At 62.0% G+C, this 229,115-nt stretch carries 205 protein-coding genes, 2 tRNA genes, 1 pseudogene and 2 riboswitches (2 of these 210 only partly in view); of the genes and pseudogenes, 115 read left to right on the forward strand and 93 right to left on the reverse strand.

The features are described from left to right. The 4 genes from ACSQ2W_RS08415 to ACSQ2W_RS08430 form a co-directional block, all read left to right on the forward strand. Positions 1-177, forward strand: partial view of a Bug family tripartite tricarboxylate transporter substrate binding protein gene (locus tag ACSQ2W_RS08415; protein ID WP_436085851.1) — the end only. The gene continues 768 nt to the left of window position 1, outside the view; the window shows 177 of its 945 coding nt (coding positions 769-945); the start codon falls outside the window, past its left edge; its stop codon occupies positions 175-177. Continuing rightward, entirely contained in the window at positions 174-665 is a 492-nt protein-coding gene (locus ACSQ2W_RS08420; protein ID WP_436085852.1) for a tripartite tricarboxylate transporter TctB family protein, read from the forward strand. The genes ACSQ2W_RS08415 and ACSQ2W_RS08420 overlap by 4 nt, the downstream gene beginning before the upstream one ends. 9 nt (positions 666-674) lie before the next feature. Further along, positions 675-2,192 (forward strand): tripartite tricarboxylate transporter permease, encoded by a 1,518-nt coding sequence (locus tag ACSQ2W_RS08425; protein ID WP_436085853.1) that lies wholly within the window; start codon positions 675-677, stop codon positions 2,190-2,192. Positions 2,193-2,367: 175 nt separating this feature from the next. Beyond that, positions 2,368-2,535, forward strand: a complete 168-nt coding sequence (locus tag ACSQ2W_RS08430) for a hypothetical protein (RefSeq protein ID WP_436085854.1) — start codon at positions 2,368-2,370, stop codon at positions 2,533-2,535. A 105-nt stretch (positions 2,536-2,640) separates the two neighbouring features. Here ACSQ2W_RS08430 and ACSQ2W_RS08435 read toward each other — a convergent pair whose 3' ends face one another. The 3 genes from ACSQ2W_RS08435 to ACSQ2W_RS08445 form a co-directional block, all read right to left on the reverse strand. After that, entirely contained in the window at positions 2,641-3,708 is a 1,068-nt protein-coding gene (locus ACSQ2W_RS08435; protein ID WP_436085855.1) for a DUF475 domain-containing protein, read from the reverse strand. A gap of 229 nt (positions 3,709-3,937) precedes the next feature. Beyond that, positions 3,938-4,261 carry a hypothetical protein gene (locus tag ACSQ2W_RS08440; RefSeq protein ID WP_436085856.1) on the reverse strand — a complete coding sequence of 108 codons (324 nt, stop codon included), beginning with the start codon at positions 4,259-4,261 and terminating at the stop codon, positions 3,938-3,940. Next, complete coding sequence (locus ACSQ2W_RS08445; protein ID WP_436085857.1) at positions 4,261-6,570, reverse strand: FdhF/YdeP family oxidoreductase; 2,310 nt, start codon at positions 6,568-6,570, stop codon at positions 4,261-4,263. Before ACSQ2W_RS08445 ends, ACSQ2W_RS08440 begins: the two co-directional genes overlap by 1 nt. 268 nt (positions 6,571-6,838) lie before the next feature. On the opposite strand from ACSQ2W_RS08445, the gene ACSQ2W_RS08450 reads away from it, so the two are divergent. Beyond that, positions 6,839-7,792, forward strand: coding sequence for a DMT family transporter (locus ACSQ2W_RS08450; protein ID WP_436085858.1), 954 nt, complete (start codon positions 6,839-6,841; stop codon positions 7,790-7,792). Here ACSQ2W_RS08450 and ACSQ2W_RS08455 read toward each other — a convergent pair. The 4 genes from ACSQ2W_RS08455 to ACSQ2W_RS08470 are packed head-to-tail and all read right to left on the reverse strand — an operon-like array spanning position 7,782 to position 13,090. Then, complete coding sequence (locus ACSQ2W_RS08455) at positions 7,782-9,383, reverse strand: ABC transporter ATP-binding protein (RefSeq protein WP_436085859.1); 1,602 nt, start codon at positions 9,381-9,383, stop codon at positions 7,782-7,784. The genes ACSQ2W_RS08450 and ACSQ2W_RS08455 overlap by 11 nt on opposite strands. 1 nt (position 9,384) lies before the next feature. Further along, on the reverse strand, positions 9,385-10,515 hold the full coding sequence (locus ACSQ2W_RS08460; RefSeq protein WP_436085860.1) for an ABC transporter permease: 1,131 nt from the start codon (positions 10,513-10,515) through the stop codon (positions 9,385-9,387). After that, the gene (gene oppB / locus ACSQ2W_RS08465) at positions 10,508-11,431 is read right to left on the reverse strand and encodes an oligopeptide ABC transporter permease OppB (protein ID WP_436085861.1); all 924 of its coding nucleotides are present in this window, start codon (positions 11,429-11,431) and stop codon (positions 10,508-10,510) included. Before oppB ends, ACSQ2W_RS08460 begins: the two co-directional genes overlap by 8 nt. A 60-nt stretch (positions 11,432-11,491) precedes the next feature. After that, entirely contained in the window at positions 11,492-13,090 is a 1,599-nt protein-coding gene (locus ACSQ2W_RS08470; RefSeq protein ID WP_436085862.1) for a peptide ABC transporter substrate-binding protein, read from the reverse strand. Between the two features lie 651 nt (positions 13,091-13,741). Here ACSQ2W_RS08470 and fba point away from each other — a divergent pair. Together fba and ACSQ2W_RS08480 are read left to right on the forward strand one after the other, a co-directional pair. Then, positions 13,742-14,788: a class II fructose-bisphosphate aldolase gene (gene fba / locus ACSQ2W_RS08475; RefSeq protein ID WP_436085863.1), complete on the forward strand. Its 1,047-nt coding sequence runs from the start codon at positions 13,742-13,744 to the stop codon at positions 14,786-14,788. A 188-nt stretch (positions 14,789-14,976) separates the two neighbouring features. Then, the gene (locus ACSQ2W_RS08480; protein WP_436085864.1) at positions 14,977-15,816 is read left to right on the forward strand and encodes a fumarylacetoacetate hydrolase family protein; all 840 of its coding nucleotides are present in this window, start codon (positions 14,977-14,979) and stop codon (positions 15,814-15,816) included. 64 nt (positions 15,817-15,880) lie between these two features. Here ACSQ2W_RS08480 and phnF read toward each other — a convergent pair whose 3' ends face one another. Next, the gene (gene phnF / locus ACSQ2W_RS08485; protein ID WP_436085865.1) at positions 15,881-16,618 is read right to left on the reverse strand and encodes a phosphonate metabolism transcriptional regulator PhnF; all 738 of its coding nucleotides are present in this window, start codon (positions 16,616-16,618) and stop codon (positions 15,881-15,883) included. Positions 16,619-16,703: 85 nt separating this feature from the next. Here phnF and phnG point away from each other — a divergent pair, with 85 nt between their 5' ends. From phnG to phnN, 15 genes and pseudogenes are all read left to right on the forward strand, one after another. Then, the gene (gene phnG / locus ACSQ2W_RS08490) at positions 16,704-17,171 is read left to right on the forward strand and encodes a phosphonate C-P lyase system protein PhnG (protein ID WP_436085866.1); all 468 of its coding nucleotides are present in this window, start codon (positions 16,704-16,706) and stop codon (positions 17,169-17,171) included. Further along, positions 17,171-17,791 carry a phosphonate C-P lyase system protein PhnH gene (phnH, locus tag ACSQ2W_RS08495; RefSeq protein WP_436085867.1) on the forward strand — a complete coding sequence of 207 codons (621 nt, stop codon included), beginning with the start codon at positions 17,171-17,173 and terminating at the stop codon, positions 17,789-17,791. The genes phnG and phnH overlap by 1 nt, the downstream gene beginning before the upstream one ends. Positions 17,792-17,793: 2 nt before the next feature. Then, positions 17,794-18,897, forward strand: coding sequence for a carbon-phosphorus lyase complex subunit PhnI (locus ACSQ2W_RS08500; RefSeq protein WP_436085868.1), 1,104 nt, complete (start codon positions 17,794-17,796; stop codon positions 18,895-18,897). Further along, positions 18,894-19,313, forward strand: a complete 420-nt coding sequence (fosX, locus tag ACSQ2W_RS08505; RefSeq protein ID WP_436085869.1) for a FosX/FosE/FosI family fosfomycin resistance hydrolase — start codon at positions 18,894-18,896, stop codon at positions 19,311-19,313. Before ACSQ2W_RS08500 ends, fosX begins: the two co-directional genes overlap by 4 nt. Further along, positions 19,310-20,188, forward strand: a complete 879-nt coding sequence (locus tag ACSQ2W_RS08510) for an alpha-D-ribose 1-methylphosphonate 5-phosphate C-P-lyase PhnJ (protein WP_436085870.1) — start codon at positions 19,310-19,312, stop codon at positions 20,186-20,188. Before fosX ends, ACSQ2W_RS08510 begins: the two co-directional genes overlap by 4 nt. Before the next feature lie 256 nt (positions 20,189-20,444). Then, complete coding sequence (gene phnK, locus ACSQ2W_RS08515; protein ID WP_436085871.1) at positions 20,445-21,221, forward strand: phosphonate C-P lyase system protein PhnK; 777 nt, start codon at positions 20,445-20,447, stop codon at positions 21,219-21,221. A gap of 64 nt (positions 21,222-21,285) precedes the next feature. Further along, positions 21,286-21,993, forward strand: a complete 708-nt coding sequence (phnL, locus tag ACSQ2W_RS08520; RefSeq protein ID WP_436085872.1) for a phosphonate C-P lyase system protein PhnL — start codon at positions 21,286-21,288, stop codon at positions 21,991-21,993. Beyond that, positions 21,990-22,606: pseudogene (locus ACSQ2W_RS08525) on the forward strand (DapH/DapD/GlmU-related protein). Before phnL ends, ACSQ2W_RS08525 begins: the two are co-directional and overlap by 4 nt. A gap of 142 nt (positions 22,607-22,748) precedes the next feature. After that, the gene (gene phnC / locus ACSQ2W_RS08530) at positions 22,749-23,585 is read left to right on the forward strand and encodes a phosphonate ABC transporter ATP-binding protein (protein WP_436085873.1); all 837 of its coding nucleotides are present in this window, start codon (positions 22,749-22,751) and stop codon (positions 23,583-23,585) included. A 145-nt stretch (positions 23,586-23,730) separates the two neighbouring features. After that, a complete protein-coding gene (phnD, locus tag ACSQ2W_RS08535; RefSeq protein ID WP_436085874.1) occupies positions 23,731-24,636 on the forward strand; it encodes a phosphonate ABC transporter substrate-binding protein in 906 nt (301 codons plus the stop codon). Positions 24,637-24,747: 111 nt separating this feature from the next. Then, entirely contained in the window at positions 24,748-25,710 is a 963-nt protein-coding gene (gene phnE / locus ACSQ2W_RS08540; RefSeq protein WP_436085875.1) for a phosphonate ABC transporter, permease protein PhnE, read from the forward strand. A 9-nt stretch (positions 25,711-25,719) separates the two neighbouring features. Continuing rightward, a complete protein-coding gene (gene phnE, locus ACSQ2W_RS08545) occupies positions 25,720-27,216 on the forward strand; it encodes a phosphonate ABC transporter, permease protein PhnE (RefSeq protein ID WP_436085876.1) in 1,497 nt (498 codons plus the stop codon). Positions 27,217-27,334: 118 nt separating this feature from the next. Beyond that, positions 27,335-28,042: a DUF1045 domain-containing protein gene (locus tag ACSQ2W_RS08550; RefSeq protein ID WP_436085877.1), complete on the forward strand. Its 708-nt coding sequence runs from the start codon at positions 27,335-27,337 to the stop codon at positions 28,040-28,042. A gap of 1 nt (position 28,043) precedes the next feature. Then, on the forward strand, positions 28,044-29,183 hold the full coding sequence (locus ACSQ2W_RS08555) for an alpha-D-ribose 1-methylphosphonate 5-triphosphate diphosphatase (RefSeq protein WP_436085878.1): 1,140 nt from the start codon (positions 28,044-28,046) through the stop codon (positions 29,181-29,183). 32 nt (positions 29,184-29,215) lie between these two features. Then, on the forward strand, positions 29,216-29,770 hold the full coding sequence (phnN, locus tag ACSQ2W_RS08560) for a phosphonate metabolism protein/1,5-bisphosphokinase (PRPP-forming) PhnN (RefSeq protein WP_436085879.1): 555 nt from the start codon (positions 29,216-29,218) through the stop codon (positions 29,768-29,770). A gap of 3 nt (positions 29,771-29,773) precedes the next feature. Here phnN and ACSQ2W_RS08565 read toward each other — a convergent pair whose 3' ends face one another. The 6 genes from ACSQ2W_RS08565 to hglS all read right to left on the reverse strand — a co-directional run bounded on the left by ACSQ2W_RS08565 (position 29,774) and on the right by hglS (position 38,007). After that, the gene (locus ACSQ2W_RS08565; RefSeq protein WP_436085880.1) at positions 29,774-30,763 is read right to left on the reverse strand and encodes a lysophospholipid acyltransferase family protein; all 990 of its coding nucleotides are present in this window, start codon (positions 30,761-30,763) and stop codon (positions 29,774-29,776) included. 4 nt (positions 30,764-30,767) lie between these two features. Next, positions 30,768-32,186: a cytochrome P450 gene (locus ACSQ2W_RS08570; RefSeq protein WP_436085881.1), complete on the reverse strand. Its 1,419-nt coding sequence runs from the start codon at positions 32,184-32,186 to the stop codon at positions 30,768-30,770. 162 nt (positions 32,187-32,348) lie between these two features. Further along, positions 32,349-33,581 (reverse strand): pyridoxal phosphate-dependent aminotransferase, encoded by a 1,233-nt coding sequence (locus ACSQ2W_RS08575; RefSeq protein WP_436085882.1) that lies wholly within the window; start codon positions 33,579-33,581, stop codon positions 32,349-32,351. Positions 33,582-33,608: 27 nt separating this feature from the next. Beyond that, positions 33,609-35,141 (reverse strand): L-piperidine-6-carboxylate dehydrogenase, encoded by a 1,533-nt coding sequence (gene amaB / locus ACSQ2W_RS08580; RefSeq protein WP_436085883.1) that lies wholly within the window; start codon positions 35,139-35,141, stop codon positions 33,609-33,611. Positions 35,142-35,174: 33 nt separating this feature from the next. Continuing rightward, on the reverse strand, positions 35,175-36,596 hold the full coding sequence (locus ACSQ2W_RS08585; protein WP_436085884.1) for an FAD-binding oxidoreductase: 1,422 nt from the start codon (positions 36,594-36,596) through the stop codon (positions 35,175-35,177). A gap of 10 nt (positions 36,597-36,606) precedes the next feature. Next, the gene (gene hglS, locus ACSQ2W_RS08590; RefSeq protein WP_436085885.1) at positions 36,607-38,007 is read right to left on the reverse strand and encodes a 2-oxoadipate dioxygenase/decarboxylase HglS; all 1,401 of its coding nucleotides are present in this window, start codon (positions 38,005-38,007) and stop codon (positions 36,607-36,609) included. Between the two features lie 115 nt (positions 38,008-38,122). On the opposite strand from hglS, the gene ACSQ2W_RS08595 reads away from it, so the two are divergent. The 3 genes from ACSQ2W_RS08595 to ACSQ2W_RS08605 all read left to right on the forward strand — a co-directional run bounded on the left by ACSQ2W_RS08595 (position 38,123) and on the right by ACSQ2W_RS08605 (position 49,261). Continuing rightward, positions 38,123-39,016, forward strand: coding sequence for a LysR family transcriptional regulator (locus tag ACSQ2W_RS08595; RefSeq protein ID WP_436085886.1), 894 nt, complete (start codon positions 38,123-38,125; stop codon positions 39,014-39,016). 467 nt (positions 39,017-39,483) lie between these two features. Continuing rightward, positions 39,484-47,973, forward strand: coding sequence for a GH36-type glycosyl hydrolase domain-containing protein (locus ACSQ2W_RS08600; RefSeq protein WP_436085887.1), 8,490 nt, complete (start codon positions 39,484-39,486; stop codon positions 47,971-47,973). Between the two features lie 124 nt (positions 47,974-48,097). After that, on the forward strand, positions 48,098-49,261 hold the full coding sequence (locus tag ACSQ2W_RS08605) for an OpgC family protein (protein ID WP_436085888.1): 1,164 nt from the start codon (positions 48,098-48,100) through the stop codon (positions 49,259-49,261). A 149-nt stretch (positions 49,262-49,410) separates the two neighbouring features. On the opposite strand, the gene ACSQ2W_RS08610 is transcribed toward ACSQ2W_RS08605, so the two are convergent. Genes ACSQ2W_RS08610 through osmF form a run of 4 tightly spaced genes read right to left on the reverse strand, consistent with a single transcriptional unit; the run spans position 49,411 to position 53,167 of the window. After that, on the reverse strand, positions 49,411-50,151 hold the full coding sequence (locus tag ACSQ2W_RS08610) for an ABC transporter permease (protein WP_436085889.1): 741 nt from the start codon (positions 50,149-50,151) through the stop codon (positions 49,411-49,413). Then, positions 50,148-51,086 (reverse strand): ABC transporter ATP-binding protein, encoded by a 939-nt coding sequence (locus ACSQ2W_RS08615; RefSeq protein WP_436085890.1) that lies wholly within the window; start codon positions 51,084-51,086, stop codon positions 50,148-50,150. The genes ACSQ2W_RS08610 and ACSQ2W_RS08615 overlap by 4 nt, the downstream gene beginning before the upstream one ends. Next, complete coding sequence (locus tag ACSQ2W_RS08620; RefSeq protein WP_436085891.1) at positions 51,083-52,249, reverse strand: ABC transporter permease; 1,167 nt, start codon at positions 52,247-52,249, stop codon at positions 51,083-51,085. The genes ACSQ2W_RS08615 and ACSQ2W_RS08620 overlap by 4 nt, the downstream gene beginning before the upstream one ends. 60 nt (positions 52,250-52,309) lie before the next feature. Beyond that, complete coding sequence (osmF, locus tag ACSQ2W_RS08625; RefSeq protein ID WP_436087714.1) at positions 52,310-53,167, reverse strand: glycine betaine ABC transporter substrate-binding protein OsmF; 858 nt, start codon at positions 53,165-53,167, stop codon at positions 52,310-52,312. 415 nt (positions 53,168-53,582) lie between these two features. Between osmF and ACSQ2W_RS08630 the strand changes: the two genes are divergently transcribed. Then, entirely contained in the window at positions 53,583-53,888 is a 306-nt protein-coding gene (locus ACSQ2W_RS08630; protein WP_436085892.1) for a hypothetical protein, read from the forward strand. 162 nt (positions 53,889-54,050) lie between these two features. On the opposite strand, the gene ACSQ2W_RS08635 is transcribed toward ACSQ2W_RS08630, so the two are convergent. Further along, positions 54,051-54,140, reverse strand: a tRNA-Ser gene (locus ACSQ2W_RS08635). Between the two features lie 291 nt (positions 54,141-54,431). On the opposite strand from ACSQ2W_RS08635, the gene rplU reads away from it, so the two are divergent. The 17 genes from rplU to ACSQ2W_RS08720 all read left to right on the forward strand — a co-directional run bounded on the left by rplU (position 54,432) and on the right by ACSQ2W_RS08720 (position 70,144). Then, a complete protein-coding gene (gene rplU / locus ACSQ2W_RS08640; protein ID WP_436085893.1) occupies positions 54,432-54,800 on the forward strand; it encodes a 50S ribosomal protein L21 in 369 nt (122 codons plus the stop codon). A gap of 33 nt (positions 54,801-54,833) precedes the next feature. Beyond that, the gene (gene rpmA / locus ACSQ2W_RS08645; RefSeq protein WP_113004827.1) at positions 54,834-55,103 is read left to right on the forward strand and encodes a 50S ribosomal protein L27; all 270 of its coding nucleotides are present in this window, start codon (positions 54,834-54,836) and stop codon (positions 55,101-55,103) included. 125 nt (positions 55,104-55,228) lie between these two features. Beyond that, positions 55,229-55,885 carry a GNAT family N-acetyltransferase gene (locus ACSQ2W_RS08650; RefSeq protein WP_436085894.1) on the forward strand — a complete coding sequence of 219 codons (657 nt, stop codon included), beginning with the start codon at positions 55,229-55,231 and terminating at the stop codon, positions 55,883-55,885. Further along, positions 55,882-56,463, forward strand: a complete 582-nt coding sequence (locus tag ACSQ2W_RS08655) for a GNAT family N-acetyltransferase (RefSeq protein WP_436085895.1) — start codon at positions 55,882-55,884, stop codon at positions 56,461-56,463. The genes ACSQ2W_RS08650 and ACSQ2W_RS08655 overlap by 4 nt, the downstream gene beginning before the upstream one ends. 217 nt (positions 56,464-56,680) lie before the next feature. Further along, entirely contained in the window at positions 56,681-57,691 is a 1,011-nt protein-coding gene (gene obgE, locus ACSQ2W_RS08660) for a GTPase ObgE (protein ID WP_436087715.1), read from the forward strand. A gap of 1 nt (position 57,692) precedes the next feature. Then, positions 57,693-58,862 (forward strand): glutamate 5-kinase, encoded by a 1,170-nt coding sequence (proB, locus tag ACSQ2W_RS08665; RefSeq protein WP_436085896.1) that lies wholly within the window; start codon positions 57,693-57,695, stop codon positions 58,860-58,862. Beyond that, on the forward strand, positions 58,855-60,135 hold the full coding sequence (locus tag ACSQ2W_RS08670; protein WP_436085897.1) for a glutamate-5-semialdehyde dehydrogenase: 1,281 nt from the start codon (positions 58,855-58,857) through the stop codon (positions 60,133-60,135). The genes proB and ACSQ2W_RS08670 overlap by 8 nt, the downstream gene beginning before the upstream one ends. Positions 60,136-60,171: 36 nt before the next feature. Beyond that, the gene (locus tag ACSQ2W_RS08675; RefSeq protein ID WP_436087716.1) at positions 60,172-60,759 is read left to right on the forward strand and encodes a nicotinate-nucleotide adenylyltransferase; all 588 of its coding nucleotides are present in this window, start codon (positions 60,172-60,174) and stop codon (positions 60,757-60,759) included. 96 nt (positions 60,760-60,855) lie between these two features. Then, positions 60,856-61,293, forward strand: a complete 438-nt coding sequence (gene rsfS / locus ACSQ2W_RS08680) for a ribosome silencing factor (protein WP_436087717.1) — start codon at positions 60,856-60,858, stop codon at positions 61,291-61,293. A 209-nt stretch (positions 61,294-61,502) separates the two neighbouring features. Then, positions 61,503-61,985 carry a 23S rRNA (pseudouridine(1915)-N(3))-methyltransferase RlmH gene (rlmH, locus tag ACSQ2W_RS08685; protein WP_436085898.1) on the forward strand — a complete coding sequence of 161 codons (483 nt, stop codon included), beginning with the start codon at positions 61,503-61,505 and terminating at the stop codon, positions 61,983-61,985. A gap of 237 nt (positions 61,986-62,222) precedes the next feature. Next, complete coding sequence (locus tag ACSQ2W_RS08690) at positions 62,223-62,384, forward strand: hypothetical protein (RefSeq protein WP_436085899.1); 162 nt, start codon at positions 62,223-62,225, stop codon at positions 62,382-62,384. Between the two features lie 76 nt (positions 62,385-62,460). Further along, a complete protein-coding gene (locus tag ACSQ2W_RS08695) occupies positions 62,461-63,456 on the forward strand; it encodes a hypothetical protein (RefSeq protein WP_436085900.1) in 996 nt (331 codons plus the stop codon). A 9-nt stretch (positions 63,457-63,465) separates the two neighbouring features. Beyond that, complete coding sequence (locus ACSQ2W_RS08700; protein ID WP_436085901.1) at positions 63,466-65,319, forward strand: ABC transporter ATP-binding protein; 1,854 nt, start codon at positions 63,466-63,468, stop codon at positions 65,317-65,319. A gap of 126 nt (positions 65,320-65,445) precedes the next feature. Further along, positions 65,446-66,885: a murein hydrolase activator EnvC family protein gene (locus ACSQ2W_RS08705; protein WP_436085902.1), complete on the forward strand. Its 1,440-nt coding sequence runs from the start codon at positions 65,446-65,448 to the stop codon at positions 66,883-66,885. Then, a complete protein-coding gene (locus ACSQ2W_RS08710; RefSeq protein WP_436085903.1) occupies positions 66,875-68,197 on the forward strand; it encodes a S41 family peptidase in 1,323 nt (440 codons plus the stop codon). The genes ACSQ2W_RS08705 and ACSQ2W_RS08710 overlap by 11 nt, the downstream gene beginning before the upstream one ends. Before the next feature lie 133 nt (positions 68,198-68,330). Then, positions 68,331-69,545 carry a divergent polysaccharide deacetylase family protein gene (locus tag ACSQ2W_RS08715; RefSeq protein WP_436085904.1) on the forward strand — a complete coding sequence of 405 codons (1,215 nt, stop codon included), beginning with the start codon at positions 68,331-68,333 and terminating at the stop codon, positions 69,543-69,545. A 71-nt stretch (positions 69,546-69,616) separates the two neighbouring features. Continuing rightward, complete coding sequence (locus ACSQ2W_RS08720) at positions 69,617-70,144, forward strand: RNA pyrophosphohydrolase (RefSeq protein ID WP_436085905.1); 528 nt, start codon at positions 69,617-69,619, stop codon at positions 70,142-70,144. Positions 70,145-70,603: 459 nt separating this feature from the next. Here ACSQ2W_RS08720 and bfr read toward each other — a convergent pair whose 3' ends face one another. The 5 genes from bfr to ACSQ2W_RS08745 all read right to left on the reverse strand — a co-directional run bounded on the left by bfr (position 70,604) and on the right by ACSQ2W_RS08745 (position 77,562). Beyond that, positions 70,604-71,089, reverse strand: a complete 486-nt coding sequence (bfr, locus tag ACSQ2W_RS08725; protein WP_037128741.1) for a bacterioferritin — start codon at positions 71,087-71,089, stop codon at positions 70,604-70,606. Continuing rightward, the gene (locus ACSQ2W_RS08730; RefSeq protein ID WP_436085906.1) at positions 71,055-71,366 is read right to left on the reverse strand and encodes a (2Fe-2S)-binding protein; all 312 of its coding nucleotides are present in this window, start codon (positions 71,364-71,366) and stop codon (positions 71,055-71,057) included. Before ACSQ2W_RS08730 ends, bfr begins: the two co-directional genes overlap by 35 nt. A gap of 346 nt (positions 71,367-71,712) precedes the next feature. After that, the gene (locus ACSQ2W_RS08735) at positions 71,713-75,174 is read right to left on the reverse strand and encodes an error-prone DNA polymerase (protein ID WP_436085907.1); all 3,462 of its coding nucleotides are present in this window, start codon (positions 75,172-75,174) and stop codon (positions 71,713-71,715) included. Beyond that, entirely contained in the window at positions 75,171-76,589 is a 1,419-nt protein-coding gene (locus tag ACSQ2W_RS08740) for a Y-family DNA polymerase (RefSeq protein WP_436087718.1), read from the reverse strand. The genes ACSQ2W_RS08735 and ACSQ2W_RS08740 overlap by 4 nt, the downstream gene beginning before the upstream one ends. Positions 76,590-76,629: 40 nt before the next feature. After that, the gene (locus tag ACSQ2W_RS08745; protein WP_436085908.1) at positions 76,630-77,562 is read right to left on the reverse strand and encodes an ImuA family protein; all 933 of its coding nucleotides are present in this window, start codon (positions 77,560-77,562) and stop codon (positions 76,630-76,632) included. 169 nt (positions 77,563-77,731) lie between these two features. Between ACSQ2W_RS08745 and ACSQ2W_RS08750 the strand changes: the two genes are divergently transcribed. Then, entirely contained in the window at positions 77,732-78,166 is a 435-nt protein-coding gene (locus ACSQ2W_RS08750; protein ID WP_436085909.1) for a metallopeptidase family protein, read from the forward strand. Between the two features lie 62 nt (positions 78,167-78,228). Here ACSQ2W_RS08750 and ACSQ2W_RS08755 read toward each other — a convergent pair whose 3' ends face one another. Both ACSQ2W_RS08755 and ACSQ2W_RS08760 read right to left on the reverse strand, forming a co-directional pair. Next, complete coding sequence (locus ACSQ2W_RS08755) at positions 78,229-78,435, reverse strand: DUF1737 domain-containing protein (RefSeq protein ID WP_436079761.1); 207 nt, start codon at positions 78,433-78,435, stop codon at positions 78,229-78,231. A 3-nt stretch (positions 78,436-78,438) separates the two neighbouring features. Beyond that, on the reverse strand, positions 78,439-79,341 hold the full coding sequence (locus ACSQ2W_RS08760) for an HpcH/HpaI aldolase/citrate lyase family protein (protein WP_436085910.1): 903 nt from the start codon (positions 79,339-79,341) through the stop codon (positions 78,439-78,441). A 127-nt stretch (positions 79,342-79,468) separates the two neighbouring features. Between ACSQ2W_RS08760 and ACSQ2W_RS08765 the strand changes: the two genes are divergently transcribed. The 5 genes from ACSQ2W_RS08765 to ACSQ2W_RS08785 all read left to right on the forward strand — a co-directional run bounded on the left by ACSQ2W_RS08765 (position 79,469) and on the right by ACSQ2W_RS08785 (position 83,520). Further along, positions 79,469-79,714, forward strand: coding sequence for a hypothetical protein (locus ACSQ2W_RS08765; protein WP_436087719.1), 246 nt, complete (start codon positions 79,469-79,471; stop codon positions 79,712-79,714). A gap of 117 nt (positions 79,715-79,831) precedes the next feature. After that, positions 79,832-80,437 (forward strand): 3-isopropylmalate dehydratase small subunit, encoded by a 606-nt coding sequence (leuD, locus tag ACSQ2W_RS08770; protein ID WP_436087720.1) that lies wholly within the window; start codon positions 79,832-79,834, stop codon positions 80,435-80,437. A 5-nt stretch (positions 80,438-80,442) separates the two neighbouring features. After that, positions 80,443-80,829, forward strand: a complete 387-nt coding sequence (locus tag ACSQ2W_RS08775) for a RidA family protein (RefSeq protein ID WP_436085911.1) — start codon at positions 80,443-80,445, stop codon at positions 80,827-80,829. Positions 80,830-81,315: 486 nt separating this feature from the next. Beyond that, a complete protein-coding gene (gene leuC, locus ACSQ2W_RS08780; protein ID WP_436079766.1) occupies positions 81,316-82,725 on the forward strand; it encodes a 3-isopropylmalate dehydratase large subunit in 1,410 nt (469 codons plus the stop codon). Between the two features lie 258 nt (positions 82,726-82,983). Then, positions 82,984-83,520 (forward strand): SixA phosphatase family protein, encoded by a 537-nt coding sequence (locus ACSQ2W_RS08785; protein WP_436085912.1) that lies wholly within the window; start codon positions 82,984-82,986, stop codon positions 83,518-83,520. 16 nt (positions 83,521-83,536) lie between these two features. Here the strand turns inward: ACSQ2W_RS08785 and ACSQ2W_RS08790 are convergent, their stop codons facing one another. Then, complete coding sequence (locus ACSQ2W_RS08790; protein WP_436085913.1) at positions 83,537-84,163, reverse strand: hypothetical protein; 627 nt, start codon at positions 84,161-84,163, stop codon at positions 83,537-83,539. Beyond that, positions 84,160-84,711, reverse strand: coding sequence for a L,D-transpeptidase family protein (locus tag ACSQ2W_RS08795; RefSeq protein WP_436085914.1), 552 nt, complete (start codon positions 84,709-84,711; stop codon positions 84,160-84,162). The genes ACSQ2W_RS08790 and ACSQ2W_RS08795 overlap by 4 nt, the downstream gene beginning before the upstream one ends. Before the next feature lie 144 nt (positions 84,712-84,855). On the opposite strand from ACSQ2W_RS08795, the gene ACSQ2W_RS08800 reads away from it, so the two are divergent. Then, on the forward strand, positions 84,856-85,539 hold the full coding sequence (locus ACSQ2W_RS08800) for a response regulator transcription factor (protein WP_436079769.1): 684 nt from the start codon (positions 84,856-84,858) through the stop codon (positions 85,537-85,539). 51 nt (positions 85,540-85,590) lie between these two features. After that, positions 85,591-86,046: a cyclic nucleotide-binding domain-containing protein gene (locus tag ACSQ2W_RS08805; protein ID WP_436085915.1), complete on the forward strand. Its 456-nt coding sequence runs from the start codon at positions 85,591-85,593 to the stop codon at positions 86,044-86,046. Positions 86,047-86,059: 13 nt separating this feature from the next. Here ACSQ2W_RS08805 and ACSQ2W_RS08810 read toward each other — a convergent pair whose 3' ends face one another. Then, positions 86,060-86,866, reverse strand: a complete 807-nt coding sequence (locus ACSQ2W_RS08810; protein ID WP_436085916.1) for an exodeoxyribonuclease III — start codon at positions 86,864-86,866, stop codon at positions 86,060-86,062. Between the two features lie 276 nt (positions 86,867-87,142). On the opposite strand from ACSQ2W_RS08810, the gene ACSQ2W_RS08815 reads away from it, so the two are divergent. Beyond that, entirely contained in the window at positions 87,143-87,649 is a 507-nt protein-coding gene (locus tag ACSQ2W_RS08815; protein ID WP_436085917.1) for an N-acetyltransferase family protein, read from the forward strand. A gap of 69 nt (positions 87,650-87,718) precedes the next feature. On the opposite strand, the gene ACSQ2W_RS08820 is transcribed toward ACSQ2W_RS08815, so the two are convergent. From ACSQ2W_RS08820 to tesB, 5 genes are all read right to left on the reverse strand, one after another. Further along, positions 87,719-88,384 carry an outer membrane lipoprotein carrier protein LolA gene (locus ACSQ2W_RS08820; RefSeq protein ID WP_436085918.1) on the reverse strand — a complete coding sequence of 222 codons (666 nt, stop codon included), beginning with the start codon at positions 88,382-88,384 and terminating at the stop codon, positions 87,719-87,721. Positions 88,385-88,524: 140 nt separating this feature from the next. Then, positions 88,525-91,197 carry a DNA translocase FtsK gene (locus ACSQ2W_RS08825; protein ID WP_436085919.1) on the reverse strand — a complete coding sequence of 891 codons (2,673 nt, stop codon included), beginning with the start codon at positions 91,195-91,197 and terminating at the stop codon, positions 88,525-88,527. A 256-nt stretch (positions 91,198-91,453) separates the two neighbouring features. Further along, complete coding sequence (locus ACSQ2W_RS08830; RefSeq protein WP_436085920.1) at positions 91,454-92,878, reverse strand: ammonium transporter; 1,425 nt, start codon at positions 92,876-92,878, stop codon at positions 91,454-91,456. A gap of 29 nt (positions 92,879-92,907) precedes the next feature. Next, positions 92,908-93,246, reverse strand: coding sequence for a P-II family nitrogen regulator (locus tag ACSQ2W_RS08835; protein WP_113003762.1), 339 nt, complete (start codon positions 93,244-93,246; stop codon positions 92,908-92,910). Positions 93,247-93,481: 235 nt separating this feature from the next. Next, the gene (gene tesB, locus ACSQ2W_RS08840; RefSeq protein ID WP_436085921.1) at positions 93,482-94,378 is read right to left on the reverse strand and encodes an acyl-CoA thioesterase II; all 897 of its coding nucleotides are present in this window, start codon (positions 94,376-94,378) and stop codon (positions 93,482-93,484) included. Here tesB and ACSQ2W_RS08845 point away from each other — a divergent pair. Next, positions 94,347-95,696 (forward strand): ubiquinone biosynthesis hydroxylase, encoded by a 1,350-nt coding sequence (locus ACSQ2W_RS08845; RefSeq protein ID WP_436087721.1) that lies wholly within the window; start codon positions 94,347-94,349, stop codon positions 95,694-95,696. The two genes, tesB and ACSQ2W_RS08845, sit on opposite strands and share 32 nt — an antisense overlap. A 4-nt stretch (positions 95,697-95,700) precedes the next feature. On the opposite strand, the gene ACSQ2W_RS08850 is transcribed toward ACSQ2W_RS08845, so the two are convergent. The 4 genes from ACSQ2W_RS08850 to ACSQ2W_RS08865 all read right to left on the reverse strand — a co-directional run bounded on the left by ACSQ2W_RS08850 (position 95,701) and on the right by ACSQ2W_RS08865 (position 98,271). Next, on the reverse strand, positions 95,701-95,889 hold the full coding sequence (locus ACSQ2W_RS08850; protein ID WP_436079778.1) for a Trm112 family protein: 189 nt from the start codon (positions 95,887-95,889) through the stop codon (positions 95,701-95,703). Positions 95,890-95,898: 9 nt separating this feature from the next. Continuing rightward, the gene (locus tag ACSQ2W_RS08855; protein WP_436085922.1) at positions 95,899-96,579 is read right to left on the reverse strand and encodes an LON peptidase substrate-binding domain-containing protein; all 681 of its coding nucleotides are present in this window, start codon (positions 96,577-96,579) and stop codon (positions 95,899-95,901) included. Between the two features lie 129 nt (positions 96,580-96,708). Next, a complete protein-coding gene (trxA, locus tag ACSQ2W_RS08860; protein WP_436085923.1) occupies positions 96,709-97,692 on the reverse strand; it encodes a thioredoxin in 984 nt (327 codons plus the stop codon). 69 nt (positions 97,693-97,761) lie between these two features. After that, entirely contained in the window at positions 97,762-98,271 is a 510-nt protein-coding gene (locus tag ACSQ2W_RS08865; protein ID WP_436085924.1) for a prolyl-tRNA synthetase associated domain-containing protein, read from the reverse strand. A 244-nt stretch (positions 98,272-98,515) separates the two neighbouring features. On the opposite strand from ACSQ2W_RS08865, the gene ACSQ2W_RS08870 reads away from it, so the two are divergent. Together ACSQ2W_RS08870 and ACSQ2W_RS08875 are read left to right on the forward strand one after the other, a co-directional pair. Beyond that, a tRNA-Gly gene (locus ACSQ2W_RS08870) sits at positions 98,516-98,590 on the forward strand. Between the two features lie 103 nt (positions 98,591-98,693). Further along, entirely contained in the window at positions 98,694-98,942 is a 249-nt protein-coding gene (locus ACSQ2W_RS08875; RefSeq protein WP_436085925.1) for a hypothetical protein, read from the forward strand. Here ACSQ2W_RS08875 and ACSQ2W_RS08880 read toward each other — a convergent pair. From ACSQ2W_RS08880 to metA, 4 genes are all read right to left on the reverse strand, one after another. After that, positions 98,936-99,316, reverse strand: a complete 381-nt coding sequence (locus ACSQ2W_RS08880; protein ID WP_436085926.1) for a hypothetical protein — start codon at positions 99,314-99,316, stop codon at positions 98,936-98,938. The two genes, ACSQ2W_RS08875 and ACSQ2W_RS08880, sit on opposite strands and share 7 nt — an antisense overlap. 150 nt (positions 99,317-99,466) lie before the next feature. Then, the gene (locus tag ACSQ2W_RS08885; RefSeq protein WP_436085927.1) at positions 99,467-100,234 is read right to left on the reverse strand and encodes an SDR family oxidoreductase; all 768 of its coding nucleotides are present in this window, start codon (positions 100,232-100,234) and stop codon (positions 99,467-99,469) included. 47 nt (positions 100,235-100,281) lie between these two features. Next, positions 100,282-101,298 carry an aldose epimerase family protein gene (locus ACSQ2W_RS08890; RefSeq protein ID WP_436085928.1) on the reverse strand — a complete coding sequence of 339 codons (1,017 nt, stop codon included), beginning with the start codon at positions 101,296-101,298 and terminating at the stop codon, positions 100,282-100,284. Positions 101,299-101,515: 217 nt separating this feature from the next. Beyond that, positions 101,516-102,442: a homoserine O-acetyltransferase MetA gene (gene metA, locus ACSQ2W_RS08895; protein ID WP_436085929.1), complete on the reverse strand. Its 927-nt coding sequence runs from the start codon at positions 102,440-102,442 to the stop codon at positions 101,516-101,518. Between the two features lie 69 nt (positions 102,443-102,511). Continuing rightward, a riboswitch (SAM riboswitch) is annotated at positions 102,512-102,589 on the reverse strand. 443 nt (positions 102,590-103,032) lie between these two features. On the opposite strand from metA, the gene ACSQ2W_RS08900 reads away from it, so the two are divergent. After that, a complete protein-coding gene (locus tag ACSQ2W_RS08900; protein ID WP_436085930.1) occupies positions 103,033-103,899 on the forward strand; it encodes an RNA polymerase factor sigma-32 in 867 nt (288 codons plus the stop codon). 74 nt (positions 103,900-103,973) lie between these two features. On the opposite strand, the gene ACSQ2W_RS08905 is transcribed toward ACSQ2W_RS08900, so the two are convergent. The 6 genes from ACSQ2W_RS08905 to ACSQ2W_RS08930 form a co-directional block, all read right to left on the reverse strand. Further along, positions 103,974-105,032: a LacI family DNA-binding transcriptional regulator gene (locus ACSQ2W_RS08905; protein ID WP_436085931.1), complete on the reverse strand. Its 1,059-nt coding sequence runs from the start codon at positions 105,030-105,032 to the stop codon at positions 103,974-103,976. 355 nt (positions 105,033-105,387) lie between these two features. Then, on the reverse strand, positions 105,388-106,899 hold the full coding sequence (locus ACSQ2W_RS08910; RefSeq protein ID WP_436085932.1) for a M48 family metalloprotease: 1,512 nt from the start codon (positions 106,897-106,899) through the stop codon (positions 105,388-105,390). 283 nt (positions 106,900-107,182) lie between these two features. Beyond that, the gene (locus ACSQ2W_RS08915; protein WP_436085933.1) at positions 107,183-107,905 is read right to left on the reverse strand and encodes a thiamine ABC transporter ATP-binding protein; all 723 of its coding nucleotides are present in this window, start codon (positions 107,903-107,905) and stop codon (positions 107,183-107,185) included. Further along, positions 107,892-109,511: a thiamine/thiamine pyrophosphate ABC transporter permease ThiP gene (gene thiP / locus ACSQ2W_RS08920; protein WP_436087722.1), complete on the reverse strand. Its 1,620-nt coding sequence runs from the start codon at positions 109,509-109,511 to the stop codon at positions 107,892-107,894. The genes ACSQ2W_RS08915 and thiP overlap by 14 nt, the downstream gene beginning before the upstream one ends. Positions 109,512-109,542: 31 nt before the next feature. Further along, positions 109,543-110,553 (reverse strand): thiamine ABC transporter substrate binding subunit, encoded by a 1,011-nt coding sequence (thiB, locus tag ACSQ2W_RS08925; RefSeq protein ID WP_436085934.1) that lies wholly within the window; start codon positions 110,551-110,553, stop codon positions 109,543-109,545. A 40-nt stretch (positions 110,554-110,593) separates the two neighbouring features. Beyond that, positions 110,594-110,711: riboswitch (TPP riboswitch) on the reverse strand. 264 nt (positions 110,712-110,975) lie between these two features. After that, a complete protein-coding gene (locus ACSQ2W_RS08930; protein ID WP_436085935.1) occupies positions 110,976-112,478 on the reverse strand; it encodes an MDR family MFS transporter in 1,503 nt (500 codons plus the stop codon). 121 nt (positions 112,479-112,599) lie between these two features. Here ACSQ2W_RS08930 and ACSQ2W_RS08935 point away from each other — a divergent pair, with 121 nt between their 5' ends. The 4 genes from ACSQ2W_RS08935 (at position 112,600) to ACSQ2W_RS08950 (ending at position 116,748) form a co-directional block, all read left to right on the forward strand. Then, entirely contained in the window at positions 112,600-113,133 is a 534-nt protein-coding gene (locus tag ACSQ2W_RS08935) for a MarR family winged helix-turn-helix transcriptional regulator (RefSeq protein ID WP_436085936.1), read from the forward strand. A gap of 332 nt (positions 113,134-113,465) precedes the next feature. Continuing rightward, entirely contained in the window at positions 113,466-114,116 is a 651-nt protein-coding gene (locus ACSQ2W_RS08940) for a thiamine diphosphokinase (RefSeq protein ID WP_436085937.1), read from the forward strand. A 2-nt stretch (positions 114,117-114,118) separates the two neighbouring features. Next, positions 114,119-115,945, forward strand: coding sequence for an ABC-F family ATP-binding cassette domain-containing protein (locus ACSQ2W_RS08945; protein WP_436085938.1), 1,827 nt, complete (start codon positions 114,119-114,121; stop codon positions 115,943-115,945). Between the two features lie 296 nt (positions 115,946-116,241). Beyond that, a complete protein-coding gene (locus tag ACSQ2W_RS08950) occupies positions 116,242-116,748 on the forward strand; it encodes an N-acetyltransferase family protein (RefSeq protein WP_436085939.1) in 507 nt (168 codons plus the stop codon). 51 nt (positions 116,749-116,799) lie between these two features. On the opposite strand, the gene ACSQ2W_RS08955 is transcribed toward ACSQ2W_RS08950, so the two are convergent. After that, entirely contained in the window at positions 116,800-117,414 is a 615-nt protein-coding gene (locus tag ACSQ2W_RS08955) for a hypothetical protein (protein WP_436085940.1), read from the reverse strand. 149 nt (positions 117,415-117,563) lie between these two features. Between ACSQ2W_RS08955 and ppa the strand changes: the two genes are divergently transcribed. Further along, the gene (gene ppa / locus ACSQ2W_RS08960) at positions 117,564-118,097 is read left to right on the forward strand and encodes an inorganic diphosphatase (protein ID WP_037128288.1); all 534 of its coding nucleotides are present in this window, start codon (positions 117,564-117,566) and stop codon (positions 118,095-118,097) included. A gap of 89 nt (positions 118,098-118,186) precedes the next feature. On the opposite strand, the gene ACSQ2W_RS08965 is transcribed toward ppa, so the two are convergent. Next, positions 118,187-118,480 (reverse strand): YggT family protein, encoded by a 294-nt coding sequence (locus ACSQ2W_RS08965; RefSeq protein WP_436079795.1) that lies wholly within the window; start codon positions 118,478-118,480, stop codon positions 118,187-118,189. 133 nt (positions 118,481-118,613) lie between these two features. Here ACSQ2W_RS08965 and ACSQ2W_RS08970 point away from each other — a divergent pair, with 133 nt between their 5' ends. Next, on the forward strand, positions 118,614-119,852 hold the full coding sequence (locus ACSQ2W_RS08970; protein ID WP_436085941.1) for an MFS transporter: 1,239 nt from the start codon (positions 118,614-118,616) through the stop codon (positions 119,850-119,852). A 4-nt stretch (positions 119,853-119,856) separates the two neighbouring features. Here ACSQ2W_RS08970 and ACSQ2W_RS08975 read toward each other — a convergent pair whose 3' ends face one another. The 6 genes from ACSQ2W_RS08975 to hemC all read right to left on the reverse strand — a co-directional run bounded on the left by ACSQ2W_RS08975 (position 119,857) and on the right by hemC (position 125,868). Continuing rightward, positions 119,857-120,600: a glutamine amidotransferase gene (locus tag ACSQ2W_RS08975; RefSeq protein ID WP_436085942.1), complete on the reverse strand. Its 744-nt coding sequence runs from the start codon at positions 120,598-120,600 to the stop codon at positions 119,857-119,859. 1 nt (position 120,601) lies between these two features. Continuing rightward, positions 120,602-121,090, reverse strand: a complete 489-nt coding sequence (locus tag ACSQ2W_RS08980) for a TerB family tellurite resistance protein (protein ID WP_436085943.1) — start codon at positions 121,088-121,090, stop codon at positions 120,602-120,604. 27 nt (positions 121,091-121,117) lie between these two features. Continuing rightward, a complete protein-coding gene (locus ACSQ2W_RS08985; RefSeq protein ID WP_436085944.1) occupies positions 121,118-122,770 on the reverse strand; it encodes a heme biosynthesis HemY N-terminal domain-containing protein in 1,653 nt (550 codons plus the stop codon). 10 nt (positions 122,771-122,780) lie between these two features. After that, a complete protein-coding gene (locus ACSQ2W_RS08990; RefSeq protein WP_436085945.1) occupies positions 122,781-124,082 on the reverse strand; it encodes a COG4223 family protein in 1,302 nt (433 codons plus the stop codon). Positions 124,083-124,223: 141 nt separating this feature from the next. Further along, positions 124,224-124,934 (reverse strand): uroporphyrinogen-III synthase, encoded by a 711-nt coding sequence (locus ACSQ2W_RS08995; RefSeq protein WP_436085946.1) that lies wholly within the window; start codon positions 124,932-124,934, stop codon positions 124,224-124,226. A gap of 4 nt (positions 124,935-124,938) precedes the next feature. Next, positions 124,939-125,868 carry a hydroxymethylbilane synthase gene (gene hemC, locus ACSQ2W_RS09000; RefSeq protein WP_436085947.1) on the reverse strand — a complete coding sequence of 310 codons (930 nt, stop codon included), beginning with the start codon at positions 125,866-125,868 and terminating at the stop codon, positions 124,939-124,941. Positions 125,869-125,944: 76 nt separating this feature from the next. On the opposite strand from hemC, the gene tsaD reads away from it, so the two are divergent. From tsaD to ACSQ2W_RS09025, 5 genes are all read left to right on the forward strand, one after another. Then, positions 125,945-127,042 (forward strand): tRNA (adenosine(37)-N6)-threonylcarbamoyltransferase complex transferase subunit TsaD, encoded by a 1,098-nt coding sequence (gene tsaD, locus ACSQ2W_RS09005; protein ID WP_436085948.1) that lies wholly within the window; start codon positions 125,945-125,947, stop codon positions 127,040-127,042. A gap of 20 nt (positions 127,043-127,062) precedes the next feature. Next, positions 127,063-128,043, forward strand: coding sequence for an NAD(P)H-dependent glycerol-3-phosphate dehydrogenase (locus ACSQ2W_RS09010; protein ID WP_436087723.1), 981 nt, complete (start codon positions 127,063-127,065; stop codon positions 128,041-128,043). An 18-nt stretch (positions 128,044-128,061) separates the two neighbouring features. After that, positions 128,062-128,355 (forward strand): YciI-like protein, encoded by a 294-nt coding sequence (locus ACSQ2W_RS09015; RefSeq protein ID WP_436085949.1) that lies wholly within the window; start codon positions 128,062-128,064, stop codon positions 128,353-128,355. 1 nt (position 128,356) lies between these two features. Continuing rightward, entirely contained in the window at positions 128,357-128,788 is a 432-nt protein-coding gene (locus tag ACSQ2W_RS09020) for an EVE domain-containing protein (RefSeq protein ID WP_436085950.1), read from the forward strand. Between the two features lie 196 nt (positions 128,789-128,984). After that, positions 128,985-129,632: a class I SAM-dependent methyltransferase gene (locus tag ACSQ2W_RS09025; protein ID WP_436085951.1), complete on the forward strand. Its 648-nt coding sequence runs from the start codon at positions 128,985-128,987 to the stop codon at positions 129,630-129,632. A 157-nt stretch (positions 129,633-129,789) separates the two neighbouring features. Here the strand turns inward: ACSQ2W_RS09025 and ACSQ2W_RS09030 are convergent, their stop codons facing one another. Beyond that, positions 129,790-130,362: a hypothetical protein gene (locus ACSQ2W_RS09030; protein WP_436085952.1), complete on the reverse strand. Its 573-nt coding sequence runs from the start codon at positions 130,360-130,362 to the stop codon at positions 129,790-129,792. A gap of 306 nt (positions 130,363-130,668) precedes the next feature. On the opposite strand from ACSQ2W_RS09030, the gene sdhC reads away from it, so the two are divergent. The 19 genes from sdhC (at position 130,669) to ACSQ2W_RS09125 (ending at position 149,755) form a co-directional block, all read left to right on the forward strand. Continuing rightward, positions 130,669-131,061, forward strand: a complete 393-nt coding sequence (sdhC, locus tag ACSQ2W_RS09035; RefSeq protein WP_436085953.1) for a succinate dehydrogenase, cytochrome b556 subunit — start codon at positions 130,669-130,671, stop codon at positions 131,059-131,061. A 13-nt stretch (positions 131,062-131,074) separates the two neighbouring features. Then, a complete protein-coding gene (sdhD, locus tag ACSQ2W_RS09040) occupies positions 131,075-131,455 on the forward strand; it encodes a succinate dehydrogenase, hydrophobic membrane anchor protein (protein ID WP_436079810.1) in 381 nt (126 codons plus the stop codon). Between the two features lie 6 nt (positions 131,456-131,461). Next, positions 131,462-133,306: a succinate dehydrogenase flavoprotein subunit gene (gene sdhA / locus ACSQ2W_RS09045; protein ID WP_436085954.1), complete on the forward strand. Its 1,845-nt coding sequence runs from the start codon at positions 131,462-131,464 to the stop codon at positions 133,304-133,306. A 12-nt stretch (positions 133,307-133,318) separates the two neighbouring features. Beyond that, the gene (locus tag ACSQ2W_RS09050; RefSeq protein ID WP_037128254.1) at positions 133,319-134,098 is read left to right on the forward strand and encodes a succinate dehydrogenase iron-sulfur subunit; all 780 of its coding nucleotides are present in this window, start codon (positions 133,319-133,321) and stop codon (positions 134,096-134,098) included. Between the two features lie 438 nt (positions 134,099-134,536). Then, positions 134,537-135,085: a protease inhibitor Inh/omp19 family protein gene (locus ACSQ2W_RS09055; protein WP_436085955.1), complete on the forward strand. Its 549-nt coding sequence runs from the start codon at positions 134,537-134,539 to the stop codon at positions 135,083-135,085. Between the two features lie 140 nt (positions 135,086-135,225). Beyond that, positions 135,226-136,401: a cell division protein ZapE gene (gene zapE / locus ACSQ2W_RS09060; protein ID WP_436085956.1), complete on the forward strand. Its 1,176-nt coding sequence runs from the start codon at positions 135,226-135,228 to the stop codon at positions 136,399-136,401. 196 nt (positions 136,402-136,597) lie between these two features. Next, entirely contained in the window at positions 136,598-137,560 is a 963-nt protein-coding gene (gene mdh / locus ACSQ2W_RS09065; protein ID WP_037128250.1) for a malate dehydrogenase, read from the forward strand. Between the two features lie 45 nt (positions 137,561-137,605). After that, positions 137,606-138,802 (forward strand): ADP-forming succinate--CoA ligase subunit beta, encoded by a 1,197-nt coding sequence (gene sucC, locus ACSQ2W_RS09070; RefSeq protein ID WP_436085957.1) that lies wholly within the window; start codon positions 137,606-137,608, stop codon positions 138,800-138,802. Positions 138,803-138,805: 3 nt separating this feature from the next. Beyond that, positions 138,806-139,708, forward strand: a complete 903-nt coding sequence (gene sucD, locus ACSQ2W_RS09075; RefSeq protein WP_436085958.1) for a succinate--CoA ligase subunit alpha — start codon at positions 138,806-138,808, stop codon at positions 139,706-139,708. Positions 139,709-139,870: 162 nt separating this feature from the next. Further along, positions 139,871-142,867 carry a 2-oxoglutarate dehydrogenase E1 component gene (locus tag ACSQ2W_RS09080; protein WP_436085959.1) on the forward strand — a complete coding sequence of 999 codons (2,997 nt, stop codon included), beginning with the start codon at positions 139,871-139,873 and terminating at the stop codon, positions 142,865-142,867. A gap of 13 nt (positions 142,868-142,880) precedes the next feature. After that, positions 142,881-143,198, forward strand: coding sequence for a YciI family protein (locus ACSQ2W_RS09085; RefSeq protein WP_436085960.1), 318 nt, complete (start codon positions 142,881-142,883; stop codon positions 143,196-143,198). A gap of 29 nt (positions 143,199-143,227) precedes the next feature. Further along, on the forward strand, positions 143,228-144,472 hold the full coding sequence (gene odhB, locus ACSQ2W_RS09090) for a 2-oxoglutarate dehydrogenase complex dihydrolipoyllysine-residue succinyltransferase (RefSeq protein WP_436085961.1): 1,245 nt from the start codon (positions 143,228-143,230) through the stop codon (positions 144,470-144,472). A gap of 13 nt (positions 144,473-144,485) precedes the next feature. Beyond that, entirely contained in the window at positions 144,486-144,899 is a 414-nt protein-coding gene (locus ACSQ2W_RS09095; protein ID WP_436085962.1) for an MAPEG family protein, read from the forward strand. A 41-nt stretch (positions 144,900-144,940) separates the two neighbouring features. Next, the gene (locus ACSQ2W_RS09100; protein ID WP_436085963.1) at positions 144,941-145,582 is read left to right on the forward strand and encodes a LysE family translocator; all 642 of its coding nucleotides are present in this window, start codon (positions 144,941-144,943) and stop codon (positions 145,580-145,582) included. Between the two features lie 2 nt (positions 145,583-145,584). After that, entirely contained in the window at positions 145,585-146,079 is a 495-nt protein-coding gene (locus tag ACSQ2W_RS09105) for a hypothetical protein (protein WP_436085964.1), read from the forward strand. Positions 146,080-146,081: 2 nt separating this feature from the next. After that, positions 146,082-146,834 (forward strand): SDR family oxidoreductase, encoded by a 753-nt coding sequence (locus ACSQ2W_RS09110; protein WP_436087724.1) that lies wholly within the window; start codon positions 146,082-146,084, stop codon positions 146,832-146,834. Positions 146,835-146,856: 22 nt separating this feature from the next. Then, complete coding sequence (gene lpdA, locus ACSQ2W_RS09115) at positions 146,857-148,263, forward strand: dihydrolipoyl dehydrogenase (RefSeq protein ID WP_436085965.1); 1,407 nt, start codon at positions 146,857-146,859, stop codon at positions 148,261-148,263. An 80-nt stretch (positions 148,264-148,343) separates the two neighbouring features. Beyond that, complete coding sequence (locus tag ACSQ2W_RS09120) at positions 148,344-148,835, forward strand: DUF2867 domain-containing protein (protein WP_436085966.1); 492 nt, start codon at positions 148,344-148,346, stop codon at positions 148,833-148,835. Between the two features lie 119 nt (positions 148,836-148,954). After that, positions 148,955-149,755, forward strand: coding sequence for an alpha/beta hydrolase (locus ACSQ2W_RS09125; protein ID WP_436085967.1), 801 nt, complete (start codon positions 148,955-148,957; stop codon positions 149,753-149,755). Positions 149,756-149,847: 92 nt separating this feature from the next. Here ACSQ2W_RS09125 and ftsZ read toward each other — a convergent pair whose 3' ends face one another. Continuing rightward, a complete protein-coding gene (gene ftsZ, locus ACSQ2W_RS09130; RefSeq protein ID WP_436085968.1) occupies positions 149,848-150,873 on the reverse strand; it encodes a cell division protein FtsZ in 1,026 nt (341 codons plus the stop codon). A 571-nt stretch (positions 150,874-151,444) separates the two neighbouring features. Here ftsZ and ACSQ2W_RS09135 point away from each other — a divergent pair. Together ACSQ2W_RS09135 and ACSQ2W_RS09140 are read left to right on the forward strand one after the other, a co-directional pair. Next, on the forward strand, positions 151,445-151,693 hold the full coding sequence (locus tag ACSQ2W_RS09135) for a hypothetical protein (protein ID WP_436085969.1): 249 nt from the start codon (positions 151,445-151,447) through the stop codon (positions 151,691-151,693). A gap of 17 nt (positions 151,694-151,710) precedes the next feature. Beyond that, positions 151,711-152,064, forward strand: a complete 354-nt coding sequence (locus ACSQ2W_RS09140) for an EF-hand domain-containing protein (RefSeq protein ID WP_436085970.1) — start codon at positions 151,711-151,713, stop codon at positions 152,062-152,064. Positions 152,065-152,311: 247 nt separating this feature from the next. Here the strand turns inward: ACSQ2W_RS09140 and ACSQ2W_RS09145 are convergent, their stop codons facing one another. Continuing rightward, entirely contained in the window at positions 152,312-153,394 is a 1,083-nt protein-coding gene (locus ACSQ2W_RS09145; RefSeq protein ID WP_436085971.1) for a TraB/GumN family protein, read from the reverse strand. A gap of 114 nt (positions 153,395-153,508) precedes the next feature. Further along, positions 153,509-154,405 carry a tyrosine recombinase XerC gene (locus ACSQ2W_RS09150; RefSeq protein ID WP_436087725.1) on the reverse strand — a complete coding sequence of 299 codons (897 nt, stop codon included), beginning with the start codon at positions 154,403-154,405 and terminating at the stop codon, positions 153,509-153,511. Between the two features lie 173 nt (positions 154,406-154,578). Here ACSQ2W_RS09150 and ACSQ2W_RS09155 point away from each other — a divergent pair, with 173 nt between their 5' ends. Beyond that, positions 154,579-155,505 carry a GNAT family N-acetyltransferase gene (locus ACSQ2W_RS09155; RefSeq protein WP_436085972.1) on the forward strand — a complete coding sequence of 309 codons (927 nt, stop codon included), beginning with the start codon at positions 154,579-154,581 and terminating at the stop codon, positions 155,503-155,505. Between the two features lie 377 nt (positions 155,506-155,882). On the opposite strand, the gene fsa is transcribed toward ACSQ2W_RS09155, so the two are convergent. Further along, positions 155,883-156,536: a fructose-6-phosphate aldolase gene (fsa, locus tag ACSQ2W_RS09160; RefSeq protein ID WP_436085973.1), complete on the reverse strand. Its 654-nt coding sequence runs from the start codon at positions 156,534-156,536 to the stop codon at positions 155,883-155,885. Between the two features lie 83 nt (positions 156,537-156,619). Between fsa and ACSQ2W_RS09165 the strand changes: the two genes are divergently transcribed. The 8 genes from ACSQ2W_RS09165 (at position 156,620) to ACSQ2W_RS09200 (ending at position 166,440) form a co-directional block, all read left to right on the forward strand. Further along, positions 156,620-158,824 (forward strand): primosomal protein N', encoded by a 2,205-nt coding sequence (locus tag ACSQ2W_RS09165; protein WP_436085974.1) that lies wholly within the window; start codon positions 156,620-156,622, stop codon positions 158,822-158,824. A gap of 204 nt (positions 158,825-159,028) precedes the next feature. Beyond that, the gene (locus tag ACSQ2W_RS09170; protein WP_436085975.1) at positions 159,029-159,415 is read left to right on the forward strand and encodes an AGROH133_08824 family phage infection protein; all 387 of its coding nucleotides are present in this window, start codon (positions 159,029-159,031) and stop codon (positions 159,413-159,415) included. A gap of 263 nt (positions 159,416-159,678) precedes the next feature. After that, entirely contained in the window at positions 159,679-160,245 is a 567-nt protein-coding gene (locus ACSQ2W_RS09175) for a F0F1 ATP synthase subunit delta (RefSeq protein ID WP_436087726.1), read from the forward strand. Further along, the gene (gene atpA, locus ACSQ2W_RS09180; protein WP_436085976.1) at positions 160,245-161,774 is read left to right on the forward strand and encodes a F0F1 ATP synthase subunit alpha; all 1,530 of its coding nucleotides are present in this window, start codon (positions 160,245-160,247) and stop codon (positions 161,772-161,774) included. The genes ACSQ2W_RS09175 and atpA overlap by 1 nt, the downstream gene beginning before the upstream one ends. Positions 161,775-161,801: 27 nt before the next feature. Beyond that, complete coding sequence (locus ACSQ2W_RS09185; RefSeq protein ID WP_436085977.1) at positions 161,802-162,686, forward strand: F0F1 ATP synthase subunit gamma; 885 nt, start codon at positions 161,802-161,804, stop codon at positions 162,684-162,686. A gap of 24 nt (positions 162,687-162,710) precedes the next feature. Next, a complete protein-coding gene (atpD, locus tag ACSQ2W_RS09190) occupies positions 162,711-164,231 on the forward strand; it encodes a F0F1 ATP synthase subunit beta (protein WP_436085978.1) in 1,521 nt (506 codons plus the stop codon). A 130-nt stretch (positions 164,232-164,361) separates the two neighbouring features. Next, positions 164,362-164,769 carry a F0F1 ATP synthase subunit epsilon gene (locus tag ACSQ2W_RS09195; protein ID WP_436079838.1) on the forward strand — a complete coding sequence of 136 codons (408 nt, stop codon included), beginning with the start codon at positions 164,362-164,364 and terminating at the stop codon, positions 164,767-164,769. Positions 164,770-165,012: 243 nt separating this feature from the next. Continuing rightward, entirely contained in the window at positions 165,013-166,440 is a 1,428-nt protein-coding gene (locus ACSQ2W_RS09200; protein WP_436085979.1) for a mannose-1-phosphate guanylyltransferase/mannose-6-phosphate isomerase, read from the forward strand. 178 nt (positions 166,441-166,618) lie between these two features. On the opposite strand, the gene ACSQ2W_RS09205 is transcribed toward ACSQ2W_RS09200, so the two are convergent. Beyond that, positions 166,619-167,722, reverse strand: coding sequence for a saccharopine dehydrogenase C-terminal domain-containing protein (locus tag ACSQ2W_RS09205; RefSeq protein ID WP_436085980.1), 1,104 nt, complete (start codon positions 167,720-167,722; stop codon positions 166,619-166,621). Between the two features lie 125 nt (positions 167,723-167,847). Between ACSQ2W_RS09205 and ACSQ2W_RS09210 the strand changes: the two genes are divergently transcribed. Further along, positions 167,848-168,279 carry an Lrp/AsnC family transcriptional regulator gene (locus ACSQ2W_RS09210; protein ID WP_113002792.1) on the forward strand — a complete coding sequence of 144 codons (432 nt, stop codon included), beginning with the start codon at positions 167,848-167,850 and terminating at the stop codon, positions 168,277-168,279. Here the strand turns inward: ACSQ2W_RS09210 and ACSQ2W_RS09215 are convergent. From ACSQ2W_RS09215 to ACSQ2W_RS09245, 7 genes are all read right to left on the reverse strand, one after another. After that, the gene (locus ACSQ2W_RS09215; RefSeq protein ID WP_113002793.1) at positions 168,269-168,565 is read right to left on the reverse strand and encodes a formate dehydrogenase subunit delta; all 297 of its coding nucleotides are present in this window, start codon (positions 168,563-168,565) and stop codon (positions 168,269-168,271) included. The two genes, ACSQ2W_RS09210 and ACSQ2W_RS09215, sit on opposite strands and share 11 nt — an antisense overlap. Next, the gene (gene fdhD, locus ACSQ2W_RS09220) at positions 168,555-169,382 is read right to left on the reverse strand and encodes a formate dehydrogenase accessory sulfurtransferase FdhD (protein WP_436085981.1); all 828 of its coding nucleotides are present in this window, start codon (positions 169,380-169,382) and stop codon (positions 168,555-168,557) included. Before fdhD ends, ACSQ2W_RS09215 begins: the two co-directional genes overlap by 11 nt. A gap of 300 nt (positions 169,383-169,682) precedes the next feature. Then, entirely contained in the window at positions 169,683-172,562 is a 2,880-nt protein-coding gene (fdhF, locus tag ACSQ2W_RS09225) for a formate dehydrogenase subunit alpha (protein WP_436085982.1), read from the reverse strand. A 177-nt stretch (positions 172,563-172,739) separates the two neighbouring features. After that, on the reverse strand, positions 172,740-174,296 hold the full coding sequence (locus ACSQ2W_RS09230) for a formate dehydrogenase beta subunit (protein WP_436085983.1): 1,557 nt from the start codon (positions 174,294-174,296) through the stop codon (positions 172,740-172,742). Beyond that, on the reverse strand, positions 174,293-174,772 hold the full coding sequence (locus tag ACSQ2W_RS09235; protein WP_436085984.1) for a formate dehydrogenase subunit gamma: 480 nt from the start codon (positions 174,770-174,772) through the stop codon (positions 174,293-174,295). Before ACSQ2W_RS09235 ends, ACSQ2W_RS09230 begins: the two co-directional genes overlap by 4 nt. 197 nt (positions 174,773-174,969) lie before the next feature. Continuing rightward, entirely contained in the window at positions 174,970-175,866 is an 897-nt protein-coding gene (locus tag ACSQ2W_RS09240) for a LysR family transcriptional regulator (protein WP_436085985.1), read from the reverse strand. 32 nt (positions 175,867-175,898) lie between these two features. Next, positions 175,899-176,669 (reverse strand): SDR family NAD(P)-dependent oxidoreductase, encoded by a 771-nt coding sequence (locus tag ACSQ2W_RS09245; RefSeq protein ID WP_436085986.1) that lies wholly within the window; start codon positions 176,667-176,669, stop codon positions 175,899-175,901. Positions 176,670-176,833: 164 nt separating this feature from the next. Here ACSQ2W_RS09245 and ACSQ2W_RS09250 point away from each other — a divergent pair, with 164 nt between their 5' ends. From ACSQ2W_RS09250 to ACSQ2W_RS09285, 8 genes are all read left to right on the forward strand, one after another. Continuing rightward, positions 176,834-177,598: a DeoR/GlpR family DNA-binding transcription regulator gene (locus tag ACSQ2W_RS09250; RefSeq protein WP_436085987.1), complete on the forward strand. Its 765-nt coding sequence runs from the start codon at positions 176,834-176,836 to the stop codon at positions 177,596-177,598. A gap of 85 nt (positions 177,599-177,683) precedes the next feature. After that, the gene (gene glpD, locus ACSQ2W_RS09255; RefSeq protein WP_436085988.1) at positions 177,684-179,243 is read left to right on the forward strand and encodes a glycerol-3-phosphate dehydrogenase; all 1,560 of its coding nucleotides are present in this window, start codon (positions 177,684-177,686) and stop codon (positions 179,241-179,243) included. A gap of 48 nt (positions 179,244-179,291) precedes the next feature. Next, entirely contained in the window at positions 179,292-180,386 is a 1,095-nt protein-coding gene (locus ACSQ2W_RS09260; protein WP_436085989.1) for an ABC transporter ATP-binding protein, read from the forward strand. A 10-nt stretch (positions 180,387-180,396) separates the two neighbouring features. Beyond that, complete coding sequence (locus ACSQ2W_RS09265) at positions 180,397-181,485, forward strand: ABC transporter ATP-binding protein (RefSeq protein WP_436085990.1); 1,089 nt, start codon at positions 180,397-180,399, stop codon at positions 181,483-181,485. 2 nt (positions 181,486-181,487) lie between these two features. Beyond that, positions 181,488-182,354 (forward strand): carbohydrate ABC transporter permease, encoded by an 867-nt coding sequence (locus ACSQ2W_RS09270; RefSeq protein WP_436085991.1) that lies wholly within the window; start codon positions 181,488-181,490, stop codon positions 182,352-182,354. Positions 182,355-182,376: 22 nt separating this feature from the next. Continuing rightward, a complete protein-coding gene (locus ACSQ2W_RS09275; protein WP_436085992.1) occupies positions 182,377-183,201 on the forward strand; it encodes a carbohydrate ABC transporter permease in 825 nt (274 codons plus the stop codon). A 13-nt stretch (positions 183,202-183,214) separates the two neighbouring features. Next, positions 183,215-183,496 carry a DUF2160 domain-containing protein gene (locus ACSQ2W_RS09280; protein WP_436085993.1) on the forward strand — a complete coding sequence of 94 codons (282 nt, stop codon included), beginning with the start codon at positions 183,215-183,217 and terminating at the stop codon, positions 183,494-183,496. Between the two features lie 74 nt (positions 183,497-183,570). Next, on the forward strand, positions 183,571-185,295 hold the full coding sequence (locus ACSQ2W_RS09285) for an ABC transporter substrate-binding protein (RefSeq protein ID WP_436085994.1): 1,725 nt from the start codon (positions 183,571-183,573) through the stop codon (positions 185,293-185,295). A 276-nt stretch (positions 185,296-185,571) separates the two neighbouring features. Here the strand turns inward: ACSQ2W_RS09285 and ACSQ2W_RS09290 are convergent, their stop codons facing one another. The 3 genes from ACSQ2W_RS09290 to ACSQ2W_RS09300 form a co-directional block, all read right to left on the reverse strand. Continuing rightward, positions 185,572-186,180 carry a sugar transferase gene (locus ACSQ2W_RS09290; RefSeq protein ID WP_436085995.1) on the reverse strand — a complete coding sequence of 203 codons (609 nt, stop codon included), beginning with the start codon at positions 186,178-186,180 and terminating at the stop codon, positions 185,572-185,574. Positions 186,181-186,761: 581 nt separating this feature from the next. Continuing rightward, the gene (locus ACSQ2W_RS09295) at positions 186,762-187,637 is read right to left on the reverse strand and encodes a DUF6030 family protein (RefSeq protein WP_436085996.1); all 876 of its coding nucleotides are present in this window, start codon (positions 187,635-187,637) and stop codon (positions 186,762-186,764) included. A 467-nt stretch (positions 187,638-188,104) separates the two neighbouring features. Continuing rightward, positions 188,105-189,007, reverse strand: coding sequence for a LysR substrate-binding domain-containing protein (locus tag ACSQ2W_RS09300; RefSeq protein WP_436085997.1), 903 nt, complete (start codon positions 189,005-189,007; stop codon positions 188,105-188,107). Positions 189,008-189,120: 113 nt separating this feature from the next. On the opposite strand from ACSQ2W_RS09300, the gene ACSQ2W_RS09305 reads away from it, so the two are divergent. From ACSQ2W_RS09305 to ACSQ2W_RS09315, 3 genes are read left to right on the forward strand one after another with little or no spacing between them, the layout of a single operon-like run. Further along, positions 189,121-190,263: an iron-containing alcohol dehydrogenase gene (locus tag ACSQ2W_RS09305; protein WP_436085998.1), complete on the forward strand. Its 1,143-nt coding sequence runs from the start codon at positions 189,121-189,123 to the stop codon at positions 190,261-190,263. 2 nt (positions 190,264-190,265) lie between these two features. Further along, positions 190,266-191,765, forward strand: a complete 1,500-nt coding sequence (locus ACSQ2W_RS09310; RefSeq protein ID WP_436085999.1) for an aldehyde dehydrogenase family protein — start codon at positions 190,266-190,268, stop codon at positions 191,763-191,765. A 59-nt stretch (positions 191,766-191,824) separates the two neighbouring features. Continuing rightward, on the forward strand, positions 191,825-192,946 hold the full coding sequence (locus ACSQ2W_RS09315) for a mandelate racemase/muconate lactonizing enzyme family protein (RefSeq protein WP_436086000.1): 1,122 nt from the start codon (positions 191,825-191,827) through the stop codon (positions 192,944-192,946). 140 nt (positions 192,947-193,086) lie between these two features. On the opposite strand, the gene ACSQ2W_RS09320 is transcribed toward ACSQ2W_RS09315, so the two are convergent. The 4 genes from ACSQ2W_RS09320 to rocF all read right to left on the reverse strand — a co-directional run bounded on the left by ACSQ2W_RS09320 (position 193,087) and on the right by rocF (position 196,743). Further along, positions 193,087-193,494: a hypothetical protein gene (locus ACSQ2W_RS09320; RefSeq protein ID WP_436086001.1), complete on the reverse strand. Its 408-nt coding sequence runs from the start codon at positions 193,492-193,494 to the stop codon at positions 193,087-193,089. Positions 193,495-193,810: 316 nt separating this feature from the next. After that, positions 193,811-194,290 carry a chemotaxis protein CheW gene (locus ACSQ2W_RS09325; protein ID WP_436086002.1) on the reverse strand — a complete coding sequence of 160 codons (480 nt, stop codon included), beginning with the start codon at positions 194,288-194,290 and terminating at the stop codon, positions 193,811-193,813. 283 nt (positions 194,291-194,573) lie between these two features. Next, complete coding sequence (gene rocD / locus ACSQ2W_RS09330; RefSeq protein WP_436086003.1) at positions 194,574-195,779, reverse strand: ornithine--oxo-acid transaminase; 1,206 nt, start codon at positions 195,777-195,779, stop codon at positions 194,574-194,576. A 28-nt stretch (positions 195,780-195,807) separates the two neighbouring features. Further along, positions 195,808-196,743 carry an arginase gene (rocF, locus tag ACSQ2W_RS09335; RefSeq protein WP_436086004.1) on the reverse strand — a complete coding sequence of 312 codons (936 nt, stop codon included), beginning with the start codon at positions 196,741-196,743 and terminating at the stop codon, positions 195,808-195,810. A gap of 139 nt (positions 196,744-196,882) precedes the next feature. On the opposite strand from rocF, the gene ACSQ2W_RS09340 reads away from it, so the two are divergent. Then, a complete protein-coding gene (locus ACSQ2W_RS09340) occupies positions 196,883-197,326 on the forward strand; it encodes an Lrp/AsnC family transcriptional regulator (RefSeq protein ID WP_436086005.1) in 444 nt (147 codons plus the stop codon). An 8-nt stretch (positions 197,327-197,334) separates the two neighbouring features. Here ACSQ2W_RS09340 and ACSQ2W_RS09345 read toward each other — a convergent pair whose 3' ends face one another. From ACSQ2W_RS09345 to ACSQ2W_RS09355, 3 genes are all read right to left on the reverse strand, one after another. Beyond that, entirely contained in the window at positions 197,335-203,046 is a 5,712-nt protein-coding gene (locus ACSQ2W_RS09345; protein ID WP_436086006.1) for a translocation/assembly module TamB domain-containing protein, read from the reverse strand. 68 nt (positions 203,047-203,114) lie between these two features. Continuing rightward, the gene (locus ACSQ2W_RS09350) at positions 203,115-205,037 is read right to left on the reverse strand and encodes an autotransporter assembly complex protein TamA (RefSeq protein WP_436086007.1); all 1,923 of its coding nucleotides are present in this window, start codon (positions 205,035-205,037) and stop codon (positions 203,115-203,117) included. A 270-nt stretch (positions 205,038-205,307) separates the two neighbouring features. Beyond that, the gene (locus ACSQ2W_RS09355) at positions 205,308-205,562 is read right to left on the reverse strand and encodes a YMGG-like glycine zipper-containing protein (protein WP_436079870.1); all 255 of its coding nucleotides are present in this window, start codon (positions 205,560-205,562) and stop codon (positions 205,308-205,310) included. 502 nt (positions 205,563-206,064) lie between these two features. On the opposite strand from ACSQ2W_RS09355, the gene hemA reads away from it, so the two are divergent. After that, positions 206,065-207,282: a 5-aminolevulinate synthase gene (gene hemA, locus ACSQ2W_RS09360; protein WP_436086008.1), complete on the forward strand. Its 1,218-nt coding sequence runs from the start codon at positions 206,065-206,067 to the stop codon at positions 207,280-207,282. Positions 207,283-207,307: 25 nt separating this feature from the next. Here hemA and dxr read toward each other — a convergent pair whose 3' ends face one another. After that, on the reverse strand, positions 207,308-208,513 hold the full coding sequence (dxr, locus tag ACSQ2W_RS09365; RefSeq protein WP_436086009.1) for a 1-deoxy-D-xylulose-5-phosphate reductoisomerase: 1,206 nt from the start codon (positions 208,511-208,513) through the stop codon (positions 207,308-207,310). 233 nt (positions 208,514-208,746) lie between these two features. Here dxr and ACSQ2W_RS09370 point away from each other — a divergent pair, with 233 nt between their 5' ends. Next, positions 208,747-209,169: an META domain-containing protein gene (locus tag ACSQ2W_RS09370; RefSeq protein ID WP_436086010.1), complete on the forward strand. Its 423-nt coding sequence runs from the start codon at positions 208,747-208,749 to the stop codon at positions 209,167-209,169. Between the two features lie 52 nt (positions 209,170-209,221). On the opposite strand, the gene ACSQ2W_RS09375 is transcribed toward ACSQ2W_RS09370, so the two are convergent. The 12 genes from ACSQ2W_RS09375 to ACSQ2W_RS09430 form a co-directional block, all read right to left on the reverse strand. Next, complete coding sequence (locus tag ACSQ2W_RS09375; RefSeq protein ID WP_436087727.1) at positions 209,222-210,676, reverse strand: FAD/NAD(P)-binding protein; 1,455 nt, start codon at positions 210,674-210,676, stop codon at positions 209,222-209,224. A gap of 146 nt (positions 210,677-210,822) precedes the next feature. Beyond that, positions 210,823-211,035 (reverse strand): hypothetical protein, encoded by a 213-nt coding sequence (locus tag ACSQ2W_RS09380; RefSeq protein WP_436086011.1) that lies wholly within the window; start codon positions 211,033-211,035, stop codon positions 210,823-210,825. Between the two features lie 197 nt (positions 211,036-211,232). Beyond that, a complete protein-coding gene (locus tag ACSQ2W_RS09385) occupies positions 211,233-211,370 on the reverse strand; it encodes a hypothetical protein (RefSeq protein WP_436086012.1) in 138 nt (45 codons plus the stop codon). A 114-nt stretch (positions 211,371-211,484) separates the two neighbouring features. Further along, positions 211,485-212,975, reverse strand: coding sequence for a siroheme synthase CysG (gene cysG / locus ACSQ2W_RS09390; protein ID WP_436086013.1), 1,491 nt, complete (start codon positions 212,973-212,975; stop codon positions 211,485-211,487). After that, the gene (locus ACSQ2W_RS09395) at positions 212,947-215,604 is read right to left on the reverse strand and encodes a nitrate reductase (RefSeq protein ID WP_436086014.1); all 2,658 of its coding nucleotides are present in this window, start codon (positions 215,602-215,604) and stop codon (positions 212,947-212,949) included. Before ACSQ2W_RS09395 ends, cysG begins: the two co-directional genes overlap by 29 nt. A 248-nt stretch (positions 215,605-215,852) precedes the next feature. After that, positions 215,853-216,188, reverse strand: a complete 336-nt coding sequence (nirD, locus tag ACSQ2W_RS09400; protein WP_018328231.1) for a nitrite reductase small subunit NirD — start codon at positions 216,186-216,188, stop codon at positions 215,853-215,855. Positions 216,189-216,193: 5 nt separating this feature from the next. After that, entirely contained in the window at positions 216,194-218,644 is a 2,451-nt protein-coding gene (gene nirB, locus ACSQ2W_RS09405) for a nitrite reductase large subunit NirB (RefSeq protein WP_436086015.1), read from the reverse strand. A gap of 6 nt (positions 218,645-218,650) precedes the next feature. Continuing rightward, positions 218,651-219,448: an ABC transporter ATP-binding protein gene (locus tag ACSQ2W_RS09410; protein ID WP_436086016.1), complete on the reverse strand. Its 798-nt coding sequence runs from the start codon at positions 219,446-219,448 to the stop codon at positions 218,651-218,653. 12 nt (positions 219,449-219,460) lie between these two features. Next, the gene (gene ntrB, locus ACSQ2W_RS09415) at positions 219,461-220,354 is read right to left on the reverse strand and encodes a nitrate ABC transporter permease (protein WP_436086017.1); all 894 of its coding nucleotides are present in this window, start codon (positions 220,352-220,354) and stop codon (positions 219,461-219,463) included. 63 nt (positions 220,355-220,417) lie between these two features. Then, positions 220,418-221,716 carry a CmpA/NrtA family ABC transporter substrate-binding protein gene (locus ACSQ2W_RS09420; RefSeq protein ID WP_436086018.1) on the reverse strand — a complete coding sequence of 433 codons (1,299 nt, stop codon included), beginning with the start codon at positions 221,714-221,716 and terminating at the stop codon, positions 220,418-220,420. A 360-nt stretch (positions 221,717-222,076) separates the two neighbouring features. Beyond that, entirely contained in the window at positions 222,077-223,306 is a 1,230-nt protein-coding gene (locus ACSQ2W_RS09425; RefSeq protein WP_436087728.1) for a CmpA/NrtA family ABC transporter substrate-binding protein, read from the reverse strand. Positions 223,307-223,412: 106 nt separating this feature from the next. Next, positions 223,413-224,000, reverse strand: coding sequence for an ANTAR domain-containing response regulator (locus ACSQ2W_RS09430; protein ID WP_436079882.1), 588 nt, complete (start codon positions 223,998-224,000; stop codon positions 223,413-223,415). A 396-nt stretch (positions 224,001-224,396) separates the two neighbouring features. Between ACSQ2W_RS09430 and ACSQ2W_RS09435 the strand changes: the two genes are divergently transcribed. Next, positions 224,397-226,133 carry a cation:proton antiporter domain-containing protein gene (locus ACSQ2W_RS09435; RefSeq protein ID WP_436086019.1) on the forward strand — a complete coding sequence of 579 codons (1,737 nt, stop codon included), beginning with the start codon at positions 224,397-224,399 and terminating at the stop codon, positions 226,131-226,133. Here the strand turns inward: ACSQ2W_RS09435 and ACSQ2W_RS09440 are convergent. Further along, the gene (locus tag ACSQ2W_RS09440; RefSeq protein ID WP_436086020.1) at positions 226,130-226,402 is read right to left on the reverse strand and encodes a hypothetical protein; all 273 of its coding nucleotides are present in this window, start codon (positions 226,400-226,402) and stop codon (positions 226,130-226,132) included. The genes ACSQ2W_RS09435 and ACSQ2W_RS09440 overlap by 4 nt on opposite strands. A 237-nt stretch (positions 226,403-226,639) precedes the next feature. Between ACSQ2W_RS09440 and ACSQ2W_RS09445 the strand changes: the two genes are divergently transcribed. Next, positions 226,640-227,923, forward strand: a complete 1,284-nt coding sequence (locus ACSQ2W_RS09445; RefSeq protein WP_436086021.1) for a cystathionine gamma-synthase family protein — start codon at positions 226,640-226,642, stop codon at positions 227,921-227,923. Positions 227,924-228,379: 456 nt separating this feature from the next. Beyond that, positions 228,380-229,115 carry the 5' portion of a DUF2092 domain-containing protein gene (locus tag ACSQ2W_RS09450; protein ID WP_436086022.1) on the forward strand. The gene runs 56 nt beyond the window's last position, so the window shows 736 of its 792 coding nt (coding positions 1-736); its start codon is at positions 228,380-228,382; its stop codon lies off the right edge, out of view.

Below are 229,115 nucleotides of genomic sequence, written 5' to 3' on the forward strand. Positions count from 1 at the left end.
AAGGCCGCCGTTTCGACCGACATCGAGAAGCTGGTCAAGTCCGCCAGCTGGCAGGAAACCCTGAAGACCAAGGGCTGGCAGGATACCTATCTCGCCGGTGATGCCTTCAAGGAGCAACTCGCCAAGGACATTTCGGCAACCGAAGCCGTCCTCAAGGACATTGGTCTGGTAAAATGAGCAAGGGCCACACCCCTTCGACGGAGACACGCCGCCCTGACAGGGCGGCGCTTGTCATCGCCGTCTTCCTCGCGGCCCTCGCCGGCCTGATCTTCTGGGATGCGTCGCGGCTTGCGAGCATGGGCGGATACTCCGGCATCGGTCCGGCCACCATCCCGTTCGTGATCGCCGGCGGATTGCTGATCTTGGCGGTCTGGACCGTTTTTGAAGCGCTCCGGGGTGATTTTCCGGCACGCGACCGGCAGGAGTTCGGCCCCGTCGTCTGGATCGTCGGTGGACTTGCTGCACAGATGCTGCTTCTGAAAATACTTGGTTTTTCGATCGCGACCGGACTGCTCTTTGCAGCAACGGCAGCAGCTTTCGGCAAACGCAAGCTGTGGATGACAGTCCCGATCGGCATCCTGCTCTGTCTCGGCATCTGGCTGATCTTTGCCGGGTTGCTGCAACTCTCGCTGCCTGCCGGTCCGCTCGAACATCTGTTTTGGTAAGGCCCTGACATGAACACATTCGATTTCCTGTTGCAGGGCCTGCTCGTCGCCGCCCAGCCGATGAACCTTCTCTATGCGCTGATCGGCGTCACGCTCGGCACCGCCGTCGGGGTTCTGCCCGGCATCGGCCCGGCACTCACCGTGGCACTGCTCCTGCCCGTGACCTACAAGCTCGATCCGGGCGGCTCGCTGATCATGTTTGCCGGCATCTATTACGGCGGCATGTATGGCGGCTCGACCACTTCGATCCTTCTGAACACACCGGGCGAAAGTGCATCGATCGTCACCGCGCTCGAGGGCAACAAGATGGCCCGGGCCGGACGTGGTGGACCGGCATTGGCGACAGCCGCTATCGGTTCCTTCGTCGCCGGCCTCCTTGCGACGGGCGCGCTTGCCTTCATCGCGCCTTTCGTCGTCAAGCTGGCGCTGGTTTTCGGTCCGCGCGAATACTTTGCGCTGATGGTGCTTGCCTTTGTCACGGTGTCTTCGGCCTTCGGCGATTCGACGCTGCGCGGGCTGACCTCGCTGTTCATCGGTTTTGCGCTCGCTATCATCGGCATCGACCAGCTGACCGGCCAGACGCGCATGAGCTTCGGTGTTCCCGATCTGCTCGACGGGATCGAGGTGACGACGCTGGCGGTCGCGATGTTCGCCATCGGCGAATCTCTCTATATCGCAGCACAGGGTGATCTCGGCCCGGACAAGGTCGAAGCGGTCAGGGGATCAGTCTGGATGAACGGCCAGGATTGGGCGCGCTCCTGGAAGGCGTGGCTGCGCGGAACAGCTATTGGTTTCCCGATCGGCGCGATGCCGGCGGGCGGCGCTGAAATCGGCACGTTCCTCTCCTACGCCACCGAAAAGCGGCTGACCAAGCATCCGGAAGAATTCGGCAACGGCGCCATCGAGGGTGTCGCCGGTCCGGAAGCGGCCAACAACGCCTCGGCCGCCGGGACGCTGGTGCCGCTGCTGACGCTCGGCCTGCCGACCACGGCGACCGCGGCGATCATGCTCGCCGGCTTCCAGCAATACGGGCTGCAGCCCGGCCCGCTCTTGTTTGCGACCAATCCGCAGCTCGTCTGGGGCCTGATCGCCAGCCTGCTGATCGCCAACTTTATGCTCCTGGTGCTGAACCTGCCGCTGGTTGGCCTCTGGGTGAAGCTTCTGACAATCCCGAAGCCGTGGCTCTACGCGGGCATTCTCACATTCGCGACGCTCGGTACGATCGGCGCCAATCCCTCGGTGTTCGAACTCGGCATGCTGCTCGCCTTCGGCCTGCTCGGTTATGTCATGCGCATCTTCGGTTATCCGATCGCGCCTGTCGTCGTCGGCCTGATCCTTGGGCCGCTGGCGGAGCAGCAGCTCCGGCGGGCGCTGTCGATCAGCCAGGGCGATGTCACGGTGCTGTTCACCTCGCCGATCGCCGCCGTGCTGCTGGTGATCGCGGCGGCGGCCCTGATCATACCTTTGATCCTGCGGGCGCGAGGCCGTGGCGAGGTACTCGCCCAGCTCGCCGCAAGCGAAGATTGACGGCGCTCCTCCCAAGACCGTCATAGGGAAAGGCCCGGTTAGCTGATGTTAACCGGGCCTTTCCTATTTGCATGGCTGGGATGAATTCCTGTGCATTGTAAAGCGGGGCCTAAAAGATCATCTTCCACTCATCGAATGAAACACGATCAACCAAATCGGAAAGTGAGTAAAAGAGATGTCCGCCCTTCGTAAACCCGCCCGAGGCTTCTTCGGTAATGCCATCGCCATCTTTGGCGCGGCCACGGCCGCAGCCGCGGCTGTTGAGGGCCACCGCCGTCCGCTGGACCGCGACCTCTACACTCTCGGTATCGATCCGAAGAACTTCAACTCCGTGAAGCGCTAATACCAAAGCGAGACTATTGCGCGCTGCAGGTTCAGCCGCGGTAATCAGAATGAAAAAGCCCGCCAATCCCTGGGACTGGCGGGCTTTTCGTTGGTGCGCCAGCCGTTACGCGTTGACGTGTTCAGCTTGCTCTCGCCTGTTGTGGCGGATCGAGGACCAGAGCGAGATGCCGATCAGGCCCGCGCCGCCGAGGCCGGTAATGACCTCCGGAATGTGCACTAGCGTCTGGCAATACATGATCACCGACAGGATCAGGATCGCGTAGAAGGCGCCGTGTTCCAGGTAGCGATATTCGGCCAGCGTCCCCTTTTCCACCAGCATGATCGTCATCGAACGCACATACATGGCGCCGATGCCGAGACCGATGGCGATGACGAAGAGATTCTGCGTCAGAGCGAAAGCGCCGATCACGCCGTCGAAGGAGAAACTGGCGTCCAGCACTTCGAGGTAGATGAAAGCGCCGAGACCGCCTTTTGCTGCGGCACTCATTGTCTGCTGCGACGCGTCGAGCAACCCGCCGACCACTTCGACCGCCAGGAAGGTCAGGAGGCCGTAGATCGAGCAATAGACAAAGGTCGTGGCTTCTTCACCGTCGAGGAAGTGGGAGAACACCAGGATCAACATCAGAACGAAGGCGATTTCGACGCCCTTGATCGTCGCGAAACGCGACATGCCGCGCTCCACTGTCTTGATCCAGTGAACGTCCTTTTCGTGATCGAAGAAGAATTTCAGGCCGACCATCATCAAGAAGGTTCCGCCGAACGCGGCAATCGGCAGATGCGCCTCGTTCATGATGCGGGCGTATTCCTCGGGGCGCGAGGCGGCCAGCACCAGGGCGTCGATTGGCCCGATATTGGCTGCGATCACCACGATCAGCAGCGGGAAGACGATGCGCATGCCGAAGACGGCAATCACGATGCCCCAGGTGAGGAACCGGCTTTGCCAGACCGGTGTCATTTCCTTCAGTTTGTTGGCGTTGACGATGGCGTTGTCGAAGGAAAGCGAGATTTCCAGCACGGCAAGCACCGTACAGACGAAGAAGACGGTGGCCGTGCCGCCCAGAGTGCCGGTCGTGATCCAGCCGAGCCAGGCGCCGAGCGCAAGACCGGCGGCCGTGACGATGAAGGCCCAGTTGAAATAACCGAGCGCCGAGGTTTGCGAGGCGGGCTTCATGGCCGCACCTCCGATCCGTCAAAGCTCGGAGCATAGATCGAGAAATCCCGCATGCCACGATTGGCATGCGAAGAACGCATGAGATGGATTGTCATGTGCTTATAGTCCGCCGGCTTATTTGCGGGTGATACCGACATCACGAGAGCGCCGTAGATTCTCGCCAGAGGGGCCCGGTATCAGGTTTGACTCCGCAGGCGTGTTAGAATGCCCTGCACTGCGGAGATGGCTCTTACTTAGCAACGATACCGCCAAGGTCAAGGACGCCGGCCATGAGAACGTTGCCTTTTACGGTAAGTTTGAGGTGCGTTCTCTGCGTGCGGGCGTCGCGACGGACGATTTCGATCGGTGCTTGCGGCCCGCAAAGCAGATTGATCTCCCGCAGGACCAGCGCGTGGGCGATGCCGAACAGCCCGGCAAAGGTGCGGCTGTCTTCGGTGACCCTTTGAGAAATGGCAGCGATGATCCCTGCGCCCAGCGGCGAAAGCGTCGCGTCCTGCCTGCGGATCGCCTCGACGACGGCAAGGAAATCCTCGTCGGTTGGGTTATCCGGCATCACGCCGCATCTGCCTCTGAGGTTTTCGTATGGAACGATACCAGCACGGACTTCGACGTCGGCGTATCGCTCTGGTCTCCGGCGCTCGACAAGGGCACGAGCACGTTGAGTTCCGGATAATAACCGGCGACGCAGCCGCGCGGGATATCATAGGGCACGAAGCGGAAATCGCGCGCGATGCGGGAAACGCCGTCCTTGTGGCGGCCGATCACGTCGGTGCGGTCGCCGGCCCGGGCGCCGAGATCGGCAAGGTCGGCGGGATTGATGAAGACGACGTTGCGCTCGCCGTAGACGCCGCGATAGCGGTCGTCCATGCCGTAGATCGTCGTATTGTACTGATCGTGCGAGCGGAAAGTCTGCAGCACGAAAACGCCCTCCGCGCCGCGGGCCATCTGATGCTCGATCGCGTCCGGAAGCGGGCCGGTCCAGAAGGTTGCCCGGCCTTCCGATGTTTCCCATTCGCGGTTGGCGGCGGCATTGCGCAAATGGAAGCCGCGCGGCTTGCGGACACGCTCGTTGTAGTTTTCGAAACCCGGAATGACATTGGCGATGTGATCGCGGATCAGGTCGTAGTCATCGGCAAGCGCTGCCCAATCGATCTTTGCCGAGCCGACAGTCGCAGCCGCGATACCGGCGATGATTGCCACTTCGGAGCGCAGTTCGGGTGATGCCGGCCTGTTGATGCCGCCGGAGCCATGCACCATGCTCATCGAATCCTCGACAGTGACGATTTGACTGATGCCCTTCGAATTGCGGTCGATCTCGGTACGGCCGAGGCAGGGCAGGATGAAGCTCACCTCGCCCGGCATCAGGTGCGAGTGGTTGAGCTTGGTGGCGATGTTGACCGTCAGCTTCTGCGAGGCCAGCGCCTTTTCGATGAGCGGGCTGTCCGGCGTTGCACGCGCGAAATTGCCGCCGAGGCCGATGAAGGCTCGCGCCGAGCCGGCCAGCATGGCGCCGATGGCTGCGAGCACATTGTGGCCCTCATGCCGGGGCGGCTTGAAATCGAATTCCTGCTCCAATGCGTCGAGAAAGGCGGCCGGCGGCTTCTCGTTGATGCCGACGGTACGGTCGCCCTGGACGTTGGAATGGCCGCGCACGGGGCAAAGTCCGGCGCCCGGCTTGCCGATATTGCCGCGCAGCAGCATGAAACTGGCCATCTCGCGGATGGTAATGACGGAATGGCGGTGTTGCGTCACACCCATCGCCCAAGTGCAGATCACCCGCTCGGCGGTAAGATAGATTGTCGCCGCCCGCTCGATTTCGGCCTGCGTCAAGCCGGACTGATCCTCGATCTCTTCCCATGTGGTCGCATCAACGGCGGCACGATAGGCATCGAAATCTGCGGTGTGCCGGCTGATGAAATCAAGATCCAGAACAGAGGGCTCGGCCGCCGCAAGTGCTGCGTCCTCCGCCGCGAAAACCGCCTTGGCCATGCCGCGCACCGCTGCCATGTCGCCGCCGAGGCGCGGCTGGAAGTAGTCGCTTGCGATCGCGGTCGAACCGCCTCGCAGCATTTCCAGCTTGTCCTGCGGGTCGGCGAAACGCTCGAGCCCGCGTTCGCGCAGCGGATTGAAGACGACGATCTTTGCCCCGCGCTCGGCCGCGCGACGAAGATCGCCGAGCATGCGCGGATGGTTGGTACCGGGATTCTGGCCGATGACGAAGATGGCGTCGGCCTTTTCGAAATCTTCGAGCAGCACCGTGCCCTTGCTGGCACCGACCGCCTGCTTCATCGCGATGCCGCTCGCCTCATGGCACATGTTGGAGCAATCGGGAAAATTGTTGGTGCCGTAGAGCCGGACGAAGAGCTGATAGAGGAAGGCGGCCTCGTTGGAGGCCCGGCCGGAGGTGTAGAACTCGGCCCGGTCCGGCGTGTCGAAGCTATTGAGGATCGCACCGATCTCGGCAAAGGCGGCGTCCCAGCCGATCCGGACATAGGTATCCGTGGCGCGGTCGTAGCGCATCGGATGGGTGAGGCGGCCCTCTTGCTCCAGCGCGTAGTCGCTCCAGGATTTCAGGTCGGAGACGGTGTGCGCGGCAAAGAAGTCCGGCGGCGTGCGCTTGTCGGTCGCTTCCCAGGCAACCGCCTTGACGCCGTTCTCGCAGAACTCGAACGAGGAGCCATGCTCCGGATCGCCCCAGGCGCAGCCGGGGCAGTCGAAGCCATCCGGCTGATTGGCCTTCAAGAGGGTGCGTGCGCCCGAAAGCGGGGAGCCGCTTTCCAGAAGCCGCTTGCCGCAGCTTTTCAGCGCGCCCCAGCCGCCAGCTGCACTGGAGCGTTTGCCGATAAAGTCCGTCTTGCTCATGACGCAGCGATCCTGGGGCGTGGCCGATAGGAGAAACAGGGTCAAAAAATCGATTTTCAAAGGCTTTTGGTCGAATTTCGGTTTTCTTTCAATGGCCTACTTCGCATACCGCGATAGAATATTTCTATCATGCTGCAGTGCAAAATAAAAGAAGTAGCTTCGTTGCAGGCGACATGCATTCCGTTTCTTCATCGACCCATCCGCTTTCAGGGATGGATTGAAGAGCGGGAATATGCGAGTGGCGGACACCTTTCCCGGAATCGATGCCATGACTGCCGTAACAGCCCCCGTTACCCTTACTTCGAACGCCGTCCGTACCGGCGTCCTCTTCATGCTGCTTGGCATGCTGATGTTCTCGCTTAACGACACGATGGGGAAATGGCTGGTTTCGACCTATTCCGTCAGCCAGTTGATGACGATCCGCAGCCTCGCGGCATTGGTGGTGCTCATTCCCTTCTTCGTCATGCGCGGGTGGCGCAGCCTGCTGATTGTCGATCGCCCGTGGCTGCAGGGGCTGCGATCGCTTCTGTTTGCGGTCGATGCGTCGGCCTTCTATTTTGCCGTCGCCTATATGCCGCTTGCCGACGCGATGACCTATTGGCTGGCGGCGCCGATCTATGTCGCTGCTGCCTCGCCGTTTCTGCTCGGTGAGCATGTGGGCTGGCGGCGGTGGACGGCAATCCTGATCGGCTTCGCCGGTGTCGTCATCGCGCTTGAACCCTCGAGCGAGAGCTTTTCGTTGCCGGCGCTGATCGCGCTCGCAGGCAGCACAGCCTATGCCGTCGCGCTGCTTCTCGGGCGAACCCTGCGGGCAACACCGGACACGACGCTGATCTTCTGGCAGTTAAGCGGCGCGCTGATCTTTTCTCTGGCCGGTGTCGGCGTCAATCCGGCGGGCTGGGCGCCGATGGATATGCAGGGCTTGGCGTGCCTCAGCCTTCTTGGCATTGTCGCCATGCTCGCCCACATCCTCGTCACCCGCTCGCTGAAACTGGCGGATGCGGCAACCGTCGTGCCGCTGCAATATACGCTGCTTTTCTGGGCGGTGGTATTCGGCTGGATCTTCTTCGGCGATACGCCGCGGCCACCCGTGATCCTCGGCTCCGCCCTGATAGTTGCGTCCGGTCTGTTCATCTTCTTCCGCGAACAGCAGCTGAAACGACGGCAATCGCGGCAGCCGAGTCCGCCGATCAAAGCCGGGAGCAGGGAGGTCACGCCGTAAAAGCCGCGTGCATCAGGGTCTGTGTGTAGCTCTCTCGCGGCGCTTCGAAGATCGCGTCGGTATCGCCTTCCTCGACGATCCTGCCGTTCTTCATCACCACGACATAATCCGACATCGCCTTGATCACCGACAGGTCGTGGCTGATGAAGATGTAGGAGAGGCGATTCGCCGCCTGCAGCGCGCGCAGGAGCTCGATGACCTGGCCTTGCACGGAGCGGTCGAGCGCCGAGGTCGGTTCGTCGAGAATGACGACTTTCGGCTTGAGGATGATGGCGCGGGCGATGGCGATGCGCTGTCGCTGGCCGCCGGAGAATTCGTGGGGATAGCGGTTGCGGGCGGCCGGATCGAGACCGACCTCCCTCAGTGCCTCGATCGCCCGCTTGTCACGCTCGGCGCGGCTGAGCTGGGGCTCGTGGACGTAAAGCCCCTCGGTGACGATTTCGCCGACGGTCTGGCGCGGCGAGAGTGACCCGTAAGGGTCCTGAAACACCAGTTGCAGTTGCCGGCGCAGCGGACGCATGGCGCCGCGGCTGAAATCGGAGATGTTCATCGAGCCGAACTGGTAACGCCCGCTGCTTGGGATCAGCCGCAGCAGCGCGCGACCGAGCGTCGACTTGCCGGAGCCGGACTCACCGACGATGCCGATGGTCTGGCCCTCTCTCAGCCGGATGCTGACGCCATCGACGGCACGAAACACGCCGGCGGAGCCGCCGAACAGGCCGCCACCGGTGGCATAGTCGACGGCAATATTCGCACCTTCGAGAACGATCGGCGCGTTTTTTGCGGGTGGCGCCTTGCGGCCGCGCGGTTCGGCCGCAAGCAACATCCTGGTGTAGTCCGCTTGTGGCCGCTCGAAGATGTCGTCTGTAGTTCCGGTCTCGACCACCTCGCCGTGGCGCATGACGGCGACGCGACTGGCGAAATGGCGGACGATGCCGAGATCGTGGGTGATGAGCACGACGGCCATGCCGAACTTGGCCTGCAGCGAATTGAGCAGGTCGAGAATCTGCGCCTGGATGGTGACGTCGAGCGCCGTCGTCGGTTCGTCGGCGATCAGCACATCCGGATCGTTGGCAAGTGCCATGGCGATCATGACGCGCTGGCGCTGGCCGCCGGAAAGCTCGTGCGGATAGCTGTCGATCCGGCGCGCCGGATCGGGAATGCCGACTAGCTCCAGGAGTTCGAGAACACGGGTGCGCGCCTGTTTGAAGCTGCCGCCGCGGTGATGGACGATCGGTTCGGCGATCTGCCGGCCGATCGTATAGAGCGGATCGAGCGAGGTCATCGGCTCCTGAAAGATCATGGTGATCTTTTCACCGCGCACATTATTCAGCGCCTTCAGTGGAAGGCCGATGAGTTCCCGGCCGCGATATTTCGCCGAGCCGGAGGCCGCGCCGTTTCCCGCAAGCAGACCCATGATGCCCATCATCGTCTGGCTCTTGCCGGAGCCGGATTCGCCCACCACGGCTAGCGTTTCGCCGGCCCTGACGTCGAGATCGATGCCCTTGACCGCCTCTACCGTTCCATCCGGGGTCGAGAACGAGACCTTGAGGTTGCGGACAGCGAGAATTGTTTCCCGTGAATCAGTCATGTCAGCGGTCCTTCGGGTCGAGCGCATCGCGCAGGCCGTCGCCGGCGAAGTTCAGCGAGAAAAGGGTGAGGACGAAGAAGATCGCCGGGAAGATCAAAAGCCACGGCGCCGACTGGATGTTGTTGGCGCCTTCGGCGATCAGCGCCCCCCAGCTCGTCAGCGGCGCCTGTACGCCGAGACCGAGGAAGGAGAGGAAGCTTTCCAGCAGAATGACCTTCGGCACGACGACGGTGACGAAGACGACGACCGGCCCGATGGTGTTCGGAATAATGTGGCGGCGGATGATCTGCCAGTCGGTGAGACCGAGCGCCTGCGCCGCGCCGATAAATTCGCGCCGCTTCAAGGCCAGCGTCTGGCCGCGCACGATGCGGGCCATGTCCAGCCATTCCACCGCGCCGATGACGAGAAAGATCAGGATGAACGAGCGCCCGAAGAAGACGACGAGCACGACGACGAGGAAGACGAAGGGCAGCGAATAGAGGATTTCGACGAAGCGCATCATGACGTTGTCGATGCGGCCGCCGACATAGCCCGAAGTCGCGCCATAGAGCACGCCGATCGAGAGCGAGACGAGGCTCGCGAGCAGTCCGACGGCGATCGAAATCTGGCCGCCGAGCATGACGCGGGCCATCAGGTCACGGCCGTTGGAGTCGGTGCCGAACAGGAAATACTCGCGCGCGACGCTGCCGGTGACCTTCAGCGTCTTCCCATCATTCTCCGTCGCCACCACTTCGGTGCCGTCGAATTCGTTCGCCCGGTCGAAATAGCGCGTGGCGCGCGGATCGATCGGTGTGTCGGAGGTCACTGTGGCCGTGAAGGTCTGGCCGTCAACGGCAAACTCCTTCAGATCGACGCGTGCCCGTCCGGCAACGCCTTCCATCACGTCCTGAAGGCTCGACGCGTCCGGCCGTGGTTCGAAACTCGGCGGGATCGAGACATAGGACGGAAACACCTGGTCGTAACTGTGGCTGATGAAATAGGGGCCGAGGAAGGAAAAGAGCGCAATCAGCGCCAGCATGACGCAGCCGGCCATGGCGGCGCGGTTGCGGCGGAAGCGCATTGCCGCGAGCTGGAACAGGCTTCGGCTTGCGGTTTCGGGCGGCAGCGCCGGGGTGGTGAGGATATCAGTCATGGCGAACCCTCGGATCGAGAAGGCCGTAGAGAATGTCGACCACAAGATTGAAGACGATGACGAAGATGGCGATCAGCACCACGGTTCCCATCACCAGCGTGTAATCGCGATTGAGTGCGCCGAGCACGAAATAGCGGCCTACGCCGGGAATGGTGAAGATCGTCTCGACGACAGCCGAGCCGGTCAAAAGCGCTGCGGCGGCGGGCGCAAGATAGGAAACGACCGGCAGCATCGCCGCGCGCATCGCATGGGTGACGACGACGACACGGGTCGGCAGGCCATAGGCGCGGGCGGTACGGATATGGTCGGTGTGCAGCGCTTCGATCATCGAGCCGCGCGTCAGCCGGGCAAAGACCGCCAACTGCGGCAGGGCGAGCGCAATCATCGGCAGGATGAGGAAGCGCAGCGACCCATCACCCCAGCTGCCGGCCGGCAGCCAGGCGAGCGTGATGGCGAAGATCAGTGTCAGCACCGGGCCAACGACGAAGTTCGGCACGGTGACTCCGACGGTCGAGACCGACATGATCAGGAAATCGAGGAAGCTGTTTTGCCGAAGGGCCGCGATGGTGCCGGCAAGTACGCCGCCGACCAGAGCCAGAAGCAGCGCAAAGAAACCGAGTTCCATCGAATAGGGCAGGCCCTTGCCGATCAGTTCGGCGACGGTGTTGTCCTTGTAGATGTAGCTCGGGCCGAAATCGCCGGTGACGGCATTGCCGATATAGGTGAGGTACTGGTTCCAGAGCGGCTGATCGAGATGGTAGGTCGCCATCAGGTTCGCCATGGTCTGCGGCGGCAGCGGACGTTCGAGATTGAAGGGGCCGCCGGGGGCGAACCGCATCAGGAAGAAGGAAATCGTGACGACGATAAACAGGGTCGGCACGGCGCTCGCGAGGCGGCGCAGGACAAAGGAGATCATGGTTTTGCTCTCTGATCGTGACGCGCGGCAACCGCGTGGCTGCCGCGTGTCGAAAATCCGTTATTCGGATACGCTCAGGAAGCGGCTGAGATGCGCGTTGACGGCGTTATCCTGCCAACCCTTCACTTTGTCGGACACCAGCCAAAGGTCTGCCTGGGTCAGGAACGGCGCGATCGGCTGTTCCTTCATCAGAAGCGCCTCGGCTTCATGCAGGATCTTCGAGCGGACCGTCGGATCGACCTCCTCGTAGGACTTCTTCATCAGGGCGTCGAACTCGGCATTCTCGAAGTGGCCGTAGTTGAAGGTCTTGTTCGAGGAGAGGCTGAGGGCCAGGAAGTTTTCGGCGTCGGCATAGTCGGCTACCCAACCGGCGCGGGCGACGTTGAACTTGCCGCCTTCCTGCAGGTAGGCATAGTGCGAGGAGACGTCGAGATTGACCATCGATACCTTGGCGCCAAACGTGTTCTTCCACATGTCGGCGACGGCGGTCGCAACACGTTCATGGTTCGGGTTGGTGTTGTAGCGGATTTCGATGTTGAGCGGCTTGCCGCCTTCGCCATAGCCGGCTTCCTTCATCAGCTTGACCGCTTCATCTTCGCGGTCGAGCTGTGACATCTCGGAGAAGTCGGCCTTTGCCGGATCGCCGTAGCTCGCCATGCCCGGAGGCACCATGGAGTAGGACGGCAGCTGCGAGCCAGAGTAGATCTCCTTGGCGAGGAAGTCGCGATCGACGGACATCGAGAGCGCCCGGCGCACGCGCACGTCGCTATAGGGCTCCTGGCGGGTGTCGAAGGCGTAGTAGTAGGTCGCGAGCGTCGGCGAGACATGGACCTGCTCGCCATAGGACTTGCGCAGGCGGTCCAATTGGTCGGCCGAGAAGTTGTAGGCAAGATCCATTTCCTTGGCCTCGAAGCGGCGGACGGAGGCGGCCTGGTCGTCGATCGGGTAGAAGATCACCTTGTCGATCTTGACGTTTGCAGCATCCCAATATTCCGGGTTCTTTTCGACCGTCAGGCTGTCGTTCGGCGTGTGGGCGACGAGCTTGTAGGCGCCGTTCGAGACCATGATGCCGGGCTTGACGAAATCGGCGCCATTCTTTTCGACACTTGCCTTGGAGACCGGCATGGCGGTCTGGTGGGCGAGCAATTCGAGGAAGAAGGGTGTCGGGCGTTCCAGGGTTATTTCAACCGTCTTGTCGTCGACGGCCTTGACACCGAGCTGATCGACCGGCACTTCGCCCTTGTTGACCTTTTCGGCGTTCTTGATCGGAAAAAGGATGTTGGCATAGCCGGCTGCGGTCTTCGGATCCTCGATGCGCTGGATGGAGAAGACGAAGTCGCCGGCGGTGACCGGAGAGCCGTCCGACCACTTGGCGTCGGCGCGCAGCTTGAAGGTGTAGACGATACCGTCGTCGGAGAGATCCCAGGTTTCGGCAGCACCCGGAATGACCTTGCCGGCCGCATCGTAGATCGTCAGGCCTTCGTAGAGGTCTTTCAGGATGAACTCTTCGATATTGATCGAGGTATGGGCCTGATCGAGTGTCTGCGGCTCGCCGGCATTGCCGCGATGCAGGACGGTTTCGGCGAGCAGAGGGCTGGCGCCGACGAGAAACGATCCAAGCAGGACCGCTGTGCGGAGGTTGATTTTTGCCAATGTCATTTTGTTTTCCTTCCCCTCTTGTTAGGTTGTGAAACAGCGAGAGAATGCCAATTTTTTCCCAAAGGCAAGGCCGATTGGCGTGGTTCAAACGCCGCGACGTCGCTGACGACATGTATCTATAGCGCGGCGGTTGCATTTCAATCGCGGCATTTTTTGAGGGATCTGCGCCAGCTGGAATTGATCGGTTCGTCCCTGCAGTCGACCGCGGCGAAAGAATGGCAATTATTTCCGGCAGTTTACGTAATATGCATTCGTGATTTGCCTGGCTGCGGAAGCAAACGTGCCAGTCAAGGACGTCTTCGGTTCCCTTCCCTTTGGCGCTGCATGCTGGGGAAAATCGGTGCTGGGCAACGAAATTGCAATCTATGATTGATTTTACCAGTCGGCAAAAATATGCGGGGACGGTTAGTCCACGGTGGCTGACCTGCAACGTTTCCGCAGCAGGAAGGACGTCATTTTCCGTTTCGGCGGTGGTTGCCAAACCCGGATCATCAATTATGGTGCGGGTAAATCCGCCCCACAGTCGCCTGGAGGCTTGGTCGCGATACCAGTTGGCGTTTGTGGCGGGCGCTTTTGCTCAAGCGGAGAATATGGGCGTCATATGCCAAATCGATCGGCAGTGACGGCGCCAGGACAACGGGAGACTTCTGAATGGCATTGATCACCCTGCGGCAGCTGCTGGACCACGCCGCTGAAAACAACTACGCGCTACCCGCCTTCAACGTAAACAATCTGGAATATATCCAGGCGGTGATGCGCGCCGCCGATGCCACGGATTCACCCGTCATCCTGCAGGCAAGCCGCGGTGCTCGCGCCTATGCCGGCGACGCTTTCCTGCGGCATCTGATTCTTGGGGCTGCGGAAGAATATCCGCATATCCCCGTCTGTCTTCATCTCGATCACGGCGACCAGCCCTCGACCTGCATTTCGGCGATCACCAACGGCTTCACGTCGGTGATGATGGACGGTTCGCTGCTGGCCGACGGCAAGACGATCGCCAGCTATGAATACAATGTTGGCGTCACGGCAGAGGTTGTGAAGTTCGCCCATGCGGCCGGCGTCTCGGTCGAAGGCGAACTGGGTTGCCTCGGCAATCTGGAAACCGGCGCCGGCGAAAAGGAAGACGGCCACGGCTTCGAAGGCACGCTGTCGCGCGAGGAACTGCTGACGGATCCGGAACAGGCGTTCGATTTCGTAGAAAAGACCGGCGTCGATGCATTGGCGGTTGCGATCGGCACCAGCCACGGCGCCTACAAGTTCACCCGCGCGCCCGACGGCGAAATTCTGTCGATCGAAACGATCGCCAGGATCAACAAGCGTCTGCCGAACACGCACATGGTTATGCACGGCTCGTCGACGGTGCCGCAGGACCTGCAGGATCTCTTCAACGAATTCGGCGGCAAGATGAAGCAGACCTGGGGCGTGCCGGTCTCCGAGATCCAGAAGGCCATTCCGCTCGGCGTTCGCAAGGTCAATATCGACACCGACCTTCGCCTCGCCTTCACCGGCGAGATCCGCAAGCATCACCTCCAGCATCCTGACAATTTCGACCCGCGTAACTATCTGAAACCGGCGACCGCCCGCATGGTCGAGGTCTGCAAGGAGCGGTTCATCGCCTTCAACGCTGCCGGCCAGGCGTCGAAAATTCGCGTGAAGCGCCTCCCGGACATGGCAAAAGCCTATTCCAAGGCGGCCTGAGGGCACATGTGGCGGGAGAAATCCCGCCACAATCTCCTTCGGCGGGCTGCGGCGGGGCGAGGCGTCCTGATCGCCTGCAGGATTTGGCTACCCGCACCCCCCTAGAACCGGCAAAAGCGCTTTACAACGCTGCCCGCCTTTGATTTGTCAGGCGGCACGATAGTCTGCGTTCCAAGGGAAGAGATAACATGAAACTTTTGCGCTATGGCCCCCTGGGGTTGGAAAAGCCGGGCGTTCTCGACGAGGATGGCCAGATCAGGGATCTGAGCGGCGTCATCGCCGATGTCGGCGGCGCCGCGATCAGTGATATGGGTTGGGCCAAGGGGCTCGATATCGCCAGCCTGCCGGTCGTCGGCGGCAACCCGCGCCTTGGCGCCTGTGTTGCAGGAACCGGCAAGTTCATCTGCATCGGGCTGAACTATGCCGATCACGCCGCTGAAACCGGTGCGACGGTGCCGCCGGAACCGGTGATCTTCATGAAGGCGACATCGGCCATCGTCGGTCCGAACGACGACGTCATCGTTCCGCACGGATCGGAAGCCACCGACTGGGAGGTCGAGCTCGGCGTGGTGATCGGCAAGAAAGCCAAGTACGTATCGGAGGCGGATGCGTTGGAGCATGTGGCCGGCTACTGCGTCATCAATGACGTCTCCGAGCGCGATTTCCAGACCAAGCGCTCCGGACAGTGGACCAAGGGTAAGTCGTGCGACACGTTCGGCCCGACCGGCCCCTGGCTCGTGACACGCGACGAAGTTGCCGATCCGCAGAAGCTGAAGATGTGGCTCACCGTCAACGGCGTCACCAAGCAGGACGGTTCCACGAAGACCATGGTCTATGGGGTCGCCAATGTCGTTAGCTATCTCAGCCAGTTCATGACGCTGCATCCCGGCGATATCATCTCGACCGGTACGCCCCCCGGCGTCGGCATGGGCTTCAAGCCACCGCAGTATCTGAAGGCCGGCGACGTCGTCGAGCTCGGCATCGAGGGGTTGGGAACACAAAAGCAGACCTTCATCGCCGACGTTTGATCGCTGCATTTGACTGGAATTGAGGAAGGGCGCGTGCCAATACATCGCGCCCTTTTTCGTGGCCTCACGTTTCGATCTTCAGCTTGACACGGTCGGCAGCAAAGCGCGTGCGGGCGAACTGCACCGGGACGCCATCCGGATCGGCGTTGATGGAGGTCGCCTCGATGACGATGGCGCCGGGCGAAAGGCGCAGCAGCGCCAGTTCGTCGGCATCGGCGTGGCGGGCGACAAGCTCCGTCGAGACGCGCACGTAGTCCGGCAGGCCTTCGGCGGCAAAGGCCTTGGTGATCGAGCCCAGTTTTTTGACTTTCTCTGCCATGCGCGGGAAGCGATCCGAGGGAAAGAAGTTGGTGGAACACGACACCGGCCGGCCATCGGCGCTGCTGACAAGGTTGAGCTGGATACAGTCGGTTCCAGGAGCGACCCTCAACCCTGCCGCGACGTCGCCTGTAGCGGGTAGTGCGGCCTGGGAGAGCAGCCTTGCTCCCGTCTCGCGAGCTTGACCGCCGAGGCCCTGCGAGAAGCGCGTGCGCCTTGAAATCGGAAAGCTTAGCCGTTCCTTCCGCTGAATCAGGGTGCCTCGCCCCTGGATCGCCTGCACCAAACCCTCGTCGGCGAGTGCGGCAAGGGCGCTGCGCACCGTGTGGCGGTTGACGCCGAACTGGCTTGCCAGGGCGATTTCCGGCGGTATCATGCCGGTCTGGTCGTAGTCGCCGTTGCTGATCGATAGCCGGATCAGATCGGCAATCTGCCGCCAGAGGGCGACGCCGGTTTGCCGTTCGACCGCCTTTTTCGCATTCATGTCACAGGCCCGTCATGTTGCAGTTCTAGAAAAGCACCAGCAGATGTATAGTTGTCTATAATAATAGACATTTCGGATGGAAGCAATGGACCCGATCAAACAAGATGGCAGCGCGGCGGTAAATGGGCGCAAGCGGGCGATGGAATTGCTGGCCAAGGCCTCGACCGAGGAGCTGCAGGCAGGCTGGCAGGCAATCAAGCCCAAGCCGGAGGTGCGCCCGGTGCGCGGGCCGGAAAGTGGTCTCGTCATGGTGCGCGGCCGTATCGGCGGCGGCGGCGATGCCTTCAATCTTGGCGAGGCGACCGTCAGCCGCACCACGGTGCGGCTCGGTTCCGGCGAGATCGGTCACGGCCAGTTGCTTGGCAATGATCGCGAAAGAGCTCGCCTGGCGGCGGTTTTCGAGGCGCTTCGCCAGCGGCCCGAATACCGGCAGGCGGTCGATGCGCTGATCGACGCGGTGGAAAGCCGCATTGCCGCCGAGGATCGCAAGCGCGCCGAACAGACTGCGGCAACGCGGGTCGATTTCTTCACCATGGTGCGGGGAGACAACTGATGGGCATTCAAGCCGAGATCCACGCCGGTGCGTATGCCGGGGCCTTTACCGATCCTGTCTTCCAGTCGCAGGCCGTGTTCCGGGCCCTGATGGATGCCATGGCGCGTCCGGGCACGATCACGCCGCTTGGCGCTTCGGCAACGCCGCCGGCGCCGCTCGGTTCCGGAGCAGCAGCGATTGCGCTGACACTGTGCGACGATGGAACCCCCGCCTGGCTGAGCCTTGCCCTTGCCAATTCATCGGTGCCGGCATGGCTGTCCTTCCATACCGGCACACCGCTGACGGACGTCAAGCCGGAGGCTCGTTTCGTCTTCGTGGAAGCCGGCGGCATCGTTCCGGGCTTCGATCAGTTCGCGCTCGGAACGCAGGAATATCCGGATCGTTCGGCAACGCTCGTGCTTGAAATTGCCGCGCTCGAGGGCGGTGCCGGGTTCACCGCTACCGGTCCTGGTATCAACGGCGAGGCCGTCCTTTCGCCGATTGGCCTGCCAGACATTTTTCTCACGCTCTGGGCGGAAAATCGCGCACTGTTTCCCAGGGGCGTCGATCTGATCCTGGTTGCCGGCACGGACATTCTCTGCCTGCCGCGCACCACCAAGCTGCGCCATCGGGAGGTTTGAGCATGTATGTTGCCGTCAAGGGCGGCGAAGCCGCCATCGCCAATGCGCACCAGCTTCTCGCCGACCGCCGCCGGGGCGACCGGTCGCTGCCCGCCATCTCCATCGACCAGATCGTCGCCCAGCTCGGCCTCGCCGTCGATCGCGTCATGGCGGAAGCCTCTCTTTACGATCGCGAACTCGCCGCCCTTGCTGTCCGGCAGGCACGCGGCGACATGATCGAGGCGATCTTCATCCTGCGCGCCTACCGCACGACGCTGCCACGGTTCGGCATGTCGGAGCCGGTCGATACGGCGCGCATGAAGATCGAGCGCCGCGTCTCGGCAACCTACAAGGACCTGCCCGGCGGTCAGCTTCTGGGGCCGACCTTCGACTATACCCACCGCCTGCTCGATCCGTCGCTGCTGACCGATGAGCCGGTCGCCGATCCCGTCCGCAAGCAGGCCGACGAGAGCGCGATGATGCGTGTTTCCGATATTCTCGCCGATGAAGGCCTGATCGAAGCCGACGGCAGGTTGCCGGAGGACCATGTCCCGGGCGACCTGACGCGTGAGCCGTTGGAGTTTCCCTTGAACCGCGACCTGCGCCTGCAGGCCTTAGCGCGCGGCGACGAGGGCTTTCTGCTGGCGCTCGCCTATTCGACGCAGCGTGGCTATGCCCGCACCCATCCCTTCGTTGGCGAAGTCCGCATCGGGGAGGTTGAGGTCGAACTCGACATTCCCGAACTCAATTTCGCCGTCTCGCTCGGCCGTATCCAGGTCACCGAATGCCAGATGGTCAACCAGTTCCAGGGGTCGGCCAAGAACCCGCCGCAGTTCACCCGCGGCTATGGCCTGGTCTTCGGTCAGAGCGAGCGCAAGGCCATGGCGATGTCGCTGGTCGATCGGGCGCTTCGTGCCGAGGAATTCGGCGAGGATATCGTCGCACCGGCGCAGGACGAGGAGTTTGTCATTTCGCATTCCGACAACGTCCAGGCGACCGGCTTCGTCGAGCACCTGAAGCTGCCGCACTATGTCGACTTCCAGGCAGAGCTCGACCTCGTCCGCCGCATGCGCGCCGAATACGACGCGAAGTCCGGCGGGATTGATGTCCGGGAAGCCGCGGAATGATCGAGGATCTCTCCCACATCACCTTCATCGTCAGCGATCTCGACTGCATGACGGAGATTCTCGAGACGGTTTTCTGCGCCAAACAGGTCTATGCGAGCGGCGAAAAGCAGTTCTCACGGGCGCCGGAGAAATTCTTCACCATAGGCGATCTCTGGATCGCGATCATGCAGGGCAAGGGTCTGAGCGAGCGCACGTTTAATCACGTCGCCTTCAAGATACGAGACGAGGATATCGACATCTATCTCGAGCGCATCCGCTCCCTCAATCTCGATGTCATGCCGCCGCGCCCGCGTGTCGAAGGCGAGGGCCGGTCGATCTATTTCCACGACGCCGACAACCATCTTTTCGAACTGCACAGCGGCACGCTTACCGAGCGGCTGAAGACTTACTCCCGTTTGGAGGAGGCGGCCGAATGACCGACCTTGCCACCTACAATTTCGCCTATCTCGACGAGCAGACGAAGCGGATGATCCGCCGGGCGATCCTCAAGGCGATCGCGATACCCGGCTATCAGGTTCCCTTCGCCTCCCGCGAAATGCCGATGCCTTACGGCTGGGGCACCGGCGGTGTGCAGGTGACAGCGGCAATCCTCGGGCCGGACGACGTGCTGAAGGTCATCGACCAGGGCGCCGATGATACGACCAACGCCGTGTCGATCCGCGCCTTCTTCCAGAAAGTCGCCAATGTCGCGGTGACGACGAAGACCGGCGAGGCGACGATCATCCAGACGCGCCACCGCATTCCGGAGAAACGGCTGAAGACCGGCCAGACACTGGTCTATCAGGTGCCGATCCCTGAGCCGCTGCGCTTTCTCGAACCGCGCGAGACCGAGACCCGCAAGATGCATGCGCTCGAGGAATACGGGCTTATGCACGTGAAGCTCTACGAGGACATCGCGCGCAACGGCCATATCGCCACGACCTATGCCTATCCGGTCAAGGTCGGGGGCCGCTATGTCATGGATCCTTCGCCGACGCCGAAGTTCGACAATCCGAAGATGAACATGTCGGAAGCGCTGCAATTGTTCGGCGCCGGCCGCGAAAAGCGCATCTATGCCGTGCCGCCCCATACCCACGTCGTCAGCCTTGATTTTGAAGATCATCCCTTCGAGATCCAGCATTTCGACAAGCCGTGTGCTCTTTGCGGTGCGGAGCATGTTTATCTCGACGAGGTCGTGCTCGACGACAAGGGTGGGCGCATGTTCGTCTGCTCCGATACCGACCACTGTGAGGACCGGCGCGAACACGGCCATGCCGGCGAGATGCTGGGACGTCGGGAGGCGGCGGAATGAGCAGGTCGGCTGAACGTTTGTCTATTGGTTTGCCGAGGCTTTACCCCCCTCTGTCACTTCGTGACATCTCCCCCTCAAGGGGGGAGATCAAGCCACCGAGGGGTCCGTCTCCATTCGTACTTTCTCCGTTGCGGCAAATCCCCACGGGAGGTCGGCCCGAATGGTGCGCCCAGCCGATTTCCCCCCTTGAGGGGGAGATGTCCGACAGGGCAGAGGGGGGTAAAGCCCCCGATCAGAAAAGTATCGAGGCACGCCCATGACCACCGTCCCGCTTCTCAAAGTCAGCGACATCTCGAAATTCTACGGCGGACGCATCGGGTGCCGTAATGTCTCCTTCGAGCTTTGGCCGGGCGAGGTGCTGGCCATCGTCGGCGAATCCGGCTCCGGCAAGACGACCCTTCTTTCGTGCCTTTCTACCCGGCTGATGCCGACCTCCGGCGTCATCGAATATCACATGCGTGACAGCCAGTACCGCGATCTTGCCCGCATGGGCGAGGCCGAGCGGCGCTTCCTGATGCGCACCGATTGGGGTTTCGTCCACCAGAACCCGGCCGATGGCCTGCGCATGACGGTGTCGGCCGGCGCCAATGTCGGTGAGCGGTTGATGGCGGTCGGCGACCGGCACTACGGCAATATCCGTGCGACCGCGACTGACTGGCTCCGTCGTGTCGAGATCGAAGAAAACCGCATCGACGATCAGCCGCGAGCCTTTTCCGGCGGCATGCGCCAGCGGCTGCAGATCGCTCGCAATCTCGTCACCTCCCCGCGTTTGGTCTTTATGGACGAGCCGACCGGCGGCCTCGACGTTTCGGTGCAGGCCCGGCTTCTCGACCTCGTGCGCGGCCTCGTCCATGATCTTGGCCTGTCGGCGATCATCGTCACCCATGACCTCGCTGTCGCCCGCCTTCTTTCCCATCGGATGATGGTGATGAAGGACGGTGTGGTGATCGAGCAGGGCTTGACCGACCGGGTGCTTGACGATCCGCGCGAGCCCTACACCCAGCTTCTCGTTTCCTCGATCCTGCAGGTCTGAGCATGGTTATGAGAAGTGGGAACCGGTTTTCGGTCAAAACCATGCTCGAACAGGAGAACTGACAATGGCCACGCCGCTTGTTGTTTCCGAAGTCGCCAAAAGCTTCATCATGCATCTGCGCGACGGCATCACCCTGCCGGTCGTCACTGGCGTTTCGTTTTTTGTCAAAAAGGGCGAATGCGTCGTGCTCGGCGGCCCGTCCGGCGTCGGCAAGAGTTCGATCCTGAAAATGCTGTATGGCAACTATGCCGTCGATGCCGGTCAAATCCTGATCGAGCATCATGGCCAGCTGATCGATCTGGCCAGTGCGGGACCGCGTTCGGTGCTGGAAGTTCGCCGCGACACGCTCGGTTATGTCAGCCAGTTCCTGCGTGTCGTTCCCCGTGTGCCGGCTCTCGATGTCGTTGCCGAGCCGTTGCTGGCGCGCGGCGTTTCCCATGCAGAGGCACGCGAAAAAGCATCCGATCTGCTGGCAAGGCTCAACCTGCCGAGCGAACTCTGGCAATTGCCGCCGGCCACCTTCTCTGGTGGTGAACAGCAGCGCGTCAATATCGCCCGCGGCTTCATAACCGACCATACGATCCTCCTGCTCGACGAGCCGACTGCTTCGCTCGATGCCAAGAACCGCCGCGTCGTCGTCGAGATGATCGCGGCCAAGAAGGCCGAAGGCGTCGCGCTTCTCGGCATCTTCCATGACGAGGAAGTGCGCGACGCCGTTGCCGACCGCATCCTCGACGTCTCCGCCTTTTCGCCGCGAAAGGCTGCTGCATGACGATCAAGCTGTCGGAAAAGCCGTTCATCCACGAGACGTCGCGGGTGACCGATTGCACGATCGGCCGCTACACGGAAATCGCCGAGCGCTGCCGTATTTCTGAAACGGAAATCGGCGATTATTCCTATATCATGGAAGACGGCTCGGTCTGGTGCGCGACGATCGGCAAATTCGCCAATATCGCCTCCTCGGTGCGCATCAACGCGACCAATCATCCGGTCTGGCGGCCGACGCTGCACCATTTAACTACCGGGCCAAGGACTACTGGCCGGATGCGGACACGGACCAGGATTTCTTCGCCTGGCGAAGGCAAAACCGCGTCGTCATCGGCCATGACGTCTGGATCGGCCACGGCGCGACGGTGTTGCCGGGCGTCACCGTTGGCAATGGCGCGGTAATCGGCGCGGGCGCCGTCGTCGCGAAGGACGTCGCGCCCTATACGATCGTCGGTGGGGTTCCGGCAAAGTTGATCCGCGAGCGCTTCGGCAGGGAGATCGCCGAGCGCTTCGGCAAGCTCGCCTGGTGGGACTGGGATCATGCCAGGTTGCGCGATGCGCTGAACGATTTCAGGATGCTCGACGCGGACGCATTTCTCATCCGTTACAATGCCTGATTTTCGATGCCGCAAGCCCTGCTTCCGCGGGGCGTGTGGACTGTAACAAAACCGACATCGAACTGACATTTCCCCTTCATCAAGCGTCGCTAATGCAAAAGGCATACCGAGGACCGGTACGACTGCGGAAGGACGAGTGCTTATGTTTCAGCTGAAGAGCGTGACGCGACGGTTCGGCAAGAAGATTGCCGTCAATTCGGTTAGCTTCGACATTCCGCAGGGCCAGATGGTCGGCATCATCGGCCGGTCGGGCGCCGGCAAATCGACGCTGCTTCGGATGATCAACCGCCTGAACGACGTGTCGTCCGGCTCCATCCATTTCGGCGATATCGAGGTCTCGTCGCTGCGAGGCGCTGCCCTGCGCAGCTGGCAGCGCGATTGCGCGATGATCTTCCAGCAGTTCAATCTGGTTCCGCGTCTCGATGTGCTGACCAACGTCCTGCTCGGCCGCCTCAATCACCGCTCCACCGTGCTCAGCATCCTCAACATGTTCACCCGCGAAGAACGTATCATGGCGATCGGCGCGCTGGAGCGGCTTGGCATCGAGCAAACGGCGCTGCAGGCGGCAGGTACGCTTTCCGGCGGCCAGCAGCAGCGTGTCGCCATCGCCCGCGCCCTGATGCAGCAGCCGAAGATGCTCCTTGCCGACGAGCCGATCGCTTCGCTCGATCCGCTCAATGCCAAGATCGTCATGGATGCTCTGCGCGACATCAACGAACGCGACGGCATCACCGTCATCACCAATCTGCACACGCTGGATACGGCACGCAATTACTGCGAGCGCATCATCGGCATGGCGCATGGCAGCGTCGTTTTCGACGGTCAGCCAAAGGACCTGACGGCAGCTGCCGTCGCCGAAATCTACGGAGGCGGTGCGGAAATCGAGGAATCGATGACCTCGACCACCATCAATATCCCTGCAGCGCAGGACAATCAGAAATCCGCCAGCGTCAAGCCGCTGGCACTGGCTGGACTGTAAAGCGTGATGCCGAAAGCGCGCTGCGGCTTCGGATGACATCACGCTTGGACAAATAGTTACAGCCGGGATCGAGAGCCCGCGTCAAGGGCCAAGACCTTGCAACCGAATGTGAACCGGCGCGGCCGGGAAAACAGGAGATGACCTTATGTTGAAGAAAGCCCTCTTGAGCGCCGTTGCGCTCTTTGCCCTCGTCGGCCACGTTCAGGCCGAAGACCTCAAGGAATTCCGCGTCGGCATCATCGGCGGCGAAAACGAAGCCGACCGCCTGCGCAACTTCCAGTGCCTCGGCGACCACCTGAAGACCGCGCTCAACGTCGAGAAGGTCTCGTTCTTCCCGGCCGCCGACTATGACGGCGTCATCCAGGGTCTGCTCGGTGGCACACTCGATTTTGCCGAACTCGGCGCTTCCGGCTATGCCAAGATCTACCTCGCCAAGGCTGACGCCGTCGAGCCGATCCTGACCACCGAACAGACCGACGGTTCGACCGGCTATTATTCGATCATGGTTGCTCGCAAGGATTCGGGCGTCACCAAGATCGAAGACCTCAAGGGCAAGAAGCTCGGCTTCGCTGACCCGGACTCGACCTCGGGCTACCTGATCCCGAACGTCACCCTGCCGGAAACGATCGGCATGCCGGTCAAGGAATTCTTTGCCGAGACCGGCTTCGGCGGCGGCCATGAAAACCTCGTCCTCGAAGTGCTGAAGGGCACCTTCGACGCCGGCACGACCTTTGGTTCGGGTATCGGCGGGTTCAAGGAAGGTTACACTTCCGGCAACCTTCGCAAGATGGTCGACAAGGGTATCCTCGACATGAACGACCTGGTCGAACTGTGGCGCTCGCCGCTGATCCCGAACGGCCCGACTGTCGTCCGCTCGTCGCTCAGCGCCGACGTCAAGGCCAAGTTCAAGCAGTTCATGATGGACCTGCCGAAGACTGATGCGGCCTGCTTCGCAGCAGTCGAGGGCGGCGAGTACAAGGGTTTCGTCGAAGTCAACTCCGACTTCTACAAGCCGATCATCGATGCTCGCAAGTCGACCATCGGCGGCTGATATCGCCTGAATGCAAAACGCTGGCCGGTCCTGCCGGCCAGCGTTTCCTTGTCTGGACCGGCTTCATCGGCACGATATACGCTGAGGCCGCCACGTTTTGCCGGAGACTCCATGGCCACCTCAGCGCTTTCCCCGACCTTGAGCGACAACGGCGCTCTGGTCGAACGCCACTGGCAGGAGCTCAATCGCCGCCGCCGGACCTACACTTTCATTGGTCTCGCACTGCTTGCCATGGCTCTTTCGGGGTCTCTCTGGTTTGCCAACGAGACCAATGCCGGCAAGTTCTTCGACCGGTTGCCCTATTTCTTTGATTTCGTCGGCGATCTCGCGCCGCGCGACGGCGCTGAAATCGGCCGCGCCATGTTCGATCTTCCCTCGCCCTATGACGACGGCAGCTTCAAGTACGATTATCCCGAAGGCCGCCTGTATCTGACAGACACGATCAACGTGCCCGAATATTTCTACAAGATGCTCGAAACGCTGAACATTGCGATCTTCTCCACCATCTTCGGCATGTTCTTCGGTTTCATCCTCTGCTTTTTCGCGGCCCGCAACCTGATGCCGAACCCCTGGGTACGCGGCCTTGTGCGCCGCTTCATGGAAGTATTGCGGGCTTTTCCGGAGGTCGTCATCGCCGGCTTCTTTCTCGCCATCCTGTCGCTCGGGCCGATACCGGCCATGATCGCCGTATCGATCCATACGGTCGGCGCGCTGGGCAAGCTGTTCTTCGAAGTCGTCGAAAATGCCGACATGAAGCCGGATGAGGGTTTGAGAGCCGCCGGCGGCAACTGGATCGAGCGTGTCTGGTTCGGCATCGTGCCGCAGGTCCTGCCGAACTTCATGAGCTATTTCCTGCTGCGCCTCGAGATCAACGTGCGCGCCTCGACCATCATCGGTGCCGTCGGCGGCGGCGGTATCGGCGAACCGCTGCGTCTGTCGATCGGCCAGGGGCATGAGGCAAAGACGCTCGCGATCATCATCCTGTTGTTCTCGACGATCATCGCCGTCGATCACTTCTCCGCATGGCTGCGCCGCCGTCTCGTCGGCGACCAGACCTTCCAGCTTGCGCAATAGGAGCGGACCATGACCATCAACGCCATGATGAACGCCGCTGAGATGGAAGCGATCGCCGCCCGCCATCCGCAGCTGATCCACGGTTCGTCGCGCAAGCGCATTCGCTCGGCCCTGATCTTTGCCGGCATCGCGTTCTACATGATCTATAGCTGGTGGTTCTTCTCGATCGGCCAGGTTCTCGTGAACGCCAATTGGGGCATCGCTGGCACTTACATGGCCGACTGGGTCTCTTACGAAGTTCGCCCGGATATCAAGATCGCCGCCGACGGAGCAATGCAGATCGTCTACCCGCGCTTTTCGCCGCTCGGACCGGATGCCAAGCCGGAGTGGGTGAAAATCGAGACGAAGACGGTGGAGCGCACCACCGATGATCCGGCTGTCACCCAGCAAGCCGCGCCCAAGAAGGGATCGAGCTTCATGGCGCCGAATTCGGTGGTCGGCAGCAGCGCGCAGGCGGAGGCTAAACCCGTGATCCGCACGGAAGAGATCGTTAGCCGGGCAACGATCAGCTACAACCGCACGACCAGCATCGATGTCGCCGATCGCAAGGTGACTGCCACGCACAATGGCGAAACGCTGCTGATCAACCTCGACGCCGGCGTCCAGCCGCAAGACGCGCTGCCGAAGTGGGCGACGCAGAAGCGGCCGGGCGAGAAGATCACGCTTGCCTTCGGCATGACCGGCTGGGCCGATGTCGATGTGGAGAAGATCAGCATCCACAATCGCTTCCCCGGCTGGGCCAATTTCATTTTCGATACCAGCTCGCCGTTTTTCAACAAGTCCTTCGGCGAAGTGGCGAGCCTGATCCTTAGTGGCGACCGTCTCGATCCGAGCCGCTCCAACCTGTCGCTCGCCTGGAACAACATCCTCTACAATGCCGAATGGCAGCATCTCGACGTCTGGACCAAGCTGTTGCAAACCATCGTCATGGCCTTCGTCGGCACCCTGTTTGCCTCGATCGTCGCCTTCCCGCTGTGCTTCCTTGCGGCGCGCAACATCACCCGCAACGGCGTGCTCAACCAGGTGGCCAAGCGCTTCTTCGATTTCCTGCGTTCCGTCGACATGCTGATCTGGGCGCTGTTCTTCACCCGTGCCTTCGGGCCGGGACCGCTTGCCGGCATGTCGGCAATCTTCTTCACCGATACCGGCACGCTCGGAAAGCTCTATTCGGAAGCGCTGGAGAATATCGACGACAAGCAGCGCGAGGGCGTGAAGTCCGTAGGTGCCGCGCCGCTTGCCGTGCAGCGGTTTGGCGTCCTGCCGCAGGTTCTGCCGGTCTTTGCCAGCCAGGCGCTCTATTTCTGGGAATCGAATACGCGATCAGCGACGATCATCGGTGCGGTCGGTGCCGGTGGTATCGGCCTCAAACTCTGGGAAGCGATGCGGACGAATTCCGACTGGGAAAACGTCTGTTACATGGTTATCCTGATTCTCGTCGTCGTTTTCATTTTCGACAGCGTCTCCAATCTTCTGCGCTCGCGTCTGATGGGTCAGAAGGCACATTGAAAAAACGTGTCGGTTCATCGCCGGCCATCACGATAATGTCACGAAAAGAAGGTAGCGACGGCGTCTTATCGGCCCGTCCGATCGACGCTCCCGTGACATCCTCGATAGGGAATGGACCGTGCGCTACGCCTTCTACTTGACATCCGATGAGGACCACCCGCTGACGATCGCAGCGGCGAAATGGCTGGGCAGCAATCCGTTCACTGGCGAAACCAGGGCTCTCCAGGCGGCCGGGGATTTCAATGCGGCCGAATTGACGGCGCTGACCGCAGATCCGCGCCGTTACGGTTTTCACGGCACGCTGAAGGCGCCGTTCCCGCTTGCTGCGGCGAAAAACGAAGTGCAACTGCTCGCCGCCTTCGATGGTTTTGCCGAGGAATGTGCCCCCTTCGAGATATCGGAAATGGCGCTCACGCAGCTCGGACCGTTTTTCGCTTTGGTGCCGACGGCGGATTGTCCGGAACTGCAGGCGCTTGCCGACGAGACGGTGCGGCGTTTCGAACCCTTTCGAGCGCCTCTCTCGGCGGAGGATTTTTCGCGTCGCAGGCCGGATTCGCTGAGCGACGTCCACCGCGGCAATCTGCTCTCCTGGGGTTACCCTTACGTGTTCGAGAGCTTCCAGTTTCACATGACGTTGACCGGCCCGGTGCCGGCGGAACGGCAGGCCGCGATGAAAGCCCTGCTGGAGCAGATCTTCGCCGAGTTCATCGGCAAGCCGCTCGCCGTCACCTCGCTGGCGCTGTTTACCGAACACGCGCGCGGCGCGCCTTTCACCGTTCACTCGCTTTTGCCGCTTGGCGGCACGTCCAAACGAAAGATGGCATGACATGACCGCTGAAACCGTTCTCTCCAATGCCCGCATCGTCCTCGAGGACCAGATCCTCACCGGCTCGATGCTGATCCGCGACGGCGAGATCGCAGATATCTCCGAAAGCGCCGGCCGCATGGGCGAGGATTTCGAAGGCGATTACCTGATCCCCGGCTTGGTCGAACTGCACACCGATCATCTGGAAGCGCATTACTCGCCGCGCCCCGGCGTTCGCTGGCTGAAGATGGCGGCGATCCAGGCGCATGACGCGCAGGTCGTCACGTCCGGCATCACCACCGTCTTCGACTGCCTGCGCATGGGGTCCGACGAGGATGGCGGGTTCGAGCAGGGCGAGATGCGCGAGATGGCGGACGCTCTGGCCCAGGCCGCCAAGGAAAATCGTCTGCGCGCAGATCACCGCATCCACCTGCGCTGCGAGGTCTCGACCGACAACGTGCTCGCCCATTTCCAGGAGTTCGAGAACGATCCGCAGGTCGGCCTCGTTTCGCTGATGGACCATGCGCCGGGCCAGCGCCAGTTCCAGACGATGGATCAGTACACGCTCTACTACAAGAACAAGCGCGGCATGACGGACGAGGCCTTCGCCGAATTCTGCGCCCGCCAGCAGGCGCTTTCCGCCAAATACGCCGCGCCACATCGCACCGAGATCGCCAGGGCCTGCGCCGAGCGCGGCATCACGATTGCCAGCCACGACGACGCGACCATCGCCCATGTGGAGGAATCGGTCGGGTTCGGTATCCGTCTTGCGGAATTTCCGACAAGCTTCGAAGCGGCGGAGGCCTCGCACGCGGCTGGCCTCAGCGTATTGATGGGGGCACCGAACATCGTGCGCGGCAAGTCGCACTCCGGCAATATCGCGGCGCGCGATCTCGCCCGGCGCGGTGTGCTCGACGTCTTGTCGTCGGACTACGTGCCGTTCAGCCTCATCCACGCGCCCTTCGTGCTCTCGGACGAGGTCGAAAGCGTCAGCCTGCCGCAGGCGCTCGCCATGGTGACGGCGACGCCAGCCCGCACGGTTGGTCTCACCGATCGCGGCCGCATCGCCACCGGCCTGCGCGCCGACGTCGTCCGGGTGCAGCGCCATGAGGGTATTCCGGTCGTCCGCTCCGTCTGGCGCGAAGGCCGGCGGGTCGCCTGATGGACGGTTACCCAACAGACCGAGCCGGGGCGATGATTGTCGTCGTGGGCCCAAGCGGTGCCGGCAAGGACAGTGTCATCGGCTTCGTCGCACAGCGCTTCGTCGGCCGCGCCGACATCGATTTCGTCCGGCGTGTGATCACGCGCCCCTCAGATGCCGGCGGCGAGGATCACGAGAGCGTATCCGACAGCGACTTCGACGCCCGGCTGGCAGCGGGCGATTTCGCCGTTGCCTGGAAGGCGCACGGGCTGCAATACGGCATTCCACGGGAGGCGCTCGATCGCGTGCGTGCCGGGCGCATCGTCATCGCCAATGGCAGCCGCGGTGCACTCGCCCGCTTCCGGCAGGTTTTCCCGAAGGTCGTGGTCGTCAATATCACCGCGTCGCCGGAAGCGCTTGCCCAGCGCCTCGTTGCTCGCGGGCGGGAGAGCGAAGCGGACATCCTGAAACGTCTGCAGCGGCAGACACCGGATATCCTCGACGCTGATGTCACGACGATCGACAACAGCGGACCGCTCGATATCGCCGGTTCGCGTTTCGCGGCACTGGTCGCTGAGTTGTGCGGGATGACGCTGGCTGCAAGCTAGCCGTCAAAGCGCGTTGTCGAGAAAATACCACTGGTCGAGATGGGCGCGGACGATGGGCTCGATGACCGAGTTGAGCAGCAGGACGTCGTCAATCAGCCGCTCGCCGGGTTTATTTTCCGGCGGCAGGGTAATCGGAGGGAGCGCGAAGGCTTCGAACCGCGCCCCTTCCTTGCGCAGGATATAGCCCGGGCAGATTGTCGCCTGCGTCAGCCGGGCAAGCCGGACGACGACTGCGAGATTGCCTTCGAGATGCGGGGCGCGACCGAAGAAGGGGCCGCGGATCTTGCCCGCAAAACCCTCGTCGCAGAACACTGAAATCGTACCGCCGTCTTTCAATATCTTTAATGCAGGCCGTATCCCGTCCTTGCCCGGCGGCATAAGGCCGTATCCCAGCTTGCGCCGGACCCGCTCGGCGATCCAGGCCCGCGCCCTTCCGGCGGGTGGCGTATAGTTGGCGGATGGGTTCAGACCGAGTTCAACGAGTTTCGGGGCAAAAATTTCCCAGTTTCCCACATGCATGCAGACCACGATCACCGGGCCCTTCGCATGCGACTCGGTGAAATAGTTGAGATCGTGCCAGACGACGCGCTGCGCCAGAAGCCCGATGATCGAGAACTCCGTCATGATGCGTCCCTGGTTTTGCCAGTTTCGCCTCAAAATCCGGTCGCGTTCTTCCTCGGTCGCATCCGGCAGAAGCCGCTCCAGGTTCTTCTGCGCCTTCTTGACTGCGGATTTATGCCAGCGAGGCATGACGAAAGCGCCAAGCCGCGCGCCTGCCGCCGAACAGACCCGCGCCGGCATGGCTTTCAGTCCGAAATGGACGGCCAGGTCGAGGAGGTTCTGGATATTGTCGGTCACATGATAGCGAAATGCCGCACGGCGCCGGTCTGCGCTCGCAAACAGGTCCATGAGCGGTGGCGCGGCCGGGGGACTGTAGACCCAGGCAGACCGTTTTGCCGGGCCGCTCTTTGCCTTTTTGTTCGCCTCGGCCATGGGCCTATACCCGCTCGCGCCGGTGCAGCGTCACCGGCAGGCCGCCGCGCGGCCTCAGTGTGAGGCGGCATTGCGGCTCGACCTTGGCATCGCCCGCGACGCGCACGCTGAAGCGCTGTGCAAGGATCGCTAGGCAGAGGATCGCCTCCGTGAGACCGAATTGCAGCCCCGGGCAGACGCGCGGACCGCTGGCAAAGGGAATGTAGCTGTAGGGTATGGGCCGCTGGCCGCCCATGAAACGCTCCGGCTTGAACAGATGCGCGTCTTTGAAGAAGGCTTCGGTGCGGTGCAGCAGCCACGGTACGATCAGGATCAGCGAGGCCGGCTTGACGTCGAAATCGCCGATCCGGTCGGCTTCGTTCGCCTGGCGGGCGAGGATCGGGACGGGCGGATAGAGCCTCAGCGTTTCCTCGATCACGGCCTTGCACCACTCCAGCTGCGGAATGTCGTCCAATGTCGGCACGCGGTTGCCGCAGACGCGGGCGATCTCCTCATGCAGGGATTTTTCCACCCACCCGGCCCGTGACAGCAGGTACCAGGCCCAGGTCAGCGTCGCCGCCGTTGTCTCGTGGCCGGCCATGAAGATCGTCGCTGCCTCATTGCGCAGCGCCACCACGTCGAGCTTCAGCTCGGGATTGCGTTTTTGCCGGCGCACCAGGAGCTCTATCATCGAATTGTTGTCGCCGCGGCCGGCCAGATGGTCCTCCACCACCTTGTCGATGATCTGGTGGATGCGCGAAACGGAGCGGCGCAGTTTCGGCGTGCGCAGCACCGGCAGGCCATCGTCGAAGCCGAGGAAATAGCCGATGTTGACGGAATCGATCAGCGATTGATAGCTCTCGAATCCTTCGCTGACGGCGTTGGCCGCCTCTTCGCCGAGATCGTTGCCGAAGACGGAACGCGAAATGATTTCGGCCGTCAGCCCGGCCATCTCGAAGAGCGCGTTGACGGGCGCGCCGTCCGGCAAGCTTTCCCAGCGCTGGACAAGCTCGCTCGTCGTGTTCTCCATGATCTTGCCGAAAGCCGGCACGCGGTTCTTGTGGACGATGTCGTTGACAAGCGGGCGGCGCTGTTTCCAAGTTTCGCCGTCGGAAATGAACAGGCCGTCGCCGAGCAGGAATTCCAGTGCGCGGCGCATCTGCGGCGTCTTGCGCTCGAAATTCTCGTGGCGCTTGGCGACGACGTAGCGGATCGCATCCGGCGAATTGACGACGACGATCTGGCGTCCGAAGATCTTCGCGACGGAGACGCTGTCGGTATAATCGCTTTTGCGCCAGATCGACAGGAAGTCGTGGCGGGCCTTGAGGATGAGGTTCAGCGGCCGCCCGGGCTTGCCCGTATAATAGGCGGAATGCGCGGGCTCGAACGACGTCTTCCTGAGTTTTTCAATGATATCCGTCGTTTGCCGTAAACGGGAGAACATGCTCCGGCTGCCCCTGTCTGTATCCGGTCACGGCGCCTCGCGCGCTTCGTTGCGCTTACCGGATAGCAGCAATTTTCCGCAGCGCAAAATCCTTTTGATCGTTCCTGTGGTGGGAAAAGCCCTTCACGGGCCGCGGGTGATGCCGCGGCCGTGAAGGGGAATTCAGCGCAAGGCCGCGCAGGACTTTGCGATCCGTTCCAGCGCTTCGCGCAGTTCCGCCTCCGAGGTGGCGTAGGAGATGCGGAAGAAGGGCGAGAGACCGAAGGCGGAACCGGGCACGACGGCGACATGGGCGTCTTCGAGCAGATAGGTGCAGAAGTCCGTGTCCGTCTCGATCCGCTTGCCGCCGGGCGTCGTCTTGCCGAGCACCCCGCTGCAGCCCGAGAAGGTGTAGAAGGCGCCTTCCGGCACGCGGCAGTCGAGGCCGTCAATGGCGTTGAGCGCGGCGACGACCAGATCGCGGCGGCGCTTGAAGCTTTCGGTGCGCTCCTTCAGGAAATCCTGAGTGCCGGTGAGGGCTTCGACCGCGGCCGCCTGGCTGATCGAGGACGGACAGGAGGTCGACTGGCTCTGGACGACGGCCATCGCCTTGATCAGCGCGCGCGGACCGCCGGCATAGCCGATGCGCCAGCCGGTCATGGCATAGGCCTTGGAAACGCCGTTGACCGTCAGGGTGCGGTTCTTCAGCCGCGGTTCCAGGGCCGCCGGCGTGACGAAGCGGAATTCATCGTAGACGATGTGTTCGTACATGTCGTCGACCAGCAGCCAGACATGCGGATGTTTCAGGAGCACGTCCAGCAGCGGCCGGAAGTCCTCGGCGCTGTAGGCGGCGCCCGAGGGGTTGGATGGCGAGTTCAGCATCACCCATCGCGTCCTCGGCGTGATCGCCGCTTCGAGCTGCTCGGCCTGCAGCCGGAATCCGGCTTTGGCATCGCAGGCGATCAGGACCGGTTTGCCCTCGGCGATCTCAACAATATCCGAATAGGACGTCCAATACGGTGTCGGGATGATCACCTCGTCGCCCGGGTTGAGCGTCGCCATCATGGCATTGAAAAGAACCTGCTTGGCGCCGGTCGCGACGGTGATTTCGTCCTGTTCGTAGGACAGTTCGTTTTCTCGTGCGAATTTCTTGCGGATCGCGGCCTTCAGTTCCGGCGTTCCGTCGAGCGCCGTATATTTGGTCTCGCCGCGCAGCATGGCGGCGGTTGCAGCTCGCTTGATGTGGTCCGGCGTGTCGAAATCCGGCTCGCCGGCGCCGAGAATGATCACGGGCTTGCCGTCGCGTTTCATGGCTTGCGCGCGGGCGCCGATCTTCAGGATTTCCGAAACGCCGATCGCGGAAATCCGCGAGGCGGGCGAAAAGCCCGCCTCCTCAACCCTGGTGTTGATAGTCATGTCAGTTCCTATTCGATGGCGCCGATATTATTCGATGTCGAACGAGACGCCCTGTGCCAGCGGCAAGGCCTTCGAATAGTTGATCGTGTTGGTGGCGCGGCGCATGTAGGCGCGCCAGGCGTCCGAGCCGGATTCACGGCCGCCGCCGGTTTCCTTCTCGCCGCCGAACGCGCCGCCGATCTCAGCGCCAGACGTGCCGATGTTGACGTTGGCGATGCCGCAGTCGGAACCGTCAGGCGACAGGAAGCGCTCTGCTTCCTGCAGGTCGAGCGTGAAGATCGATGAGGACAGGCCGGCTGCGACGGCATTGTGGTCGGCAACGGCGGCATCGAAATCGCTGTACTTCATGACGTAGAGGATCGGCGCAAAAGTCTCGTCGAGAACCGGCCCTGCCTGCTTCGGCATTTCGACCAAAGCGGGCTTGACGTAGTAGCTGTTGGCATGGCCGAGGTCGACACGCTCGCCGCCGGTGACCGAGCCGCCATGGGCCTTGGCTTCGGCAAGCGCCTTCTGCATGTTGTCGAAGGCCGGCTTGTCGACCAGCGGGCCGACAAGGGCGGTCGATTCCAGCGGATTGCCGACGGAGACGCTCGAATAGGCCTTCTTCAGGCGCGGAACGAGCTGATCATAGACACTTTCATGCACGAAGAGACGGCGCAACGTCGTGCAGCGCTGGCCGGCCGTGCCCATGGCGCCGAAGGCAATCGCGCGCAGGGCCATGTCGAGGTCGGCCGACGGGCAGACGATGCCGCCATTGTTGCCGCCGAGTTCGAGGATGGCGCGGGCAAAGCGCTTGGCAAGGCGCGGACCGACGTCGCGGCCCATGCGGGTGGAGCCGGTCGCCGATACGAGCGGCACCTTCGGATGATCGACGAGGACTTCGCCGATGGCGCGATCGCCGATCAGCACCTGGGTCAGGCCTTCCGGGGCATCGCCGAAGCGGGCAATAGCGCGCTCAAGGATAGCCTGCGATGCAAGAGCGGTGAGCGGCGTCTTTTCCGACGGCTTCCAGACGACGGCATTGCCGCAGACGAGCGCGAGCGCCGAATTCCAGGCCCAGACTGCGACCGGGAAATTGAAGGCGGAGATGACGCCGATGACGCCGAGCGGATGCCAGGTCTCCATCATGCGGTGGCCGGGGCGTTCGGTGGCGATCGTCAGGCCGTAGAGCTGGCGCGAGAGGCCGACGGCGAAATCGCAGATGTCGATCATTTCCTGCACTTCGCCGAGGCCTTCCGACGGGATCTTGCCGGCTTCGATAGATACCAGGCGGCCGAGATCGGCCTTGTGGGCGCGCAGCTCTTCGCCGAGCAGGCGGATCAGTTCGCCGCGCTTCGGTGCCGGTACCAGACGCCAGGTGCGAAACGCCGCGTCGGCCTTTTCGATCTTGACTGCGGCTTCGGCGATAGAGACCGTCTTGAGGCTGGCGATCTGTTCGCCGGTGACCGGCGAGAAGGAGGCCATGTCGCCACCAGCATAAAGCTCCCTGGCGACGCCGAGCTTTTCGAGAAGGGCGGCCGTTTCCTGGACGACGTTCACCGTCTTCGTTGCAATGTTCATGATGAGCAAACTCCCGTTTCTTGTCTCGAAGGACTACCCGAAGCTGACCGTGCCGAGGTCTCCCGGCGAGGTGATGACTTTGAGGCCGTGGGCCATGTCCTTGATCTTCTGTTGCGTATAAAGGTCGTAATAGGCCTGGTTTTTCCGGCCGATCGCATGTTCGGCGCTGAAGCTGCCGTTGAAATCCCGAACGGCGATGGCAAACACCCAGTCGCGCAGCCGCCGCTCGAAATCCTTGTCGGATGCCGAGGCGCTATCCTTCGGCACGACGAGATTGAAATGCACGCCGCCATCGCCGATATGGCCGAAATCGCAGATCGCCACCTCCGCAAAGGTGGTCGGCATCTCCTCCTTCATACGGTCGCAGAAGGCCATGATATCACCTCTGCGGAAGGAAAGATCGAAGGCGATCAATTTTCCGGAGTGCTTGACGCCCTCGGAAAGCGCATGGCGCAGCGCCCACATTTCATGTGCCGGGCCGACGAAGGCATCGGCGAGCGGCGCGTCGTCGCTTTCCCAGATCTCGGCCAGCACCGTCTCCAGAACGGCATCGAGCGGCTGTTCTCCTTCGCGCGGCTCCCAGGTCCGGGAGATTTCGGCGAGAATGACATAGTCCGGAACGTTGCCGCCCTGGAAGGGGTTCTTCAGCGACGGCACGTGGTCGAGCGCTGCCGCGACCGCATTCTTCGACATACCCTCGAACGCGGAGAGATACGCGCCGAGCCGGTCTTCCATCGCGCGCAGCAGCGGCATGACCTGTGCGCCGCTTGCCGGCACCAGATAGGCGGTCGCGACCTGCTTTGGAAGCGGTTCGAGGTTCAGCACGCATTCCGTGATGATGCCAAAGGAGCCGGAGGTGCCGATGAAGAGCTGTTTCCAGTCGATGCCGGTGTTGTTCTTGCGCAGCTCCGATGTCAGATCGACAATGGTGCCGTCGTCGTCCGCCAGCACCGCCTTGATGCCGAGCGTATTGCGGCGCACGTCGCCATATTTCAGGAATCGTGAACCGCCGGTGTTGGTTGCGAGCATACCGCCCAGGCGCGGGTCGGCGCCAAGGTCGATCGGAAAGAACAGGCCGTGTCTTTCAAGCTTCTGGTTGACGTCCGAAAGCCGGAAGCCGGCGTCAACGCGCAGCGATCGATTGTCGAGATCGAGCTCGAAACGCTGGGTCATCCGGTCAAGGCTGAGGACGGCCTGCGCTCCGCTCGCATCCGGCGTCGAGCCGGAAACAAGGCCGGTATTGCCGGATTGCGGAATGAGCGGAATGCCGTGTTTCACGCAATAGGCGACCGCCACCGAGACCTCTTCGGTCGTCTGCGGCCGCAGGACGAGGGCGGCCCGGCCTTCGTCATAGCGCGCGCCGGTCTCATAGGCCGCCATGTCCCGTGGCTCGGTGACAAGACCCTTGTCCCCGAGAATGCCGGTCAGTGCCGCGATGTGCTTGTGGTCGATCATCGCTTCAGCTTTACTCCGCGGCCTCGGCGGATGAAAGCATCCCGCTGCAAGCGGCGATGGATGCCTGCTCGATACCGGCATAATGGTCGAACTCGTTCAGCACCTTGGCGCCGAGATCGAGCTCGAAGCGCCGCTGGTTCGGGCTTGCCACGAATTCCTGGGCGGCATCGTCGCCGAGGTTGGACTGGAAAATGCCGGCGGCGCTGACCGGCAGGAAGTCCTCGTAGACGATCGGATCAAACTGCACGAGGTCGTCTTCGATCAGGCTGTCGAGGCTTTTGGCGGCATCAGCCTTGGCCTTGCGGCCCTTGGCGGTCAGCGAGTAGGCGAAATAGCCGAGACCTTCGGCGCGGATGCCGGCCCATGTATCGGGGAACGGGACGAAGGCTTCGGCGAGCGCCTTTTCATACTCCACCGCATTCGAACCATCGGCAGCCGGACGAACGATCTTGCGGGAGGCGTTGAGCAGTTCGTCGTAGAAAGCGCGGCCTTTTGGCGTCAGCGCGATGCCGCGCTGTTCGATCTCGCCGAAACGGGCGGTGTGCGAGCCTTGATGCCAGCTGCCATCGGCAGCCTGGAAGGAAACCGGCTCTTCCAGCGCCTTGAACGAGGTCTGGCGAAGCAGGATCGCGCATGTGCGGCTCGGCGGGCCTTCGACGATCGCCTTCGGGGCAATGCCGTGGTCCGGCATACGGGTCTGGACGGCGTCGATATCGAGCGTGCGCGGCGTCAGATGGTTGATGTGCGGGCCCTTGAAGGAGACGACGTCGGCAATCAGCCGGTGGGCGTCGTGCAGCCGCTGGTACATCTCAGGGCCGACATTGGCGTTGTCGTGCCAGCGGAAGGTCTCGAGTGCTTCGGTAACGAAACGCTCGGCATCGGCCTTGTCGAGACCGCCCTCTCTTTCCGCCTTCTCAGTAAGCTCGATGGCACCGGGCGTGAAAATCTGACGTTTCGACAGGACTTGTTCCGCCTCTGCACGCAAGGTCTCATCGGTGATGAGGTCGAGCCTGAGCAGGGAGGTGAAGACACGGAAGGGGTTTTTCTTCAATGCCGTATCGCCGACCGGGCGGAAGGCAGTCGAGTGGACAGGAACACCGGCAGTGGAAAGATCGTAGTAGCCAACCGGGTGCATGCCCATGACGGCAAAGACGCGGCGCATCATTGACAGTTCGGCCGGCGTGCCGAGGCGGATCGCGCCATGGCGCTCTTCGGAAATGCGCTCCAGCGAATCGGTATCCTCGAGCCGGGCTTGCAGACCGGGGTCGGCCGCGAGCGTTTCGGCGTTCACCTGCCCCACGAGTTCCATCAGCGTGCCGTAAGCGGGCACTTCGGTCCGGTACATGGTGGACATCGCAGCCGAGAAGGCTGAGCGGATGTCGTCGGTGGATACGAAACTATTCTCTTTCACGGCAGCACGCCTCGCAGTATTGAACGGATAGGGTCGATCATTCTCATTTCGTATCATATACGGGTCGAATGAGCATTGATTGCGACGGTTATGACTATGATCATGCGAGGCCGGAATGAAGTTGAGCAGAAGACTGATCCCCGACGTCACCACGCTGCAGGCCTTCGAATGCGCCGCGCGCCATGGCAGCTTCACCCAGGCCGCGGCCGAGCTGAACCTGACGCAGAGCGCCGTCAGCCGCCAGATCAAGGACCTCGAAAGCCAGATCGGCGTGCTCCTGTTCGAGCGCGTCCGCCAGCGGGTGATCCTCTCCGATGCGGGCCAGAAGTTTCTGCCGGAGGTGCGCAGGCTGCTGGCGCAATCGGAGGAGCTGATGGTGCGGGCCATGGCCTCGGCGCGCTCGGAATCGACGCTCTCCATCGCCTCGCTGCCGACCTTCGGCAGCCGCTGGCTGACGCCGCGCCTGCCGGATTTCCTGAAGCAGCATCCGGGTACGGTGATCAATATCGCCTCACGCTCCCAGCCATTTGACTTTGAAGAGCAGAATTTCGACCTTGCCATTCACTATGGCCAACCGGTCTGGGCGCATGCGACCTGCAGCTACCTCTGCAGCGAGATCATCGTCCCCGTGGCAAGTCCCGCCCTTTGTGAACAACATCCGATGAAGGAGCCAGGCGAACTGGAAAACAAACCGCTTCTGCATCTCGCCACCCGCCCGAAGATGTGGGCGCAATGGTTCGAGAACAACGGCGGCGAGATGAAGTCCGCCTACCGCGGCAACCGATTCGACCAGTTTTCGATGGTCATCGAGGCTGCCGCCGCCGGCCTCGGCTTTGCGCTCCTGCCGCGCTATCTGATTGAACAGGAACTGGCGAGCGACCGTTTGCGTGTCGTGTTCGACAGGCCGATGCAGACGGAAAACAGCTATTATCTCGTCGTGCCGGAAGGAAAGCTCGAAAATCCCGTTCGTCAGGCCTTCCGGACCTGGATCACGGCGCAGGTCAACTAAGCGCACGGCGCCGCTGCAACGCAATAGGAATGTGGAACCTTTCCGCGCCTTGCGCGTTGCGGGCTGGATGAACAGTGCCGAAGAGACAGCTTTAGGGGATTTCACATCATTTGCTGCCAAAGGCGACCGCCACAACGGCCTCTCTTTAGCGCGGCAGCGCCGAATTCGTCCCGAGAATTGGCCCCGCGCCTTGCAACACATTGGCACTACGGCTAAAAAATGCCCATTTCTTGCATCACGCAGCCCTGACAGCGAAGCGACTGCCGCCTTCACGACCTTCAAGGCCCTTCCGGGCTGTGCCAAAGCCCATGGTTTCCCGCTTGCGCGAGCCCTGACGGCTGTTGGCAGAATACAGACAAGTGTTTGAGGTCGTGGCGGCGCAGAGCCAAACATCAGGGACGCAGCCCATCCGGCACCACGACCAACGCCGGACCCTTCAACACCGCCTGGATCCAGAACCCGTACCCATGAACCTTCAAAATACGCCTTCCACGCCTTTGCGCGAAGCTGAGATCAAGCCGATCGACTATAACGATTCGATCCGGTCGACCTATTTCACAATCGATGAGCTTCATGAATGCGGCGCCGCCCTGGCCCGCGATGGCGTGGCAAGCCTTCCAGGTTTCTTCCCATTCGAGTTCCGTCAGCGCCATCGCGAAAACGAACACGAGATTTTCCGCGTTTACAAGGTGACGGCTGCCGACGTCGAAGCTGGCGCCTCGATCACGCCCGCCGCGGAATGGCTGCTCGACAATCATTATCTGGTTGAAGAGTCTATTCAGGAAGTCCGGCGCGATTTTCCGCGCAAGTTCTATCGCCAGCTGCCGACACTGTCCGTCGCCGGCGCGACGATCCCGCGCACCATGGCGCTTGCCTGGCTCTACATCGCCCACACCCACAGCACGGTTTCGCGCGAAAGCCTGACGGCGATGGTCGCCGGTTTCCAGAATCACGAGACCTTCAAGATCGGCGAACTCTGGGCGTTGCCGTCCATTGTCCGCTTCGTGCTGATCGAGAACCTGCGCCGCATCGCCATCCGCGTCGACCGTTCGCGTGGCATGCGCAAAAAGGCAAACGACGTCGCCGATCAGATCGTCCGGCTCGGCGAACCGGAGAAATTCAAGTCGGTTCTCGCAGACGCCCAGCCGTTGACCGCCGACAATACTTTCGTGACGCAGCTTCTCTACCGCCTGCGCGACGGATCGCAGACATCGGGTTACGTGATTACCTGGCTCGAAGAGCAGCTCGAGAAGCGCGGCAGCAATGTCGAGGAAGCGCTGGTCGCAGAACAGAACCGGCTGTCCTCCGGCAATGCGACGATGAGCAACATCATCCGCAGCCTGCGCGAAATCGACGACAACGACTGGGCCGTCTGGTTCGAAAGCGTCAGCAAGCTTGATGAAGCCCTGCGTGCACGCTCGGATTACTCCTCGCTCGATTTCGGTTCGCGCAACAAGTATCGCAATACCATCGAGAAACTGGCTCGCCGCTCTGGCTACGCGGAACTGGAAGTCACCCAGATTGCGCTGGACCTGGTCAAGGAGCAGGCGGCGGCCCCCGTAGAAATCCCGCATGAGCCGAACGTCGGCGGGTTCCTCGTCGGCAAGCAGCGCCGGCTTTTGGAGCAGAGGATCGGCTACCGTCCGACCATCCTACAGACCATCATCCGCATGAGCCGCAAGCTCGACTGGCTGGCGATCGCAGGGCCCAACATCATCCTGACGATCCTCGCGATGATCGCGGTCTACATCTTCGTCAGCCCGATGGATATTCCGACAGGCGCGAAGCTGATCATGCTGCTGCTGTTTGCGCTTCCGGCCTCGGAGGGCGCCGCTGGTCTGTTCAATACGCTGGTCACGCTCTGCGTGACGCCATCGCGCCTGGTCGGATATGAATTTCTCAACGGCATCCCGCAAGACGCGCGGACCCTCGTCGTCGTCCCCTGTCTGATCTCCAAGCGCGATCATGTCGATGAGTTGGTGCGCAACATCGAAGTGCACTATCTCGCCAATCCGAAGGGCGAGGTCTATTTCGCCCTTCTGAGCGACTGGGCCGACAGCAAGGAGGAGGAAACCGCTGTCGATCTCGACGTGCTCGACTATGCCAAGCGCGAAATCGCAATTTTGAGCGAGCGTTACGCCCATGATGGCCGCACCCGCTTCTACCTCCTGCATCGCCGCCGCCTCTACAACGAGGCGGAGGGCGTCTGGATGGGCTGGGAGCGCAAGCGCGGCAAGCTGCATGAGATGAACCTGCTTCTGCGCGGCGACAGCGATACGAGCTTCCTCGCCGGCGCCAATACCGTGCCGGAAAACGTGCAATATGTCATGACGCTTGATTCCGACACGCGCCTGATGCGTGACGCGGTGACCAAGCTGGTCGGCAAGCTCTATCATCCGATCAACCGCCCGGTCGTCGATCCGGTCTCCCAGAAAGTGACCGCCGGCTACGGCATCCTGCAGCCGCGCGTGACGCCATCGCTGACTACGGGCAACGAAGCTTCGGCATTCCAGCGCATCTTCTCGGTCAATCGTGGTATCGACCCCTATGTCTTCACCATTTCCGACGTCTACCAGGACATCGCCGGCGAAGGCACGTTCACCGGCAAGGGCCTCTACCACGTTGACGCCTTCGAGGCAGCGCTGAAAGGCAAGATCGAGGAGAACGCGGTTCTCAGCCATGACCTGCTGGAAGGTTCGCTTGCCAAATGCGCGCTGGTGAGCGATGTCGAACTCGTGGAGGATTTCCCGATCCGCTACGAAGTCGAGATGTCGCGCCAGCATCGCTGGGCGCGCGGCGACTGGCAGCTCCTGCCGTATATGTTCAATCTTTCCAACGGGGTCAGCATGCTGGGCCGCTGGAAGATGTACGACAATCTGCGCCGCTCGCTGATCCCTGTCGCCTGGCTGATCGCCTCGGTCATGGGCTGGTACTACATGGAGCCGACGCAGGCGCTGGTCTGGCAGTTCGTCCTGATTTTCAGCTTGTTCGTCGCGCCGACCCTGTCGCTCATTTCGGGCATCATGCCGCGCCGCAACGATATCGTTGCCCGCGCCCATCTGCATGCTGTCCTATCCGAAATTCAGGCGGCCAATGCGCAGGTCGCGTTGCGCATCGTCTTCATTGCCCATTCGGCGGCCATGATGGCCGATGCCATCGCGCGCTCGCTCTACCGAACCTTCGTCAGCGGCAAGCTGATGCTCGAATGGCGCACGGCAGCGCAGGTGCAGAGCTCGGCCAGCGGCACCATCTGGGACTATTACCGCTCGATGTGGATTGCTCCGGCGCTGTCGGTGATTTCGCTGCTGCTTGCGGCGGTCTCCGATACCGGCCTTCCCTTCATCGGCATTCCGTTTGCCCTGCTCTGGGCGCTGTCTCCGGCCATCGCCTGGTTCGTCAGCCAATCCGCAGAGACCGAAGACCAATTGGTCGTTCCGGAAAACGTCGTCGAGGAACTGCGCAAGATCGCACGCCGGACCTGGCTCTATTTCGAGACGTTCGTCACGGCCGAGCAGAACTTCCTGCCGCCGGACAATTTCCAGGAAATCCCGCATCCGGTTGTGGCCGAACGGACCTCGCCGACGAATATCGGCGTCTACCTTCTCTCCGTCATGTCGGCCCGCGATTTCGGCTGGATCGGTTTTGAGGAAACCGTCCGGCGCCTGGAGGAGACGGTTTCCACGATCGACCGTATGCCCAAATACCGGGGACATCTGTTCAACTGGTACACGACGAACCCGCTCGAGACGATGGAACCGAGGTATGTTTCGGCCGTCGACAGCGGCAACCTCGCCGGCCATCTGATTGCCGTCTCCTCGATGTGCCGCGAATGGGCCGAAGCGCCGTCCGCACATATCCAGGGCAATCTGGACGGTATCGGCGATGTTGCCTCGATCCTGTCCGAAGTGCTGGCCGAGCTGCCGGATGACCGCAAGACCGTGCGGCCGCTGCGGCGTTTGATGGAGGAGCGGATCGTCGGCTTCCACAATGCGCTGCAGACCGTCAAGCGCGAACATGAGTTCGCCTCGATCCGGGTCATCAACCTGGCGGTTCTCGCCCGCGACATCCAGAAGCTCACCGCCAACCTCGACCACGAGGTCAGAAGCGCCCAGAGCGGTGAAGTGACCAAATGGGCGACCGTTCTGGTCAACACCTGCGAATCCCATATTGCCGACGGCGTTTTCGACCTCGGTGCCATCGAGGCGCTGCGCCAGCGATTGATCGTCGTGCGCGATCGGGCGCGCGATATCGCCTTCTCGATGGACTTCAGCTTCCTTTTTCGTCCGGAACGGCGCCTCCTGTCCATCGGCTACCGCGTCAATTCCAACGAACTCGACGAAGCCTGCTACGACCTTCTCGCCTCGGAAGCACGCCTCACCAGCCTGTTTGCCATCGCCAAGGGGGACCTGCCGACGGAACACTGGTACAAGCTCGGCCGTCCGATCGTACCGATCGGCGCGCGCGGCGCGCTCGTCTCCTGGTCGGGCTCGATGTTCGAATATCTGATGCCGCCACTCGTCATGCAGGAGCGTCAGGGGGGTATCCTCAACCAGACCAACAACCTGATTGTCAGGGAGCAGATGAACCACGGCCGCCGCCTCGGTACCCCGTGGGGCATTTCGGAAGCGGCATTCAATGCCCGCGACCATGAGCTGACGTACCAGTACACCAACTTCGGCGTGCCGACGCTCGGCCTGAAGCGCGGCCTCGGCCAGAATGCCGTCATTGCGCCCTATGCCTCGATCCTCGCCAGCATGTACGATCCGAAGGCCGCACTCGCCAATCTGGAGCGGCTGCGCAGCGTCGGTGCGCTCGGCGCCTACGGTTTCCACGACGCCGTGGACTTCACGCCGACCCGTGTGCCGGAAGGCAAGACCTGCGCGGTGGTGCGCAACTATTATGCCCACCACCACGGCATGTCGATCGCGGCTGTCGCCAACGTCGTTTTCAACGGACGCCTGCGCGAGTGGTTCCACGCCGATCCGGTCATCGAGGCGGCCGAACTGCTGCTTCAGGAAAAGGCGCCGCGCGATATCCCGATCATCAACACCAAGAAAGAACCGGAATCGCTTGGAAAGGGGCAGGAGGACCTGCTTCGTCCGGAGGTCCGGATCGTCAACAATCCGCTGATCAAGGATCGTGAGACAGCTTTCCTGTCGAACGGCCACTACTCCGTCATGCTGACGGCGACCGGCAGCGGCTATTCCCGCTGGAATGGCCAGACCGTTGCCCGCTGGAATCCCGATCCGAGCGAAGACCGGTCCGGCACCTTCATCTTCCTGCGCGATACCATGACCGGCAATTGGTGGTCGGCAACGGCCGAACCGCGCCGGGCGGAAGGCGAAAAAGCCATGATCCGCTTCGGCGACGACAAGGCCGAATTCGTCAAGACCGTCGGCGAACTCACCAGCGAAGTCGAATGCATCGTCGCCACCGAGCATGATGCCGAAGGCCGCCGGGTGATCCTTCTCAACAGGGGCTCTGAGGACCGCTTCATCGAGGTGACGTCCTATGCCGAGCCGGTGCTGACGACCGACGATACCGACGGCGCCCATCCGCTCTTTTCCAAGATGTTCCTGCGCACCGAAATCGATCCGAAGGGCGACGTCATCCGCGTCACGCGCAACAAGCGCAGCCCTGGCGACCCGGACATGCAGGTGGCTCACCTGATTGTCGACAATGCCGGCAGCAGCCGCCACACGGAAGCCGAGACGGACAGGCGCCGGTTCATCGGAACAGGCCGGACGCTCGCCGAAGCGCAAGCCTTCGATGCCGAAGCCAAGCTTTCAGGCACGGACGGCTATACGCTCGACCCGATCGTTTCGCTCCGCCGTACCGTGCGTGTGCCGGCGGGCAAGAAGGTCAGCGTGATCTTCTGGACCATCGCCGCGCCCGGCCGCGAACAGATCGACAAGGCCGTCGATCGCTACCGCCATCCGGACAGCTTCAATCATGAAATGATCCACGCCTGGACCCGCAGCCAGGTGCAGATGCGCCATGTCGGCGTGACCTCGCAGGAGGCGGCAAGCTTCCAGACGCTCGGCCGTTACCTCACCTATCCCGACATGCAGTTGCGCGCGGACATAGCCACTGTCCAGGCGGGTCTCGCACCGCAATCGTCCCTGTGGCCGCTGTCGATTTCGGGTGACTTCCCGATCTTTTCCGTGCGCATCAACGACGATATCGACCTCGGCATCGCACGCGAGGCCCTGAAGGCGCAGGAATATCTGCGCTCGCGCGGCGTCACCGCCGATCTCGTCATCGTCAACGAACGGGCCTCGTCCTACGCGCAGGACATGCAGCATACGCTCGATGCGATGTGCGAAAACCTGCGCCTGCGCCTGTCCGACGGCGCCCGCCAGCATATCTTCGCGGTCCGCCGCGATATCATGGAGCCGCAGACGTGGTCGGCACTTTTGTCCGCGTCGCGTGCCGTCTTTCATGCCCGCAACGGCAAGATCTCGGACCAGATTTCCCGTGCGGAAGCGCTGTTCTCGGCACCTGCCGGCAAGCGCAAGAAGATTGCCCTGCCGTTGCTCGCGGCGCCCGCGCCGGACCGTGACGCGGCACAAGCCGAGATCAATGGTGACGGGCTCGATTTCTGGAACGGCTATGGCGGCTTTTCCAAGGACGGCCGTGAATATGTGACGCGACTGCGCGGCGGCGAAGCGACGCCGCAGCCGTGGATTAATGTCATTTCCAACGAGAGTTTTGGTTTCCATGTGGCGGCGGAAGGCGCTGCCTTTACATGGGCGCGCAATTCGCGCGACTACCAGCTGACACCCTGGACCAACGATCCGGTGATCAACCGGCCGGGTGAAGCGATCTTCGTGCGAGATATGGACAGTGGTGCTGTGATGTCGCCCTATGCCGCCCTGTCTCGGCGCAAGTCCGTGCTCTTCGAAACCCGGCATGGTCTCGGCTATTCGGTCTTCAAGAGTGAGCAGGATGAACTGGAGATGGAGGTCAGCCAGGCCGTTCATCGCAACGCGCCGGTGAAATACTGGCGGATGCGGCTGAAAAATCTCTCCGACGGGGCCCGAAGCCTCAAGGTCTACGGCTATGCCGAATGGGTGCTCGGCAACAACCGCAGCAAGACGGCGCCGTTCATCCTGTCGCATCTTGACGAGGCAAGCGGCGCGGTGCTGGCCACCAATCCGTACAGCATCGACTATTCCGGCCGCACCGCCTTCCTGGCGGCGAGCGAAATGCCGGTAGGCTTCACGGCGAGCCGCCGCGAATTCATCGGGCTTGCCGGCAGCATTCATGCGCCGAAGGCGGTGCTTGACGGCTCGTCGCTTTCAGGTGCTATCGATGCGGACGGTGATCCCTGCGCAGCGCTCGTTTTCGATGTGGCGCTGGAGCCCGGCGAAAGCCGCGAACTGACCTTCTACATGGGTGACGGCGACCATGCCGCTCAGGCGCTCGAACATCTCAAGACGGCGCGCAGCACCGGGTTCGAGACCGCTCTCGAGGCATCGAACAGCTTCTGGCAGGATTTCACCGGCATTCTCCAGGTCGATACGCCCGACAAGGCGTTCAACAACATGGTCAATGCCTGGCTGCCCTATCAGAGCCTCGGTTGCCGCATCCTGGCGCGGTCGGCCTTCTATCAGGCAAGCGGTGCCTTCGGCTTCCGCGACCAATTGCAGGATACGCTCGCCTTCATCGTGCACCGCCCGGACCTTGCGAGAGCCCAGATCCTCAACGCCGCGGCGCGGCAGTTCCCGGAAGGCGATGTCCTGCATTGGTGGCTGCCGGGCAACGGCTCAGGCGTGCGCACGCTGATCTCCGACGACGTCGTCTGGCTCGGCCATGCGGTGCAGTACTATTGCAACGTGACCGGCACCAAGGACATTCTGGACGAGCAGATTGCCTTCATCGACGGCGCGCCCCTTGAACCCGGCCAGCACGACAGTTTCTTCCAGCCGCTGGTTTCCGAGCGGCGTGCCTCTCTCTATGAGCATTGCGCGCTGGCACTCGATCTGGCGATTGCCCGCAAGGGAGAAAACGGCTTGCCGTTGATCCTCGGCGGCGACTGGAACGACGGCATGAACCGCGTCGGCATCGAAGGACGCGGCACCAGCGTCTGGCTCGGCTGGTTCCTTGCGGCCACCCTGCGCTCCTTCACCGGGATCGCCCGCGAACGTGGTGACGCCAAGCGGGTTGCCGCCTGGGAGACGCATCTGGCCAGCCTCAGCCAAGCGCTTGCGACGGCCGGCTGGGATGGTCAATACTACCGCCGCGGCTACTACGATGACGGGACGCCGCTCGGCTCCGCCAATAGCGGCGAATGCCGCATCGATTCCATCGCCCAATCCTGGAGCGTTCTGTCCGGCGAAGGCGATCCGGCTCGCTCGGCGCAGGCCATGGATGCCGTGCTTTCGGAACTGGCGGATGCCGATCACCGGATCATCCGTCTGTTCACGCCGCCACTTTCCGAAACGGCGCAGGATCCGGGCTATATCAAGGCCTACCCGCCGGGTGTGCGCGAAAATGGCGGGCAGTATACCCACGCGGCCACCTGGGTGGTGCTGGCGCTTGCAGCGCAGAACCGCACCGAGGATGCCTGGCGCGCTTTCGAAATGCTCAATCCGGTCAATCACTCCAGAGATCGCGACGGTGCTGATCGCTATCGGGTCGAACCCTATGTGGTCGCCGCCGATATCTATGGTGACGGCGATCTGACCGGGCGCGGCGGCTGGACCTGGTATACCGGCTCGGCAGCCTGGCTTTATCGCGCAGCGGTCGAAGGCATTCTCGGCATCCGCCGGCAGGGAGAAACGCTGACCATTCGCCCGGTCCTGCCGAAAGCCTGGGATGGCTTCTCGGCAACGCTGACAATCGACGGCAAGGCGCATGTAATTTCCGTGACGAAAGATGCGGAAAGTGGCGAGCCAATCGTCAGCGTCAATAAAACTGTCACAAAAAACGCGCATGAAGGCGTTTTGGTGTAGCTGCCGGCGCTTCGGATTGAAGCCGGCTTTGCAGCAAAAGTTGCAAAGCCGGCTTCGTTTCGATTGCCAGCCATATATCGCGTCAAGGGGGCAGGGGCACTGAACTCGGACGAGAACATTCTGAATGCTTCAAAAACTGCAATTCGAACCGTCTGCCGATGACGGACAGACCGGAACGAAGCGATCCATCCCTCCCGAGCGTGACACCCGCCTTGATGTGTTTCGCGCGCTTTGCCTCATCACCATCTTTATCAATCATGTGCCGGGGCAATATCTCGAATATCTGACGACGAAGAACGTCGGCTTCTCCGATTCCGCCGAGGCCTTCGTGCTGATCTCGGGGCTCTCGGCCGGGCTTGCCTATGGGCGAAAATTCAATGTCGGCAATCGCCTCGCGCTCAGCCTGAAGATCTGGCGCCGGGCGTTCACGCTCTACGTCGCGCATATCATGACCAGCGTCATCACGCTGGCGATCTTCGCCGGTGGGGCGCTTTATTTCGGCCGACAGGACCTGATCAGCGAGATCAATATCCGCCCGCTGGTCGATCATACGGAACAGGGCTTCGTCGCCATGGTTCTCTTGGGTCACCAGTTGGGCTACAACAACATCCTGTCGATGTATGCCGTCGTCTTCCTGCTTTTGCCGGGCATGCTCTGGCTCCATGGCCGCGGCCCCTTGCTGTTGTTTGCGGCATCCACAGCACTCTGGCTCGCCGCCGGCGTCTTCATGATCGTGCCGATCAATTTCCTCGATGAAGGCTACTGGTTCCTCAATCCATGGTCCTGGCAGTTCCTCTTCGTCATCGGCATGATCTCAATGATGCGCGCCCGCGCCGGCAAGCCGCTGCCCCGCCACCCACTGCTCGTCGCCCTCTCCGCCGGTTATGTGACGTTGTCGTTCTTCTGGGTCGTGTTCTCCTGGTGGAACATCGATTTCTCCTTTGGCCTGCCCGCTGTTCTGACGGGCTTCGACAAGACCTTCCTCTCGCTGACGCGGCTGCTGCATGTGCTTGCGCTTGCCTATCTGCTGGCGGTCTTTCCGGTTTTCAGCCGGATGGCGCGGCTGCGCCTCGATCATCCGCTGGTGATGATCGGCCGCCATTCGCTGCCGGTCTTCATTCTCGGTACGATCCTTGCGATGATGGGCCAGGTACTGCTGTTCGTCACGGGGCGCGATCCCCTCTGGGGCTCGCTGTTCGTCATCACCGGCATAGGCCTGCATTTCGCCTATGCGCGTTATCTCGACTGGCTCGGCGGCCTGTCCCGGCCCGAGGCGATCAGGGCCTGACGGCCCGCGCCTTGCCGCCACTTGCGGTCACCAGACAGATCCTCGTCGCTGTCGCCATAGCGGGTTTATGACATCGGTCGTGACGGCGGCATCGCCGCGCCGCCCGAAGGGCCTCGCCGCGTTGCGGGAGGCGACCAGTTGGCCCGATCCTAGATCCCCGCCCGGCGGGCCATTACGCGTTCGATTGCCGACAGTCCGTCATAGATCAGGACCGCCAGTGCGCCGACGATCAGTCCGCCTTGCAGAACGAAGGCGATATTGTTGGATTGCAGTCCGGCGATGATGACCTCGCCCAGCGTTTTTGCCGCCACCGTCGAGCCGATCGTCGCGGTCGCCAGGCTGATCACCACCGATAGCCGAATGCCGGCCAGGATCACCGGCATTGCCAGCGGCAGTTCCACTTTGAAGAGCCGCTGGCGATCCGTCATGCCGGAGCCGCGCGCCGCCTCCATGACGGAGGGCGGCAGGGTCGTAAGCCCGGTCAGCGTGTTCTCGAAGATCGGCAAGAGGCCGTAGAGAAACAGCGCCACCAGCGTCGGCTTCTCGCCGAAGCCAAGGGCAGGCACCGCCAGCGCCAGCACCGCCACCGGCGGAAATGTCTGTCCGACATTCACCAGGCTGCGCGACAGCGGCAGGAATTCCGCCCCGAAGGACCGCGTGACGAGAATGGCAAGCGTCACGGCAACGATGATGGCACCGATCGTGGCAATCGCGACCGTGCGCAGGTGCAGCAGGGTCAGGGTTACCAAGCTGCCCTGATTGTAGATCGCCGGCGCATTGTCCTGCACCAGTGGCGCCAACAGCGGCTCGAACCAGCCGGGCGAAACCAGGAATGCAATCAGGACCGCCAGCAGAGCGGCACGCAGAAGAGAGGGGATCCAGCCCTTCATTGGCGCTTTGCCGCGCGCTTGGCGAGCCCTTCCAAAGTCACCTTCCCGAGCAATGTGCCGTCAGCCGCCACCACCGGCAGCGCATCGCGGCCGGTCCATAGCAATTGCGAAAGCACGTCCCGCTGGCTTGTTGCCGCGGCAATGGGCTGTCCTCCGGCAGTCCCGGGCTCCACCGCCTGTCCCGCCGTCTCGATCGACAAGAGCCGGAACGGCCGCTCGCTGGCGCCGATCAGGGTCTGGACGAAGTCCGTCGCCGGATTTTTGACCAACTCGGCGGGCGTGCCGTATTGAACGAGTTCGCCCTTGTCCATGACGGCGATCTTGTCAGCGAGATGAAACGCCTCGTCCATATCGTGCGTGACCAGCACGATCGTGGTTTTCAACAGTTTCTGGATGTCGAGCAGGTCGGTCTGTGCCTTCGCCCGGATGATAGGGTCGAGCGCGCCGAACGGCTCGTCCATCAGAAGCACCTTCGGCTCCGCCGCCAGCGCCCGCGCCACGCCGACCCGCTGCTGCTGCCCGCCGGACAGTTCATGCGGAAACCGCGCCGCGAAGATGGCGGGATCGAGCTGAAACAGCGCCAGCAGCTCGGCGACCTTGGCATCGATACGCGCCTTGTGCCAACCGAGCAGCACCGGCACGGTGGCGATGTTCTGTGCCACGGTGCGATGCGGAAAGAGCCCGTGCCCCTGGATGGCATAACCGATCCGTCGGCGCAGCTCGAAGCCCGGCATGGCGCGATTGTCCTCGCCGTCGAGCCGAATCGTGCCTGCACTCGGCTCGACCAGCCGGTTGATCATGCGCAAGAGCGTCGTCTTGCCGGAGCCGGAGGTCCCGACGATAACCGTCACGGTGCGCGGCGCGATCGTCATCGTCACATTGTCGACGACTGCAGCGTCGTCGTAGCGCTTGGTGATGCCGTCGATTTCGATCATGCGGTACTGCCTCGGGTTTGCGACGGAGTATTCATTTCAATGAGGGCATCGAGCACGATCGCGGCGGCAAAGGCGAGCACCACCGTCGGCACTGCGCCGAGAAGCACCAGATCCATCGCCGTCTGGCCGATCCCCTGAAACACGAAGACGCCGAAGCCGCCGCCGCCGATCAGCGCCGCGATGGTTGCAAGGCCGATATTCTGGACGAGGACGATGCGGATGCCGGTGAGAATGACCGGCATCGCGAGCGGCAGCTCGATGCCGAAAAGCCGCTGCCGGTCCGTCATGCCGATGCCGCGTGCTGCCTCATTGGCCTCGCGCGGCACACCCGCAAGCCCGACCACGGTATTGGCCACCACCGGTAGCAGCGAATAGAGAAACAGCGCCACGAAGGCCGGAGCCGCACCGATGCCGCGAATGCCGATCGCGGCAGCCCCCGGCACATGGACGGCGATCCAGCCGAGCGGCGCGATGAGGATGCCGAACAGCGCGATCGACGGGATCGTCTGGATGAGGTTCAGCGTGTTGAGCACCCCGGCACGCAAAGGCTCGACGCGGTGGCAGAGAATGCCAAGCGGCAGGCCGACGACAACCGAGGCAAACAGCGAGCCGAGCGCCAGTGCCACGTGCCTGCCCGCCTCCAGCCAGAAGACGTCGGCTCGGCCGGCATATTCCTTGAGGATCGACAGGCCGTCCCAGAGCCCCGATACCAGTATCACGGCCGCGCCACCGAGCGTCACCAGCAGAAGCAGAACCCGCACAACCGGCTGCGGCCTCAACCGCGTGATCGAATCGGCGGCAAGCAGCGCATAGGCAAACAAAAGGATCCAGAAGCCGGACGCCGGCGACACCCGCGCAAAGGTGTTTTCCGGCGGGGTCAGGTGCGTCGCCGCCATGCCGATGAAAAGCGCAATGGCGCCGAGCGCAATCGCCGCGACCACGAGCCGCAGCAACGCAGGCGTTTTCAGAAGGATGACCAAGGCGGCGACAACCATAAGCCCGACGAGGACAACGCCCGGCCCGGCAGGCAGCGCCTCAAGGATCGATTTCGCCTCGCCCGGCACGATGCGATTGGCGCGGAAAGTCGCAAACGGCGCGACAAACGCACCATAGGCAACCAAAAGCGCAATGACCGCGCCCAGTTTATCGAAACGAATGGTCAAACGGCCATCTCCGCCATCCCGGCTTGGGCCGGAAAGAACCGGCCTTATGTTCGAGACAGCTTATTTCAGAAAGCCGTTCTTCTTCAGGAAATCCTCCGCGACGGCCTTGGCCGGCTCGCCGCCGACCTGGACGCGACCGTTCAGATCCTGCAGCGTCACAAGGTCGAGTTTTTCGAAGACCGGCTTCAGCAGCGTTTCGATTTCCGGATGCTCCTTGAGCACCGCCTCGCGAATGATCGGTGCCGGTTGATAGACGGGCTGGACCGATTTGTCGTCTTCCAGAACCACCAGGCCGGACGGCGCGATGCCGCCATCCGTGCCATAGACCATGGCGGCATTGGCGCCGTTGGTCTGGTTTGCCGCAGCGGCGATCGTCGCCGCCGTGTCGCCGCCCGAAAGCGTGATCAGCTGCTCCGGTTTCAACGTGAATCCATAGGCCGTCTGGAACGCCGGCAAAGCCGCCGCCGAATTGACGAATTCCGAGGAGGCCGCCAATACGACTGAGCCGCCGCCGGCGACATATTTGCCGAAGTCGCTGAACGTCTTGATCTTGTTGGCGTCGGCCAGATCCTTGCGGACGGCGACCGCCCAGGTGTTGTTGGCCGGCGACGGCGCAAGCCAGACGATCTTGTTGGCGTCGTAGTCAAGTTTCTTCGCCTCTTCGTAGCCCTTGGCCGCATCCTTCCAGACCGGATCGTCTGCCTTCTCGAAGAAGAAGCCGGCATTGCCGGTATATTCCGGATAGATATCGATCTCGCCGGCGATGATCGCCTTGCGCACCACGGGTGTCGCCCCCAGTTGCACCCGGTCGGTGGTCTGAATGTTGTTGGCGTTCAGAACGGCGAGAATGATATTGCCCAGCACACCGCCTTCGGTATCGATCTTGGAAGCGACGACGACCTGAGCATGTGCCGCCATGGCGGAAACGAGCACCGCAAACGCGGCCCCGATAAGCTTTGTGTTAAGATCCACGATACGTCTCCCTTGAAACCGTTCACAATTTCTCCCACGGCAACCGACCTTCGTCGGGGCATAAACTGCCATATGTGGCGGGGTTCAGAGAAAAATAGAGCGGTCGGGGAGGAATTTGTGCAGTCGCATTGCAACCACGCAGCAGCAAGCGCCGCAGAAACAAAGGAACTTGTTTGTTGTGGAAATCAGGTTCAGGGTCATACGATTATTTTTGGCGTATGAACAAGTTTCAAACGACCGTCGGCATCGCGGTCGAGCGAACGATACCGCGGGTCAGCCGCGCGGCTCGTCGCCATGACAGCGCCGTTAGATTTCATCCGCCAAATGCCCGTCATGCACGAAAAGGAGGATAGAAATGCGAATGATGCTCAAGGTTTCGCTTCCCGTTGAAAAAGCGAATGCAGCAATCAAGGACGGCAGCCTCGTCACCAAGATTCAATCCATCCTTGCCGATCTCAAACCCGAAGCAGCCTACTTCACGGAATTCGACGGGAAAAGAACGGCCCTGATTTTCTTCGACATGAAGGACACCTCGGAGATACCGGCCATTGCCGAGCCATGGTTCCTTGCCTTTGATGCCGCTCTGGAGATCAAGGCGGTGATGAACGGCGATGACCTGGAGCGGTCCCGGCCCGGGATCGAGAAGGCCGTCAAGAGCTTCGGCTGAAATGCGCCGGGTAGCCAACTGAACCCCCTCGTCGCGTCACCAGCTTCCACCGGAAGCGCCCCGGGCGTGGCCCCGGCTGCCCCGTCAGCATACCAGCAGCCAAATGCCTAACTTGGGCGAATGGCGGAGCTCGCCTATCCGTGGAAATTTTCAGGGTGTTTATGGCGGAGAGGGTGGGATTTGAACCCACGATACCCTTGCAGGTATGCCGCATTTCGAGTGCGGTGCATTCGACCACTCTGCCACCTCTCCGGATGATTTGGTCGGCGCCTTTGAGCGCGAGGCGGTTCATAGCGGCAGTTTGGCGGGATGACAAGGGGTAGGGGCAAGGAATATTTGACGAATTCGTGACGCCTGCCTTGACAGTTTTCGCCGCTTCCATTAATCCGCGCAATTGAGGTGGTGTGGCATGTCCTCACCGCGCCGGGTGTCTATTGCGCCCGTTCACCGGCAAGGTCCTGAGGCCTTGTCATGTCCGACTGGCAAAAAGACGGCCCCGCTTTCTTAAAGCGGAGAGCCGGAACGAACATGAAAGGATAAAAAATGTTCGCAGTCATCAAGACCGGCGGTAAGCAGTACCGCGTGGCCGCCAATGATGTCGTCACGATCGAAAAGCTCGACGGCGTAGCAGGCGACAAGATTGAATTCACCGAGATCCTGATGGTCGGCGTCGGCGCAGACGCAACCATCGGCGCTCCGTTTGTCGAAGGTGCCGTTGTCAGCGCCGAAGTTGTGGAACAGGGTCGCGCCAAGAAGGTCATCGCCTTCAAGAAGCGTCGCCGCCAGAACTCGAAGCGCACCCGCGGCCATCGCCAGCATCAGACGACTGTCCGCATCCTGGATATCGCTGCTGCCGGCAAGGCGAAGAAGGCTTCGAAGAAGACCGAAGCCGCCGCCGAAGCGGCAAACTGAGACAACGGATCTAAGGTTTAAAGGAGAACACCAATGGCACACAAAAAAGCTGGCGGTTCATCGCGTAACGGTCGTGATTCCGAGTCCAAGCGCCTTGGCGTGAAGAAGTTCGGCGGCGAAGTCGTTGTTCCGGGCAACATCATTCTGCGTCAGCGCGGAACCCAGTGGCATCCGGGCGCCAATGTCGGCCTCGGCAAGGATCACACCATTTTTGCACTTACGGCGGGCAACGTTAACTACCGTACGAAGGCCAATGGCCGCGTGTACGTGTCTGTAATGCCGAAAGCCGAAGCAGCGGAATAAGCCGGTAGCGCTCTAAAACAGCCGGCGTCTCATCGACCCGGCTGACCGCATCTGGTTCAGACCAAGATCAAAGGGGAGATGGGGCAAGACCCAACTCCCCTTTTTGTCGTCTTGGAGGACTGACCATGCAGAGCGAATTAATGAGGGAGAGCCAATCGCGGTCTCCCCGGGAAGATTCCCTGGAATCTTCTCAGGAGAGGCCAAGGCCTCAGCGGTCAAGGACCGATTGCCCGATATTGTTATCGCCCCGGCTCGTCTTGCGCGCGCCCCATGAAGACGATATCGACGCCCTTGCCCATCTTGCCAACAACGCCAATATCGCCACCATGGTTTCGCGCATGCCGCACCCGTACACGGTGGCCGATGCCGCGGATTTCGTACGCCGTACGAAGACGGGCGCGATTGGCAAGTGCGTCTATGCGATTACCAAAGCGGATAATGGCGCATTCCTGGGTTGCTGCGGTGTCGAGCCGCATCCCGATGGCAAGACGGCGGAGCTCGGCTATTGGCTGGGCGAGCCGCACTGGAACAAGGGGTATGCCACGGAAGCCGCGCAGGCGCTGACCGACATGGCCTTCCGCACCCGCGACATCGACCAGATCGATGCGCGCTGCCGGGTCATGAACATCGCTTCGCGGCGGGTCATCCAGAAATGCGGTTTCCAGTTCCAGGGGTCAGGCATGGTCGACAGTCTGGCGCTCGGCGGCATGATGTCGGTCGAATGGTATCGGCTCGACCGCAAGACCTGGATGTCGCTCAGAAGCTGGGGAGGTCTCAGATGACCGCTCACCTTGTTGAACGGCCAAAGGTCGCGGCCCGTCCCGATCCCGGCTCCTGCCCGGTCATTGAGACCACGCGGCTGACGCTGCGTCCGCACCGGCTCTCCGATGCGGATGCCGTGGCTCAGTCGCTTGGCGACTACCAGATCTCGCGCATGCTGGCACGCGTGCCCGTGCCGTACCATCGGCAGGATGCACTCGACTGGCTGATGCGCCAGACGGCAGGACTTGGCCGCGATTGGACGCTGGCGATCACCACCGGCGACGCTGTCCATATCGGCTGCGTCGGCATCGAGTTTATGCATGGACAATGGCATCTCGGCTACTGGCTGAACCGCTTCTACTGGGGCCGCGGCTACGCCAGCGAGGCGGCGCATGCGGCGATAGAACGGTTTTTTCGGCGCATGCCGGATACCGTCCTGCATTCCGGCGTGTTTGCCGACAATGCTGGATCGTTGAAGCTACAGAAGAAGCTCGGCTTCGAGATCACCGGCTGCGCCCAGGTCTACGCACTGGCCCGCAACGGCATGGTGAGCCATATCGAAACCCGGATCACGGCAGCCGATCTGCGCAGGCCGTGACACCCAATGAAGAAGCCCGCGGCGTCATATCCGCGGGCTTTTTGCTGTCATGCGAGTTCGGAAGCCGCAATGCGCGGGTCAAAACGCCCGTCGAGACCGACGCCGTACTGGATGTTGTAGCTCAAAAACTTCACGATATTCTTTGACCTCCGGGGCAGGCGCCTATATCGATGGCGGCAAATACGGCAGGAAAATACACAAACCAGATGGCAGTGCGATGAAATTTCTCGACGAAGCAAAAGTCTATATTCGCTCGGGCGACGGCGGTGCTGGCGCCGTGTCGTTCCGGCGCGAGAAATTCATCGAGTTCGGCGGTCCGGACGGCGGCGACGGCGGCCGCGGCGGCGATGTCTGGGTGGAGGCCGTCAACGGCCTGAACACGCTGATCGATTTCCGTTTTCAGCAGCATTTCAAGGGCGGCACCGGTATTCACGGCATGGGCCGCAACCGCACCGGCGCCGGCGGCGCCGACGTGACGCTGAAGGTGCCGGTCGGCACGCAGATCTTGGAGGAAGACGGCGAAACGCTGATCATCGACATGATCGCCGAGGGCCAGCGGTTCCGGCTGGCTGCCGGCGGCAATGGCGGCTTCGGCAATGCGCATTTCAAGTCCGCGACCAACCAGGCGCCGAGTTGGGCCAATCCCGGCCTCGAGGGCGAGGAAAAGACCATCTGGCTGCGGTTGAAGCTGATCGCCGATGCCGGCCTCGTCGGCCTGCCCAATGCCGGAAAGTCGACCTTCCTCGCAACGACGACACGCGCCAGGCCGAAGATCGCCAACTATCCGTTCACGACGCTGCATCCGAACCTCGGCGTCGCGACGATCGACGGTCGCGAGTTCATCCTGGCCGATATTCCGGGCTTGATCGAGGGCGCCCATGACGGCGTCGGCCTCGGCGACCGTTTCCTCGGCCATGTCGAGCGCACCCGCGTCCTGTTGCATCTCGTCTCCGCGCAAGAAGAGGATGTTGCCAAGGCCTACAAGACAGTGAAGCACGAACTCGAAGCCTATGGCGGCGAGCTCACCGACAAGCCGGAAATCGTCGCCTTGTCGCAGATCGACGTGCTTGATCCCGACGAGCTGAAGAAGAAACAGAAGGCACTCGCCAAGGCGAGCGGCCAGACGCCGCTGCTCCTGTCGGCGGTCGTCGGCACCGGCATGACCGATACGCTGCGGGCGCTGCGCGACGTCATCGTCCGCGCTCAGACCTATGGGGGCGACGACTGATATGGCGACGACCCGCAAACCGCTGGAAAAATACCGCCGGATTGTGATCAAGATCGGCTCGGCGCTGCTCGTCGATCGCAAGACCGGGCTCAAGAAGCAATGGCTGAACGCCATGTGCGCCGACATCGCAGCATTGAGGACGAAGGGTGTCGACGTTCTCGTCGTCTCCTCCGGTGCCATCGCGCTCGGTCGCTCGGTGCTCGATCTCGCCCCCGGCGTGCTGAAGCTCGAGGAAAGCCAAGCGGCCGCGGCCATCGGCCAGATCGCGCTCGCCCGCGCCTGGTCGGAAAGCCTTTCGACCGACGAGATCGTCGCTGGCCAGATTCTGCTGACGCTGGGCGATACCGAAGAGCGCCGCCGCTATCTCAATGCGCGGGCGACGATCAGCCAGCTTCTCAAGATGGGCGCCGTACCGATCATCAACGAAAACGACACGGTCGCCACCACCGAAATCCGCTATGGCGACAATGACCGGCTGGCAGCCCGCGTCGCGACGATGACCGGCGCGGACCTCCTCGTGCTGTTGTCCGATATCGATGGCCTCTATACGGCGCCGCCGCATCTTGATCCCGATGCCCGTTTTCTCGAAACCATCGCGGAAATCACCCCGGAGATCGAAGCAATGGCGGGCGGTGCTGCCTCCGAGCTGTCGCGCGGCGGCATGCGCACCAAGATCGATGCCGGCAAGATCGCGACCGGTGCCGGTTGCGCCATGATCATCGCCTCCGGCAAGGCCGATCATCCGCTTTCGGCCATCGGCACTGGTGCCCGTTCCTCCTGGTTCGCGCCCTCTCGATCACCGGTCACCGCGCGGAAAACCTGGATTGCCGGGCAGTTGCTGCCGGCTGGCACCCTCGTCATCGATGCAGGCGCCGAAACGGCGCTGCGCTCGGGCAAGAGCCTGCTTCCGGCCGGGGTGCGCCAGGTCACCGGCTCCTTCAGCCGCGGCGACACGATCGCCATCATCGGTGCCGAAGGCCGTGAGATCGCCCGTGGGCTTGCGGGTTACGATGCCGACGAGGCGCGCCAGATCGCCGGCAAGAAATCGGCTGAGATTGCCGTCATTCTTGGTTATGCAGGCCGCGCCGCAATGGTGCATCGCGATGACATGGTGATGACGGCGCCGGCAAAGCGGGGAACGGATGCGGTGAGGAGCGACGCGCATGCTTGACGACGTGAGGAAAAAGGAAATCCAGGAACTTATGGCGGTGATCGGCAGGCAGGCCCGCGCCGCCAGCCGGCCGCTCGCCACTGCGTCGGCCGAACGCAAGCATGCCGCCCTTGTCAACATGGCGAGCAACATCGTTGCCCGCAAGGACGACATCCTTACCGCCAACGCGCTCGATCTGGAGCATGCCCGCGAAACCGGCGTCGCCGCCTCGTTCCTCGACCGTTTGACGCTGTCGGAAGGCCGCATTCTCGACATGGCCAATGCGATCCGGGCGATTGCCGAGCTTCCTGATCCTGTCGGCGACGTCATCGCCGAATGGGACCGCCCGAACGGGCTGCACATCGAGCGGGTGCGCACGCCGCTCGGCGTCATCGGCGTCATCTATGAAAGCCGCCCCAATGTGACGGCGGATGCCGGTGCGCTTTGCCTCAAGGCGGGCAACGCCGTGATCCTGCGCGGCGGGTCCGATAGCCTGCATTCATCGCAGGCTATACATGCCTGCCTGGTGCAGGGACTGAAGCATGCCGGCCTTCCAGAGCATGCGATCCAGATGGTCCCGGTCGCCGATCGTTCTGCCGTCGGCGCCATGCTGACGGGTCTTGGCGGCACGATCGACGTTATCGTTCCGCGCGGCGGCAAGAGCCTTGTCGCCCGCGTCCAGAACGAAGCGCGCGTTCCTGTCTTCGCCCATCTCGAAGGCCTGTGCCATGTCTATGTCGATGCCTCGGCCGATCTGGAAATGGCGAAAGAGATCGTCGTCAACGCCAAGATGCGCCGCACCGGCATCTGCGGCTCCGCAGAGACGCTGCTAATCGACCGCAAGGCGAAAGACAAATTCGTGGCACCCCTCATTGCCGCGCTGCGCGACGCCGGCTGCGAAGTCCGCGCCAGCGACGACATCCGCGCCATCGTGCCGGACCTGATCGCGGCGACGGAAGAGGATTGGGCGACGGAATATCTCGATGCGATCATCTCGGTGAGGCTCGTCGATGGCATCGATGGTGCCATCAATCATATTGCCACCTGGTCCTCGTCCCATACGGAAGCGGTGATCGCCGAGGATCCGGCCGTCGTCGAACGTTTCTTCGCCGAAGTCGATTCGGCCATCCTCTTGCACAATGCCTCGACACAATTCGCCGATGGCGCCGAATTCGGCATGGGCGGTGAGATCGGCATCGCCACCGGCAAGATGCATGCACGCGGCCCCGTCGGCGTCGAGCAGCTGACCTCGTTCAAATACAGGGTGCGCGGCACCGGTCAGGTGCGGGCTTAAGTGCATCCGGACGACGTCGATCCGTTCTACCTGAAGATGCCCCATGTCGAGAGCGGCATGACGGTCGGCCTGCTCGGCGGCTCGTACAATCCGCCCCATGACGGCCATGGGCTGGTTGCCGATATCGCGCTGCGCCGTCTTGGCCTCGATCAGCTCTGGTGGATGGTAACGCCCGGCAATCCCTTGAAGAACCGCAACCATCTCGCTCCTCTGGCTGAGCGGATCAGGCTAAGCGAGATGATTGCCCGTGACCCGCGGATCAAGGTGACGGCGTTCGAGCAGTCGCTGGGGCAAAGCTACACGGCACGCACGCTGGAGAAAATCCGCGAACGGAACCGCGATATCCGTTTCGTCTGGATCATGGGCGCCGACAATCTGAAAAACTTCCATCTCTGGCAGGACTGGCAGAAAATCGCCCGCACCTATCCCATCGCCGTCATCGACCGGCCGGGGGACACACTGTCCTATCTCTCCTCCAAGATGGCGAAAACCTTCGACTATGCACGGGTCGACGAAGCCCACGCCGCAAGCCTCGCCTGGCGCAAGGCACCCGCCTGGACCTTCATTCACGGACCACGCTCGCCGCTCAGTTCAACGGCGCTTCGTCGAAATCATGAACAATGATTAACCGTCATTTACTTCTCATGCCTTGAAACATTAAGCCATTGGTGCCTACATTTAGCGTAGCGGTTCGACCGACAATCGAATCGTGGGCCTGTTCTGTGCAACTGGAAAGGAAAGACCCTGACAACAGTACACGCGAAGGGAAATGTCAGCCGCATTTTCCCGCAAAGCCCGGATCGCAGCGACGAAGCCGCTGCCCGTGCTCTTCACCTGGTCCTCAACAGTCTCGAGGACTCCAAAGCAGAAGATATTGTCACCATCAACATTGCCGGAAAATCGGCGCTGGCAGACTACATGGTCGTCGTCTCCGGGCGGTCGAGCAGGCATGTCATGGCGATCGCCGATCACCTGATGACCGACCTGAAGGACGAAGGCTATGGCAATGCCCGCGTCGAAGGTCTGGAAACCGGTGACTGGGTGCTGATCGACGGCGGTGACATCATCATCCACGTGTTCCGTCCGGAAATCCGCGAGTTCTACAACATCGAAAAGATGTGGGCCGCGCCGGATATGGAAGACGGCACTTTGCACTAGGCGCCGGGCCTCCTTCACGGAGGCACCCGACGAGAGCGCAATTTTCGGATCCTGTGACGGTCGCGCAGGTGAAATCATCTGATTGCGACCAGTAGCAGAACGGAATCGCGGCACCGGCATTTCGCCGGAACAAATCGACTGCGTGTTCAGGCGGCCATCGCGGAAAAGCCTGTATCCTATCGGTGCGCCGAAAAAATCGAGGAAACGACATGCGGGTTGGTCTTTTTGCCGTGGGGCGTCTCAAGGCCGGCCCGGAGAAGGATCTCGCGGCCCGCTATCTCGATCGCTTTTCCAAGGCAGGTCCGGCGATCGGCCTCGAATTGTCCCGCGTCACCGAAGTGCCCGAAAGCCGCGCCTCGAGCGCCGAGACGCGCAAGCGCGAGGAGGCGGCCCTGCTGGAAAAATCCCTCCCTGATGGCAGCCTTCTCATTCTGCTCGACGAGCGCGGCAAGGCGCTGGACTCGGAAGTTTTCGCCTCCCTCATCGGCGCGTTCCGCGACAGCGGCAAACGCGACCTGACGCTGGCGATCGGCGGCGCCGACGGCCTTGACCCCTCGCTTCACGGCAAGGCCGATGCCGTCATCTGCCTCGGCAAGATGACCTGGCCGCACCAGCTCGTGCGCATCCTGATCGCCGAACAACTCTACCGCGCCGTCACAATTCTCTCCGGCCACCCCTATCACCGGGTGTAGGCAAAGCCCCAAAAGCCCGAAAGAGTGGGCAGCCACCGACCGTGGAGACACTCGCTATAGTAGCTAAAATATAGAAATATAATCTTAATAGTTGTCACAAAGTTGACTAACTTCAACCACAATTGCAACTTTTTCTTGTATAAACTCGCCTTGCCACCGGCGGACTAGGTCGGTGCATTCAAGTAGTCTATAACGAAGCATGGTTATTATAACCTCGACTTTACAAGGACATAAGCTATGAATGACAATAAGAATGCGATTCGCAAAGCCGTTTCCATGGAGGAACTGGCAAAGGGACTCTCAATAGGCCTCACACGCCCTGAGTGCACCGATGGCGGCACTCATGATCCGGGCGTCGGCCTTGGCGGCGGCTGGATGACCGCTTCCGTGCGCTCTTGATTTTGGAGATCTAGTCGGACGGGGCGGGTCACTGCCCCCTCTGCACTGCATTGCATAAATGAGTGGAGAGATCTTGATGTTGAACGTTCATTCCTATGAAACCGCGCCCATAACGAAGCTCGACCCACAGGCTGTCACGGAGTTTTGTGAAAATCAGCTTGTCCGAATTGGGGCAATCATACCGCTCGCTGCTACGAGCGATTCCGACCTGATGGCAGACCTGGCTGGATGCGCGGGAGAATACTTTTCTGACGATATTGGCCGTACGACTGATCTGATTTCCGACCGCGACATTGGCATCGCCGGCATAGACATACCGATTATCTACGACGATCCCACAAAAGATGCGATCTGTGGTGCATTGGTGGCTGTTTCGATTTCGCAGCACATCATGCCCAGGCTGCTCGACAAGGAGAATAAAACACCGTTCTCGATGTTTAATGCGTCACCGGAAAACAACGCGGCGCTTGCCAGGGCGGGCATGAAAGACATATCGCCGACGGACATATTAGATTTCCATTCCGACGGCTCTGTTCTCAATGACATATTGGCGGTGCCAGATTACATTTCTCTATATAACGTGTTCATAAATTACAACCAACGGGGAAGTTTCTATTGGGTCCCATCGTCATCGATATCGAACTTGAACAGCTATATTAAGGAGTTCGGATGTGAGCAGGAATATCTCTTCGATCTAACTCCGACTGTTTACAGTGAGAAGGGATCTGAGATTAAGTCGATTGTGGCAAGGCGCGCCAGAACATCAATCTTTCATAAGAACTCGCGTGACGAGGTGGTAACGTTTATGAACGGGTCCTTCCTTGGGAAGGCTACCGACATTGGCGGTCAGCTAAGTGGACGATTGGCGGAGTTTCAGCACGAGATATCGACTAACGGTTTCCGTTATGCAGTTCCTCAGGAGTCGCGCCGCATGGTGCTACTGAACAATGCGAGCGGCTTCCATGCCCGAGATATCTTTGAAGATCCCATCGACGGCTACCCGATCACGCGGTGCTATTTGCGGAGTGCTTCAGCATCTGGTCACGTCGTCGGGGAAATTGTCGCAAATTGAACGAGCGAGATGATAAAAGACCTTTTCGGAAGATTTGAGCGCCTCGTCTCAATCCGAGATCATGAACTGGGCCTGCAAAGTGACTCAGGCGCCTTTCGTGTTCTCTGGACATTTTTGGAGCCGTTCAAATGGGTTATTGTCGCTTCCGCCGTCACCGGCATGATTCTGACCGGTTTCGAGCTGGCGAAACTGTGGGCAGTGTCGCATCTCGTTGATGTCGTGGCCTATTCGCGAACCATAGAGCTGTCGCCTGACAATCTGTTGAGATTTGGCGTCTTAATCCTTGCATATGCCCTCCTGGATCCTTTGATCTGGCTGGTCAACTACATGCTACGCATGCAGTCGCTGAAGAGCCAAACCAAGGCATCGTCATTGTGGCAGTCCCATAAAGCTGCGGCTCGCCACGATATGTCCTACTTCAATGCCATGCATGCTGGGCAGGTGGCGGGACGCATCAACCAAATATCGACGGCAGTCCAATCTGGTGCAGAGTTGCTGGCTGGCCGCTTTCCGATGGGTTTCGTTCGTTTCATAGGCTCAGCTGTCTTGGTCTCATACTTGGCACCGCTGTTCCTTGTTCCGGTGCTGGTCTGGATAGTATTAAACGGCGTATTTGCGGTATGGTTGGCTCCCAAAGTCAATGTTCAGGCGCAGAAAATTTCGGAGACCGCCAGCATCGTTAACGGAGCGGTGACAGAATACTTTTCCAATATAAGAGCAATTAAAACTTCATTTGTGTATAAGGCAGAGAATGACTTCGTCTATGCCTCCATCGAGAAGCAAAATTTTAACAGCATTCAAATCAACCGGCTGACAACGATAACCGGTCTGTCGATACGGGTGCTCAACACGGGATTAGTCGCGGCTATCCTTGCTTTAGGTATTTATGGCCTGAGCGTTCAATCCGTTTCTCCGGGCGAATTCGTCGCGGGGGTAACATTGGCGAGCGGCATGGCCGCGGATGCCGGATGGTTCGTGTCCATATGGGAGGGGCTCACCCAGAGCCTTGGGGCGATTAAAGATGCCCGGCCGACGATCGACCCTCGCCCGAAAATAACTGCTCCAGTCGATGACGCAGGGAGATTCGAGAAACCTCCCGTGATCGAGCTGTCTAAAGTTGCCTTCGCCTATGAGAACGGAAGCCCGACGATCCTTCGTGATATTCATTTAAAAATTCAACCGGGGCAGAAAGTCGGGATCGTAGGCCCATCCGGCGCCGGAAAATCAACACTGATAGACTTGCTGCTCCGGCTTTATGACGTCTCGTCGGGCGAGATAATGTTCGATGGCGTGAATATAAAAGAGATACCTCTGGCAAAGTTAAGGAGTAGCTTTGCGGTCGTTTCACAGAGCGATTCACTCTTTCATCGCTCAATCAAGGACAACATAGCTTTTGGCGTAACAGAGTTCTCATTCCAAGACGTTGTAAACGCTGCAAGTATGTCGGACGCAAAAAGCTTCATCGATGGACTGTCGTCAGATGGAAAGCAAAGCGGCTATCATGTGATTGTGGGAGACCGCGGCGCAAAGCTGTCGGGCGGGCAGCAGCAGCGCATACTGTTAGCGCGAGCATTCATGCAGAAACGGCCGATCCTGATACTCGATGAGGCGACATCGGCGCTGGACTCGAGCAGCGAAACTCTCATCCAGCAGGCAATAGCTTCCATCTCGAAAAATACCACTGTCATTGCTGTTGCGCACCGCCTGTCTACGATCAGAGATTTCGATAGAATTGTCGTTCTGGACAATGGACGAATCTGCGCAGTAGGAACCCACGACGACCTGCTTCGAGACAATCCCTTGTACCACGACCTTTGGGAAAAACAGGCGGGGCAAAAAAAACCTCACCAGTTCGATCACTGATAGATTGCTCTTTTCGCGCCTCCCGCGCGCCACGCGGATGCCGCAATTGCCGGGGATGGCTGTTGGCGGCAGCGGCCAAATCAGCGTAGGGTTTTACCGGACGGACGGCTGACAGCGAATGGCGGAATGACGACAGGATTGAAGAGGCGGACGAGGAAGAGGCAGCCGGCCTATGCCGGGTGGCCCGGTCTCCGCGCGAGCCTTGTGGCCGCCGGGCTCCTGCTTGCCGCCGACGCACCGGCCCAGACCGCCGAAACGACCGGCCGGAATCCGCGGGCTGCGACCGGAGAAGCGCAAGCACCGGTTGATCCCACCGCCGATCTCGCGCTGAAGCGCGACAGCACCCGCAGCGAACTGGATGCCCTGTCGAAGACCATCACCCTTTCGAACGATCGCGCCGCGGAGCTGCAGGCCAGCATCGAGGAGCTCGAAAAGACCAGCGAATCCCTGAGAGCGGCAATCGTCGATTCAGCCAACAAGCGCAAGGCGCTGGAGCAGCAGATCGTCGACGGCGAAGAGAAGCTGACCGCGCTGCGAACGAAGGAGGATGCCGTTCACACGTCGCTACGTGCCCGGCGCGGCGTGCTGGCCGAGGTGCTGGCGGCGCTGCAGCGGATGGGGCGCAATCCGCCGCCCGCACTGCTCGTGACCCCCGAGGATGCGCTTGGCTCTGTTCGCAGCGCCATCCTGCTCGGCGCCGTCGTTCCGGGCATTCGCCATGAGACGGAAAACCTTGTCGCCGACCTACAGGCCCTTTCCGGCCTGCGCAAGGAAATCACCGCCCAGAAACAGGCGCTCGGCGACGACATGGCATCCCGGCTCGAGGAAGAGCGGCGCATGAACATGCTGATTGCCGAAAAGCAGAAACTGAAGCAGCGCAGTGCCACCGAGCTTGCCGCCGAGCGCCGCAAGGCCGAGCAACTGGCTGCGCAGGCGACCAGTCTAGAAGGCCTGATCGGCTCGATCGAGACCGAGATCGCCTCGGTGCGCGATGCCGCGGCCGCGGCCAGGGCCGAAGAGGAAAACCGCAGGCGGATGTCGGAAGAGCAGCGGGCCGAGGCCCGCGAGCTGGCCAACAACGTTACGCCCGACAAAAACCGCATTGCGCCTGCATATGCATTTTCGGACCTGCAGAAAAAGCTCGCATTGCCGGTGGCCGGATCGATCCTGCGCCGGTTCGGCGACGCGGACGGCACAGGGCATTCGCTTCAGGGCATGATGCTCGAAACCAATGCAGGGGCCTTGGTGACAGCGCCTTCCGATGGATGGATCGTCTTTGCCGGAACGTTTCGCAGTTACGGCCAGATGATCATCCTCAATCCCGGCGACGGTTACCATATCGTTCTGTCCGGGCTCGAAGGCGTCACGGTGCAGCAGGGGCAGTTCGTCGTCGCCGGCGAGCCGCTCGGCACCATGGGTAACAAAAGAGTGGCAAGTGCTACCGCATTGGCGCTGGAAACAGAGCGTCCAACGCTTTACATTGAATTCAGGAAAGACGGAAAACCGGTTGATTCCCGACCATGGTGGACCGCAGCAGACACCGGAAAGGCACGCAATGATTCGTAGAACGTCACTTGTTCTGGTCGGGGCACTCATGGGTGCAGCGGCCACGGGCGTTGTATATTCCTCCATAGTCCCGGCCGTCGCGGCCAACGCGTCCACCTATCGCGAGCTATCGATCTTTGGCGATGTCTTCGAACGGGTCCGCGCCCAGTACGTGACGCCGCCGCAGGACGACAAGCTGATCGAGAATGCCATCAACGGCATGCTCTCGTCGCTTGATCCGCATTCCAGCTACATGAATTCCACTGATGCAGAAGACATGCGTACCCAGACCAAGGGTGAATTCGGCGGTCTTGGCATCGAGGTCACCATGGAAGACGATCTCGTCAAGGTGACGAGCCCGATCGACGATACGCCGGCTGCCAAGGCAGGCGTTCTTGCCGGCGACTTCATTTCGAAGATCGACGGGCAGGACGTGCGCGGTCTGAAGCTCGAGGAAGCCGTCGACAAGATGCGCGGCGCCGTCGGCAAGCCGATCAAGCTGACGATCCTGCGCAAGGGTGCTGAAAAGCCGATCGAACTGACGATCATCCGCGACATCATCGCGGTGCGCGCCGTCAAGTTCCGCGTCGAGGGCGATGTCGGCTACCTGCGGGTGATCTCCTTCACCGAGAAGACCTATGACGACCTGAAGACCGGCATCGAGAAGATCAAGGCCCAGGTCCCGGGCGACAAGCTGAAGGGCTATGTGCTCGACCTGCGCCTCAACCCGGGCGGCCTGCTCGACCAGGCGATCAATGTCTCCGATGCCTTCCTGGAACGCGGCGAGGTGGTCTCCACCCGTGGCCGCAATCCGGACGAGACCCGCCGCTTCAACGCGACGGCGGGCGACCTGACGGATGGCAAGCCGGTGGTCGTGCTTGTCAATGGCGGTTCGGCTTCGGCCTCGGAAATCGTCGCCGGCGCCCTCCAGGACTTGAAGCGCGCCACCGTTCTCGGCACGCGCTCCTTCGGCAAGGGCTCGGTCCAGACGATCATCCCGCTCGGCGAAGCCGGCGCCCTGCGCCTGACCACCGCGCTCTATTACACGCCGTCGGGCAAGTCGATCCAGGGCACTGGCATCTCGCCGGACATCAAGGTCGAACAGCCGCTGCCGCCGGAACTGCTGGGCAAGGTCGAAACGACGAGCGAATCCAGCCTGCGTGGTCATATCAAGGGCCAGAACGAAAACGAGGAAGGCTCCGGCTCCGTCGCTTACGTGCCGCCGGAAGCCAAGGACGACCTGCAGCTGAACTATGCGCTCGACCTCTTGCGCGGCAAGAAGTCGGACCCGGCCTTTCCGGCCAATCCGGAAAAGGCCGAACTGAAGCAGTAAGCCTTCTCGTCCGTGTGTTGCGGATCCCGATAAACATCTCGCCGCCTGGCTCCGGCCGGGCGGCGGTTTCGATTCACGAACCAGCGGCCTGCAAAGTTTCCGCCCCTCGCAACTCAGATCGACAGAGACCCCCTTGGGAACAGACCTCAACGCTCCTCTTGGTCAGAATCGCAAGGCGCGCCCTCCCAAATCACCAAAATCGGCCGTTTCTTTCGGCCGCGTCCTTCTCGGCGTCGGCGTTGCAGCGCTGATCGGCGTGTCCGCGTGGACGGTACTGCGGCCGACCGGCCTCATAGAACCGAAGCCCGCGGCAGAAACGATGGCAGACGCCGCGCAACCAGCCAAAAAGCCGGAATCGGACACGACAGCAGACAGCAGAAAATTCGAGAAACCGCAGACAAGCGGCGCCCTTTCCGGCGCGCATGTCGAGGAAACGCTGACGGACGACGGCTCGATCGTCACCAAGTTCTCGCCCAAGCAACGCGACGGCGACGGCCCCGCCTTCGTCGAGGTCGGCCGCACGAAAGGGCAGGACGCGCGCATGGCCGCCTTTCCGAACGACGCCCTACTTGAGGACACGCCGGAAGGCCGCCTGCCGATCATTGGTCCGGATGGCCTCAGACCGATGGATCAATATGCGCGGCCGTGGTCGGGCGCGCGCGGCATTCGTGTTGCCCTTGTGGTCGGCGGTCTGGGGCTTAGCCAGACCGGCACGCAGAATGCGCTGCGCGAGCTTCCGCCGGAAATCACCATGGCCTTTGCCGCCAGCGGCAACAGCCTGCAGCGCTGGATGCAGGAAGCCCGGCGCGATGGCCACGAAATCCTGCTGCAGGTGCCGTTCGAGCCTTTCGATTATCCGGATAACAATCCCGGCCCACATACGCTGCGCGTCGGGCTGGATGCCAGGAAGAACCTGTCCGAGCTGCGCTCGTCGCTTGCCAGGACCACCAATTATACCGGCATCATGAATTTCCTCGGCGGCCGGTTCCTGTCGGATGCCGATGCGCTCGAGCCGGTGATGCGCGACATCGGCCGGCGCGGCCTGCTCTTTCTTGACGATGGCACGTCGGCGCAATCACTGACCGGCACGCTCGCCGATACGATCGGCGTGCCGCACGGGTTTGCCGACATGGTCGTCGACAGCGAACTCGACCGCACCGCCATCCTGAAAAAGCTCGATGAGCTTGAGCGGATCGCCCGCCGCAACGGCAGCGCCATAGGCGTCGCCTCGGCATTCGACGAGAGCGTCGAGGCGATCTCCGCATGGGCCGACGAGGCCGGCGCCCGCGGCATAGAGTTCGTCGGCGTGTCGGCCCTCGTCAAGGATCCGCAACAACGACAGCGTTAGCCTGCGATGCAGGCGAAACCGCGCGCCGCGTTTCATCGGCGCGTGAAAACATGAGCAGCAAGGGCATTCGGATGAGCAAGGACAAGTCGAAACCGGTCAAGGCGGAAGACCTTCCCTATCGCCCCTGCGTCGGCACCATGGTGCTGAACAGGGATGGCCTCGTCTGGGTTGGACGGCGCATTCCCATCGGCAACTCCGAATATGACGGCTCCGCCCAGCTCTGGCAGATGCCGCAGGGTGGCATCGACAAACATGAGGATCCGCTGAAGGCGGCCTACCGCGAGCTCTATGAGGAAACGGGCATGCGCTCCGTCTCGCTGCTTGCCGAAGCGCCGGACTGGATCAACTACGACCTGCCCGACCACCTGATCGGCATCGGTCTCAAGGGAAAATATCGGGGCCAGACCCAGCGCTGGTTCGCCTTCCGCTTCGAGGGCGACGAGACCGAAATCGCCATCAACCCGCCGCCTGGCGGCCACGATCCCGAATTCGACGAATGGGCCTGGAAGCCGATGCACGAGCTGCCGGGGCTGATCGTCGCGTTCAAGCGCAAGGTCTACGAGGACGTCGTGGCAGCGTTCAAGCATTTGGCGGGATAGGTGACGGACGGTGCCAGCGAGTAATTGCAAGAATGCCGAAATCGAAGCGAAGCGCCCCGGGCTCTCAACCTCGTGCCCCGCTTGCTGATTGTCTTTGACGTGCATCGGGGCGACAATCTTTCCAGTGGCTTCGTGTGATTAGCCAATGCCCGCCATGAATGGAGACAAATGATGAAACTTAAATCTGTTGTCACTGCCGTTGCCATAGCGCTTTCGATTTTGACGATGTCGGGGTGTCAGAGCGGGCCAAGCGACGATAGCCGCCCGGTGGATCGGGGCGACTACGGGTCTGGCGGCAGTTCAGGTTACTAAATCCTGAGAGGGTGCCAGGCATCGACGCCGGGAGCAGACAATCCGGGCATTTGGTGCGCGGGGCATTCGGCGCAGGTCCGGGCGACCCACGGACATGAAAAAACCCGCTCCGGGAGCCGAAGCGGGTTGCTGTTCGCAGACGGAGCCTTATTCGGCTTCGTTTGCCGGCGCGGCGTTGAGCTGACCGTATTTTTCGGCACCGATCTTGTTGAAGAGATCGATCTGGGTTTCGAGGAAGTCGATATGGCCTTCTTCGTCGGCCAGCAATTCCTCGAACAGTTTCATAGAAACATAGTCACCCGCCGCATGACAGATGTCGCGGGAGTTCTTGTAAGCCGTGCGGGCGTCGTATTCGCCGGCAAGGTCGGCCTCCAGCACTTCCTTGACATTCTGGCCGATGCGCAGCGGCGCGACCGTCTGGAGATTGGGATGGCCTTCGAGGAAGATGATGCGGGCGATCAGCTTGTCCGCATGGTGCATTTCCTCAATGGATTCGGCGCGCTCTTTCTTGGCGAGAAGCGTATAGCCCCAATCCTCAAGTAGACGATAGTGAACCCAGTACTGGTTGACCGCACCGAGTTCGAGGAAAAGGGCTTCGTTAAGCCGCTCGATGACTTTTATGTCGCCTTTCAAGATCCGCTCTCCTGTTTTCTTCGTGGAATTGTTTGAGGCGGGTCATGAAATCAAATATCTGGTCATCCGTCGAGGGGCGGCTGGCATGATATCGCTCGGTCGTGCGGATGATGATGTCGACGACATTGGGGAAACAGCCGCAGCAACGGCCGCGCTTCTGCATCGCGTGATAAACCTTCGCAGGAACGATCAGTTGCCAACAGTCCTCATCGAGGAGTTCGATGATCGTGTCCTCGATGTCCTTGTCGGTGATGAAATTACAGCTACAAACCAGCATCCTGCCTGCCCGTGATACGCAACGCACTGAATTTCTTCATAAAGCAAAAGCGGATATTTACTGTCAACAAAAATATCTGAGCGATATTTTGCGCCAAGATTCTTAGATTCATTCTAAACTTGATTAAAAATATCGAATTTTCATTGACTTAAACTTGCTCGGAGAGACCGGACTGCCCTTTCCGATCGTCTTCAAAATTTCTTGAGCGGTAAAAATGCCGAACAAATTTTGTTACAAACGCGCTCGAATTTGTACCGTAGGTCTGGCGCCCCCAAAATGTGAAAACCGGGCGGGGACGGTTATGCAGGTCGTTTCCCAAGGCTGCTGCCACGTTTGGGACCTCGCATTAATGAAAATTCCTTCCCTTCGGCATGACGCTCGCGGTCTCGACAATCTCGGTCCGAGCAGTTTTCCCAAGATCGACCTTCCCGACAAGATCGCCCTTCCCGAAATGCGCCGCTACAGTCACGCGTTTCTTCTGTCGACGGTCGGCGGTCGGGCGCAGGGCTTCGTCGGACCGGTCCGACACGCCAAAATGACGGGCCTCGCGTTGCAGCAGGCCAAGCATCGGCGTCATGTCCTCGATCTGGTCGACCACGACATGGACCACCCCGCTTTCGCTCTGGAGCTTGCCCGTGATCTTCACCAGCCGCGCGCCCATGACGATGGAGCGGAACCGGTCGAATATCTTGTTCCAGACGATGGCATTGGCAACACCCGTCTCGTCTTCCAGTGTCATGAAGATCACGCCCTTGGCGGAGCCTGGTCTCTGACGCACCAGCACGAGCCCGGCAATGGTGACCCTTTGCCCATTCGGCACCGTCAGAAGATCCCTGTTGCGCAGGATGTTCCTCCTTGTGAAATCATCGCGCAGGAACGAAACGGGATGCGCCTTCAGGGAGAGGGAGAGATAACGGTAATCCTCGATCACCTGCTCGCCCGGCAGCATTTCCGGCAGGCGCGTTTCCGGTTCCACCTGAAGATCGGCGCGATCCGCGCGATCGAACAAGGGCAGTTTCTCTGCGGCGCTTTTCGCGTCCAGCGCCCGCACCGCCCAGAGCGCCTCGCGCCGCGACAGCCCGATCGACCGGAAGGCATCGGCATCCGCCAGCCGCTCGATATCGGATTTCTGCAGGCCAGACCGCAGCCAGAGATCCCGCACGGAGGTGTAGCCCTGGCCACGGTTTTCGACGAGCCCTTCCATATCCGGTTTCGAAAGGCCCTTGACCTGTCGGAAACCAAGGCGCACCGCCCTTTTCGTCCGGATCATAGGCCGCATCGAGACATGGCGCTGGTCGATCGCGTCTCTGTCGAAGGCGGTCGCTTCCAAAAGACAATCCCATTCGGAATGATTGACATCGACGGCGCGCATCTCGACTCCATGCTCGCGTGCATCGCGCACCAGCTGCGCCGGCGCATAAAATCCCATCGGCTGCGAATTCAGCAATGCCGCGCAGAAAACGTCGGGGTAATAGGCCTTGACCCAGGAGGAGGCGTAGACGAGCAGGGCAAAGGAGGCCGCGTGGCTTTCCGGAAAACCGTATTCGCCAAAGCCTTCGATCTGGCTGAAGCAGCGTTCGGCAAAATCGCGAGGATAGCCGTTGCCCACCATGCCGTCGATCATGTCCTTCTTGAAGGTATTGACCTGTCCCGACCGCTTGAACGTCGCCATCGAGCGCCGCAGCCTGTCGGCTTTTGCGGGAGTAAAGCCTGCCGCGGTGATGGCGATCTGCATCGCCTGCTCCTGAAAGAGCGGAACACCCAGCGTTCTCTCCAGGACCGCCTTGAGCTCCGGTTTCTGATAGTCGATGGGCCTGTTGTTGCGCTGATCCTCCCGGCGCTTGAGATAGGGATGAACCATGTTTCCCTGGATGGGACCCGGCCGGACGATCGCCACCTCCACCACAAGATCGTAGAACCTCTCCGGCCTGAGCCGCGGCAGCATGCTCATCTGGGCCCGGCTTTCGACCTGGAAGACGCCGATCGTGTCTGCCCGGCAGATCATCGCGTAGACCGCCTTGTCGGTCATGTCGCCGAAGCCACCAAGCGTGACCTGGCGATCATAGTGCGATCCCAGGAGATCAAAGGCCTTCCTCAGGCAGGTGAGCATGCCGAGCGCGAGAATGTCGATCTTCAGGATGCCGATCGTATCGAGATCGTCCTTGTCCCATTCGACCATGTAGCGCTTAGGCATCGCCGTCGGCATGATCGGCATGACCTCGTCCAGCCGGTCCCGCGTGATGACGAAGCCGCCGACATGCTGGGTCAGGTGCCGCGGAAAGCTCATCAGTTCGGTCGCGTATTTGAGAACATCCGTCGTCGTCCGGTCGGACAAATTGAGGCCCGCGGCCTTCGCCTCGCGTTCCGTCAGATCCGCCGCCGACCAGCCCCAGACCGTGCTGGCGAGGGCCGACTGCACATCTTCCGACAGGCCGAACGCCTTGGCCACCTCGCGGCCGGCGGATCGCGCCCGGTAGCTCGTCACCGCCGCCGTCAGACCGGCATGCTCGATGCCGTATTTTTCATAGATGAACTGAATGACCTCCTCGCGGCGCTCATGCTCGAAATCGACATCGATATCCGGTGGCTCATTGCGCTCGGTCGAGATGAACCGCTCGAACAGAAGCGTCGTTATGGTGGGATCGACTTCCGTGATGCCGAGGCAGAAACAGATGACGGAATTGGCGGCGGATCCGCGTCCCTGGCAGAGAATTTTCAGTTTGTAGCGGGCGTGATGGACGATGTTGCGCACCGTCAGGAAATAATGCTCGTATTCCATCTGCTTGATGAGATCGAGCTCATAGGCGATCTGCCTGGAGACCTTCTCGGGAATGCCCTTTCGATAACGATCCCGCGCCCCTTCGAAGGTCAGGCGCGCAAGCGTTTCCGACGGCGTTTCCCCTTCGACGCCTTCGTCCGGATAATTGTGGCTGAGTTCATTCAGCGAGAAGGACAGGCTCCTGAAGAACTTTTCGGTATTGGCGATCGCCCTTGGATAGCCCCGGAACAGGCGCGCCATCTCGCGCCCGTGCTTGAGGTAACGTTCGGCATTGGGCGCCAGCCGGAAGCCAGCCTCCGTAATCGTCACATGCTCGCGGATGGCGGTGACGATATCGGCCAGGGGGCGGCGGGAAGGATGATGATAGAGCGGCTGGTTGCTGGCCATCAGCGGGATGCGGTTGCGGGCGGCCAGCACGGAAAAGCTTGCGAACACCTCGGCATCGCGACCGTCGTAGGAAGGAGTAAGCATCAGATAGAGTTTTTCGCGGAAGCGCTTTCTCAGGCATTCAAGGCAGTCTTCCAGCTTTTTCCGCGCGCCGGCATCACCGGACAAAGCAGGATTGGGAACGAGGGCGAGCATCATCTCGTCTCCCCATTCGACAAGATCCGCCTCGTTGAGGATGCACGAGCCTTTCTGGGTTCTGAGGTTTCCGGCGCTCAGCAGGCGGCAGAGATGAGCCCAGCCCTTCCTGTTTTGCGGGAAGGCGAGGATATCCGGCGTGCCATCGGAAAAAACCAGCCTTGCGCCCGGCTGGAAGGGAGCCGGCATCAAGGGTTGCTTTTCCGCTTCTCCCTTTTCGCGACGCTCCCGGTTTTCCGCGACGGTCTTTTCATATTCTTCCTCCAGCGCCCGGACCTGCGCATGAGCCCGGACAACGCCTGCGACAGAATTCCGGTCGGCGATCCCGAGACCCGCGAGCTTCAGAAACGCGGCCTGCGTCACCATTTCCTCCGGCTTGGATGCCCCTTCGAGGAAGGAAAAATTCGTCCGGGCGCCGATCTCGAAAAATTGCAGTGCCGTGCTCATGCGAAAACCCCATGCATGAACCAGCGCGGCGGCGGCATCTGGCCGTAGAGGCCTTCGCGGTAGATCCAGAAGCGATGGCCGGCATCGTCCTCGATGCGGAAATAATCCCGCGCCTGCACATCGGCGCCATCGATCCACCATTCCATGGCAAGCCGCTCCGGCCCCTCACTGCGGGAGACGCGATGCAGCATGCGCCGCCAGCGGAAGCTTTCCGGCGGGCCCTCCGGCACTTCGGCCAAGGAAACCTCCACCACCTCCGGCCGCGGAAACAGCCTCAGCGGCCGTTCGCCGCGGGACCAGGAGACACTGCTCTTCTCCGACTTCTTGCCGGATGACAGCGTGCGGATGGCGGGAGCAGCCGTTACCGCCCGTTCCGGTACGTGGCTTTCGCGCAGGTGAAAACTCTGCAGGCAATCTTCGCCCAGACGGGCCGAAACGCGATCGACGAAGCTGGCAAGGGAAACATCCTTTTGCCGGTCGCCATCAAAATCCTCCTGCGCGGCATCGAAGGCTTCATGGCGAGTGACGTTCAGCCGCAGGATTTCAAAACCATAACCGGCATCGAGGTCGTCATGAACGGCATGAAGGCGCTCGGAAAAGAGCGCGGCGATGCGCCTGGGATCGCGCAGCGGCTGCGAGGCGCCGGCAGCGACACGAAAGACCCGGCCATCGACCCGGAACAGCACGAGCTCGAAAGCCCGCCCGCCCGCGCCCCGCTCTTCCAGGCTGGTTTTCAGCGACAGGGCGATCTGCCGGGTCAGATGCAGGATGTCTTCTTCCGCCTGAAGGGGCTCGGCCAAGCGGCGTTCGGCGGAGAGGCTGGCAACCGGCCGGCGAGGCGAGATCGGCTCCTCGTCAAGGCCGAGGGCTTGATCGAGCCGTAACAGAAGCTGCGCTCCGAAGCGGCGCGCCAGCGGCGCACGAGGCGCGTGGATGAGATCGCCGGTCTGTTTCAAGCCAAGCTTCTGCAGCGCGGCGACGGTCTCTTCCTCCAATCGCAGCGCGGCGACGGGCAGGGGCGAAAGTACAAGCTCCATCTCCTCGTCGGCAATGACGCCGCCATTGCCGAAGCGGGAGATCGCCCAGGAAAGCCCTGGCGCGGATGATATGGCGCCGCGCGCATCGAGCCCCATCTGGAAGAGCCGCGACAGGATATCCTGGAGCAGCGCCTTCTCGCCGCCGAAGAGATGGACGCAGCCGGTGATGTCGAGATACAGGCCGTCCCGGCCGTCGAGCGCCACCAACGGCGTATAACGGTCGCACCAGTCGGCGATGCCATCGAGCAGGCGGCGATCGCCCTCAGGGTCCTCCTCGACGACATCGAGCTTCGGACAGATGGCCCGCGCTTCCGTCACGGCCTGGTTTTTCTTAAGGCCGATCGCTTCCGCGGCCTCGTCGAGCGCCGTCAGCCGCATGGCATTGTCGAGCCGGCCGGAACAGGCGAGGGGTTGGGCTTCAGGACGCCTGATCGAACGCCAGGACAGGCCCCATTTCCTGCGTGCGATCCGGTCGGTTGAAAGATGCGGAAAGGCGAGGGCGAGAATGCGCTGCGCGCTTGAGCGGAGGCCGAGCCTGTTCTGGCTCGCGGGCGGGGAAAAACTGACGGTCATGGGGGTTCCACTCCAGAATGAGGGAGAGGGGCGCCGGATTTCGGCTCTTCTCCAGGGTGAGACGGAAAACCGGATTACCGATGCTGCCGCCAAGCATCGACCGGTCCGGCAAAAGCCTGATTGCCGCGGGCGCGGGTTCGACCAGAAAACGGAAGGCAGCACTGCTTGCCTCCTCGTCTCCGGATTGCCGCAACAGGAAGAGCGGCCGCCCTGCCGCCTTTGCCCTGAGACTGAGCCTCCGGCTTTCGGTCAGGCCGAAATGGGCCGGATTGCCCTTGACCTCCAAGAGGGTAACTGCGAAGGCGCCGCTTTCGACCGCCGTTTCGGCAAGCCAGAGGGCTTCGTCCAGCTTGCGGGGTGCCGCATGGAGGAAACGCTCCGGATCGAGGCCATAATCCTTAAGCCCCACCGGATAGGGCACGCCGGCCTCCATTGCGGTGACCCGGTCGGCGATCCAGAGGATCGGCGCGGGATCGGCCGCCGCCTGTTTTTGCATGAGGGCGGAAAGCGCCAGGGCAAAACCGGCCGAGACCGTTGCATCGCGCAGACAATGCGAGCGGATTTCCGACAGTCCGTCGAGCGGTACGCCGCCCTCCAGGGCCTCATCCAGCCTCGTCACGCCCAGCGGCAGACGATGCTTTTCCTTGTCTGCGCTGCCACGTTCGGCCAAGGCCTCCTGCCGGGCCGCCGCCATGGCAGGGACCGGTTTGCCTTCCAGTCTTGCTATCTCTTCACGGAGCGCAAAAAGCCGCTCACGCGCCATGGGCGTCTGCACCATGACGTCACTCCAATCCGTAATGTTCCTGTTATGTTCTTATTGATTCCAGACCTTCGCAGAAGAGTCAACGATAATTTATGAGAATTTATTCCTTGATAGGGCGCAACCAAATTCAACCCTCGAAAAACGCTGATGAAATGGCTATATCAAAGGGCAGTAAGGAGTGCCCATGGCCCGCATAGACCAAACCGATGATTGGCGTGAACGCCATGCGCCGACAATCAGCACATTTGAATCCCTGGCGCTGGAGGCCTACAGTCACCTGCCGGAGGAATTCCGGGCGCTTGCCACCAACCTCACCATCGAGATCGACGATTTTCCGAGCGAGGACGTTTTCGAGGACATGGCGCTGGAAACGCCCTTTGACCTGCTCGGCCTGTTCGAAGGACGCGGCATCGGCGAGCGCTTCACCATGGAAACCGGCGAGATGCCGAACCGGATCATCCTTTACCGCCGGCCGATCCTCGATTATTGGGCGGAAAACGAGGAGACGCTGGGCGACATCGTCACCCATGTGCTGATCCATGAGATCGGCCATCATTTCGGCCTGTCCGACGACGACATGGAGCGGATCGAGGCGAGCGTCGAGCATGTGGGCGGCTGAGCTGTCCAACAGCCCGAAGGCTGAAAGCGCCGCCTATCAAACGATGCGCGGCGCTTTTCATTTCACTGCTCCGACAGCTTCATGTCCGGGTGATAGTCCTTGCCTTCGACGTCCTTGACGATCGCCTGTCCGGTCATGGGCTGGCCAGTCTGGCTGTTGAAGGAAAGTACGGGCGAGCCGTGCAGCGACCAGCCCTTGTTGAGGGCGTCGGTGACGCGATGGCAGAAAGCGGCATCGTCGGTGCCGGTGAGGAAACGGTAGAGTTTCATGCTTCAAGTCCTTTTATGCTGAATGGCCTCTGCCTTGGCGGCGAGGCGCAGGGCCTGCTCGAGATGCAGGCGCTCGACCATCAGGCCATTGAGATTGATGACGCCCTTGTCGCGGTTTTCGGGAAGCGCGAAGGCATCGATGATGGCTCTGGCCTCCAAGATGGCGCCAGCATCGACGCCGAAATGGTCGTTGGCCGGGCCGATCTGCGCCGGGTGGATCAGCATCTTGCCGTCGAAACCCATGTCGCGGCCCTCAGCGCATTCCGCGGCGAACCCGGCTCTGTCGCGAAAATCGTTGAAGACGGCATCGATGACATCGAGGCCGCAGCTGCGGCCGGCGAGCAGGATCTGCATCAGCCAGGGCACGAGATAGGTTCGGCCGGGCAAAACAGGCACGCCGGTTTCCTTGCGCAGATCGTTGAGGCCGGGCACGAAACAATCAAGCCTGCCGCCGCGTGTGCGGCCGGTCTCGGCGATCGCAGCCGCATTGAGCACCCCGTGCGGGGTCTCGATCATCGCCCAGAGACGCAGGGTATCCGGCGCGTCGTTTTCCGCCAGCACGTCTGCGACCGCCTGGATGTCCTGCGGGCTTTCCACCTTGGGCAAGAGGATGGCGTCGGGCGAAAGCGCAAGCACCGCTGCCAGATCCTTTTCGCCGAAGCGGGTTTTCAGGCCGTTGATGCGGACGATCACTTCGATGTCGCTGCGGCGTTTGCGGGCAAGATGATCGGCAAGCGTCTGGCGGGCGGCGGCCTTGTTGTCGACGGAAACGGCATCCTCGAGATCGTAGATCACTGCGTCGCAGGCAAGGGTGGCGACCTTGGCAAGGGCGCGGGCATTGTCGGCAGGCACAGAGAGCACCGAGCGGCGCAGGCGGACGGGATGGCGTTCTATCGATGAATTCATGCGGCTTTTGTGCCCGGCTTTCGCCTTTTTCGCAAGCCAGACCTGTCATTGCGAAGGGCACTACCAAAGGAGGTCTTGCAAGGCGGGGCGGGCGGGCCCACATTTGAGACAACGAAAGGTAACAATGATGCAAAGCATTCGCTCTCTCCTCCTCACGGCGGCCGGCATCGCGTTCATGCTGATGGCGCTGGTCTTCACGGCTTCGCTCGGTTTGGCGCTCGCCGGCATCGCGGCCGTGCTCTTCGCCGGCAGTACGATCTACGCCCGGCTTTCGCCGAAACCGGTGCGTGCAACCGCCAACCGAGCCTCGGGCCTGGATCGGCGCGAACCGCGCATCTGGAACGACGGGCGCGGCACGATCATCGATCTCTGAGCGCCGAAGGCCGACTTTCCAGCGACTTGCCGTGAGATTTTCCTTCATTTCGGTGTAGAATTGATCTAAATGCTCAGCGGAAATTTTTCCGTTCCGTTGAAATCGAAGGCCATTGCCATGGACAAGTTCGTCAAGCTCACCGGCGTTGCCGCGCCCCTTCCCGTCGTCAATATCGACACGGACATGATCATTCCGAAGGATTATCTGAAGACGATCAAGCGCACCGGCCTTGGCACGGGACTGTTCGCAGAAGCCCGCTACCATGAGGATGGCTCCGTCAATCCGGATTTCGTTCTCAACAAGCCCGCCTACCAGAACGCCAAGATCCTGGTTGCCGGCGACAATTTCGGCTGCGGCTCGTCGCGCGAACATGCGCCCTGGGCGCTGCTCGACTTCGGCATCCGCTGCGTCATCTCGACCTCGTTTGCCGACATCTTCTACAACAACTGTTTCAAGAACGGCATCCTGCCGGTGGTGGTGTCGCCGGAAGACCTGGAAAAGCTGATGGACGACGCCAGCCGCGGCTCCAACGCCATCCTGACGGTCGACCTGGAAGCCCGCGAAATCACCGGACCGGACGGCGGCAAGATCACCTTCGAGCTCGATGAATTCAAGCGCCACTGCATGCTGAACGGCCTCGACGATATCGGCCTGACGCTGGAGAAGGCCTCTGCGATCGACACGTTCGAAAAGGCCAACGCCGCTTCGCATCCCTGGGCCTGAGCCCGGTGCAGAGCCCGCGAAAACTGATCTCGTCCGGCTCGCCGTTTGAAAAGACGGCGGGCTATTCCCGCGCTCTGGTCCAGGGCGACTGGTGCTTCGTTTCCGGCACGACCGGCTACGATTATGCCACCATGACCATGCCGCAGACGGTGGAAGAGCAGACCCGCAACTGCCTGAAGACGATTGCTGCGGCGCTGGCAGATGCCGGGTTTTCGCTGCAGGACGTGGTGCGCAATCACTACTTTGTCACCGATGCCGCGTTTGCCGATGTGGTGTTCCCGATTTTGGGCGAAACATTCGGCGATATCCGTCCGGCGGCGACCATGGTTGTCTGCGACCTGATCCGCCCGGAAATGCTGATCGAGATCGAAGTCACCGCCTTTCGGGGTTGATGGATTTCAGCCTCGCCTTTGCCATCTCGGAATGATAGTGGCGAAACAGCCAGTACACATCCGCATTTTTCATCTGACGGAAGCACTGGACCTCTCCGTTTGCAGCGCTCGTGCTGCTTCTTCGAGACCGCCCTTACTTTGGCGTGAGTAAGGGGAAAGAATGATCTCCGCCTTGAGGGGGAGAGGTCACGCAGTGATAGAGGGGGGTAGACTGTCCGGGAGCACCTGCGTCGCAATATTCTGCCCAATTGCCGAGCCGTCAAAAAATTGATATATCGGCGCCATGGAATCCAAATTCGGGTGTTTACCGCAGAAAATCGTCGTGCTGCAGGACCACAAGCGTCTGCCGGCACGGTTTTTTGCGTGCGTTTCGGGCGCGCTCAACAGCCGACTTCGTTGATCTTCGGGGCCTGACCCCGGCTGGGTTTCCGGCGCCCTTTCGCCGGGCATTTTCCTGACCTTCTTCTTTACTATGGATGAAAAGCCATGAGCGCACCGCGTACTCTCTACGATAAAATCTGGGACGACCATCTGGTCGATCAACAGGACGACGGAACCTGTCTTCTCTACATCGACCGCCATCTCGTCCATGAAGTGACGAGCCCGCAGGCGTTCGAGGGGCTGCGCATGACGAACCGCAAGGTGCGGGCGCCGCAAAAGACGCTTGCCGTCGTCGACCACAACGTTCCGACCTCGCCGGATCGCCATCTCGGCATCAAAAACGAGGAAAGCCGCATCCAGGTCGAGGCACTGGCCCAGAACGCCGCCGATTTCGGCGTCGAATATTATTCGGCCAGCGACAAGCGCCAGGGCATCGTCCACATCGTCGGTCCCGAGCAGGGCTTCACCCTGCCGGGCATGACCATCGTCTGCGGTGACAGCCACACCTCGACGCATGGCGCCTTCGGAGCGCTGGCACATGGTATCGGCACGTCCGAGGTCGAGCATGTGCTCGCCACCCAGACGCTGATCCAGAAGAAGGCCAAGAACATGCTGGTGCGCGTCGATGGCCAGCTGCCGGAAGGCGTCACGGCGAAGGACATCATCCTTGCCATCATCGGCGAGATCGGCACGGCCGGCGGCACCGGCCACGTCATCGAGTTCGCCGGCGAAGCCATCCGCGCGCTGTCGATGGAAGGCCGCATGACTATCTGCAACATGACGATCGAAGGCGGCGCCCGCGCCGGCCTGATCGCGCCGGATGAAAAGACCTTCGAATACATCAAGGGCAAGCCGCGCGCACCGAAGGGCGAAGAACTGGAACAGGCGATCGCCTACTGGAAGACGCTGCACACCGATGAAGGCGCCCACTTCGACCGCGTCGTCGTGCTCGATGCCGCAGCGCTGCCGCCGATCGTTTCCTGGGGCTCCTCGCCGGAAGACGTCATCTCCGTCCAGGGCATCGTTCCGAACCCGGACGAGATCCTGGACGAGAACAAGCGCACCTCGAAGTGGCGCGCGCTCGACTATATGGGCCTAAAGCCGGGCACGAAGATAACCGACATCAACATCGACCGCGTCTTCATCGGCTCCTGCACCAACGGCCGTATCGAGGATCTGCGCGAAGTCGCCAAGGTCGTCGAAGGCCGTACCGTCGCTCCGACCGTCTCGGCGATGATCGTGCCGGGTTCGGGCCTCGTCAAGGAACAGGCGGAAGCCGAAGGCCTCGACAAGATCTTCAAGGCGGCTGGGTTCGACTGGCGCGAGCCGGGCTGTTCCATGTGTCTGGCCATGAACGACGACCGCCTGAAGCCGGGCGAGCGCTGTGCGTCCACCTCCAACCGCAACTTCGAGGGCCGCCAGGGCTTCAAGGGCCGCACGCACCTCGTGTCGCCCGCCATGGCAGCGGCGGCGGCCGTGTCGGGTCACTTCGTCGATATCCGCGAGTGGAAGTAAGACTTTGACCCTCCCCTTGAAGGGGGAGGGCCGGCACATCTGATTGAAGGCGATTGCAACAAGCTCCCTCTTCTCCCCAGCGGGGAGAGGTGCCGAGCGTATGCGAGGCGATGAGGGAGGGTTCGCTGCTATTTCGGCGCCGGCCGCCCCCTCATCCGACGCTTCGTGCCACGTTCTCCCCGCCGGGGAGAAGAGGGAGCGAGCCGCAAAACTATATGCGATTGCCCTTCTCCTCGAAGGGGAGGTGGGAGGAACCAAATGGCCAAGAAATCCGCAGAGCCGAAACGCCGCCTGATCCTTCTGCGACATGCAAAATCCGCCTGGCCCGACGGTGTGGCAGATCGTGAGCGGCCGCTGGCGGAGCGCGGTCGCAAGGCAGCACACGTCATTGGCGCCTATATGGCGCGGGAAAAACTGATCCCCGATCTTGCTCTCGTCTCTCCTGCCCGCCGCGCGCAGGAGACGTGGAAAGTCGTTCGCAAGACCCTGTCGGGAAAGGTCGACGAGCGCGAGGCGCCTGATATCTATGAGGTATCGGCGGAGCGAATTATCGATGAGATCCGGGCGGTCGGGTCCGACATTCGCACCCTGTTGATCGTCGGCCACAATCCCGGCATGGAGAAAGCCGCGTCGCTTCTCGTGACGGACGGCGATGCGGATGCCGTGGATCGCATGGAGGACAAGTTCCCGACGGCGGGGCTCGCCGTCATCGACTTCGATGTCGATGGATGGGACGAGACTGCGGCGGGCAGCGGTTATCTGGAGCGCTTCGTGACGCCGAAATCTTTGGGGTGAGCGGCGGTGACCAATCTTACTTACGCCCACTCCACGTTGGGCGTGGCACAGCGTCGTCGTCGCAAGCGCCTGTCATGTCGCGTCCATCCGAAAAGATAGCCCAGATGTTGCAATCGGCGTGACGCTCTTCCGGGTAACGTTCCTTCAGGTCACGCTGAACTTCTCTCGCCCTGCCATAGTCTTCAAGCAAACCCTTTGCGGAAAGCTCCGCATTGGCAAAGACATCCGGAAAACCGCCGCAGTTGCATAGAGCACTGACGCTGTGGCCCTGATCCAGGAGGTCGTAGCCGACAAACTGAAAGCGCTCACCCAGGCCTTCCCGGACGGCCTCTTCCGTTGGGTTGAGTAGAACCGCGAGGATGTTGACGTTGACCGGCGAACCGAGTTCCTGGATGAGAAAATCAAAGTCGGTGAAGAAATTCAGCATGCCGTCTTCGTTGACGATGTGATCCCAATAACCGGCCTTCGTTTCCTCGAGAATGACCGGGCAAATCATCCCGTCGAGCGTCACGATCTCATCAAGTTGCGTTAGGCCCGACCAGGCAATGTATTCGCTCCATTGCGGTCCTTGCGATGGACCGAATTTTCTCACGGCGATGTAGAGGGGCGTGTTCACGCTCTGATTCTCGAGATTGCCCGTCATCTCAGCACCCTCACCACAGTCCCCCGCCGCATGAACCGCAACAGCCGCTTCATCGCCGGCAGGCTCACTGCAACGCAGCCCTCGGTCGGTTCGTAGCCTGGCTTGGCGAGATGGAAGAAGATGGCCGAGCCGCCGTAGCGTTTGCGCGAGCGCAGGTTCCAGTCCATCACCAGGCAGATATCGTAGAGGCCGTCTTCGCGGCGCATTTTTTCGTGGCTGGGCTTGAACGGAGCGGTCACCGGGCGGTTGTAGTTGGCATGGCGCGGCTCGTCGCACCAGAGCAGGTTTCTCGGCGTGAAGCGAAGCGGCAGGGCGGTTGGCGGCAGGCTCACGCGATCGTGGCGGACATAACCGCCGATCAGGCGCATGGCGGCAATGGGGGTGGCGCCATCGCCCTCGCGCTTGCGCGAACTGATGCCGCTGCGGCCGATCGCGGCCTCCTCGGTGCGGCCTGCGAAGGTGACCAGCGCGCGGCTTTGATTTCCCGGTTTTCTTCTGACGACGATGGTGCGGACAGGATTTGCAGCCTTGCGGGGTTTTCGTCGCATTTTACACACAGTTTTTTGCGTTGTCCGTGATCTGAAACCACACCATAGCACTACACAATATGCAACAAACGGGTGAAGCTTCCATTGCTTGTTTAAGGCAGCGATTGAGCTAGTTTTAATCCGGAAGCAAGGAGGGATCTCAGCATGTCGGCCCGCACCATTCTTCTCGTCGATGATGACAACGATCTGCGCGCAACGTTGACCGAGCAGCTTTCCCTCTATGAGGAATTCACCATTCTTCAGGAGCCGACGGCGGCCAAGGGCATCCATACGGCCCGCAACCAGCAGATCGCCCTTCTGGTGATGGATGTCGGCCTGCCGGACATGGACGGGCGCGAGGCGGTGAAACTCTTGCGCAAGGGCGGATTCAAGGCGCCGATCATCATGCTGACCGGCCATGACACCGATTCCGATACGATCCTCGGGCTGGAAGCAGGCGCCAACGACTATGTGACCAAGCCCTTCCGCTTCGCCGTGCTGCTTGCCCGCATAAGGGCGCAGCTGCGCCAGCACGAGCAGAGCGAGGACGCGACCTTCACCGTCGGCCCCTATACGTTCAAGCCGGGGCAGAAGCTGCTGACGCTGGAAAACGGCCAGAAGATAAGGCTCACCGAAAAAGAGGCGGCGATCATCCGCTATCTCTATCGCGCCGACCAGAAAGTGGTGACGCGCGACGTGCTGCTCGAAGAGGTCTGGGGCTACAATTCCGGCGTCACGACCCACACGCTCGAGACCCATGTCTATCGGCTGCGCCAGAAAATCGAGCGCGACCCTTCCAATGCAGAGATTTTGGTGACAGAGAATGGCGGGTACAAGATCGTTCCCTGAATACGGGGGAAGTAACGGCACCCGGCATTATGCTTTCTTCGAGGTATTCCCTTGTCGCTCAATGACGACATCGCCCTTCTGTCCGTCGTGCCGCTGTTTGCGGATATTGATGACGACAAGCTGCGGCTGATCGCTTTCGGGGCCGAGCGCCGGCGCCTCAACAGGGGCCAGCAGCTCTTTCGCGAGGGCGCACCGGCCGATTGCGCGTTCGCCATCGCCAGTGGCTCGTTCAGTCTCACCCGCAGTCAGGTCGATGGCAGCGTCGAGGTCGTCGATACGGTCGGGCGCGGAACGCTTCTCTCGGAACTGGCGATGATTTCCTTCGTCGAGCGCAAGTTCACCGCGACGGCCGAGGAAGACAGCGAAGTCATCCGCATCAACCGGCCGCTGTTTCGCCGCATGCTGGAGGAATATCCGGAAGTGGCCGTCGTCGTCGAAGCGCGGATCAAGGACAATCTGCAGACGATGATCCGCAACATGCAGAAGCTGGCGCCGCGGTTCGGGTGACAGGCCCGAATTCTTACAAATCGAAATGGGCAATCACCGGCACGTGGTCGGAGGGACGGTCCCAGCCGCGGGCTTCCTTGAGGATATCGACGCGGGTCAGGTGCGGGGAGAGATCGGCGGAGGACCAGACGTGGTCGAGGCGGCGGCCCTTGTCGGCGGCTTCCCAATCCTTGGCGCGGTAACTCCACCAGGTATAGAGCTTTTCCGGCGACGGTGTGTTCTGGCGCATCAGATCGACCCAGGCGCCGCCGGTCATGACGGTGGTGAGGCCCTCGGTTTCGACCGGGGTGTGGCTGACGATCTTCAAAAGCTGCTTGTGCGACCAGACGTCATGCTCGAGCGGCGCGATGTTGAGGTCGCCGACGAGGATCGACGAGATACCGGCTTCGCTTTCGGCATGCAGCAGCTTCATCTCGTCGATGAAATCGAGCTTATGGCCGAATTTCTGGTTGATCGTCCGGTCCGGCTCGTCGCCGCCGGCGGGGACATAGAAATTGTGCAGGCGAATCTTCTTGCCGGATTTTTCGAAGACGACGGAGAGATGGCGGGCATCGCCGACACCGCAATAATCGCGCCGGTCGGTCAGTTCATTGAGCGGCAGGCGGGAAAGGGTGGCGACGCCGTGGTAGCCCTTCTGGCCGTGAATGGCGATGTGCTCGTAGCCGAGCGCCTTGAGGGGCGAAAACGGGAACAGATCGTTCGGGCATTTGGTTTCCTGAAGGCACAAAACGTCCGGCGACCATGTCTTCAGGAGATGTTCGACCAGCGGCATGCGCAGGCGCACCGAGTTGATGTTCCAGGTCGCGATCGACAATGCCATGCGGGAGGTCTTTCCTTGGATGTGCTTTGTTAAAGCGGACGTCATACTGCATAATTCCTTAAATCGGAATCGATTTAAGGACAAAATTATGCAGCATTCCAAAGTGTTACAGCGACCTTTGCGCGTCTGCAAAGACGCGCAGCGCTGTAAGGCTTTTGTCGCGCTTGGCCATTGGATTTGCAGCCATATTGACAGTTGTGTCCGGTGATATCTATTGCCGCCCAGGTTTCATTTGCTGCGATGGATACGGCGCGGCTTCTCCAGGAAAGGTCCTCCATGATCCGGCATCTCGCCCCCGAGGATTTCGACGTCTTTCGCCGCATCCGGCTCGAAGCGCTGCGCGCCGAGCCTGCCGTCTTTGCCAGCAGCGCCGCGGATTGGGAAAAGCTGCCGGATGACGAGTGGCGCCGCCGCCTGACCGCTGCTGCAGTCTTTGTCGATTTTCACGAGGAAGAGCCGATTGCCATCATGGGGCTCATTCGGCAAGGCGCAAGCAAGATGGCGCACCGCGCAACCGTTGTCATGGTCTATGTGCGTCGCGACCGGCGCGGCGGCGGTCATGCGAAAGCGCTTCTCGAAGCGATTGTTCGCCATGCCCGCGAAGCCGGTATCCGCCAGCTGGAGCTTGCCGTCAGTGGCGAAAACCCGGCAGCGATCCGGTTTTACCAGCGCGAGGGTTTTGTCGAGGCCGGCCGCATAGCCGGCGGCACGATCCACGAGGGACGGGAGATCGACGAGATCCTGATGATGCGGCGGATCGACGGCGAGGCGTCATCGGCCTGATGCTGTTCCGGAGGCGATCAAACATCCGGCCAAATCAGCGATAGCAGAAGGCGTCGTTTCAGATGCGGCTCATTTCGACTTGTTGCGCACGTCGTCGTAAGGAATCTGGAAGACCTTGTCGTCCATCGGCACGCCGTTCTTGACGTTGAAGATCATCACCGAGGTGTCCTTCTTCTGCGCGTCGGTGATCGTCCACTGGCGCAGGTCATAGGTCTTCGGGTCGAACATCAGGGTGATCGTCGCATCGCCGAACACACTGCGGTCGCCGAGTACGATGGTGATCAGATCGGCCTCTTCCTTGACGTCGCGCACCATCTTGCCGGTCAGGTCGATATTGTCGGACAAGAGCAGCTTCAGCGGCGTCTTCGACAAGGGATAGATGTCCCAGGTCTTCATTTTCTGGTTGCCGATGACGACCGACTTGCCGTCGGCAATCACGCGCATCGGCGAGGGTGCCTCATAGTTGAAGCGGATCTTGCCGGGACGGCTGATATAGAACTTGCCGCCCGTCTGCTCGCCGCGCGGGCCGAACTGTACGAACTCGCCGCTCATCGTCTTCACGGAGGCGAAATGATCGGCGATTTTCTGGGCGACGCCCGCTTGCGCCCGGGCGGGTTCGATGGGAAGGCCGATGAATGCCAGGGCAGCGAAAGCCGCGAGACCACCGACAAGCCATCGGCGCGGCAGCGAAAACGCGTGCTTCTGTCCGCGGCGGCCGGTTGCGGTGTCTGTCATGGTAATCTCCTTCATTTCCAGTCTCATGTGGAGCGCAAGTGCGGCGCCTTCAAGGCGGCTCCCGTGCCCGTCTTCAATTCCCCGTGAGGTCGCGCGCGGGACCCTCCGTCCGGCTGGCGCGACAAGGGTCGTGCGCGGTTTTACCGGCCGGTGATTTCGCTTTCCGTCGGCACCAGGATCTCGCGTTTGCCGGCATGATTGGCGGGCCCGATGATGCCCTCCTGTTCCATGCGTTCGATCAGCGAGGCGGCGCGGTTGTAGCCAATGCCGAGGCGGCGCTGAACGTAGGAGGTCGAGGCCTTGCCGTCGCGCAGCACGATGGCGACCGCCTGGTCGTAGGGATCGTCGGATTCGGCGAGGTTGGAGGTGCCGGCCGGGCCGCCGCCTTCGGCGTCCTCGTCGTCATCCTCGGTGATGGCGTCGAGATATTGCGGTGCCCCTTGCGTCTTCAGGTAGGCGACCACGTCCTCGACCTCGGTGTCAGAGACGAAGGGACCGTGGACGCGCTGGATGCGGCCGCCGCCGGCCATGTAGAGCATGTCGCCCATGCCGAGCAGCTGCTCGGCGCCCTGTTCGCCAAGGATGGTGCGGCTGTCGATCTTCGACGTGACCTGGAAGGAGATGCGGGTCGGGAAGTTCGCCTTGATCGTGCCGGTGATGACGTCCACGGACGGGCGTTGCGTTGCCATGATGACGTGGATGCCGGCGGCGCGGGCCATCTGGGCCAGGCGCTGGACGGCGCCTTCGATGTCCTTGCCGGCGACCATCATCAGGTCGGCCATTTCGTCGATGATGACGACGATGTAGGGCATCGGGGCCAAGTCGAATTCTTCCGTCTCGTAAGTCGCCTCGCCGGTCTGGCGGTCGAAGCCTGTCTGGACGGTGCGGCTGATCTGCTCGCCCTTGGCCAGCGCCTGCTCGACGCGGCTGTTGAAGCCGTCGATATTGCGCACGCCGATCTTCGACATCTTCTTGTAGCGCTCTTCCATTTCGCGCACGGTCCATTTCAGCGCGACGACGGCCTTCTTCGGATCTGTGACGACGGGCGAGAGCAGATGTGGAATGCCGTCATAGACGGAGAGTTCGAGCATCTTCGGATCGATCATGATCAGGCGGCATTGCTCGGGCGTCAGGCGATAGAGCAGCGAGAGGATGAAGGTGTTGATGGCGACGGATTTGCCGGAGCCGGTGGTACCGGCAACGAGCAGATGCGGCATCTTGGCAATATCGGCGATGACCGGCTCGCCACCGATGTTCTTGCCGAGCGCCATGGCGAGCTTCGCCTTGCTCTGTTCGAAATCGCGGCTGCCCAGGAGTTCACGCAGGTAGACGGTTTCCCGGCGCTGGTTCGGCAGTTCGATACCGATGGCATTACGGCCGGGCACGACGGCGACGCGGGCAGCAATCGCCGACATCGAGCGGGCGATGTCGTCGGCAAGACCGATGACGCGGGAGGACTTGATGCCGGGGGCGGGCTCCAGCTCGTAGAGCGTGACGACGGGGCCGGGGCGGACATGGATGATCTCGCCCTTGACGCCGAAATCCTCCAGCACGCCTTCGAGCATGCGGGCATTCTGCTCCAGCGCATCGGCCGACAGCGTCGCGTCACGTGCGACATTCTTCGGCTCGGCCAGGAAATGCAGCGGCGGCAGGACGAAATCGTCGTCGTCGGAGACAAAGGAGGCCTGCGCCTCCCGCTCGACGCGCTGACCGGTCTTCGGGCGCGGGGCGGCCGGAATAACGCGTGGGCTGAGTTGCGACGGCGGCTGCTTGCGTGGTGCCGGCGCCGGCGCCCAATCGGCAGCGGGATCAATGTCGTCCTCGTCGTCGTCCGGCATGATACCGGCCGGGCGGCGGCCTGTGTCGAGGAAATCGTCATCGTCATCATCATCGATCGACATCGGCGGCGCTGCGACGACGCGGCGCTCGCTGCGGTCGAGCGAGGGCTCGACCCGCTCGGCGCGGGACATGGTCTTCGGGCGCACCGGCTCGTTCAGCGTGCCGAATTCGTCGGTGTTGAAGTCGTAGGGCTCGTCGTAGTGGCGCGAAGCGGGCTTGCGGCGGCCGCTGAGGCCGAACAAGCGGCGGAAACGCGCCTGGGCGGTGAAGCGCATATGGGTGAGCGCCCCAGCGAGGACCATGACGATGCCTTCGGATTCGTCGTCTTCCATCTCATCGCTGACCGTGCGTGCCTTGCTGGGCGCCGGAGCGGGGACCGGCATATCCTCTTCCGGATCGGAAACCCCGATCAGACCGGCGCTATAGACCAGGAAATAGGTGGCGGGCAGGGCCAGCAATATGCCAAGCACCGTGCCGAACGTGCCGGACGGAAAGGTGCCGGTGAAAAGCGCGGGAAACCTCAGGATCATGTCACCGAAAACGCCGCCGAGGCCGCTCGGCAGCGGCCAGGTGACCGGCGCGGGAATGCAGCCGAGAGCGGCGGAGGCGAGCACTGAGCCGCCGAACCATGCCGCGGCGCGCTTGGGGATGCGGTCGAAGGGCTTGCTGAAGATCAGCACCAAGGCCCAGGCAACGACGGGAAGCAGCGCCACGACGCTGGCAATGCCGAAGAACTGCATGAAGATATCGGCGAAGGCCGCACCCGTATAACCAAGAACGTTGGTCGGGGCATCAGCGGTCGCATAGGAGAAGCTCGGATCGGAGACGTTCCAGGTCGATAGTGCTGCGACGGCGAAGCCGAGCGCGACAAACAGCGTAAAGCCCGCCAGCGCGGCCACCTGCCTTAAGACAAATGTGGAAAGCACAAACCGGTTGGAACGGTTGTCGAATACCGCCTGATTGCTTCTGCTCATGGTGACCTGCTGCCCGTTCGTCTGCAAAGCGCAATGCGCACATGCTTCCACCGTAAGCAGAGGAGGGTTAAAGCCCTATTAACCTTGATGCTTCGTTTACGGGAAACGCTTCTGCCGGGCTGGTTTTCCACGGCCGGGGCAAACCGACCACAAAAAAAAAGCCCGGATGCGAGATCCGGGCAAAGATGCGGCTTCGTGAGACACGAGACCGCGACGGGACTGGGCACGGAGCCGGTTTTCCCGGCTCCGTAATTTCTCAGGAGTGGTAGGCGGCTTCGCCGTGGGACGAGAGGTCGAGACCTTCGCGCTCCGCTTCGACCGTGACGCGCAGGCCGACGATGACGTCGACGATCTTGTAGAGGATCGCCGAGCCGATGCCCGACCACAACAGCGTGACGACGACGCCCTGGAACTGGCGCCAAACCTGGGTTGTAGTCCCGTCGTAGATCGCGGCGAAGGCCGGATCGGCGTAGTTGACGATGCCTGCGCCGCCCAGCGCCGGGTTGACGAAAACGCCGGTCAGCAGTGCGCCGAGGATACCGCCGATGCAGTGAACGCCGAAGACGTCGGCCGTATCGTCGTAACCGAACTTGTTCTTCACCGCGGAGACGAAGAAGTAGCAAATCGGGGAGACGACGAGACCCATGACGATGGCACCCATCGGGCCGACGAAGCCGGCGGCAGGCGTGATGACGACGAGGCCTGCGACAGCACCCGATACCGCGCCGAGGATCGAGGCCTTGCCGCGGGTGAAGGTCTCGACAACCGACCAGGAGATGACGGCGGCAGCAGCGGCAACGAAGGTGTTGATCATGGCGAGCGCGGCATAGCCATTGGCTTCAAGGTTGGAGCCGGCGTTAAAGCCGAACCAGCCGACCCAGAGAAGGGAGGCGCCGACCATGGTGAGCGTCATGGAGTGCGGAGCCATCATGTCCTTGCCGAAGCCGGTGCGCTTGCCGATCATGATGCAGCCGACGAGGCCTGCGATACCGGCATTGATGTGAACGACGGTGCCGCCTGCGAAGTCGATGGCGCCGAAGCCGAAGATCAGGCCGGACGGATCGGCATAGAGGCTCGGGCCGCCCCAGAACCAGACCATGTGGGCGATCGGGAAGTAAATGAAGGTCAGCCACAGGATCGTGAACAGGATCACGGCGGAGAACTTCACGCGTTCGGCGAAGGCGCCGACGATGAGGCCGGGCGTGATTGCGGCGAAGGTCATCTGGAAGATGACGAATGCCAGTTCCGGAATGACGACGCCCTTAGAGAAGGTTTCAGCGACCGTTGTCGTGTCGACGCCGGCGAGGAACAGCTTGGAGAAGCCGCCGATGAAGGAATTCATGCTGCCGCCGGCCGTGAAGGCCATGGAATATCCATAGGTGACCCAGACGATCATCGCGACGGCGGCGATCATGAGAACCTGCATCATGACGGACAGCATGTTCTTGGAGCGGACGAGGCCGCCGTAGAACAGGGCAAGGCCGGGAACGGTCATCAGGAGCACGAGCGCCGAGGACACCAGCATCCAGGTGGTATCGCCCTTGTCCGGAACCGGCGCTGCGGCCACGGCTTCGGCGGCGGCCGGCGCCGTTTCCTGCGCAAAGGCAATGGCCGGGGCGAGGAAGGCTGCGGCTGCAGCGCTCACGCGTCCGAGAGCGGTGGAAAGTTTAAATGAGGACATTGAAATGTAGCTCCCTGAACTGCCGTGACTTACAGCGCTTCTGAATCGGTTTCGCCGGTACGAATGCGCACCGCATGGTCAATCGAATAGACGAAGATCTTGCCGTCGCCGATCTGGCCGGTCTTGGCCGCGGATGCGATCGCCTCGACGGCCTTGTCGACGATCTCGGAGGCGACGGCGATTTCGATTTTCAGCTTCGGCAGGAAGCTGACGGCATATTCGGTGCCGCGATAGATTTCCGTGTGTCCCTTCTGGCGCCCGTAACCCTTCACTTCGGTCACGGTCAGGCCCTGGATGCCGACAGCGGTGAGGGCTTCGCGAACCTCATCGAGCTTGAACGGCTTGATAATGGCCATCACAATTTTCATCTGTTTCCCATCCTTGTTCATGTTCGGCTCGGGGGCCGTCTCTCGTTGCCGCCGAGCACAATTCCCCAACGACCGCGCATTGCTATTCAAGGCGCGTGCCAGATTCGAAACGGGATCTTAACCCTATGAAAAGACATGGAAAAGCCACATTTTTCCGGGCGAGGCCGGAAAAATGTTAAAAAAACATCAATTTTAACGATGAAAAAATGGGCAAAAAATAAAAAATGACGTTTTTTTATTCAGATGCCTTTTTCCGGATCAAGCCTTCCTGGGCGACCGAGGCAATCAGGACGCCGGAGCGGTCAAAAAGGCTGCCCCGGGTCATGCCGCGCGCGCCGAAAGCGCTTGGGCTGTCCTGAGTGTAAAGCAGCCAATCGTCCATGCGGCAGGGCCGGTGGAACCACATGGCATGATCGAGGCTCGCCACCTGCAGGTCGCGGTCGAAGACAGAGGTGCCATGGGCATAGAGCGCCGTGTCGAGCAGGGTCATGTCGGAGATATAGGCAAGTACGGCCGCCTGGATATGGCGCTCGTCTGGAACGGCGCCGACCGCCTTCACCCACACGTCCTGCACGGGCTCCAGCCTGTCGCGCGAGAAATAATGCTTGAGCGAGACGGGGCGGATCTCGATCGGCCGCGGACGTTCCCAGTAGCGCCGGACCGCTTCGGGCGCATTGACGAGGAATTTCTCCTTGATGTCCAGCTCGCCCATCAGGCTTTCCGGCGGCGTCACGTCCGGCATGGTAATCTGGTGGTCGAAGCCGTCCTCATCGAACTGGAAGGAGGCTGACATCGAGAAGATCGCCTTGCCGTGCTGGATGGCGACGACGCGGCGGGTGGCGAAGCTCGATCCGTCACGGATACGGTCGACATCATAGATGATCGGAACCGCCGGATCGCCGGGCCGCATGAAATAGGCGTGCAGCGAATGCACGTAGCGGCCTTCGCTGACGGTGCGTTGCGCGGCCACCAGCGCCTGGCCGATGACCTGTCCGCCGAAGACGCGCTGCCAGCCAACCTGCGGCGAGCGGCCGCGAAACAGGTTTTCCTCGAGCTTCTCCAGATCCAGCGTCTGCAGGAGGACATCCATCGGGGCGGGCATCGGGGCGGGGTTGTCATGGGGGCGCGACATTTCGGCAATCTCCAGCGGTAGAATGGCGTCGGTGGTAGGAAGGGGCGCAGCAATGATCTATATAGGCGAGAAGCAATGCTCAAGAGCGACGGGAGAACGAGAGATGATCGATGTGCTGATTGCGGGCGGCGGTTATGTCGGCCTGTCGCTGGCCGTATCCGTCAAAAAGGCGGCGCCGCATCTTGCCGTGACCGTGATCGATGCTACGCCCGAGGGCGCCTGGAAGAAGGACGAGCGCGCCTCGGCGATCATCGCCGCCGCCTCGCAGATGCTCGACGTGCTCGGCATCTGGAGCGAGATCGAGCCGGAAGCCGAGCCGATCAAGCGCATGGTGATCACCGATTCGAGAACCGCCGATCCGGTCCGCCCGGTGTTCCTGACGTTTGAAGAGGGCGGGGTCGATGGGCGGCCTTTTGCCCATATGGTGCCGAACGTGGCGCTGGTCGGTGCGTTGCGCAAGGCTGCCGGCGCGTTTGGCATCGATATCCGCCAGTCGCAGGTCGCCAAGGATTTCAAGAGCGGCGATCATGCGGTCTCGGTCACGCTGTCGAGTGGCGACGTGGTCGAGGCGCGGCTGCTGGTTGCCTGCGACGGCGTGCGCTCGAAGTTGCGCGACGCCGCCGGCATCAAGACCGTCGAATTCGACTATGGGCAGTCCGGCATCGTCACCACCGTCGAGCACGAGCGCCCGCATGAGGGCACGGCGGAGGAGCATTTCCTGCCGGCCGGTCCCTTTGCGACGCTGCCGCTCAAGAACAACCGGTCCTCGCTGGTCTGGACGGAGTGGACACGCGATGCGGAGCGGCTGATCGCCAGCGACGACCTCGTCTTCGAGGAAGAGCTGGAGCGACGCTTCGGCCACAGGCTCGGCGTGCTGAAGGTCGTGGGCGGACGGCAGGCCTTTCCGCTCGGCCTGACCTTGGCGCGCGATTTCGTAGCCCCACGTTTTGCTCTTGCGGGCGATGCCGCGCACGGCATCCATCCGATTTCCGGCCAAGGCCTCAATCTCGGCTTCAAGGATGTGGCGGCGCTGGCGGAGACCATTGTCGATGCGGATCGCCTCGGTCTCGATATCGGCTCGCTGGCGGTGCTCGAGCGCTACCAGAGCTGGCGGCGCTTCGACACCTTCCGGATGGGCGTGACGACCGACGTGCTGAACCGCCTGTTTTCCAACGACATCACGCCGGTCCGGGCGCTGCGCGATTTTGGCCTGGGGCTCGTCGATCGCATGCCGTCGCTGAAGTCGTTCTTCATCCGTCAGGCGTCGGGGCTTGGCGGGCAGGGTGAGCCGAAGCTGCTGGCTGGGCAGCCGATCTGAGCGGTCAATCCTCGATCTCGCGCGCCTCGGAGATCAGCATGATCGGAATGCCGTCGCGGATCGGATAGGCGAGCTTTGCCTTTTCCGAGATCAGTTCATTGTCGGCGGCGTTATAGCTGAGGCGGCCCTTGGTCAGCGGGCAGACGAGAAGTTCGAGCAGTTTCGGGTCCACGCGGCTGGTCCTGTCTTCCATCACTTGCGCCTACTGCAGAATGTTTTCGATGTCGCCGAAGCTGCGGGCAAGGACGATCTCGGTGATGGCGATCAGCGTTTCGGCGCGGGTCTTGAGGTCAGGGGCCTCGAGCAGCGCCTGCTTCTCGGCCGGGCCGTAGGGTGACATCATCGCCATGGAATTGACCAGCGTGGCGTTGCTCGCCCGCTCGACGCTTTCCCAGTCCGCTTCCAGCTTGTTGGCGTCGAGATAGGCCCGGAAGGCGGCAAGCAGGGCTTCCCGGTCGACCTGGGCTTCATCCTGCGTCCCGGCAAGATCGGCGGCGAAGGGCGCGATGTGGAAATTGCGATAACCCTTCGTCGGATGCAGTTCGTTGAACAAGCGAAAGCGGCAGATGCCGGTCAGCGACGTCAGGTAGCGGCCGTCCTCCATCTCGGCGAAGGAGGTGATCCGGCCAATGCAACCGACCTGGCAAAGCGCCTGCACATGCGCCTGCCCGGCTTCCTCGCGCGATTCGCCAAAGGAGGGCTGGACCATGCCGATCAGGCGGTTTCCGGCCAGCGCATCGTCGAACATGGCAAGGTAGCGCGGCTCGAAAATGTTCAGCGGCAATTGCGAGCCGGGAAGCAAAAGCACGCCCGTCAGCGGAAATACCGGAAGCGTATCCGGCAGGTCCTGAGGCCTCAGATAACGTGCATTTCCCACTTGCATTTCTGACCATACCCCGTCGCTGTCAGGCGCTTCATTGGTGATTGCGGCTCGCGCGGCTTACGGGCCGCCGCTTATGGACAAGAAATGGTGCACCAACCTGAAATCTCAAGAGAGCGCGTCACAAAGGTGTCACGAGAACAGGATCGACGACAGTTTCCGCCGCGCCGAAAGCGTCGCCGCGTCCATCGGTCCCCAGACCTCGAAGAATTGCAGCAACTCGCGCCGGGCGCCGTCGTCCTCAAAGGCCCGGTCGCGCGTCATCACCTTCAGGAGGTGATCGGCAGCCGCCGCGCGGTCGCCCTCGACATTGCGGATCTTGGCAAGCTTGATACGCGCCGCGTGATCCTCGGGATCGGCAGCGAGCAGTTGCTCCAGTTCATCGGGATCGCCGAGCTTGCGGGCTTCCTCGATCTGGTCAAGTTTTTTCAAGACGGCAATGATGGCGGCATCCTTGGCGAGCGCCTCGGACAGATTGGACAAGACATCGCGCGCCTGCTCAAGGTCGCCGGCGGCGATCAGGGAATTGGCAAGGCCTGCCAGCGCCGCGGCATTTTCCGGATCTGCCTGCAGCACCGCGCCGAAAAGGCCGGCGGCGTTCTGAAGGTCGCCCTGGTCGAGCAGCGTCTTTGCCTCGGTCAGCGCCGCCTCGATCTCGGCTGCCCGGTCATCGATCACGGGACCGGCGATCTTGTCGATGAACTGGCGGATCTGGCTTTCAGGAACCGCTCCCATGAAGCCATCGACCGGACGGCCGCCGGAAAAGGCGATGACGGCGGGGATCGACTGGATGCCGAGTTGGCCGGCGATCGACGGATGATCATCGATGTTCATCTTGACGAGCTTGACGCGGCCCTGAGCCTCGGTGACGACCTTCTCGATGACCGGCGTCAACTGCTTGCAGGGACCGCACCAGGGCGCCCAGAAATCGACGAGAACCGGCTGTTGGCGCGAGGCCTCCAGCACGTCGCGGGAAAAGCTGGCGGTGGTCGTATCCTTGATCAGATCGCCGGCAGGTGCCGCTGCGGGAGCCTTGGCCGGCGCGCCGCCGTAGCTCGCCGTCGCCGTCATCTGGTTGCCATAGGATCCTGCATAGGGGTTGTCGCTGCCGCTCATCCATGTCTCCTCGCGGACGTTTCGTCCGTCTGCCCGTCACTGCTCGGTTTTCCCGTCAAAGATCGTATGTCAGGACGTCACTTTCAAGACAAGCGGTTCATGTCCCGTCGCCTCGATAAAGCGCAGGAGATCGCTGGAGGCGATCGAGGTCGTCGCATCATTGGCGAGCGGATGGCAGTTGACGATCTCGTCCTTCATCAGTTCCTCATCGACAATGATCTTCACTTGCCTTTCGGTGTCGTTGATCACGCCGAAGGCGGTGACGGCGCCGGGAATGACGCCCAGATATTCCATCAGCTTCTCCGGCTTGCCGAAGGAAACCTTGCTGGCGCCGCCGATGATCGTGTGCACGGTCTTCAGATCGACGGTCGCGCTCTCTTCGACGGTCAAGAGGAAATAATTGTCCTTCTTGTCCTTCACGAACAGGTTTTTTGTATGTCCGCCGGGGATCTCGTCGCGGAGCGCCACCGATTCGGCGACGGTAAAGACAGGCTCGTGCCGCTTGGTCGTGTGCGCGATGCCGAGGCTGTCCAGAAACTGGAACAATTCATCCGGCGTCTTCGGCTGCACTTCACTCATGGTGGGTTCCTTCGGCTTGGAAAATGGCGGTCATCATTTACGGCGAAGGGCAGACAAGCGCAATCGTTGCAATTGAGAAGGCTGCAAAACGCCCTGTTTTCAGGGGCTTGCGGCATGCCGGCAAAAATTTCTTCCACAAGCCGTCATTTCCCTGTTGCATTTGGAAAACGGCTGGGCCATATAGCGCCCGTCGCCGCAACGCAGCGACCTTCGGCCACCGACTACCCCAGGCCGTCGACAATGAGCGGGTGTAGCTCAGGGGTAGAGCACAACCTTGCCAAGGTTGGGGTCGAGCGTTCGAATCGCTTCACCCGCTCCATTTTCTCTTATAAATCCATTGAATTAGATCGTCCGCGTGCGGCCGCAACGCTTCAGCCTTCTGCTGGTGCTTCCAGCAGAAGCGGTTTCCTCTCGACCGCTTGGTGCTTTCGCATCTTGCCGCGCAGATGCCTTGCGACCTCGCGCAGGCCGACCTTGCTGCCCCGTCCGAGCCCGGCAAGGACAAGATCAGCAGCAATCAACGGATGTTTGCGCACGACGCGCAGGATGACGTGGGCGACGGCGGCCGCCGCGGCGCGGTCGGCTATGGAGTGGCCGAAGCGCCTTTCCAGGAAGCGCTCCAGCCGCTTGGTCTTTATGACGGCATCTTTGCGCGGCGCCGGCCTCAGTGAACGACGGCGCCGCGGCGAGGGCCCTTGTTTGCTGCCTTGCGCACTTTTGCCTGCTTGCGCACTTTTTTTGGCAGGGCCGAATCCGCCGCGTCGCGCACCACCTCCGTTGCGGCCTGGGCAGCGCTGCGCATGGCATCGGTGGCGAGGTCCATGGCTCTGGCTCCCTTGCGCGCACCCTTCTTGGTCGCATCGACGATCTCCTCCCGTTCTTCGACGAGAACGGCAGCGGCTGCGCCGGCACCCGCCGTCAGCGCATTGGCAAGCACGTCGCGGCCGAGATCGCTGCCGAGCAGCGACCGGATGACGGACGATTTGCGGATGGATTTCGGGACCTTAAAACCTGCGACTTTCTTCGGGATCCTGTTCTTTGCCATGTCGGTACTCCTTCTTGGCGGTGAACGCAGGAGACCTCCCGGCTGTTCCCTATTTTCTTTAGCCGGATGCGCAAAATCGCCCCCGAGGGCCTTTGAAAAAACAATCCCCTGACCGCAATGCAGGCTATCGGTCGCTCCAGAGTTTTCCGCTCAGCCACGCCCCACATACGGCATCTTCGTCGCCATCACCGTCATCGTCAGTACGTTTGCGTCGAGCGGCAGGCTCGCCATGTAGACGATGGCGTCGGCGACGAGTTTGGTGGGGATGGTCGGTTCGCTGGCGGTCTCGCCATTGGCCTGCAGGACGCCGCCGCTCATGCCGGCGGTCATGTCGGTCGAAGCGTTGCCGATGTCGATCTGGCCGCAGGCGATGTCGAAGGGGCGGCCGTCAAGGGCTGTCGATTTGGTGAGGCCGGCGATGGCGTGTTTCGTCGCGGTATACGGCGCCGAGAAGGGACGCGGCGTCGAGGCGGAGATCGAGCCGTTGTTGATGATGCGGCCGCCGCGCGGCGTCTGCGCCTTCATCAGTTTCACCGCCTGCTGGGTGCACAGGAAGGCGCCGGTCAGGTTGGCGGCGACGATGGCGTTCCACTGTTCGAAGGTGATGTCTTCCATCGGCACGGCAGGCAGGCTCATGCCGGCATTGTTGACGAGCAGGTCGAGGCGGCCGAAATCATGGGCGATGGTCTGAAACAGCGTGGCGACCGATTGCGGATCGCCGACATCGGCGGCGAATGCCCTGACCGTGCCGGTGGTGTGCATGGCCATATCTCTTGCGGTCGCTTGCAGGACATCAGAGCGGCGGCTGGAGATGACGACGGTGAAGCCGTGGTCGAGCAGCGCCTCGGCAATGGCACGGCCGATGCCGGTGCCGCCGCCGGTCACCAGTGCGATCTTGTCGTGTGTCGGTGTTGTCATCGGTCGAATCCTCCGCAGCTCAGGCCATCGCCTATCTCAGCAGGATGTCAGCTCCGGGTAAAGACGTAGTCGGTTTCCTGCCGCAGTGTCTCGCCGGGCCGCAGCACGGCCTGCGGGAAATTCGCGTGGTTGACGGCGTCCGGCCAGATCTGCGTTTCAAGGCAGAAGCCGGCAAAGGGGCCGTAACGGCGGCCTTCAAGGCCGGGGACGGGGACGTTCATCTTGAAGCCGGTGTAGAACTGCACGCCGGGCTCGGTGGTGCGCACCTCCAGCGAAACGCCGGAATTGATGCTGCGCACCAGGGCGACGGACTGCTTCATGCCGCGGGCGCCGGAAAGACAGAAGTTGTGATCGTAGGCGATCTTGTCGCCTTCCATCTGGCGGCGCAGCGGCGTCATTGAGCGCAGGTCGAAGGCGGTGCCTTCGACGCTCGCGATTTCACCGGTTGGCACCTGCAGCGCATCCGTCGGCAGATAGTGATTGGCGGCGATCATCGCGTCGTGGCCGAGCGCGTCGGCGGCGCCGTCGAGATTGAAATAGCTGTGCTGGCAGACATTGCAGATCGTGGCGCGGTCGGTCGTGCTCTCGTAGACGACATTGAGGACGCCGCCATCGGTCACGGCATAGGTGCAGGTGACGGTGCAATTGCCGGGATAGCCGGCGCGGCCATCAGGATCGACGATCGTGAGCACGACACGATCGTCGGCTTTTTCGACGATGGTCCAGAGACGCTTGGCGATGCCGTCGCTGCCGCCGTGCAGATGGGTCAGGCCCTTCTCATTGCATTCGAGCTGGTAGGCGGTGCCGTCAATTGCGAGGCGGCCGCCGCCGATGCGGTTGGCGTTGCGGCCCGGCGTCGCGCCGAAATAGGGGGAGTGATCGAGGTAGTCCTGAAAATTCTCGAAGCCGAGAACCAGCGGTGCTGCGTGTCCGTCGAGGCGCAGGTCCTGGATGACCGATCCCCAGGTGAGGATATTCACGGTCAGCCCGCCGCCGCGGATGGTCAGGCGCTGAACCGGTTCGCCGGTCGGCAGATGGCCGAAGATTTCAGTTTCTGTCTGCACGGCTATTGTTCCTCCACTTTTCCCGGCGGCAAACTGCGTCATTTCGAGCAGGGCGGCAACCGAAAAGTCATACAATTCACGGGTGGATTGCCGGCACCGAAAGCGGACACACGCAAGCGCCGGCAGGCGGTTTCGTACAAGGCCAGACAGGCCTTCCGGAGGCGCCGCCATTCCGCTTCGCCGGCGCGTCCGAGCGGCCCGATCACCGGGCTTGTCGTCATGTCCTGTCCTTGCCGATATCGGCGAGATCATAGGGCGTTGTCTGGTAGATATCGTTGATCCAGTTGCAGAACAACAGGTGCGCGTGGCTACGCCAGCGGTTCTGCGGCGGCAGTGACGGGTCGTTGTGCGGGAAATGGTTGTGCGGCATCTTGATCGGCACGCCGGCGTTCACGTCGCGGAAATATTCGTCCGACAGCGAGGTCGAATCATATTCGACATGGTTGAAGACGTAGAGGCGGTTGCCCGCCTTCTCATGCACGAAACAGACGCCCATCTCGTCGGATTCCATCAATATCTCGAGCCCCGGCACCTTTTCGATGTCGGCGCGGCGCACTTCGGTCCAGCGCGACACCGGAATCTGGAAATCGTCGGAAAAGCCGTTGAGATAGACCGAGGCCGGGTTGAGATTGTGGTGGCGGTAGACGCCGAAGGCCTTTTCCTTCAGCGTGTATTTCGGCACGCGGTGGAAATGGTAGATCGCCGCCATGGCGCCCCAGCAGATGTTGAGCGTCGAATGAACGTTGGTATGCGTCCAGTCGAGGATCTGCTGCATCTCCTGCCAATAGGTCACGTCCTCATAGTTCAGCATCTCCACAGGCGCGCCGGTGATGATGAGACCGTCGAACTTGCGGTGCTTGACCTCGTCCCAGGTGTTGTAGAAGGCGAGCAGATGGTCTTCCGGTGTGTTCTTCGCCTTGTGGCCGCCCAGCCGGATCAGCGAAAGCTCGACCTGCAGCGGCGTGGCGCCGACGAGGCGTGCCATCTGCACCTCGGTCTTGATCTTGTTCGGCATGAGGTTCAGGAGCCCGATCTGCAGCGGGCGGATGTCCTGACGGATCGCCGCGGTTTCGGTCATGACCCGCACGCCCTCTTTGACGAGGGTTTCGAAGGCGGGCAGCGTATCGGGAATCTTGATGGGCATGGGCAACACTCGGGTCAGGACAAGCGGAACAAAAAAACCGGCAACGACAAGATCGCTACCGGCCCGCCTGCTTGCGCATGCACGGCCCTTTAGCGATTTATTTAACGTGGCTGCAAGCCGGCCGGCCAAATCACCACGAGACGTCTAAATAGCGCCTGTCTGCGTTGGAATCAATGAGGGACGCGCGGCTGCGCAAAGCGGGCGCCGGTCGCGCGTTCTTTACCTTCGGGCTGACCGCTTCGCCGACATGCCGGCGGCAGCGCCGGGCCGCGGTTGTCGACCAGGGGCAGCGTCCCGGTCTTCGCGCTGGCCGACGTTGTCGTGGCCGCCGGAAAAATGCGCGCGGCCGCAAGATACGGCAACGCAGCATGGAACTTATTCGCTCCCCGCGCGTTAAGACACGTTCAGTCCTGACCTGCGCGTGTCGTTGCGGAACGGACTGCCACCCGCGGCCCTCTCTTCCGGCCTCGGCTTCTAGGCAGGGAAGTAGGGCGGTTCGAATGCTGGTCAAGCTTAGGCAGCGGAAATCCCGAAACACGATCGACTTATCGTTCAGCGGCACACCCCGTGTGCCCCTCATGGAGTAGCCGATGAAAAACCTCTCAGCAGACAGGCGCATGATCAAGATCGCCATGGCGGCCCCCTATCTCGAACGGGATGAGGAGCATGCCCTGGCGCTGGCATGGAAGGACCATAACGATCAGGAGGCCCGCAACAAGATCGCCATGGCCCATATGCGGCTGGTGATCTCGATGGCGTCGAAGTTTCGCAATTTCGGCCTGCCGATGAGCGATCTGGTGCAGGAGGGCCATATCGGCCTGCTGGAAGCTGCCGCCCGCTTCGAACCGAGCCGCGAGGTTCGCTTCTCGACCTATGCGAGTTGGTGGATCCGCGCCTCGATGCAGGATTATGTGCTGCGCAACTGGTCGATCGTGCGCGGCGGCACGTCTTCGGCGCAAAAGGCCCTGTTCTTCAACCTGCGCCGCCTGCGCGCCAAGCTCGCCCAGGGTGACCGGCAGCTGACCGCGCGCGCCGTGCACGAGGAAATCGCCGTGGCACTCGGCGTCAGCCTTGCCGACGTGCAGACGATGGATGCGCGCCTCTCCAGCAATGATGCCTCGCTGCAGGCGCCGATCTCGTCGGGCGATGTCGACAGCGGCGAACGGCTCGATCTTCTCGCCTGCGACGCGCCGCTGCCGGACGAGCAGGTCTCCGAGATGATCGACCAGGAACGGCGGCGCACCTGGCTCAGCCACGCGCTTTGCCAGCTGAACGAGCGGGAAATGAAGATCATCCGCGCCCGCCGCCTTTCGGAAGACAGCGCCACGCTTGAAGAGCTCGGCGCCGATCTCGGCATCTCGAAGGAACGCGTCCGCCAGATCGAGACCCGGGCGCTGGAGAAGCTGCGGATCGCGCTCGTTGCGGAAGCACCGGTGCTGGCGTCGCTGCCGCATTGAGCGGTAACGCAGGACGTCCGGCGCCAGGCACCGAAGTGTCGCATTCGGGTCGAAGTCGCGACCTTCGAAGTCTGTTATGACCGCGGGCGCGCGGTGCTGCCTCGGATGACCAGCGTCACGCCGAGTGTTTCCTGCGCGCAAGGCAATGCGTCATCAAGGATGGCGCTTACCGCCCTGCGCGCAATCTCTTCAAGCGGTTGTGCAATGGTCGTCAGTCCCGGCTGGGTCGTTGCGGCTTCAGGGACGCCGTCGAAGCCGACAACGGAGACGTCGCCTGGCACCGCGAAGCCATTTTCGGCAAGCCATTGCATGGCAAAGAGAGCAATGCGGTCGGACATCGCCAGGATCGCCGTTGGTGGCTCCGGCGTTGCAAACAGGGTCTCGAGCGCCGCATCGACGCTCGATTTGTCGTTACGCGTACCGTGGACGGGCACGTTTTCGCGCTCGATGCCGAATTCACTCAATGCCTGCCAATAGCCAAGTGCACGATCGCGCGAAGTCGATTTCAAGGACCGAATTGCCTGCTCGGGCGTTACCGCCCCGACATGATCATCAGAATGTCCTATGGCCAGAATGGCAAACCGCCGGTGCCCGAGCTCCGCCAGATGGCGCGCTGCCGCGGCGGCGCCCGCGGTATTGTCAATTCCGATCGTCGGGATCGAAGCGTCTCCGTCATCGAAGGCCAGGGCGATGAACGGCAGCTGCCGCCGTCTTGTCAGCTCGACGAGCTTTTCCCCGCCTTCGACGCATAACAGGATAAAACCATCGACAAGCGCGCTGTTGATATTCCAGGCCAGTTTTTGCTGATTCTGCGCCGACACCAGCGCGATGCCGGTGCCGGTCGCGTCGCACACCGCCGCAATGTTCGTCATCACCGCCCGCGCCCACGGATCTTCAAAGAAATACGCCAGCGGCTCGATCGCGGCAACGCCGATAGCGTTGACCCGCCCGGCCCGCAGCAAGCGCCCTTTCATGTCCGGTCCATTGTAGCCGAGCTCTCTTGCCACCTCGAGGACACGCTCGCGCACCTCTTCGCGAACCACCTCTGGCCGGCTGAAGACATTCGACGCCGTCCCCTGTGATACACCGGCCGCCTTGGCGAGGTCAGCCAGTCTTACATGTCCTTTTGTCAAGATAGCTCCTGCGCCACGCAAACCAGCCTCAACCTAGCAGAAGTTTGTATCGATTCAAATCCCTTGACTTTCTTCTCGGAAGGGGTAGATTTTGAATCGGTTCAAAACTTCATCGCATAAATATTGAATCGATTCAACCTGGAGAACACCATGATCCCGATAGCCTGCCTGTTCAGGGACATCTACAACGACCGCTGGGGCGACCCGCGTTATCCGACCCCTGGGGATCCGCCTGCCTGCGCAGGGCCCCTGCCTCGGCTTCGCGTTCACCGGCCGAGCGCCTGGTCCCTCACCCTCCCGATTGATCGGCGCCTTCGGTAACGAGATCAGACGTCCGGCGCCGCTCGTTCCGACCTTATTCCGAGATGATCTTGACCCTGTCGCCCGGCTTCACGGTCGATGTCACCTGCATGGCGTTGATCAGGCGGAAGAGATCGAGCTTGCGGTCGGTGCCCATCATCCGGGCTGAGAGCGTCGCCAGCGTATCGCCGGGCCTGACCGTGACGACGCGGATGCGCAGCGGCTTCAGCGCGGCCGCTTCCTGCGGCGTCATGCGGCGGAAGGAGGCCCGCAGGACTTCGGCCGTCGGCTCGAGGCTCGGTGCACCCTTTGGCACCGCCGTCAGGAAACGGTAGATCTGGGTATCGATGCGGATCACCGTGACGTCGAAGTCCCAGCGCTCGGCGGAGGCGCGCGCGCGCGCGGCCTCAAGTCCGTTGATGGTGATCGGCCGGATGGTGTCAGGCTGCAGGCCCGTGACCCAGCCGCTGGCGATATAGTCGGTCAGGCTGCGGCGCTGCGTATCGGCAACGCCATCGAAGCGGATGGCAACCTCGCCCGGTCCGGTCGCCAGCACCGCTTCCGCCTTGTTGTCGATCTGGAAGCCGGCCGGCACGTCGAAACGAATGCCGAGCTTGCCATGCAGGAACGTCTGGCCGCGGACGTAGCCTTCCTGCGGGCTGTCGCCGTAGAGCAGTCCTTCGATGCCGGCGAGATAATAGTCGCGGCCGCTGTCGCCGACCGTTCCTTCCGCACCGAAAGCCCGCGCATGGCGGCGGGCGAGATCGACGCGCTGCGGCGCGCTCGGATGGCTCGAGAGGAAGTCGAGGCTCTGGTCGCTGTCGGGATCGACCGAGGAGAACCGGCTATAGGCCGCCATCGCATCGAGGAAACGGGCGGCGGAATAGGGATCGTATCCGGCTTCACCGAGCATGCGCACGCCGATGACGTCGGCCTGCAGTTCCTGGTTTCGCGAGAAGGCCGCAAGCCTGAGCTTGCCGCGCGCCAAGGCCTGCTTGCCGGCGAGGTCGCTGGAGAGTACTTCGGAGACGACGCGGCTGGCAATGACCTCCGCCTCCTCGCGCTGCTGCCGCTCGATACCGTGATTGGCCGTGACGTGCGCCATCTCGTGGGACAGCACCGCTGCCACTTCCGACGCATCGTCGGCAAGCGCCAACAGGCCGCGGGTGACGTAGAGATAGCCGCCGGGGAGCGCGAAGGCGTTGATCGCAGGCGAATTCAGGATGGTGATGCGGTAGGACTGGTTCGGATTTTCCGACACCGCCGTCAGCGCGCCGGTGATCCGGGCAACGAGACGTTCGGTCCTTTCGTCCTTGTATTCACCGCCATAGCTCGCGACGATGCGCGGGTGCTCGCGGGCGCCGACCTTCGCGCGCGGGTCGTTCTTCTGCACCTCCTCGACGATCTGCGGTGTCGAGGACGGCGCGACCTTCGGCTCATAGGTCTGTTCGATCAGCGACTGACAGCTGGAGAGAAGCAGCAAACCGGCGAGCGTGCTTGCGGCACGCAGCGAAAGGCCGAAGCTTTTCTCCGGAGACTGCGGATCCGTGCCTGTCGTTCTGTTCATGCCTCAGCTCGTTTCCAGTCTTTCGGGCCAGCCCCGCAAACATCTCGCGGTCCGCCCCCGCGAAAATTCGGTATTCTTTACAGCCGCGTACATAGGTCAGGCAGCCATTGCAGCAATAGGACTGCTGTAGCCTATTCACGCCACGCGTGCCTAGCATATGCCCATAGAAATAGTTGCCCCGTGATATCCCTGCAACGGATACGCGAGCATGGCGCCGCCGAGATTTCGCGCTTGGCCGTCGCATAGGCCAACGTTCAAATTGTGGCAATCATGGCCGGCGATGTCATTTTCCGAGAAACCGCGCAATGGCGGGACTATCGATATGGTCAAGGAATTGCGCCTTGGATTCGTGCAGCAGGACACGGCCCCCGTCGAGGAAGACGACGCTATCGGCAAGCGCCCGCACATCGTCCGGATGGTGCGTGACGATCAACATCGTATTGCCCTCCTGCCTGTGCAGATCGATGAGCAGGCCGATCATGCCCGAGCGTAAGCCCGGATCGAGCGCCGCGAAGGGCTCGTCGAGAAGAAGGACAGGTTTGCGCCGGACCAAGGCGCGCGCGAGCGCCACCCGCTGACGTTCTCCGCCGGACAGCGTCGGTGGCAGCCGCTTGCCGAAGCCTTCGAGCCCGACGCGCATCAGCGCAGCCGCGATTTTTCCGCGCTCCTTCACGCCCAGTCTCAGGGCCGGATCGATGCCGAGCGCGATATTGGTGGCGACATCGAGATGCGAAAACAGGTTGTGTTCCTGGAAGATAACCGAGACCGGCCGGTCGGCCGGATCGCGCAGGGCGACATTTTCGCCAAGAATCTCGACCGCGCCCGCTTCCGGCGTCTCGAAACCGGCGACAACATTGAGGAAGGTCGACTTCCCGGAGCCGGAGGCGCCGGTGATGGCAACGATCTCGCCTTGTCTGATCGCGCAATCGAAGAACAGTTCCGTGTTGTCGAACGTCACGCGCACGCCGCCGAGGCGAATGGCAATCTCCGTGTCACGCGGCGGCATTCTTGCTCCCCTCACCATTCTTCGCCGCATATGGCGTGCCGGCGATGGTCAGCACGAGGCAGACTAGGCCGAGAAACAGCGCAAGCCCCGCCGCATCGGTGGAACGGTAGCTGCCCATCCGGCTATAGAGCAGCCAGGGCAGCGTGACCATATCCTGCGATCCGAACAGCGCCACCGCTCCGAGATCGCCGAGCGACAGGGCGCAGGCAAAGGACAGTGCCATCAGCACCGGCTTGCGCAGGACCGGCCAGTCGACAATCCGCAGCCGGTACCAGCCGCCAAGCCCGAGGCTCGCGGCAAGCCTGCCGGTGCGGGCTGAATGGCTGGCCATGGCCGGCTCCAGCACGCGGTAGACGAAGGGCAGCGCCATCAGCATGTTGATCAGGATGACGAGGAGCGGCGCAAGGGCGGCGACATCGCCGAGCGGCCGCAGAAGCAGGAACCACCCCGCCCCAAGAACGACGGGCGGCACCAGCAGCACTAGGGACGCGCTCATGGAAATCAAGCCGGCAAATCCGCGATAGAGCTTCCGTGGATGTCTCGGTGCGAGCGCGATCTGCCGCGAACGGATCATCAGCGCCGTCGCCGCGACGCAGAGCGTGCCTGACACAAGCGCAATGACAAGGCTGGTGACAAGGGCCCGCTGCGCCATCGGATCGCCCATAAGCTTCCAGAGATCGGACTGCAGACCGGAGGCGATGACGGAGCCGAGCGGCAGTGCAAGAAACAGCACGGATAACACGATGGCCAGGCCGTCGCCCGCCTTGCCCGAAAGATTGCGACCGTCGAAGCGCCTGACCTCGCGTCCGCTGCCATGACCTTCCTCCACCTTCGGCGTCAACAGACGCATCGCCACCAGCAACGCCCCCGTCAGGGCGATCTGCAGCAGCGACAGCGCGATCGCCCGCGGCGGATCGAAATCGAAGCGCAGCGCCTGATAGATCGCCACCTCGATGGTGCTCGCCGCCGGCCCGCCGCCGAGCGTCAGTACCAGGGTGAAACTGGTGACGCAGAGCATGAAGATGAGGCCGGCGATGCCGGGCAGCAGGCCACGAATGGCCGGCCACTCGATGAAGCGGAAGATCGAAAGCGGCCGCATGCCGAGATTGGCGCCGACCAGCCAGTATTCGCCGGGAATCCGTTCCAGCCCGCCGAGCATCAGCCGCGCGGCGAGCGGCAGATTGAAGAACACATGCGCCAGCAGGATGCCGGACAGGCCGTAAATGCTGATCGGCTGATCCAGGCCGAGCCAGGCAAACGCCCTATTGAACAATCCCTGCCGCCCCCAGATACCGATCAGCCCCAAGGCGGCGACCAGCGCCGGCAGGCCAAGCGGCAACGCCAGCAACCGGATGATCCAGACACGTCCGGGAAAGGACGGTTGCCGCGCCAGGGCACGCGCAACGGGAACGGCAAGCACGATCGACAGGACTGTTGAAAGCGAGGCCTGCAGCAGCGTGAAGCGCATTACGCGCCAGACATAGGCGTCGAAGAGCCCCTCTTGCCCCACTGCACCCGGCTCATCGAAGGCAAGCAGCGTATAGGCTGCGAGGCAGACAAACAGAACGATGCCGCCGAGGCAGAGTGCCCCGGCGGCCACTGTCAGACGCTTTTCGAGACCGCCGGGCAATCGCAGCTCAGTTCTTGCTCATGGCAGCGAGCCATTCGTCGATCCAGGCCTTGCGGTTGGCGGCAACTTCGTCGGAAGACATTAGATAAGTTTTTTCCGGATGGACCAGTTTGCCGAAGGCCTCCGGCAACGGCTCCTTGGTGGCGGCCACCGGCATCATCCAGTTGGTCGTCGGGATGATCGACTGGAAGTCCGGTCCGGTGACGAAGGAAAGAAAGTCCTTAGCGAGCGCCGGGTCCTTGGCAGTCTTCGTCATGCCAACCACTTCGATCTGGATGTAGTGACCTTCCGAGAACGAGGCTGCCTGATAGCGGTCGGTGCTTTCCGCGATCATGTGATAGGCGGGCGAGGTGGTGTAGGACAGCACCATCGGTGCCTCGCCCTTGGTAAACAGGCCGTAAGCCTCCGACCAGCCGGGCGTCACGGTCAGGACGCGATCCTTGAGTTTCGCCCAGGCGCTACCGGCCTGATCGCCGTAGATCGACTTCACCCACAGAAGCAGGCCGAGGCCCGGCGTCGAGGTCCGCGGATCCTCGATGACGATCTTCTGGCTCGGATCGCCCTCCACCAGCTCCTTCAGGCTCTTCGGCGGCTCCTTCATCGCCTGCGTGTCGTAGATCACGGCAAAATGGCCGTAGTCGTACGGAACGAACGTATCGTCGGAGAAGCCGCCGGGAACCTTGACGGCGGACGTATCGACACCGTGCGGCGCGAAAAAGCCGGTCGCCTTGGCTTCGGAGACGAGATTGGTGTCGAGCCCGAGCACGATATCGGCCTTGGAGGCCGACCCCTCGAGCTTCAGCCGGGTCAAAAGTTCGACGCCGTCGGCGACGCTGACATACTCCACCTTGCAGTCGCAGGTCTTTTCGAAGGCCTCAGCGACCTTGGCGGCCGGGCCCCATTCGCTGGTGAAGCTTTCATAGGTGTAGACGGTCAGCGTCTTGTCGGCGGCCGCCGCGGAAGACGATGTGGTGATTGCAGCAATCGCCGCAAGAATTGGAATGAATGCTTTGCGCATCGGCGCCTCCTTTAAATCCAAGTGGTTGGGGTTAGGGCGCTGAAACGTGCCGTCTAATCCCTCCGCCGGTACAAACCGGATCAGGTTCCGCGGGTTGGCTGCTTGAAGCCTCTCAGCCGATCGTCCAGGTAGGACAAACGGCACCCCGTTAGAGCAGGAGAAGATTTAGACTTGCGCGAAATGCTTGGCAAGAGGCCGCTGGAGCCTCGGGCGTCAATGTGCCGTGGGGCATCACCCCCCTCTGTCACTTCGTGACATCTCCCCCCACAAGGGGGGAGATCATTTTTTCCATAAAGCCGTGCTCAAAATGTGCCGGTAAGGGAGGCACAAAAATACACGGCCAATCTCCCCCCTTGTGGGGGAGATGTCACGGAGTGACAGAGGGGGTAAAGTCTGCCCCAAGCTGGAACTCCACCGCCCCCTCAAGCTGCCGGCTTCTGCGGCAACCGTACCGCCTTCAGGCTGATCGCCGAGACGAGCGTGATCAGCGTGATGCCGACGGCCGTCAGGAACAGCGGCTGGAAGGCGGCCGTATAGCTTTCGGCGACCAGCCGGCGGGTTGCCTCCGGCAGCGCCGAAAGCATCAGCGGTGTCAGCTTTTCGATGTCCTCGACGCCGGGGATCGAGACTGCGCCGCGTGCCAGTCCGGCGGCGATCGTCGCGCCGTAGATCGAGATCGCGATCGAGGCGCCTGCCATGCGCGACAGGGTCACGGCACCGGTGGCAGCGCCGACATCGCCGCGCGACGCCACGTTCTGCACGCCGATGACAGGCACCTGCTGGCCGAAACCGATGCCGATGCCGTGCAGCGCCATGGTGGCGCCGATGATGTAGAGCGGCGTGCCGGGCTCAATCTGCGTGAACAGGAGCAAGGCCAGGGCCGTCAGGCTGGCGCTGACGATCGCGAACGGCTTGTAGCGGCCGGAGAGCGATATCAGCCGTCCGGCCGTCAACGAGCCGGCGACGATGCCGCCCGTCAAAAGGATGAACAGAAGCCCGGCCGCCGACGGTGTCAGGCCCGTCGTCGTCTGCAGGAACAGCGCGAAATAGTTGACCATGCCGATGCCAACGGCGCCGCTCATGAGCGAAATCACCAGCATCAGGCTGAAGGTCGGGTTGCGGAACAGTGTCAGCGGCACGATAGGCTCCGGCGCACGCCGTTCGACCAGCACCCAGGCGATCGCGCAGAGCGCACCGATCACTATAACCGCAAGGCTTCCGAGCGAAAACAGTGAGCCGAACAGTTCTGCGCCGTCGCCCAGAAGCACGACACTGGTCACCGCGCCGGCGATGAGAAGCGCGCCGGCATAATCGATCTTCGGCAGGCGCGTTGGTCGCCGATAGGGTAGGAAAAAGAACAGGCCGGTGAGCACGATCAACCCGATCGGGATATTGACGAGGAAGATAGACCGCCAGCCGAACAGGTCGCTCATCGTGCCACCGAGCACCGGGCCGATGGCGCCGGATGCCATCAGCACAAGACTGGAGTAGCTCTGGTAGCGGGCGCGCTCGCGCGGCTCGAACAGGTCGGCGGTGACCGAGAAGATCGACACCATGATGCCGCCGCCGCCAAGCCCCTGCAGCACGCGGGCTGTAATCAGCGTGTTCATCGACACGGCGAGGCCGCAGGCAACCGAGCCCAGCGTGAAGATCGCCACCGCGGCAAGCATCACATATTTGCGGCCGAACAGGTCGCCCAGCTTGCCGTAGAGCGGCATGACCGCGCAGGTGGCGAGCAGATAGGCTGATCCGATCCAGCCGAACCGCTCCATCTCGCCGAACTCGGCAACGATGGTCGGCAGCGCCGTCGCGACGATCTGGTTGTCCAGCGTCGCCATGAACAGCGCGGTCATCAGGAAGAGGAAGAGCGTCAGGCGAAGAGCGTGGCTCGAAACGAGCGGCGCCGGGGTGGCGTGCATGTCCATGGGATTGTTCCTGTTGAGGTGCAGGATTTATGTGCTGATAGCATATAAATGTCAATGGCATGTTTATGCGAATATCATCTTCCCGCTTCCCGCACGCCTGGGGGTTTGTTATGATTACGCCATGAAGCACACGAATTTTGCCGAAAGCCCTGTAGCCACAGACGACGATGCGCGCGAAAGCCGCGCCTTGATCGGCCGCTCAATGTCGCGCTGGCGGGTCCTGATCGGCCGCCGGGTTCTGGCGCGGCTGGCAATCGACAACGTTGCTCCGGATATGGAAATCTCGCATCTCGACGTTCTCGATGCCGTCAGACGAGCCGAGCCCGATGCCGAGGTCACGGTCGGCACGATCGCCGAGCTGATGCGGATCGACCCCTCGCGCGCCAGCCGCATTGTCGCCGACATGGTGGCACGCGGCGTCCTGCGGCGGGAGGCGTCGCAGGCCGATGCCCGCCGCATCATCGTCGTCATGACCGACCCCGGTAAAAAGCTGATGCTCGAGGTGCAGGCGGTCAAACGCGGCGTGATCGAGAACATCCTCGCCGACTGGCCGGAAGAGGACGTCGCGGCCTTTGCCGTCCTGTTCGACAAATTCGTCACCGGTATGGAGCGCATCCATCAGAACCGCGAAAACGCCGGGCACGGCGACAGGTAGGCATCGGGGTGCGAGCGCGCATCGCCGGAATGCGACCGGAGCCGCCTACACGCTCACGACCGCCCTCATCCGCTCTATGGGCACCCTCTCCCTGCAGGCGAGAGGACTGTCGCATATGGATCGAAGGCGCTTGCCATAAGCTCTCTCTTCTCCCCAGCGGGGAGAAGAGAGAGCTTATGCGAGGCGATGAGGGTCTCTCGGCGATCTCGGCGTTAGCCGCCTCCTTCATCCGGCGCTTCGCGCCACCTTCTCTCCGCTGGGGAGAAGCGGGAGGAACAAAACCCCGTCCGCCTCTTCCCCTTCGGCCCCTGTTTAAGCTATGGCCTTGCCCCATGAACAAACAGGCTTTCGTGATATTGATGGGCGGCGCGCTGACGCCGACGGATCGTCTGGCCGGTCATCTGAAAGGCGCGCGCGTCATTGCTGCCGATGGTGGCATGCGGCATGCGAAGGCGCTCGGCCTGACGCCGGAGCTTTGGGTCGGCGATTTCGATTCCGCGCCACAGGCGCTGATCGACGAATGGCCGGATATCCTGCGCGAGCCCTATCCAGCCGCCAAGAATGAGACCGACGGTGAGATTGCCACGGCGGAAGCACTGGCACGGGGGGCGAAACGCCTGGTATTTGCCGGCGCGCTCGGCGGCGAGCGCAGCGACCATGCCTTCATGCATCTGCTCTACGCCGCCAAGCTGGCAGAGGACGGTCTCGACGTGTTGCTCACCTCGGGTGAGGAAGAGGCCTATCCGCTGCTGCCGGGCACCCGCAACATCGACCTGCCGAAGGGCAGCCTGTTCTCGATCCTCGGCCTCGATACGCTGAGCGGCCTCTCCATCGAAGGCGCGCGTTATCCGCTCAAGGATTTCCATCTGCCGTTCGGTTCCTCGCGGACGATTTCCAATGTCGCCGAAGGCACCGTCCGCTTCACCCTTTCCTCCGGCCGGGCGATCGTCCTTGCCCGTCCTCAAGACCTTTCGGGAGCCTGACAGTGGCGCCGCCTATTCTGAAACTCGACGATATCTTCCTCTCTTTCGGCGGCACGCCGCTGCTTGCCGGCGCCAACCTGCAGGTCGAGCCCGGCGACCGCATCTGCCTCGTCGGCCGCAATGGCTCGGGCAAGTCGACGCTGATGAAGATTGCCGCCGGCCTTGCCGAGCCGCAGACCGGCGAGGTGTTTCGCCATCCGTCCGTGACCGTCCGCTATCTGCACCAGGCCCCGGATTTCGAGGGCTTCGACACCGTCCGCGCCTACGCGGAGTCCGGTCTCGGGCCGAGCGACGACCCCTACCGCGTCGCCTATCTGCTGGAGCATCTGGGCCTGACCGGCGACGAGGACCCGACGCAGCTGTCGGGCGGCGAAGCCCGCCGCGCGGCGCTTGCCCGCGTCATGGCGCCGGAACCGGATATCCTGCTCCTCGACGAGCCGACCAACCATCTCGACCTTCCCACCATCGAATGGCTGGAAGGCGAGTTGATCAAGAGCCGCTCCGCCCTCGTGCTGATTTCGCATGACCGCCGCTTCCTCGAAAAAGTCTCGACCGCCACGGTCTGGCTCGATCGCGGCCAGTCGCGCCGCCTCAACCAGGGCTTTGCCTTTTTCGAGGCCTGGCGCGACAAGGTGCTGGAAGAGGAAGAGATCGAGCAGCACAAGCTCGGCAAGGAAATCGAGCGCGAGGAGCATTGGCTGCGCTACGGCGTCACCGCAAGGCGCAAGCGCAACATGCGCCGCCTCGGGGCGCTACGGGACCTGCGCGCCAAACATCGCGGCCATTCCGGCCCGCAGGGCTCGGTGCAGGCGACGGTCTCAGACGCGCGCGAATCCGGCAAGCTGGTGATCGAGGCGGAAAAAATCACCAAGGCCTACGGCGACCGCGTGATCGTCGCTCCGTTCTCGATCCGGGTGCATCGCGGCGACTGCATCGGCTTCGTCGGCCCGAACGGCGCCGGCAAGACGACGCTTCTGAAGATGCTCACCGGCCAGATCGAACCGGACAGCGGCACGGTGAAGCTCGGCACCAACCTCGAAATCGCCACGCTCGACCAGCGCCGCGAAGACCTGAACCTTGAGGACACGCTGGCGCATTACCTGACCGACGGGCGCGGCGAGAGCCTCATCGTCAATGGCGAGCAGCGCCATGTCACCGGCTACATGAAGGAGTTCCTGTTCCAGCCCGAACAGGCCCGCACGCCGATCAAGAACCTCTCCGGCGGCGAGCGCGCCCGGCTGATGCTCGCCCGCATCCTGTCGCGCCCGACCAACCTCCTGATCCTCGACGAACCGACCAACGACCTCGACATCGAGACGCTGGACCTTTTGCAGGAAATCGTTGCCGGCTTCTCCGGCACCGTCATCCTCGTCAGTCATGATCGCGACTTCCTCGATCGCACCGTCACCTCGACCATCGCGCCGGCCAACCCGGAAGCGCCAGACGGCCGCTGGATCGAATATGCCGGCGGCTATTCCGACATGATGGCGCAGCGCAAGGGCTTGGCTGAGGAAAAGAAGCGGGCCGACAAGGCCGAAAAAGCCAGGTCCCCAGACAATAGCGGTTCATCATCTGCGGCGAAGGTCGGCAAGGGCAAGCTGTCCTTCAAGCAGAAATTCGCACTCGAGAACCTGCCGAAGGACATGGAAAATGCGCAAGGCGAGATCGCCAAACGCGAAACGGAAATGGCCGATCCCAATCTGTTTACGAAAAACCCGGCCCGCTTCTCGACGCTTGCCACGGAACTGGAAAAGCTGCGCGCTTCCATCACCAGAATGGAAGAAGAGTGGCTGGAACTGGAGATGTTGCGCGAAGAGATCGAGGGATAAATCGGTCGACGTTTCCCACTTCTCCCTCGATCAGCCAAGGACTTGGGCGGTCAGGCCCACAATCGCGGCGAATACAACCGTCCCAGCTTTGGGTCATGGATCTCACGCGTAGACGGCAACGACGCCGGCGCGGGTAGGACGCGTCATTTGTTGTGCGCTGCAATTTTTGCCGCTTGCCGGAAAAGTTAAAAAAGCGTTAACTTTTGATGGTTGTCCCCATAAGTTCCCTGTGAGTTCGTTAAAGACGGGGCCTTGGCGGGATTCCTGTTTGCTCGGCACCGGTCTAGAGTTGCGTCATGAAAACACTATCCATCGAGGTGCGGCCAGGCGAACCGAGGGATGCTATGTCCATCTCGGACGTGCACCGCGTCTCCTGGCTTCAGGCCTATGGCGGGCTCATTCCGCACAAGCCGCTGAACCAGATGGTCGACCGGCGCGATCATACGTGGTGGCGCAAGGCGACGCGGGGACCTTCCACCCTCCTCGTCATCGAGGTGGCCGGCGTGATTGCCGGTTATGCGACCCTCGGTCTCAATCGGGCCCGCGCCCTGCCGCAGGAAGGCGAGGTCTACGAAATCTACCTGCGTCCCGAATATCAGGGCATCGGGCTTGGCCGGATCCTGTTCGGCGAGGCGAAAAACCTGCTGAGGTCCCTCGGTTGCAAGGGTCTCGTCGTCTGGTGCCTCGAGGACAGCCACCTCGCCGACCGTTTCTTCCGCATGGCCGGCGGCAGTGACATTTGCGAGGGCATGGAAGATTTCGGGGGCAAGAGCCTCAAGAAAATCGGTTATATCTGGGACTGAGACGCCAACGCTCGTCCTATTGCCCCTCATCCGCCCTGTCGGGCGACATGCTCAGTCCGGGAAAACGCGTGTCGGTTCCGCCGCCGTGAGGCCGCGCTTGCCATGGAACGCGGCGGTGTCGCGCCCGCAAGCGAAGCTTTCGGCCTCGGTATCGGCGACCTGCCGGGCAAGGCCGTTGGGTTCGGGGTTGGCCAGCGCATCGACATAGCCGACCACGCAGCCCTGTCCGTCATCGCCCGCCACCTTCGAGACGACGAGAACCTGGCCCCTGACTTTTGGTGACGGTTCGCCGGTGGCCGGATCGATGTTTTCGATGAACCACCTCAAAATGGTCGCGACCGGCTTGCCGTCTGCTCCGAGCCGCCATTCGATCTTTCGCCCGGCATTGTTGAACGGCTCGAAACTTTCGAAGACGCCGTCGATATAGGCTTCGCTGACGGGACCGTAGAGGATGCTCTGGCGCAGATCGCCTTCCTTGAAATAGACCGCGTGGTCCGGCAGCCCCTTGCATTGAAGCGAAATGCCGCCGCCTTCGGGGTCTTCCGGCGACAGCGTCTTGCAATGATTGGTGTCGAGATCGGTGTAGGTGCTGTCATTGGCCGAGGCGGCAACAGGTGTCATCGCCAGCAGAAGGATCAGCGGAATTGTGGCTGTGTGCGATATCATGAGCGCTCCTCATACCGGGGACGTTCCGGCAGCCGCGATTATTCGCCTAAAGGTCGCATTTTTCCGCGCATGACGAAAGTAATGTTGCGCCGCGGCATGTTTACCGTTATCGGACTCGCCAGCCAAAACTCAGACCCCTGGGAGAAAACATGCGTATTGATGCAATTTCCATCGGCAAGAATCCGCCTGAAGATATCAACGTGATCGTCGAGGTGCCGGTTGGCGGCCATCCGATCAAGTACGAGATGGACAAGGAAGCCGGCACGCTGGTCGTCGACCGTTTCCTCTATACGCCGATGACCTATCCGGGCAATTACGGCTTCGTTCCGCATACGCTTTCCGACGACGGCGATCCGATCGACGTCCTGATCGCCAGCACCCGTCCGCTGGTTCCGGGCTGCGTCATCAATGTCCGCCCGATCGGCGTGATGATGATGGAAGACAATTCCGGCAAGGACGAAAAGGTCATTGCCGTGCCGAACTATCACCTCACCAAGCGCTACGACAAGGTGAAGGACTATACCGACCTGCCGGAAATCACCCTGCAGCAGATCGAGCACTTCTTCGAGCATTACAAGGATCTGGAACCCGGCAAGTGGGTGAAGATCTTCGGCTGGAAGGATGCGACGGTCGCCAAGCAGTTGATCGTCGAAGCCATCGAGCGCGCCAAGACGGCGAAGTAAGCGCCGGGCCGAACAAGTTCACGTAGCGAATTAAAAACCTCCGGATCGCGCCGATCCGGAGGTTTTTTGCTGCCTGCGAGAAGGCCGGTTCAGCTGAGCAGAGCGGTGGCCACGGTGGTGTTCAGGAAATACCAGATGAAATAGAGGACGACCAAAACCACCAGCGGCGACAGATCGACGCCGCCCATGTCCGGCAGGACGCGGCGAATCGGGCGATAGAGCGGCTCGGTCAGCTGATAGAGCGAGCGGCCGATCATGTTGATGGCGTTGTTGTTCACGTTGATCACGTTGAATGCGTAGAGCCAGGAAAAGATGGCCGAGGCGATGACCAGGAACCACGCAATATTGATGATGAAATTCAGGGTCGCAATGACAGCAAGCATGCCGGTCTCCAATTCGTTGTTGACAGACATGTAGCCATTGACGACTAAACCGGCAAGTCCGTGCTTCGTGCGGGGCTAAACATGTTTAATACGGCGGAGCCAACATCCGGCCGTCCTTCGGAAAGATCGCCGTATGTCCATCAAGGGTGCAGACCGGTTCGCCGCCTTCCGGCATGTCTCCTACGCCCGTTTCTTCTTCGCCCGCTTCCTCGCTTCCTTCGCCATCCAGATCGTCAGCGTCTCGGTCGGCTGGCAGATGTACGAAGAGACGCAGAACACGCTCTATCTCGGCCTGATCGGCCTCTTCCAATTTCTGCCGTCGCTCCTTCTTATCTTGGTCACCGGTTCCGTCGCCGATCGCCACTCGCGCCGGGCGATCGTTTCGATCTGCATGATCGTCAGCGCTTTTTGCGCTGCGGCATTGCTGGGGCTGACGATCGCCGATGCGTTCTCGCCCGGGCCGGTCTTTGCCATCCTGATCGTCTTCGGCATCGAGCGCGCCTTCATGGCGCCGGCGGTGCAGTCCCTCGCGCCCAATCTCGTCCCCGCCCATGACCTGTCCAATGCGATCGCCTGGAACTCGTCCTCCTGGCAGACGGCTGCCATCCTCGGCCCGGTCGCGGGTGGTCTGCTCTACGGCGTCAGCGCCATCATTGCCTATTCCGTCGCGCTCGCCTTCCTTGTTCTCGCGGGGGTCCTCGTCTTCATGATCGAAAAACCGGCGCAGCACAGCTTGAGCGAGCCGCGCGACTGGACGTCGGTTCTAGCCGGTTTCAAGTTCATCCGCACGGAAAAGGTCGTGCTGGGCGCGATTTCGCTCGATCTCTTTGCCGTTCTGCTCGGCGGCGCCGTGGCGCTGATGCCGGTCTTTGCTAGCGAGATCCTGGTGCTCGGTCCCCTTGGACTCGGCCTACTCAGGGCTGCGCCCGGGATCGGCGCGATCCTCGTCGCCATCACGCTCGCGGCCTATCCGATCCGCCACCATGCCGGCGTGCTGATGTTTGCCGGCGTCGCGCTGTTCGGCATCGGTACGGTCATCTTCGGCCTGTCGGAGATCGCCTGGCTGTCGATCGCCTCGCTGATGCTGATGGGCGGGGCGGACATGATCTCGGTCTATGTGCGCGAGACGCTGATTGCGCTCTGGACACCGGATGCCGTACGCGGCCGCGTGAATGCCGTCAACATGGTGTTCGTCGGTGCCTCCAACGAGCTTGGCGAGTTCCGGGCGGGGACGATGGCGCATATCATCGGCGCCGTTCCGGCCGTGGTGGTCGGCGGCATCGGCACGCTTGCCGTCGCCGTCATCTGGGCGCTCGGCTTCCCGCAATTGCGCACGATCGATTCGCTCGAAGCACCCGAGCAGAAGGCCTGATCGATCAGGCCGCCATGGTCTCGCCCCGGCGCTGGAAGATGTGGGTGAGGAAGCGGTCCATCCAGTCCCGCAGAGGGCCGTCATGGTCCATCCGGCCTTCCAGATGCGCGCGGCCGACCTGCGCGCCGGGCAGTTCAAAGCGGTGCGCGCCGTGCACGACCCATCGATGCATCATGACCCGTGTCAGCTCGCCGTGAAACTGGATGCCCCAGGCATTCTCGCCATAGCGAAAAGCTTGGTTGGGATAGGTGCTGCCCGACGCGAGCAGTTCGGCGCCGGTCGGCAGGTCGAACCCTTCCCGATGGAACTGGTAGACCATCGACGGCCATTCCATCAGCGCGCGGCCCTTCTCGGTTGCCTCCAGCGGATACCAGCCGATTTCGGTCAGCCCCTCATGATGCGGCGCGACGACGCCACCCAAATGCCGGACCAGCATCTGGGCGCCGAGGCAGATACCGAGGAACGGCTTGTTTTCCGTGAGCGGCACGGAAAGCCAGTCGATCTCGCGGCGGATGAACGCCTCGTTGTCATTGGCGCTCATCGGTCCGCCGAAAACAACGGCGCCGGTATGCTCCTCGAGTGTTGCAGGAAGCGGATCGCCCAGCACCGGGCGCCGGATGTCGAGGCTTAAGCCTTTTTCCAACAGCAAATGTCCGACCCGTCCGGGGCTGGAGCGTTCCTGATGCAGGATGATCAGAACCGGCTTGCCGGTCGTGCGCGTGTAGAACGTGCGGTCGTCGAAAAGCATCTCACTTTTCCTGTTGCGCGGTTACCTCCTCCGCGATCTTGAATTTGGCGGCCACCTCCTGCCGCTTGATGATCCTGTCCCTGCCGGAAACGCCGAGAAGATCAGCGATACGCCAGATCACATGGTCCTCCATTTCGCTGCGTTTGCCGTCGGCATAGACAATCTCCCACAACATGCCGATGAGGTCGATCCGTTGTTCCTCGGAAAAATGCCGTTTGATGTCGGATGTGAAGCGGAAATAGTCGATGGCCTCGCTTTCGGCCGTCTCGCCGGCGGCAATCAGGGCGCTGAGCGCCGCATCGTCCAGCTTGTAGTGATCCTTGATCATCGCGCGCGCCTTTTTGCGCTCCTTCTCGTGGATGTGGCCATCGGCCTCCATCACCTGAAAGCAGAGCGCCACGATGGCGATGCGCGGATCGCCGGGCTGGATCGACGAGGCATGGCCGTGTCCGGTCAGGCTGTCGAGGAAAGTTCGAAATCTGTCAAACATGCGGTTCCGTCAAAAATCGGGTTCGTCTCAAAACAGACGGAAGCTGGTCTTTGCCAGCGGCTTGTTGCTGTCGTCGCGCACGCCCGGGTCATCCGGCGGACGTCCGAAAAAGGGTTCGACGACGGGCTCTTCGGTCTTGACGGGTGTCGGCTTCTTTTCGACCTTCATGGGCTGCGGCACGATCACCGATTCGCTCGGTACCGGCACGGCGATGGACTTGACGACAACCTCCTCGGTTTTCTCCGGGGTTTCGATCACGTGCTTCGGTTTCGCTGGAGTCTCGGCCTGCTGAGGCTCCGGCTCCGCGCGTTGGTGGGCGATGGCGACCGGCGGCAGGCTGCGGATCGCCGCGTCGGCTGCTTCCAGCGTGCCCTCTTCGACCGGGCCGGCAATCTGCCCGACCGGCTGCTTCCATTCGAAGGCGTCGAGACGGCCGCTGACGGGCGAGACTGGCAGCCATTCCGGCGAAGTGACGCCATCGGCGGTCCAGGCCGGGTCGCGCGGGCTTTTCAGCGCCTGGTTCATCCAGTGGCGGATGCGGCCGTCATCGCCGGTATCGGCTTCCTCGATATCGGCAAGCAGCAGGAAGGTGCCTTCGTTCGGCTGGATGCGGGCCGCCGCTTCCGCCTTGGAACGCGCCAAGGACAGTTCGCGGGCTTCAAGCGCGCTTTCGGCAACCGCGGCCAAGGCCACCGCGTTGTTCGGCCTGAGCGCCTCGAGCTTGTTTGCCCGCTTCAGGCGGTCGAGGGCCGAATCGCCGCTGCGGGCGCGGACGTAGAGCTTGGCGACTTCGGGGTGCGGTTCCTGTTTCCAGAGCTTTTCCAGGATCGATGCTGCCTTGCGCAGATTGTCTTCGCGAAACAGCGCCTTGGCGGCGATGAGGCCGGCCGGCACCAGATCGTCGGCGAGCTTCAGGGCGGCCAGCGCATCGTCACGGGCGCCTTTTGGATCGGCCTCCAGCTTTTCCGTGGCGCGGGCGGTCAGAAGCACGGCCTTCTTGCGGTCGGCCTCCTTGCGGTCGATGACGTGGCTGGCGCGGCTCTGGTCGAGAAGCCGGATCGCTTCGTCCCACTGGCCGGTCTGGCTGCGATAATCGAGCGCCGCCAGCGTCGCCCAGGGAAGATGCGGCGCCTTGTCGGCGGCGCGCTCGGCATATTGCCGCGCCGCCTCGTTGGCGCCCAGCCGCTTGGCTTCGAGGTAGAGGCCGCGCAGACCGAGTTCGCGGGTTTCCGGATCGTCGGCCATCAGCTCGAACTTCTTGCGGGCGTCGTCGTACTTGCCTTCGATCAGCGCCGTTTGCGCTTCCAGGAGATGGATCAGCGGCTCCTGGTCGGAACTCAACAATCCGCGAGTGCGCGCCGTCATCTTGCGGGCAAGGGCGCTGTCGCCGGCGCCGGCGGCAATCAGGCCGGTGGACAGTGCCTGATAGCCGCGGTCGCGCTTGCGAGCGCGGAAATAGCGGGAGATCGAGTGCGGCGACAGCCAGACGACACGGACGAGCCAGACGACGATCAGGATGGCCGCGATCAGCGAGGCGAGCAGCGTTGCCGCGACCATCAGGCTCATTTCGACGCGGCTCCCCTGCCAGATCAGCGACAATTCGCCGGGGCGGTCGGCCAGCCAGGCAAAGCCGGCGCCGAGGGCAAGAACGATGAGAACGTAGAACAGAATACGGATCATGAACTCTTCCTTAGCCCTGGTTGGCCGTCATCGCGCCTGCAACGGCCGCATCGATCAAACCTTCGACGCGGATGCGCTGGTCGAGCCGGGTCTTGAAATCGGCACCGGCGGTTTTCGCCGGTTCAGGCAGTGCCTGCCATTCCAGGCTCGCGCCTTTCAGGTCGCCATTCGTCAGCTTGTCTTCGATCCGGGCGATAACCGCTTCCGGCCCGTCTCCCTCGACATTGCCGACGGGGCGGATGCGGATGGCGGACGAGGCGCTGTCCATCAGCCGGGAAAAAATGCCCTGGTTCGGATCGCTGTGCTGCGTGGCCTCGAGCATCGCATCGGCGGTTGCCGGAAAGTCGCGCACGAGATCGGCGCGCGGCGAAACGCCGAGTGCCGCGTCGCCGGCAAGGCCGGCCACGGCCGGATCAGTGGTGGCGATGCTCTTCAGGGCGTCGAGTTCGGCGAGGAACGGCCCGCCGCGATCGATCGCCGTCTTCAAGGCGGTGACGGCCACGGCGCGGGCGAGCTGCACGTCGCTTGCCGGCTCGTCGATCTTCTTCTCGGCGGCTTCGATGCGGGTCGAAAGCTCGGATTTCGCCGCTTCCGTCGATTGGCGGGCATCGGCAAGGGCAGATTTCAGCGTCGCGATCTCACCGGTCAGGTTGGTGAGCTGGGCATCGAGGCCGGAGAGATCGGTTGTTGCGCCGTTGCCGGTTTCGACGGTCTTCTTTTCCAGTTCGGCGATGCGGGCTTCCAGCGGGCCGAGATCGACGGTTGTCGAGACTGAGGGGGCTGCCGCGAGCTGCGCCTTGATCGCTTCGACATCGCTGGCAAGGCTCTGTTCGACCGCGGTCTCCCCCCCGCCGGGACCGAGTGCGGGCAGGAAGCCGGCATATTGCAGGCCGCCGGCGCCGAGAAGGGTGATCAGGCCGCCGAGAATGCCGGCGGCAAGCGCGCCGGAATTCGAGGTGCGGCGCGGTTCGGCATGGACTGGCCCGGCTGGCTGTTCCGCTGCCGTGGCGGCCGAGGCCGGTTCCTCGGCAAAGACGGCTGCAGCCGCTTCCGCGCGTGCATCCTCTTCATCCGATTCGGAACTGTCGCCGGTGTTCGGTTCCGGAATGTCCGTCGGCTCGGGAATGTCGGCGCGGACGGTTTCGTCCGCTTCGCCTGCCCGGATGTCCGCCGCGTCGTCGACAACCGCTTCGCCTTCAGAGGCGGCATCGGCGGTTTTCGTATCGTCCTCTGGCGCCGCATTGGCTTCCAGGTCGATCGTTACCGGCTTCTGATCGGACTTCGAGCGGCGCGGAGGATTTTCCGGTCCCATGATGATCTCTTCCCGTTATCACATGAACTTAAGGCACTGCGTTAAACCTAGACACCGAGCGGGAAGAGGGAAAGCCCCCCAGCGACAATTCCTTGCCCGGCTGCTGATGGACAAAAGAGCCAGGTGCCTGCAAAGCGCCGGTCAGAGCAGCGCGAAAAGACTTTTTTCGTTGGGCTGGGCCGCAATGGCGATATGCCCGATCCCCCGCGGCACGGCGTCCGCGACATGTTCGCTCAGGCAGAGCAGCCGCATGTCGTGAAACGCGGTCTTCGCCGCCATGGCATTCAGAGCGAAGAAATGCCGGGCGGTTTCGTGGGAGTAAAAGAGAACGGCCTCCGGTTTGCTCGATGAAAGCAGCTTTTCGACGGTTTCCGGCGCATGGGCGATGGGAGACATCCGATAGACGTCCGCGACGCGGCAGCGGATTCCCGCCTGCCGCAGCGCCGTTTCGAAACCAGGCGATCGCGGCAGGCCAGCCAGATAGGCAAGGCCGTCGTCGAGGCTCTTCGCCGTGTCGGCAATGAGCTGGGCAAGCCCCAAGCCTGTCCCGGGGCCGGCGATAACCGATTGGAAACCCAATGCCTTTGCCGCTTCGGCCGTTGCCGTGCCAACGCAGAGGACGGGCGTCTGCAAATGTGGTGCCAATTGGTCTTTGATGGTAGACAGCGCACGGATTGCTTCCGCGCTTGTGACGGCAATTGCCGCATGGGGAAGGCCCAGGATATCCAGCGCCGCCTGCGGCCGGTGGACGGCTTCCATCATCGGCAGGACGATGGCTTCATGGCCCAGCGCTTCCAGCCTTGCCGCCGTTGCCGTCGCTGAAGGTTGCGGCCGGGTGACAAGGACGCGCATGGGTTCAGGTCCAGCTCGAGAAGAAGTCCGGTCCGGCCTCGAGACGGATATCCTCGCCGGCCTTCGCGCCCAATTGCTCGGCGTCCGAGGCCTTGCCTTCGGTCGTTACCCGGAAATGCTGGCTGCCGTCCGGCGTCAGGATCATGCCGGAGAAACGGATGGTGTCGCCGTCAGAGACGGCGTACCCGGCAATCGGCGTGCGGCAGGAGCCATCGAGGGTCGACAGGAAGGCCCGCTCGCAGGTGACGGCTTCATGGGTCCGCGCGTCGTTGATCGCTTCGAGAAGGCCGTTGACGCGGTCGTCGTCGATGCGGCTTTCGATGCAGATCGCGCCTTGTGCCGGTGCCGGCGGGAAAATTTCGGGATCGAGGATTTCCGTCGGCACGTCGTCCTTGCCGAGCCGTTTCAGGCCGGCGAAGGCGAGCAGCGTCGCATCGACCTGGCCTTCCGCCAGTTTCCTCAAGCGCGTATCGACCAGTCCGCGAAAGGTGATGACGTTGATATCCGGCCGCAGCCGTTTGATCAGCGCCTGGCGCCGGAGCGACGACGAGCCGATGGTGGCGCCCTGCGGCAGGTCCATGAGCTTTGCGGCGGTGCGCCCGATGAAGGCGTCGCGGGCGTCCTCGCGCGGCAGGTAGGCGGAGAGGAACAATCCGTCCGGCAGCTTCGTCGGCATGTCCTTGGAGGAGTGCACGGCGAAATCGAGGCCGCCGGAGAGAAGCATGTCCTCCAGTTCCTGGGTGAAAAGCCCCTTGCCGCCGATCGCAGCAAGCGAGCGGTCGGTGATGCGGTCGCCCATGGTCGACAGCACGACGATCTCGAACATTTCGGACCGCAGGCCGTGCGCGGCCATCAGGCGATCCCGCGTTTCATGGGCCTGCGCCAGCGCCAGGGGACTACCGCGCGTGCCGATCCGGAAAGGTTTTGTTTGCATCCACTGCGATCCGTTGTTACCGGAGTTCCGTGTATCCGCCTTTCCCCGTGACCGCAATATTTGAGTAAAATGGCCCATGTCCTCGCCTCTGCGCATTCTCGGTATCGAAACAAGCTGCGACGAGACCGCTGCTTCCGTCGTGCTGCGCGATGCTGAAGGCCACGGCGAGATCCTTGGCGACGTGGTACTGAGCCAGCTGGAAGAACACAGCGTCTATGGCGGCGTCGTGCCGGAAATCGCCGCACGCGCCCATGTCGAGGCGCTGGATACGCTGATCGAGGAGGCGCTGTTGCGCGCCGGTGTTACGCTTGCCGATATCGACGCAATTGCCGCCACCAGCGGGCCGGGCCTGATCGGCGGCCTGCTTGTCGGGCTGATGACCGGCAAGGCGATCGCGCGGGCTTCCGGCAAGCCGCTCTATGCGGTCAATCATCTCGAAGGCCATGCGCTGACGGCACGGCTGACGGACGGGCTTGCCTTCCCCTATCTGATGCTGCTGGTTTCCGGCGGCCATACGCAGCTTATTCTGGTGAAGGACGTCGGCGTCTACGAGCGCTGGGGCACGACGATCGACGATGCGCTGGGCGAAGCCTTCGACAAGACGGCGAAACTGCTGGGGCTCCCCTATCCCGGCGGGCCGGCCGTCGAACATGCGGCAAAAAGCGGCAATCCGGATCGCTTCTCCTTCCCGCGCCCGCTGGTCGGCGAGGCGCGCCTCGATTTCTCCTTCTCCGGCCTGAAAACGGCCGTGCGCCAGGCGGCGCAGTCGATCCAGCCGGTGACCGAGCAGGACATTGCCGATATCTGCGCCTCCTTCCAGAAGGCGATTTCGCGCACGCTCAAGGATCGCATCGGCCGGGGTCTGGCGCGCTTCAAGGGTGAGTTTGCCGCGACCGTCGACAATCCGGCGCTGGTCGTTGCCGGCGGTGTCGCGGCCAACCAGACGCTGCGGGCGACGCTGCAGGAGCTGTGTGACAAGAGCGGTTTCCGCTTTGTTGCGCCGCCGCTGCAGTTGTGCACCGACAATGCGGCAATGATCGCCTGGGCCGGGGCCGAGCGGATGGCCGCGGGGTTGCCAGCCGATGCGCTCGATGTGTCGCCGCGTTCGCGCTGGCCGCTCGATGCCGACGCGAAAGCACTGATCGGTTTCGGCAAACGGGGAGCGAAGGCGTAATGACTGAGGCCGCCTTGCAGATGGATCGCATCGTTGTTGTCGGTTCAGGCGCTTTCGGCACCGCGCTCGCCGCCGTTGCTGCAGCATCGGGCAAGGCGCCGGTGACGCTGCTTACCCGCCGCGAAAGCATCGTCGAGGATTTCAGGGAAACCGGCCGCAACGACAGCGCCCTGCCGGGCATCGACCTGCCGGAAACGCTGACTGTTTCCGACGATCCGGCGGTTCTGGAGGGGGCCGGTATCGTGCTCTTTGCCATGCCGTCGCAGGCGCAGCGCGAGGCGGCGCGCTCGCTGCGCGGGTTCATCGGCAAGGGTGCGGATGTGGTCATCTGCGCCAAGGGCATGGAGCGTGTGAGCGGCCGCCTGCTGACCGATGTCGTCGAGGAAGAACTGCATCTGCAGAACGTCGCCGTGCTCTCCGGCCCCGGTTTTGCCGCCGACATCGCCAAAGGCCTGCCGACGGCGATGGTGATCGCGGCGAGCAGCATCGAACGGGCGGCCCAGCTTGCCGAGACGCTGTCCGGTGCGACGTTCCGCCTCTACCCGTCCGCCGACCGGATCGGCGTGCAGCTTGGCGGCGCCTTGAAGAATGTGCTGGCGATCGCCTGCGGCATCGTCGAAGGCGCGGGGCTCGGCGATTCCGCCCGCGCGGCGCTGATCTCGCGCGGCCTCGCGGAAATGTCGCGGTTCGTGGCAGTGCGCGGCGGCGAGGCCGATACGGTACGCGGCCTGTCCGGTCTCGGCGACCTCGTGCTGACGGCGACCAGCCACCAGTCGCGCAATCTTCGTTATGGCATTGCGCTCGGCGCGAGCGGCAGTGCCAAGGGGCAGCCGGGCGAACTGGTCGAGGGCGCGTTCGCGGCCTCCGTAGCAGCAGATGTTGCCCGCGAGCTCGGCGTCGATATGCCGATCACCGAGGCGGTGGCTGATATCATCGATGGAAAGATGGATGTGAAGACGGCGCTGGAGCAGCTGATGTCCCGCCCGATCACGCAGGAATAATCAATTAAGGAGAATACCATGCTGTTTGCCGTTTTGTGCACGGACAAGCCGAACGCCCTGCAAGTGCGGATGGATACGCGTCCGGAACACATCGTCTTTCTCGACGATCTCAATGCCAAGGGCGGGCTGGCCTTCGCGGGGCCGTTCCTCGACGAGGCCGGCAAGCCGAATGGCAGCCTGGTCGTCATCAAGGCGGAGACGCTCGAGGACGCGCGCTCAATCGCGGCCGCTGATCCCTACGCCAAGGCGGGCCTCTTTGCCCATGTTGACATCAAGCCCTGGAACTGGGTTTTCAACAAGCCGGAGGCGTAAGATGGCGCACTGGCTTTACAAGTCGGAACCCTCAAAGTGGTCTTGGGCTATGCAGAAGGATGCCGGCGACAAGGGCACGGAATGGACTGGCGTGCGCAACTATCTGGCGCGCAACAACATGCGGGCCATGCAGATCGGCGACAAGGGGTTCTTCTACCACTCCAATGAAGGTCTCGAGATCGTCGGCATTACGGAAGTCTGCGCCCTGTCGCATCCGGATTCGACTGCCGAAGGCGATGCCCGGTGGGACTGCGTCGATATCCGCGCAGTCTGCGACCTGCCGAAGCCCGTCTCGCTGAAGGAGATCAAGGCAAACCCGAAATTCGAGAAGATGGCGCTCGTCACCTCGATGCGGCTTTCCGTGCAGCCGGTGACGGACGAGGAATATCTCGAGATCTGCCGTCTCGGCGGCCTCGATAATCCGCCGCGCTGATTTGTGTTTGCGGCTGATGGATCGCCTGCTCCTTGGTGATTGCCCCTCACCCTAACCCTCTCCCCGCAAGCGGGGGGAGGGACTGCCCCCGAGATTGCCGCCTGTTCCTTCTCCCCGTTTTGACGGGGAGAAGGTGCCCGAAGGGCGGATGAGGGGCCTTCATGCCATGGGCCAATCAATCGGAAGCGTCCCACTCATGAAAACCGATCCCGAAACCTTCATCCGTGCCAATACCGATGTCATGTCGCCGCCGCATGTGTCGGAAATCCGGCTCAATCTGGCCAGCGAAGCGCATGATCTCTGGCTGAAGACGGAGGAGGAATTGGAAGAAATCGGCCTGCCGCCGCCGTTCTGGGCCTTTGCCTGGGCGGGCGGGCAAGGGCTGGCGCGGCATATTCTCGATCATCCCGAACTGGTCGAGGGCAAGCGGGTCATCGATTTTGCCTCAGGTTCGGGGCTGGTGGCGATCGCGGCGATGAAGGCCGGAGCGGCTTTCGTGCTTGCCGTCGATATCGATCCCTGGACGGAAACCGCGATCCGGCTGAATTCAGCCCTCAACGGCGTCGTGGTCGCTTTCACCGCAGCCGACATCATCGGCAATCAGCGCAGCGGCGACGTCTATCTTGCCGGCGATGTCTTCTACGACAAGGCTTTTGCCGACCGGATCGTCCCGTGGTTTACCACCTTGGCAGGGGAGGGCGCCGCAGTCCTCGTCGGCGATCCCGGCCGCGCCTATTGCCCGCGCGAGCGGATGCAGATGCTTGCGACCTATCAGGTTCCGGTCACCCGGGCGCTGGAGGACAGCGAAATCAAGAAGACCACGGTCTGGCGTTTTGTCGGATAATCCTGCGGCTTTCTCCCTCTCACCCGCCGGGGAGAAGAGGGAGCTTGTCGCAATCGCCTTCGATCTCCCTTGAGACGAGATGTCAGGAAGTTAGAGGTATCCTCAAGACTATCGCATACTTGGCGTCACTTGGCGCGCAAGCTGTAGCGGACGGGCGTCAGCGGCGGATGACGCAGACGCCGGCTTCCCAGGAGCAGGCGCGGCCGGCGGTCGATGGGGTCACGCGGATGATCTTGGCGCGGGGGACGCGATAATCTGCGTCGGTATTACCGCTGTAATAGCCATAGCCGCCACGTTCGGAGTAGAAATAGGTGCCGTTGCCCGGGTCGGTCCAGGCCGATAGTCCGCCGAAATAGGTGCCGCCAAGGGTCTCGGAGGGAAAATCGCCGCCGCCATAGGCGGATTGCCGATAGTTCACGCGCTGGTCAGGATATTCGCGTATGACGATCCGGTGGCCGGGGCGGCGATAGGAACCGTAACGGCGCTCGAAATAGCGTCGGTTGGCGTTCAGGCCGGCAAGATGCACGTTGCGGTGGTGGCGGCGATCAAGGCGGCTATCGACATTGATGCCGGAAAGCACTTCCCGGTCGCCGCGCTCATGATGATGACGGCGGGTGAAATGCCGCTCGCCGTAACGGTCGCGCGCTTCGGCAATATCGGTGAACAAGAAGCCCACCGCAAAGACCGCGATCAGGACTTTCGTCGCATTCGACAGCTTGTTTGGACGCATTTCGGGCAGCCTCTCCGCGTAACGCTTAACAAATCCTTAACAGGCAATGTGCGGCAAGTGCCGGCAAAAGTCACGGGAATGCGTTGATTTTTCACGGTCTATCGTTAACGCGGCAGCCCATTGGATTCGCTACGTGCGCCGCATTTTCGTCTAATCGATTAAAATGATTTTGCACCGCAAACACACTTGTCGTTAATCAATATGGTGATTAAACGTCGACTGACTGAATTGTGCACAATCATGTGCAATACCGGATGAAAATAGTCCAGTTTTTGGGCGTCCGTCCGGTTGTTCCGTGGGGTTCCGATGACGAATGTCACCAAAAGCCGGCCGCTCTCGCCGCACTTGCAAATTTACAAGCCAATTCCGACCATGATCATGTCGATCGTGCACCGCATCACCGGCAGCGCGCTCTATTTCGGTACCATTCTCGTCGCCTGGTGGCTGATCGCCGCCGCCACCAGCCCGGCCTATTACGACTGGGTCATGTGGGCCTTCGGCACCCTCATCGGCCAGCTTGTCCTGTTCGGCTATACCTGGGCCCTGGTGCATCACCTGTTCGGCGGCATCCGTCATTTCATCTGGGATCTCGGCTACGGTTACGAGAAAAATTTTGCGACCAAGCTAGCGATCGCCAATCTGATCGCTTCGGTCGTCTTGACGCTTGCGATCTGGATCGTCGGTTACGCGGTTCGCTGAGAGGAGAATTTCCATGGATATGCGCACGCCTCTCGGCAAGGTTCGCGGTCTCGGTTCAGCCAAGGAAGGCACCGATCATTTCTGGCGCCAGCGGCTGACGGCGGTCGCCAACGTGCCGCTGATCATCTTCTTCGTCCTGTTCCTGATCAGATATGCCGGCGCGCCGCATGCGGATGTCGTTGCTGCCCTGTCGAACCCCTTCGCCGCGGTCATCATGGGGCTCATGGTCATCTCCGGCTTCACCCACATGAAGATCGGCATGCAGGTCATCATCGAGGATTATGTGCACGGTGAGGGCACCAAGATCGGGCTTCTCATGCTCAATACGTTTTTTGCGGTCGCAGTTGGCGGGCTCTGTCTTTTCGCCATCCTGAAGATCGCGTTTGCAGGGTAATTCAAAATGGCACCCAATATGTCGCCCGTTATCAACGGCAGAGCCTATACTTATGTCGATCATGCCTATGACGTCATCGTAGTCGGCGCCGGCGGCGCCGGTCTGCGCGCCACGCTCGGCATGGCCGAGCAGGGCTTCAAGACGGCCTGCATCACCAAGGTCTTCCCGACGCGCTCCCACACGGTTGCAGCGCAGGGCGGCATCGCGGCCTCGCTGCAGAACATGACGCCGGACTCGTGGCAGTGGCACCTCTACGACACCGTCAAGGGCTCGGACTGGCTGGGCGACGTCGATGCCATGCAGTATCTCGCCATGGAAGCGCCGAAGGCGGTCTATGAGCTTGAGCATTACGGCGTGCCCTTCTCGCGCAATGCCGAAGGCAAGATCTACCAGCGTCCGTTCGGCGGCCATATGCAGAACTACGGCGAAGGCCCGCCGGTGCAGCGCACCTGTGCTGCCGCCGACCGTACCGGCCACGCCATCCTGCACACGCTCTACGGCCAGTCGCTGAAGCACAACGCCGAATTCTTCATCGAATATTTCGCCCTCGACCTGATCATGTCCGACGACGGCAGCCGTTGCACCGGCGTCGTTGCCTGGAACCTGGACGACGGCACGATCCATCGCTTCGCCGCCAAGATGGTGGTGCTGGCGACCGGCGGCTACGGCCGCGCCTATTTCTCGGCAACCTCCGCCCATACCTGCACGGGCGATGGCGGCGGCATGATCGCCCGCGCCGGCCTGCCGCTGCAGGACATGGAGTTCGTGCAGTTCCATCCGACCGGCATCTATGGCGCCGGCTGTCTGATCACCGAGGGCGCGCGCGGCGAAGGCGGCTATCTCGTCAATTCCGAAGGCGAGCGCTTCATGGAGCGTTACGCCCCGTCGGCCAAGGATCTTGCCTCGCGCGACGTGGTCTCGCGCTGCATGACGCTGGAAATCCGCGAAGGCCGTGGCGTTGGCAAGAACAAGGATCACATCTACCTGCATCTCGACCATCTCGATCCGGCTGTGCTGCACGAGCGCCTGCCGGGTATTTCCGAGAGCGCCAAGATCTTCGCAGGCGTTGACGTGACCCGCGAGCCGATCCCGGTCCTTCCGACCGTTCACTACAACATGGGTGGCATTCCGACCAACTACTGGGGCGAAGTGCTGAACGCCGACAGCGCCAATCCGGAGCGGATCATCCCCGGACTGATGGCCGTCGGCGAAGCCGGCTGCGCCTCGGTGCACGGCGCCAACCGCCTGGGTTCCAACTCGCTGATTGACCTTGTGGTCTTTGGCCGTGCCGCTGCCATCCGCGCCGGCGAAGTGATCGACCGTGCCTCTTCGATCCCGGCGATCAACGAGAAGGCCTCGGAGAGGATCATGACGCGCTTCGACAGGCTGCGCCATGCCGATGGCGGAACGCCGACTGCGGTGCTGCGCGAAAAGATGCAGCGCACCATGCAGGAAGACGCCGCCGTGTTCCGCACGCAGGAATCGCTGGAATCGGGCTGCAAGCGCATGAGCGCGATCTGGCAGGAACTGTCGGATATCAAGGTCACCGACCGCTCGATGATCTGGAACTCCGATCTGGTTGAAACGCTGGAGCTGGAAAACCTGATGGCCAACGCCATCACCACGGTCGTCGGCGCCGAAGCCCGCAAGGAAAGCCGCGGCTCCCACGCCCGCGAAGACTATACCAGCGGGGCGTTTGCCGGCCGCGACGACGTCAACTGGCGCAAGCACACGCTGTCCTGGGTGAACGATGCGGGCGAGGTGAGGCTCGACTATCGCCCGGTGCATACGGAACTGCTGCAGCCGGGTATCGACCCGTATAAGATTGAGCCGAAGGCGCGTGTGTATTGAGGAGAATGAAACATGGTTGAACTCGCTCTCCCCAAGAATTCGCAGATGACCGAAGGCAAGGTCTGGCCGAAGCCGGCCGGGGCCAAGAACACCCGCGAACTGCGCGTCTATCGCTGGAGCCCGGATGACGGCAAGAACCCGTCGATCGACACGTTCTATATCGATGTCGACGATTGCGGCCCGATGGTTCTCGACGCGCTGCTCTACATCAAGAACAAGATCGACCCGACACTGACGCTGCGCCGCTCGTGCCGCGAAGGCATCTGCGGCTCCTGCGCCATGAACATCGACGGCACCAATACGCTGGCCTGTACCAAGGGCATGGATGAGGTGAAGGGCACGGTGAAGGTCTATCCGCTGCCGCATATGCCCGTGGTCAAGGACCTGGTGCCGGATCTCACCAATTTCTACGCCCAGCACCGCTCGATCGAGCCGTGGCTGAAGACCGTTTCGCCGACGCCGGCCAAGGAATGGAAGCAGAGCCATGAGGATCGCCAGAAACTCGACGGCCTCTACGAATGCATTCTCTGCGCCTGCTGTTCCGCCTCCTGCCCGAGCTACTGGTGGAACGGCGACCGCTATCTCGGCCCGGCCGTGCTCTTGCAGGCCTACCGCTGGCTGATCGACAGCCGCGACGAGGCCAAGGGCGAGCGCCTGGATAATCTCGAAGACCCGTTCCGCCTCTATCGCTGCCACACCATCATGAACTGCGCCCAGACCTGTCCCAAGGGCCTGAACCCGGCCAAGGCGATCGGCGAGATCAAGAAGATGATGGTCGAGCGGCGGGTTTGACAGACCGGCGCTCTAGCACCCCAGTCCGGAGCCTCTTGCGTCGTTGTACTGTCCCCGCCCCTCTTTTTTTGAAAAGATGAGCGGGCACCTCCCCATTTTGACGGGGAGAAGGAGACATGCCGCACCCGCCCATTCTCCAGAAGCCGAACAGGGCACGTCCCCTCTCCCTGCTTGCGGGGAGAGGTTAGGGTGAGGGGCAGAGTAGGCGTCTTCGCGGCTGGTTTTTGCGCCGTGGCGGAACGCATCGTCGGGAAAATTCAAGCGACAATAGTGCCTTCACAGCATCCGACAACCTCACGGCGCAATCGACGCGACCGTTTCAATCATGCCACAGACGTCAAAGAATTGCCGTTCTCTTGAATTGAAAGATGGTTTTAAGGTAATTCCGCCTATATGTCAGTCGATAACGCGGTGGCAGAGATGATCGGGAGCAGGAATATGCGGACAATACATGCGGTGGCGGGACTGGCCGTAGTGCTGGCGCTTTCTGGATGTCAGAGAACGTCCATGAGCGATTTCGGCGGCAACAGCATGTCGCCAGCCCCCTTGCAGGCGCAGCCCGTACCGAGCGTGTCTTCCGGCCAGCTCGACGCTCCGGCGACGACCGATACCTCGCAGTTCCCGGCAGCACCGGTCAGCGGCACCGCGACGGTCGGTGGCGTGCAGCAGCCGGCCGGGGCTGACGTCGCGGCGGCCACCAGTGCGCTCGATGTCACCAAGGAATCGATGGTCGGCAACTGGCGCGTCTCGAATGGCGGCAGTTCCTGCGACATGTTCCTGACGCTCACCAATCTCGGCAGCGGCTCGCGCGGCGGCACGCGCGGTTGCGCCGGTGAACTGACCCAGATGGGCTCATGGGAAGTGGCCGGCAAGCAGGTCGTCTTGAAGGATCGCAACGGCAATCCGCTGGCCCGCCTGTTCAAGACCGCCGATGCGCGGTTTGACGGCTCGACCAATAGCGGCCAGCCGGTCAGCCTCAGCCGTTAATCAAAAGCCCGGCAGACGCCGGGCTTTTTCTTGTTCGCCAGCCTGTGGAGCGTTTCCGCTTTTCTCCGAGTCACGAAAACGCTCTATCTTTTTGTTTTCACGCATTTCCGGACGGAAAATCGTTTCACGGTTTCCCGGAAATGCACCAACCGGTTACGCGCGTGCCAAACCCCGACGACAGTATTTCGCGAAAACTCGAGGCCATGATCGCCGCCGGTACGGTCCGGCGCGATCCGGCCCAGCTTGGCATCGCCAGGCGTTTCGATCACCTGCTGATGGAACTTGCCGGAAACCGCGCGGAGCGCAAGTCGAATGCGCTCGGCTGGCTGTTTGCCTCGCGCAAGCATGAGCATCCGCCGCTCAAGGGGCTCTATCTCCATGGCGGTGTCGGCCGCGGCAAGACCATGCTGATGGACCTGTTCTTCGAAACGGTGCCGATCCAGCGCAAGCGGCGGGCGCATTTTCATGAATTCATGGCCGACGTGCATGAGCGCATCTTCAAGCACCGGCAGAAGCTGAAGAATGGCGAAACGCGCCAGGCCGATCCAATGCCGCCTGTGGCCTCGGAGATTTTCGCCGAAGCGCGGCTTCTCTGCTTCGATGAGTTTTCGGTCACCGATATTGCCGATGCGATGATCCTGTCGCGGCTGTTCGGCGCGTTGTTCGCTAAGGGCTGCGTGCTTGTCGCCACCTCCAACGTCGAGCCGGGCAATCTCTACATGGACGGCCTGAACCGCGGGTTGTTCCTGCCGTTCATCGATCTCCTGAAAGCCAATACAGAGATCATGCCGCTGGATGCCGGGACGGATTATCGCCTGGCGAAGACGGAGGGCCTGCCGGTCTGGCTGTCGCCGCTCGGGCCACGGGCCGACGCCGCGCTCGACCGGGCCTGGATCCATGCGACGGCCGGGCTTTCGGTTGCGGCCGCAGAGATTGCGCACAAGGGCAGGAAGATCAAGGTTCCGGCGGCGGCCAACGGCTGCGCCCGTTTTTCCTTTTCGGATCTCTGCGAGCGGCCGCTGGGCGCTGCCGATTTTCTCGCCATACTCTCGCATTACCGGACGATCTTCGTCGATCATATCCCGCATCTTGGGCCGGAGCGCCGCAACGAGACCAAGCGTTTCATCATGCTGGTAGATACGATCTACGATCACGGTGCCCGTCTTTTCGCCACGGCGGCCTCCGTGCCGATCGATCTGCTGACGGCGAAAAAAGGCACGGAAGGCTTCGAATTCGACCGCACGGTCTCGCGCCTGATCGAGATGCAGAGCGAGGAATATGCGCGAAATCATCGTGCGGAAACAGAGACTTCGTGACAATATCGTGGTGAAAAACTTACGTTTACGTAAGAATTTATTGATCTAACCGATTGAAATTGTTCCACTCAAAAGTATCGGTTGATATTTTAGATTTTGAAGGTTAATTCCTTGCGCCGAAAGGTTTGCCACAGCTCGCGTCTTCGGCGCCACGTCAGGCCTTGTCAGATTTGGATCGCAAGAGGGAAGCACTTTCATGGCGCGCAACAAGATCGCACTTATTGGTTCTGGAATGATTGGTGGCACGCTGGCGCATCTCGCCGGCCTGAAGGAACTCGGCGATATCGTCCTGTTCGACATCGCTGACGGCATCCCGCAGGGCAAGGGCCTTGATATTGCCCAGTCCTCTCCCGTTGAAGGCTTCAACGCCAATCTGACCGGCGCTAGCGATTACTCGGCCATCGAAGGTGCCGATGTCTGCATCGTCACCGCCGGCGTTGCCCGCAAGCCCGGCATGAGCCGCGACGACCTGCTTGGCATCAACCTCAAGGTCATGGAACAGGTCGGCGCCGGCATCAAGAAATATGCCCCGAATGCCTTCGTCATCTGCATCACCAACCCGCTCGACGCAATGGTCTGGGCGCTGCAGAAGTTCTCCGGCCTGCCGAAGAACATGGTCGTCGGCATGGCCGGCGTACTCGATAGTTCGCGCTTCCGCCTGTTCCTGTCCCAGGAATTCAATGTTTCCGTCCAGGACGTCACCGCCTTCGTGCTCGGCGGCCATGGCGACACGATGGTGCCTCTCGCCCGCTACTCGACTGTTGGCGGCATTCCGCTGACCGATCTGGTCAAGATGGGCTGGGTCACCAAGGAGCGCCTCGAAGAGATCATTCAGCGGACCCGCGATGGCGGTGCCGAAATCGTTGGCCTCCTGAAGACCGGTTCGGCCTATTACGCGCCGGCAGCGTCGGCGATCGAAATGGCTGAATCCTTCCTCAAGGACAAGAAGCGCGTCCTGCCTTGCGCTGCCCATCTCACCGGCCAGTACGGCGTCAAGGACATGTATGTCGGCGTTCCGACGATCATCGGTGCCGGCGGCGTCGAGCGCATCATCGAAGTCGAATTCAACAAGGCCGAGCAGGAAGCCTTCGACAAGTCGGTCGCTTCGGTCGCCGGTCTTTGCGAAGCCTGCATCACCATTGCTCCCAGCCTGAAATAATGGCCCTGAAGTCATTGCCGTTCGGCTTAAACAGGAAATCTCCCCATGAACATTCATGAATATCAGGCCAAGGCCCTGCTGAAGAGCTTTGGTGCACCGGTCGCGGAAGGTGTCGCCATCTTCTCCGCCGATGAAGCCGAAGCCGCTGCCAAGTCGCTTCCAGGCCCGCTCTATGTCGTCAAGAGCCAGATCCACGCGGGCGGCCGCGGCAAGGGCAAGTTCAAGGAACTTGGGCCCGATGCCAAGGGCGGTGTTCGCCTGGCTTTCTCCATTGAAGAAGCCAAGGCCCATGCCAAGGAGATGCTCGGCAACACGCTGGTGACCAAGCAGACCGGCGAAGCCGGCAAGCAGGTCAACCGCCTCTATATCGAGGACGGCGCCGACATCGACCGCGAACTCTACCTGTCGATCCTCGTCGACCGCGCCGTCGGTAAGGTCTCCTTCGTGGTTTCCACCGAAGGCGGCATGGACATCGAGACCGTCGCCCATGACACGCCGGAAAAGATCATCAACGTCGCGATCGATCCGGAAGCCGGCGTCACGGCTGAAAATCTTGCTGCATTGACCTCGGCGCTGAAGCTCGAAGGCGAAGCCAAGGCCGATGCCGAAAGACTGTTCCCGATCCTCTACAAGGCCTTCGTCGAGAAGGACATGAGCCTTCTGGAAGTGAACCCGCTGATCGTCATGAAGAATGGCCGCATGCGCGTTCTCGACGCCAAGATGTCGTTCGACGGCAATGCGCTATTCCGTCATGAAGACGTCGTAGCGCTCCGCGACCAGACCGAGGAAGACGCCAAGGAAATCGAAGCGTCGAAGTACGACCTTGCTTACGTTGCCCTCGACGGCAACATCGGCTGCATGGTCAATGGTGCCGGCCTTGCCATGGCAACCATGGACATCATCAAGCTCTACGGCGCTGAGCCGGCGAACTTCCTCGATGTTGGCGGTGGCGCTTCGAAAGAGAAGGTGACCCATGCCTTCAAGATCATCACCGCCGATCCGGCAGTGAAGGGCATCCTCGTCAACATCTTCGGCGGCATCATGAAGTGCGACGTCATCGCCGAAGGCGTGATCGCAGCCGTCAAGGAAGTCGGTCTTCAGGTTCCGCTCGTCGTGCGCCTCGAAGGCACCAATGTCGAACTCGGCAAGAAGATCATCAACGAGAGCGGGCTGAACGTCATTTCCGCAGACGATCTCGACGACGCTGCCCAGAAGATCGTAGCCGCTGTGAAGGGTGCCTGATCAATGTCCATTCTCATCAACAAAGACACCAAGATCCTGGTTCAGGGTCTGACCGGCAAAACCGGCACCTTCCACACCGAGCAGGCGCTGGCTTACCATGGCACCAAGATGGTCGGCGGTATCAACCCGAAGAAGGGTGGCGAGACCTGGGAAGGTTCCAAGGGCGAAAAGCTGCCGATCTACGCAACCGTGGCGCAAGGCAAGGAAATGACCGGCGCCGATGCATCGGTGATCTACGTTCCGCCGGCAGGTGCCGCGGCCGCGATCATTGAGGCCATCGAAGCTGAAATCCGCCTGATCGTCTGCATCACCGAAGGCATTCCTGTTGCCGACATGGTCAAGGTCAAGGCCCGTCTCGACAAGTCGAAGTCCCGCCTGATCGGCCCGAACTGCCCCGGCGTGCTGACGCCGAACGAATGCAAGATCGGCATCATGCCGGGTAACATCTTCAAGAAGGGTTCGGTCGGCGTTCTCTCGCGCTCCGGCACGCTCACCTATGAAGCCGTGTTCCAGACCACCAACGAAGGTCTCGGCCAGACGACGGCTGTCGGCATCGGCGGCGACCCGGTCAAGGGCACCGAGTTCATCGACGTGCTGGAAATGTTCCTCGCCGACGACGAGACCAAGTCGATCATCATGATCGGCGAAATCGGCGGCTCGGCCGAAGAAGACGCGGCCCAGTTCCTCAAGGACGAAGCCAAGCGCGGCCGAAGCAAGCCGATGGTTGGCTTCATCGCCGGCCGCACTGCACCTGAAGGTCGCACCATGGGCCATGCCGGCGCCGTCATTTCCGGCGGCAAAGGCGGGGCCGAAGACAAGATCGCTGCGATGGAATCGGCCGGCATCCGCGTGTCGCCGTCGCCGGCGCGCCTCGGCAAGACGCTGGTCGAAGTCCTCAAGGGCTGAGACACGGCGATGTGATCGGGCCTACGATTGCAGCGGCCCGGTTGCCTGCACTCAAAGAAAGGCAACGGCGCTTCCGGCGCCGGTGCCATCGAGGTCGACCGGGACCAAAAGCCGGCAAGAGTTAACAAGTCAGGAGGCGGACGGACAGGTCCGCGAAGCACCATGGCAAGGCAAGAAGCCAACGAGCAATTTCTGCTGACCTCGTTCCTCGACGGAGCGAATGCCGGCTATATCGAGCAGCTTTATGCGCGCTACGAAAGCGATCCGTCGTCGGTCTCCGGCGAATGGCAGTCGTTCTTCAAGGCGCTGCAGGACCAGCCGGATGACGCGATCAAGGCAGCCAAGGGCGCCTCCTGGAAGAAGCCGAACTGGCCGATCGTCGCCAATGGCGAACTCGTCTCCGCGCTCGACGGCGACTGGGGCACTGTCGAGAAGGTCATCGAAAAAAAGGTGAAGGCCAAGGCCGAGGAACAGGCGGCGGTCACCGGCGTCGCGCCGAGTGCGGCCGATGTCCACCAGCAGACCCGTGATTCGGTTCGCGCCATCATGATGATCCGCGCCTACCGCATGCGCGGCCATCTGCACGCCAAGCTCGACCCGCTCGGCATTGCCGCCCCCGTCGAGGACTATGACGAGTTGTCGCCGAAGTCGTACGGCTTCGAGGAAAGCGATTACGATCGCCGGATCTTCCTCGACAACGTGCTCGGCCTCGAATACGCGACCATCCGCGAGATGCTCGAAATCCTCGAGCGCACCTATTGTTCGACGCTCGGCGTCGAGTTCATGCATATCTCGGATCCCGAGATCAAAGGCTGGGTCCAGGAGCGCATCGAAGGCCCGGACAAGGGCGTCGAGTTTACCGCGGAAGGCAAGAAGGCGATCCTGCAGAAGCTGATCGAGGCGGAAGGCTTCGAGCAGTTCATCGACGTGAGGTACAAGGGCACCAAGCGTTTCGGCCTCGACGGCGGCGAATCCCTGATCCCGGCGCTGGAACAGATCATCAAGCGTGGCGGCCAGGTCGGCCTCAAGGAAATCATCCTCGGCATGGCCCATCGCGGCCGTCTGAACGTTCTGACCAACGTCATGGGCAAGCCGCACCGCGCCGTGTTCCACGAGTTCAAGGGCGGTTCCGCGGCGCCTGACGATGTCGAAGGTTCGGGCGACGTGAAGTACCATCTGGGTGCCTCCTCGGACCGTGAGTTCGACGGCAACAAGGTCCACCTGTCGCTGACGGCGAACCCGTCGCATCTCGAAATCGTCAACCCGGTCGTCATGGGCAAGGCCCGCGCCAAGCAGGACCAAATGGCGAAGGTCTTTGAAGGTGACATCATTCCGCTGTCCGAGCGGGCCCAGGTCATGCCGCTCCTGCTGCACGGCGATGCCGCCTTTGCCGGCCAGGGCGTGACCGCTGAAATTCTCGGGCTGTCGGGCCTGCGCGGTCACCGCGTCGCCGGCACCGTGCACTTCATTATCAACAACCAGATCGGCTTCACCACCAATCCGGCCTTCTCGCGCTCGTCGCCTTACCCCTCCGACGTCGCCAAGATGATCGAAGCGCCGATCTTCCACGTCAACGGCGACGATCCGGAAGCGGTGACCTACGCCGCCAAGATCGCCACCGAATTCCGGATGAAGTTCCACAAGCCGGTCGTCATCGATATGTTCTGCTATCGCCGCTTCGGCCATAACGAAGGCGACGAACCGTCATTCACGCAGCCGAAGATGTACAAGGTCATCCGCGCCCACAAGACGGTCGTCCAGCTCTATGGCGAACGCCTGATCGCCGAGGGCCTGATCAGCGAAGGCGAACTCGAAAAGATGCGAGCCGACTGGCGCGCCCATCTGGAACAGGAATTCGAGGCGGGACAGGCCTACAAGCCGAACAAGGCCGACTGGCTGGACGGCGTCTGGTCGGGTCTGCGCGCTGCCGACAACCAGGACGAACAACGCCGCGGCAAGACCTCGGTGCCGATGAAGACGCTGAAGGAAGTCGGCCGCAAGCTGTCGGAGGTTCCGGCAGGCTTCAACGTCCACAGAACCATTCAGCGTTTCATGGATGGCCGCGCCAACATGATCCAGACCGGCGAGGGCATTGACTGGGCGATGGCGGAGGCACTCGCTTTCGGCACGCTCGCGATCGAAGGCACGAAGATCCGCCTGTCGGGGCAGGATTGCGAACGCGGCACCTTCTCGCAACGCCATTCGGTGCTCTACGATCAGGAAACCGAAGAACGCTATATCCCGCTTGCCAACCTGGCGCCGACCCAGGCCCGTTATGAGGTCATCAACTCGATGCTCTCGGAAGAAGCGGTGCTCGGTTTCGAATATGGTTACTCGCTGGCCCGTCCGAATGCGCTGACGCTCTGGGAAGCCCAGTTCGGTGACTTCGCCAACGGTGCGCAGGTCGTCTTCGACCAGTTCATCTCGTCGGGCGAACGCAAGTGGCTGCGCATGTCCGGTCTCGTCTGCTTGCTGCCGCATGGTTACGAGGGTCAGGGCCCGGAGCATTCCTCGGCCCGTCTCGAGCGCTGGCTGCAGATGTGCGCCGAAGACAACATGCAGGTCGCCAATGTCACGACACCGGCGAACTACTTCCACATCCTGCGCCGTCAGGTAAAGCGCGACTTCCGCAAGCCGCTGATCATGATGACGCCGAAGTCGCTGCTGCGCCACAAGCGCGCCGTCTCTTCGCTGTCGGAAATGGCGGGTGAAAGCTCCTTCCATCGCCTGCTCTGGGACGATGCGGAGGTCATCAAGGACGGTCCGATCAAGCTGCAGAAGGATGCCAAGATCCGTCGCGTCGTTCTCTGCACCGGCAAGGTCTACTACGACCTTCTGGAAGAGCGCGAAAAGCGCGGCATCGACGATGTCTACCTGCTGCGCGTCGAGCAGCTCTATCCGTTCCCGGCCAAGGCGCTGATCAACGAACTCTCGCGCTTCCGCAATGCGGAAATGGTCTGGTGCCAGGAAGAGCCGAAGAACATGGGCGCCTGGTCGTTCATCGATCCGTATCTGGAATGGGTGCTTGCCCATATCGATGCGAAGTACCAGCGCGTGCGCTACACCGGCCGTCCGGCCGCCGCCTCTCCGGCGACGGGCCTGATGTCCAAGCACCTCGCCCAGCTCGCCGCCTTCCTCGAAGACGCGCTGGGCGGTTGAGAGGCGGCGCGCCATGGCCTATTTTCATCTGAAACTAGTGCCATCCCGCAGCACATTTCCTCACGACGCGACGTCTGAGGAAATGGCCGCGATGGAGCGTCACTCCGTCTATTGGCGAGCGCAAGCCGATGCGGGACGAGCAATTGCGGTCGGTCCCGTCTTCGCCAAGGACGGCGCCTGGGGCATGGCGCTGGTGGAGGTCGCCGATGAGGCGGCTGCCCAAGCGCTTGCCGACGGCGATCCCGTCATTGCCGCCCGCCTGGGCTTCCAGTTCGAAATTGCTGCCATACCCTCACTCATTCTCCGGCAAGTCGCCGCACCTGCCGCATAACCGACAACGATCAAAGTCAGGATCTGAAAATGACCACAGAAATCCGCGTTCCTACCCTCGGAGAGTCCGTCAGCGAAGCGACCGTCGGGACATGGTTCAAGAAGGTGGGCGACACCGTCAAGGCCGATGAGCCGCTGCTCGAACTCGAAACCGACAAGGTGACCATCGAGGTTCCGGCGCCTTCCGCAGGCACGCTGTCCGAAATCGTCGCTAGCGCCGGTGAAACCGTCGGTCTCGGCGCGCTGCTCGGCCAGATCGCCAACGGTGCCGCCGGCGCCGTTTCTGCCGCGCCTGCAGCGGAAAAGAAGGCTGCCGCTCCGGCCGCAGCTCAACCGGCTGCCGCCGCTGCTGCCCCTGCCGCTCCGCAGGTTGCCTCTGCGATGCCGGCGGCGCCAGCTGCTGCCAAGATGCTCGCCGAAAACAACCTCACCGCCGACCAGGTCGACGGCTCCGGCAAGCGCGGCCAGGTGCTGAAGGGCGATGTCATTGCTGCTGTCGCCAAGGGCCTTTCGGCGCCGGCCGCGTCCGAGCCGGTCAAGATCGTAACCCGTGGCCCGTCGCCGGCCGAGGACGCGCCGCGCGAAGAGCGCGTCAAGATGACCCGCCTGCGCCAGACCATCGCCAAGCGCCTGAAGGACGCCCAGAACACTGCAGCCATGCTCACCACCTATAACGAGGTGGACATGTCGGCGGTCATGGACCTGCGCAACCGCTACAAGGACCTGTTTGAAAAGAAGCATGGCGTCAAGCTAGGCTTCATGGGTTTCTTCACCAAGGCCGTGACGCATGCGCTGAAGGAAATCCCGGCCGTCAACGCCGAGATCGACGGCACCGACATCATCTACAAAAACTTCTGCCACATCGGCGTCGCCGTCGGCACCGACAAGGGTCTCGTCGTTCCTGTCGTGCGCGATGCCGACCAGATGTCGATCGCCGAAATCGAGAAGGACATCGGCCGTCTTGGCAAGATGGCCCGTGACGGTGCGCTGTCGATGGCCGACATGCAGGGTGGCACCTTCACCATATCCAACGGCGGCGTCTACGGCTCGCTGATGTCCTCGCCGATCCTCAATGCGCCGCAGTCGGGCATTCTCGGCATGCACAAGATCCAGGAGCGCCCGGTCGTCGTCGGCGGCCAGATCGTCATCCGTCCGATGATGTACCTGGCGCTCTCCTACGATCACCGGATGGTCGATGGTAAGGAAGCCGTGACCTTCCTCGTTCGCGTCAAGGAAAGCCTGGAAGATCCGGAACGTCTGGTTCTCGATCTGTAAGAGGCGCTGAAACATGGACGCGGCAGCGCTGGCGGCATCGCCCTTCCTTTCGCTCCTCGCCTGGAGCGTTGTGCTGCTCGTCTTTCATGTCGGCTTGCAGGGCATGATGTCGACATTGGAACTCGGATCGGCCTGGAATGCCGGTCCGCGTGACGAGGAGAAGAAGCCGTCCGGCAAGCTCGCCGGACGGGCCGCACGGGCCTCAGTCAATTTCCAGGAAACCTATCCGGCCTTTGTCGGGCTGGCGCTTGCCCTTGCTATCGCCGGTGATCCAACCGGCTGGGGCGTCACCGGCGCCTGGACTTGGATCGTGTTCAGGATTGTCTATATTCCGCTTTATCTGGCGGGCGTTTCCTACGTCCGTTCGCTCATCTGGCTTGGCTCGCTCGCCGGGCTCCTCATCATGGTATCGGCGCTTGTTTTCTGACAGGAAAGCGGACGCCTGACAGCGATAACCGGAGACGTGCCGTGCATCCCTATCTCTTCGAACTCGCATCGCTGATGGCGATCTTCTCCTTCGCCATCGTCTCGCCCGGCGCCGATCTAGCGATGGTCATGCGCCAGTCGCTGGTTCACGGCCGCCGCTCGGCGATCGTCACTTCCTTCGGCATCGGTACCGCGCTGATGTTTCATGTGACCTACACGATCCTCGGTCTCGGGCTGATCATCTCGCAGTCGATCTACCTGTTCAATATCGTCAAATGGTGCGGTGTCGCTTACCTTCTCTACATCGGCATCAAGTCTCTTCGTGCCGACAGGACGGATATTACGGTTGAGGCCGAAGGCGCGGATGCCAATGAAAAGCGCCAGTCGGCATTGAAAGCCTTCGGTCTCGGTTTTGCCGCCAATGCGCTGAACCCGAAGCCGGTGTTCTTCTTCCTGTCGATCTTCTCGACGGTGGTCGGTGCTCACACACCGATCGCTGTGAAGTTCGGCTATGGCCTGATCATGGCAGGTAGCCTGATCCTCTGGTTTGTCGGCGTCAGCCTGTTCATGACGACGCCGAAGATGCGCGCCGCCTTCTCGCGCGCCAGCCAGTGGATCGATCGCGTCAGCGGCCTCGTCTTCATCGCGCTCGGCCTGAAGCTCGCCACCGAAAAGGCAGGCTGAGCATGCGCCTTGCCGCTCCCGCATCAATCCTGGGTCTGCTGCTGGCCGTAACGCCAGCAACTGCTGCGGATTGCCTGCAGAAGCAGGCGATCTATGGCGATGCGGACGGCGCCTATGAAGTGCGTTTCGAACCGGTGGGTTCGGCCAGTGCCGCGACCAGCAATCATTTCAAGATCAAGGTGGCGAAGACCGATCTGGTGCTCGACGGCATCGTCATGCCCTCGGGCGAACCCGTCCGGCCCAACGGCATGATCATGAACAACTGCCCGGAGGGCGACGTCACTGGCGAAGAGATCGCCGCCTGCACCATCTGGCAGGGCGTGATCTATGCCATCGGTGCCGACGGCAAGGTCGGTTCGCTGCCCGAGGAGGGTTCGGAAGCGGCGGCACAGCTGCTTTTGCCCGATTTTGGTCCCGCCGTGCGCAACTCATCCATCTGGGGCAAGGCGACCGTTGCCCCCTGGGATGTTCTGGCTTTGAAGGGATGTGTCCAATGAAGATCAGCGATCAACCCGTCCTTTTGGTAACCGGCGGCAGCCGCGGCATCGGGGCAGCCATCTGCCTCTCGGCGGCCGAGCAGGGCTGGGCCGTTGCCGTCAACTATGCCTCGAACCGCCCGGCCGCAGATGCGGTCGTCAAGGCAATCGAGGCAGCCGGCGGCAAGGCGGTTGCGATTGAAGGCGATGTCGGCAGCGAGGCCGGTATTGCTGCAATTTTCGACGCGGTGGACAAGGCTTTCGGCCGGCTTGATGGCCTAGTAAACAATGCCGGCATCGTCGGCATGCCGGCCCGGATCGACGAGATCACGCCTGAGCGGCTCGATCGCATGCTGCGCGTCAACGTCTCCGGCTCGATCCTCTGTGCGGCCGCTGCCGTGCGGCGCATGTCGGTCCGTCACGGCGGCAAGGGCGGCGTCATCGTCAATATTTCCTCGATGGCCGCCGTTCTCGGCTCGGCCGGACAGTATGTCGATTATGCCGCCTCCAAGGGTGCGATCGATAGTTTCACCATCGGCCTGTCGCGCGAAGTCGCCTCCGACGGCATCCGCGTCAATGCGGTCCGTCCCGGCATCATCGATACGGAGCTTCACGCCTCCGGCGGTCTTCCGGACCGCGCCCGCGAGCTTGCGCCGGCCGTCCCGATGAAACGGCCAGGCACCGCGCAAGAGGTCGCCGACGCCGTTCTCTACCTGCTTTCCCCTTCGTCGTCCTATGTAACGGGCGCCATTCTCAACGTCAGCGGCGGACGATAGCCGCTCTCAAGAAGGACAATCCATGGCTTATGATCTCATTGTTATCGGCACCGGACCCGGCGGCTATGTCTGCGCCATCAAGGCAGCCCAGCTCGGCCTGAAGGTTGGCGTCATCGAAAAGCGCGCCACCTATGGCGGCACCTGCTTGAACGTCGGCTGCATTCCCTCGAAAGCCCTGCTGCATGCCTCGGAGGTCTTCCACCAGACAGGCCACGGCATCGACGCGCTCGGCGTCGAGGTACAGGCTCCGAAGCTGAACCTTGAGAAGATGCTCGCCCACAAGGATGCGACGGTGAAGTCGAACGTCGACGGCGTCGCCTTCCTCTTCAAGAAGAACAAGATCGACGCCTTCCAGGGTACCGGCAAGGTTCTTGGCGAAGGCAAGGTCTCCGTCACCAACGACAAGGGCGAAGAGCAGGTCATCGAGACGAAGAACGTCGTCGTCGCCACCGGCTCCGATGTTGCCGGCATCCCCGGTGTCCAGGTCGAGATCGACGAGAAGGTCATCATTTCGTCGACCGGCGGCATCGCGCTGGAGAAGGTTCCGGCCACCATGGTGGTCGTCGGCGGCGGCGTCATCGGGCTTGAGCTCGGCTCGGTCTGGTCGCGCCTCGGCGCCAAGGTGACCGTGGTCGAATATCTCGACACGATCCTCGGCGGCATGGACGGTGACGTCGCCAAGCAGTTCCAGCGTATGCTTGCGAAGCAAGGCATCGATATCAAGCTCGGCGCCAAGGTGACCGGCGTTGAAAAGACGGGCTCCGGCGCCAGGGTGACCTTCGAGCCGGTCAAGGGCGGCGATGCCGCGACGATCGATGCCGATGTGGTTCTGATCGCCACCGGCCGCAAGCCGTTCACTGAGGGCCTTGGCCTCGCCAAAGCCGGCGTCGTCATGGATACCCGCGGCTGCGTCGAGATCAACAATCATTTCCAGACCAGCATTCCCGGCATCTACGCGATCGGCGACGTCGTGCGCGGCCCGATGCTCGCCCACAAGGCGGAAGACGAGGGCGTCGCCGTTGCCGAGATCATCGCCGGCCAGGCAGGCCACGTGAATTATGACGTCATCCCGAGCGTGGTCTATACCCAGCCGGAAGTCGCCTGCGTCGGCAAGACCGAGGAAGAGCTGAAGGCGGCGGGCATCGCCTACAAGGTCGGCAAGTTTCCGTTCACGGCCAACGGCCGCGCCCGCGCCATGCTGGCGACCGACGGCTTCGTCAAGATTCTCGCCGACAAGGACACGGATCGCGTTCTCGGCGGCCATATCGTCGGCTTCGGCGCCGGCGAGATGATCCACGAAATCGCCGTGCTGATGGAATTCGGCGGCTCCTCGGAAGACCTCGGCCGCACCTGCCACGCGCACCCGACCATGTCGGAAGCGGTCAAGGAAGCGGCACTCTCGACCTTCGCAAAGCCGATCCATATGTAAGGACGAAGCGCAGGGGCCGTGACAATCGGCCCCTCCCCGTCGGGCGTTCTACCATCGCCGCATCCAGGGAGAGCATGCCGATGGCGTTGCGCAATTATCCGGTTCCCGTCACCCTGCCGCATCCGGCGCTGCCTTTGGCCGACTGGGCGGATTGTTATGAACTCCTCGTGCCGGGCAACGGCCTGACCGCGACCTTGGCCGCGGGCCGCGCGATGGGGGATTTTCCGGGCTGGGTCCGCGCTCTGATGTGGCTGCGAAACGCCATCGTCCGCCCCTTCGGTCTCAAGGGATCGGGTCCGCCAAATACGCGCGAGATGATCGGCATTTTCCCGGTCCTTTCCCGCTCTGACGAACAGATGGTCCTCGGCTTCGACGACGCGCATCTGGATTTCCGCATCGTCGTCGATGTTCGCCCTGCCGGCGAAACGAGGCAGGTCGTCAGCGTGACGACGCTGGTCCGCCGAAAGATCCTCGTCGGTAAGCTCTATCTTGCGATGATCACGCCTTTCCACCGGCTGATCGTCCGGACGATGTTGGACCGGCTGTCCCGTCCGGCCAACGCCGCAAGCTGACGGTGTGCGCTCGCGGTTCTGCTTCGGCATTGCCCGGCGCGAGTCCGCTGATTCGGGAACGGCCGAGTTTGCTGCTGACGGGCTCTGGACTCTGACGAACCTTCCGGTGAACATGCAGCATGAGCACCACAAAACTCCTGCTGATACTGCCGCTGACGGTGGCCTTCGCCTATGTGTCGCTTGTTGGCGTCGTGTATCTTTCACAACGTGCCCTCCTCTTTCCCGGCACAAGCGCGTCAACGGCCCCAGAGCACGCAGGCTGGGGCGAGAACGTCTCCATTAAGACGCCCGACGGAGAGACGCTTCATGGGCTGTACAGCCAGGGCACATCTGGCAAGCCGTGCGTTCTGCTCTTTTTCGGGAACGGTGACCGAGTCGGCAACTACGGCTTTCTTGCACGGGCGCTGGCCGCGCGAGGCATTGGATTGACGGCGATTTCCTATCGCGGCTATCCGGGGTCGACCGGCTCTCCGGGCGAGGAGGGGCTTCTGGCCGATGGCATCGCGGCGTTCGACTGGCTTTCAGCACGCTCCAAAAGCGAGATCGTTGTGCTCGGACGCTCGCTGGGCACCGGCATCGCCGTGAACACGGCGGCGCAGAGGCCAGCCGTCGGCGTGGTTCTTGTGTCCGCATACCTGTCGGTTCTGTCGGTTGCGGAGGCGCACTATCCGTTCCTTCCGGTCGCGCTTCTCATCAAGGATCCCTTCCGCTCGGATCTCAAAATAGCGAAGGTGAGTCAACCAAAGCTGTTCATTCATGGTCGGCGTGACGACAGCATCCCCCTGTCTTCGGGTGAGGCGTTGTACCGCATCGCTCCCGAACCCAAGCAGATGCTGATCGACGACGGCTCGGGTCACAATGATATCTGGAACGACAGCACGGTTGGCAATGTCATCCGCTTTGTGGAGGCGCTGATATGAACCACCCCGGAGCCAGAGCCCGGTAAGCGGCGCGATGGCGCGTGGCTACCGAGCGGGAAGCGCTTGCTCCCGCCCGGCAGACAGTCTGGATCTTACTGCAGCGTCCGCACCTGCGCCGGCTGTGGTGCGATGGCTGAAACTTCGCTGCCTGGAGCCTGCTGATCGAGCCCTGTGGCGACGACCGAGACGCGGAAGACGCCGTCCAGGCCCTTGTCGAAGATTGCGCCGACGACGATGTCGGCGTCCTCACAGACCTCCTCGCGGATGCGGGTCGCTGCCTCGTCCACTTCGAACAGCGTCATGTCGGAGCCGCCGGAAATCGAGATCAGCACGCCCTTGGCGCCCTTCATCGACACTTCACTCAAGAGCGGATTGGCGATTGCCGCTTCGGCCGCCTTGGACGCACGGCCGTCGCCGATTGCCTCGCCCGTTCCCATCATCGCCCGACCCATGCCCTTCATCACCGATTTGACGTCGGCAAAGTCGAGGTTGATCAGGCCTTCCTTGACGATCAGGTCGGTGATGCAGCCGACGCCGGAATAGAGAACGCGGTCGGCGATGACGAAGGCATCGGCAAAGGTGGTCTTGGCATCGGCGATGCGGAACAGGTTCTGGTTGGGGATGACGATGACAGTGTCGGCCGCTTCGCGCAGCCGCTCGATGCCTTCCTCGGCTGCCTGCATGCGCCGCTTGCCTTCGAAGCTGAATGGCTTGGTGACGACACCGACGGTGAGGATGCCGGCCTTGCGGGCTGCTGCTGCAATCACCGGCGCGGCCCCCGTTCCCGTGCCGCCGCCCATGCCGGCGGTGACGAAGCACATATGCGTGCCGCCCAGATGATCCATGATCTCGTCGATCGATTCTTCCGCCGCCGCGCGGCCGACTTCCGGAAGCGATCCGGCGCCGAGCCCTTCGGTCACCTGCGCGCCAAGCTGAATCAGCCGCGGCGCCTTCGACATGGTCAGCGCCTGCGCATCCGTATTGGCGGCAATGAAGTCCGCGCCCTGAAGGCCTTCGGCAATCATGTTGTTGATCGCGTTGCCGCCGCCACCGCCGACGCCGATGACGGTGATCTTCGGCCTCATCTCCGAAATCACGGGTTTCTTGATCTCTGACATCTCGTCATCTCCTTGAACGTGGTCGCCGCCCCGGCACGTATGGAAGCGCGGTCCGGGAGCTGCAACAAAAATGCGAAGCGGAGCGGGCGCGAATCAGGCCGCCGCAGGTTATGTCCGCAAAAAGGCAGAGAGACGGCGCGGGTGCAAGTGTGTGGCGGCCACGTGTTGTGACGGGACGTATTTTTGTCACTGTTTGGTATCAATCGGCGTCCCATCGGAATCATTCCCTTGTTGTCGCTGACGCCCATCCCCAGCCATCGGCACGTGCCGGCATCATCCGCTATCGGGGCAGTGAACGATCGAGCACGTGCCGAGCGTTGTCATCCCGCACGTCCGGTTGTAGTATTCAGCCTCGGGTCTCCTATGCAGGCCCGCAAATACGGTAAAGCGTGTGAAGTCGTCACACGCACCGCCCAATTCTGCATGTTTGTTGGCGAGCCGCTTCTGATCAGACAGAAGAGCCTCCTGAATTTTGAGGTCCACAACTCAGAAGCTTATTTTCGTCCGGGCTACAGAATAGCGCATCCACCCGGTCCGAATTGGATCGAAGTGGAAGCATGTGGAGGAAGAAATGAGCAAACGCACAATGACTGTCGCGCTCGCGGGATGCCTGGCATTGTCCGCCTGTCAAACCGCTCCGACCTCGCAGGCCGTCGCGGACCGCAATGCCGAATTCGGCTGTGTCGCAGGAACTGTCGGCGGTGCAATTGTCGGCGGGCTGCTGGGCAGCACGATCGGTGCCGGATCGGGTCAGATCGTTGCCATCGGCGGCGGCATCGGCCTCGGGGGCTTCCTCGGCAACCGGCTGACTTGCCGATGACTGGAGGATCATCACTGATGAACAAGATAGCTTTGATTGTGGTATTCATCCTGTGCCCGGCCTCTGCGGTCGTCGCGCAGGAGCAGGCAATGTCAATGCATCAAGGGCACATGGACAAGCTTGATGGCAATTCCAACGGCGTCGTCGAACGTTCGGAATATCAGGCCTTCATGACAACCGCTTTCGCGAGCCTGGACAAAAGCAAGGATGGCAGCCTGCAATCTGTCGAGGTGAGCCAAATCCTCACCACCGAACAGTTTTCGCTCAGCGACACCGATCGCAATGGCGTCGTTAGTCAGAGCGAGTTCATGAAACGGGTTATGGGTGACTTTGCGGCAGCCGATCATAGCGGCGACGGTAATCTCCAATAAACTCCTGCTTTCAAGGGATATGGCAATCCTCCCGGGTAGAACATGCGAAAGCGGATCTGACCGGGAGGAGGGCTCATCTTGAGGGGCGACGGGGAATTGCAATCGAAAGCAGTCGCGGACGCCGGCCTGTATTGCCGCTGCACAATTTCCTTCAGATCGTATTCAATCCAACGATAAAATTATGCAGCAATTCAAAGTATTACAGCGACCTTTGCGCGTCTGATAGGACGCGCGGCGCTGTAGAGCCTCAATTGACCGCCGTAATTGTAAAGCCGTTGTTGCGCAACAGTTCGATCACGCCTTCATGTCCCGGCAGGTGCAGGGCGCCGACGGCCATGAAGACGCTGCCGCCGTCGAGGATCGCCTTGGCGCGGGCGGCCATGGTCTTGTTGCGATCGATGACGATGCGCTGCTCGAAATCCGCGTAGCCGGTGCTGTTGTCGGGCGACATCTCTTGCGAAATGGCCTTCATCAGCGGCATGACCATGCCCGTATCGCCGGTAAGATAGAGTTCTGTCGTCGTCTCCATCACGTCGGCGACGGTGTCGCCGAGATCAAGCGTCTCGATCAGGGCATCGAGATGAAATTGCACCGGCAGTGCGTCCATGGCCTTCAGCTGCTCCACCAGCGTTTCCAGACCCTTGAGCGCCTTGCCCTGTTTCAGCGCATCTTCGGCGAGCTTCTTGTCGAGGAAGGAGGCGCCGGCCGCCTTGCGGTTCATTTCGCAGGCGGGGAGGGCGACGAAGCTGGCAATCATCCAGGGCTTCATCTTCGCAACCAGCGTCAGCGGAATGCCGCGCTGTTTCAGCCCTGCCGTCAGCTTTTCCTGTTCCTCGGCCTTCAGAAAGTCCTTGATCGACTTGCCGTCGGTGAACATCGTCAGTTCCGGCTGCATCAAAAGGGCGGCCGCCGCCTTGCGCTCGTCGACGATTTCGTCGGATTCGACGATCACCGTCCTTGCGGTCGCATACGCCTCGCTGGCCCCCTTCGGCATGGCAAGTACGCGCGGATCGGTCACATGCATGGTGCCCAGCAGATAGGACGGCGCGATGCCGGGCCTTTCGATCTTCCAGAACAGGCCCTTGCCGTTCGGCACGGCAGCGGCCTGCCTTTCAAGCGCCGCAAATCGCGTGGGATCGGAGGCGCGCATCTCGGCGATCAGGTTCTTGCCACCGCAGGCATCCTGCGCCGCATGGGCCGGCGAAAGGGAGACAAGCGTAACGATCAGGCTGAGAGCAAACAGCACATGCAATGTTGCGATCAGGGCGAGAGCGGAATTGCCCAGTTCCCTTGCCATGGTGCGTGCCGGCTTTGCCAGATGCTGAAACATTGTCGATCCTGTGTGTGATGGGCCTGTGTGTGATGTGCTCATCGCACCGACCCTAACGTGCAGGCCTCACGGTCCATTTAACAAAGCTGGTTAATGCTCCCACGAAGGCAAAATTCAGGCGCGCGGATGCGCCCGGTCGTAGATTTCCAGAAGCCGGGCGGAATCGACCCCGGTATAGACCTGGGTGGTCGAAAGGCTGGCATGGCCGAGAAGTTCCTGAATGGTCCTCAGATCGCCGCCGCCGGCCAGAAGATGCGTGGCGAAGGAGTGGCGCAGCGCATGCGGCGTCGCGGTATCCGGCAGGCCGAGGGCGCCGCGCAGCCTCTGCATCTCGCGTTGGATGATCGCCGCCTGCAGCTTGCCACCCTTGGCGCCACGAAACAGCGGGCCATCCTGCACGAGGTGACAGGGGCAGAGTTTTTCATATGCCCTGACGGCATCGATCGCCGCCGCGAGCAGCGGCACCACGCGGGTCTTGCCGCCCTTGCCGTGAATGCGCAGCGCCGTTGGCGCGCCTGAAAAATCTGATGGTGTCAGGTCGAGCGCTTCGGAGATGCGCAGGCCGCAGCCGTAAAGCAGGGTGAGCACGGCGGCGTTGCGCGCGGCAATCCATGGCTCCTCGGAAAGTGCCTCATGGGTGACGACGGTCAAGGCGTCCTTGTCCGTCAGCGGCTTCGGCAGCGACTTCGGCTGTTTCGGTGAGCGAACGGCGGAGGCGCCCGCTGCATTGGCAAGCCCCTTCTTTTCCAGATGCCGCAGGAAGGAGCGAAGCCCCGCAAGCCCGCGGCCGAGCGTTCGCGCGCCAGCTCCCGCTTTCCTGCGGGCGGCAAGGAAACCGCGCAGGTCGCCGGGGCGGAGCGAGTGGATATCGCTCAAGCGGACCGGCCCACTCAGGTGGCCGGTCAGGAAATGCAGGAACTGCCGCGTGTCGCGCTCGTAGGCCTCGACGGTCTTGTCCGACAGGCGCCGTTCGTCGCTAAGCCCCGCCAGCCAGCGCTGGCGCTCCGCCATCAGTTCCGGATGGCCAATGATCAGCAGTTCGTTCACGCGCTTGCTTTCCTGATGTCTGGTTGCCCGCAACTCTGCTCCTGATGCCGTTATGTTTTTCCTAATGGCCCTTGGAAATTGTCATGTTCGGATCATATTCAACTGCAATAGCTGAGGCCGCACGAGGCGGGAAAAAGATGGCAAGACGCGATTCGGCAACCGGTTTCACCTATTTTGCGGAGGCGATCGCCCTGGTATCGCAGGGCCAGCCGGGGCATATCGTCGATACGCTGATTGCAGAGCGCGGTGAGCGCATCGTCAGGCATCCGCTCTGGCCGATGATGCGGCCGTTTCTCTATACGGTCTTGAACTATCGCAAGGCCATCGAGTTTGCCGACAGCGTCGCCAACCTGCCGGGCTTTCACGCCTTCCAGTATTTAAGCGAGATCCTCGCCCTCGATATCCGTGCCCGCAACGCAGAGCGTATTCCGCAAAAGGGCGGTTTCCTGCTGGTCAGCAACCATCCGACCGGGATCGCCGACGGTGTCGCCGTTTTCGACCTCTTGAAACAGCGCCGTCCCGACATGATGTTCTTCGCCAATCGCGATGCGATCCGGATCAATCCGCGTCTGGTGGAAATGGTCATTCCGGTCGAATGGCGCGAGGACTACAAGACGAAGCTGAAGACGCGTGAAACGCTTCAGGTCACCAATCGGGCGATCTCGGAAGGCAAGGCGACCGTGCTTTTCCCCTCGGGCCGCATCGCCTACTGGGGAGACGGCAAGCTTAACGAGCGCCCATGGAAGACATCCGCCGTCGGCTTTGCCCGCAAGTACGATCTGCCAATCTTGCCGGTGCATATGGCGGCGCGCAATTCCGGCCTATTCTACTGGCTGGCAAAATGGTCGACGGAACTGCGCGACATGACGGTGTTCCACGAACTCTTGAACAAGAAAGGCAACATCTTTGACTTCACCATCGGCAATCTCATTGAGTCCGATGCGCTCGACGGCGATCCGGCCGAGGTGACGCGGGCCTTGGAGCGACACACGGTGTTCGATCTGGCGCGTGATGGCGATGCAAGGTTCGAGCCGATTGTTTCGTCGAAAACGGCACTCGCTTAAATCCCTCGTTGCGAGATCGCAGTGCCAGCGGCAGAGGTCGCCGTCTCCCGCCGGCGACAGGACGTGCTGCGGACAACCCCCTGTAAGAACAGCGCAATTCCGATGCGGTTAATCACAAAGTCACAATTATCATATAATTTAGCACTTAGATGAGGACGTTACCTGCCCGCCCATCCCAAGGGTGAGGCTGGCTGCATGATGCCAACGTCGATGCCGGTGAAATCCGGAATTTTCAAGCTCGCATCAGCCACTGTCTCCCCCTCGCGGGAGGCCGCTTTCACGTGGCGAAATTTATTTTATTTCGGAGTTCAACGGCTATCGTAAAAAAAAGCCCCGCGATCGTCTCGCGAGGCTTCATTCATTCCATCCCCAAAAAATCAGGCGATCTTCTGGCCGGTCTTTGCCCAGTCGGCGAGGAAGGTTTCGAGACCCTTGTCGGTCAGCGGGTGCTTGACGAGGGCCTTCAGCGTTGCCGGCGGGGCCGTGATGACGTCGGCGCCGATGAGGGCTGCTTCCTTGACGTGGTTGACGGTGCGGATCGAGGCGGCGAGGATTTCGGTCTCGTAGCCGTAATTGTCGAAGATCTGGCGGATTTCGCGGATCAGGTCCATGCCATCGAAGGCGATGTCGTCGAGTCGGCCGACGAAGGGCGACACGAAGCTGGCGCCGGCCTTGGCGGCGAGCAGTGCCTGGTTGGCCGAGAAGCACAGCGTTACGTTGGTCTGGTGACCGTCGGACGTGAGGTTCTTGCAGGCCTTCAGGCCGTCGAGCGTCAGCGGCAGCTTGATGCAGATGTTGTCGGCGATCTTCGAGATGACAGCCGCTTCCTTCATGATCGATTCATAGTCGGTGGCGGCGACTTCGGCGGAAACCGGGCCTTCGACGATGCCGCAGATCTCCTTGGTGACTTCCAGGATGTTGCGCCCGGATTTCAGGATCAGCGACGGATTGGTCGTCACGCCGTCGACGAGCCCGAGGTCGTTCAATTCCCGGATTTCGTTCACATCGGCTGTATCGACAAAAAACTTCATGGGTATTCTCCCTTGGGATGCGGGGGGCTGCTTGATGTTTCGGGGGTTTTCTTTAACGCAATCCGCAGGCAAGGTCACGGCCGATGACTGAAGATTCGACCGATTTGTTTGACGGCCTGTTCGCCCGCCGGGTCGTGCCCGTGCTGGTGCCGATGCCCGCTCCGAAAGCCTACTCCTATGCGGTGCCGGAAGGCACGGCCGTCGAACCCGGATCGATCGTACAGGTGCCGCTCGGACCGCGCCAGGTCATGGGCGTCGTCTGGGACGGCACGGATGACGGCGGCGTCGATCCGAAGAAGCTCAAGGCGATTACCCAGGTCTTCGATTGCCCGCCGCTCGGGAAAGACATGCGCGCCTTCCTCGACTGGGTCGCCACCTACACCGTCTCGCCACCCGGCCTTGTTGCCCGCATGGCGCTGCGCGCGCCCGCCGCCTTCGATCCGGAGCCGATGATCGAGGGGCTGCGGCTCACCGATCATCGGCCCGAACGGATGACTGCGGCGCGCGAACGGGTGATTGCCGCCGCCGACAACGGCTTTGCCTGGACGCGCTCGGGCCTTGCCCATGCGGCGGGAACCTCGTCGAGCGTCATTGACGGGCTCGTGGCGCAGGGGGTGTTCGAAACCGTCTTCATGGCGCCGCCGCCGGTCGTGGCTGCGCCGGACCCGGATTACGTCGAGCATCGCCTCGAAGGACCGCAGAAGCAGGCGGCGCAGGACCTGCTGGAGAGCGTGGCGGCAGGCGGTTTTTCCGTCTCGCTGATCGACGGTATCACTGGCTCCGGCAAGACCGAGGTCTATTTCGAAGCGATCGCGGCGACGCTGAAGGCTGGCAGGCAGGTGCTGATCCTTTTGCCGGAAATCGCCCTGACGGCGAGCTTCCTCGAACGGTTCCAGGACCGCTTCGGCTCGAAGCCGGCCGAGTGGCACTCCGATCTCGCCCCGCGAACGCGTGAAAAAGTCTGGCGGCAAGTGACGGAGGGTGGCGTGCGCGTCGTCGCCGGCGCCCGCTCCGCGCTTTTCCTGCCGTTCGAAAATCTCGGCCTCATTATCGTCGACGAGGAGCATGACCCGGCCTACAAACAGGAAGACCGCGTCTTCTATAATGCGCGCGACATGGCGGTCGTGCGTGCCCGCATTGGCGATTTTCCGATCGTGCTCGTCTCGGCGACGCCGTCGGTCGAAAGCCGGGTGAACGGCGATCTCGGCCGCTACAGACCGATCCACCTGCCGACACGCTTCGGTGATGCCGCCCTTCCGGATCTCGGTGTCGTCGACATGCGCCGCCATCCGCCGGAGCGCGGTGGCTTCCTCTCGCCGGTTCTTCTCAACCAGATCGGCAAGGCCGTCGGGCGCGGCGAGCAGGCGCTATTGTTCCTCAATCGCCGTGGTTATGCGCCGCTGACGCTCTGCCGCGTCTGCGGCCATCGCTTCCAGTGCCCGGATTGTTCGAGCTGGTTGGTCGAGCACCGGTTTCGCGGCCAGATCCAGTGTCATCATTGCGGCTATGCGCAAAGGACGCCAGAGAGTTGCCCGGAATGCGGCACCTTCGATCATCTTGTCGCCTGCGGGCCCGGCGTCGAGCGCATCGCCGAGGAGGTCGACCGGCATTTTCCCGAGGCCCGCACGATCGTGCTCTCCTCCGACCTGATGGGCGTCAAGCGGCTGCGGCTGGAACTGGAGGCCATTGCGCGCGGCGAGGCGGATATCGTCGTCGGTACCCAACTCGTCGCCAAGGGGCATAATTTTCCGATGATGACCTTCGTCGGCATCGTCGATGCCGATATCGGTCTTGCCAATGGCGACCCGCGGGCTGCCGAGCGAACGTTCCAGCTCTTGAGCCAGGTCACGGGGCGGGCCGGGCGCACCGGCCTGAAGAGCCTTGGCCTGCTGCAGACCTACCAGCCGCAGCATCCGGTGATGCAGGCGATCGTCTCGGGCGATTCGGAAGCATTTTACGAGCGCGAGATCAATGAGCGCGAGAAGGCGCTTCTGCCGCCGTTCGGACGGCTGGCCTCCGTCATCGTCTCGGCCGATACGCGCGCTGATGCGGAAGAGCACGCGCGAGGCTTGCGGCAGGCGGCACCCCGCGTGAGCGGCATCAGCGTTCTCGGGCCGGCCGAAGCGCCGCTGGCGCTGATCCGCGGGCGCCACCGATTCCGGCTTCTGGTGCACGGCCGCCGCAACAGCGACATGCAGGCGTTCGTGAAAACGATGCTCGCCAGCGGGCCGAAGGTGCGCGGCTCGGTCAGCGTCCAGCTCGACATCGATCCGCAGAGCTTTCTGTAAAGGCGACGGTAACAGGCCGCTCGTCCCTCCGCCCGAATTATTCTTCCTTCACGGATCTGAGGCCAAAAGGGATAATACCCTGGATTCCAAACAGATGTGCGATGATCTGGGTAGCGGGTTGCAAACGACCGTCATCGCCTTCCCGGAAGAATTCGGCTATGCGATAAGCGAATCGGTGGATCAGGCTGAAGCGGGGGGCGGGCTATGGAGTTCTATATTCCGACGGAAACGGGGGAATTCCTGGCATTTTGCGCGGCCGTGGTCACGGCGCTGATCGGGCTTGTCTTTCTCTTTGCGCCCGGTATCGCCTATCGCGCCGTCGGCATCGATCTGCGCGAAGGCCGGCGGGGTGGTTATGCCGAGGCGCGCTCGACGATGGGCGGCTTTCATCTCGGGCTCGGTATCGCCGCGCTCCTTCTCGCCCAGCCGATGGTCTATCTGGCGCTCGGGGCTGCCTTTTCGCTCGCGGCCTTCGGTCGCATGCTGTCGATGCTGTCGGATCATGGCAATACGGTCATGAACTGGTTGTTCCTCATTGTTCAGATCGTGCTTGCGGCCTTGCCCCTGGCCTATGTCTTCGGCCTTGTCTGAGGTCATTTTGGCACGGGCACACGGAGACCTCGTCAGCTCATACCCTATTTTTGTCGAAATTCGGCCAAAAGGATGCACACTTATCGCGCATTCGTGCGGTTGGCGTGTTGCGAGTCCAGATATCCTATGCTAGACGAACCGCGACTTGTGGGGGAAGCAGGCCGCCCGGCCTGTGTAGCTCAAGAAAATATCGCAACAAATTCAAGGTGTTGGGTTTACGGTTCTCCGCAGACATCGCCCTTGGATTAAAATCAGAGAAGCTTGTGCCCGTGGCAGACACATCCCAGCTTATTTCCGGTGTTGCAGAAAGGTACGCGTCTTCGCTTTTCGATCTCGCGCTGGAAGCGGGATCGGTGGAGAGCGTTGGGTCTGATCTGGATACGTTCCAGCGCATGATCGATGACAGTGCCGATCTGAAACGCCTCATTGTCAGCCCGGTCTTTTCCGCCGACGACCAGTTCAAGGCCATTTCCGCGATCGTCGCGAAGGCCGGCATCGCGGGTCTGGTTGGCAACTTCCTGAAAGTTGTTGCACGCAATCGCCGCCTGTTCGCGGTCCCTGGCATCGTCAAGTCCTATCGCGAGATCGCCGCCCGTCATCGGGGCGAGGTTGCCGCTGAAGTGACTTCTGCCCATGCGCTGACGGCAGCGCAGCAAACTGAATTGAAGGCGGCGCTCAAGGGCGTCACCGGCAAAGACGTGGCGGTCAACGTCACCGTCGATCCGTCTATTCTCGGTGGTTTGATCGTCAAGGTCGGGTCCCGCCAGATTGACACTTCCCTTCGCACAAAGCTCTCGAGCCTTAAGCTTGCACTGAAAGAGGTCGGCTGATGGATATCCGCGCCGCGGAAATTTCCGCAATTCTGAAAGATCAAATCAAAAACTTCGGCCAGGAGGCAGTCGTCTCCGAAGTCGGTCAGGTGCTCTCCGTCGGTGACGGTATTGCCCGCGTCTACGGTCTGGACAATGTCCAGGCTGGTGAGATGGTTGAATTCCCGGGCGGAATTCGCGGCATGGCGCTGAACCTTGAAGCCGACAACGTCGGTGTGGTTATCTTCGGTGCCGACCGCGGCATCAAAGAAGGCGACACCGTCAAGCGGACCGGCGCCATCGTCGACGTTCCGGTTGGTCCGGAACTGCTCGGCCGCGTCGTTGACGCGCTCGGCAATCCGATCGACGGCAAGGGTCCGATCAACGCCAAGCAGCGCTCGCGCGTTGACGTCAAGGCTCCGGGCATCATCCCGCGCAAGTCGGTTCATGAGCCGATGTCGACCGGCCTCAAGGCCATCGACGCCCTGATCCCCGTCGGCCGCGGTCAGCGCGAGCTCGTCATCGGCGACCGCCAGACCGGCAAGACCGCCATCATTCTGGACACGATCCTCAACCAGAAGGCCATCCACGACAACGGTCCGGACAGCGAGAAGCTGTACTGCGTCTACGTCGCCATCGGCCAGAAGCGTTCGACTGTTGCCCAGTTCGTCAAGGTGCTTGAAGAGCGCGGCGCGCTGAAATATTCGATCATCGTCGCAGCGACGGCTTCCGATCCGGCTCCGATGCAGTACCTTGCACCGTTTGCCGGTTGCGCCATGGGTGAATACTTCCGTGACAACGGCATGCACGCCCTGATCGGCTATGACGACCTGTCCAAGCAGGCCGTGTCCTACCGCCAGATGTCGCTCCTGCTGCGCCGCCCGCCGGGCCGCGAAGCTTACCCGGGCGACGTTTTCTACCTGCACTCCCGCCTTCTCGAACGCGCTGCAAAGCTGTCGGACGAAAAGGGCGCCGGTTCGCTGACGGCTCTGCCGGTCATCGAAACGCAGGGCAACGACGTTTCGGCGTTCATCCCGACCAACGTGATCTCGATCACCGACGGCCAGATCTTCCTTGAAACCGACCTGTTCTACCAGGGCATCCGCCCGGCCGTGAACGTCGGTCTGTCGGTCTCCCGCGTCGGTTCGGCCGCTCAGGTCAAGGCGATGAAGCAGGTTGCCGGCTCGATCAAGGGCGAGCTTGCCCAGTATCGCGAAATGGCCGCCTTCGCCCAGTTCGGTTCGGACCTCGACGCTGCGACGCAGCGCCTCCTGAACCGTGGCGCACGCCTGACCGAACTCCTCAAGCAGCCGCAGTTCTCGCCGCTGAAGACGGAAGAGCAGGTCGCGGTCATCTTCGCCGGCGTCAACGGCTACCTCGACAAGATCGCCGTCAACAAGGTTGGCGCGTTCGAGCAGGGTCTGCTGTCGTACATGCGTTCCGAAGGCAAGGACATTCTTGAAGCTATCCGCAAGGACAAGGCAATCAGCGATGATGTGAAGGGCAAGCTTAAGGCTGCCATCGACACCTTCGCGAAATCCTTCGCCTGATCGGGTTCCATTTAGGACGGATAACGGATGCCTTCACTTAAGGATCTGAAAAACAGGATCGCCTCCGTCAAGGCGACGCAGAAGATCACCAAGGCGATGAAAATGGTCGCCGCGGCGAAGCTTCGGCGTGCCCAGGAGGCGGCCGAGGCCGCCCGGCCTTATTCGCAGCGGATGAGCGCGGTTCTCTCGAACATCGCTCAGGCTGTTGGCTCGGACGACAGCGCGCCGCGCCTGATGACCGGCAACGGCCGCGACCAGACGCATCTGCTCGTGGTCTGCACGGCGGAGCGCGGTCTTTGCGGCGGCTTCAACAGCCAAATCGCCCGCTTCGCCCGTGACCACGTGCGCAAGCTGCTTGCCGAAGGCAAGACGGTGAAGATCATCTGCGTTGGCAAGAAGGGCTTCGATATCCTGCGCCGCGAATTCGCCTCGCTGATCATCGACCGCGTCGACCTGCGTGAAGTCAAGAAGATCGGCTTCGAAAACGCCGACCAGATCGGCAAGACGATCATCGGCCTGTTCGAAAAGGACGAGTTCGATGTCTGCACGCTGTTCTATTCGGAGTTCAAGTCGGTTATCAGCCAGGTTCCCTCCGCGCTCCAACTGATCCCCGCTGCCGTTCCGGCAGAGGCGGCTTCGACGGAAGCGGGTGCCGCGGCGATCTACGAATATGAGCCCGACGCGGGCGAGATCCTCAGCGATCTCATTCCGCGCAACATTTCGGTGCAGGTTTTCCGAGCTCTGCTCGAAAATGTTGCCGGTGAAATGGGTGCCAAGATGAGCGCGATGGACAACGCCACGCGCAATGCCGGTGAAATGATCAACAAGCTGACGCTCTCCTACAACCGTCAGCGCCAGGCTCAGATCACCAAGGAACTCATTGAAATCATTTCGGGCGCGGAAGCGCTCTAAGGTTACGGAAAGAGGGTAAGGATTATGGCTAAGGCAGCTACCCCCACAGATACAGCAGCGGCTAAGAAGCCCGCCGCTCCGAAGAAGGCAGCGGCCGTCAAGGCTCCGGCCGTTGTTGCTGCAACCGGCGCCGTCGGGCGCGTGACGCAGGTCATCGGCGCCGTTGTCGACGTGACTTTCGAAGAAGGTCAGCTGCCGCAGATCCTGAACGCGCTGGAAACCGACAACCACGGCAACCGCCTTGTTCTCGAAGTTGCCCAGCACCTCGGCGAGAACGCGGTCCGCACGATCGCCATGGACTCGACCGAAGGTCTGGTTCGCGGTCAGCCGGTGACCGATACGGGTTCCCCGATCACCGTTCCGGTTGGTCTCGAAACCCTCGGCCGCATCATGAACGTCATCGGCGAGCCGGTTGACGAAGCCGGCCCGCTGGTCACCTCCGGCAAGCGCGCCATCCACCAGGAAGCGCCGTCCTACGTCGAACAGTCGACCGAAGCACAGATCCTGGTCACCGGCATCAAGGTCGTCGACCTCCTGGCTCCCTACGCCAAGGGCGGCAAAATCGGCCTGTTCGGCGGCGCCGGCGTTGGCAAGACCGTTCTCATCATGGAATTGATCAACAACGTCGCCAAGGCGCATGGTGGTTACTCGGTGTTTGCCGGCGTGGGTGAGCGTACCCGCGAAGGCAACGACCTCTACCACGAAATGATCGAATCCGGCGTTAACAAGCATGGCGGCGGCGAAGGCTCCAAGGCTGCCCTCGTTTACGGCCAGATGAACGAACCGCCGGGCGCCCGCGCTCGCGTTGCGCTCACGGGTCTGACGATCGCCGAGCAGTTCCGCGACGAAGGCCAGGACGTTCTGTTCTTCGTGGACAACATCTTCCGCTTCACCCAGGCAGGTTCCGAAGTGTCGGCTCTTCTCGGCCGTATTCCTTCGGCCGTGGGTTATCAGCCGACGCTCGCCACCGACATGGGCCAGATGCAGGAACGCATCACCACGACGACCAAGGGCTCGATCACCTCGGTTCAGGCCATCTACGTCCCGGCCGACGACTTGACCGACCCGGCGCCGGCAACCTCGTTCGCCCACCTGGACGCAACGACCGTTCTGTCGCGCTCGATCGCTGAAAAGGGTATCTACCCGGCCGTGGACCCGCTCGACTCGACCTCGCGCATGCTCGACCCGATGGTTGTCGGCGAAGAGCATTACGAAGTGTCGCGCAAGGTGCAGACGACCCTGCAGCGCTACAAGTCGCTTCAGGACATCATCGCCATCCTCGGCATGGACGAACTGTCGGAAGAAGACAAGCTGGCCGTTGCCCGCGCCCGCAAGATCGAGCGCTTCCTGTCGCAGCCGTTCTTCGTCGCCGAAGTTTTCACCGGTTCGCCGGGCAAGCTGGTAGCTCTCGAGGACACGATCAAGGGCTTCAAGGGCCTCGTGAATGGCGATTACGACCACCTTCCGGAAGCCGCCTTCTACATGGTCGGCTCCATCGAGGAAGCGATCGAAAAGGCCAAGAAGCTGGCTGCCGAAGCTGCTTGATGAATTTCGAACGGGGCGCCCGAATGGCGCGCCCCGTTCGTCAATCGCTGCGGCTGGGAAGATCCGGCTGCGCCGAACGGAATTCTCTGCCGGCGGATTTGGCCGGTAGCTCCAAAAGAAGCGAATGATCATGGCTGATTTCAATTTCGAACTCGTCTCTCCGGAACGCCTTCTGCTGTCCGAGCGCGTCAGCGAAGTCGTCATTCCGGCAACGGAAGGCGAGATGACCGTCATGGCCAATCACGCGCCGACGATGACGACGATCAAGCCGGGCATCGTGACCGTCAAGGCCGCCGACGGCAAGGTCAGCCGTTACGTCGTGTTCGGTGGTTTCGCCGACATCCTGCCGACGGGCTGCACGCTGCTCGCCGAATCTGCCGTTCCGGCCGAGGAGCTTGATCGCAACCTGATCGAGAAGCGCATCGAGGCAGCGAAGATCGAACTCGAAGACATCGCGCATAGCGATGAGCAGCGTACGCGCGTCGAGACGTTCCTGACCGAGCTTACCCAGCTGAACGGCATTCTCGTCGCCTTCTGAAAGCAGCGTCAATGACGTTCCAACCCCGCTCCGGCGGGGTTTTTTATGCCTTTGATTTCGATGTTCACCATATGCGACGAACCCGCCGCCTTTCGGACCGGGCATCGCTGTGGCAACGCTTTGATTTTGTAAATTTTCGCATCCACGAAATGTTTTATATACCTTCGCTTTCCGTTAGGCTGCGCGCGCAGGCATTTTTTGATATTTCGGGCGGACGGCCCGACAAGAGACAAGAGGATGCGCATGTCTTCGAAGATCGTGCCGGTCATCATGGCCGGCGGCAAGGGAACGCGGCTGTGGCCGCTGTCGCGGTCGGCGGCGCCCAAGCAGTTTCTCCAGTTTCTCGGCGAACATTCGCTGTTCCAGAAAACCCTGCAGCGGGTGGCGGATCCGGAATGGTACACGCCGGCCGTCATTGTCACCAACGCGGAGTTCCGCTTCATCGTTGCCGAGCAGGCGCGCGCGCTCGAAGCGCCCCTGTCGAGCATCCTGCTTGAGCCGATCGCCCGCAACACGGCGCCGGCGCTTGCCGCCGCCGCCTTCGCCGTCCTGCGTGAATATGGCGAGGACGCGGTCATGCAGGTTCTCGCGTCGGATCACGAGATCGACGCCGGAGAACACTATTTCGATTGCATCCGCATTGCCCGCGAGACCGCCAAGTCCGGAAAGCTGGTGACGTTCGGCATCCAACCGACGGAACCGGCCACCGGCTATGGCTACATCGAAACCGGCGATGATCTGGAGACCGGAGCGAAAACCGTCGCGCGCTTCGTCGAGAAGCCGAACCGCGAGCGCGCCGAGGAGTTGCTGGCAAGCGGCCGTTATCTCTGGAACTCCGGCATGTTCATGCTGCCCGTCGGTAAGTTCCTGGGCGAAATCCTGCGTTTCGCGCCGGCTGTGCACGATGCGGCACAGCGGGCGATACAAGGGACGAAGCACGATCTCGATTTCGACCGCCTTGATGAGGCTGCTTTCTCGCAGGCACCGGATATTTCGGTGGACTACGCGGTCTTTGAAAACACGCCCGATGCGGCGGTCGTTCCATCATCCTTCAGCTGGTCCGACCTCGGCAGTTGGGACTCCGTGTGGGCCATCGGCGAAAAAGACGAGCAGGGCAACGTCGTTGGCGAAAACGCTTCGGTGAGCAACACCCGCAACTCTCTCGTGCTGTCGCGGGATATCCATCTCGCCGTTCACGGGCTGGAGGATGTCGCCGTTATCGCCAGCGAAGACGCCGTGTACGTTGGACACCTCAAGGACAGCCAGGACGTTGGTAAAATCGTCAAGAGACTTGCCCTGTCGGCAAAGACGCGTCCGCTGACGGAAACACACCCGACCTCCTATCGCCCCTGGGGTGATGTCTCCACGGTGCTGAGCGGCGAACGCTTCGAAGTGAAGCGGCTGCATGTCAGACCCGGCCGCAAGATCTCCCTGCAGAAGCATCATCATCGTTCGGAACACTGGATCGTCGTGCGCGGTACGGCGGAAATCACCGTCGGTGGCGAGACCCGCCTGCTGCATGAAAACCAGTCCGTCTATATCCCGCAAGGCGTCGTGCACCGGCTGACCAACCCCGGCAAAATCCCGCTGGAACTGATCGAGGTGCAGACAGGCTCCTACCTCAAGGACGACGATACCGTCCGGCTGGCCGACGAATTCGGCCGGACCTAGAGTTTCGGGGTATGGCCCTCATCCGGCCCTTCGGGCCACCTTCTCCCCGCTGGGGAGAAGAGGGAGAAAGCCGCAAATCCATATGCGATTGCCCTGCCCTTGAGGGGGAGATGTCACGAAGTGACAGAGGGGGGCTTCCCGATGCTGTCCTGTGGAAAATCGCCGCGCTCCCCGCCGGTCAGCCTGCCATTTTATCCGCGTAGGCCTTCTGCTCGTAGTAATGGCCGAAACGGCTCTTGAGGAAAGCGTCGAGGCCGATTTCCTCCTGGCGGATGAAGCCGTTCGACGGCAGTTCGCCCTTGGCCAGCATGTCGAGCACGGCGCAGATGCTGCAGGCTGTGGTGATCTGGATGGCGCTCATCATGCGGCCGGCGATGACGGCGCTGTAGACCTTGTTGGCATAGGTTTCCTGAACCAGGCGGCCATCCTTGCGGCCGGCGACGGTCACGAAGATGATGACGACATCCTGCATGGTCGAGGGCAGTGCGTTTTCGAAGATGTCCTTCAGCACTTCACGGCGATGGCGCAGGCCAAGATCGTTGAGCAGCGCCTTCATGATGGCGGCATGGCCGGGATAGCGGATGGTGCGGTAATTGAGCGTGCGGACCTTGCCCTTGAGGCTCTCGCACAGCGTGCCGAGGCCGCCGGAGGTGTTGAAAGCCTCGTAGGTGACGCCGTCGAGCGAAAACTCTTCACGTTCTTCGAGAGCTGGAACTTCGATGAGCTGGCCCTCGACGATTGCCTCGCAGGGCTCGATATATTCGTTGATGACGCCGTCCGTGCTCCAAGTCAGGTTGTAGTTGAGCGCGTTGGAGGGATACTGCGGCAGGGCGCCGACGCGCATGCGCACGCTGTCGAGCGTGTCGAAATGAGTGGCGAGGTCATTGGCGACGATCGAGATGAAGCCCGGCGCCAGGCCGCACTGCGGAATGAAGGCGGTATTCGCCGTTTCGGCGATGGCCTTCACCCGGCGGGTTGATTCGACGTCTTCGGTGAGATCGAGATAGTGCACACCGGCCTTGGAGGCGGCTTCGGCGATCGCGATCGTCAGATGGAATGGAGCGGCGCTCAGAACCGCGAACTTGCCGGTGAGCAAGCCTACCAGTGCATCGCGGTCGGCGATGTCGATCTCCGCTGTGGTAATCGCGTCATGCGTTTCGATCATGGCGAGTTGTTCGGTGCTGCGGTCCGCCAGCGTCACGTGATAATCGCCGGAATGAGCGAGAAGCCGGGCGATGGTCGAGCCGATCTTGCCGGCTCCGATGACGACGATGTTTTTCATATTAGGTCCCCCCAAAACTTGAATCTGTCTGACGCAAGTATCGGTGTTCTGGCCGTTGATATGAAGCTACGATATGATAGAAATGCCGAGCAAAAATTGGCGATATGCCGTCAAGGATGATCTTAATGACGTTGGCGGACAAAGACAGACAGCTTCTTGCAATTCTCAGCGAAAACGCCCGCATGCCGACGGCGCTGCTCGCTCGCAAGCTCGGGCTTTCGCGCACCACCGTGCAGGCCAAGATCGAGCGGCTGGAGCGCGACGGCGTGATCGCCGGCTACGGCGTGCGGCTCTCTGATGATTTCGAGAAGGGGCTGGTCAAGGCACATGTGTTGATCACGTTGGCGCCGAAGGCGCTGGCGCGGGTCACGCAGGATCTTCATGCCATCGAGGATGTGCGGGTGCTGCATTCTGTGAGTGGCAGCTTCGACCTGATCGCCGTCATTGCGGCCTCGTCGATCAGCGAACTTGATCTGGTCATCGACCGGATCGGCGAGATCGACGGTGTCGAGAAGACCCTGTCGTCAATCATCCTGTCGACGCGAATCAATCGCTGAAGCCAGCCTCCAGCATGGCCGGATCGATGTGTTCGGACGTTTCGGACGGTTGCGACGGGCTGCCGGGCCGTTTGATGATATCGGCGGCTGCGATCACGATCGGGTCGAAGCCTGCGTCACCCTGCTCGACAAGCTCGAAGAACGCCTTGCGCATGCGCGGTTCCCAGAACTTGTTGATGTGCATCGCCACGCCGTGGATGCGCTCGGCCTCCGGCTGCGACTTGAAAAAGGTGGCGATCTGGTTCGCCATCCGCACGAGTTTGGCGTTGGTGTTGTCAAGCGACATCGGCGATGGCTCCGGACTGGATACGGTCTGAATGTGTGAAAATCTCGAAGTCCGCGCCGCGCACCAGCGCAATCAGCGTCATGCCGGCGTCTTCCGCGGTGCGGATGGCAAGCGCCGTCGGGGCGGAAATGGCGATGATGAACGGGCTGCCGATGATGGCCGTCTTCTGCACCATCTCGACGGAAACGCGGCTGGTGACGATAACGGCGCCGCTTGCGCCGGAATAACCAGCCCGCGCCGCCGCACCCACCAGCTTGTCCAGTGCATTGTGCCGGCCGACATCCTCGCGGACCGCGATCAGCCCCTTGCCGGGCACATAGAAGCCGGCGCCGTGCACGGCCCGCGTCTCGAAATGCAGTGGCTGCTGGCCGTTCAGCAGTGCCACGGCCTCGACGATCTGCGCGTCCGTCAGCCGCAGCGGCGAAGCGGCGACCGATGGCGTTTTGCGCACGGCCTGCTCGATCGATTCGATGCCGCAGAGACCGCAGCCAACAGGGCCAGCCATATGACGGCGGCGGGCGACGAGCGCCTCGTTCTGCTCGCCTTTCAGGATAATCTGCAGGTCGATGCCCTTTTCGTCCGGAACGGCTTCGATTGTCTCGATCTGCGCGGGATCGGCAATGATCCCCTCCGTCAGGCTGAAGCCGACAGCGAAATCCTCGAAATCACCGGGCGTCGCCATCATCACCGCATGGGTGGAGCCGCCATAGGAAAGCGCAATTGGGGTCTCTTCGGGAACCACGCGCGACCCGGCGCCAAGTTTGCCGTTGTGGCGGGCCGTTTCGGTGACTTTCTGGGTGAGTTTGAACTGGGTCATGTAGCTTGCTCCCTCTTCTCCCCAGCGCGGAGAAGGTGGCGCACAGCGCCGGATGAGGGGGGCAAAGCCACCTTATGGTGGCGAGCCGTGGCGAAGGGCCGTTTAACAAGCAGCCTTGTGGTCACGGGCGTGTACAGAATATGCCGAACCACCCCCTCATCCGCCCTTCGGGCACCTTCTCCCCGCTGGGGAGAAGAAGAGGGAGAGTGCCGCGCACGCCTCAGCCAATCTCCCCCCTTGAGGGGGAGATGCCCGACAGGGCAGAGGGGGGTGGAGGCGGCAAACACGATCATCCGAAAACTACTCCGCAGCCTCCATCTTGCCCGCGATCCGGCGAGACTGGCGGGCCTGTTCGTCGTAGTCGACCTGCCATTGCGACGGGCCGTTCGAGGGCGAGACCTGCACCGCCGTCACCTTATATTCCGGACAGTTGGTTGCCCAGTCGGAGAAGTCGGTGGTGATGACGTTCGCCTGCGTCGTCGGGTGATGGAAGGTGGTGTAGACGACGCCGGGGGCGACGCGCTCGGTGATCAAGGCCCTGAGCGTCGTGTCGCCGGAACGGCTCATCAGTTTCACCCAGTCGCCGTCGCGTACGCCGCGCATTTCGGCATCGTTCGGGTGGATTTCCAGCCGGTCCTCCTCGTGCCAGACGACATTGTCCGTGCGCCGCGTCTGGGCGCCGACATTGTACTGGGACAGGATACGGCCGGTGGTAAGGAGCAGCGGGAAGCGCGGGCCGGTCTTCTCGTCGGTCGCCACATATTCGGTGCGGATGAACTTGCCCTTGCCGCGCACGAAGCCGTTGACGTGCATGATCGGCGAGCCAAGGGGCGCCTTCTCGTTGCAGGGCCACTGCACCGAGCCCATCTTCTCGAGATAGTCGTAGGAGACCATGGCAAAGCTCGGCGTCGTAGCCGCGATCTCGTCCATGATCTCGGACGGATGGCTGTAGTTCCAGTTCAAGCCCATCGCCTGCGCCAGATTCTGGGTCACTTCCCAGTCGGCATAGCCGTTGCGCGGCGTCATCACCTTGCGAACGCGGTTGATGCGGCGCTCGGCATTGGTGAAGGTGCCGTCCTTCTCAAGGAAGGTCGAACCGGGCAGGAAGACATGCGCGTAGTTGGCCGTTTCGTTGAGGAACAGGTCCTGCACGACGACGCATTCCATCGCGGCGAGACCGGCCGAGACATGCTTGGTGTCCGGGTCGGACTGCAGGATGTCTTCGCCCTGGATGTAGATGCCCTTGAACGAGCCGTCGACGGCCGCATCCAGCATGTTGGGGATGCGCAGGCCCGGCTCGTTGGAAATCGTCACGCCCCAGAGTTTTTCGAAGATGTCGCGCGTCGCGTCGTCGGACACGTGGCGGTAGCCCGGCAGTTCGTGCGGGAACGAGCCCATGTCGCAGGAACCCTGGACGTTGTTCTGGCCGCGCAGCGGGTTCACGCCGACGCCGGGGCGGCCGATATTGCCCGTCGCCATGGCCAAATTGGCGATCGCCATGACCGTGGTCGAGCCCTGGCTGTGTTCGGTGACGCCGAGGCCGTAATAGATCGAGCCATTGCCGCCGGTGGCAAACAGGCGGGCGGCGCCGCGGATTTCCTCGGCCGGGACGCCGGAGAGCTTTTCGACCTCTTCCGGGCTGTGATGCGGTTCGGCGACGAAGGCCGCCCAGTCCTCGAATTCCGACCAGTCGCAGCGTTCGCGGATGAATTTCTCGTCGTAGAGGCCTTCGGTAACGATGACATGAGCGAGCGACGTCATCACCGCGACGTTGGTGCCCGGGCGCAGCGGCAGGTGATGCGATGCCTTGATGTGCGGCGAGGAGACCATGTCGATGCGGCGCGGATCGACGATGATCAGCTTGGCACCCTGACGCAGCCGCTTCTTCAGCCGCGAGGCAAAGACCGGATGGCCGTCGGTCGGATTGGCGCCGATGATGATGACGACATCCGTGTGTTCGACCGAATCGAAATTCTGCGTGCCGGCCGACGTGCCGAAGGTCGCGCCGAGGCCGTAGCCGGTCGGCGAATGGCAGACACGAGCACAGGTGTCGACGTTGTTGTTGCCGAAGCCGGCGCGGACCAGCTTCTGGACGAGATAGGTTTCTTCATTGGTGCAGCGCGACGAGGTGATGCCGCCGACCGAATCGCGGCCGTGCTGGTACTGGATGCGGCGGAATTCGGCGGCCGTGTGGGCAAGAGCCTCCTCCCAGCTCACTTCGCGCCAGGGATCGCTGATCTTTTCGCGGATCATCGGGTTGAGGATGCGTTCCTTGTGGGTCGAATAGCCATAGGCGAAGCGGCCCTTGACGCAGGAATGGCCGCGATTGGCCTGGCCATCCTTCCAGGGCACCATGCGCACCAGCTCTTCGCCGCGCATTTCCGCCTTGAACGAGCAGCCGACGCCGCAATAGGCGCAGGTGGTGACGACCGAATGTTCCGGCTGGCCGATTTCGATCACCGATTTTTCCGTCAGCGTCGCCGTCGGACAGGCCTGGACGCAGGCGCCACAGGAGACGCATTCAGACTCGAGGAAATTCTCATGCATGCCGGCCGAAACGCGGCTGTCGAATCCGCGTCCCTCGATCGTCAGCGCGAACGTGCCCTGAACCTCTTCGCAGGCCCGCACGCAGCGCGAACAGACGATGCATTTCGCCGGATCGAAGGTGAAATAGGGGTTGGATTCGTCCTTTGGCGCCCAGTTGACGTTGATGCCGCCATTGTCGCGCGCCTTGACGTGATTTGCACCGTCATAGCCGTAGCGCACGTCGCGCAGGCCGACCGCGCCGGCCATATCCTGCAGCTCGCAGTCGCCATTGGCGGCACAGGTCAGACAGTCGAGCGGATGGTCGGAAATATAGAGTTCCATGACACCGCGGCGGACATCCTTCAGGCGCTCTGTCTGGGTAGAGACCTTTATCCCGGGTGCCACCGGCGTCGTGCAGGAGGCGGGCATGCCGGCCCGGCCTTCGATTTCCACCAGGCAGAGCCGGCAGGAGCCGAAGGAGTCCATCATGTCGCTAGCGCACAGCTTCGGCACCTCGATGCCGGCCTCCATCGACGCCCGCATGATCGAGGTGCCCTCGGGCACGGTGATCTCGTTGCCGTCGATGGTGAGCGTCACCATCTTTTCCGAACGGGAAGCGGGAGTGCCGAAGTCGATTTCAGAGATGAGGGGCATGGGTTTCTCCCGAAAAACTTGATGCGGTCCGCGAGGAGACGGGCCCCTCATCCGGCCTGTCGGCCACCTTCTCCCCGTAAACGGGGCGAAGGGACAAGCGGCGAACTCTGTAGTCCCCTCTCCCCGCTTGCGGGGAGAGGGCTAGGGTGAGGGGCAAACCTGCTGAAAAATTCCTCATCATTCCGCCGCCTCCACCATCGGAACCGGTGAAAAATCGTCCGGGAAATGGGTCATCGCGCTCATCACCGGGTAGGGCGTAAAGCCGCCCAGCGCGCAGAGCGAGCCGAATTTCATCGTGTTGCAGAGGTCTGTCAGCAGTTCGCGGTTCTTTTCCGGTTCGATACCCTGGGCGATCTTGTCGGCTACCTCGACGCCGCGGGTCGAGCCGATGCGGCAGGGCGTGCACTTGCCGCAGCTTTCGACGGCGCAGAATTCCATGGCGAAACGCGCCTGCTTCAGCATGTCGGCGGCATCATCGAAAACGACGATGCCGGCATGGCCGATCAGGCCGTCTTTTGCCGCGAAGGCTTCGTAGTCGAACGGCGTATCGAACAGGGCGCGCGGGAAATAGGCGCCGAGCGGGCCGCCGACCTGTACGGCCTTGACCGGCCGTCCGGACGCCGTTCCGCCGCCGATGTCGTCGACGATCTCACCCAGCGTCAGGCCGAAGGCTGCTTCATAAAGCCCGCGATGCCTGACATTGCCGGCGATCTGGATCGGGATCGTGCCGCGCGAGCGGCCCATGCCGAAGTCCTTGTAGTAGATCGGTCCCTTGTCCAGGATGATCGGCACGGAGGCGAGCGAGATGACGTTGTTGATGACCGTCGGACAGTCGAACAGGCCCTTGTGGGCGGGCAGCGGCGGCTTGGCGCGTACGATGCCGCGCTTGCCTTCAAGCGAGTTCAGAAGTGCCGTTTCCTCGCCGCAGACATAGGCGCCGGCGCCGGTGCGGATCTCGATGTCGAAGGCATGAGCCGAGCCGAGCACCGAGGCGCCGAGCACACCGGCCCTGTGGGCGATCTCGACCGCTTGCGTCATCGTCGCGATCGCATGCGGATATTCCGAGCGGATATAGACGAAGCCCTTGGTGGCGCCGGTCGCGATGCCGGCGATCGCCATGCCCTCGATCAGCACGAAGGGATCGCCCTCCATGATCATCCGGTCGGCAAACGTGCCCGAATCGCCCTCGTCGGCATTACAGACGATGTATTTTCGCGCACCCGGCGTGTCGAGAACCGTCTTCCATTTGATGCCGGTCGGGAAGCCGGCGCCGCCGCGGCCGCGAAGGCCGCTCTCGGTCACGTGGGCGACGATATCGGCAGGCGCCAGGGTCACGGCGCGCTCCAGGCCCTTCAGCCCGTCATGCGCCCGGTAGTCGCTGAGCGACAGCGGATCGATGATGCCGCAGCGGGCAAAGGTCAGACGCGTCTGGCTTTTCAGGAACGGCAGTTCTTCGGTCTTCCCGAGACAGAGCGCGTGGCTGCCGCCCGTCGCCAGTCCGGCGTCGAGCAGGGAGGCGACATCGGATGCCTTGACCGGGCCATAGGCGATCCGGCCTTCGGGCGTCTCGACCTCGATCATCGGCTCCAGCCAGTGCAGGCCGCGGGACCCGTTGCGCACGATGGTGGCGTCGATGCCGCGCGCTTGGATTTCACCTGCGAGCGCCTTGGCGACCCGTTCGGCGCCAAGCGCCAGCGCGGCCGCATCCTTGGGAACGAAAATCCTGACGGTCATGCGCGCACCTCCGCAACGAGACCATCTACCGCATCCGCATCGAGCCGCCCATGCACCTCGCCGTCGAGCATCGCGGCGGGTGCGGCGGAACAGAGCCCAAGACAATAGACGGGTTCGAGCGTCACTGCCCCGTCGAGCGTCGTCTGGTGGAAATCGATGCCGAGCAGGGATTTTACCCGTTCGGCGAGTTGATCGCCGCCCATCGACTGGCAGGCTTCGGCGCGACAGAGTTTCAGCACATGCCGGCCTGCCGGGTGGTCGCGATAGTCATGATAGAAGGTCACGACGCCGTGCACTTCGGCGCGCGACAGGTTGAGCTCGCGCGCAATGATCGGCAGGGCCTCCTGCGGCACATAGCCGAACTCGGCCTGGATTTCATGCAGGATCGGCAGAAGCGGCCCTTCGAGCGACTTCATCTCGCTGACGATATCCAGCGTCCGGACGCCGATATCGCGGCTTGATAGATGCAGGTTCAACGTTCAGACCTCCCGAACTGAAACTTAATTTCGCTTGGCGATGACGGGCAATCTGCCCGGACCACGTTGACCGGCGCTCCTCCAAGAACATCCGGCCGGTCAGGGCAAAGCCGCAATCACGCATCGCGCAGGAAATGAGCTTTGCAGTAGCTACGGAAGGGGTCAATACGCGTGTTTCGTCGGGCGATAGATATTCTCTATCGGAACGACTGCGCCTCGGCCAGAATGCGGGCTTCATGCAAAAGAGCGGAGACGAGCGGGGTGAACGGCTCGCGATGCGTTGCGACCAGACCGACCGTGTGCTGTGCGTCCGGTTCGACGATCGGGATCATTCGGATTTCATCGTGAAACCCGAATGATTTCCCGACGTTGTAGGGCATGATGCTGGACCAGTGACCCGTGCGCACATGCGAGAAAAGCACGATCATCGAGTTCGATTCGAGCGTCGGCGCGACGGTTACGCCAGCTTCCGCGAAATGCTGGTTGATGATGCGCCGGTTCTGCATATCGGCGGTCAATAGACAAAGCCGAATACCGCCGACCTCCTTCCACGTCACGCTTTCGCGATTCGCCAGTTCCGTTCCGGCGGCCGTGACGAGATGATAACGCTCCACCTGGAGCGGCACGCTGGTGACGCGCCCGAGCGGTTCGTTCTCGAGATAAGTCAGGCCGGCGTCGATCTCGAGATTTTCCAGCAATCCGAGGATCTTGAGCGATGTGGTGGAGAGAACCGAGAAGGTCACTTCCGGATGCTTCTCCTGGAAGGGGGCCGTGATGCGCGGCACCATGGCAAGCGTGGTGGGCACCGCCGCCAGCCTGATGTGACCGACAAGGCCGCGCCGCGCCGCGCGCATTTCCTCGTGCATGGTGCGCGTGTCGCCGACGATCCGGCGGGCCCATTCCAGCACGCGCTGGCCTTCCGGCGTCAGGCTCTGATAGCGCGAGCCGCGATTGACGAGCATGACGCCGAGCTGATCTTCGAGCTGCTTGATCGCCGCCGAGAGCGTCGGCTGGGTGATGCCGCATTGTTCGGCGGCGCGGCCGAAATGGCGCTCCTGGGCAAGGGCGATGAAGAATTCCAGCTTGTCGATCACGTCGATCCCTCCGACTGCCGTCTCCCTGCCTCTCAGCAGATCAACTGGCCGCCGTTCACTTCGAGAACCTGCCCTGTGATATAGCCCGAGAGCGCGTTCGACGCGAGGAAGAGATAGGCGGGCGCGCAGTCTTCCGCCGTGCCGAGCCGCTGCAGGGGGATGGTCTTACGCGTTGCTTCCAGTTTCTCGGCCGAGGAATAGCGTTCGTGGAATTCGGTGGTGATCGTGCCCGGCGAAACGCAATTGACCCGAATGCCGGCCGGCGCCAGCTCGCGGGCCAGCGCCTTGGAATAGGTCGAGACGAAGGCCTTGGTCGCCGAGTAGATCGATGAGCCGGCGCTGCCGCCGGTCACCGCCGAGATCGAAACAGTGTTGACGATGGCCGGATGCGTGCCGCGCCGGAGAAGCGGCAGCAGGGCGCGCGTGGTCTGGACCACGGATGTCTGGTTCAGTTGCACCACCGTCTCATATTGTTCATCCGTCAGGTCGTCGGCCGAAAACCGGCCGACCATGGTGCCGGCATTGTTGACCAGAACGTCGATCGCCTGGAACCGGGTTGCAATGCTGGCCGCGAGCATCTCGACGCCGCCGATGGTCGAGAAATCGGCATAGGACAAAAACGCCCGGCCTTCCGTCGCGGCTGCATCGAGAAAGTCGGGCAACGGTTGGCGCGCCGTGCGTCCGCCGTGCAGATAGACGGTTGCGCCGCAGTCGAGAAACTGCCGCGCCACTTCAAGACCAATACCGCGCCCGGCGCCGGTGACGACGACGTTCATGCCCTTGAACAGCGATGGGTGAAACATTCCGGACTCCCTCCTCAGCGACTACAGGCTGTCGCATCCCGGCCTGAATTGCAACGCGCAAGCGCATGCCTGGGCATTTCCAAGCGCTCGCCGCGTTTATGAAATTGCGTCGCTTTCGTTTTTGCATATTATGAAAGAAAACGAAAACAGCGGGGAGAGTATTCATGTATCTGACGGGCCGGCAGTCGGAAATCCTCGATCTTGCCAAAACGGAGGGCCGCGTTCTCGTCGATGAACTCGCCGCGCGTTTTTCGGTGACCCCGCAGACCATTCGCAAGGACCTGAACGACCTTTGCGATGGCCGGGTGTTGACCCGCATCCATGGTGGCGCGATTTTCCCGCGCGGCAACGAGAATGTGAAATACGAGGCGCGCCGGTCGATTGCGGCGCTCGAAAAGCAGGCGATCGGCCAGGCCGCCGCGGCGATGATCCCCAACAATTCCTCGCTGTTCATCAATATCGGCACGACGACAGAGGCCGTCGGCGAGGCGTTGCTCGATCACACCGAGCTGATGGTCATTACCAATAATATCAATGTCGCCAATCGCTTGCGGGTTTTCCCCTCGATTGAGGTGGTGATTGCCGGCGGCGTGGTGCGCGGCGCCGATGGCGGTATCGTCGGGGAGGCGGCGGTCGATTTCATCCGCCAGTTCAAGGTTGACTACGCCGTCATCGGTGCGTCCGCCATCGATCATGACGGCGCACTTCTCGATTTCGATTATCGCGAAGTGAAAGTGGCGCAGGCGATCATCGCCAATGCCCGCCATGTAATTCTCGTTTCCGATTCGACCAAATTCGAACGCACCGCCCCGGTGCGGATCGGCCATATCACCCAGGTTCACACCTTCATCACCGATACCTGTCCGGTCGAAAACGTGCGGACGATCTGCCAGGAGCAGGACGTCCGGCTGATCGAGACCTCACGGTAGAATTCCTCACTTCTGCGGGTCGAGCTTTCCATAAACATTCGTTTGACATTCGTTAGAATTTCGTTTTAATTGCTTTCACTTTCGCATGTGCTCAATATTGTGCAATGCGAAATGTGGGAGGGAAGCAGTGCCTGCGCAGAATGTATTCGACATCTTCGTCATCGGTGGCGGCATCAATGGGTGCGGCATCGCAAGGGATGCTGTCGGCCGCGGTTATTCAGTTGCGCTGGCTGAAATGGACGATTTTGCTTCCGGCACATCCTCGCGCGCCACCAAGCTCATTCACGGCGGACTGCGCTATCTTGAACATTACGAGTTCAGGCTGGTGCGTGAATCGCTGATGGAGCGCGAGGTGCTCTGGGCCATGGCGCCGCACATCATCTGGCCGATGCGTTTCGTCCTGCCCTTTCACAAGGGCGGCGTTCGGCCGGCCTGGCTAATCCGCCTCGGCCTCTTCCTGTATGATCACATCGGCGGCCGCAAGCTGCTTCCCGCCACCCGCACGCTCGACATGCGCCGCGATCCGGCCGCCAAGCCGCTGAAGGCGCTGTTCGCCAAGGCGTTCGAATATTCCGACGGCTGGGTCGATGATGCCCGCCTCGTGGTCCTGAACGCCCGCGACGCGGCGCAGAAGGGTGCTCGCATCATGACCCGCAGCCGCGTGGCCTCGGCCCGGCGCGAGGACGGCCTCTGGTCGATCGATGTCGAGGATGGCACGACCGGGGCCGTCAATACCTTCCGGGCGCGCATGCTGATCAACGCCGCCGGCCCCTGGGTCGATGTCGTTCTGTCGAATGCCGTTCGCAAGAACAAAGTCCACAATGTCCGCCTGGTTCAGGGCAGCCATATCGTCGTGAAGAAGAAGTTCGACGATCCGCGCGCCTATTTCTTCCAGAATCCGGACAACCGCATCATCTTCGCAATCCCCTATGAGACCGATTTCACCTTGATCGGCACGACCGACAGCGATTTCACCGGCGATCCGAAGAACATCAAGATCACCGAGGGTGAAATCAGCTATCTCTGTAATGCGGCAAGCGAGTATTTCTCTGAACCGGTAAAGCCTGCCGATGTCGTCTGGACCTATTCCGGCGTCCGCCCGCTTTATGATGACGGTGCCTCGAAGGCGCAGGAAGCCACGCGCGACTACGTCCTGAAGATCGATGCCAACAATGGCGACGCGCCGCTGCTCAACGTTTTCGGCGGCAAGCTGACGACCTATCGCCGGCTCAGCGAACATGCGTTGGAAAAGATCGGCGGCGCGATCGGCGCCAAGGGCGCGCCGTGGACGGCGAAAAGCGTGCTGCCGGGCGGCGATTTCCCGGCGACCGGTTACGACGCCGAAGTCTCGAAACTGAGGAGCCGCTATCCCTTTCTGGTCGAGCGCCATGCGCGCCGGCTGGTTCGGCTCTATGGCACGCTGGCAGCAAGCCTGCTCGGCAAGATCGATAAGGCCGAGGGGCTTGGGCGGCATTTCGGCGCCGATCTCTATGAGGTCGAGGTGCAGTGGCTAATTAGCGAGGAATGGGCGCGGCGCGCGGAGGACGTGCTGTGGCGTCGCACCAAGCTTGGACTGAAATTGACCCAGGCGGAAGCCGCCGGGTTGGAGGAATACATGCGGGAGACCGTCCGCAGGGTTGCCTGAGGGCGGTGCCGGGATGGCGCTGCCGATGGCTGGGAGGAAGCCTTAAGTATGCTTGAACTGAAAAACATAACCAAGGTCGTGGGAGCGGATACGCATATCCACCCGACCGATCTTGTCCTGGAGCGGGGCTCGCTCAATGTGTTGCTCGGCCCGACGCTGTCCGGCAAGACGTCGCTGATGCGGCTGATGGCCGGCCTCGACAAGCCGACCACCGGCACCATCACCTTTGACGGACAAGACGTAACAGGCGTGCGCGTGCAGGATCGCAGCGTCGCCATGGTCTACCAGCAGTTCATCAACTATCCGGCGATGACGGTCTATGAGAACATCGCCTCGCCGATGCGCATTTCCGGCAAGGATTCCGCCACGATCGATCGCGAGGTCCGCAAGGCGGCCGAGCTGATGAAGCTGACGCCCTATCTGGAGCGCACGCCGCTCAATCTGTCGGGCGGCCAGCAGCAGCGCACCGCGCTTGCCCGCGCCATTGTCAAGAATGCGAGCCTCGTGCTGCTCGACGAGCCGCTCGCCAACCTCGATTACAAGCTGCGCGAGGAACTGCGCGAAGAACTGCCGAAGCTGTTTGCCGCCTCCGGCTCGATCTTCGTCTATGCAACGACCGAGCCACAGGAAGCGCTGCTTCTCGGCGGCAATACGGCGACGCTCAGTCAGGGCCGCATCAGCCAGTTCGGACCGACCATTTCGGTCTATCGCAGGCCGACCGATATCGTCACCGCAAAGACCTTTGCCGACCCGCCGCTCAACACCATCGACCTGGTGAAGTCCGGCAATACCTTCGACAGGGACGGCATCCCCGTGCTGCCGGTGTCCGTGCACCTGTCGGCGATTACCAACGGCCCCTACACGGTTGCCTTCCATCCGCACCACCTGTCGCTCGCCCGTCCACATGAAACGGCCGCAGCGCTGAAGGCGCGGATCATCATTTCGGAAATCGCAGGCTCTGAGAGTTTCATCCATGTCGACTGCGCCGGTTCGCGCTGGGTCATGCTGGAGCACGGCATTCACGACATCGAGCCGGACACGGCGATCGAGCTTTTCGTCGATACCCGCCACCTGATGGCCTTCGGGACGGACGGGCGAGCGATCGGCGGTCATGCCGGTAATTCTGCCTTTCGGGCGGCGTGAGGAGGAAACCATGGCACGTATCAATCTCGATCATATCCGCCACGCCTACGGCCCGAACCCGAAATCGCCTTCGGACTATTCGCTCAAGGAAGTCCATCACGAATGGAACGACGGCGGCGCCTATGCGCTGCTTGGGCCCTCCGGTTGCGGCAAGACCACGCTGCTCAACATCATTTCCGGGCTGCTGCAGCCGTCGGAAGGTAAGATCCTGTTCGACGGCCGGGACGTCACCAACCTGTCGACGCAGGACCGCAACATCGCGCAGGTGTTCCAGTTTCCGGTCATCTACGACACGATGACCGTCTATGACAATCTGGCGTTTCCGCTGCGCAACCGCCACGTGCCGGAAGCCGAGGTCGATCGCCGCGTCAAGGAAATCATCGAAATGATCGGGCTGTCCGATCGCGCACGCAAGAAGGCGCAGGGGCTGACCGCCGACCAGAAGCAGAAGATCTCGCTCGGCCGCGGTCTCGTCCGCTCTGACGTCAGCGCCATCCTGTTTGACGAGCCGCTAACGGTCATCGATCCGCATATGAAATGGGTGCTGCGCTCGCAGCTGAAGCGGCTGCACAAGCAATTCGGCTTCACCATGGTCTATGTGACCCACGACCAGACCGAGGCGCTGACCTTCGCCGACAAGGTCGTCGTCATGTATGACGGCGAGATCGTCCAGATCGGCACACCGGCCGAACTCTTCGAGAAGCCGAAGCACACGTTCGTCGGTTATTTCATCGGCTCCCCGGGCATGAACGTGCTGCCGGCGAAAATCGATGGGTCGTCCGTCGATCTTAATGGTCAGAAGGTCGCCCTGTCGTTCGCACCGAAGATCGCCGCCGGTGCCAGGACCGAACTCGGCATCCGGCCGGAATTCGTCCGGCTCGGCCGCGAGGGCATGCCGGTGACGATTTCCAAGGTCGAGGACATCGGCCGCCAGAAGATCGTCCGTGCCTCCTTCGCCAACCAGCCGATCGCCATCGTCATGCACGAGGACGGCGAGATCCCGGCGGAGCCGCGCATCACCTTCGATCCCAATGCGATCAATATCTACGCCGATTCATGGCGGGTCGCAGATTCCTTAATGGTAGGGGGGGAGGCCTGATCATGGAAAAGACCTGGAACAACAAGGCCTGGTTCATGGTCCTGCCGGTGCTGGTGCTGGTCGCCTTCTCGGCGGTCATCCCGCTGATGACGGTGGTCAACTATTCGGTTCAGGATACGTTCGGCAACAACGAGTTCTTCTGGGCGGGAACCGACTGGTTCACGGACGTGCTCGAATCCGACCGCTTCTGGGATGCGCTCATCCGCAACCTCGCCTTCTCGGGCATCATCCTTGCCATCGAGATCCCGCTCGGCATCCTGATCGCGCTCAACATGCCGAAGAAAGGGCTGGGCGTCCCCGTCTGCCTCGTCTTGATGGCGCTGCCGCTGCTCATTCCGTGGAACGTCGTCGGCACCATCTGGCAGGTGTTCGGGCGCGTCGATATCGGCCTACTCGGCTATACGCTGGCAGCACTCGGCATCAACTACAACTACGTCAACAACGTCTTCGACGCCTGGGTGACGCTGATCGTCATGGACATCTGGCACTGGACGAGCCTCGTCGTGCTCTTGTGCTATGCCGGCCTCGTCTCGATCCCGGACGCCTACTACCAGGCGGCCAAGATCGATGGCGCGTCGCGCTGGTCGGTGTTCCGCTATATCCAGCTGCCGAAGATGAAGCGCGTGCTTCTGATCGCCTTCCTGCTTCGCTTCATGGACAGCTTCATGATCTATACCGAGCCCTTCGTCGTCACCGGCGGCGGCCCGGGCAACTCGACGACCTTCCTGTCGATCGACCTCGTCAAGATGGCCGTCGGCCAGTTCGACCTCGGTCCGGCAGCCGCACTCTCGCTCATCTACTTCCTGATCATCCTGTTGCTCTCATGGATCTTCTACACCGTGATGACCACCAGCGATGCCCAGAAGTGATGGCCGGAGGGAGGAAAAACAAATGAACACAGCTACTCAAGTCTCCGGCCGCAACCTCTCCTGGATCGTGCCGACCCTTTACATCCTGTTCCTGCTCCTGCCGATCTACTGGCTCGTCAACATGAGCTTCAAGACGAATACGGAGATCACCGGCGCCTTCTCGCTCTATCCGCATGCGCCGACACTGCGGAACTATGCAGTGATCTTCAGCGATCCGTCCTGGTACAACGGCTATATCAACTCGATCATCTACGTGGTCTTGAATACGATCATCTCGGTTTCGGTGGCGCTGCCGGCGGCCTATGCCTTCTCGCGCTACCGCTTTCTCGGCGACAAACATCTGTTCTTCTGGCTGCTCACCAACCGCATGGCACCCCCGGCCGTTTTTGCGCTGCCGTTCTTCCAGCTCTATTCCGCCTTCGGCCTGATCGATACGCATATCGCCGTGGCGCTCGCGCACTGCCTGTTCAACGTGCCGCTGGCGGTCTGGATCCTCGAAGGTTTCATGTCCGGCGTGCCGAAGGAGATCGACGAGACCGCCTATATCGATGGCTACTCCTTCCCGCGCTTCTTCCTGCGGATCTATATCCCGCTGATTGCCAGCGGCATCGGTGTCGCCGCCTTCTTCTGCTTCATGTTCTCCTGGGTCGAACTGCTGATCGCCCGGACGCTGACGACGACCGCCGCCAAGCCGATCGCCGCCATCATGACGCGCACGGTCTCGGCATCCGGCATGGACTGGGGCGTGCTTGCCGCCGCCGGCGTGCTCACCATCATCCCGGGCGCGATCGTCATCTATTTCGTCAGAAACTATATCGCCAAGGGCTTTGCCCTCGGCCGCGTTTAAGGAGGAGAAACCCATGGACTTTTCATGGATGGCATGGACGCTGCCGACGGCGCTCTTCTTCTTGACGATCCTCGCTTTGCTCGTCGGCATGGCGATCTGGGAATACATCTCGCCGGGCGGCAATCCGCGCGTCGGCATTCTGCGGTTTGAGACGACGCGCGGCGACCGGCTGTTCGTCTCGCTGCTCGGCGCCGCCTTCATTCATCTCGCATGGCTGGGGCTCGTCGGCCCCAACGTGTGGTGGGCTCTTGCGCTTTCCATCGTGTACGCCGTCGGCGTCTTCAAGCTGGTCTGAGGCAAGATTACTGAAACGGGCTGCCGGGGAGGCAGTCCGACACTGCAATCGCAAACCTTTAAGGGAGGACTATAATGCGACGGCACCTACTAACATCGACAGCGGCAATGCTGCTGGCCTTTACCGGAACCGCATTCGCGGGCATGGACGAGGCAAAGACGTTCCTGGATGCGGAAGTCGGCGACCTCTCGTCGCTCGATCGCACGGCCCAGGAAGCGGAAATGCAATGGTTCGTCGATGCGGCAAAGCCCTTTGCCGGCATGGACATCAAGGTGGTCTCAGAAACCATCACCACGCATGAATACGAGTCCAAGGTTCTCGCCCCGGCGTTCACCGCGATCACCGGCATCAAGATCACCCACGACCTGATCGGCGAAGGCGACGTCGTCGAAAAGCTGCAGACGCAGATGCAGTCGGGCGAAAACATCTATGATGCCTTCGTCAACGACTCCGACCTGATCGGTACCCATTGGCGCTACCAGCAGGTCCGCAACCTGACCGACTGGATGGCCAATGAAGGCAAGGACGTGACCAACCCCGGTCTCGACCTCGCCGACTTCATCGGCACGTCCTTCACCACGGCGCCGGACAAGAAGCTCTACCAGCTTCCCGACCAGCAGTTCGCGAACCTCTATTGGTTCCGCTATGACTGGTTCAACGACGAGAAGAACAAGGCGGACTTCAAGGCGAAGTACGGCTACGACCTCGGCGTTCCGGTCAACTGGTCGGCTTACGAAGACATCGCCGAGTTCTTCACCGGCCGCGAGATCGACGGCAAGAAGGTCTATGGTCACATGGACTACGGCAAGAAGGATCCGTCGCTCGGCTGGCGCTTCACCGATGCCTGGCTCTCGATGGCCGGCAACGGCGACAAGGGCATCCCGAACGGCCGTCCGGTCGACGAGTGGGGCATCAAGGTCGACGAGAATTCGCGTCCGGTCGGCTCCTGCGTTGCGCGCGGCGGCGACACCAACGGCCCGGCAGCGGTCTATTCGATCAGCAAGTACCTGGATTGGCTGAAGGCCTATGCGCCGCCGGAAGCGCAGGGCATGACCTTCTCGGAATCCGGTCCGGTTCCGGCGCAGGGCACGATCGCCCAGCAGATGTTCTGGTACACTGCCTTTACCGCCGATGCGGTCAAGAAGGACCTGCCCGTCGTCAACGAGGATGGCACGCCGAAATGGCGCATGGCGCCGTCTCCGCATGGCGTCTACTGGAAGGACGGCATGAAGCTCGGCTATCAGGACGTCGGCTCCTGGACGCTGATGAAGTCGACCCCGGAAGACCGCGCCAAGGCCGCCTGGCTCTACGCGCAGTTCGTCACCTCGAAGACCGTGGACGTGAAGAAGAGCCATGTTGGCCTCACCCTCATCCGCGAATCCTCGATCCGGCATGACAGCTTCACCAAGCGTGCGCCGGAACTCGGCGGTCTGATCGAGTTCTACCGTTCGCCGGCCCGTGTCCAGTGGTCTCCGACCGGCACCAACGTTCCGGACTATCCGAAGCTGGCACAGCTGTGGTGGCAGGCGATCGGCGACGCATCCTCGGGTGCGAAGTCGGCTCAGGAAGCCATGGATAGCCTATGCGCCGAACAGGAAAAGGTGCTGCAGCGCCTCGAACGTGCCGGCATCCAGGGCGATATCGGTCCGAAGCTCGCTGAAGAGCACGATCTCGAATACTGGAACGCGGAAGCCGTCAAGGCCGGCAACCTCGCACCGCAGCTGAAGGTCGAGAACGAAAAGGAAAAGCCGCAGACCATCAACTACGACGAACTGGTCAAGAGCTGGCAGTCGAACTAAGCGCTCTCGCTTTTCTCTGAACCATCGCCGCCCGGACCCTGTCCGGGCGGTTTGCGTTCAAGGTCAGGCAATTTCGGGAGACGTCACCGCCCAGGCGCCTTCCAGTTTCCATGGTGGCCAACAGATAGCGCAGTACCCTGCCTGGCCCCAAACATGGCGGCTTGGTGTTGAGGATACGCGGGGTTGTCCAGGCCAACGAAAAAAGCCACCGGCTGACGCCGATGGCTTTGCATTTGAAACGCCAAGACGATGAAGACGCCAAGACTTTGCCAGCCTTTAGAGGCCGGTGCCGCCCTTCAGCTCGTTGATCACCGTGCGAATGATGATCTTGATGTCCAGAAGCAGCGAGAACTGCCGGACATACTCGACGTCGCAGACGATCCGGCGGATCGCCAGCCAGCGATGTCGGGTTGGGCCGCGCAGGCCACGGGCCTGTGCAAGGCCCGTGAGGCCCGGCCGCATCAGGTGCCGGTACTCGTAACCCTGCACCAGTTCCGCATAGTTACGGCCGGCAGCCAGCATGTCCGGAACGTGCGGACGCGGCCCAACCAGCGACATGTCGCCGATCAGGACGTTCCACAGTTGCGGCATTTCATCAAGATTAGTCTTCCGCAGAACACGCCCGAGCGGGGTGATGCGCGGATCGTTATCGATCGTCTGACGCACACCGCTTTTGTCGCAGAGATCGGTGTACATGGAACGGAACTTCAGGATCTCGAACGGCACCTCGTTGAGGCCTGTTCGTAACTGCTTGAAGAAAACCGGGCCCTTGCTTTCCAGCTTGATGAGCACGGCAATCAGGAGAATAACCGGAGAAAGAACAAGAAGACCGAAGAATGCGCCGCCAACATCGATCATTCGCTTGATCGCAAGCTGAACAGGCATGCTCGGCGCACTGGCCGGGTTAATGTAAAAATTGCTTTCGTCTGCGCGCCGTTCTTTGTTCTGAACGGCAAACCTCCCAGAGGTATTCCCATTCAACATGCTATCCTCCAATCCGATAGCAGCTGATTGTTGCAACATCATTTTTTCCGTCATGGCTTTAAATACTCCTGGCACTTTTAGCAGGCAGGGTAGGCTTCTGGTCGGTCGTTGCCGAAGATGGTGTTTGTCTGAAGAAGCCGGGCAATTATTTCTATTATCAATAGATACATATTCCCCGCCTTCTCGGCAAGGTTGTTGCGTCTGGGTTGCCGTGGAGTGCTGCCGTCCCTGAAAATTATTTGTCTGCAAAAAGCATTTTGTGTTTTTAATCACTTATTAAATATGATCGTCTTTGACAAGTCTCCGAATGTCGATGTTGTTGGTTGTGGTTAACTTGCGGCGCGCCAAAATGGATCATTTTTGGGGTGATCGCGGTTTCCATTCAAAGTCTTGCTGCAAAGCAACCTGGTTTGCTGCATTGCCGTTGCCAGCCACCGCGCACGTTGTGCCAATTTGAAATTTTCATAACTGAAAATATCCGGTCACTGCGCCGAATTTTTCGGGGTATTCAGCGTCAGCCCGTCTGAACTTTCGCCCGCCATCATGCCGTCGATCATCGGCAGGCCGTCGCTGCCGGTCAGCGGGAACCATTTGCTCCGATCGAAGAAAATATCTCCCGGCGTATTCTTGCCGCGCTTTCTGATCTGGCTGGCAAGGAAATTGTAGCGCGGCGTTTCTCCGAACTCGCGCTTGAACTGGATCCGGCTGCCGAAGTTGCGGATGTCGAAGGCTTCGAGCGCATGGATCTTGCCGATGATCTCGCCGGGGTTCTCCCAGCGCACCTGGCTCAGAAAGATGTTTGCCGCCTTGCCGGCGAGGTCGGCAACCATAACGGTATCGGCGGCGTCTTCGATGTTGAGCTTGACGCGGAAGGATGTGACGCGGTTTTCGCCGTCGCCCGTGATGAAGATGAAGATCGAGGATTGTATCGTACCGTCGCCTTTCACCGGAAGATCGACGGAGGAGGAGCATTCCCAATTGTTCTTGTTGCCGCTGCTGACCGTCCAGTCGAGATCGCCGAAGCCGCCGGCCTTCAGCCGTTCGCACAGGCTGCGCGGGTCGCTCTGAATGAGGCGGATGAACTGCTGCTGCGGCGCCTTGAAGTCGCTGAAGGCGTAGACCGGCAGGACCATGCGCGCCGGCGGCAGGCGCACGCTCCTACTGCGGATGATCTTTATCTGTTTCGGTGCCGGCTCGACCGTCGCCAGAAGATCGGGATGGCCGAGATAGGCGAGCAGATGATGGAGATTGCGCTGCCCGTTGGCGAGCAGCACGGTCGCCAGGATGCCAGCGAAGATCAGGCCGACAGCGACGAGAAAGAACATCTTTCCAGACCGGCTTTTCTGCTCCTCCTTCATGCCGAAACCCGAGCTCCGCGGTTCCACCGGCCTTGGGCGTCACGCAGCCCGGCCTCCGGTGCCTCTGATCCGTGCCAGGCCCCATTCTGGCGTGCGTGGCGGGCAAGATTGTGGACGTCTGTCAGCCCGTCTGCCGGTTTCTGCAGGCCGAGATGATCACGTGAACGAGGAGCAGCGGCCAAAGCAGGCACAAAGACAATCCGAGAACACGCATTGCATCCCAGGCGCCGCCGGCGGCCTCACCCTCGCGATAGGTATTGTCGAGAAAAAACAGAGATATCAAGATGTAAAATGAAAGCAGCAGATTTGACCATGGCATTGGCGGGGCCGGAGATTTAAGGGGGGAGACGAGAGGCTGATGTCAGGCAACGTTCAACGTGGTTGCTGGCTGCAGAGGCGAGACCATTGCATGATTCGTTTGCATGGCACAATTGCGCCTCGGCGTGCCTCTCAGCGCGCGGCGGCGGTCAGTTTTCCGAGCCCGTCAGGAATGCATGCAACTGCCGTGCCTCGGGGGTGACTGTCTTGTCTTTCGGAAGGCCGAGATAATAGCCGTAGCCGGTGGAAAGACATTCCGAGCCGACCGTCACGAGCCTCCCATCGGCGAGTTGCTCTTCGATCAGGCCGAGGCTGCCAAGCGCAATGCCGTCTCCGCGCAGGGCCGCATCGATCGCCATGATGTAGGTGGAGAAGGAAAAGCGCGGGTTCTGCAGCTTCAGCCGGAGCGCCGGAGAGACGCGGCTGAACCACTGCCGGAAGGAAATCCAGTGCGCGTTGAAGCGTTCGTAGTCGATGAGGTCCAGCGACGCGATCTGCTCGACGGTGAGGGTTGCGGCATCGAGGCCGCGGCTGTCGAGATAATCCGACGAAGCGACAGGCATCAGCCGCTCAGGCATCATTAAAGTCAGGTCCCAGCGCGGGTGTTCGCCGGTCGAATAGAGGATGACGAGGTCATTGGTCTCGGCGGCCAGATCGGACGACGTGTCCGAGGTCAGCAGCCTGAGCGAGATCGCCGGGTTTTCCTTGCCGAAATCGCGCAGGCGGCCGCCGAGCCAGAGATGCGACACCGAACCGCTCGCCGCGATGGCGATCGTCCCGCCTTTCACAGGACGGAAGGGGTCGAGGCTCTCCTCCAGATAATCCAGTGCGGCGCGAACCCGCTGGAACAGGCGCGCGCCTTGCGGTGTCAGCTCCAGGTTCTTGCCGCGCCGTGTGAAAAGCGCTGCGCCAAGATGATCCTCCAGCCCCTTGATGCGCCGGCTGACGGCGGCCTGGGTGATGTTGAGTTCGCGCCCAGCCTTCGAAAAATTCATCTGTCGGCAGGCGGCGTCGAACACCCGGAACGCTTCCAGCGGAATATGGTCCAGCATTCCCTCTCCATGATTTCAAATCATCAAAATGGCTGAAAACTGCCTATGTTTGAAAATATCAGATTGTGGTGCAGGCTGGAAGCAGCATCAAACCGCTTCGCAGGATCAACCCCATGCCCTTCGTCACGTCCTTCGTTCCCGAAATCCGTTTCGGCGAAAATCTCCATGAGACCATCGGCTCCGCCGCCGCATCCTTCGACGCGAAAACCGCCGCCATCGTCATCGACAGCTTCCTGGTCCGGTCGGGGCTCGCCGATCGCGTCGCAGCCCAGTTGCAGGCCGTAGGCATCCGGGGGCGTGTCTTTTCCGATTTCGCCGGCGAGCCGACGATCGCCCATGTGCGGCATGCGACCGAGGCCGTCACAGGCGCGGACGTGGTCATCGGCGTCGGCGGCGGCTCGGCACTGGACATCGCCAAGATCGCCGCCTGCTGCGCGGTCTCCGGTGAGGATGCAATGTATTATGCGCTCGCTGCCAATCCGCTGCCGAAGAACCCCTTGAAGAAGATCATGGTGCCGACGACGGCAGGGACGGGATCGGAAACGTCCGCGACCAACATCTTCGCCGGGTCAGAGGGTAGGAAGCTCTGGGTCTGGGGGCGGGAGACCAAGGCTGATCTCGTGCTGCTTGACCCGGCGCTGACCGCGACGCTGCCCGCCGATCTCACTGCCTGGTGCGGCATGGACGCGTTCATCCACGCCTTTGAAGCCGCCACCAACCGCAATGCCCATGCCGGCGGCAAGTTCTACGCCCATGAAGCCCTGCGCCTTATCACGGGCGCGCTGGAAGCAGCCGTCAAGGAACCCGACAATATGGAAGCGCGCGGCAAGGTGTTGCTCGGCTCGTGCTATGCCGGCATCGCCATCGACAATTGCGGCACGGCTATTGCCCACACGATCAGCCATGCGCTGGCGGGCCTTGCCCCCGTTCACCATGGCCTTGCCACCGCGCTCGGCTTCGAGGCGACGCTTGCCTGGCTGGTCGAGGCCGATACCGCCGATCTCAATGCGGCCGCGAAAGCCTGTGATCTTGCCAAGGCGGCGGACCTTCCGGCCTTCGTCTCCGGCCTGATGGATCGCTGCGGCATTGTCCGTGCTCTGCCGAACGTATTTGCGGCGCTCGATCCGGGCGCGCTCGCCGCCGAAATGAAGGCGCCGGAAAACCTGCCGATGCGCCGCTCGACCATCCGCGAGATCAGCGATCAGGACATCGCCCGTTTCGCCGCTGCCATCATGTCCCTGCCGAAGGCCGCCTGATCATGAGCAAGCCCTATAGCCGCGACTACTGGGAGGCCTTCCTCTCGGCCCTCAAGCCGGAAGGCCGCCATTTCATCAACGGCGAACTGTCGCCGTCCTCGTCCGGTGAGACCTTCACCCGTACGCGCCCCATGGACGGCAAGCCTGGCGCCACGCTCGCCCGCGGCAATGCTGGGGATATCGATCGGGCAGTGGCCGCCGCCCGGGCGGCCTTCGATAGCGGTGTCTGGCGAAAGAAGGACCCGCTCGAGAAGAAGAAGATCATGCTGAAATGGGCTCAGGCGATCCGCGACCATGGCGACGAGCTGGCGCTGCTCGAAACGCTGGATGTCGGCAAGCCGGTCATGGCCTCGCTCAATGTCGACGTGCGCCTCTGCGCCGATGGCATCCAGTTCTACGGCGAAATGATCGACAAGCTCTACGACGAGGTCGCACCGACGCCGCCGAGCGAGCGCGCCATCGTCCGCAAGGTGCCGATTGGCGTGATCGGCGCCATCACGCCGTGGAACTATCCGATGATCATCGATGCGTGGAAGCTCGGACCGGCGATTGCCGCCGGCAACTCCGTCGTGCTCAAGCCGGCCGAACAGTCATCGTTGTCTGCCATCCGTCTCGCCCAGCTCGGCTTCGAGGCGGGTCTTCCGGCGGGCGTCCTCAACGTCGTCACCGGTTATGGCGAGGAAACGGGCAAGCCGCTGGCGCTGCACATGGATGTCGACATGATCGCCTTTACCGGCTCGACCGAGGTCGGAAAGCAGATCATGGGTTATGCCGCGCAATCCAACGTCAAGCGCGTGGCGCTCGAACTTGGCGGCAAGTCGCCGCTCGTGGTCTTCGCCGATGCCGATCTCGATGCGGCTGCGTCTGCCGTCGCCTGGGGTTGTTTCTACAATTCCGGTGAAACCTGTCACGCCTCGACACGGCTGATTGTCGAGCGCTCGGCGCAGGAGGCGCTGATCGCCAAGATCGAAGCCGTCACCAGGAGCGACATCGCCCTTGCCCATCCCTTCGACCCGTCGGCCCAGATCGGCGCGCTGATCGAGGAAGAGCACATGAACAAGGTGCTCTCCATGATCGCGGCGGGCGAGAAGGAAGGCGCGCGCCGTGCCTTCGGCGCCGAGCGGACGCTTGCGGAGACCGGCGGCTATTATGTCTCCCCCGGTGTCTTCATCGACATGACCAACGACATGAGCCTCGCCCGCCAGGAAATTTTCGGACCCGTTCTCGCTGCCATCCCCTTCGACACCGAGGAGGAAGCCTTGAGGATCGCCAACGACACGATCTACGGTCTGGCTGGGGCCGTCTTCACCAAGGACATGGACCGCGCCCACCGCTTCTCAGAAAGCCTGCATGCCGGCACGGTCTGGATCAACACTTACGACATGTCGAATTTCGCGACGCCTTTCGGCGGCTTCAAGCAGTCCGGCTTCGGCCGTGACCGCTCGGTGCATGCGATCGACAAATATTGCGACTACAAGACCATCTGGCAGCATTTCGGTTGACGCGGCTCGGGCGACAAGCCCGGACGACAACGCATCCGCGAGACATAGGGAGGGAAACCGTGAGCAAGATCGTTTCCATTGAGATCACCCATCACCGCCTGCCGCTGGACCCGGCCTTCAAGGCGAGCTGGGACGGCCGTTCGCGAAAACATTTCGACGTGACGATCGTGCGTGTCCGCGACGACGAGGGCCGCGAGGGGATCGGCTCCGGCGACCTGATGAAGGGCTTCGAGGGCCACGAGGACCTGTTCATCGGTCAGGACCCGCGCCATCTGGAGCGGCATTACGAGGTGCTGTCGCACATCTCCTTCCACTACGGCCGCTGCTGGCCGCTGGATCTGGCGCTGTGGGATCTCTGCGGCAAGATCACCGGCGAGCCGGTCTGGCGTTTGCTCGGCGGCCGGGCCGACAAGGTCCGGCTCTACGCCTCCTCCGGCGTCCTGCGCGAGCCGTCGGCCATGGCCGATCAGGCCGAGCGCTATATCGGGGAAGGTTTCCCGGCGATGAAGGTACGTTTCTCCTCCTCGGCCGGTGGCCGCGGCAGCTGGAAGGCCGATGTGAAGGCGCTCGAAGCCATCCGCGCCCGCGTCGGCGACCGGCTGGAGCTGATGGTCGATTGTAACCAGGGCTGGCGCATGCCGTGGGACACGACGCTGGCCTGGACCTTCAAGGATGCGTTAGCGGTCGCGAAAGAGCTGGAAAAGCTCGATATCTACTGGATGGAGGAACCGCTGTTCCGCTCCGACCGCGAAGGCATGCGCCGCCTCTCCGACGCCACCAGCGTGCGCATCGCCGGCGGCGAGATGACCCGCGAGATTTATGAATTCCGCGACATCATCGAGGCGCGCGCCTTCGACATCATCCAGCCCGATGTGGCGCTCACCGGCGGCATCACCGGCTGCCGCCGTCTCGCCTACCAGGCCCGCGAGGCCGGCGTGATGTTCACGCCGCACTCCTGGACCAACGGCATCGGCGTGCTTGCCAACGCCCACCTCACCGCCGGCGCGGGCGACGCGCCTTTCCTCGAATATCCCTACGACAGTCCCGAATGGAGCGAGGAGCGCCGCGACTACGCGATGATCGCGCCGCTGAAGCACAGGGATGGCTGGCTCGAACTCGGTGAGGCGCCGGGTCTGGGCGTGGTGCTGGATGAGGACCGGCTGAGGGCGACACGGGCTTAGGAGTTCATCGGGTGTGTTGGGCGGATATTTTTGGAGGCCGGGAGAGACCGGCGCTTCCGAAAGCGGTCGAGTTGCCCCTGCATAAAATTTGAAGAAGTTGCATGCCTACGGCGACCGCCGGGGCGAGACGCACAACGTCGTCAGGTTTTGGTCCCCTTCTGGCTCGTTCTTCCGCTCGGAATGCTGCTGACGGTCGCTGACACCGGGTCGCTTGCAGGGAAGGTGTCCTCCAGCCCCTCGTCGAGTTCTTCCTCGAGGGTCGCCCGGTCATGCGCTGAGCGCGCGCTTTTCAAGGATAGCACGGCGGGTGATACTCCCTCGGACGCCGTGCTCGACTGAGTGCTGTCCGCGCTGCCGGTATCCGCATCCTGCTCGAACGCCGCCACCTGCAGCAGCATCGCCTTGGCTTTTTCGATCGCGTTCTGCCGGTTGAGGTCGTCATTCTTGCCCCTGCGCATCTGGACGGAGATGACATCGCCGCCTTCGCCGACGAACTCGACGGTCACCATCCCCGGCTGCTGGTGAACCTGCGTGCCGATCACTTGCATGGAAATTACCTCCGTCAATGCGTTGCTGGATGATAACCGTCTGATTGGGGCTTTGTTCCGCGCGGGGAGATACCCCGGCACGATTTGGGAAAAGTGAAATGCTTTGGCTTCACAAATTTGGGCAAGCCCCCGCGTCCTGATCTTTCCCATCATCTCTCCTGGAAAAGGAGCCGAAACCGGCGTTATCAATCGGCCGCATGCCGAACGCGGGCGAGGGTTCTTCATCACCGAGGATTTCGGCGGACGCCTTTCGCCTGAAACGAAAAGAGCGGCCGGCGGCCGGCGGCCGCTCTCGTCAAGTCGATTTGATCGCCGGTCAGGCGGCCATATCGTCCATCTCGCGTTCCTTGAACATGCGGGCGAGATTGAGGAAGCAGATCATGCCAGTCTCGTTGGCGATGATGCCTTCGGCATAGCTCTTGTCGAAGGAGGTGGTGATTTCGGGAACCGGCTGCACCTGGTTGCCCTGCACGGTCAGGATGTCGGAGACGCGGTCGACGACGAGGCCGATCACCATGTTGTGCACTTCAGCAACGACGATGGCGCTGCGCTCGTTGGCAACGGTGCTCTTCATGCCGAGCTTATGGGCGAGGTCGATGATCGGGATGACCGTGCCGCGCAGGTTCATGACGCCGAGCACTTCGGCCGGCGAATGCGGGATTGGCGTCGAGGGCGCCCAGCCGCGGATTTCGCGGATCGTCGTCGTCTTCACGCAGAATTCCTGATCGTGGAGACGGAAAGCGATGATTTCCAACGTTTCGCCGTCGAAACCTGCCATTTTCAGTGCATTCGTCATCTGCGATTCCTTCCCGTTGCTGCTTCAGCCGGCGCCAGGGCGCCCGGCCTTAACAGACCTCGGCCGCATGCTGCTGGCGTCATGGTCGGCCTGCGCTTGCGGCGTCGGATAAATTGTCTGGAGTGCCGGCTACATCCGGTCAGGGGCGATGCGTCATGCACGGCAGATAGCCGTTCGCGCCCTGCGAAGAACCTTATATCACAAATCGTTAAGAGATGCTTTTGCAGCGTGAGGAAAGCGCACCGGCCGCCTGAACGCAATCAGGCGGCCGGTGCGGTACCAATCACGCCGTGGCGAGAACGCCGGCGAACTGCTCGATAGCCCAGTCGACCTGGTCCTGCGTGATCACCAGCGGCGGGGCGATGCGGATCGTGTCGCCGTGGGTGTCCTTGGCAAGGATGCCGCGCTCCTTGAGCGCTTCGCAATATTTGCGCGCGCCGCCGGCTTCCGGCACCAGTTCGACGGCAAGCATCAGGCCGCGGCCGCGAACTTCCTTGATGATGTTGGAGCGGATGTCCTTCAGCCCCGTCTGGAAGCGATCGCCCATGCGCGCCGAGTTCTCGATCATGCCTTCCTCGGTCAGCGCCTTCAGCGCGGCGCGGGCGATAGCGCAGGCAAGCGGGTTGCCGCCGAAGGTCGAGCCATGTTGACCGGGCTTCAAGACGCCGAGCACCTCGGAATTCGAAAGCACGGCCGAAACCGGATAGAAGCCGCCGGAGAGCGCCTTGCCGATCAGGGTCACGTCGGCCTCGATCTCCTCGTGCTCTTCGGCAAGCAGCTTGCCGGTGCGGCCAAGGCCGGTCTGGATCTCGTCGAGGATCAGCGTGACGCCGTGCCTCGAGCACAGCGCGCGAACCTCGGGGAAATAGCCTCGCGGCGGGATCACGACGCCGGCTTCGCCCTGGATCGGCTCGATCAGGAAGGCAACGGTGTTTTCATTGATTGCCGCGCGGAAGGCGTCGATGTCGCCGAAAGGCACGGTGACGAAGCCCGGGGCGAAGGGACCGAAGCCGGTGCGCGCATCCGGATCGGTCGAGAAGCCGACGATGCCCATGGTCCGGCCATGGAAGTTGTTGGAGCAGACGATGATCTCGGCCTTGTTGTCCGCAACGCCCTTGACCTCGTAACCCCATTTGCGCACCGCCTTGATGGCGGTCTCGACCGCTTCGGCGCCGGAGTTCATCGGCAGAATCTTGTGGCTGCCGGTCAGCGCTGCCAGCTCCTCGTAGAGATGCGCCAGTTGGTCGTTGCGAAAGGCGCGCGAGGTCAGTGTCAGCTTCTGGGCCTGTTCCACCATCGCTGCGAGGATCTTCGGGTGGCAATGACCCTGGTTGACGGCGGAATAGGCCGAGAGGCAGTCGAGGTAGCGATTGCCGTCGAGATCCCAGACGTAGACGCCTTCGCCGCGCGACAGGATCACGTCGATCGGCTTGTAGTTATGCGCGCCGAGCCGGTATTCGGTTTCGATCAGAGCATTCGTCGTGTTCATGGGGCCTCCAGTGGCTCGGTTTCTTGGGTCAGGCGCTGCGGGTGGGGCGGTCGAGGACGCGGCGTCCGAACAGGCTTGCGGTCAGTTCGATGAGGATGCGGGCGCTTTTGCCGCGATCGTCGAGGAAGGGGTTGAGCTCGACGAGATCGAGCGACGAGACGAGGCCGCTGTCGCAGAGCATTTCCATGATCAGATGCGCTTCGCGGAAGGTCGCGCCGCCGGGCACGGTGGTGCCGACGCCAGGCGCCAGCTCGGGATCGAGAAAATCGACATCGAGGCTGACATGCAGCATGCCGTTCGCGCCCTTAATCGTCGCGATGATCTCGTGCATGATATGTGCCATGCCGGTCTCGTCGATGGCGCGCATGTCGTAGACATTGACGCCGTGCTCGGCGATCTCCTCGCGCTCGCGGTCGTCGACGGACCGGATGCCGACCTGGAAGACGTGTCTCGGATCGACCAGCGGACGGTCCTTGTCGAGAATCGGGGCGAATTCAGCCTCGCCGCAGAAGAAGGCGACCGGCATGCCGTGCATGTTGCCGGACGGCGAGGTCGCCGGGGAATTGAAGTCGGCATGGGCGTCGAGCCACAGCACGAAGAGAGGACGGCCCTGTTCCTTCGCATAGCGCGCCATGCCGGAGACCGACCCCATCGACAGGGCATGATCGCCGCCGAGGATCAGCGGAAACTTGCCGGCGCGGGCCGCGTCGTGCACCGATTCGTCCAGCGCACGGGTCATGGCCGCGACAATCTGCAGGTTGTTGGCGCCCGGATGGTTGGCAAGGTCGCGGGCCGGCAGCGGCTTCAGATCGCCTTCGTCGGCAACGCTGTGGCCGAGACCGGCGAGGATGGTGTCGATGCCGGCGATGCGCAGCGCCGCTGGGCCCATGGCGCAACCACGGCGGCCGGAGCCTTCCTCGAGTGGGGCGCCAATCAGCGCGATGCTTTTCTTGGTTTCAGCCATGGATTTCCCCGCAGGTTTGCGTGATGCCGGTTTGCCCGGTTTGTGTGCGGATTATTGCCGTTTCAGATGTTGGCAAAAAGATGGAAAACTGACAGATAGAAGGCTATTATCGGCACTTTGTTAAATCTGGATGAGCACAATGATAAGCCTTGACGATCTGGATCATACGCTGATCAGTGCGCTCCGCCACAATGCCCGCACGCCGGTCTCGTCGATGGCTGCGGCAACCGGTGCATCGCGTGCCACCGTTGCCGCCCGCATCGATCGTCTGGTGTCGTCGGGCACCATTGCCGCCTTCACCATCCGCACCGGCGCGGAACTGTCCGGCAGCGGCGTGCGCGCCATCGTCATGATCGAGATTCACGGCAAGATGGCCGATCGGGTTGCTGCGCAACTGCGCGGCCTGCCGCAGGTGCGGGCGCTTCATTCCACCAATGGCCGCTGGGATTTCATTGCCGAGCTTGAGGACAAGGATCTCGCCACCTTCGACGAAACGCTGCGGCGCATCCGGCTGATCGACGGGATCAACCTGACAGAGACCAACATCCTGCTGAAGACCAGCAAGATGACGACGGGGCTATAACGCGTCGCTCAATATTCCTTCTCGTAGAAGATGCCGGCGCCCGTGCCGCTGCTGCCGGCTTCGCCGCGCAGTTTGACGCCGCGGCCGACGTCGAGATTGATGATCGCCTTGCCGCCGCCGGCTTCGGAACCGGATTGAAGCTGCAGATAGGTGCGGTCGTTCAGGTATTTGCCGGCCGTCACCTGCGCGCCGCCGCTGGCGTCCGTCGAGATATCGAGGTCGTCGACGCCAAGCTTGTTGCGCAAGCCGTCGAGAAGCGAGGTGGATTTACCACCGGCAAGCTGGCTGACGGCGCTTGCGAGCTGGGCGATCTGCAGGGCCGACAGGTTGGAGAGTGAACGGTTGAAGATCAGCTGCGCCAGGATTTCATCTTGCGGCAAAGCGGGCGATGAGGAGAAAGTGACAGTCGGATTGTTGGCAGGACCGGCGACATTGACAGTGATCGTCGTCGAACCGGCGGTCGACGTTGCGTCAAGGTCGAGCGTCGGGATGAGGTTGCCGCCGAAGCTGATCGTGCCGTCCGAGAAGTCGAGCCGCTTGCCGAGGATTTCCAATCGGCCACGCCGCATCTCGAAGCCACCGGACACGGCCGGCTGGACGGCGGTGCCGCGGATCGTCAGATCGCCGCCGAGTTCGGCGTCGATGCCGCGGCCGCGAACGAACAGTTTTCCGGGTGAATTGACGGTCAAGTCGAAGGCAATGCTGCTGCTCTTTGCTCCGCCGCTGCTTGCGGTGTCTTTTTTGACATCCGCCTGCATCTGGCGGATCTTGGCCGGAGCATTCTTGTGTTTGATGTTGATCTCCGACAACGAGGCCGGGAGCTTTTCCGGGATCGTGATCGCCGCCTTGTGGATGGTGACGGCTCCACCCAGCATGGGTGTCGCAATGAGCGAGCCCTTGAGCGTCATGGCGCCATCGACATTGGCCGTGAACAGGTTGCCATCGACATAGGTTGCGTTGTCGAGGCGGATGGAAAGATCGGCCGGAAAACCGGAGCCAGGCGCGATGCCGACGGTGCCGGTGACATCGAGCGAGCCGCCGCTGGCAAGCCGACCGGACAGTTTGGAAATGGTTGCCTGCTTGCCGTCGAGGGCAATATTGGCCGTCAGGTCGGTAATCGCGAGGTTGCGGCGGACATCGACAAGGCGGGCACCGGAGGTCGAGATCGTGCCGGTGATCTGCGGCGCCGTCGCAGTACCCTTTATGGCGAGATCGACATTGGCGGCGCCCGTCAGCGTGAAGCCCTGCTGCGCCAGCAGACCGGCGGCAAGACTGAACGGCAGGTTGCCGGAGAATTTCATGTCGATCGGCCGTTTGCCGGTGAGGCCGAGCTTGCCGCCGCCCCTGAAAGAAAGGCCGCCCGCGCCGCTGATCGTCGCGTCGAGCGTGACGGTGTTGTCGGCGAACTGGCCCTCGGCGGTAACGTCGAGCGCGCTGACGCCGGCCGACTTTGCCTGGGCAACCACGGCGTTCGCCCAGCGCAGGTCATAGGTGGCGACCGGTGCAGCCGATGTGCCCTTGACCCCGACCGTGCCGGTGATGGCGCCGTCGGCGCCGAGCGAGGGTGCGAAGGTGTTGGCGAGCCTGGCGGGCAAGGCTTTGAGGTTGATGGCGAGATCGAGTTTTTCGCCGGCCGATCCGGTGATCACGATCGTGCCGCCGGACGCCGCGATCGTCAGATTCTGCAGGCTGAAGGTACCATTTTCGATGGAGATCGTCGTTGGTGCCGAGAGCTTGACCGGGATCTTTCTCGGGGTGGCAGTGAAGGAGGCGAGATCGACAGTCGTTTTGCCGCCCGCCGTCTGGATATCAGCGCGCAGCTTGAGCGGCGCGCCATCATAGCTGCCGTCAAGCGCGACGTTGGTCTGGTTTGCCTGCTGGACGAAGTCGAGCTTCAGGCCGCTGACGCGGTTGGCGCCTTGCGCAAACGTCTCGACGGAAAGATTGCCCTTGATCGCCAGCGCCTTCAAATCGGCGATGGTGATGTCGGCGACCGGCCTGGTGATGACGAGGTCGCCGCGCTTGATGCCGGAGCCGCTGGCCTTGAGGGCGATAGAAGTTACACCGCCGTCGCTTTTGATCGATGCCGATCCCGACAGATCACCGGACGCCTTTTCTCCGGCCATGGCGGCCAGCAGCCCGACATCGGGGAAGGTGAAGTCGATCGTCCCCTGCGGCAGGAAGTTGGACGTGAAGTCGACAACGCCGTTCAGCGTGTTTTCGCCGATCCGCACCTGAAGAACCGGCACGCTGGTGCGACCGTCCTTGGAAACGAGGTCGGCCTTGACGTTGATGGCCTGGCCGCCGAGCGCGCCGGTGGCGGTTATCTTCGCCTGCGGGTTCTTCGGATTGGCGGTTGCATCCGCCGTGAGTTGCAGGTCGCTCAACGTGCGGCCGGCAAGCGTCGCGCCGCGGGAGGTGATATCGGCCTTGAGGCCGAGATTGTCGAGCGGGCCGGTGGCATCGACCGTGAAGTTGGCCTGGCCTTCTGCATCAGCCAGCACCTTGCCGAGGTCGAGCACCGTGCCGGTCAGCGTCGCCGTCAGGCTCTGCGACTTGAGCGCGACAGAACCGGCAGCCTGGAGCGTGCTGGAGGTCACGTTGAGATTCGTGACGTTGACGGCACCGTCGGGGCCGGTCGCAAGCGTGCCGGCGACGTCCACCGGCGTATCGAATTTTGCCGAGACGGAGGCGGGCAGGGCGGCCGGACGGGCCGAGAGTTTGAACGTCGTGTTCAGGCTGTTCTCCGCGAGCCTGAAGGAACCCGCGAGCGCGCCATCGAGATTGGCGCTGCCGATGGTGATCGGGCTGAAACCGACTGCTTCGGGCGTCACGTCGAGCGTCGTCGCCACCGTGATCGGGCCTTTGACCAACCGGTCGAGATCGGCATTTGTGAGCTGCGTCGCACCGGCCTCGATCGTCGCCGCAACCGTCCCGGCGCGGGTGGTGAGGTTGAAGTTGTCGCTGTGTGCCGTCAGCTTGACGGCGTCGAAGCGTCCTTGCGGCAGTGCCACTTCTTCGATGCTGCCCACAACATCGAGGACCGCGGATTGCATGTCGCCGTTGATCGATGCCGTGCCCGTATCCAGCAGGATATGCACCTCGCCGGCTTCGAGCGGCAGGCGGGTGTCGATACCGGTGAACGCGGCGGTTATGTCCAGCTTTTCGCCGGCGCTGCCGGTGAGGGTCACGGTGCCGCCATAGGCATTGATCGCCAGTTGCTGCAGGTTGACGGCGCCGTTCTCGATCACGATGGTCGCCGGGTGGGCCAGTTCCAGCGGGATCTTCTTCGGTGCCACCGCGAAGGATTGCAGCTTGATCGTCGTGCGGCCGGCAGCGCTGTGCAGATCGCCGCGGGCGCTGAGCGGGGCGGCGTCATAGGTTCCGTCGAGCGCGAAATTCGTCGTGTTGCCCTGCTGCTCGAAACCGAGCTTGAGGCCGGCAAGGAGGTTGCTGCCCTGCTTCACTTCCTCGACCGTGACCGCGCCTTTGATCGCCAGCGCCTTGAGGTCGGCAATGGAGATGTCGGCCGCTGGCCTGGTTATCACCAGATCGCCGCGCGTGATGCCGGAACCGCTGGCTGTCACCGTAACGGAGGTGACGCCATCTTCCGTCTTGATGCTGGCCGAGCCGGCGAGATCGCCGGACGCGGCTTGTCCGGCCATCGCGGCCAGCAGCCCGACATCCGGGAAGTTGAAGACCAGCGAGCCGTTCGGTTCGAACTCCTTTGTCAGGTCGAGCGAACCTTTCAGGGTGTTTGACCCGATCACCGCCTCGAACGACGGAACATTGGTCGTGCCTTTCGCCGTCGCGATATCGGCCTTGGCGTTGATCGCCTGTCCCTCCAGGGTACCGCTGGCAGTGACAGTCCCCGTCGGTCCATCGCGGCCGATGACGGCGTCGGCGTTGACTAAAAGATCGTTCAGGGTGCGGCCGGCAAGCGTTGTCTCGCTCGATGTGATCTTCGCCTTGACGGCGAGCGCATCGAGAGGCCCGGTCACGTCGGCGCTGAAGGTTGCGGAACCTTTGGCATCGGCGCGCAGCTTACCGATCTCCGGCACGGTGCCGGTGATCGCGGCCGTGAGTGTATCGGTTTCGAACGCCGCTGAACCGGCGCCATCGACGGTCCCCGACTTGATGGTGAAGTCGCTCACATTGACGCTGCCATTGGCGCCTGTCCCGAGATTGCCGGCAATGGCGATCGTCGTGTCGAACTTCGCAGCCAGCGCCGGCGGCAGGACGGCGGGCAGGGCAAAGAGCTTGAAGGCGGTAGCGACGGTGTTTTCGGCGATCGTATAGGAGCCGATCAATGTGCCGCCAATGCTGGCGCTTTCGATCGTGATCGGATCGAAGGACGCCGTCTCCGGCGTCAGCGACAGCGTGCCGTCGAGCTTGACCGGTCCCTTGACGAGCCGGTCGAGATCGGCGCTGGCAAAGCGGGTTGCGCCCGTTTCTATCGTGGTTTTGAGCGGGCCGGTGCGGGTCGTAAGGTTGAAGGCGTCGCTATAGGCATGCAGCTTGATGGCCTCGATCTCACCCTGCGGCAATGTCGCCGTGCTGATCGCAGCACCGATGTCGAGCACCGCGGTTTGCGCATCGCCGATCAGCGAGACGCTCGCCGCGTCGATCGCGAGCCGGGCCTCGCCCTTTTCCAGCGGCAGGCGGAAATCGATCGGGCCGTTCTTGCCGGTGAGGCGCGCCTGCAGGTCGTTCTCACCCGTCGTGCTGTAGGTACCGGATGCCGACAGCGTCAGCGCGCCGGTGGAGACATTGCCCGTTCCGATGCGGACGGTCTTGCCGTCGATCGCCGCGGAAAGATCAATGTCGGTGGTGCCTTCGAACAGCGGCCGGAAGGCGGCGGGCAGAAGATTGCTGAACGTGCCGCCGCCCTTGAGCGACACGGTGCGGAACCCATCGGCTGCCAGCGTGTGCTGGCCTCCGAGCTTCAGCACTTCCTGGCCGTCGAGTGCGGCGGTTGCCGTGCCGCTCCAGTTGGAAAGCGGCCCCTGGCCGGTGACGTTGACGCTGATCGCCGGTTCGCCGGGCAGGCGCATGGCCTTGGCCAGCAAGCCGCCTTTCGGCTCCTCGATCGTGGTCTCCAGCCTCAACTCGTTGCTGGCCGGATTGAAGATGATGTCGGCGATAGCCTTGGCGTCGGGTCGGTCGCGCTGCGCGACGGCAAGGGCGGTGGCGATGCTGGCATTTGTGGCGTTCAGCTTGCCTTGAGCGCTCAGGAACTGATCGACGCCGGCGATCTCCTTGCCGATGACGACGTCTTTAAGGTCGAAGGCATCGATCTTGACATCGAGCGGCAAAGCAAAGGTTTCGCGGACCTCCCGGGTTTCCTGCGAGGGGATCGGCAGCCGTTCAAGACGCACCGATCCCGCGGAAAGCTTCGCCGCTTCGAAGCGTTTGGCAAAAAGCGCTGTCGGCGACCAGTCGATCGCGACTTCGCGGATTTCCGCATAGACACCCTTGCTGTCGAACAGGGTGACGCTGGAAGCGGTGAAATCGCCGGTGAGAAGCGCGCTCGGATCGTTGATGCGGACGATCTGGTCCGGCGTCGAGGCGTATTTCTCGATCACCGCGGCGACAAGCCGCGCGCCTGGCGCCGTAAAACCGGCAAAGAGCAGGAACAGCACGGCGGCGAAAAGGACGAGGCCGAGGCAATAGAGGAACCAGCGCGACGCGGCTTTCAGGAAACGGAGGAAACGATTCATGGTTTATCCATAGTCCAAGTTGCGTCGCGATGAAATTGCTTCTCTCTGCCGCCGGTCTCCTGAACCAGTCAGAAGGACTGCCCGATCCCGGCATAGATCCCGTATTTGGTGCCGCCCGGATAGGCGTTCAGCGGCACCGCAAAATCGAGCCGGATCGGCCCGAACGGCGTTGCATAGCGGATGCCGATACCCGCACCAGCACGGATATCCGAAAAATCCGGCGTAGTTTCGGCCGATACCGTTCCGGCGTCGAGGAAGGGAACAATGCCGATCTTGTCGGTGATGTTGATACGTGCCTCGACCGAGGCGTTTGCATAGGAGCGGCCACCGAGGATTTCGTTATCTCCGTTGCGTGGACTGATCTCCTGGTAGGAGTAGCCGCGCACCGTGCCGCCACCGCCGAGGTAGAAGCGCCGGTTGGCCGGAATGGAGGCAAGGCCGTCGCCACCGGCCAGGACGCCCGCGCCGAGCTTGCCGGCCAGCACGAAGCGGTTTTCCTCGCCGAGGCCGAGATAGGCCGAGGCCGAGCCCTCGAACGAACTGAAGAAGGCCTGGCCGTTGATCTCATAGCTCGGCTTGGCATTGATCGAGGCGCGGTAGCCTGCTGTCGGATTGAGCTTGTCGTCGCGCGTGTCGCGGACATATTCGATCGGGATCGCCGCCGTCAGATACTCATTGGTGCCGAAGGCGTCGTCGATATCGGCCCAACTGAGTTCGGCGCCGCCGGAGATCGTGTCGGTATCGGACAACTCGAAGGTTGCGCCGGCGGCACCGGTGAAAATCGTCGCATTATAGGCGTCGGGATCGAGAAGCTGCGCCTTCAGGCTGGCGTTGAAGGTGGAAGCCGGCCCGAAGGCGCCGGGCTTGGCAAAGAGCAGGCCCGCCGAATAATCGAGGTTGCCGACATCGGTCGTCTCGCCGATGCGGTTGACCGAGCCTTCGACGCGAAGCGATTCGGCCCGGCCGAAGAGATTGCGGTGACCCCAATAGCCCTGGATGCCGAAACCGTCCGTGGTCGAAAATTGTGCGCCGGCGCCGAAATAGCGGTGTTTGCCTTCGGAGACCTCGATGGTCATCGGAATGGTGCCATCCGGCGCCAGCTCATCGGCTTCCTTGATGGTGATGCTCGAAAACACGCCGAGCTGGCGCAGTCGCTCGGAGGCCCTGCGCAGGTTTTCCGGCGAATAGGGCTTGCCGCCGTTGAGGCGCGAGTAACTAGCGACGAAGGCGGGATCAACGGTCTTGGTGCCGGTCACGGTAACGGTGCCGACCGGCGCAACCGGGCCGCCTTCCGCGGCGATGACCACATCCACCGTATTCGTCTTGTGATCAGCAATGGCGCTGCGTTCCGTCAGCCTGGCAAACGGTCGGCCTTCCTCCTTCAAGTCCTCGACGACTTTTTCGCCGGCCTTGATGATGAGGGTGGAATCCGCCCGCGCGCCAGGTTTCAAGTATTCGTCCGGTCTGCGCCCGCGGGCGTCTCCCTTGAGCACGACATTGCCAAGCGTGAAAACCGGACCGGGCGTCACGGTGATTTCGACGGGAACCGGAGCACCGTCCGGAAACACCGGGTCGGGCGGCAACGTGTCGATGTCCTGGCCGTTCACCTTGACGTCGACCGTGCCGCCATAGCGGGCCTGTTCATAGAGGGCAGCGAGAAGTCGATCGCGATCGTCGCGCGCCTTGATGGCGAGGCCGAGATCGCCGGAAACGGGTTTGTCCTTGTCCTGGAACAGGCGCGAACTGTTTTCCAGCGCCTCCTTCAGATCCTCGTCGCCGGAGGTTTCCGTCAAGGTAAGGCTGTAGTTGACGGGATCGATGACCTCGACTTTTTCCTCGTCACTCTCGAAGAAACTGATGCCGAAGATCTTGAAGGCATGGGCCTCGGTAGCCGACAAAGGCCCGCAGACGGCAAGCGCCGCGACGGCAAAAGCGGTGCCAGCGTTCCGGTACGCAACACTTACAGTCGGCAGACGCTTTCGTTTCCGCATTCCGCTTTCCAGGCTACTTTCAACATCCGCCTGCCGTCATGGCAGGGGCACAATTGCATGACAAGGTTTTCCCTTCATTAACGATGACCCTACACAGCATTGCCACGGTGATGAAGGCATGACGCGGGAATTTGGAGAAAAACCGCGGCACGTGTGACGTGCGGGAAACAAAAAGCCCCGGATTTCTCCGGGGCTGGCGGTATTCGCGTCGCCGGGGCAAAAGCCGCTTGCCGCGTTTTTTGCCCTGCCGGCTGCAGCCTGTGTGTTATATCACGGGCAATCGTCGATGTAACGGCGGCCGTAGCGGTCGCGATAGTAGCACTGGCCCGGCTGCTCGCTGACATGGCCGATGACTGCACCGGAAACACCGCCGATCGCCGCGCCGACGGCTGCGCCGCGCACGTTGCCGGTGATCGCGCCGCCGATGATGGCGCCGGAAACGGCACCGATGCCGGCACCCTTTTCAGTCTGTGTGCAGCTTGCGACTGACAAGGCAATCAACACAAGCGCAATGGCTCTTTTCATTTGGTTCTCCAATCTGGACGCGGAAGCTACCTCTCCGCCGTCCGTTCCCCGGGAATGGAAGCTGGACGGTAAGGTCCCCCTCCGGTCGAACTTGCAACTTCGAAGATAATTGCATGTCTGCGAAAGTCTACAGATATCCTGCAAAATCCTCTCGTTGCAAGAAATGCCATTCAACCTGAACGGAAGCTGAAGGCGCTGTTCCCAACGTGACAGCTCCGCAGAAATTTCCGGCGCCAATCCGGCGCAAATCACCGCCCAGCTTGCAATTTCCGGTGCATGATTGCAGCCGGTTTCATTGAAGCAGAATATAATGAAGGAGTGGTTCGTCCTTTTCCACGCGGGCTTGACTCAGATCAATGTTAAGTGGAATGAAATCCATGACGGATAGTTTGGAACTGTTCAAAATTAGGGGCCTTTTGCCGCAGGCCGCGGCGATCCCGAGCTTCGGGATTGACGCAGGCTGTCTTTGGATCAAAAAGACGGCAAGGTTCTGGAGACGATGATGGATTTCGAAAGTTTCTTCAAAGGCGAACTGGACGGCCTGCATCAGGAAGGCCGCTACCGCGTGTTCGCCGATCTGGAGCGCCAGCGCGGAGAATTCCCGAAGGCGATCCGCTACAACGCCGATGGCGAAAAACAGGACGTCACCGTCTGGTGTTCCAACGACTATCTCGGCATGGGTCAGCACCCCAAGGTCATCGAGGCGATGAAACTCGCCATCGACCAGTGTGGCGCGGGTGCGGGAGGCACCCGGAATATCTCGGGCACCAACCACTATCACGTGCTGCTCGAGCGCGAACTCGCCGATCTGCACGGCAAGGAATCGGCGCTCCTGTTCACCTCCGGTTACGTTTCCAACTGGGCGGCACTTGGAACGCTCTGTTCGAAGATCCCCGGCGTGATCGTCTTTTCGGACGCCGGCAATCACGCATCGATGATCGAGGGCATCCGTCACTCCAAATGCGAGCGGGTGATCTTCAAGCACAATTCGGTCGCCGACCTCGAAGCGAAACTGGCTGCCGCCGATCCGCGCGCGCCCAAAATCATTGCGTTCGAATCGGTCTACTCGATGGATGGCGACATTTCGCCGATCAAGGAGATTTGCGATCTCGCCGACAAATACGGCGCGATGACCTATCTCGACGAGGTTCATGCCGTCGGCATGTACGGCCCGCGCGGCGGTGGCATTGCCGAGCGCGAAGGCCTGATGCATCGGCTGACGGTGATCGAGGGCACGCTCGGCAAGGCATTCGGCGTCATGGGCGGCTATATCGCGGCATCGAGCGCGCTGTGCGACTTCATCCGCTCGTTTGCCTCCGGCTTCATCTTCACGACCGCGCTGCCGCCGGCGCTCGCCGCCGGTGCTGTCGCCTCGATCCGGCACCTCAAGGAAAGCCAGGTCGAACGCTTCGCCCATCAGGAACGGGTTCGCCGCCTGCGCAACCTGCTCGACAAGAACGGCATTCCGCACTTGAACAATCCGAGCCACATCGTGCCGGTGATCGTCGGCGATGCGGCCAAGTGCAAGTGGATCTCCGATCTGCTGCTCGACAATTGCGGCATCTATGTCCAGCCGATCAACTATCCGACGGTGCCGAAAAAGACCGAACGCCTGCGCATCACGCCGACGCCGCTGCATTCGGACGGCGATATCGACCACCTGGTCGGCGCGCTGCACCAGCTCTGGTCGCGTTGCGCGCTGGCGAGAGCTGTTGCGTAAGGTAAATCTAACCTACTGAATGGAATCAGGCCGCCGCTCCGGCGGCCTTTTCTTTTTCGGCTACCGCTTCAGCAGCACGGGCGCGGGCTTCGCCGTCGGCGGCGAAAACGTCGTCCATGGAGGCGGCCGGGGCGACGTCCGTCATGCGATCCATGACCACCTCGGCGATGTCGGCCATATCGAGGAAGCCGATGCGGCCTGAGACGAAGGCATGGAAGGCTACTTCCTCGGCCGCGTTCATGATCGCGCCCTGCAGGCCGCCGCGCTCCATTGCGGTGCGGGCAAGGCGCAGCGCCGGGAAACGGACCTCATCCGGTGCCTCGAAATCCAGCCTTGCGAGTTTGGCGAAGTCCAGTCGATCGACATTCAGCTTCGTACGCATCGGATAGGTCAGCGCGTAGCCGATTGCGGTGCGCATATCGGGGCAACCCAGCTGGGCGATGACGGAGCCGTCGGTGTAGCCGACCATCGAATGGATGATCGACTGCGGGTGGACGACGACTTCGATCTGGCTTGGCGCGACGTCGAACAGGTGCTTCGCCTCGATCATTTCCAGCCCTTTGTTGAACATTGAGGCGCTGCCGATCGAGATCTTCAGGCCCATCGACCAGTTCGGATGGGCGCGCGCGACCTCGGCCGTAACGCCGGCCATCTGCTCGCGCGACCATGTGCGGAAGGGGCCGCCGGATGCGGTCAGCACGATCCGCTCGACCGCGTGGCGCTGATCGTCTTCCAGCGACTGGAAGATGGCACTGTGTTCGCTGTCGACCGGGATCAGCCGCCCGCCGCCTTCGGCAACCGCACGCACGAAGAGGTCTCCCGCCGAGACAAGGCACTCCTTGTTGGCGAGCGCGATATCGGCGCCGCGCCTGGCGGCGGCGAGCGTCGGCGCGAGGCCGGCTGTTCCGACGATGGCCGCCATCACCCAGTCGGCGTCGCGCTCGGCGGCCTCGATCAGGCCACTGCGGCCGGCGGCGACCTCGATGCCGGTGCCCGCCAGGGCCGATTTCAGGTTTTCGTATTGGCCCTCGCTGGCGGTCACGGCAAGTTCAGCGCCGGTCGCCGTGGCTTGCGCAGCAAGCAGACCGATGTTGCCATTGCCGGTCACGGCGGCAATCTCGAATGCGTCACGGCCGCCGAGCTGGTCGATGACATCGAGCGTGTTGGTGCCGATCGAGCCTGTGGAGCCCAGAATGGTCAAGCGGCGTTTTTCAGGTGCGCCGGAGGTCATGGCCAAGTCCCGTTGTTTTTCTTGTTTCGCGCTACAGCGCCGCGGACGCCGCAGCACTTAAACTGCTGCATAATTTTATCCTTAGATCGATTCCGATTTAAGGAATTGTGCACTAGGCTCTACAGGTGAAAGCGACTGTCAACAAGGGTGTCTCCAAACAGGATGTGGCGATATGGTCGCGCCTGAGGGCGATTCGCGGCAAACGCCGTCAATTCGGAAGGACGGCATCTCACATGTTGAAACTTGCGCTGTTTGTCTCCTGCTCCTGTGTGCTGCTTGATGCGACGTCCGTCTCGACCGTCGTCGCCAAATCCGTGCCCGCCGAACTCGTCGGAACATGGCTTGCCGAGGATATCGGTGGCGGCGGCGTGATCGACGACTTACAAACGACGCTCGAAATCAACGATGACGGCACCTATTCCGGCTTTGCCGGCTGCAATCATTACACCGGCACATTCAACCTGAAGGCCAACGAGATCATCTTCGGCCCCGCCGGCGCCACGCGCAAGATCTGCGTTCCGGCCGTGATGGACCAGGAGTGGAAATTCTTCGATGCGTTGAAGAGCGGGCTTTCCTGGAGGATCGAGGACAGCAAGCTGATGCTCGCGAAACCCGGTTCAACCAGCGTCATGCGCCTTGCCGCGCACGGCTTATAAACTTAGGTCCAAGTGACCGCTGGTCACCGATAAGACCAACAAAGATCTCTCGCTAAAGCGGGTTTTGCGCTGGACTCGCTGTTTGCAAGCGCTCGGCAACCACGGAAGCGACGAACGCCGCATGTTCCGTCACCTGCGGCAGACCCATGAGTTCGCCGAAGGTGCCGCGCGCCAGGGGGCCGGCAATCAGGAGCGACGGTGTTACACCGGATACGGGGCCGACCGCTTCGCAATTGCGGGTACAGGAAAGCCCAAGGCCGGTCTGATCGAGCTCGAGATAGCCGCGCGCTGCCAATTCCGCGAGAAAGGGTTGGCTCGCAAGGATGCGGCCATGTCCGGGACCGGTGGTGACCACGACTGCATCATAGGTCCGCTCCACCGTCTCTCGGCCGCGCCGGAGGCGGAGCGCGCAGCGCACCGTCTCGCCCTCGACGTTGGTACCTGCAATCGACCCGGCGAGAATTTGAAGGCGGCCCTGCGAAATCGCCTCGTCCAGTGCTGTTTCCACCTGCGGTGCGACCCGGAAGCGGTGGACATCCCAATAAGGCCGTAGATGCCGGACGATACGTTGCCGTTCCGCGATCGGCAGGATCTGCCAGATCGATTGGCCCTGTGCTCGCACCTGGTCGATGACGCCATGCCAGGTCAGCCCGGTTGCGGTTGCCTCGCGAACGGCGCGGCGGATGTTCCGGACCAGCTTTCGAGCCGTGAAAGCCGGGTCGGCGAGGAAATCGCCTGTGGGATCTTGCGGGAAGGGCGCATGTCCCCGGGACCGTAGGCCGCGGCGGGAGATCGCGGTGATCGCGCCGGTGTGCCCCTTGAGTACCAGGGATGCGATCACATCGGCAGAGGTCAGGCCGTTGCCGATGACCAGCACCCGGTCGGAGGGGCGGATGGCACCGAGCGCGCCGGCTTTCGTGGGGTCTGGTACGAAGCGCGGATGGTCCTTCAGCAGTGTCTGAAGGCCGCCCGGCGCCACCGGTGGCGGATGGCTGGTGGCGATGACGACGATGTCTGCCAGGGTTTCGCCGCCGTCCTCATCGACGAGACACCAGCGCTGCTGTCGGTTGCGCAGCAGATGCGCGACGGCTGCACGGCGATGCTGGACGGCGCCGTCGGCGATGAGCGGCTGCAGCATGGCATTGACATAATCGCCGAACACCTTTCGCCGGGGAAAGAGATTGCCGTCCGGCCGCAGGGCATCGGCATCGCCCGCAGTTGCCGACTGATCCTCGATCCAGCGCAGAAAATGATCCGGGTCGTCGGTGAGAAGGCTCATGCGTGCGGCGGGAACGTTGATGCGGTGAGCGGGTTCCGCCGTGTCGTAGGCGAGCCCCCTGCCCAGGCCGTCGCGCGGTTCGAAAACGACGATCTCCGGCGCCGGGCTCTGGTCCGCTTGCGCGAGATAGAACGCCGTGGTCGCGCCGGAGACGCCGCCGCCAATGATGGCGACCACCGGCCGTTTCGCTTTCGATGCTGTCGATTCACTGCGCACTGACAAGGTCATCGGATTGACAATCAATTGGTTCATGACATCTCACCGCCGGCCAACCCTGATGGTATTGGCGGCAGTCAAGCCTGTAAGTTTTCGATCCATTTGCCGGGTAAAAGCAAGACGGGATTTGGCTGGCTGTGGCACAGCCAAGCTTTCGATCAGGATTTTTCGTCCAGAGCGCCAAGAACGCGGCGGAGCAATTCGTCTTCTTCCCGCACGCCATGCCGGTAAAGGGTCAGCACCAGCGCCGCCACCGGGTTGTTCGCATCGCTTTCGGGGGTTATGTTGCGGGCTATCCTGGCCGCGTCGAAGACGCGCTGGCACAGTTCAACGTGATGCGGCAGCATCGGCTCGTTGCGCCATTTCGTCATGCCCAGTGTCCCCATCCTATCAGAAATATGCGTTTGCCCAGTGAAGAAGCGTGATCCATGGCCACACGATAAGCGTGTACCTTGAAGCTCGCATGCCTCGCGCCCGGCATGGGTGGCGGTCGAATATGGCGGTTTTCTGTCTGAAGGGATTCGCAAAGTGGATAGTCTCTGCGGCTTTGTCCCAAAATTATGGGATATCAGGTCGGCTCTGCCACGACGGCAGGGTCCATCATCGGGACTGCGGCGTTCAGATCGTTCCTGACATATTTGACCAAGAGGATGCTCAGGATAGAACCGACGATCACGAAGACGACGGCTCGCATGGTCATTTGCATAGCATTGTTCCTGTTTTAGGTGCTGTGCAAACATATGGAGTGCCCGGTTGTTTCGGAAGGGCAGTCACGACAAATAATTCCTGAGCAACGGAGCGGCGAGAAGGCCGGACAGCATCACATCGCCAAGGCTCGAGGCTGCCCACATTCCGGCGTCGGCCGTCGGGCTGGGCTCTCAACTCTGGATCGCGCCTCCGAAAAGGCTTGGCCGACGCCGATCAGGATCGGATTGTCGACGCCGATTCGCTCGACGGCATCTGCCAGATCGCCAACTGTCCCGATCCAGCGTCTTTCATTGCTGCGGGTGACCGCGCTCATCACCACTGCCGGGGTCGCGCTGTCCATGCCGGCGGCCAGAAGTCTGGCGCGAATCTGGCCCGCGGTGCGGCCGCCCATGTAGAAGATGGTCGTGGTGCGCGGTTCGGCCAGATTTTGCCAATCGAGATGTTCGGGCAGGTCGCCGAGGCGCGAGTGGCCGGTAACGAAGCGGACGGCCTGCGCGTGATCGCGATGCGTCAGCGAGACACCGAGACGGGCGGCCATGGCGCTGGCTGAGGTGATGCCGGGCACGACCTCGACGGGAATGCCTTGCTGTTCGAGGCAGGCGATTTCCTCGCCCGCACGGCCGAAGATCATCGGATCGCCGGATTTCAGCCGCACCACGCGCTTTCCGGCTTTGGCAAGCTGGATCATCATCGCGTTGATATCTTCCTGCTTGCAGCTCGTCCGGCCGCCGCGCTTGCCGACGAGCATGCGCTTTGCTTCACGGCGGGCAAGTTCCAGCACCTCGTCGGAGACGAGATCGTCGAACAGGATGACGTCTGCCGCCTGCAGCGCGCGCACCGCCTTGAGCGTCAAGAGCTCCGCATCGCCGGGGCCGGCACCCACCAGCGTCACGCGTCCGCTGGAGGATCTGTTCTTCGTGACAATCCGCCCGGCATCGGCGAGAAGGCCAGCTTCGGTCTCAGTCTCGGGTGCCGCGCCGAAGGCGCGATCGACGAAATTCTCCCAGAAGGCGCGCCTCGGCGCACCGGGGCTGACCCGTGCATTGACCTTGTCCCGGATCGAATGCGCCAGTGCTGCCCAGGACTTCAGGGCCGGCGGCAGCAGCGTCTCGATGCGCCGGCGGATCGCCTGGGCGAGGATCGGGGCTGCGCCATCGGTGGAGATGGCGACGACGACGGGCGAGCGGTTGACGATCGATCCGAATTGGAACTGGCAGTATTTCGGGTTGTCGATGACGTTGACCGGTACGCCGGCCCTGCAGGCCGCATCGAAGAACGCAGCAGCGGCTTCGTCGTCTTCGCAATCGGCAATGGCGATAGCCGCTCCTTCGAAGGCAGAAGTCGACCAATGCTCCTTGTGATGGCGGAGCCGGCCGTCATCCTGCATGAGTGTCGCGAACGTGTCGCTCAGCTCTCCCGCATAGACGTGGACTTCTGCGCCGCAGGCTGCCAGCAGTTCCGCCTTCCAGGCTGCCGCATCCGATCCGCCGGCAACGATGGCGCGTTTTCCTTCGAGCGCCCAAAAGACCGGCAATTTGGCAAGCGGCGCCATGCGGGCAGGGCGGGCGTTGCGGTCACTCGGCAGCAGCTGCAAGGCATCCATCGATGATCCCCCTGATTTCGGCGCGGCAGGAGCCGCAATTGGTTCCGGCGTTCAATTCCTTGCCGACCGCCTCGACGCTGTGGCAGCCGCCGCGCACGGCGGCGACGATCTGGTTGACGCCGACGCTGAAGCAGGAGCAGACGGTGGCACCTGGATCCATGCGGCCAGCGCCCGGGCGCCCGGCAACGACGGCGAACCGTTTTGCCATTTCGGCATGTCGGACAGTCAGTTGCTCGATCGTCCAGTTGCGCGCGACGGCGACCGGTTGGCGAGCGAGGAAGAACGCGGCAAGCAACCGATCGCCATCGAAAAAGGCAAGGCGCAGGTCGCCGGTCTGGGCGTCAGCATAGCCGAGGGGCTCGATATGGTCGGGAATTCCGAAATGGGTGCGGCACCACTGCGTCCAGCTTTCGGGCGCGGCGTCGAACGCCAGTTCCAGCCGCCAGCCGCCATCGGCCTTCGCAAGTGCCCAATAGGCTGTGTCGAGCCCCTGTGGTTTGGCGGCCGAAACCGCAAAGCCATAGCTTGCAACCTTCAGTCGCCGGGCAGCAACGGCGACGTTCTTCGAGGCCGGCTGACCTGAGAAGGGATCGGTGACCGGCGCGACGACAGCGTCGATGCGGGCCTTGGCGGCAAACTGATCGTTCCAGTGCATCGGCACGAACAGGCTGCCGCGAGCCTGCCGTTCGGTAACCAAAGCGCGCACCACGGCCTTCCCGTAGGGACTTTCGATCTCGACGAGACCGGCGCTGGCGATGCCTAGCTCCATGGCGTCGCGCGGATGAATTTCGGCAAAGGGCTCGGCGATATGGGCGGAGAGCCGGGCGCTTTTGCCGGTCCGCGTCATCGTATGCCACTGGTCGCGGATACGGCCGGTGTTGAGCGTCAGCGGAAAATCGGCACTGGTCCGGTCCGAGACCGGAGCGCTGACGGCAATGAAACGCGCCTTGTGATCGGGATGGAAGAAGCCACCATCGGCGAAGAAGCGGGTGGTTTGCACCTGCGCGCCCTCCGGCTGCGGCCATTGAAAGGGTTCCAGCGTTTCGTAAGTCGTTTCATCGATTCGCCGATAGGCGCCGATATCGAAATCGCGGCTGCCGTCGTTTTCGAAGGCGGACAAAGCCGCGTGCTCGACAAAGACCTCCGTCGCGGAGCCGAAGGAGAACGCACCCTCGAAACCCATGCGGCGGCCGACCTCGGCCAACTGCCACCAGTCGGCCTTGGCTTCGCCGGGGGCGGGAAGATGGCCCCGCTGACGGGAAATTCGACGTTCCGAGTTGGTGACGGTGCCGTCCTTCTCGCCCCAGCCGAGCGATGGCAGGAGGACATGCGCAAACTTCGCGGTATCGGTGTCGGTGAGGATGTCGGAGACGACGACGAAAGGACAGGCGGCGATTGCGGCGGCGACGGCATCGGCGTCCGGCATCGAGACGACCGGGTTGGTGGCCATGATCCAGAGTGCCTTGATCCGGCCGTCGGCGACCGCGCGGAACATGTCGACGGCCTTGAGGCCGGGCTTGCGGGCAATCACCGGCGACTGCCAGAAGCGCTGGACGCGGTCGCAATCCTCGGAATTTTCGATGGCCATGTGGGCCGCCAACATGTTGGCCAGGCCGCCGACCTCGCGACCGCCCATGGCGTTCGGCTGGCCGGTGAGCGAGAAGGGACCCATGCCGGGCCGGCCGATGCGCCCGGTCGCGAGATGACAGTTGATGATGGCGTTGACCTTGTCTGTGCCGGAGGCGGATTGATTGACGCCCTGGCTGTAGCAGGTGACGACCTTTTCCGTTTCTTCAAACAGGCGGAAGAACTGGCGCAACTGCATGGAGGGCAGGCCGGTCAATTCCATCAGCTCGGCGATGCTAAGGGCCGAGGCCGCGGCGAAGGCCTCGGCGAAACCATTGGTGTGCGTGCCGATATAGTTCTGGTCGATCACAGCGGTACCGGCAAGGTGGGCCAGCAGGCCCATGAACAGCGCCACGTCGCCATCCGGCCGGATCGCCAGGTGCAGGTCGGCGATGTCGGCGGTCATCGTGCGACGCGGGTCAATGACGACCACCTTCATGCTGGGCCGGGCGGCCTTGGCGGCGGCGAGGCGTTGGTAGATGACCGGATGGCACCAGGCGAGGTTGGAACCGGTCAGGATGACCAGATCGGCAAGCTCGATGTCCTCATAAATACCGGGAACGGTATCGGCACCGAAAGCACGGCGATGGCCCGCGACCGAGGAGGACATGCACAGGCGCGAATTGGTGTCGATATTGGCCGAGCCGATGAAGCCCTTCATCAGCTTGTTGGCGACGTAGTAGTCCTCCGTCAGCAGCTGGCCGGAGACGTAGAAGGCCACCGAATCGGGGCCATGCTCGGCGATCGTTTCGGAAAAGCGGGAGGCGACAAGGTCAAGCGCCTCGTCCCAGTCGGCGCGGCGTCCGTCGATCTGCGGATAAAGAACACGTCCGTCGAGATCGATAGTTTCGGCGAGCGCCGAGCCCTTCGAACACAGGCGTCCGAAATTGGCGGGATGGTCCGGGTCGCCCTTGACGCTGACTATGCCGTTATCATCGATCTTGGCGATGACGCCGCAACCGACGCCGCAGTATGGACAGGTGGTCTTGGTTTCAGTGGACACTGGTCTTCCCCCCGTCATTCCGGCGCCCGTGGCTTTCACCCCCTTCTGTCAGCTTCGCTGACATCTCCCCCTCAAGATGGGAGATCGGGAGCTTGCCGCGCCATCCGTGTCCTCCGGTGGTGAGTTGGGCACGAAGGGCCTCCAACTTGCCACACGGGGCGGCGGCATGCGCTGTCCGATCTCCCCCCTTGAGGGGGAGGTGTCCCGAAGGGACAGAGGGGGGTATCGCCATGAACGCCGTCATGCGCCTATTCCGCCGCCATCATCAGGCTTTCGAGCGCGATGGAGAGCGCACCGTCCTCGTTGCGCACGGCGATGGTCTTGACCTCGCCCTCATCGGCACCGAGCGCCTTGCCGCTTTCGAGCGAGATGACCCAGTTGTGCAGCGGGCAGGTGACGGCCTTGCCATGAACGATGCCCTGGCTCAAGGGACCGCCCTTGTGCGGGCAGTGATCCTCGATAGCGAAGACCTCGTTTTCGGCCGTGCGGAACACGGCGATCTTGCCTTGCGGCGTCTTCACGCAGCGGGCGCCGCGCAGCGGGATGTCGTTGATGTCGCCGATTGCGATCCAGTTCGTTTCCATATCCGTCACTCCGCCGCTTCCGAGTATCCAACCGTCGCCATCGGCCGGAACTCGTGCTTGTCCTTGCCGGAGACGCGCTCCGACCAGGGGTCGACCTGAGCGAATTTCTGGGAGAAGACGAAGTGGTCGTAATAGGCTTGGCGCTTCTCCGCATCGCCCATGATCTGGCGGCGGATTTCGTCGAGGCCAATGCGCTTGGCCCATTTATAGATGCGCTCCAGATAGCGACCCTGCTCGCGGTACATCTGCGTCAATGCCACGATATGCTGCAGCGCCTCGTCCTCGGTCTTCACGAGGCCGAGCACTTCCGTGCCCTTGATGTCGAGACCGGCGGCCCCGGCAAAATGGATCTCGAAGCCCGAATCGACGCAGATGACGCCGATATCCTTGCAGGTTGCCTCGGCGCAGTTTCGCGGACAGCCGGAGACGGCCATCTTGAGCTTGGCCGGCGTCCAGGAGCCCCACATGAACTTCTCGATGCGAATGCCGAGCCCGGTCGAATCCTGCGTGCCGAAGCGGCACCAGTCGGAACCGACGCAGGTCTTCACCGTTCTCAGACCCTTGGCATAGGCCTGGCCGGAAACGAAGCCGGCCTTGCCGAGATCGGCCCAGACGGCGGGCAGATCTTCCTTCTCGATGCCGAGCAAGTCGATGCGCTGGCCACCGGTCACCTTGACCAGCGGCACCTCGAACTTGTCGACCACGTCGGCGATCGCACGAAGCTCCTTCGAATTGGTGACGCCGCCCCACATGCGCGGCACGACCGAATAGGTGCCGTCCTTCTGGATGTTGGCGTGGACGCGCTCGTTGATGAAGCGCGACTGGTAGTCGTCGGCATATTCGTCCGGCCAGTCGCACACGAGGTAGTAGTTGAGAGCCGGGCGACATTTGGCGCAGCCGCAGGAGGTCTTCCACTCCAGCTCCTGCATGACGGCGGGAATGGTCTTCAGACCCTTGGCCTTGATCAGGCGGCGCACGTCGTCATGGCCAAGCTCGGTGCAGCCGCACATCGGCTGTACGGCAGCCGGATTGTAGGCATCGCCGAGCGTGATAGTCATCAGCTGTTCGACGAGGCCGGTGCAGGAGCCGCAGGAGGCGGATGCCTTGGTGTGGGCCCGCACGTCGTCGAGCGAGGTCAGTCCCTTCGAGGTGATCGTACCCGTGATCTTGCCCTTGCAGACGCCGTTGCAGCCGCAGATTTCCGCATCATCCGGCAAGGCTGCAACGGCCGCCATAGGGTCCAGCGGGGACCCTCCCTGGTAGGCCTGACCGAAAATGAGCGTTTCGCGCATTTCCGAGATATCGGTGGCTTTCTTCTTCAGGTCGTTGAACCAGGCGCCGTCGGCGGTTTCGCCGTAAAGCACGGTGCCGATGATGCGGTTGTCCTTCAGCACCAGACGTTTGTAGACACCGGCCGTCGCATCGCGCAGCACGATCTCCTCGCGGTCGTCGCCTTCTGCGAAGTCGCCGAGCGAAAAGAGGTTGATGCCGGTCACCTTGAGCTTCGTCGGCGTGTCGGCATGGACGAAGGCCGGCGTGCGATCGCCTGCCAGATGCGAAGCGGCGATGCGGGCCATTTCGTAGAGCGGTGCGACGAGGCCATAGACCATGCCGCCGACCTCGGCGCATTCGCCAAGCGCCAGGATATCGCCATCGGAGGTCTGCATGCCGGCATCGACGACGATACCGCGATTGACGGCGAGACCGGCGTCCTTGGCAAGTCCGGCGTTCGGACGGATGCCGACCGCCATGACCACCAACGTTGCCGGAATGATCGTGCCGTTGTCGAGTTCGATTCCCTCGACCTTGCCATCGCCGATGATCGCCTTGGTATTGGCCTTGCAGATGACCTTGATGCCGCGTTCCTCGACGGCCTTCTGCAAGAGGTAGCCGGCGGCCGGATCGAGCTGGCGCTCCATCAGCGTCGGCATCACATGCAGCACGGTCACATCCATGCCGCGCGAGGCAAGACCTGCTGCCGCCTCGAGGCCGAGCAGGCCGCCGCCGATGACGACAGCCTTTTCGCGCGACTGGGCGGCGAGCAGCATGGCCTGCACGTCGTCGAGGTCGCGGTAGGTGATCACGCCGGGAAGGTCCTTGCCAGGCACCGGAATGATGAAGGGCACGGAGCCGGTGGCGATGACGAGCTTGTCATAGCTTTCGGTCACGCCATGATCGGAGGTGACGGTTTTCTTGTCGCGGTCGATCGAGACGATCTTGTGGCCCTTGTAAAGCGTGATGCCGTGCTCAATGTACCAGCCGTCGCCGTGGATGACGATTTCCTCATAGCTTTTTTCGCCGGACAGAACCGGCGAGAGCATGATGCGGTCGTAGTTGACGCGCGGCTCGGCGTTGAAGATCGTGACCTGGTATTGCCCCGGCGCTTGTTCGAACAAATGCTCCAGCATGCGTCCGGGGGCCATGCCATTGCCGATGATGACGAGTTTCTGGGTCATGTCGGGTTACTCCGCGGCTTCGACGAAACGGTGGCGTTCGTAGAGGAACTTCAGGACCGCCTCCCGGCACTTGAGATACGTGCGGTCGGAGGCGAGCTCGATGCGGTTGCGCGGCCGGGCGATCGGCACGTCGAGGACTTCGCCGATCTTGGCTGCAGGACCGTTGGTCATCATGACGATTCGGTCGGACAGCAGCACGGCTTCATCGACGTCGTGGGTGATCATGACCATGGTGTTGCCGAGGCGGGCGTGGATTTCCATCACGGCATCCTGCAGATGCGCCCGGGTCAGTGCGTCGAGCGCGCCGAAGGGCTCGTCGAGCAGCAGGATCTTCGGTTCCATGGCGAGCGCCCGGGCGATACCGACGCGTTGCTTCATGCCGCCGGAAATCTCGGACGGCCGCTTGTCCTTGGCATGAGCCATCTGCACGAGGTCCAGATTAGACATGACCCAGTCGTGGCGTTGCGCCTTGCCCTTAGTCCTGCCGAAAACCTTGGAGACGGCGAGATTGACGTTTTCATAGACCGTCAGCCAGGGCAGCAGGCTGTGGTTCTGGAAGACGACGGCGCGTTCCGGTCCCGGCGCGTTGACCTCCCGGTTTTCGAGCAGTACCGCGCCGGACGAAACCGGCGTCAGGCCGGCGATCAGGTTGAGCAGGGTCGATTTTCCACAGCCGGAATGGCCGATGATCGAGACGAACTCGCCCTTGCCGATCGTCAGGTTGACATCCTTCAACACTTCGGCGCGGCTTCCCGCCCGGTCGAAAAACTTGTCGATGTGATCGAGTTTGAGATAGGCGTTCATGATCTAAGTCCCTCAGTTGGCGGAGGCGCCGCGGGTGACGATTGTGCCGAGAGCTGCGACCAGCTTGTCGAGGATGAAGCCGACGACGCCGATATAGGCGAGCGCGACGATGATGTCGGGCAGGCGCGACGAGTTCCACGCATCCCAGATGAAGAAACCGATGCCGACGCCGCCGGTCAGCATTTCAGCGGCGACGATGGCAAGCCAGGACAGGCCGACACCGATGCGAAGACCGGTGAAGATGTAGGGGGCTGCCGACGGCAGCATGATCTTGAAGAAGAATTCGAACTGGTTGAGACACAGCACCTTGGCGACGTTGCGGTAATCCTGCGGGATGTTGCGGACACCGACGGCGGTGTTGATGATGACTGGCCAGATAGAGGTGATGAAGATCACGAAGATCGCAGACGGGTTCGAATCCTGGAACGCGGCGAGCGACAGCGGCAGCCAGGCGAGCGGCGGCACGGTGCGCAGGATCTGGAAGATCGGATCAAGCCCGCGCATGGCCCAGACGGACTGGCCGATGACCGCGCCGATGAGCACGCCGGCGACGGCGGCCAGGCCGAAGCCGTAGGCAACCCGCTGCAGCGAGATCAGCACTCGCCAGCCTAGGCCGATATCCTGCGGGCCGTAGTCGAAGAACGGAAAGGCGATCAGGTCGTAGCTTTCCTCCCAGACTTGCGACGGCGGCGGCAGCGTCGCGCCGGCGCCAGAACAGAGGATCTGCCAGATCGTCAGGATGACGATGAGCACGACCAGCGGCGGCAGGACATTGCGCGCGACCGCGACCGCGATCTGCTTCGGCTTCGTTTTCGCGGCGGGCCGGCCGGAGAAGGGCAGGACGCTTGCGTCAGTCTTCGGCAGTTGAGCCGTTGCGATTTTTTCCGTGCGGGCCAGTGCGGGCATGGAAGAACTCCTGAAAGCTAAGAGGAAATCGGCGCAGGAGATCCCGCGCCGAGGGTGTTCGGATCAAAGAGCAACCTTGATCGCCAGGCTATCGAGATAGGCCGACGGGTTCTCCGGATCGAAGACCTTGCCGTCGAAGAAGGTTTCCTTGCCGCGCGAGGTGCTGGCCGGAATGTCCGATGCGGCAACGCCGAGGTCGGCTGCGGCTGCACGCCAGATGTCCTCGCGGTTCACCTGATCGACCAGCGCCTTGATGTCGGTGTCGGGCGCAAGCTTGCCCCAGCGGATGTTCTCGGTCATGAACCAGGTGTCATGGCTCTTGAACGGGTAGGAGGCGCCATTTGCCCAGAATTTCATGTAGAGATCGGTGCCGTGCACGACCCGGCCGTTGCCGTAGTTGATGTCGCCCTTCAGCCGGCCGATGATGTCTTTCGTCGGTACGTTGAACCATTGGCGCTTGCCGACGATCGTTGCCATCTCTTCCTTGTTGTCCATGTTCTCGCACCACTGCTGGGCTTCCATCACGGCCATCATCAGCGCCTTGGCGGCGTTCGGATTCTTTTCGATCCAGTCGGCGCGCATGCCGAGTGCCTTTTCCGGATGCCCCTTCCAGAGTTCGCCGGTGGACGCCGCGGTAAAGCCGATGCCCTGGTTGACCAGTTGCTCGTTCCAGGGCTCGCCGACACAGAAACAGTCCATGTTGCCGACCTTCATGTTCGCCACCATCTGCGGCGGCGGCACGACGATGGTCGAGACGTCCTTGTCCGGGTCGATGCCGCCGGCGGCCAGCCAGTAGCGGATCCAGAGATCGTGGGTGCCGCCGGGGAAAGTCATCGCGACCTTCACTTCGCCGCCATCGGCCTTCTTCTTTTCGAAGGCGGCCTTGAGCTTGGAGGCGTCGAGTTGAACGCCCGTCTCGGCATATTCCTTGGCGACGGAGATCGCCTGGCTGTCGGTGTTCAGCCGGGCGAGGATCGCCATGGGTACGGGAACGTTGTTCTGGGTGACCTTGCCGGTGTGCATGAGGTAAGGCATCGGCGAAAGGATGTGCGCGCCGTCGATGCCGTTGGCTGCGCCGCCGAGCACGAGATTGTCGCGTGTCGCACCCCAGGACGCCTGCTTGGCGACTTCGACATCCGGAAGCCCGTGCTTTTCGAAAAAGCCCTTTTCCTTGGCGATGATCAGCGCTGCCGAATCGGTCAGCGCGATGAAGCCGAGTTTCACGCCGGTCACTTCCGGGCCGGCCGTGGCGGCAAAGGCGCCGGACGGGAAGGCCGTCTTGATAGCGCCGAACAGGGCGGCGGTTGCGGTGGTTTTCAGGAGGCTGCGACGGGTGATGCCGTTGCTCAATATTGTCTTCATGAACAGTTCCCTCTGCTGTGGCCGGTCTGATTTTTGGCAATAAAAAACGCCGCTCGGAGATTTGCGTCTGCGGGAGGGAGGATCCCGGACTGCAAAACCCTTGCGACGTCGATGTCTCTTGCGAAGGCCTATTGTGGGCTTCGACTTGCTGCGATCGCCATTGACCGGAGCGATTTATCTCATGCAAAGCCCGTGCCAGTTTTGATAAGAAGGATTAGAGCTTTGAAATTGAATGGGTTTTGGCGCCGATATGTCAAGTGCGTAATTTTTGAGCGCCGCATTTTTGTGCAAAAAATTTCAGCTGTTGCTTATGGAGGGGCAGGTTTAGGTGCGAATTTTGTGCAGCGCAAAAAAGGCGCGCTAGATTTCTTCACCGGCGTTGCCGCCGAGCGCAGTGCTTTTGACCGTGAATCCGGCGATATAGTCGGCGATCCGGAGCGGATCGAAAACCTGCCCGTCCACGAAGCGGTCGCCGTCAGCGGCTCCCTCGACGCGAATGTCGTCATCCAGCAGCGGCGCGGCGTCCGCTCCAAGTGCCAGACGGTAGATATCGGGTCGATAGGCCGCGGCCGCGGCGGTCATGCCTGTCGGGCAAAGATCAGTCTGGCCCCACCGGATCATCTGGCTGTAGATCCACAGGGCCTGGCTCGGGCGCGGATAGTTGGCGAACCCGGCATGGAAGGCGAAATAGCTGTCGATAATGCGCCGGTTGCCCCGGTCATCGAGATTGAATTCGCCGGCCAGCACGCGGCGGATGATGTCGACCGGCGCAGCGAGATACCGCGCATCGGCGAGCGCCTCCGCCAGCGCGTCGTGGTTGTCCGGGCGGTCGCACCAGCGTGCCGCCGCATCCAGCGCGACGATCAACCGGGAGACCGTCTCCGGATGCCTCTCAGCCCATTCGGGCCGCATGCCGATGACCTTTTCCGGGGCCGATGGCCAGATATCCTGCTTTGCGGCGACGATACGGCCGACACCGCGCTCGGAGGCGACCATGTTCCAGGGTGCGCCGACGCAGAACCCGTCGATGGCGCCGGCGGCGAGCGCATCGGACGTCATCGGCGGCGGTACGACAACGAGCTTGACGTCGCGATCCGGATCGATGCCGCCCGCCGCAAGCCAATAGCGAAATTCATAATTGTGCGAGGAGAAGGGATAGGTGACGCCCAGTGTCGGCAGCGGTTCGCCGCGCGCCTTCATGCCTTCAATGACCTTCGCCAGCGCCAGCGCGTTTTCCAATGCGCTCGCCGTTTCGGGCAGCGATGCTTCCTGGCACATACGGGCGAAAAGCCGTATCGAGAGCGTGATCGCATTGCCGCCGCGCCCCAGCGAGAAAGGGGTGATCGTCGGCGATGGATTGGAGCCCAAGCCCAGCATCGAGGCGACCGGCATGGGCGACAGCATGTGGGCTATGTCGAACTGGCGAAAGGCAAGCCGGTCGCGGACATTGGCCCAGGAGACATCCTTGACCAGATCGAGCGTCAGGCCCTCCTTCTGCGCAAAGCCGAATTCGGAGGCAGCGATCAGCACGGACGCATCGACAAGCGGGATGAAACCGGCCCGCAGGGTGCGCGGACCTTCGCTGGTCATTTCCGCCGGAGCGGCCAGGCGGCCATGGCCGTTCAATTCGGTGAGCTTCGTGATCATGTTCACTCCAATTCCTCCCGCCGGAAAATGTCTGGCCGATGCGCTGTCATCACATCAGCAATCCTGCGGCGGTGACGACGCTCTGGGCGATATCGGCTATCTTTTTCTTCTCGTTCATCGCCGTCTGGCGCAGCAGCGCGAATGCCTGCTCTTCGGAGAGGCCGCGCATCTTCATCAGGATGCCCTTCGCCCGCTCGATGATCTTGCGCTCCTCCAGCGCGGACTTCGCGTCGGCAAGCTCCCGCTGCAGCCGGCTGAAGGCATTGAAGCGGCTGACGGCCATGTCGAGAATGGGTTTGACGCGTTCCTTCTTCAGGCCGTCGACGATATAGGCGGAAACGCCGGCTTCCACGGCCGCCTCGATCGAGGCCGTGTCGGAGCGATCAACGAACATGGCGATCGGCCGGCCGACCGTGCGGGTCAACTGGAACAGATGCTCCATCATGTCGCGATTCGGATTTTCGAGATCGATGACGATGACGTCCGGTCGCAGTGTGTCGATGATGCGGGCAATGCCGTTGACTTCATGGACCACCGTCACCTTGGTATGCCCGGCCTCGCGCAATCCTTCCTCGATGATGGAAGCGCGGATCGCGTTCTCATCGATGACAAGGATGGTGAGGTCAAAATAAGCCATGGCGCATAGATGACGCAGCGCAGCAATCTTGGCAATGCCTAAAATAATTGCTCTGTTTTTGCGGCCTAAAATTTAGGCAACATGCCCAGAACGTGACCGGATTATTGTTTGCTGCGCGTCCATCTAGGCCGGTCGAGACTTGCCGAGTTCGCATGATATCACAGCGGGGCAAGGGGAGCGACATGCCGGAAAACGCGCAAGACATGTACGCCTGCATCGGACAGGCCCTGGCGGATTGTGTCGAGCCTGGAGCGAGATTCGGCTGACAAGAAGCCGGTTCATGGCGATAAAGCCGTCATTTTCCCTGATGTGCCACTTTATCAAAGCGCTAAGGACGGCTTACGATGTGAAAAAACATTGTGTCGGTGGAACAGTTTGGGCAGTCGGGAGTAGAGTGTGCATCAGGACATGGCTTTGGTGGCGACGGTTGCGATCAGCTTCGTGCTGGCCGCGGGTTTCGGCTACTTCGCTGACAGGCTTCGCTTGCCGCCTCTGGTCGGTTATCTCGTTGCCGGCATTTTGATGGGGCCGCTCACGCCGGGTTTCAACGCCGATAGTGCGCTTGCCGCGCAACTGGCTGAAATCGGTGTCATCCTGCTGATGTTCGGCGTCGGCCTGCATTTCTCGGCATCAGATCTCATCGCCGTCCGCGGCATTGCCATCCCCGGCGCCATCGGCCAGATCATCCTTGCGACGCTGCTCGGCATGGGCCTCTGCACCCTCTGGGGCTGGAGCCTTGGCGCCGGGCTTGTCTTCGGCCTTTGCATTTCCGTTGCCAGCACCGTCGTCCTGCTCAAGGCATTGGAGGAGCGAAACCTCGTCAACTCGCCCAAAGGCCGGGTGGCCATCGGCTGGCTGATCGTCGAGGACCTGGCGATGGTGCTGACACTCGTTCTCCTGCCCATCGTCGCTGAGGTCTTGGGAGACCACGGCGCGACGGCGGCGCATGCGGGCGGTACGTCGATCGCGCTCACCATCCTTCTCACGCTCGTCAAGCTCGGCGCCTTTGCGGTGCTCGCCGTCGTGCTCGGCCCACGGCTCGTGCCGTGGCTGCTGACGTTGGTCGCGCGCACCGGCTCGCGGGAACTGTTCACACTCACAGTTCTTGCGATAGCGCTTGGCATCGCCTTCGGCTCGGCGACCATTTTCGGCGTGTCCTTCGCGCTCGGTGCGTTCTTTGCCGGCGTCATCATGAGCGAATCCCACCTCAGCCATCGGGCCGCGGCCGATTCGCTGCCTCTGCAGAATGCTTTCTCGGTGCTGTTCTTCGTCTCGGTCGGCATGCTGTTCAACCCGATGATCCTGATCCACCAGCCGCTCGCGGTGATTGCCATCCTGGCGCTGATCACCTGCGGCAAATCGCTGATCGCCGCCGGTTTCGTTCTTTTGCTGCGCTATCCGCTGCCGATGGCGCTGACGGTGGCGGCGAGCCTGGCGCAGATCGGTGAATTCTCCTTCATTGTCGCCGGGCTCGGCGTCTCGCTCGGGCTTTTGTCGCAGGAAGGCCACGACCTCATCCTCGCCGGCGCCATCCTTTCGATCACGCTGAACCCGCTGATGTTCGGGGTCGCGGCGAAACTGAAAACGGCAATCGGCAGTGCGATGCCCGTTTTCGCAAGCCAGTATGGCCAGGCCAAATTTGCCGCGCTGACCCGGGATCTCGATGTCATCAGGGAAAAGGCCGAAGAGAAAGAAAACCAGCAGCAGCTGAAGAAGCAGCAACTGGTGAACACGTTCCCGATGTTTTCCGAGGTCAATGAACATGCCCTGGAGGAGCTTCTCCTCCTGTTCCGGCCGGCGTCGGCGGCGCCGGGCGATAAGGTCATCAGGGTCGGCGAGCGCGGTGACGCCATGTATTTCATCGCCTCCGGTGCCGTCGAGGTGCGGTTGCCGGGTAAGGCTATTCTTCTCGAAGCAGGCGCCTTCTTCGGCGAGATGGCGCTGCTCAGCGGCGGCTTGCGCACCGCCGACGTGATCGCGGTCGATTTCTGCCAGTTCCTGAAGCTCGACCGGCGCGACTTCAACATCTTCATGACCCGGCACCCGCGGCTGCGGGCAGCCGTCAGCGACATGGCCCGCGAGCGCAAGCAGATGAATATCGTGGCTGACGCCCAAAGCGATGCGGTCGATTAGAGCCGAGGAGTGGCAGGCTGCTGCGGCCCGTGGCTGATCGACGGCGAGGGGAGCTGCCGGATCGCCTCTTCGGCGTCTTCATAGCGCCACCCCACGCTTTGCGCCCGGTGTGCAAGAGCGACGAATGCTTCCGGCATGTCCGCGCCGGCGGCGGCGGCGAAGCTGACACCGGACATTTCCAGATCATCGAAGGACGACCGGATGGCTTCGGCCGCATCGGATTGAGAACCAGCCCCGGCCGGTGCTGGAATGGATTTCATGGGAGGCATGAGCCGTGCTCCTCTGGTGACGAACATCCCGAACGGGCAGGCCTCTTCTTTGTTCCGGGGGTCTCTGTGCATTTCCTCTGGACTTCGAGACATATGTCGTTGCCGGAAATTCCAGATTTTGGCCAGATTTGATCGCAGCGACGCAGCTTTTAGTCTGAAAGGCGTTCAAATTGGCAAGAAGTGGCGATCAAACTTAATGTAGACTGCGTCAATCGCATCAAAACACCGGAGAATGTCATGACCGCTCCACACCCCTCCAAAACCCATATCGGCAATCACAAACTGCATCCCGAAACGCAGATGCTGAACTATGGTTATGATCCGGAATTGTCCGAGGGCGCTGTCAAGCCGCCGGTCTTCCTGACTTCGACCTTCGTTTTCAAATCGGCAGAGGAGGGCCGCGACTTCTTCGATTTCGTCTCCGGTCGGCGCGAGCCGCCGGCGGGCACCGGGGCGGGTTTGGTCTATTCCCGCTTCAATCATCCCAACAGCGAAATCGTTGAGGACCGCCTGGCGGTTTTCGAACGCGCCGAAAGCTGCGCGCTGTTTTCCTCCGGCATGTCGGCGATCGCCACGACGCTGCTCGCCTTCGTCAGGCCGGGTGATGCGATCCTGCATTCGCAACCGCTCTATGGCGGCACGGAAACGCTGCTGGCAAAGACCTTCCTCAATATGGGCGTCACTGCCGTCGGCTTTGCCGATGGCGTCAGCGAGAAATCCGTGCAACAGGCTGCGGACGCGGCCATGGCCAAGGGCCGCGTCTCGGTGATCCTGATCGAAACGCCGGCCAACCCGACCAACAGCCTCGTCGATGTCGCGATGATTCGCCGGATCGCCGACCGGATCGGTGAAACGCAAGGTCATACGCCGACAGTTGCCTGCGACAACACATTGCTCGGACCCGTCTTCCAGCGGCCGATCGAGCATGGCGCCGATCTTTCGCTCTATTCGCTGACCAAATATGTCGGCGGCCACTCCGATCTGATCGCCGGCGCGGCGCTGGGCACCAAGGTGATCATCAAGCAGATCAAGGCGTTGCGCGGCGCCATCGGCACGCAACTTGATCCGCATTCCTGCTGGATGCTCGGCCGCTCGCTGGAAACGCTGTCGATCCGCATGGAAAAGGCCAATAGCAACGCGCGTCAGATCGCCGACTTCCTGCGCGATCATCCGAAGGTCGAGACCATCCACTATCTGCCCTATCACGACGCCGGCTCGCCTGTCGGCAAGACCTTTGCCGCGCAGTGCACCGGTGCCGGCTCTACATTCTCCTTCGATATCCGCGGTGGCCAGCCGGCCTCGTTCCGCTTTCTCAATGCGCTGCAGATCTTCAAGCTCGCTGTCAGCCTCGGCGGCACCGAATCACTCGCCAGCCACCCTGCGACCATGACCCATTCCGGCGTGCCGGTGGACGTGCGCCAGCGGATCGGCGTGCTGGAATCGACCATCCGCCTGTCAATCGGCATCGAACACCCGGACGACCTGATCGCCGACCTGACGGTGGCACTGGATGCGGCGTAAGGCGCGGCCTGGTTGCGCTTATTTTTGGCGGTGTCTTGAAACGGTTACATTCGCTTGCCATATTGAGCCCATCGAATTCGTTTCCAGCGGCTGACCACGGATGAACTGGCAGGCGTTGTCGAGACGGGTCGGAGAGGTCGGGTTTTCACCCGGCCTTTTTCTTTTGGGAAGCGTCGGGTGCTGCAACGGATTTGCGGCACCGAAATTCTTGCCGCGCCATAGTTTGGCGTAACTTACGGTTGCTCGCGGAAGTCGCATTTCTTTCGAATCCCTAATATGCCATACTGGCTCAGAGTTGTTGCCACGGCTTCCCGCGACGGGGGCTTATGCCGCGCAACGCGTTTCGCCGAAGAAAGTCGAGTTGCTTGATTGGAATCCGCGCATTGCAGACCGCGCGGCGGAAACACGCATTGACGGCTCCGCCACGTGAGAGAGTTTTTCACGGAGGGTTCTCGAATGAACAGAACAACACGAAGATCGATAACAGCATCTATCGCGGCGCTCGCCTTGACGGTCGGTCTGGGAAGTTCGCCCGCGACAGCCGATGGACCGGAAGCTACGAGCTTGCTCAAGGCCATGTCCGACTATCTCGCCGCGCAGAAGACCATCTCGTTCGCATACGACACGAACCTCGAGATCGTCACCAAGGATCATCAGAAACTCTTGCTGGCGAGTTCAGGCACAGTGGACCTCGAACGGCCGGACAAATTCCACGCCACTCGCTCCGGTGGGTTTGCCACTGTCGAGATGATCTTTGACGGCAAGACGCTGACGCTGCTCAAGAAGGACGACAATCTCTACACCCAGGCCGATATCCCGGGTACTCTGGATCATCTGATTGATGAGTTAAGGGACAAGTACCAAAGGCCGGTTCCTGGCGCGGACCTTCTGTTGTCCAACGTCTACGATGAGCTGATGCGTGACGTCGTTGACGTCAAGGACCTCGGCAGCGGCGTGATCGGCGGCACTGAATGCGACCATCTGGCGTTTCAGGCCAAGGAGGTCGACTGGCAGATATGGATCGCACAGGGCGAGCACCCCTACCCCTGCCGATACGTCATAACCTCCAAGTCTGTCGACCAGGGACCGCAATACAGCGTCCAGATCAGCGGCTGGCAGACAGGTCAGCAGGCTGAGCCGGACGAGTTCGCCTTCAAGCCGCCGGCCGAAGCCAAGAAGGTGGATGTGAAGG

The organism is Pararhizobium sp. LjRoot255, from assembly GCF_964252905.1.
GTDB lineage: Bacteria > Pseudomonadota > Alphaproteobacteria > Rhizobiales > Rhizobiaceae > Pararhizobium.

Coding starts and splice junctions, on each gene's coding strand:
- ACSQ2W_RS08420 (WP_436085852.1), top strand. CDS start 174: ATGAGCAAGGGCCACACCCCTTCGACGGAGACACGCCGCCCTGACAGG.
- ACSQ2W_RS08425 (WP_436085853.1), top strand. CDS start 675: ATGAACACATTCGATTTCCTGTTGCAGGGCCTGCTCGTCGCCGCCCAG.
- ACSQ2W_RS08430 (WP_436085854.1), top strand. CDS start 2,368: ATGTCCGCCCTTCGTAAACCCGCCCGAGGCTTCTTCGGTAATGCCATC.
- ACSQ2W_RS08435 (WP_436085855.1), bottom strand. CDS start 3,708: ATGAAGCCCGCCTCGCAAACCTCGGCGCTCGGTTATTTCAACTGGGCC.
- ACSQ2W_RS08440 (WP_436085856.1), bottom strand. CDS start 4,261: ATGCCGGATAACCCAACCGACGAGGATTTCCTTGCCGTCGTCGAGGCG.
- ACSQ2W_RS08445 (WP_436085857.1), bottom strand. CDS start 6,570: ATGAGCAAGACGGACTTTATCGGCAAACGCTCCAGTGCAGCTGGCGGC.
- ACSQ2W_RS08450 (WP_436085858.1), top strand. CDS start 6,839: ATGACTGCCGTAACAGCCCCCGTTACCCTTACTTCGAACGCCGTCCGT.
- ACSQ2W_RS08455 (WP_436085859.1), bottom strand. CDS start 9,383: ATGACTGATTCACGGGAAACAATTCTCGCTGTCCGCAACCTCAAGGTC.
- ACSQ2W_RS08460 (WP_436085860.1), bottom strand. CDS start 10,515: ATGACTGATATCCTCACCACCCCGGCGCTGCCGCCCGAAACCGCAAGC.
- oppB (WP_436085861.1), bottom strand. CDS start 11,431: ATGATCTCCTTTGTCCTGCGCCGCCTCGCGAGCGCCGTGCCGACCCTG.
- ACSQ2W_RS08470 (WP_436085862.1), bottom strand. CDS start 13,090: ATGACATTGGCAAAAATCAACCTCCGCACAGCGGTCCTGCTTGGATCG.
- fba (WP_436085863.1), top strand. CDS start 13,742: ATGGCATTGATCACCCTGCGGCAGCTGCTGGACCACGCCGCTGAAAAC.
- ACSQ2W_RS08480 (WP_436085864.1), top strand. CDS start 14,977: ATGAAACTTTTGCGCTATGGCCCCCTGGGGTTGGAAAAGCCGGGCGTT.
- phnF (WP_436085865.1), bottom strand. CDS start 16,618: ATGAATGCGAAAAAGGCGGTCGAACGGCAAACCGGCGTCGCCCTCTGG.
- phnG (WP_436085866.1), top strand. CDS start 16,704: ATGGACCCGATCAAACAAGATGGCAGCGCGGCGGTAAATGGGCGCAAG.
- phnH (WP_436085867.1), top strand. CDS start 17,171: ATGGGCATTCAAGCCGAGATCCACGCCGGTGCGTATGCCGGGGCCTTT.
- ACSQ2W_RS08500 (WP_436085868.1), top strand. CDS start 17,794: ATGTATGTTGCCGTCAAGGGCGGCGAAGCCGCCATCGCCAATGCGCAC.
- fosX (WP_436085869.1), top strand. CDS start 18,894: ATGATCGAGGATCTCTCCCACATCACCTTCATCGTCAGCGATCTCGAC.
- ACSQ2W_RS08510 (WP_436085870.1), top strand. CDS start 19,310: ATGACCGACCTTGCCACCTACAATTTCGCCTATCTCGACGAGCAGACG.
- phnK (WP_436085871.1), top strand. CDS start 20,445: ATGACCACCGTCCCGCTTCTCAAAGTCAGCGACATCTCGAAATTCTAC.
- phnL (WP_436085872.1), top strand. CDS start 21,286: ATGGCCACGCCGCTTGTTGTTTCCGAAGTCGCCAAAAGCTTCATCATG.
- phnC (WP_436085873.1), top strand. CDS start 22,749: ATGTTTCAGCTGAAGAGCGTGACGCGACGGTTCGGCAAGAAGATTGCC.
- phnD (WP_436085874.1), top strand. CDS start 23,731: ATGTTGAAGAAAGCCCTCTTGAGCGCCGTTGCGCTCTTTGCCCTCGTC.
- phnE (WP_436085875.1), top strand. CDS start 24,748: ATGGCCACCTCAGCGCTTTCCCCGACCTTGAGCGACAACGGCGCTCTG.
- phnE (WP_436085876.1), top strand. CDS start 25,720: ATGACCATCAACGCCATGATGAACGCCGCTGAGATGGAAGCGATCGCC.
- ACSQ2W_RS08555 (WP_436085878.1), top strand. CDS start 28,044: ATGACCGCTGAAACCGTTCTCTCCAATGCCCGCATCGTCCTCGAGGAC.
- phnN (WP_436085879.1), top strand. CDS start 29,216: ATGATTGTCGTCGTGGGCCCAAGCGGTGCCGGCAAGGACAGTGTCATC.
- ACSQ2W_RS08565 (WP_436085880.1), bottom strand. CDS start 30,763: ATGGCCGAGGCGAACAAAAAGGCAAAGAGCGGCCCGGCAAAACGGTCT.
- ACSQ2W_RS08570 (WP_436085881.1), bottom strand. CDS start 32,186: ATGTTCTCCCGTTTACGGCAAACGACGGATATCATTGAAAAACTCAGG.
- ACSQ2W_RS08575 (WP_436085882.1), bottom strand. CDS start 33,581: ATGACTATCAACACCAGGGTTGAGGAGGCGGGCTTTTCGCCCGCCTCG.
- amaB (WP_436085883.1), bottom strand. CDS start 35,141: ATGAACATTGCAACGAAGACGGTGAACGTCGTCCAGGAAACGGCCGCC.
- ACSQ2W_RS08585 (WP_436085884.1), bottom strand. CDS start 36,596: ATGATCGACCACAAGCACATCGCGGCACTGACCGGCATTCTCGGGGAC.
- ACSQ2W_RS08595 (WP_436085886.1), top strand. CDS start 38,123: ATGAAGTTGAGCAGAAGACTGATCCCCGACGTCACCACGCTGCAGGCC.
- ACSQ2W_RS08600 (WP_436085887.1), top strand. CDS start 39,484: ATGAACCTTCAAAATACGCCTTCCACGCCTTTGCGCGAAGCTGAGATC.
- ACSQ2W_RS08605 (WP_436085888.1), top strand. CDS start 48,098: ATGCTTCAAAAACTGCAATTCGAACCGTCTGCCGATGACGGACAGACC.
- ACSQ2W_RS08610 (WP_436085889.1), bottom strand. CDS start 50,151: ATGAAGGGCTGGATCCCCTCTCTTCTGCGTGCCGCTCTGCTGGCGGTC.
- ACSQ2W_RS08615 (WP_436085890.1), bottom strand. CDS start 51,086: ATGATCGAAATCGACGGCATCACCAAGCGCTACGACGACGCTGCAGTC.
- osmF (WP_436087714.1), bottom strand. CDS start 53,167: ATGGCGGCACATGCTCAGGTCGTCGTCGCTTCCAAGATCGATACCGAA.
- ACSQ2W_RS08630 (WP_436085892.1), top strand. CDS start 53,583: ATGATGCTCAAGGTTTCGCTTCCCGTTGAAAAAGCGAATGCAGCAATC.
- rplU (WP_436085893.1), top strand. CDS start 54,432: ATGTTCGCAGTCATCAAGACCGGCGGTAAGCAGTACCGCGTGGCCGCC.
- rpmA (WP_113004827.1), top strand. CDS start 54,834: ATGGCACACAAAAAAGCTGGCGGTTCATCGCGTAACGGTCGTGATTCC.
- ACSQ2W_RS08650 (WP_436085894.1), top strand. CDS start 55,229: ATGCAGAGCGAATTAATGAGGGAGAGCCAATCGCGGTCTCCCCGGGAA.
- ACSQ2W_RS08655 (WP_436085895.1), top strand. CDS start 55,882: ATGACCGCTCACCTTGTTGAACGGCCAAAGGTCGCGGCCCGTCCCGAT.
- obgE (WP_436087715.1), top strand. CDS start 56,681: ATGAAATTTCTCGACGAAGCAAAAGTCTATATTCGCTCGGGCGACGGC.
- proB (WP_436085896.1), top strand. CDS start 57,693: ATGGCGACGACCCGCAAACCGCTGGAAAAATACCGCCGGATTGTGATC.
- ACSQ2W_RS08670 (WP_436085897.1), top strand. CDS start 58,855: ATGCTTGACGACGTGAGGAAAAAGGAAATCCAGGAACTTATGGCGGTG.
- ACSQ2W_RS08675 (WP_436087716.1), top strand. CDS start 60,172: ATGCCCCATGTCGAGAGCGGCATGACGGTCGGCCTGCTCGGCGGCTCG.
- rlmH (WP_436085898.1), top strand. CDS start 61,503: ATGCGGGTTGGTCTTTTTGCCGTGGGGCGTCTCAAGGCCGGCCCGGAG.
- ACSQ2W_RS08690 (WP_436085899.1), top strand. CDS start 62,223: ATGAATGACAATAAGAATGCGATTCGCAAAGCCGTTTCCATGGAGGAA.
- ACSQ2W_RS08695 (WP_436085900.1), top strand. CDS start 62,461: ATGTTGAACGTTCATTCCTATGAAACCGCGCCCATAACGAAGCTCGAC.
- ACSQ2W_RS08700 (WP_436085901.1), top strand. CDS start 63,466: ATGATAAAAGACCTTTTCGGAAGATTTGAGCGCCTCGTCTCAATCCGA.
- ACSQ2W_RS08705 (WP_436085902.1), top strand. CDS start 65,446: ATGACGACAGGATTGAAGAGGCGGACGAGGAAGAGGCAGCCGGCCTAT.
- ACSQ2W_RS08710 (WP_436085903.1), top strand. CDS start 66,875: ATGATTCGTAGAACGTCACTTGTTCTGGTCGGGGCACTCATGGGTGCA.
- ACSQ2W_RS08720 (WP_436085905.1), top strand. CDS start 69,617: ATGAGCAAGGACAAGTCGAAACCGGTCAAGGCGGAAGACCTTCCCTAT.
- ACSQ2W_RS08730 (WP_436085906.1), bottom strand. CDS start 71,366: ATGCTGGTTTGTAGCTGTAATTTCATCACCGACAAGGACATCGAGGAC.
- ACSQ2W_RS08735 (WP_436085907.1), bottom strand. CDS start 75,174: ATGAGCACGGCACTGCAATTTTTCGAGATCGGCGCCCGGACGAATTTT.
- ACSQ2W_RS08740 (WP_436087718.1), bottom strand. CDS start 76,589: ATGCGGCTGACGGCGCTCGACGAGGCCGCGGAAGCGATCGGCCTTAAG.
- ACSQ2W_RS08745 (WP_436085908.1), bottom strand. CDS start 77,562: ATGGTGCAGACGCCCATGGCGCGTGAGCGGCTTTTTGCGCTCCGTGAA.
- ACSQ2W_RS08750 (WP_436085909.1), top strand. CDS start 77,732: ATGGCCCGCATAGACCAAACCGATGATTGGCGTGAACGCCATGCGCCG.
- ACSQ2W_RS08755 (WP_436079761.1), bottom strand. CDS start 78,435: ATGAAACTCTACCGTTTCCTCACCGGCACCGACGATGCCGCTTTCTGC.
- ACSQ2W_RS08760 (WP_436085910.1), bottom strand. CDS start 79,341: ATGAATTCATCGATAGAACGCCATCCCGTCCGCCTGCGCCGCTCGGTG.
- ACSQ2W_RS08765 (WP_436087719.1), top strand. CDS start 79,469: ATGCAAAGCATTCGCTCTCTCCTCCTCACGGCGGCCGGCATCGCGTTC.
- leuD (WP_436087720.1), top strand. CDS start 79,832: ATGGACAAGTTCGTCAAGCTCACCGGCGTTGCCGCGCCCCTTCCCGTC.
- leuC (WP_436079766.1), top strand. CDS start 81,316: ATGAGCGCACCGCGTACTCTCTACGATAAAATCTGGGACGACCATCTG.
- ACSQ2W_RS08785 (WP_436085912.1), top strand. CDS start 82,984: ATGGCCAAGAAATCCGCAGAGCCGAAACGCCGCCTGATCCTTCTGCGA.
- ACSQ2W_RS08790 (WP_436085913.1), bottom strand. CDS start 84,163: ATGACGGGCAATCTCGAGAATCAGAGCGTGAACACGCCCCTCTACATC.
- ACSQ2W_RS08795 (WP_436085914.1), bottom strand. CDS start 84,711: ATGCGACGAAAACCCCGCAAGGCTGCAAATCCTGTCCGCACCATCGTC.
- ACSQ2W_RS08800 (WP_436079769.1), top strand. CDS start 84,856: ATGTCGGCCCGCACCATTCTTCTCGTCGATGATGACAACGATCTGCGC.
- ACSQ2W_RS08810 (WP_436085916.1), bottom strand. CDS start 86,866: ATGGCATTGTCGATCGCGACCTGGAACATCAACTCGGTGCGCCTGCGC.
- ACSQ2W_RS08815 (WP_436085917.1), top strand. CDS start 87,143: ATGATCCGGCATCTCGCCCCCGAGGATTTCGACGTCTTTCGCCGCATC.
- ACSQ2W_RS08820 (WP_436085918.1), bottom strand. CDS start 88,384: ATGACAGACACCGCAACCGGCCGCCGCGGACAGAAGCACGCGTTTTCG.
- ACSQ2W_RS08825 (WP_436085919.1), bottom strand. CDS start 91,197: ATGAGCAGAAGCAATCAGGCGGTATTCGACAACCGTTCCAACCGGTTT.
- ACSQ2W_RS08830 (WP_436085920.1), bottom strand. CDS start 92,878: ATGTCCTCATTTAAACTTTCCACCGCTCTCGGACGCGTGAGCGCTGCA.
- ACSQ2W_RS08835 (WP_113003762.1), bottom strand. CDS start 93,246: ATGAAAATTGTGATGGCCATTATCAAGCCGTTCAAGCTCGATGAGGTT.
- tesB (WP_436085921.1), bottom strand. CDS start 94,378: ATGTCGCGCCCCCATGACAACCCCGCCCCGATGCCCGCCCCGATGGAT.
- ACSQ2W_RS08850 (WP_436079778.1), bottom strand. CDS start 95,889: ATGGAAGACAGGACCAGCCGCGTGGACCCGAAACTGCTCGAACTTCTC.
- ACSQ2W_RS08855 (WP_436085922.1), bottom strand. CDS start 96,579: ATGCAAGTGGGAAATGCACGTTATCTGAGGCCTCAGGACCTGCCGGAT.
- trxA (WP_436085923.1), bottom strand. CDS start 97,692: ATGAGCGGCAGCGACAACCCCTATGCAGGATCCTATGGCAACCAGATG.
- ACSQ2W_RS08865 (WP_436085924.1), bottom strand. CDS start 98,271: ATGAGTGAAGTGCAGCCGAAGACGCCGGATGAATTGTTCCAGTTTCTG.
- ACSQ2W_RS08880 (WP_436085926.1), bottom strand. CDS start 99,316: ATGGCAAAGAACAGGATCCCGAAGAAAGTCGCAGGTTTTAAGGTCCCG.
- ACSQ2W_RS08885 (WP_436085927.1), bottom strand. CDS start 100,234: ATGACAACACCGACACACGACAAGATCGCACTGGTGACCGGCGGCGGC.
- metA (WP_436085929.1), bottom strand. CDS start 102,442: ATGCCCATCAAGATTCCCGATACGCTGCCCGCCTTCGAAACCCTCGTC.
- ACSQ2W_RS08900 (WP_436085930.1), top strand. CDS start 103,033: ATGAAAAACCTCTCAGCAGACAGGCGCATGATCAAGATCGCCATGGCG.
- ACSQ2W_RS08910 (WP_436085932.1), bottom strand. CDS start 106,899: ATGAACAGAACGACAGGCACGGATCCGCAGTCTCCGGAGAAAAGCTTC.
- ACSQ2W_RS08915 (WP_436085933.1), bottom strand. CDS start 107,905: ATGCCGCCGCGTGACACGGAGATTGCCATTCGCCTCGGCGGCGTGCGC.
- thiB (WP_436085934.1), bottom strand. CDS start 110,553: ATGCGCAAAGCATTCATTCCAATTCTTGCGGCGATTGCTGCAATCACC.
- ACSQ2W_RS08930 (WP_436085935.1), bottom strand. CDS start 112,478: ATGGACATGCACGCCACCCCGGCGCCGCTCGTTTCGAGCCACGCTCTT.
- ACSQ2W_RS08935 (WP_436085936.1), top strand. CDS start 112,600: ATGAAGCACACGAATTTTGCCGAAAGCCCTGTAGCCACAGACGACGAT.
- ACSQ2W_RS08940 (WP_436085937.1), top strand. CDS start 113,466: ATGAACAAACAGGCTTTCGTGATATTGATGGGCGGCGCGCTGACGCCG.
- ACSQ2W_RS08950 (WP_436085939.1), top strand. CDS start 116,242: ATGAAAACACTATCCATCGAGGTGCGGCCAGGCGAACCGAGGGATGCT.
- ACSQ2W_RS08955 (WP_436085940.1), bottom strand. CDS start 117,414: ATGATATCGCACACAGCCACAATTCCGCTGATCCTTCTGCTGGCGATG.
- ppa (WP_037128288.1), top strand. CDS start 117,564: ATGCGTATTGATGCAATTTCCATCGGCAAGAATCCGCCTGAAGATATC.
- ACSQ2W_RS08965 (WP_436079795.1), bottom strand. CDS start 118,480: ATGCTTGCTGTCATTGCGACCCTGAATTTCATCATCAATATTGCGTGG.
- ACSQ2W_RS08970 (WP_436085941.1), top strand. CDS start 118,614: ATGTCCATCAAGGGTGCAGACCGGTTCGCCGCCTTCCGGCATGTCTCC.
- ACSQ2W_RS08975 (WP_436085942.1), bottom strand. CDS start 120,600: ATGCTTTTCGACGACCGCACGTTCTACACGCGCACGACCGGCAAGCCG.
- ACSQ2W_RS08980 (WP_436085943.1), bottom strand. CDS start 121,090: ATGTTTGACAGATTTCGAACTTTCCTCGACAGCCTGACCGGACACGGC.
- ACSQ2W_RS08985 (WP_436085944.1), bottom strand. CDS start 122,770: ATGATCCGTATTCTGTTCTACGTTCTCATCGTTCTTGCCCTCGGCGCC.
- ACSQ2W_RS08990 (WP_436085945.1), bottom strand. CDS start 124,082: ATGGGACCGGAAAATCCTCCGCGCCGCTCGAAGTCCGATCAGAAGCCG.
- ACSQ2W_RS08995 (WP_436085946.1), bottom strand. CDS start 124,934: ATGCGCGTCCTTGTCACCCGGCCGCAACCTTCAGCGACGGCAACGGCG.
- hemC (WP_436085947.1), bottom strand. CDS start 125,868: ATGCAAACAAAACCTTTCCGGATCGGCACGCGCGGTAGTCCCCTGGCG.
- tsaD (WP_436085948.1), top strand. CDS start 125,945: ATGTCCTCGCCTCTGCGCATTCTCGGTATCGAAACAAGCTGCGACGAG.
- ACSQ2W_RS09010 (WP_436087723.1), top strand. CDS start 127,063: ATGGATCGCATCGTTGTTGTCGGTTCAGGCGCTTTCGGCACCGCGCTC.
- ACSQ2W_RS09015 (WP_436085949.1), top strand. CDS start 128,062: ATGCTGTTTGCCGTTTTGTGCACGGACAAGCCGAACGCCCTGCAAGTG.
- ACSQ2W_RS09020 (WP_436085950.1), top strand. CDS start 128,357: ATGGCGCACTGGCTTTACAAGTCGGAACCCTCAAAGTGGTCTTGGGCT.
- ACSQ2W_RS09025 (WP_436085951.1), top strand. CDS start 128,985: ATGAAAACCGATCCCGAAACCTTCATCCGTGCCAATACCGATGTCATG.
- ACSQ2W_RS09030 (WP_436085952.1), bottom strand. CDS start 130,362: ATGCGTCCAAACAAGCTGTCGAATGCGACGAAAGTCCTGATCGCGGTC.
- sdhC (WP_436085953.1), top strand. CDS start 130,669: ATGACGAATGTCACCAAAAGCCGGCCGCTCTCGCCGCACTTGCAAATT.
- sdhD (WP_436079810.1), top strand. CDS start 131,075: ATGGATATGCGCACGCCTCTCGGCAAGGTTCGCGGTCTCGGTTCAGCC.
- sdhA (WP_436085954.1), top strand. CDS start 131,462: ATGGCACCCAATATGTCGCCCGTTATCAACGGCAGAGCCTATACTTAT.
- ACSQ2W_RS09050 (WP_037128254.1), top strand. CDS start 133,319: ATGGTTGAACTCGCTCTCCCCAAGAATTCGCAGATGACCGAAGGCAAG.
- ACSQ2W_RS09055 (WP_436085955.1), top strand. CDS start 134,537: ATGCGGACAATACATGCGGTGGCGGGACTGGCCGTAGTGCTGGCGCTT.
- zapE (WP_436085956.1), top strand. CDS start 135,226: ATGCACCAACCGGTTACGCGCGTGCCAAACCCCGACGACAGTATTTCG.
- mdh (WP_037128250.1), top strand. CDS start 136,598: ATGGCGCGCAACAAGATCGCACTTATTGGTTCTGGAATGATTGGTGGC.
- sucC (WP_436085957.1), top strand. CDS start 137,606: ATGAACATTCATGAATATCAGGCCAAGGCCCTGCTGAAGAGCTTTGGT.
- sucD (WP_436085958.1), top strand. CDS start 138,806: ATGTCCATTCTCATCAACAAAGACACCAAGATCCTGGTTCAGGGTCTG.
- ACSQ2W_RS09080 (WP_436085959.1), top strand. CDS start 139,871: ATGGCAAGGCAAGAAGCCAACGAGCAATTTCTGCTGACCTCGTTCCTC.
- ACSQ2W_RS09085 (WP_436085960.1), top strand. CDS start 142,881: ATGGCCTATTTTCATCTGAAACTAGTGCCATCCCGCAGCACATTTCCT.
- odhB (WP_436085961.1), top strand. CDS start 143,228: ATGACCACAGAAATCCGCGTTCCTACCCTCGGAGAGTCCGTCAGCGAA.
- ACSQ2W_RS09095 (WP_436085962.1), top strand. CDS start 144,486: ATGGACGCGGCAGCGCTGGCGGCATCGCCCTTCCTTTCGCTCCTCGCC.
- ACSQ2W_RS09105 (WP_436085964.1), top strand. CDS start 145,585: ATGCGCCTTGCCGCTCCCGCATCAATCCTGGGTCTGCTGCTGGCCGTA.
- lpdA (WP_436085965.1), top strand. CDS start 146,857: ATGGCTTATGATCTCATTGTTATCGGCACCGGACCCGGCGGCTATGTC.
- ACSQ2W_RS09120 (WP_436085966.1), top strand. CDS start 148,344: ATGGCGTTGCGCAATTATCCGGTTCCCGTCACCCTGCCGCATCCGGCG.
- ACSQ2W_RS09125 (WP_436085967.1), top strand. CDS start 148,955: ATGAGCACCACAAAACTCCTGCTGATACTGCCGCTGACGGTGGCCTTC.
- ftsZ (WP_436085968.1), bottom strand. CDS start 150,873: ATGTCAGAGATCAAGAAACCCGTGATTTCGGAGATGAGGCCGAAGATC.
- ACSQ2W_RS09135 (WP_436085969.1), top strand. CDS start 151,445: ATGAGCAAACGCACAATGACTGTCGCGCTCGCGGGATGCCTGGCATTG.
- ACSQ2W_RS09140 (WP_436085970.1), top strand. CDS start 151,711: ATGAACAAGATAGCTTTGATTGTGGTATTCATCCTGTGCCCGGCCTCT.
- ACSQ2W_RS09145 (WP_436085971.1), bottom strand. CDS start 153,394: ATGTTTCAGCATCTGGCAAAGCCGGCACGCACCATGGCAAGGGAACTG.
- ACSQ2W_RS09150 (WP_436087725.1), bottom strand. CDS start 154,405: ATGGCGGAGCGCCAGCGCTGGCTGGCGGGGCTTAGCGACGAACGGCGC.
- ACSQ2W_RS09155 (WP_436085972.1), top strand. CDS start 154,579: ATGGCAAGACGCGATTCGGCAACCGGTTTCACCTATTTTGCGGAGGCG.
- fsa (WP_436085973.1), bottom strand. CDS start 156,536: ATGAAGTTTTTTGTCGATACAGCCGATGTGAACGAAATCCGGGAATTG.
- ACSQ2W_RS09165 (WP_436085974.1), top strand. CDS start 156,620: ATGACTGAAGATTCGACCGATTTGTTTGACGGCCTGTTCGCCCGCCGG.
- ACSQ2W_RS09170 (WP_436085975.1), top strand. CDS start 159,029: ATGGAGTTCTATATTCCGACGGAAACGGGGGAATTCCTGGCATTTTGC.
- atpA (WP_436085976.1), top strand. CDS start 160,245: ATGGATATCCGCGCCGCGGAAATTTCCGCAATTCTGAAAGATCAAATC.
- ACSQ2W_RS09185 (WP_436085977.1), top strand. CDS start 161,802: ATGCCTTCACTTAAGGATCTGAAAAACAGGATCGCCTCCGTCAAGGCG.
- atpD (WP_436085978.1), top strand. CDS start 162,711: ATGGCTAAGGCAGCTACCCCCACAGATACAGCAGCGGCTAAGAAGCCC.
- ACSQ2W_RS09195 (WP_436079838.1), top strand. CDS start 164,362: ATGGCTGATTTCAATTTCGAACTCGTCTCTCCGGAACGCCTTCTGCTG.
- ACSQ2W_RS09200 (WP_436085979.1), top strand. CDS start 165,013: ATGTCTTCGAAGATCGTGCCGGTCATCATGGCCGGCGGCAAGGGAACG.
- ACSQ2W_RS09205 (WP_436085980.1), bottom strand. CDS start 167,722: ATGAAAAACATCGTCGTCATCGGAGCCGGCAAGATCGGCTCGACCATC.
- ACSQ2W_RS09210 (WP_113002792.1), top strand. CDS start 167,848: ATGACGTTGGCGGACAAAGACAGACAGCTTCTTGCAATTCTCAGCGAA.
- ACSQ2W_RS09215 (WP_113002793.1), bottom strand. CDS start 168,565: ATGTCGCTTGACAACACCAACGCCAAACTCGTGCGGATGGCGAACCAG.
- fdhD (WP_436085981.1), bottom strand. CDS start 169,382: ATGACCCAGTTCAAACTCACCCAGAAAGTCACCGAAACGGCCCGCCAC.
- fdhF (WP_436085982.1), bottom strand. CDS start 172,562: ATGCCCCTCATCTCTGAAATCGACTTCGGCACTCCCGCTTCCCGTTCG.
- ACSQ2W_RS09230 (WP_436085983.1), bottom strand. CDS start 174,296: ATGACCGTCAGGATTTTCGTTCCCAAGGATGCGGCCGCGCTGGCGCTT.
- ACSQ2W_RS09245 (WP_436085986.1), bottom strand. CDS start 176,669: ATGTTTCACCCATCGCTGTTCAAGGGCATGAACGTCGTCGTCACCGGC.
- ACSQ2W_RS09250 (WP_436085987.1), top strand. CDS start 176,834: ATGTATCTGACGGGCCGGCAGTCGGAAATCCTCGATCTTGCCAAAACG.
- glpD (WP_436085988.1), top strand. CDS start 177,684: ATGTGCTCAATATTGTGCAATGCGAAATGTGGGAGGGAAGCAGTGCCT.
- ACSQ2W_RS09260 (WP_436085989.1), top strand. CDS start 179,292: ATGCTTGAACTGAAAAACATAACCAAGGTCGTGGGAGCGGATACGCAT.
- ACSQ2W_RS09265 (WP_436085990.1), top strand. CDS start 180,397: ATGGCACGTATCAATCTCGATCATATCCGCCACGCCTACGGCCCGAAC.
- ACSQ2W_RS09270 (WP_436085991.1), top strand. CDS start 181,488: ATGGAAAAGACCTGGAACAACAAGGCCTGGTTCATGGTCCTGCCGGTG.
- ACSQ2W_RS09275 (WP_436085992.1), top strand. CDS start 182,377: ATGAACACAGCTACTCAAGTCTCCGGCCGCAACCTCTCCTGGATCGTG.
- ACSQ2W_RS09280 (WP_436085993.1), top strand. CDS start 183,215: ATGGACTTTTCATGGATGGCATGGACGCTGCCGACGGCGCTCTTCTTC.
- ACSQ2W_RS09285 (WP_436085994.1), top strand. CDS start 183,571: ATGCGACGGCACCTACTAACATCGACAGCGGCAATGCTGCTGGCCTTT.
- ACSQ2W_RS09290 (WP_436085995.1), bottom strand. CDS start 186,180: ATGCCTGTTCAGCTTGCGATCAAGCGAATGATCGATGTTGGCGGCGCA.
- ACSQ2W_RS09295 (WP_436085996.1), bottom strand. CDS start 187,637: ATGAAGGAGGAGCAGAAAAGCCGGTCTGGAAAGATGTTCTTTCTCGTC.
- ACSQ2W_RS09300 (WP_436085997.1), bottom strand. CDS start 189,007: ATGCTGGACCATATTCCGCTGGAAGCGTTCCGGGTGTTCGACGCCGCC.
- ACSQ2W_RS09305 (WP_436085998.1), top strand. CDS start 189,121: ATGCCCTTCGTCACGTCCTTCGTTCCCGAAATCCGTTTCGGCGAAAAT.
- ACSQ2W_RS09310 (WP_436085999.1), top strand. CDS start 190,266: ATGAGCAAGCCCTATAGCCGCGACTACTGGGAGGCCTTCCTCTCGGCC.
- ACSQ2W_RS09320 (WP_436086001.1), bottom strand. CDS start 193,494: ATGCAAGTGATCGGCACGCAGGTTCACCAGCAGCCGGGGATGGTGACC.
- ACSQ2W_RS09325 (WP_436086002.1), bottom strand. CDS start 194,290: ATGACGAATGCACTGAAAATGGCAGGTTTCGACGGCGAAACGTTGGAA.
- rocD (WP_436086003.1), bottom strand. CDS start 195,779: ATGAACACGACGAATGCTCTGATCGAAACCGAATACCGGCTCGGCGCG.
- rocF (WP_436086004.1), bottom strand. CDS start 196,743: ATGGCTGAAACCAAGAAAAGCATCGCGCTGATTGGCGCCCCACTCGAG.
- ACSQ2W_RS09340 (WP_436086005.1), top strand. CDS start 196,883: ATGATAAGCCTTGACGATCTGGATCATACGCTGATCAGTGCGCTCCGC.
- ACSQ2W_RS09345 (WP_436086006.1), bottom strand. CDS start 203,046: ATGAATCGTTTCCTCCGTTTCCTGAAAGCCGCGTCGCGCTGGTTCCTC.
- ACSQ2W_RS09350 (WP_436086007.1), bottom strand. CDS start 205,037: ATGCGGAAACGAAAGCGTCTGCCGACTGTAAGTGTTGCGTACCGGAAC.
- ACSQ2W_RS09355 (WP_436079870.1), bottom strand. CDS start 205,562: ATGAAAAGAGCCATTGCGCTTGTGTTGATTGCCTTGTCAGTCGCAAGC.
- hemA (WP_436086008.1), top strand. CDS start 206,065: ATGGATTTCGAAAGTTTCTTCAAAGGCGAACTGGACGGCCTGCATCAG.
- dxr (WP_436086009.1), bottom strand. CDS start 208,513: ATGACCTCCGGCGCACCTGAAAAACGCCGCTTGACCATTCTGGGCTCC.
- ACSQ2W_RS09370 (WP_436086010.1), top strand. CDS start 208,747: ATGTTGAAACTTGCGCTGTTTGTCTCCTGCTCCTGTGTGCTGCTTGAT.
- ACSQ2W_RS09375 (WP_436087727.1), bottom strand. CDS start 210,676: ATGACCTTGTCAGTGCGCAGTGAATCGACAGCATCGAAAGCGAAACGG.
- ACSQ2W_RS09380 (WP_436086011.1), bottom strand. CDS start 211,035: ATGACGAAATGGCGCAACGAGCCGATGCTGCCGCATCACGTTGAACTG.
- ACSQ2W_RS09385 (WP_436086012.1), bottom strand. CDS start 211,370: ATGCAAATGACCATGCGAGCCGTCGTCTTCGTGATCGTCGGTTCTATC.
- cysG (WP_436086013.1), bottom strand. CDS start 212,975: ATGGATGCCTTGCAGCTGCTGCCGAGTGACCGCAACGCCCGCCCTGCC.
- nirD (WP_018328231.1), bottom strand. CDS start 216,188: ATGGAAACGAACTGGATCGCAATCGGCGACATCAACGACATCCCGCTG.
- nirB (WP_436086015.1), bottom strand. CDS start 218,644: ATGACCCAGAAACTCGTCATCATCGGCAATGGCATGGCCCCCGGACGC.
- ACSQ2W_RS09410 (WP_436086016.1), bottom strand. CDS start 219,448: ATGAACGCCTATCTCAAACTCGATCACATCGACAAGTTTTTCGACCGG.
- ntrB (WP_436086017.1), bottom strand. CDS start 220,354: ATGCCCGCACTGGCCCGCACGGAAAAAATCGCAACGGCTCAACTGCCG.
- ACSQ2W_RS09420 (WP_436086018.1), bottom strand. CDS start 221,716: ATGAAGACAATATTGAGCAACGGCATCACCCGTCGCAGCCTCCTGAAA.
- ACSQ2W_RS09425 (WP_436087728.1), bottom strand. CDS start 223,306: ATGACCAGCGAAGGTCCGCGCACCCTGCGGGCCGGTTTCATCCCGCTT.
- ACSQ2W_RS09430 (WP_436079882.1), bottom strand. CDS start 224,000: ATGGCTTATTTTGACCTCACCATCCTTGTCATCGATGAGAACGCGATC.
- ACSQ2W_RS09440 (WP_436086020.1), bottom strand. CDS start 226,402: ATGCCTCCCATGAAATCCATTCCAGCACCGGCCGGGGCTGGTTCTCAA.
- ACSQ2W_RS09445 (WP_436086021.1), top strand. CDS start 226,640: ATGACCGCTCCACACCCCTCCAAAACCCATATCGGCAATCACAAACTG.